The organism is Mycobacterium sp. URHD0025, from assembly GCF_000426065.1.
Taxonomy (GTDB): domain Bacteria; phylum Actinomycetota; class Actinomycetes; order Mycobacteriales; family Mycobacteriaceae; genus Mycobacterium.
Genome location: NZ_AUEQ01000011.1, coordinates 170,972 through 361,953, shown reverse-complemented (window position 1 = coordinate 361,953; position 190,982 = coordinate 170,972). Strand labels below are relative to the sequence as shown.

The following is a 190,982-nucleotide window of genomic DNA, read 5'->3' as shown; positions in this document are numbered from 1 at the left end:
CCCGCTCGCGGTCTGAGTAGGCGAACTCCGGTTCCTGACGCTGCCACTTGAGCTTGTACAGCGGCGGCTGGGCCAGGAAGATGTGGCCGTGCTCGACCAGCGGTTTCATGAAGCGGAACAGCAGGGTCAGCAGCAGGGTCGAGATGTGCTGGCCGTCGACATCGGCGTCGGCCATCAACACGATCTTGTGATACCGCAGCTTGCTGAGGTCGAACTCGTCGTGGATGCCGGTTCCCAGGGCGGTGATGATGGCCTGGACTTCGGTGTTCTTCAAAACCCGGTCGATGCGGGCCTTTTCGACGTTGATGATCTTGCCGCGCAGCGGCAGGATGGCCTGGAACATCGAGTCCCGGCCGCTCTTGGCCGAGCCGCCGGCCGAATCGCCCTCCACCACATACAGTTCGGACTTCGTCGGATCGGTGGAGCGGCAGTCGGCCAGCTTGCCGGGCAGGCCGCCGATGTCGGTGGCACTCTTACGGCGGACCAGTTCGCGGGCCTTGCGTGCGGCGATACGGGCCTGTGCTGACGAAACTGCCTTGTTCACAACAGTTTTGGCTTCGGCCGGATTGGCCTCGAACCAGTGGGTGAGCTGCTCGTTGCAGATCTTCTGGACGAACGACTTGACCTCGGTGTTCCCGAGCTTGGTCTTGGTCTGACCCTCGAACTGCGGTTGTGCCACTTTCACGGAGATGACCGCGGCCAATCCCTCGCGGATGTCATCGCCGGTGAGGTTCGGATCCTTCTCCTTCAGCAGCTTCTTGTCCTTGGCGTATTTGTTCACCACGGTGGTCAGCGCCGAGCGGAAACCTTCCTCGTGGGTACCGCCCTCGTGAGTGTTGATCGTGTTGGCGAACGTGTGCACCGATTCGGAGTAGCCGGCGTTCCACTGCATCGCGACCTCGACCTCGTGACCGGGGCCCTTGCCGTCGAAGTCGATGACGCTGGGCTGGATCGAGGTCTTGGTGCGGTTGATGTGCTTGACGAAGTCGACCAGACCGCCGGGGTAGTGGAAGGTGCGGTGCTTCACCTTGTGCGGCGCGGCCGCCTCGGCTGCCGTCTCCTCCGCCGACTTGGGGGCGGCCGCGGTGTCGGCGACCACCTCGTCGACCACCTCGGCCTGAGTCACCCGCTCGTCGGTGAGCTCGATGGTCAGGCCCTTGTTCAGGAATGCCATCTCCTGCAACCGCCGCGCGATGGTCTCGAAGTCGTAGACCGTGGTCTCGAAGACGTTCGGATCCGCCCAGAACCGGATCGTGGTGCCGGTCTCCTTCGTCTTCTCACCCTTGCGCAGGGTTCCGGGCACGGAGTTGTCATACGTCTGGAACCACTCGTGGCCGTCGGTGCGCACATCGGCTTCCAGCCGCGTGGACAGTGCGTTCACCACCGAGACGCCGACGCCGTGCAGGCCGCCGGACACCTGGTAGGCGCCTTCTTCGAACTTGCCGCCCGCGTGCAGCACCGTCATGACCACGTCGATGGTCGGGATACCGGTGGAGTGCATGGCGACCGGAATGCCACGCCCGTCGTCGGTGACCTGGACTCCGCCATCCTCGAGGATTCGGACGTCGACCTTGGTCGCGAAGCCGGCCATCGCCTCGTCTACCGCGTTGTCGACGACCTCCCAGACAAGATGGTGCAGGCCACGTTCACCGGTGGAGCCGATATACATGCCGGGGCGTTTACGAACGGCTTCGAGCCCTTCCAGCACTTTGATCGAGTCGGCACCATACTGATTCTGGGCAGCCACGTCGGACGCGTCTCCTTGGGGTTCGCGGGAGGCGGTTACGTCACCGCCCTGCAGATCTCGCCACAGTCTACCGGGCGACACGTACAGGGCCGACTCTGTAGCGGCGTTTCCACCTATCTAACTGCGCCGTGCGCGGAATTTCTCGGGCATCGGTGCCTCCGGACGCTTGAGAAGATCCAATTCGCGCGTCTCGGCGTTCTCAGCGCAGTGCTAGCCGTAGGTGTCGCGGGGACCGCGGCCCGCGATGTGATACCGGCCCTTCCGCCACGACGGGCCGACCGGCCCGACGATCTTCAGCGAGGTCACCACGCCGTCACCGACCGCGGCGGCGATCTTGGCCAGGAGCTGGGATTGCACCATCCGAAGCTGGGTGGCCCACGCCGTGGATTCCGCCGAGACGGTCAGCACACCTTCGTCCAGGCCGGTCGGGTCGGCATGGTCGGCGATCTGGTCTCCGACCACGACGCGCCAGCGACCGAACACTGAACCCTCGGCCACCTTCGAGGACCAGCCGCGGACCTTGGCGAGGTCCCGGGTGGCAGTTCCGAGCAGTTGCGGATCGCGAACGTCGGGCCCCGGCCCCGACCAGCTGCGGCGTCGTCCCGCGTTGCCGGCCACCCGCCGCACCGGGGCGCTGCGGCCCCGGCCGACATCCTTGCCCTGGCTGCGGGCCGCACCTCGAGCCTCTTCGAGAGTCCGGCGCACCAAATCCATTCCGCGCGTCCGGGTGAGTTCGTCGGGTGAGACCGCAGGCGCGGGGTCGCGGGATTCCGCCGGGTCGTTCGTCATGCCTGTACCACCGATATCCGTCCCTGGTCGCCCTCGGTCATCCTGATCTCCACACGATCGACCGCCCAGTCCTGCGGGATGTCCTCGCCAACCGCCGCGGTCACCAGGACCTGCTCGGCTTCGCCGGCCACCGCGGCCAGTGCCTGCCGGCGCGCGGTATCGAGCTCGGCGAAGACATCGTCGAGCAACAGCACCGGATCGACACCGTCCGAACGCAGTAATTCGTAGGCGCCCAGCCGCAGTGCCAATGCCATCGACCACGATTCACCGTGGCTGGCAAAGCCTTTCGCGGGCTGGTCGCCGAGCCACAGCTCGAGGTCGTCGCGGTGCGGACCCACCAGACAGACCCCGCGATCCAGCTCTGCATCGCGCCGCCGGGCCAGCGCGTCGAGCAGTGCGGCTTCGTAGAACTCCACGGTCTCCGGACCGGGTGCCTCGGCGATGGCCTCGACACCGCTGCGGTACCGGATGGCGGCGGGCCGACTGGACGGCGCCAACAATTGATAGGCCTTCTGCACCTCGGGATGCAGCTGCTCGACCAGTGCGATGCGCGCGGCGACCAACGCCGCACCGTGCGCGGCGAGGTGACCGTCCCACACATCGAGCGTGTCCAGCACGCTCCGGTCACCTCGATAACGTGCTCCCGCAGCAGTTTTCAGAAGTGCGGTGCGCTGCCGCACGACCTTGTCGTAATCCGCACGGATACCCGCGATGGCGGGGCGGCGAGTGGTCGCCAACTCATCGAGATAACGCCGACGCTCACCCGGGTCCCCCCGGACCAGCGCCAGGTCTTCCGGACTGAACAACACCGCCCGCAGGACCCCGAGGATCTCGCGGGGTGAACGCACCGGCGACCGGTTCAGCCGGGCCTTGTTGGCCCGGCCGCTGGTGATCTCGAGATCGACCGCCAGTTCCCGGCCTTCGTTGACGACGATGCTCGAGACGATCGCGCGCTCCGCGCCGGCCCGGATCAAGGGCGCGTCAGAAGCCACCCGGTGAGAACCCAAGGTGGCGCAATACCACAGGGCCTCAACAAGATTCGTCTTACCGAACCCGTTCGGGCCGACGAATACGGTGCGACCGGGTTCGAGCTCGAGCTCGACATGTGCCCAGGACCGGTAGTCGGTCAGTCCCAGGTGACGGACATACACAGTGCTCGCACCTAACCGGACTCGCTGATCCGGTGTACCGCGTGGCCACCGAACTGGTTGCGCAACGCCGACACCGCCTTCATGGTGGGGGAGTCCTCTTGTCTCGAGGCGAACCGGGCGAACAACGACGCCGCGATCACCGGCATGGGCACGCGGTGACTGATGGCTTCCTCGACAGTCCAGCGGCCCTCCCCGGAATCCTCGGTGTAACCGCTGATGGCGGCGAAGCCGGGATCCTCCTTGAGGGCCTTGGCCATCAGCTGCTGCAGCCAGGACCTGACCACGGTGCCGTTGGTCCAGGCCTGGATCACCGCCTGGGGATCGGTGATCAGTTCCTCGGCCGACAACAGCTCGTATCCCTCGGCGTACGCATGCATCAGTCCGTATTCGATGCCGTTGTGCACCATCTTGGCGTAGTGACCCGCGCCGACAGGGCCGGCATGGACGAATCCGTCGGCCGCCTCACCCTCCGGACGCAGCGTGTCGAAGATCGGCATGGCTCGAGCCACATCGGCGTCGCTGCCGCCGACCATCAACCCGTAGCCCTCCCGCAGGCCCCAGACGCCGCCCGAAACGCCGGCATCGATGAAGTTGATTCCCTTGTCGCCCAACAACTTCGCGTGCGGGCCATCCTCGGTGTAGCGCGAGTTGCCGCCGTCGATCACCAGATCACCCGGACCGAGCACATCGGCGAGGGCGACGATGGTCTGGTGAGTGACGGTGCCCGACGGCACCATCACCCAGACCACCCGCGGCGTCTCGAGCGCGGCAGCGAGATCGGCCAGGCCGGCCACGTCACTCACTTCCGGACGCGGGTCATATCCGATCACCTCATGGCCACCGGTGCGCAGGCGCTCGCGCATGTTGAAGCCCATCTTGCCCAGGCCGACTAACCCCAGTTGCATGTGCGCCCTCTCTCACCCGAGCCGGTCAGCCGGGGAGGCGTACCGGCATCAACAGATAGACGTAATCGGTCTTGGCGGCCGGGAACGGACCCGATCCACCCGTACCACCATCCTCGCCCGTCGGCCGCAACACCGCGGGCCGGCTCGGCGTGGTGAAACCGAAAGTCACGCGATCGGAATGCAGTGAGCTCAACCCATCGGTCAGGTAGGTGGGGTTGAACGCGATGGTCAGCGGGTCCCCGGCGAACTCGACCGGCAGATCTTCCTCGGCCCGGCCCACGTCATCGGCGCCGGCCGACAGCCGCAGCACGTCGTCGCCGAACTCCATCCGGATCTGGGCACCCCGGTCGGCCACCAGCGCCACACGCTTGATGGCCTCGGTGAGCTCGGCCACCCCGATCGTGGCCACGGCGGTGTGCTCACTGGGCAGCAGCTGCCGGAACTTCGGGAATTCGGCATCGAGCAGGCGCGTGGTGCTGCGCTTGCCGTTACTGCGAATACCGAGCAGGCCTTCCTTGCCGACCGCGGCTCCGGACCCGAGCGACAGGTGCACCTGGTTGCCGTCGGTGCCCGCCTTGGCCGCCTCGGCCAGGGTCTTCGCCGGGACCAGGACTGCGGCTTCGACGTCGGTGGCGCTGGTTTCCCAGGTCAACTCGCGCACCGCGAGCCGGAACCGGTCCGTTGCCGCCAAAACCACTGATTCACCGGAGATCTCGACCCGGATACCGGTCAGCATGGGCAGCGTGTCATCGCGCCCCGCCGCGACCGCGACCTGACCGATGGCCTCGGCGAACAGATCAGATGACACCACGCCGGTCTCGTCGGGCAGCGCCGGCAGCGCCGGGTAGTCCTCGACCGCCAGGGTGGGCAACGAGAACCGGGCACTGCCACAGGTCAACGCGACCCGGGTGCCTTCCACGCTGAGCTCCACCGGCTTGGCCGGCAACGCCTTGGTGATGTCGGACAACAACCGACCCGACACCAAAACGCTTCCGGGAGAGGCTATTTCGGCGCTGACACGGACCTCGGCGGAAACTTCGTAGTCGAAGCCGGAGATGGTCAGACCGTCGTCGGTGCCGGTCAGCAGGACGCCAGCCAGGACCGGGATGGTGGGCCGGGTCGGCAGATTGCGGGCCACCCAGGCCACCGCATCCGCGAAGTCCTCACGCACCACGCGGAACTTCAAGTCGGTCAGCCCAGCCGTCGTCGTCGCCACGTGCTATGCGCCCCTTCGATGATCCCCATAACGAGCTCTACCTGCGTCTTCCGAAACCGGGCCACACAGCGTGACGCTGAATGACAAAGCTGGAAACCGCTGTCGATGAACCACCGTAGAGCTTTCCGCATCAACTTGAAAGCTAATCGATCGGGGTGACATGGGGGCGGGCTCGTGCTCGGCGGACCGTTCAGACGTCCGGTTCGTGCGGTGTCCCCAACCCCCTTCTTCTAGAAAGAACCTTTAGAAGATATTTGAGTAACAGTATTAGGGCCTGTGAAAACTGGGGATGAACGGGTGTTTGCCCAGCCCCATCGGTGTGTCGCGCTGTGAGTGCACTGTGGAGACCGGGGGACGGACCGGCGCTCGAGTGTGGACAGATGCCATCGTGTGGATGATTTTGTCATTCATCCCGTGGTTTGCCCGCAGGTTGTGCACAGCACTTTCCACAGCGGTCAGCTGTGACCTGTGAGGCGCAAAGAGGCGAAAGTTGTTACAAGATTTTTCGCCGGACGCGGCTGACGCGTCCATGATGTGAGACGCGCGAGCAGCGATCGACGGATTCCGCGGGCCGTTCCGTGCCGTTTCGCGGGCAGCGTCCGGCCACCTCGAGCGTGATCGCGAGGGGGAAAGGCAGAGATACCGGGCGACTCAGCGCTTGGCGCGCTGGCGAATCCGCGTGGTGAGTTCCTTCACGTGGTCGAAAACCTCACGCCGTTCGGCCATCTCGCCGCGGATCTTCTTCTCGGCGTACATGACCGTGGTGTGATCACGCCCGAACGCCTGGCCGATCTTCGGCAGGGACAGGTCGGTGAGCTCGCGGCACAGGTACATGGCGATCTGGCGGGACTGCGCCAGCGCGCGGGTCTTACCGGGCCCACGCAGCTCCTCGACGGTGGTCTCGAAGTACTCGGCCGTGGCAGCCATGATCGCTGCGGTACTGATCTGCATGGTCGTGGCGTCTGCGATGAGATCCCGCAACACGACCTCGGCCAGAGACTTGTCGATCCGCGTCTTGTTGAGCGAGGCGAACGCGGTGACCCGGATCAGCGCACCCTCGAGCTCGCGGATGTTCCGTTCGATGCTGCTGGCGATGAGCTCCAGGACGTCATCCGGCACGTCCAGGCGATCCATCTGAGCCTTCTTGCGCAGGATCGCGATGCGTGTCTCGAGCTCGGGCGGCTGAACGTCGGTGATCAGACCCCACTCGAAGCGGGTACGCAGCCGGTCCTCGAGGGTGGCCAGCTGCTTGGGCGGCCGATCCGAGGAGATGACGATCTGCTTGTTGGCGTTGTGCAGGGTGTTGAAGGTATGGAAGAACTCTTCCTGGATACCTTCCTTGCCTTCGATGAACTGGATGTCGTCGACCAGCAGGATGTCGATGTCGCGGTAGCTCCGCTTGAACGAGGCCTTACGGTCGTCACGCAGGGAATTGATGAAGTCGTTCGTGAATTCCTCTGTGGAGACGTACTTCACGCGCATGCCAGGGAAGAGACGCTGCGCATAGTTTCCGGCCGCGTGCAGCAGATGCGTCTTGCCGAGGCCCGATTCGCCCCAGATGAACAACGGGTTGTAGGCCCGGGCGGGCGCCTCCGCGATCGCGAGCGTGGCGGCGTGCGCGAAGCGGTTGGACGCACCGATGACGAAGGTGTCGAAGGTATAGCGCCGGTTGAGGTTGACCGCGTTGTCGTCGCCGACGGTCGAGTCACGCTGCGGACTGCTGAAGTAGGTGGGCCACGTCTCCTCGGCACTCACCTTGGCCGCACGGTCGTCGTCGATCTCGTCGGAGTCGGCGGAGGGTTCCGCCGACGCGGAGCTGGTTTCGGTGGCGGCCGCGGTTTCGGCGGGGGAATCGTCGGGCACCTTGGATGGAGTCGCGATGCGCACTCCGAGCTCGACCCGCTGACCGAGTTTGCGACTGAGCGCGTTGATGATGGGCTCGCGCAGGTGACGCTCGATCTCGTTCTGGACGAACGTGGTGGGGACCGAAAGCAGAGCAAACCCCTCGGCGATGACCAGGGGCTCCACCAGCTTGAGCCAAGCCCTTTGCTGAGGGGTCAGCTGCGGTGCGGCTGAATCACCCGTGAGACCGGACTCGGGGTCGCGGTCGCCGTTGAGCTCGGCGACGACGCTGTTCCAGACGGCGACGAATGGTGGGTCGGGGTCCGCTGTCAACGACCGTTTCCCCCTTTGAGGCGCTTCGAGGTCGACCCGGTGACGACCAAAAAGAACGATGACGAACTGTCCACATATTTATCCACAGCTTGTGGAGAAAGGACAGTCGTCGTCGCTCTGTGTCTGTTGTATGGGCGTCGTAGCCGGCTTTGTCACAAAGCTGCGAGGCTTGCGGCGGAGCGACGTCCTCGATCTTATTGTCCGGGGCCGGCCCAGGCTCGGAACGGCATTGCCAGAAGCTAACAGTTTTCTCTCGATGTGCCAACAGTTCTGCAACATCGAATGCCGCCGATCGAGGCGGTTCGGCGCAGGTTTGACCGAGGGAAATCTCATCAGTACCCTCGAGCAGTCGCCCGCACGTGGCGATACGGCTGCGCCCGGGAGGTTCCGGAGAATGCGCCGGTTAGTAAAGCACGACGGACGAGCTTAAACCGAGCTTGCACGGTGACCGTGTTCTTGGCGACATTTCGGTGTCGGCGGGCGCGGTTGCCAAACGGAACAAGGAGAGATTGCCGTGGCCAAGGGCAAGCGGACCTACCAGCCCAACAACCGCCGCCGTGCGCGCGTGCATGGGTTCCGGCTGCGGATGCGCACGCGCGCCGGCCGCGCCATCGTCGCCAACCGCCGTAGCAAGGGCCGTCGCGCACTTACTGCGTGATACTTCGGCTTTCCGGCAGGATTTGACGCTGGTGCTTCCGGCTCGATACCGGATGAGGCGATCCGCGGAGTTCAGTGCCACCGTCAGTCGTGGGGTGCGTGCGGTTCAACCTGATGTTGTCGTACACGCGCTACACGAAGGGACGGACGCCACCGGCCCGCGGGTCGGCTTGATCGTGTCCAAAGCCGTCGGCAACGCCGTCGAACGTCACCGGGTGTCGCGCCGGCTGCGTCATGTCGCTCGTACCGTGATTCCGCAACTGGATGCCACCGATCTGGTGGTCATCCGGGCACGCGCGGGCAGCGGAGATGCGCCGTCATCGCGGTTGGAGCAGCAGTTGCAACGCGCTCTCGAGCGCCTTGAGGCGCGGCGCGGGACGTCACCATGATCCGGAGAGCGGGTGCCGGTGCTGCCCGCGGTGCGATCTTCCTGATCCAGCTCTACCGTCACACCATCTCTCCGCTACGACTGCCGTCGTGTCGCTTCATGCCGACCTGCAGTCAGTACGCGGTCGACGCCCTCACCGAATACGGCTTGTTCCGCGGCGGTTGGCTGACATTGATCCGACTGCTGAAATGTGGACCGTGGCACCCGGGCGGATGGGACCCCATCCCGGACCGGTGTCCGCACGATCACGAGTCCGCCAGCCGTGATGAGACCGTCTCTGGCGAAATAGCCGCCGGCGAAAACCTTGTCTGGGAGACCCCAGCGAAGCGAGGGGAGAGCAAGTCGCGTGTTTAACTGGTTCAGCCTGGACATCATCTATTACCCGGTGTCGGCGATCATGTGGGTTTGGTACAAGGCGTTCGCCTTCCTGCTCGGCCCCGAGAACTTCTTCGCCTGGGCGCTGTCGGTGATGTTCCTGGTGTTCACCCTGCGTGCGATCCTCTACAAGCCTTTCGTCAAGCAGATCCGCACCACGCGGCAGATGCAGGAACTGCAGCCGCAGATCAAGGCGCTGCAGAAGAAGTACGGCAAGGACCGCCAGCGGATGGCGCTGGAGATGCAGAAGCTGCAGCGCGAACACGGGTTCAATCCCATCCTCGGGTGTCTCCCGATGCTGGCGCAGGTTCCGGTGTTCCTGGGGCTGTACCACGTGCTGATGTCCTTCAACCGGACGCAGACAGGTATCGGTCGACTGGGCTTGTCGGTGGAGGAGAACCGCAGCCTGGCGAACTATGTCTTCAGCGCGACCGACGTCGGCCACTTCCTCGACGCGAACCTGTTCGGCGCCCCGCTCGGCGCGACGATGATCCAACAGCACGGGCTCGAGGCGTTCACGGAGTTCAACCGGTTGGCTGTGGTGGCGGTCGGCGTGCCGATCATGATCCTCGCCGGCGTCGCGACGCACTTCAACAGCCGGGCCTCGGTGGCGCGCCAGAGCGTGGAGGCTGCCGCCAACCCGCAGACCGCGATGATGAACAAGCTCGCGCTCTATGTGTTCCCGCTCGGTGTGGTCGTCGGCGGACCGTTCCTGCCGCTGGCCGTGATCATGTACTGGTTGTCCAACAACATCTGGACTTACGGTCAGCAGCACTATGTGTTCGGGATGATCGAGAAAGAAGAAGAAGCCAAGAAGGCAGAGGCGCTGGAACGCCGATCGGCGAACGCGCCCGCCCCGGGAGCGAAACCGAAGCGGGGGCGCAAGCCCGACACAGGTGCCCCGGCTGAGGCGGGCGATCCGGCGGACGTCGAGGCGGACGTCGACGAAGCGCCGAAGGAAGCCCAGAAGGACGCGGCTGGTGGATCGGCAGGGCCGAGCGTGAATCGCACGCCCAAGCCCGGTGCCCGCCCGAAGAAGCGGAAACGGTGACCAGTTCTCACACTGGCTACGAGTAGGGAGAAGACGGATATGACGGACGCACAGACGACCGAGCCCGGCGCCGAGCTGGAGGAGGACATCCAGTCCGCGCCGAAGAGCGAGGAGGACTTGGAGGAGCGACTGGTCGCCGAAGGCGAGATCGCCGGCGACTATCTCGAGGAGCTGCTCGACCTCTTGGACTTCGACGGCGACATCGATCTCGATGTCGAAGGGGACCGGGCGGTGGTGAGCATCGACGGCGGCGGCGATCTGAACAAGCTGGTGGGTCGCAAGGGTGAGGTGCTCGATGCGCTGCAGGAGCTGACCCGGCTGGCCGTGCACCAGAAGACGGGTGAGCGCAGCCGGCTGATGCTCGATATCGCGCGGTGGCGTCGTCGTCGTCGTGACGAACTCGCGGCTTTGGGTGACAAGGTGGCCCGTCGCGTGCTGGAGTCAGGTGAGCGCGAGGAACTTGCTCCCATGACTCCGTTCGAGCGGAAGATCGTTCACGACGCAGTGGCCGCGGTCGATGGGGTCCGCAGCGAGAGCGAGGGCGTGGAGCCGTCGCGACGCGTCGTCGTTCTGCTGGGCTGAGTTTTAGTTACAAAGGTGTAGTTCGATTGCGGCGACGGTGCCGTAGGGAGTGCGGAGGATGTTTCACGTGAAACATGGACCGGTCCCCGCGGCACCGGAGGCCGCGGCGAGGGTCTTCGGAGATCGTCTGGAGACCGCCGAACGGTACGCGGCGATTCTGGCCGGTGCCGGTGTCGAGTGGGGTTTGATCGGTCCGCGCGAAGTGGACCGCCTCTGGGATCGACACATTCTGAATAGCTCGGCTCTCGGAGAGCTCTTGGCTCCCGACGAGCGCATCGCCGACATTGGCAGCGGCGCCGGCCTCCCGGGAATCCCGTTGGCCCTGGCGCGCCCCGACGTCCACGTCACGTTGATTGAGCCGTTGCTCCGACGCAGCGAGTTCCTCCGTGAGGCGATCGATGAGTTGGGACTTGATGTGGCGGTGGTCCGCGGTCGCGCGGAGGACACCGAGGTTCGTGCATCTGTGGGTGATCTGGACGCGGTGACGTCACGGGCGGTCGCCTCGCTGGACAAGTTGACGCGGTGGAGCATGCCCCTTCTGCGTGTGGACGGAAGGATGCTCGCCCTCAAAGGTGAGCGGGCCGAGGCTGAGATCGAAGAGCACCGGCGTGTGATGGCTTCCCTGGGTGCGGTCGATGCCAGGGTGGTGAGATGTGGCGTGAACTATTTGAACCCGCCCGTAACCGTCGTCGCCGTGCGACGCGGGACGGTCAAACCGGGCAGCCGGTCAATAGGCAGAGCCTCCGGGTCGCGGGGGAGATCGGGCAGGAGATGAGGATGGGTTCTGATCGGCAGGCAGCCGCTGGGGCGGGTGCTGCGCGCGCCGTTTCACGTGAAACGGTTTCACGTGAAACATGGAACAACAACGGCGGTACCCCGTGGACCACGGACGCCAGCATGGACACCCCGATCGCGGCGGAGGCGGAGCAGGCGACGCGCGTCCTACACACCTCGCACGGGCAACTTCCCCGGCCGGCGCGCCAACGGGTGTTCACGATCGCCAACCAGAAGGGCGGCGTCGGCAAGACGACGACCGCGGTGAACGTGGCCGCGGCTCTCGCCCTTCAGGGATTGCGCACGTTGGTGATCGATCTGGATCCGCAGGGCAACGCGAGCACGGCACTGGGTATCGAGCACCGGCCCGGGACTCCGTCCTCGTACGAGGTGCTCATCGGAGACATCCCGGTGGAGGAAGCCCTTCAGCAGAGCCCCCACAGCGATCGGCTGTTCTGTATCCCGGCGACGATCGATCTCGCCGGCGCGGAGATCGAGTTGGTCAGCATGGTGGCTCGCGAGGGCCGGTTGCGGTCGGCGCTTGCGGCCCTCGCCAACCACAACTTCGACTACGTGTTCATCGACTGCCCTCCGTCCCTCGGGTTGCTCACCATCAACGCTCTGGTGGCGGCTCCCGAGGTGCTGATCCCGATTCAGTGTGAGTACTACGCGCTGGAAGGTGTGGGGCAGCTGCTCCGCAATATCGAGATGGTGAAAGCACATCTCAACCCCGAGCTGTCGGTGTCCACGGTCATACTCACGATGTACGACGGACGGACCAAGCTGGCGGATCAGGTTGCCGAAGATGTGCGAGAGCACTTCGGAGACAAGGTGTTGCGCACGGTCATCCCGCGCAGCGTCAAGGTGTCGGAAGCTCCCGGATACGGGATGACGATCCTCGATTACGATCCGGGTTCCCGCGGGGCGCTGAGTTATCTCGATGCGAGCCGTGAGATCGCGGAGCGTGGGGCTCCGCCCCGCGCAGCAGGCGCCCAGTAACCACCAGCCAGTAGACAGACAGCGGATGGCAGCGATGAGCAGGAGACGACCATGAATCAGCCGGCACGGAAGCGGAGTGGCCTGGGCAGGGGACTCGCAGCCCTCATTCCGACCGGTCCAGCTGAGGACGGTACGGATGCCCTGAGCCCCAGGATCGGCGCGACGGCGGCCGACGTGCTGCTCGGTCCGTCATCCACCGCGGGCGGCGGGGGGACGACGGTGAACTCCACGACGCCTTCTGCTGCGGACGGGTCCGACCCGGTCCTCACCGCCGGTGAAGTCGGCGCGACGTACCGCGAGATCGATCCCAACCTGATCCAGCCCAATCCGCGTCAGCCTCGCCAGGTGTTCGACGAAGAGGCGCTCAACGAGCTGGTGCACTCGATCCGCGAGTTCGGATTGATGCAGCCGATCGTGGTCCGCGAAGTCGAGGAAAACGGTGAATCCCATTACCAGCTGGTGATGGGGGAGCGGCGCTGGCGGGCTGCCCAGCAGGCCGGCCTTGAGGCCATTCCCGCGATCGTTCGCGAGACCGGCGATGACAGCATGCTGCGCGATGCGCTGCTCGAGAACATCCACCGCGTACAACTCAACCCGCTCGAAGAGGCAGCGGCCTATCAGCAGCTGCTCGACGAATTCGAAGTCACCCACGATGAACTGGCAGCTCGGATCGGTCGCTCACGGCCATTGATCTCCAACATGATCCGGCTGCTGCGACTGCCGATCGCGGTGCAGCGACGCGTGGCGGCCGGTGTGCTGTCCGCGGGCCACGCCCGGGCACTGCTCGCCCTCGAGGGGGGAGCGGAGAAGCAGGAGGAGCTGGCTGCCCGGATCGTTGCCGAAGGCATGTCGGTGCGGGCCACCGAGGAGGCCGTGACGCTGGCCAACCGCGACGGCAACACCACACCGCCGGCACCCCGGCGCAAGCCGATCCAGATGCCGGGTCTGCAGGACGTTGCTGAGCGGCTCTCGTCAGCCTTCGATACGCGGGTCACCGTGAGCCTCGGCAAACGAAAAGGCAAGATCGTGGTCGAGTTCGGGTCGGTCGACGACCTACAGCGCATTGTCGAAATTATGAGCGCCGAAGACCACTGACAACCCACGACCAAGGACACCAGGTTGTTCCGTCACTGTGACACATCAGTGATCAAAGCCGGCAGTTGCAAGCGCCACATAGCGCAATGCAACTGTGCGACATAGCATTTCACTTCAGAGGCGGAACCCGATGAGAATTCCAGGGCACAGTGAACCGGCTCCGGCGGACTCTCCTATCCTTGAGGGGCAGCCACGCACAAAGTGTGAAAGCCAGGGACCTCAGTGACAGCACGTATCACGCCGCTTCGGCTCGAGGGCTTCGAGCAGCTGCCGAAGCATGCTCGGCGTTGTGTGTTCTGGGAAGTCGACCCGTCCACGGTGGATGAGGATCACCTGGCTGATCCCGAATTCGAAAAAGAAGCCTGGCTCTCGATGGTGATGCTCGAGTGGGGGTCGTGCGGTCAGCTCGCGGTGACCGCACGGGGCGACGCACCAGAAGAAGAGCCCGATGCCGGGGGAGACCGAGGCACCGGCGCCGGCATCGATATGGCCCCAGCCGGCCAGGGCGGGCGGGCCACGGGTGATGATTGGACCGCGCCGGCGGTCATCGACGATCCCTGTCTCGGGTTTGCGTTCTACGCGCCTCCGGGCGCAGTACCGCGGGCGCGGCTTTTCCCGACCGCTCCGGTGAGCGCCGACGCGATCCTCTTGACCGCGGTCGGGGTGGATTGTGCTGAGGACCGTGAACTGTTGTCGCAGAGTCTGCTCGCCGCGGTGGTGAATGATCTGGTGCGGCGCGGAGTTCGGGCACTGGAAGCGTTCGGCTACACCTCGGCCGTGACCGAGATGGCCAACTCCGGCAAGTTGCCCGAGGAGTTGTCCCGGGTGGTGGCGGTGCTGGGGGACTGCTCTGTTGACGAGTGCATGCTGACATCGGATTTTCTTGAAGACGTCGGCTTTACCGTGGTGGCTCCGCACCCGTACTTCCCACGTCTGCGCCTGGAATTGGACAAGGGGCTCGGTTGGAAGGCCGAGGTGGAGGCCGCACTCGAGCGGTTGTTGGAGCGCGCTCAGATGGAGATGCCGATCGGTGCCGGAATGCCCGGAGCCGGTGTCGGCGCCAAAAAGGCCGGCCCACAGTAGAAATCGGCCACCCGCTCACGCCGATCTGCTGGCTGGCTCGCACGAATGCCATGGCCGGAAACGGGATCGTCGGTGAATCGATGAGAGTGCCGTGATTGCTTCGCCTGGATGACTGTGTTGGTCCGGGGGAGGACGTGCGAATGCGCACAGGCACTCATGGGTTGCGAGTACGCCTTAGCCGGGGCGGCATGGCGGTCTATCGACAGCAATACTCCGCAGTGCCAACAGATTTCACCAATGTCAACAGCTCAAATAACCGGTGAAGAACGCAATGCGCCGTCAGACCGCACTTATCGGGCGGGCCTCCTGTACAACCGGGGAAGAGCCGACTCATCGCCTCGCCGAATCCATGGTTTGCCAGCTCGTGACTGAGGGGCGTCGTCGACATTCGGAGAGACCATGCACGTCCGTTGACGAAGGCAGAAGTGTCCGCGCGTGGCAGGCACATGTCGTGCATGTTCACCAAACTGGCCGACAAGCTGATCGTGATTTTGAGAACAGCTTTGAGGCGACCGGCAACAGTGTTCTGTGGCCGGTCGAGCTCGCATATCTCGAGGAATCCGCCGCACCCGACCGTTCCGGCGAAGCGGTAGGCCTGATTCTTGGACAGGACTGGTGTTCCGCGGGTGCTGCACTCTCCAGACGTGGGATTCCCCGCGAACGTCGGACTGGTCACGCACTTCGTGTGTGCCGTGATCGCCCGGCTGCGCGCCGCATTCCGCAACGCCTTTTGCGTGAATCATCTTGGCATGTCGGTATTCTCGGGCGCAGAGGCCGAGGTGTGCCACGCTAGGCACACCGGCGGACAGCTGCCATGCTGCTCTGGATCACCCGCGACTCATCTCGGAACGGCTGATGGTCGGGCCGACGTGGGTCATGAAACTCATTGCTGGACTGAAGAATGCACGGGCGCTCACGCCCTCAAGCCGAACGGGCGCTCACGCCCTCAAGCCGAACAGGCGCTCACGCCCTCAAGCCGAACAGGCGCTCACGCCCTCAAGCCGAACAGGCGCTCACGCGCCGCGGCTGGCCTGTTCGACCGACAGTTCATGCGCCAACAACTCTGCGAATGTGAAAGTTCCTGTGGGCCTGTCGTTCTTGCCCAGCAGGTAGAGCCGTTTGACGGCGGCCAGGATGCCTTCGGCGATCGCATCGCGGGTGTGGGTGGACAGCAGCAGGCCGCGATCGTGCGGATTGGTGATGTACCCGATGTCGACCTGGACGGTGGGCATGCGGGTCAGGCGCAGTAGATCCCAGGTCCGGCCGTGGGACCGGCAGTCGCGTAACCCGGTGCGCGCCACGACTTCCCGCTGAATGAAGTCGGCAAGGTTGCGGCCGATGGTTGACACCGAGCCGTGCGAATTGCCGAAGTGGAACGAGGCCACCCCATTGGCGGAGGGGGAGCGCTGGCTCTCACAGCGCAGGCTGATCATCAGATCGGCGCCCACCCTGTTGGCGGTGGCGGCACGTTCGGGGTCCATCGGACTGCGGTTGGCCGGCCGGGAGATGAACGTCTCCATGCCGATGGCCGTCATCCGGCCTTCTAGCCGACTTGCCAAGTCCCACAAGATGTCTGCTTCGCTGATCGGACCGTCGGGCCCGTGCATGATCATGCCGTGGTCTGCTCCGCCGCGGCCCGGATCGATGATGACGTGCTTACCGGACAGTTGCGGACCGGAGCGGCGCACCAGCTCCTCTTCCCGGATCGCGTGCGGCGACCCACCGGTCACCCGCGAACCCAGGAAGTACAACGAGCGCAAGGTTTCCGGACCACAGATGCCGTCGGGGTACAGCCCGTACTCGCGCTGATACGAGGACAACGCGTTGTGGGTCTGCAGGCCGAAATGCCCGTCGACCATGCCGGTGTAGAAACCGAGGTCCTGCAGGCGAGCCTGCAGGGTGGCCACATCGTCGCCGTACATGGGCGCACCGAACTGATGGGTCAGCGTCCGCGCACCGAGCCGGTATGAGGCCTCGCGCAGGGCGCGATACGTGGCTTCCCCGACGATTCCGTCCACCAGAAGGCCACGGTGCTGCTGAAATGCGCGGACGGCACGGTCGAGCTCGTCGTCGAAAGCGTCGAGCGCAACATGCCTACCGGTGCTCAGGTCCTCGTCAGGGTTGTCGATCAGACCTAACGCGCCCAACGCTGCCCGGATCTCGGTGACTGCTCCGCCACGGTCCCCGCGACGCAGACTCGACATTCGGCCCCTCCATGCTGGTTTCCGGCCGTGTGCCGGACTAGCTAGCCAGCATTGTCTCAGATTTCGGCCACATACCGGAAAACGCCAGGCGTATCCGGGGTGTGAGTGACGTCAGAGCGCGTCGGCGAGTTCCCGCAGGAGCGCAGCCTTGCCCTTGGCACCGACGATGCGCTTGACCGGCTGGCCGTCCTTGAAAAGGATCAGCGTCGGGATCGACACCACCTGGAAGTCGCGTGCGGTCGCCGGGTTCGCGTCCACATCGATTTTCGCGACCCGCAGTTCGCCCGCCTTCTCGCCTGCGATCTCCTCGAGCACCGGGGCCACCATCTTGCACGGCCCGCACCAGGTGGCCCAGAAATCCACCAGCACCGGTGTGCTGCTGGTCAGGACGTCGTTGGAGAACGAATCGTCGGTGACGGTTACTGTCGCGCTGTCCGCACTCATGGAACTCTCCTGTCGGGTCGAAATATGTTGAAGATCAGTCGTTGTCGGCGAGCCAACGCTCCGTGTCGATCGCCGCGGAACAGCCGCTGCCTGCGGCGGTGATGGCTTGCCGATACGTGTGGTCGACGAGGTCGCCCGCGGCGAACACGCCGTCGAGCGTGGTGGCGGTGGTGCGGCCGACGACCTGCACGTAACCCTCGTCGTCGAGATCGATTTGTCCGCGCACCAGTTCAGAGCGAGGGTCGTGGCCGATCGCGACGAACACGCCGGTGACGTCGAGCTTGGACTCGTCGCCGGTGACGGTGTCGCGGAGCCGGACACCGGTCACCTTCGGATCGCCCTCGATCTGGGTGATCTCGGTATTGGTCAGGAAGGTGATCTTCTCGTTCGCACGGGCGCGTTCCAGCATGATCTTGGACGCCCGGAACTCGTCACGGCGATGGATCAGGGTGACCGACCGGGCGAACCGGGTGAGGAACGTCGCTTCCTCCATCGCCGAGTCACCGCCGCCGACCACGATGATGTCCTCATCGCGGAAGAAGAAGCCGTCGCAGGTGGCGCAGGTGCTCACCCCCATGCCGGTCAGGGCCTCCTCGCCGGGGACGCCGAGGTGCCGGGCCGCGGCACCCATCGCGAGGATCACCGCACGGGCCTGGTGCGTCTCGTCGCCGACGGTGACGGATTTCACCGGACAGGTGAGGTCGACGGCGTCGACATCTTCCATGCGCAGATCCGCACCGAAGCGCAGCGCCTGCTCCCGCATCTCGTCCATCAACTCCGGGCCGGTGATGCCTTCACGGAATCCCGGGTAGTTCTCGACCTCGGTGGTGGTCATCAACGCGCCGCCGAACTGCGAGCCCTCGAACACCAGCGGCTTGAGCTGGGCGCGGGCAGCGTAGATGGCCGCGGTATATCCGGCGGGGCCGGAACCGATGATGATGACGTCGTGAACCGTCGCTGAGGTGGACATGTAGGCCTTTCTGCCGTACTCGGCACGGGTTGCAACGTCAGCCTAGGCCGGATGTGTTCCCAGGTGAGTTCGTAGGACAGACTACGGACGTGTCACCGGCCGGTTGACCACGGTCCGGGCCAACGATCCGCCATGGCCGGCGGCGCAATCTGCGGCGAGCACCACCGCGACGACGGTGCCGGAGGCGCCGGACGTGTCGGGGGGGACAACGACCAGCACACCGTGCTTTCCGGAAACTTCGACGGGCCGGGCACCCAGGATGCGGACGTTGGCGGGATACCCCAGCGCGGACAGACAGGCGTTGCGGCGCTCGGGAGCACTCAGCGGTCCCAGATCGGGTGGTGTGGACAGCAGATCCAAGATCTGGGATTCGGACATGCCGACATCGCCGCGCGGCGGTGACACCGTGATCTGGCCGAGGGTGACCATCGTCGACGGTGCCTGCCCGGCGGGGCGTAGGAGTACGACACCGCCCACTACAGCGGCCACCACTGCCGCACCCGCTCCGGCGACAGCGGCGATCGATTTCCAGCGTCTCGGGGCCGGGCCCGGAAGGGTCGGCTCGGCTCGCAGCGCCTCCGCCAGTCGATTGCTCACCTCGGCAGGTACCGGCGGAGCGGACTGTGGATCCGTGCCCAGCGCACGCAGGTCACGGCGCACCCGATCGAGGGCGGCCAGGGTGTTCTTCGCCTCGGGCCCGGCCACGGGGTCGGTGCGTACCCGGCGGCGAATGTCCGCGGCGGTGGCGTCGTCGAGCACCCCGGCCTGGAGGTCAGCCAGCAACTCAGAAGGAATCGGGCCGTCCGACGGCACTCGGGGCGTGCTGCCGTTCATCGGCTTCAAAATACTGGAGCAGGTGGGCGAGCTTGTGCCTGCCGCGAGCGCAGCGGCTCTTCACGGTGCCTTCGGCGACACCGAGCAGCTTCGCCGTCTCGGCCACCGAGTAGCCCTGCATGTCCACCGCCACCACCGCCGCGCGCTGCTCGACCGGCAGCTGCATGAGGGCTCGTTGCACCACGATCGCGGTGGCCACCCGCGGTGCGGGGTCGCCGGCCGGATCGCGCAGATGAAGCAGGTTCCCCAGTTCGTACTGCGACGCGCTCGGCTGGGTACGCGACCGGCGCACGCGGTCCAGGCAGGCATTGACCACGATTCGGTACAGCCAGCTGCTGACCGCCGAGTCGTGCCGGAACGACGCGGCCGTCCGATGCGCCGACAGCAAGGCTTCCTGGACGGCATCGTCGGCGTCCTCGTGGTGGCGGCTGGTCAGGAAAGCCAAGCGGCGCAACTGGCGGTGGTGTCGGTGGACCAGCTCCTCGAACGCATAGCGATCCCCGGCGACATGGGCGGCCAGCAGTTCGGCATCGGTACGCGTGACGGCCCCATCTTCGCGGTGCCCCCGCTGCGTCCCTGTGACCGGCTTGCCGGTTCCCCCGAACCTTCCCACACGCTGAACCTAAACGCTGTCGGGTGGCGGCCCGGACACTTGTTTGCCCAGCGGGCCATAACGCCAGGTCAAGGTCGCAAAGCGGCTGGGGATGACGGTTCAGGAAGCGGCTTTGACGGTGATTTCGGAGATGTCGGTGCGGCTCTTGCCGTCCACGGTGCCCAGCGTCGAGATCCACACCAGCACGTAGGAGGTGGACGACGCCTTGTTCACCGAGATGGTGTTGGAGCCGGGCTTCAACGGCGTGGTCGGGCTCAGTTCGGTGGTGTCCGACAGCGATGACGGCGTGGCCGTCTGGGACGAGCGAATCTGCACGGAGGTGCCGGTGCTCGTCACGTTCACGGTGACCGAGCCGACCGTGGTCGGCTGCGGCAGCTGCAGCATCAGGCCTACACCGTTCTTGAATCCGGGGAACGGTGCCGGGTCCGAATAGGTGTCGGTGGACCACGCCGTGCTCGAGCTCCCGTCGATGGCCTGCCCGGCCGTGGCCGGTGAATCGGCTTCGCCCTCGGGCGAGAACACCGTGGCGCGAACAGGTTTCACCGTGCTGCCGGTGGCAGCCGATGAATTGTCCTGGTTCTCTTCACTACTCGCCGAGGGCGCGTTCAGACCGAGCTCATCCCGGTTGAGACCGCCGCCCACATCGCCGAAGATGCTGTTGAGGACCGACGCCATCACCACCAGTGCCACCAGGATGATCGCGGCGCCCACGCTGATCCCGATGATCAGGCCCTTACGGCGCCTGGCCTCGGCAGCTTCGTGTTCCTCGGGCGTCTCGTGCGCTCGCACCGGCGCGGCCTGGGGGACGGGAGTCTCTTCGACCGAGCCCAACAGCTCCGTCCGGTCGGCAATCGCGGTGGCCTGTTGCAGGAGGTTCAAAAGAGTTGGTGCACTGCGGATTCCACCGCCGGGCTGGACAGCGCGAGCTGCCGCGGCCGAGATCTGGAACGGGATGTCGCGGTCGATGGCGCGGGGCTCGACCGGTTGACCGGCCGGATCCAGTGCCGCAGGCTCCAGCCCGCTGCGCGCCCCGGACTCGGGCAGCGGCCAGCGGTTGACCAGCAGCGCATAGAGCGCGGCCCCGATGCCGCGGATGTCGTCGTCGGGGGTGGCGTCGGGCATGGTGGCCGGGAAGGCCAGTGCCACATCACCTTCGATACTGACCCGCACGCGGCCGGGGTGATCGATGGACAGAGCGACACCCGCGCGGTGGGCGGCCTCCGCGGCAGCGGCCAGCGACTGGATGGCCCGGGCCCCACCGATCGGGGACGGTGAGGTGTCGGCGACCTCGGCCAGCGAGCCGCCGCGAATCCACTCCGAGACGATCAGGCCGCCGGATCCGCTGTGGGCCACGTCGAGCACCCGGGCGATACCGGGAACGTCGATGCGGCTGAGTTTGAGGGTGCGCGAAAGGATTTCCTGCACCTTCGCGTCGGACATGGTGGCGTCGGGGTCGACGAAGGTCAGTGCCACCTGGCGGTCCAGCGCGGTGTCCAATGCCTGCCAGAACTGCAGGTGAGGTGGACCGCCGTGGAACACGAGGAGCCGGTAGCGGCCCTCGGCGATGGTCGCCCCCGGGATGAGGTGCACGTCGCCTTCGGCCGATTCCAGCGCGGCATCGTGCGGTGGCGCGAACGAGATCGGCTCGCGCGTCGGGTCACCGCCGTAATCGTTGAGCGGACGCGTCGCCCCATTGGACCGCGCCTCGGCCGCGTCGTCGGACGCGGCGCCTTCGGCCGGTGCGGCGGCTGCCGGCTCGGCAGGGGCCACGTCCGGCTGGAACTCGTCGGCGGCCGGACGCGGCAACTTGGTCGTCTCGGTTGTCATCCCGGAACTCGACGTCCCGGAACTCGACGTGGAGTCCAGTGCCGGGCCGTCCGCAGCTTCGTCGGTCACCGGTGATCCTTTCCACATCCCCGCCCCGGCAACACCTGCCGGACTCCCGCCTCCGGCGGCTGCCGGGCTTGACGGCCACCCAGTGGGAGAAGAATTCCTCTGATCAGGGTACGTGACGGGCCCGGGCGGATGAGGCCCGACGTGCGGCGTAATTGTTTGCACGGCTACCTTTCCAACCACCGGCTGCGGTGCGGCACGCCCGCGCCCGATTCGGCGGCGGACCATCGCCAGGGCCGTGTGCGCCTCGGGTACCCGGGCGCCGAGCATCACTCCGGCGATGATCGGGACCATGATCACGCCGAGGGCGAGCAGGCGCAGCAGCGAACCCGCGGCACCGGCATGCGCGGTCAGCGAGTCCAGCCCGAGCAACCGGTCGGCGGCATGGGCCACCAGGCCGGCCAGCAGTGACGCCGCGATGGTCACCAGGATCGTGCGGATCACCGAGTCGCGCAGCAGCCGCCCACCGCGGGGACGCAGGTTGGCCTTCAGCAGCAGATAGCCGACCAGCGCCCCGGCGACGTATCCCAGGCCGTTGGCCAGACCGAGATAACCCGCGACCATGCGGGTGTTGTCGGTCAGGTGCGGAACGGCGACAGAGGCCACGATCTTGACGGTGGTGATCACCACCACGATGACGATCGGTGTCCAGGGCCGCTCCCGCGCGTAGAAGACCCGCAGCTGCAGCAACACGAGCGCGTAGGGGACCAGGGTGAACGCCGAGAGGGTGATCGCCATCCCGAGGTAGCCCGCATCGGAGGCACTGAAGTTGCCGTAGGCGAACAGCGCGCTGCCGATCGCGGGCCCGCCGACGGTCATCATCGCCACGATGGGAATGAGTGTCACCATGGTCAGCCGGGTGGCCAGGGACAGATCCTCGAGCACCGCGGGGATGTCGTCGGCTGCCGCGTTACGGCTCAGCCGCGGCATCACGACGGTGAGCACCGTGACGCCGATCATGCCGAACGGCAGCTGCAGCACCAGCCAGGTGTAGTTGTAGATCGCCGGGCCGGAGGCGGCCGCGGAGCTGGCGATCTGGTTGCCGACGATCAGGCCGATCTGGCTGATCAGCACGTACAGCACCATGGCCGACGCCATGGCGCCGAACTTCTTGAGCCGGTCGTCGATGCCCCACAGCGGCCGCACGCTCACCCGTTCGGCGCGGATCGCCACGAACAGGACGACGGCCTGGACCACCACACCCAGCGTGGTTCCGATGCCCAGGACCACGAGCTTGGCCGTGCCCATCTGAACCGGGTCGCTCGACAGTTCACCCGGCACCAGGACGAAGACTCCCAGCGTCACGATCGCCACCATGTTGTTGAGCACCGGGGCCCAGGCCGGGGGACCGAACACGTTGCGGGTGTTCAGGATCGCGCCGAAGACCGAGGTCAGCCCGTAGAACAGCACCTGCGGTAGCAGCAGATAGGCGAACGCGGTCGTCAGCGGATTGTTCACCTGGGGATCGCTGCCGAGCATGAGCCGCACCAGCAGCGGCGCGCACAGCACCGAGAGCACCGTGGCGACCAGCAACAGGGTGGTCGCCAGCGTCACCAAGCGGCGGATGAAGGCGGTGCCGCCGTCGGCGTCGTCACGTTCGGCGCGGGCCAGCACCGGTACGAAGATCGCGGTGAACGTGGCCTCCAACACGAGGGCGGCCACCATGTTGGGCAGCTGGTTGGCCACCGAGAACGAGCTGGTCAGCGGTCCGCCCAGCAGCGCCATCAGGAGCACGAAGCGAAGGAACCCGGTGATCCGCGAGATCAGCGTGGCAAACGCCATGCCCCACGACCGCGACATGACCGCGGCGTCGGACAACTCCGGCCGCCCGGCCGCCCGGATCGGACCTGTTGCGTGCGGAATCCTCGGCGGCCCCGGTGGCCGGGCCGGATGGTCAGGATGGGCCGGTGGTTGCGCCAGGGGTTGGGCCGCAGGTGGGGCGACCGGTCGGGGCGGACGGTAGTCGGGCGAGGTCATGCCGGGCGGTCCGGACTGGGTTCGGGGGCCGGTGGAGTTCGCGCCGCGGCGGGCCCGTCGTTGCCGGCATCGTTGAACGCCATGGCGACGTCGAGTGGGTCGGGGTGCTCGCCCGGCGGGATGAGGTCCGCCCGGTCGGGCTGGCCCCGGAACCGGTGCCACAACCGGCGACCGGCGAGCGCAATCAGCACCGCCCCGGCCGACAGTGTGATGAAGAACAGCACCTTGCCGTAGGCGTTGGAATGCACCGACAACCGGACCGGCTCGCCGAGGGTCAGGCCGTCGGTGGTCTGCAGGCTGACGTCGACGGCGACGCGCTGGGTGAAGTGCACCTCGATCGGAACCCGCAGCGGCAGGTACCCGGGGGGCAGCTCGATCTCGCCCATGTCGGTGACGGTCATGCCGGGCGGTGCATCGACGTGCAGCCGGACCCGTACGGGGACGGGCAGGTCGTTGCGCAGTGCCAGCGGTAGCGGGCTGCGTTCGGTTGCCAGCGTGTACGCCCCGCCCGGGTTGACGATCGTCACCGCACCGAAAATGTCGTCGACGCTGCGGCTGACCGACTGCAACCGCTGCTCGGACAGCCCCTCGCGGGCCTCGGGCGGCACGGATTGGCTGAGCGCCCGCAGCATGTCCTCTCGCAGCGGCGCGGTGTACTGCATGCCGGTCAGGCCGGTGCGCTCGTCGGTGGTCAGTGCGGCAGTCAGCCCCCACAGCCGGCTGATCACCGCGGCGATGCCGCCGCTGATGTTCTCGTCGATGCCGCCGCGCGGGTTGCCGGCGGAGTCCGGCGGCGGAGCCTGCAGCGGTTCGGGCGGGACAGCGTTGCTCTCGGCGATCACCGCGGGCAGGGGGCGCGGGACGGCCAGTCCGGCGTGGATGGTCGTGGCCACCGACGTGAGGATGGCCTGCGCGTCGTCGGCATCCAACGACCAGACGAGCGGTGGCATCAGGATCTGGGTGCGGGGCGCTTCGGCCGGCATGAGGCCGCGCCACAGCATGGCGCCCAGCGCGTCCTGGCGGCGCGCGGTCTGCGAGTCGTGGCGCACCGGGATGTCCAGTGACGGGTCCAGATAGGACGGTGCCACCGGGTCGGTGCCCGCGCCGGCCAGCGCGGCTCCGACGGCGGGGTCGAATCCGGCGGCCACGACCTCCGGCCGGTACCGCAATGGCGTGACATCGGCGGTCTCGGGGGCACCGGTTTCCGAATCCTGGGCCGTGATGTGGGCGGCCGAGATGCTGACGGTCTGGCCTTGCGCGGCCAGCAGATCCAGAGCGGGCCGGGTGAGCGGGCCGTCGGCCAGGATGCTGGCGCCCCGGACCGAGGCGACGCCCAGAATCTGGTCGACGATGTCGCCGGCACCGTTGGTGGCGATCGCGCTCAGGCCGGGATCGCCGACGCGCTGCAGTGCGGTCAGATCGGCTTGGGCGTAGTTGGTGGGCGCCACGCAGAGCCGCGCGGCCAGGGCACGCAGGCGGTTCAGCCAGCCGATGGCGGCTTCCTGGCCGGTGCCGGGGCGGGTCGGGGTCGCGGGTCCGGCGTCGGGCCCGTCGTTGACGACGTAGCCGGCGGTCATCGCATTGACCGTGACCAGAAGGTCGGGGTCGACGGCAAGGCACAGGGTGGCGCGCATCTGTCCGCCGGAGTCGACGGTGGGCCCGGTGGCGAAGTCGGCCGCCGACAACAGCGTGTCGAGCCGGCCTCCGGGGGCCAGCGAGGCGGCGAGGCTGTCATCGACCAGGCGCACGGGTGTGGTGCCACCCGGGGCACCCGGGGCCAGCCGCGGGCGGTCGGCCAGGGGCCACAGCATGGTCATCCGAACCGGTTGCGACGTGTCCGGCGGCACCACCGAATTGAGCGTGTCGGCGGCCGACATCGGATATTCACCAGCGTCGGGCGCATTGCCTTCTGGCCGGTCGGGGGGCACGCCGAGGACCGGCAGCAGGAAGCGGGCGTCGTCGAGTTTGGCCGGCGCACCGTAGTCCGGCGTGCCGTTGACGTTGATCAGGAGGGGATAGACGCCGGGTTCGGTGATGTGCAGCGAGCCGGCGCCGTCGGTGCGCAGCGGGTAGGACAGCGTGAACCCGACCGACTGACCGCGCTGCAGCTCCGGTGCCAATGTGACGAAGTCGGCCACCGGCTCGAACCGGTCGCCGTCGCCGGTGAGATCGGTGCGCAGCTGACTCGAGGAGGTCACCGCCTGTGCGTGCTCCATGCGGATGTCCACATCGTGTACCGGCCGGTCGCCGACGTTGAGCACCGCTCCGCTGACCGTCACCACCGATTCACTGGTCGTGGTGACGACGTTGGGGTTGACGCGGTCGATCCGGATCTGCAGGAACGGCAGCGCACCGGGTTCGCTCGCGCCCGCTCGGGGCAGGAGGGTGGGCAGTGCCGCGGTGGACCAGACCGAGAACAACAGCACCACCGCCACAAGCACCACTGTGTGCGCCAGGAGGGAGACCCCTCGGCGCACCGCCGGAGCGGCGGTCACGGTCCCTGTCCGCATCCGTTCGTGCGCCGGCGGGGCTGGGGTTGCGCTGGATCGTCGCGGCGGTGATTGCGGGCGTGTGAGTGGGTCTGGGGACGCCTCCGGGGCGAGCTGCGGGGCAGCGGCGGCAGCGAACCCGGGCCGTCGGTGTGCAGTTTGTCGATGAGTTCCCCGGCCACCTCGGCGAGCTTGCGCTCGTCGGCGTAGGCCAATCGGGATGGCAGATCCCGCAGCGGGACCCACGCGACCTCGGTCACCTCGACGTCGTCGTCGGACAGCTCGCCGCCCTGGAAGCGCAGGAGGTAGTGATGCACGGTCTTGTGAACCCGGCGGCCCTCGGTGACGAACCAGTAGTCGATGCTGCCGAGCGCGGCCAGTACGTCACCGCGGATACCGGTTTCCTCGGCGACCTCGCGGATCGCGGTCTGCTCGGCGGTCTCGCCGAGCTCGATGTGTCCCTTGGGCAGCGACCACAGCATCCGGCCGCGCCGGTCGACCCGGCCGATCAATGCTGCCACCTGGGTGTCCTTGGGGCCGTCGATTCCGTCGATGACCAGGCCTCCGGCCGAGGTCTCGTGCACGGTGCGCAGCCGCTCGGGTGGCCGGCGTGGCCGTGACTTGTGTTGCTTGGACTGGTCACGCGGGGTGGGCGCGGGATTGGCCGCATCGACGGTTGCCTCGCCGGGGGCGGCGGCATCATTGGTCTGATCACCCGCCGGCGGTCCTGCCGCCCTCTGTGCACGACGACGGCCACGACGCCGACTGCGGCGCCGTCGTGGTTTGGCCTGTTCGCCGTCCGACACCCAAGCGATAGTAGCTGCCACGAGGTTGGCCTCCTGCCGCACTCGCCGGTTGTGACCACACCGGGAGCATTAGGCTCATCGAACGTGTCCGACGCTGTTGTTACTGATGCCGAATTGCTGGCAGGCGCACTGGTCTCGCTGAACCAACGCGCGGAGGTGCTGCGCGCGCTCGGTGCGGTGTTCGCTGCGGCGGGCCACGAGCTGTATCTGGTCGGCGGCAGCGTGCGTGACGCACTGCTGGGCCGGCTGACCGATCACAGCGACCTCGACTTCACCACCGACGCCCGCCCCGAGCAGATGTTGAAGGTCCTGCGACCGTGGGCCGACGCGATCTGGGATACCGGCATCGAGTTCGGCACCGTCGGTGTGGGCAAGCGCGTGGGCACGGCTGAGCACCGCCTCGAGATCACGACGTTCCGCGCCGACAGCTACGACCAGGTGTCGAGGAACCCGACCGTCGAGTTCGGCGACAACCTCGATGACGATCTGGTGCGCCGCGACTTCACCGTCAACGCGATGGCGGTCCGGATCGGGGCCGACGGCCCAGCCGAATTCCATGATCCCCTCGGCGGTTTGGCGGCCGTACAGGCCAAGGTGCTCGACACTCCGTCGGCACCGCAGGTGTCGTTCGGGGACGATCCGCTGCGGATGCTGCGCGCGGCCCGGTTCGTGTCGCAGCTCGGGTTCGGTGTCGCGCCGCGAGTGCTCGAGGCGCTGCTGGAGATGGCTCCGCAGTTGGAGCGCATCACCGTCGAGCGGGTCGCCGCCGAGCTGGACAAGCTGCTGCTCGGCGCCGATCCGGTGGCCGGCGTGGACCTGATGGTGCAGACCGGGTTGGGTGACGTGGTGCTGCCCGAGGTCGGCGAGATGCGGATGGCCATCGACGAACACCATCAGCACAAGGACGTGTACTGGCATTCGTTGACGGTGCTGCGCCAGGCCATGGAACTGGAAGGTTCTGAAGGTCCCGACCTCGTGCTGCGCTGGGCGGCGCTGCTGCACGACATCGGCAAGCCCGCGACCCGCAAGCATGAATCCGATGGCGGGGTGAGCTTCCATCACCACGAGGTGGTCGGCGCGAAGATGGTCCGCAAGCGGATGCGCGCGCTCAAGTACTCCAAGCAGATGGTCGACGACGTGTCCCAGCTGGTCTATCTCCACCTGCGGTTCCACGGCTATGCCGACGACAAGGGCACCGGCAAGTGGACCGATTCGGCGGTACGTCGCTATGTCACCGATGCCGGACCGCTGCTGAGCCGGCTGCACAAGCTGGTGCGCGCCGATTGCACGACGCGCAACAAGCGCCGCGCCGCCCGGCTGCAGGCCAACTACGACGATCTGGAGAACCGGATCGCCGAGCTGGCCGAAAAAGAGGACCTGCAGCGGGTCCGGCCGGATCTCGACGGCAACGAGATCATGGAGATCCTCGGCATACCGGCGGGTCCGCAGATCGGTGAGGCGTGGCGGTACCTCAAGGAGTTGCGGCTGGACCGCGGGCCGTTGTCGCGCGAGCAGGCCGTCGACGAGTTGCTGAAATGGTGGAACGCGAAGGGCTGACCGTGCGTCTGATCAGTCATGGACTATTGCCTGGGTGAGCCCGACGGGTCGGCGACCATCTTCACCGGAGTGCCCGATGTCGACGTGGACGGCGACGGCAGCGTCGACGGCATCGGCCTGGATTTCGACGGGGACGGTCGGCTCGACGACGTGATGGCCGACCTGGACGGCGACGGTATCGCGGAGCGGGCGGTGCTCGATTCCGATGACGACGGGCAGGCCGAAAGCTATTTCTCCGATGACGGTTCGGGCACCTGGGCGGTCCGCGTCGACCGGTCCGGCCAGGTGCGCTGGTTCGGGTTGGACGGTGTCGAACAGTCAGCCGGCGGGCCGCTGGTCGATTTCGATTCCGACGGCGCCACGGACGACCGCTTGGTCGATTCCGACGGCGATGGTCTGGCCGACCGGATGCTGAGCCCCGGCGTGGCGTACGTCGACACCGACGGAGATGGGCGCTGGGACCTGAAGCTTGCCGACGCCGACGGTGACGGCGCTGCAGACACCGCGAGCGCGGTCACGCCGCCGCGTTGACTCTGCGGTGAGTGCCTGGCGCACTTGGACTTTCGCGTCCTGAGCGCACAGTGAAATCGATCGGGCGGTCAGCCCCGGCCGGCGCCCGGCGGCCCGGCGAAGGCCTGTGCGATGGTCAGCCACGTGGCGGCGTCGTCGCCCACCGCGGTGACGTCGAGTTCGGTGGGTGCCCGGCGCTGGGTCACCAGCATGCAGAAGTCCTCTGCCGAACCCGTCACCCGTTGCTGTGCGTCCTGCGGACCCCACTCCCACGATGAGCCGTCGGGCGCGGCCAATTCGACGCGGAACGGTTCGGCCGGCGGTGTCAGCCCGTGCACGGTGAATGCGAAATCCCTTGTGCGAACGCCGATGTGGGCGATGGACCGTAGCCGCGCGGTCGCGGGCCTCCGTACCCCGAGCGCGTCGGCCACATCGAGGCCATGCGCCCAGGTCTCCATCATGCGAGCGGTGGCCATCGATGTCGCGCTCATCGGCGGGCCGAACCAGGGCAGCTTGCGGCCCTCGGCCACGTTCAGGAGTTCGGTGTGCAACCGCGCGCGGGTGGCGCGCCAATCGGCGAGGAGTTCTCCGGGCGGAGTCAGGGCGAGTTCCTCGGCCCCGGCGTCGACGAATCCGGCCGGGTTCTGCATCGCCTCGGCGAGCACCGCATCGAAACCGGCTTGGTCGGTGATCGCGATGACCGACACCCGGTCGGTCCACAACAGGTGGGCGATCTGATGGGCGATGGTCCAGCCCTCGGCCGGGGTGGCCGTGGCCCAGCGCTCCGGCGGCAGGTCGGCCACCAGGGCATCGAGTTCGTCGCTCTCGGCGGACAGGTCGGCCACGATCGGCTCGGCGCTCACCATGGCGGCCAGCCTAGACCGCGGCGTCACACCCGCTTCGGGGATGCCACCGCGGCATGCAGGCCGAGGCCGACCAGATAGGCCACCGCGCCGGCGATCACCAGTGCCGGTGATTGTCCGTCGGCGGGAATCACCGCGGCTGCCGCGGCGATCGCGGCGACGAACGACATCCAGAACAGCGCGTCCTGCACGGTGAACACGTGACCGCGCAGCGCGTCGTCGACATCGAGCTGCATCGCCGAGTCCGCACACAGTTTCACGAGCTGACCGGCGGCGCCGAGCATGAAGCCACAGACCAGCATCATCGGTACGTGCAGCCCGATCGCCATCAGCTGGATCAGCACGGCCAGGCACAGCGCGCCGTTGGCGGTGGCATAGCGACCGAACCGGCCGATCACCGCGGGGGCGGCCACCGTGGCCAGGAACTGTCCGACACCACCGGCGGCCACGAACAGCACCGCGGTACCCAGACCCAGGCCCGTCACATCCGGGTTGTCGCTGTGCCGGACGATCACCAGCACCAGAAGAGAGTTGATCCCGAAGGCCATGCGGTGGGCGGCCAGTCCGGCCAGGGTGCCCGCGACGGGAGGCACGGCCCAGACCGTGCGGATGCCGTGCACCCAGCCCGTGGCCACCGCGTAGGCCACCGAGCCGTGGATGGCGCGCTTGCTCTCGTGCGGGCCCAGCACGTGCGGACCGAATCGCACCGACAACCACAGCGCCAACGCCACCGGCAGCGCGACGACGAACATCACCACCGACGCGCCGGTGTCGTCGGCACCGAACAGCTTGCGTGGCACCAGCATGAAGTCGGCTCCGAGGAAGGCTGCCAACGCGCCGATGGCGGTGGCCACCGAGTTCATCGTCACCACCCGGTCGTTCGGCACCACATCCGGCAGCGAGGCCGACAGGCCCGAGGAGACGAACCGCGTCAACCCGTTGACGATCAGCGCGCAGCACAGGATCGGTATGTCGCCGGCGCCGAAGGCCAGCAGCACACCCACCAGCAGCACGACGATCAGCCGGCCCAGGTTGGCGCCGATGAGGACCAGGCGCCGGTCCCAGCGGTCCAGCAGGGCGCCGGCGAACGGGCCGAGCACCGAGTACGGCAGGAACATCACGGCGAATGCCGCGGCGATCTGCCATGGTTCGGCCTGGCGTTCCGGGTTGAACAGGATCGCGCCGGCAAGACCTGCCTGGAACAGGCCGTCACCGAACTGGCTGACCGCCCGCAACTCCAGCAGCCGGCGGAATTCGGTCATGCCGCGCAACGAGTGCCACAGAGCACGGGCAGCGCGAGCGTGAACCACCCGATCAACAGTACAAAGGTGCGCCGAAATCCGACCGCGCCCGGGCTTGTTCGCCACCTGTGGGCAATTGCGGTGCCATGATGTAACCGTGGCGCATTCAGAAGATCCGGAGGATTTCATCGCGCCTGCGGCGCACCGGGTACGGCCGGGCACGCTGCTGCTGGCCAACACCGATCTGCTGGAGCCGACCTTCCGGCGCAGCGTCATCTACATCGTCGAGCACAACGCCGGCGGAACCCTCGGTGTGGTGTTGAACCGGGCCAGCGAGACAGCGGTCTACAACGTGCTGCCGCAGTGGGCGAAGCTCACCGCCAAACCCAAGACCATGTTCATCGGCGGCCCGGTCAAACGGGACTCGGCGTTGTGCCTGGCGACCCTGCGGGTCGGCATGCAGGCCGACGGCGTTCCCGGGCTGCGGCACGTGCAGGGCCGGGTGGTGATGGTCGATCTCGACGCCGATCCGGACACTCTGGCCCCGGTCATCGAGGGCGTCCGGATATTCGCCGGATACTCCGGCTGGACCATCGGCCAACTCGACGGCGAGATCGAACGCGACGACTGGATGGTGCTCTCGGCGCTGCCCTCGGATGTGCTGATCGAACCTCGGATCGACCTGTGGGGGCGGGTGCTGCGCCGTCAGCCGTTGCCGATGTCGCTACTGGCCACCCACCCGATCGACGTCAGCCGCAACTAGCGCACTACGCCAGGCCGGCTACTTACACGACAACGTGCAGCTGGCGCAGGAGCCGGCACAGCCGGCACCGGAACTTTCCGCCGCTGCCTCTGCTCCTGCCACGGCCTTGGCGCTCTGCCAACAGCCCGCGGCCACGGTGGCGACGGCGCCGATGATGCACACCATGACGACCATCAGGCCGGTGTGGGGTGCGGCGGCCAGGGCGGCGGCGCCACCGGCGGCGAGCATCACCGCGGCGGCCAGTTGGGTCGGGGCCACGGCCCTCAACACCGAGCGCACCGGATCACCGGTGCGAGGTCTGGTCAACAACCACAGCCCGAACACGCCGACGATGACGGCGGCGCTCAAACACAGCAGCGCGGCGATCAGCATGCGCCACACAATACGAGGCGCCGATCGGTATTGCGAGGTCGGGTTTGGCCCCGGCGATTCAGCGCTGCAGGCCCAGGAGCTGGGGCAAACCCGGTGCCGGGGCGGGTGCGGGCGCCGCCGGGGTAGCTGGCGGAGGCGCGGCGGCCGGGGCCGGGGCACTGACCTTGAACCCGGACACGATCGCGTCGGCGGCATCGGCAGCCGCGGAAACACCCTGGTTGGCAGCCGACGAGTTCACCGACAACGACACCAGGTAATGGTCGGGCCCGGCAGTGGCAAGGATGTGCCTGCGGGAGGTGTTGAGCATCTGGCTGCCCGACAGATAGCTACCTTCGATGAATGCCGACGGGAAACCGTTGAAGTCACCCATGGCCATGTCGGTGGGGCGCCAGCTCTGCAACTGCTGGGTGTCGACGTACCCGTGACTGATGGCTTCGACCGGATCGAAATTGCCGACGAGTTTGTAGACCACCACTTGTGCGTTGGGGGTGTAGAGGTCCGTGCTCGAGCGGTCGGCGATGACCGCGAACGCGTCGGGCACGTTGGGGTCGGGCACGTTGGTCCAGCCCGACGGCAGCGGCAGGACGATGCTCAGCGCCTTGAAGTCGTGGCTGACCTGGGGCTCCATCTTCACGCCCTTGCTCTTGAAGAACTCGGCAAGGGTGCCTGAGGCGGCCGGGGTGATGGTCCGCAGCGGTGCGGCCACCGCGGGTGCGGGGACGGCTGCCGCGCCGGGCACGACGGCCGCGCCCGGTACGACGGGGGCCGCCGGGGCGGCGGCTGCTGCTGCGGGGGCCGCGCCGGGCGGGACGGTGACGGTCTGGGTCACGGTCACCGGGCCGGGGACGCCGGGAGCCGGCAGAAGGGGTTCGGCTGAGGCGGTCTGACCGGCGAAGCCGACAACCGCGGCGACGCCGACGGCCGTGCCTGCTGCCAGCACCCGCCACCGGCTGGCCAACTCGATCATCACTGGTTCCTCCCGCAAACCGTGCCCTCACCAGGCAACCTCGTCACTAGGCGCTGAGACTATCCACGCGATACCGCCCACGACCAGCAACGCAATCGACCTGGAACCAACCCCTGACAGTGCCGCGACGCAACCGATACCAACCCGTGGCCTTGGCGGATCGTGAGACGGGCGGTGAGCTGCTCAAACCGTGGCCTTATACCCTGAACGGCGTGATCGAACCCGCCACCACCACGCAGTCAGGGCAGTCTGGCCCGGAAACGGACACCCCCCGGCATCGCTACACCGCGGAGCTGGCGGGCCGGCTCGAGCGCACCTGGCAGGAGCGGTGGTCGGAGCTCGGCACGTTCAACGTGGCCAATCCGGTGGGCTCGCTGGCGGACGGCACCGACCTCTTGCAGGCGCCCGCCGACAAGATGTTCGTCCAGGACATGTTCCCGTACCCGTCCGGTGAGGGCCTGCACGTCGGGCATCCGCTCGGCTATATCGCCACCGACGTCTACGCCCGGTACTTCCGGATGACCGGACGCAACGTGCTGCACGCGCTGGGCTTCGATGCCTTCGGGCTGCCCGCCGAGCAGTACGCCGTGCAGACCGGCACGCACCCCCGCACCCGTACCGAGGCCAACATCGTCAACTTCCGCCGGCAGTTGGGCCGGCTGGGGCTGGGCCACGACACGCGGCGCAGCTTCGCCACCACCGACGTCGACTTCTACAAGTGGACGCAGTGGATCTTCCTGAAGATCTACAACGCCTGGTTCGACACCGCGGCCCAGAAGGCGCGGCCCATCGATGAGTTGATCGCCGAATTCGACTCGGGCGCCCGCACTCTCGACGACGGCAGGGTATGGGCCGAACTGTCGGAGGCCGAGCGCGCCGATGTGGTGGACGGCTACCGCCTGGTGTACCACGCCGACTCGATGGTGAACTGGTGCCCGGGGCTGGGCACCGTGCTGGCCAACGAGGAGGTCACCGCCGACGGGCGCAGCGATCGCGGCAACTTCCCGGTGTTCCGGAAGCGCCTGCGGCAGTGGATGATGCGTATCACCGCCTACTCGGACCGGCTGCTGGATGACCTGGACGTGCTGGACTGGCCGGACAAGGTCAAGACCATGCAGCGCAACTGGATCGGCCGGTCGACCGGCGCCTCGGTCGAGTTCGCCACCACAGCAGGCGATGTCGAGGTGTTCACCACCCGTCCGGACACCTTGTTCGGCGCCACCTATCTGGTCCTGGCTCCCGAGCACGAGCTGGTGGATGCGCTGGTGGCCGACTCGTGGCCCGAGGGCACCGATTCGCGGTGGACTTTCGGTGCATCGACCCCGGCCGAGGCCGTCGCCGCCTATCGGGCCGGTATCGCGGCCAAGTCCGATCTGGAGCGCCAGGAGAACAAGACCAAGACCGGTGTGTTCCTGGGCGCCTATGCCACCAATCCGGTTGACGGCCGGCAGATTCCGGTGTTCATTGCCGATTACGTGCTGGCCGGCTACGGGACGGGCGCCATCATGGCGGTGCCCGGTGGTGACCAGCGCGACTGGGACTTCGCTACCGAGTTCGGCCTGCCGATCATCGAGGTGGTCTCCGGCGGCGACATCACCGTCGCTGCCTACAACGGCGACGGCACCATGGTGAACTCCGGCTACCTGAACGGGTTGTCGGTGGCTGAGGCCAAGGACACCGTCATCGCCCGCCTCGAGGCCGACGGTCGCGGCCGTGCCCGGATCGAGTACAAGCTGCGGGACTGGCTGTTCGCCCGGCAACGGTATTGGGGCGAGCCGTTCCCGATCGTCTACGACGCCGACGGCCGGGCCCATCCGCTGCCGGAATCGGCTCTGCCGGTGGAACTTCCAGATGTGCCGGACTATTCGCCGGTGTCGTTCGACCCCGACGACGCCGACAGTGAGCCCTCGCCGCCGTTGGGCAAGGCCACCGAATGGGTGCATGTCGAACTGGATCTGGGTGACGGGCTGCAGACCTACACCCGCGACACCAACGTGATGCCGCAGTGGGCGGGCAGCTCCTGGTACGAGCTGCGCTACACCGACCCGCTCAACTCAGAAGAGCTGTGCGCCAAGGAGAACGAGGCCTACTGGATGGGCCCGCGGCCGGCCGAACACGGGCCCGACGATCCGGGTGGAGTCGACCTGTACGTCGGCGGTGTCGAGCACGCCGTGCTGCACCTGCTGTACTCGCGGTTCTGGCACAAGGTGCTCTTCGATCTCGGTTACGTCAGCTCACGCGAGCCATATCGCCGCCTGGTCAACCAGGGCTACATCCAGGCCTTCGCCTACACCGACGCCCGCGGCAGCTATGTGCCCGCGGCCGAAGTCGTTGAGCGCGAAGGGAAGTTCTTCTGGCCGGGCCCGGATGGGGAAATCGAGGTCAATCAGGAGTTCGGCAAGATCGGCAAGAGCCTGAAGAACTCGGTCTCGCCCGACGAGATCTGCGACGAGTACGGCGCGGATACGTTGCGCGTCTATGAGATGTCGATGGGTCCGCTGGAGGCATCGCGACCGTGGGCCACGAAGGACGTCGTCGGTGCGCACCGTTTCCTGCAGCGGGTGTGGCGTGTGGTGGTCGACGAGAACACCGGTGCGACCGCCGCGGCCGAGCATGAGGCTCTCGACACCGACACGTTGAAGATCCTGAACCGCACCATCGCCGGGGTGACCGAAGATTATGCGGCACTTCGCAACAACACCGCCGCCGCCAAGCTGATCGAGTACACCAACCACCTGACCAAGGAAAGCGTGTCGGCGCGGGCCGCGATCGAGCCGCTGGTGCTCATGGTCGCTCCGCTGGCACCGCACCTGGCCGAGGAGTTGTGGAAGCGCCTGGGCCACGAGACCTCGCTGGCACACGGCCCGTTCCCGGTGGCCGATCCGCAGTACCTGGTGGACGACACCATCGAGTTCCCGGTTCAGGTCAACGGCAAGGTGCGAGGCAAGATCACGGTGGCGGCCGACGCCGACAAGGCGGCGCTGGAGGCGGCGGCGCTGGCCGACGAAAAGGTGCAGGCTTTCCTCGACGGCGCCACGCCGAAGAAGGTCATCGTGGTGCCCGGCCGGCTGGTCAACCTCGTCGTCTAGAGGGATTTGGGTGCATCCGGTAACGCTGACCGTTACCGGATGCACCCAAATCACCCGGGGCGGACCACGATTTCGTGCACATGCCCGTCGGGCGGGGTGGCGACCGCCGTCGCCACCAGCCCGGCGACCGTCTCGGGCTTCAGGAACTTGTCCGCGTCGTAATCACCGGAGCCGTCGGTCTCATACGCCACCAGGTCGCGTTGCATCTCGGTGTCGGTGCGCCCGGGGAAGATCGAGGTGACCCGCAGGGAGGGTTCGTCGGCGCGCAGTGAGTCGGCGAATGCCCGCAGCGCGAACTTGCTCGCCGAGTAGGACGCCATCCCTGGCGAAACCCTCTGTCCGGCACCGGAATTGATGAAGACGACATGTCCGCGGGCGGCTCGCAGTGCCGGCAGCAGGGCCAGGGTGAGCGCCACCGCGCCGGTCACGTTCACCTCGAAGGATGCCCGCCACTGTTCGGCGATGGACTCCGACACCCGGCCCGGGTAGAGCACGCCCGCGTTGTGCACCAGCACGTCGAGTTCGGCGAGCACCTCGGTGGCCGATTCGATCGAATCGGCGTCGGTCAGGTCCAGCGGCCAGGTCGGCGCGCCGAGCCGTTCGGCGAGGGCATCGAGGCGGGACGACGGGCGTCCGGCGAGAAACAGCGTGTGGGTGGGAGCAAGGGCGGCGGCGATGGCCGAACCGATCCCGCCGGCGGCTCCGGTGATCAATGCAGACGGCACGACTGCAACGTTACTGTGACGCGCAATCGCCTGCGGCCGACCTGCGGACCGGGACGCGGCCGCGCATCATGGTAGGGATGCCACCCGATCCCAGCTTCGCTCCCACTCAGCTCGCCGCGCGCGCAGCGTACCTGCTGCGCGGCAACGACCTGGGCGTGATGACCACTGCCGCGCCGTTGCTGTATCCGCACATGTGGAGCTGGGATGCGGCGTTCGTCTCGATCGGGCTGGCCCCGCTGAGCGTCGAGCGGGCCGTGGTGGAGCTCGACACCCTGCTCTCGGCGCAGTGGCGCAACGGGATGATCCCGCACATCGTGTTCGCCAACGGCGTCGACGGCTACTTTCCCGGCCCGGCCCGGTGGGCCACCTCGGCCCTGGCCGTCAACGCGCCGCGGATCCGGCACACCTCCGGTATCACGCAGCCGCCGGTGCATGCCATCGCGGTGCAGCGCATCCTGGACCATGCCCGCAGACGCGGCCGGTCCACCCGGGCGGTGGCGGCGAGCTTCCTGGACCGGCGGTGGGCGGATCTGGTGCGCTGGCATCGGTGGCTGGCCGAGACGCGCGATCAGGACGGCCGCGGGCGCATCACGCTGTATCACGGGTGGGAGTCCGGCATGGACAACTCGCCACGCTGGGACAGCGCCTACGCCAACGTGATTCCCGGCAATGTGCCGGAGTATCAGCGTGAGGACAATTCGATCATCACCGACGCCTCGCAGCGGCCGAGCGATCTCGAGTACGACCGCTACCTGTGGCTGCTCGAGGAGATGAAATCGGTTCGCTACGACGATGATCTGCTGCCGAAGGTGATGAGCTTCGCGGTCGAGGACGTGTTCGTCTCGGCGATCTTCTCGGTGGCCTGCCAGGTACTCGCCGAGATCGGCGAGGAGTACAAGCAGCCGAACGCCGATGTCCGTGATCTCTATTCGTGGGCGGAACGGTTCCGGGTCGGAGTGGTCGAGACCACTGATGAACGTAGCGGTGCGGCAAGGGATTACGATGTCCGCGCGAAGAAGTGGGTGCCCACCGAGACGGTCGCGCAGTTCGCGCCGCTGCTCTGCGGCGGGCTGCCGCACGATCGTGAACGCGCCCTGCTGCGGCTGCTGGAGGGTCCGCGCTTCTGCGGGCACCCGGATCTCAAGTACGCGCTCATCCCGTCCACCTCGCCAGTGTCGCGGCACTTCCGGTCGCGGGAGTACTGGCGCGGCCCGGTATGGCCGGTGATGACCTGGCTGTTCTCGTGGTGTTTCGCCCGGCGCGGCTGGGCCGAGCGGGCTTCGACGCTACGCCGGGAGGGGTTGCGTCAGGCCAGCGACGGGACATTCGCCGAGTACTACGAGCCGTTCACCGGGGAGCCGCTGGGCAGCATGCAGCAGTCGTGGACCGCGGCCGCGGTGTTGGACTGGCTGGGATAGCGCGCCGCTACTCGGACTTGGCGTGGGCGGTGGCCTGATCGTTCTGGCCGGCCAGGCGCTCCAAGGGGACCAGCGCGGCGGCGAGGGTGGCCAGATCCTCCTGGCTCAGATTGGCCAGGCGTGCGGCCAGATCGGCCCGGCGGGCGGCCAGCGATTCGCGGTGTTGCACCAGGCCACGTGGGGTGACCTCGACGAGTACGGCACGCAGGTCGGAGGGGTCGCGGGAGCGCTTGACCAGCCCCAGCTTCTCCAGCCTGCGGATCGCCACGGTGGTCGTGGGAGTGCGAACGCGCTCGCGGGCGGCCAGTTCGGTCATCCGGATCGGGCCCTGGTCGAGCAGGGTCAGCAGGATCGAGAGCTGAGCCAGGGTGAGCTCCCCGGCAGTGCCTTTGTTGGTATCGCCACGGCGCAGTACCGAGAACACCTTGGAGAGAACGCGTTGCAGCTCTCCGGCCAGCTCTGTGACCTGTGAATCGGGCTCCACCATAATTCGCTAGTCTAACCTGTCTGAGGCTGCCAGGTCGTCAGCTTGTGGGGTTTGGTGCAGGGGTTTCAGCTCCTGACCGCGTTGTCCTCACAGCAGTACCCCTCACAGCACCTGCGACAGGAAGCGGCGCAGCCGATCTGTCTCGGCCGCTTCGAATATCTGGTCGGGTTCGCCCGATTCGACCACGGTGCCGTGATCCATGAACACCACCGCGTCCGCGGTGGAACGAGCGAAGCCCATCTCGTGCGTGACCGTCAGGATCGTCATCCCCTCCGCGGCCAGCTCGGCGATCAATTCCAGGATTCCCTTGACCAGCTCGGGGTCCAGCGCCGACGTGGCCTCGTCGAAGAACATCACCTGCGGGGCCATGGCGAGCGCCCTCGCGATCGCGACGCGCTGTTGCTGGCCGCCCGACAGCGTGGCCGGACGCACATCGGCCTTGTGCCGCAGGCCAACCCGATCCAGTTGCTCGAGGCCGACGGTGCGGGCGTGATCGTGACTCAACCGTTTGAGCTTGCGCGGGCCCAGGGTGACGTTGTCGAGAACGGTCTTGTGGGGGAACAGGTTGAATTGCTGGAAGACCATGCCGATGCGCTGGCGCAGCTGATCCGGATTGTCGGTGAGCACCGAACGCCCGTCGAGCAGGATGTCGCCTCGGTCGGGTTCGTACAGGCGGTTCAAGGTGCGCAGCAGTGTCGACTTCCCGGACCCGGACGGCCCGATGATGGCTGTCGTGGTGCCTGCGGGCACATCCAGATCCACCCCGCGCAGGACCGCATTCGGCCCGAACGACAGGTGGATGTCGTTGGCGGCCAGCGCTACCGGCTCTAGTGCCGACATCAGATCATCTCCTGGTTGGTCAGCGCGGGAAGGGGCTCCTCCTCGGTCGGGGGGCGACCTCTGCGGAGCCGGTTGTCGACGAAGTTCACCAGATGCGTCAGCGGGATCGTCAGCAGCAGGTAGAACAGTCCCGCCGCCACCAGCGGTGACAGATTCCCGGTCTGCGCGTTGAGATCTCGGCCTACCTGGAACAGTTCGCGCTGGCTGGCCACCAGGCCGAGGAAGTACACCAGCGACGAGGCCTTGAGCAGCGAGATGAACTGGTTCATCAGCGCGGGCAGCACCCGCCGGATGCCCTGGGGCACGACGATCAGCCGCATCGACGAGGCGTAGCTGAAGCCCAGGGCGCGTGAGGCTTCCAGTTGTCCGGGCTCGACGCTCTGGATGCCGGAGCGGAAGATCTCGCCGACGTAGGCGGCTGCCATGAGCCCGAGCGCCGCGATGCCCAGCGGGTAGGGGCTGTTGCCGGTGAGCGATCCGACCACAGGCCCGATGCCGAGGCCGATCAACAGGATGATCACCACTTCGGGCAGGCCGCGGAAGATGTCGGTGTACACCCGGGCCGGCCAGCGCAGCCAACGCGAGCGCGAGATACCCGCCACCGCGAGCACCATCCCGAGTGCCAGCCCGATGACACTGGCGCACACGGTCAGGATCAGCGTGTTGGGCAGGCCGGTGCGCAACAGGTCGGGGACCGCCTGCTTGTAGAGCTCCCAGTCCAGGAACGAGTCCGCCAGTTGCGCCAGTGTGGATTTGGCGGCCGCGGGACCGCCGGCCGCGGGCTTTTCCTTGGCCGCGGCGATCGCGGCGAAATCGGGTAGTTGGGGGGCGGGTGCGGCCTTGGAGCCGGGCTTCCAGCCGGGCGGCAGGGCCCGGGGCACCCAGTCGGAATACAGCTTGGCCCAGGTGCCGTCGGCGATGACGGCGTCCAGTCCGGAGTTGAGCGCGTCGATCAGCGGCTGGTTCTCCCTGGCCACCGCCCATGCCACGAAATTGTCCAAGCTGAAGGTGTTTTCGATGATCTGCGCCGGGTCGCCGGGCTGTACCGTGCCCGAGGCTTGTTGTGACGGCGCCACCCAGGCGTCGATCTGACGGGTCTTGAGGCTGGCGTAGACGGTGTTGTAGTCCGGGAACTTCACCGGCTGCAGGTGCAGCGTGTCGATGACGTAGGCCTCCTGCACGGTGCCCTGCACCACGCCGATGCGCTGTCCGGTGGCGAGCTGGCTGAATCCCGTGATCGGTGAGCCGGTCGGCACCACGAGCGAGAAGTAGCCGAAGTCGTAGCCGTTGGTGAATCCGACCGTGCGACGCCGCGCGTCGGTGGTGGTGATCGACGAAGAGGCCACGTCGAAGCGCCGGGACGCGGTCTGGGCCAGTAGACCCGAGAAGTCTGTGCCGACGAAGTTGACCCGGAGACCGAGCTTGTCGGCGATTGCGCGCAGCAGCTCGTTGTCGAATCCGGTGAACTGTCCGGCCGAGTTGATGCAGATGCTGGGCGGCGCGTCCGACAGCGTGCCGACGGTGAGTACGCCCGGGGTACCCAGGCCGAGGTTCTCGGCCCGGATCGTGTCGAGGGGGGCGACCGTGGGCGTGGTGTATTTGTCGGCGCCGGGCCCGGTGGCCGCGGCGGCCAGGTTGGTGGGCAATGCGCTGGCGCTGTCCACCCCGGGTGGTGCGCATTGGTCGACGTCTGCGCCTGCCGGTGCCGCCCATACCAGCCCGAGCAGGATCAGGACCGTGGTCAGCAGCGCGGCCGATCGTCTGGCGTCCATCTGATGCAACTTAGTGGGCGGACACCTGGTGATGAGTGATTCCGCTCAAGGGGACCGCAAGTCGCCGAACACTCCCCGCCGGGTGAGCTCGGCGATCATGATCTGCGCCATCCGATCGGCGCGTTCGGTGCAGGCCGTGCGGGCGCCCTCGGGGTCACGGGCGTGGATGGCGACGGTTTCGGCTTCGTAGCCGGGGAGGAACTCGACCTTGGCCTTCGGATAGCTGATCCAGAACTCCGACGGTGCGAAACTCTTGCCGGCGCGGATGGTGGCATGCAGGCGTGGGCCCGCGTACTCGTCGTTGATCGCGTCGCGGTACATCCAGCAGGCCTCCTGGAAAGACCGGGTGTCCTTTGCTGAACGCATCATGCGCAACGTGTCGTCGAGGTGCGCCAAGATGCGGGGAGTGGGGCTGACTGCGCAGCGTGCCGAGGCGATGCCGTTGAGAATTCCGTACAGCTCGTGATGCTCGGCCACGGTGGCCTCGTCGAACCGGGAGACGAATGCGCCGCGGTGATATCGCGTCGAGAGGATGCCGTCGTGCTCGAGCTGGACCACGGCCTCCTGGATCGGGACGCGGCTCAGCCCGAGGTCACGGACAATCTCGTTGCGGTCTATGCGGTCACCGGATCGCAGCTTGCCCGTCATCACCAGATTGATGATGTGGGTGACAACCTGATCCTTCTCCTTGACCCCGTAGTTTTTGGGCACCCTTTTTAACTCCCCCTTTTAGTCGGGACGCACACCCCCCGTGCGTTTGCGTTTCGCAAGTTTCTCACGGGTGGCTGTAAAGGGAGACGTGAGCGGTTTCAGCTCATCCGCTGACCTTTGCGCTCCGCCCGTCGCGCCACCGGCAGAGGGCCTCGGCGGCAGTCAGGTCGTAGTCGGGTCCGTTGACGCCCACGGTGAGGATGCTGACGCCCAGATCGGCCAGCGCGTCGGCCTCGGCGAGCATGGCGTCGATCCCACCGGTCTCTTGGACCCCGGCCGAGCGCTGCACGGTGGCCGGGTCGCGCCCGGTGGTGGCGCAGTGTTCGGCGAGGATCTGCGCCTTGGGCGGATAGGTGTTGCTGTCGACGAATGCATGCCAGATGTGGGCGTGCTCGGCCACCAGGCGCAGCGTTTTGCGTTCACCCTGCCCACCGATCAGGATCGGGATCTCCCGAGTGGGAGCGGGGTTCAGCTTGGCCAGCCGGGCCTCGATGCGGGGCAGCGCCTGTGCCAGATCGTCCAGGCGGCTGCCCGCGGTACCGAACTCGTACCCGTACTCGTCGTAATCCTTTTCCTTCCAACCACTTCCGATCCCCAGGATCAGCCGGCCATCAGAGATGTGGTCTACCGTGCGGGCCATGTCGGCCAGCAGCTCGGGATTGCGATAGGAGTTGCAGCTGACCAGCGCGCCGATCTCGATGCGCGAGGTCTGCTCGGCCCAGGCGCCCAGCATGGTCCAGCACTCGTAGTGCGCGCCGTCCGGATCCCCGTAGAGGGGGAAGAAATGGTCCCAGTTGAAGGCGATGTCGACGCCGATGTCCTCGCAGCGGCGCACCGCGTCGCGGATATGACTGTAGGTGGGGGAGTGCTGCGGCTGCAGTTGCACTCCGATGCGTATGGGATGGCTCACTTTTTCGAGCCTACCCACGCCGTTGCGCCGCGGGCCAGGTTTGACGCCGGGGTAAGCGGGTCAGCTCAGCAGGCCGCGCAAGATCTCGACCAGCTTGGCCGGCTGATCGCCCTGCACCGAATGTCCTGAATCGGCGACCACGACGGTGCGCTGAAATCCGGGTGCGCTCTTCGCGAACGTCTCGGCGTCCTCGTCGTTGACGAAAAACGAGTTGGCGCCGCGGATCAACGTCGTCGGCATGGTGATCGCCGGGACGTCATCCCACAGGCCTTCGAACCCGTCGCCCTTGCGGAACGAGTCGTAGCGCCAGGTCCAGGTGCCGTCGTCGAGTTGTTTGGAATTGTGGAACACGCCGCGACGCAACGACTTCGGGTCCCGGTGCGGCGCCGCGGCGATGGTCACGTCGAGCATGGCCTGAAACGTCGGGAAGGTGCGTTGTTCCTGCACCAGGGCGACGGTTCCCATCTGCGCCTTGGTCATCTCGGTGTGGCGCTCGGGCGCCGACGGGGTCACGTCGACGAGCGCGAGTTCCGGCACGAGCCGGGGCTCGGTGGCCGCGATCCGCAGTGCGGTCAACCCGCCCAGCGACATGCCGACCACCAGTCGTGGAGTGGGCGCGTGCTTTTCGAGCACCGGGATCAGGCTCGCCGCATTGAGTTTCGGGCCGTAGTCCCCGTCCTCGCGCCAGGCGGAGCGGCCGTGGCCGGGCAGATCGACGGCCAGGGCGGGCTCGCCGAGGCCGAGGATCACGGTGTCCCAGGTGTGCGCGTTCTGGCCGCCGCCGTGCAGGAACACGATGCGCGGGGCGCCGGTGCCGAACTTCAGGGCGCTGATCGGTCCCTGCTCGATCCGCTCGACCGGCGGCAACGGACCACTCGCACCGATCTGCTCGGCGTTCTCGTGCAGGAGGCCGAATTCATCGAGATCGGTCAATGCGTCGTCGCTCACCACGCCCCGACCCTAACCCGAAAACGACTCTGCGCCCAGGGCGTAGGTGTGCGAGAAGCACACGCCCCGGGCGCAGAGTGAAACCGAAAAACTAGCCCTCGATGAAGGTCTCCAGCTCGATGCGCGCGACGTCGTCGGCGATCTGCTTGGGCGGGCTCTTCATCAGGTACGCCGAGGCTGCCTCGATGGGGCCGCCGATGCCGCGGTCCTTGGCGATCTTGGCGGCGCGCACCGCGTCGATGATGACGCCGGCCGAGTTCGGCGAGTCCCAGACCTCGAGCTTGTACTCCAGGTTCAGCGGCACGTCACCGAAGGCGCGACCTTCCAGGCGGACATAGGCCCACTTGCGGTCGTCGAGCCACGCGACGTGGTCGGACGGGCCGATGTGGACGTTCTTGTCCTCGATCTTGCCGGCCAGCGAACCGGTCAGGTTGGAGGTGACGGCCTGGGTCTTGGAGACCTTCTTGGACTCCAGGCGCGAGCGCTCCAGCATGTTCAGGAAGTCCATGTTGCCGCCGACGTTGAGCTGGTAGGTGCGGTCCAGCGTGACGCCGCGGTCTTCGAACAGCTTGGCCATGACGCGGTGGGTGATGGTCGCGCCGACCTGGCTCTTGATGTCGTCGCCGACGATCGGGACACCGGCATCCTCGAACTTCTTGGCCCAGACCGGGTCGGAGGCGATGAACACCGGGAGCGCGTTGACGAACGCCACGCCGGCGTCGATGGCGCACTGGGCGTAGAACTTGTCGGCCTCTTCGGAGCCCACCGGCAGGTAGGAGACCAGCACGTCGACCTTGGCGTCCTTGAGTGCCTTGACCACGTCGACGGGCTCGAAGTCCGAGATCTCGATGGTGTCGGCGTAGTACTTGCCGATGCCGTCGAGGGTCGGGCCGCGCTGCACCGTGACGTTGGTCGGCGGCACGTCGGCGATCTTGATGGTGTTGTTCTCGGAGGCGAAGATGGCCTCGGACAGGTCGAAGCCGACCTTCTTGGCGTCCACGTCGAACGCGGCCACGAATTTCACGTCGCGGACGTGGTACGGGCCGAACTTCACGTGCATCAGGCCCGGCACGGACGTGTTCTCGTCGGCGTTGTGGTAGTACTGCACGCCCTGGACCAGGGACGATGCGCAGTTACCGACGCCGACAATGGCGACCCGGATTTCTCCTGCGTGCTCAGACATGGACGATCTCCTTACTCGTTCTGTGTGCTCGGCCTGGGGCCATCTGCGGCGCTGTGCTCATGGGCTTTCTGGGTGTCCCTGCGCCGTGCGCTCGGCCGCGATCAACTCGTTGAGCCATTTGACTTCTCGTTCACTGGACTCCAGGCCCAGTTGGTGCAGCTGACGGGTGTAGCGGTCGAACGAACTACTGGCCCGCGCCACGGCTTCACGCAGACCTTCCCGGCGTTCCTCCACCTGACGACGCCGCCCCTCCAAGATCCGCATCCTGGCCTCGGCCGGAGTGCGGTTGAAGAAGGCGAGGTGGACACCGAAACCGTCGTCGGAGAAGTTCTGCGGCCCCGTGTCGGCGACCAACTCGGTGAATCGCTGCTTGCCGGCATCGGTCAGCTGATAAACCCGTCGAGCCCGGCGCACCTTGGTCGGACCCAAGGGTGCGGCGTCCTCGACGATCAGGCCATCGGCCTGCATGCGACGTAATGCCGGGTAGAGCGAGCCATACGAGAACGCTCTGAACGCCCCCAACAGACCCGTCAATCGCTTGCGCAGCTCGTAGCCGTGCATGGGCGACTCGAGAAGGAGGCCGAGAACTGCGAGCTCCAGCATCGAGATCACCCCTTTCGACAGATCAGATGGAATTGATCGCTACGACGGATCAACACCTCGCCAAACTGTATCGCGCCGATATATTAGGTGCCAAGTGTTGACCGATAGTCACACTGGAACAGCTGCCGGGCCCGAGCGTCACGCCGGCGTGACGAAGGCGGCCCGAACAGCGACGACAGGGCGGCGGCGAGGTGTACTCACCTGCTGCTGCGGTAGATCTCCTTGATGGTGCCGTCGGGATACAGGTCGATGTTCCCGCCCCCGAAGTCACTGCTGACGATGACCGCGATGTTGACGGCGTCCGGTGTTGACGGATCCTCGGACGGTGTGATGCGCAGCCACGCGCTCTTCACGTCTTCGCGTTTGGTGTTGAGGGTTTCGGGTGCGCCCCGCAAGATGCCGAGCGCCTTCTCGTAGTCGAATGCCGCGAGGTCGACGAGGCGGTCCTCGTCGCGCAGGGTGTCGGGCGAGCCCGGATCGCCCCAGCCGCCGGTGTATCGGTAGTAGACCTTCTTACGGCTGTCCTGCGGATCGGGTCGGTAGGCCATCGCCGAGTCCGGATCGATGTGTAGCTCGTAGCCCATCGTGTTGCCGAATTTGTGACGCATCTGCTCGAACAGTCCGTTCACGCCGTTGAGCGATTGCAGCTGTTTGGGCGGGGTCAGCACCACCGGGGCGATGCCGTCGGGCACGGCTCCCGGGTCGGGGTTGAAGCTGAGCGGGGACGAGGTGTTTCCGTACAGGCCCCAGCCGATGCCCATGCCGAGCACGACCAGCACGGCGGCAGCGGCCAGCCGGAGCCCCCAACCGCCACCGGGCTTGCTCACGCGGGGCAGGCGTGGCTTGCTCAGCGTCGGCATCTGCACCGGGGCATTGGCGTTCTGCAGATCGTCGACCAGAGCGGCCAGATCGCCCAGGGTCGTGGCGTTGGTGGCGGCCGACACCCGCTGGCGGTGTTCTTCCATGGACAGCTGACCCTCGCCGAGCGCGTTGTCGAGCACTTTGCAGGTGTCGTTGCGATCGCTGTCTTTGGCCCGGGTATTCGAGGCCTGCCGAGTTGCCACGCCGATGATCGTAGGAGGTGTGACGCGGTCGCGCCTCGGTGTCCAGGGGGTCGACGTACTCTGGTCATCGTGCGATTGCAGAGACAGGTGGTGGATTACGCGCTTCGGCGGCGGTCCCTGCTGGCTGAGGTCTATTCGGGGCGCACCGGCGTCACGGAGGTCTGTGATGCCAACCCCTATCTGCTGCGCGCGGCAAAGTTTCACGGCAAGCAGAGTTCGGTGATGTGTCCGATCTGCCGCAAAGAGCAGCTCACGCTGGTGTCGTGGGTTTTCGGTGATCATCTGGGCCCGGTATCGGGCTCGGCGCGCACCGCGGAGGAGCTGGTGATGTTGGCAACTCGTTACGACGAGTTCGCAGTCCATGTGGTTGAGGTATGCCGCACCTGCAGTTGGAATCATTTGGTCAAGTCATATGTCCTGGGCGCGCCTCGGCCGCCGAAGGCACGTGGCACTCGAGGCACGCGCAAGTCGGCGCGTACGGCCAGTGAATAGCGAAGGGCGCCACAGCCGGTCAGCCAACGACATCCGTAATGCGGCTGACCGCCTCGGCGCGCGCGACAACCGGCCGCCTGCGCGCGAGAACCGGCCCCCGGCGCGGGAGAACGGTCCAACGGGACGCGAGAACCCTCCCTCGGGACGCCCCCGTCCGGGTGTTCCGCCCGACGACCGGCTCACCACGGTGCTGCCACCGGTGCGTGAGGGCGGGCCCGCCCCGCTCGATGTCGTCAGGGCCGCCATGGACGGCACACCGCCGCCGAAGCCGTCGCCGCCCAAGTCTCCGCCTCCGCCACCGGGAGGCGGTCGTGGATCGGGCCCCTCGGGTCCGTCCGGACCGGAGCCTGGGCCGACCCGGCAGTTCAACATCAACTGGAAGCTGGTCCGGCGCCTGTCGATAGCCGCGGTGGTGGCCATGATCCTGCTCCCGATCGTGACGTTCGGTATGGCGTACCTGATCGTCGACGTCCCGCAGCCTGGTGACATCCGCACCAATCAGGTGTCGACGATCCTGGCCAGCGACGGCAGTGAGATCGCGCGCATCGTGCCTCCCGAGGGCAACCGGGTCGACGTCACGATCGACCAGATTCCCGAGCAGGTCCGCAACGCGGTGATGGCCGCAGAGGACCGTGATTTCTATTCCAATCCGGGGTTCTCGTTCACCGCGCTGTTGCGTGCGATCAAGAACAACCTCGTCGGCGGTGATCTGCAGGGCGGATCGACCATCACCCAGCAGTACGTCAAGAACGCGTTGGTGGGTGACGAACGCTCGGGTATCGGCGGCTTGATCCGTAAGGCCAAGGAGCTCGTCATCTCCACCAAGATGGCCGGCGAATGGTCCAAAGACGCTGTGATGCAGGCCTATCTGAACATGATCTACTTCGGCCGCGGCTCGTACGGCATCGCGGCCGCCGCCAAGGCGTACTTCGACAAGCCCGTCGAACAGCTCAACGTCGCCGAGGGCGCATTGATGGCCGCGCTGATCCAGCGGCCCTCGACACTGGACCCCGCGGTCGATCCCGAAGGCGCCGCCGACCGGTGGAACTGGGTGCTCGACGGCATGGTGGACATGGGCGCGTTGTCGGCCGAGGAGCGCGCCGCGCAGGTCTTCCCGCCGACCGTGCCGCCGGATCAGGCTCGTCAGCAGTTCCAGACCACCGGCCCGAACGGGCTGATCGAACGGCAGGTCACCAAGGAACTGCTGGATCTGTTCGACATCAGTGAGCAGGCGCTGAACACCGAGGGCCTTCAGGTCACCACGACGATCGACCCGCAGGCCCAGCAAGCCGCGGAGAACGCGGTGTCCAAGACCATGGATGGCCAAGACCCGGATATGCGGACCGCGGTGGTGTCCATCGATCCGCACGACGGCGCGGTCAAGGCCTATTACGGCGGTTCGGATGCCAATGGCTTCGACTTCGCTCAGGCCGGCCTGCCGACGGGTTCGTCGTTCAAGGTGTTCGCGCTCGTCGCGGCCCTGCAGCAGGGCATCGGCCTCGGCTACCAGGTGGACAGCGGGCCGGTCACCGTCAACGGCATCAAGATCAGCAACGTCGAGGGTGAGGGGTGCGGCACCTGCTCGATCGCCGAGGCGCTCAAGCGGTCGCTCAACACCAGCTACTACCGGCTGATGCTCAAGCTGGAACACGGACCCGAGGACGTGGCCAAGGCCGCGCACGATGCGGGCGTGGCCGAGAGCTTCCCGGGCCTCGAGCACACGCTGTCCGAGGACGGCAAGGGCGGACCGCCGAACAACGGTGTGGTGCTGGGCCAGTACCAGTCGCGCGTGATCGACATGGCCTCGGCGTATGCCACGCTCGCGGCCTCCGGCGTTTACCACAAGCCGCATTTCGTGCAGAAGGTCGTGAACTCCTCGGGCCAGGTGCTTTTCGACGCCTCCAGCCAGGACAACGGTGAGCAGCGCATCGACAAGGCTGTCGCCGACAATGTCACCTCGGCCATGCAGCCGATCGCGGGCTGGTCGAAAGGTCACAACCTGGCCGGCGGACGCGCCTCGGCCGCCAAGACCGGCACCAACCAGCTCGGCGATACCGGGGACAACCGTGACGCCTGGATGGTCGGATACACGCCCTCGCTTTCGACAGCGGTCTGGGTGGGTACCTCCGAAGGCGTGAAACCGTTGAAGAATTCGTGGGGAGGGCCGGTCTACGGATCCGGCCTACCGTCGGACATCTGGAAGGCCACCATGGACGGTGCGCTGGAAGGCACCGACAAGGAGACCTTCCCCAAGCCGACGGAGATCGGCGGCTACGCGGGTGTGCCGCAGGCCCCGGCGGCCCCGCCGCCCGGAACGCTGCCGACGGGCCCGCAGGTGTCGGTGATGCCTTCGGAGACCGTGATCCAACCGACCATCGAAGTGGCCCCGGGTATCACGATCCCGATCGGCCCTCCGACGACCGTGCCGATCGGACCGCCGCCGGGAGCTCCCGTTGTGCCCGGCGCGCCGGGCGTTCCGGTGCCACCGCCGCCTCCGTGACGGACGAGCGATCGCCGGCTGGGCTGGTCTCGCCGGCTCCGCCGGCAGAAGACCGGCGGGGTGCCGACGACCGCGACCTCCCCAGCCGCAACGACCAGCTGGCCGAGGCGCTGTCTCAGACTGTCGGCGGACCCGTCGGCCGGCATGCGCTGATCGGCAGGGCGCGGTTCATGACGCCACTGCGGGTGATGTTCATCATCGCCGTGGTGTTCCTGGCGTTGGGGTACACGACCAAAGCCGCCTGTCTGCAGACCACCGGCAAGGGCACCGCGGGCGAGCGCGTGGCCAACTGGGAGAACAACCGGGCCTATTACGAACTGTGTTACTCCGACACGGTTCCGCTCTACACCGCAGAGTTGTTGAACCTCGGCAAGTTTCCCTACAAATCCAGTTGGGTCGAGAACGACGCGACCGGCAAGCCCCGCATGCAGTACGACGGCAGCCCGGCGATCCGCTACATGGAGTACCCGGTGCTCACCGGGCTTTACCAGTACGTGTCGATGTCGCTGGCCAAGACCTACACCGCGGTGACCAAGCTGGTGTCGGTCCCGCTCGTCGCCGAAGTGGTGATGTTCTTCAACATCTCGGCGTTCGGTCTGGCGCTGGCCTGGTTGGCCACGATCTGGGCCACCGCACGGATGGCCGGGCGGCGGGTGTGGGATGCCGCGCTGGTGGCGGGTTCGCCGATCGTGATCTTCCAGGTGTTCACCAACTTCGACGCGCTGGCCACCGCCTCCGCCGCCGGCGCGATGCTCGCCTGGGCTCGTCGAAAACCGGTGTGGGCCGGGGCGTTGATCGGAATCGGCGTGGCCGCCAAGCTGTATCCGCTGTTGCTGTTCGTTCCGCTGGTGCTGCTCGGGCTGCGCACCGGGCGACTGCGTGAGGTCGGCAAGACGGCGGTTGCGGCCGTGCTGGTCTGGCTGGCGGTCAACCTGCCGATCATGTTGCTCTTCCCGCGGGGCTGGTCAGAGTTCTTCCGGCTCAACACCCGTCGCGGTGACGATATGGATTCGCTGTACAACGTGGTGAAGTCGTTCACCGGGTGGCGCGGCTTCGATCCGGACCTCGGGTTCTGGCAGCCGCCGACGGTGCTCAACACGGTCACCGCGGTCTTGTTCGCGGCGTGCTGTATCGCGATCGGCTACGTCGCATTGACCGCACCACAGCGGCCTCGGGTGGCGCAACTGGCTTTCCTCGTGGTGGCCGCCTTCCTGCTGACCAACAAAGTGTGGAGCCCGCAGTTTTCACTGTGGCTGGTGCCGCTGGCCGTGCTGGCCCTGCCGCATCGGCGAATTCTGTTGGCGTGGATGACGATCGACGCCCTCGTGTGGGTGCCGCGCATGCTCTACCTGTACGGCGAGGCCAACAAGGGCCTGCCCGAGCAATGGTTCACCACCACTGTGTTGCTCCGCGACCTCGCGGTGATCGTGCTGTGTGCGTTGGTGGTTCGTCAAATCTATCGTCCGGAGCTCGATCTGGTCCGTCACGGCGGCCGCATCGACGACCCCACCGGTGGAGTGTTCGACCGGGCTCCCGACAGCCCGCCGCGGTGGTTGCCTGACTGGTTGCGGCCGTCGGCGGATCGTGTCGGGGTCGAGCCCAAGCCGGAGCCAGAGCCCCAGATGGAGCCGGAGTTGGAGTCGGCCGACAAACCTAGCGGCTGAGTCCGCGCGCGCACCGTTTTCGACGTGGGGGCGGCGAATTCCGTTCTCGCTCAACCCCTGAGTAGAAGTCGACGGTCCTGCGGCGCTGAGGTCATGGCCTCGGGAGGGCCGCTCGAATCCACGTGGCGGTCGACGGCAGCAGGACCAACACGAGCGTGGCGATGGGCAGTATGAGGCTCAAGATTGCCGGCCCGTTGGTTCCTGGCGTCCCGTAGCCGGCCGTCGTGGCCAAGGTCAGCCCGAGACTGATCAGGCTGCCCAGGATGAGCAACACGCAGCCGCTGACGATGAGCCGGCGGCCAATCATCTTGCGCCGCAACAGCGCCACAGTGCCGGCCAGGAGAAGGACTCCGCAGACTACGCTCAGCAGAGTCGCGAGGACCGTCAACGTGAGCGCCCCGGCGGCCCTGAGGGCCAGCGTTCGCAAGCCCGCGTCACCGGCGAGTGCGGCAAGTCCGGTCAGCCCGAGAATGCCGTTGCCGAGCGTCAGCAGGCCACCGAGCCCCGCCAGGACGGCCGTGATGATCACCGTGACCGCACTGGGCGAGGCGGCTGGTTCGGGCTCTTGGTCACCTCGCTCCGGATCACTCGGCTCGTCGGGAAACTTCGCGCCTCGGGGTCCGTGGGGAGAGGTCACTGCTGCTCCGATCCTGGATGATTGGCGGGGTCCGCACAAAGACCTTCGCAGATCAGCCTGGATAGGGCGGGTAGAACTGGCGCACAACTGGATTCTGGACCAACGGATGGTTCACGCGTCCCCCTCGAAGGCCACAGTCAAGAAGCTCGGTGTGCTCCCCGCTCAGCCCTGATACGGCGGATACTGCTGCGGCATGGGCGGAAAGAACTGGGGCGCAACAGGACTCGGTTTCGCATTGATCCACGCGGTGGTCGACGGCAGCAGGGCCAGGACGATCGTGGCGATGGGGAAGACGAGACCGAGCAGCTGGAGAAAGCCGCCTCCGCCGCCAGTGGAGTAGGAACCGTAGGCCGACGCCGCTGCGGCACCCACGCCGAAGCTGATCAGGCTGCTCAGGATCGCCAGCGCGGATGCCCCGACAACCAGCCAGCGGCCGAGCATCTTCCGTTGGAACAACATGACGGCTCCGGTGGCGATCGTCAGCCCGAAGACGAAGTTGAAGAGGATCACGACGACCAGCAGGGCGTACACCCCGCCGGAGACGTCTGTACTGCTCATGCCGCTCAATGCGGCGAGGCCGATGGCCCCGAACGCGCCGCCGACCAGGCCTGCCACACCGCCCAGGGCAGCAAGTACGGCGGCGATGGTTCCTGTGGTGCCACTGGGTTCAGCGGGCGGATACCCATAGGGCTGCTGGAAGCCGCCCTGCTGGGGGTATCCCGGCGGGGGAAAGCCTGGTTGCTGCGGGTAGCCAGCCTGCTGCGGATAACCGGGCTGCTGCGGATAGCCGGCCTGCTGGGGGTAGTCGGGTTGTTGGGGATGGCCGGGCTGCTGCGGCTGACCGGGCTGTCCCGGGAAGCCTTGCCCGTAAGGCCCGTACGGATAGTTCACGCATCCCCCTCGACTCCAGAACCAAGGAGCTCACCTTATACGGATTTCGCAGATCAGCGCGCCTTCGGGTAGCCTGGGCCGGTTGCCGACGCAGGCGACCCTCCTGCCACGGAATCCACCGTGGCCGTACACGACCAGAGGAGGTGATGAGGTTCTAATGCGTCCATACGAAATCATGGTCATTCTCGACCCCACACTTGACGAGCGCACCGTAGCTCCGTCATTAGAGGCGTTCCTGAACGTCGTCCGCAAGGATGGCGGGACCGTCGACAAGGTTGACATCTGGGGCCGCAGGCGCCTGGCCTACGAGATCGCCAAGCACGCCGAGGGCATCTACGCCATCGTCGACGTCAAGGCCGAACCGGCCACCGTGTCCGAGCTCGACCGTCAGCTCAACCTGAACGAGTCGGTGCTGCGGACCAAGGTGATGCGGACGGACAAGCACTAAAGGCTGTCAGTCGTCGGCGGGGCTACGTAGGCTTCGCGCAAACGGACATGCCTATCCCAGGAGGATCTCGTGGCTGGTGACACCACCATCACAGTTGTCGGAAACCTGACCGCTGACCCGGAACTGCGTTTCACTCCGTCAGGCGCAGCTGTCGCCAACTTCACCGTTGCTTCTACGCCGCGAATGTTCGACCGGCAGACCAACGAGTGGAAGGACGGCGAGGCGCTGTTCTTGCGGTGCAACATCTGGCGTGAGGCTGCCGAAAATGTGGCAGAGAGCCTCACGCGGGGTTCGCGGGTGATCGTCACCGGTCGGCTCAAGCAGCGTTCCTTCGAAACCCGTGAGGGCGAGAAGCGCACCGTTGTCGAGGTCGAGGTCGACGAGATCGGTCCGTCCCTCCGCTACGCCACGGCCAAGGTCAACAAGGCCAGCCGTAGTGGCGGTGGGGGCGGCGGTTTCGGCGGTGGCGGCGGTGCCGGCGGTGGCGCTCCGCGCCAGGCCGAGCCCAAAGACGATCCGTGGGGCAGTGCGCCGGCGTCCGGCTCCTTCAGCGGGGCCGACGACGAGCCGCCGTTCTGATCAACAACGAAAATTTTTGCAAGGAAGAGATAACCAATGGCCAAGTCCACAAAGCGACGGCCGGCACCGGAAAAGCCGGTCAAGACTCGCAAGTGCGTGTTCTGCTCCAAGAAGGGTAAGGGGCAGATCATCGACTACAAGGACACTGCGCTGCTGCGCACCTACATCAGCGAGCGCGGCAAGATCCGTGCCCGTCGGGTGACCGGCAACTGCGTCCAGCACCAGCGCGATGTCGCCATCGCCGTGAAGAACGCCCGCGAGGTGGCTCTGCTGCCCTTCGGTTCGTCGACGCGGTAGGGGGCAGACCAATGAAGCTGATTCTCACCGCTGAGGTGGAGCACCTGGGCGTCGCAGGCGATGTCGTCGAGGTCAAGGACGGCTACGGCCGTAACTACCTGTTGCCGCGCGGGCTGGCCATCGTGGCCACCCGTGGCGCCGAGCGCCAGGCCGACGAGATCCGTCGCGCCCGCGAGACCAAGGAGATCCGCGGCGTCGAGCACGCCAACGAGCTCAAGACCGCCCTGGAGAACCTGGGCGAGGTGTCGCTGCCGGTTCACACCGCCGGCGACACCGGCAAGCTGTTCGGCTCGGTCACCGCTGCCGACGTCGTGTCCGTGATCAAGAAGGCCGGCGGGCCCAACTTGGACAAGCGCACGGTGCAGCTGCCCAAGGCGCACATCAAGTCGGTCGGCACGCATCCGATCGTCGTCCGGCTGCACACCGGGGTGGAAGCCAAGGTGTCGCTCAACGTCGTCGCCGAGTAAATCCGGTCGCCGAGTGATCCCGTAGCGGAGTAGATCCGCCGGCATTCAATCGCCCGGGTGGGAACCTGCGAAGGTTTCCACCCGGGCGTTTGCTGTATGTCTGGCGAACGCGTTGCGCGAAACTCTGGACAGCGAAGCACACCGGGTGTTAACCGGCACGGTTCCCGTACGCAACACAACACGCCCGGGACGGCAACCCGGCACGACACGCCGAAGAACTTCCCATACACAATCACTGACACCCTCTATGGCACCCTGACCTGGGGTAATGAGAAACTGTTCGCGGTTGATCCACAGGTTCTCCCCAGAGGGTCAACACTGCGACCGAGACCTATCCACATGCCATCCACAGGTTGATCAACAGGGGTGGTTTCGGACAGCGCCAGCAACGTCTACCGTGATGCGTCGCAGCGCCGTCACGAAGCTTGTCGGAGTTCTGTTCTACAGTTGCAGTACCGATTCGAATAAACGTTCGAGCCCGTCGTGAGATGGGTTTCGGAAGGGGGTGGGGAGTCCGTGGCGGTGGTGGACGACCTGGGGCATCCGGATTCGGATATGGATGGCCCTCCGCCTGGGGAGGACTTCGGCCGGCAGCCGCCGCAGGACATGGCGGCCGAGCAGGCCGTCCTCGGCGGCATGCTGTTGAGCAAGGATGCGATCGCCGACGTACTGGAGCGGCTGCGTCCCGGCGACTTCTACCGTCCGGCCCACCAGAACGTCTATGACGCGATCCTCGATCTGTACGGACGCGGTGAGCCCGCCGATGCCGTCACCGTGGCCTCCGAGCTCGATCGCCGCGGGCTGCTGCGCCGCATCGGCGGCGCGCCGTATCTACACACCCTGATCTCCACTGTGCCCACGGCGGCCAACGCCGGTTTCTATGCCGCCATCGTCGCCGACAAGGCGATGCTGCGTCGGTTGGTGGAGGCGGGCACCCGGGTGGTGCAGTACGGCTATGCCGGGGCCGACGGCGCCGACGTCAGCGATGTGGTCGACCGCGCGCAGGCCGAGATCTACGACGTCACCGAACGTCGCGCCTCGGAGGACTTCGTCGCGCTCGAAGACCTGCTGCAGCCCACCATGGACGAGATCGACGCGATCGCCTCACAGGGCGGTATCTCCCGTGGTGTGCCTACCGGGTTCACCGAATTCGACGAGATCACCAATGGCCTACACCCCGGGCAGATGATCATCATCGCGGCCCGACCTGGCGTCGGGAAGTCAACGCTGGGGCTCGATTTCATGCGGTCGTGCTCGATCAAGCACCGGATGGCCAGCGTGATCTTCTCGCTGGAAATGAGCAAGTCCGAGATCGTCATGCGTCTGTTGTCGGCTGAGGCGAAGATCAAACTGGCTGACATGCGTTCAGGCCGGATGAGCGATGACGACTGGACCAAGTTGGCCCGCAGGATGAGCGAGATCAGCGAGGCTCCGCTCTACATCGACGACTCACCGAACCTGACCATGATGGAGATCCGTGCCAAAGGCCGGCGGCTGGCCCAGAAGGCGGATCTGAAGCTGGTGGTGGTCGACTATATGCAGCTGATGAGTTCGGGCAAGAAGTACGAGTCGCGTCAGCAGGAAGTCTCGGACTTCTCCCGAAGCCTGAAACTGATGGCCAAAGAACTTGAAGTGCCGGTGATCGCGATCAGCCAGCTGAACCGTGGTCCCGAGCAGCGCACCGACAAGCGTCCGCAGGTCTCGGACCTTCGTGAATCCGGCTCGCTGGAACAGGATGCCGATATGGTTCTGCTGCTTCACCGCCCAGATGCGATCGATCGCGAAGACCCACGAGGCGGTGAAGCCGACATCATCTTGGGCAAGCACCGCAACGGCCCGACGGCGAATATCACAGTGGCACACCAGCTTCACTTCTCGCGGTTCACGAATATGGCGCGGTAGGTCGGCAAGCAGCAGTGTAAGTTCTCACGGAAACGTGGCGGAATCTCACGACAGACGGCGGAGTGATGGCGGACCCGCCAAGTTCGTGAGATACGGTGCGCCCGTTTTCTGGTCTTCGTTTTAGGTCAGTGTTGTGCGAGCTGGGGATGGCGAAGTGCCGGACTATCCGTCACCGGTCGCTGTGGCGGTCAGAAGTCGCTGAGCATGGCCAGGACGTCCTCGTAGGAGCCGTTGGCTTCTGCGTTGCGTAGGAAGCGGGCTCGCTCGACGACCAGTTCCTTGGCGTCTGGATTCTCGGCGAGTAGCTCGAGGGTCTCGCTGAGGAATTCGTCCAGCGGCATCGCCTGGTCGTCGTCCTGCTGACCGAGGAGCGTGGTGCGCACGTTCGGCGGGATGACTTCGATGACTTGAACGCCAGTGTGCGCGAGTTGGATGCGCAAGCTCTGGGAGAAGGAGTGCAGAGCGGCTTTGGTGGCGCTGTAGGTGGGTGTGATGGGAAAGGGCACGAACGCGAGCGAGGACGTTACGTTCATCACCACGGCGTCCGCTTTGCTCACGAGCTGAGGCAGGAAGGCGTACGTCATCCGGATCGTGCCGAGCAGGTTGATCATCACGTGTTTCTCGGCGGTCTTCAGTCCGGCTGGGTCTAGGACGCTCTCCTGCAGCATGATTCCCGCGTTGTTGATCAACACGTTGAGGTCGGGCTGGCTGACCGTCAGGGTTTCCCGGGCGCGGGCGATCGAGTCGGGGTCTTCGACGTCCAGGACGAGCGCGTCGATTCCGGGGTGCGCGGCAGTGATCTCGTCGAGGAGGTTCTCGCGGCGGCCGGCGACGATCACCGAATTGCCTGCTTCGTGCAGCCGTAGGGCGAGGCCCAGCCCGATACCCGAGGTGCCGCCGGTGATCAGAATTGTATTGCCGGTGCTCTTCATTGGTTCGCGCTCCTTGGTTGTTCGGGACCGGTGAGGTCCCACAGCATCGAGGTTGTGGACGGCGGCTCGGGCCGGGAAGGGAAGGATTATCCAGCGATTCCCGATCCCTGGCTGGGGACTCGGAACGGACTGGTCACGATGGATCGATCGTGCACGGCGCTATCTCAGAATTTGCGAATCGATAGTATTTACAGGCGAATTCGCGATCGGCGGACGGTGTGAGCCCAGGCCGCCGCTGCGTTCGAGTGTTGCTCCGAGCCGCAAGAGGGTGGACTCGTCGAACCAGGACGCCACGAGTTGGATGTTGATCGGCAGGTTCTCTGAGCTCATGCCGTAAGGGACTGAGAGTGCGGGAAGCCCGGTGAGGTTGAAGGGAGATGTCGCGGCCATGACATGAGTCCACGGGACGGTGACGCCGTCGACGACGAACTCGTCTGCCCCGTGCGGCAGCGCTGTCACGGGGTTGACCGGGCACAGCAGAACGTCATAGTCACTGAAGTAACCGCTGAACGCTGATCGCAGCGTGTCTTTGGCCCGCCTCGCGTGACGGATGTGGTCCAGTGTCGGGATTGGTACCGCCATCAGCGCGGAGCCGGATGCGGAGAGATCGCCCTCTCGGTCGGTGGCCAAAGACTTGATGTACGAGACCAATTCGCCGTAGATGAACGTCGTCAGAGCGGTCGGCGCATCCGCCTCCTTGAGAAATGGAACGCCGAGTTGCTCAACGTGGCACCCGAGCTCAGCGAGCCGCGCGGCCGCGTCCGCAACTACCGCTGTGATCTCGGGATCGACAGGCCCGAAGGCCTCGTCGGAGACCCAGCCCACGCGCAGGGCCCGCCCGGGAATTCGCGTGGCGCCTGCATCAAAGTGCCTGGGGTGGACTGCGTATCCATCAAGACCGTCGGGCCCGCTGAGTATCGAATAGGCCAGCGCTACGTCGCCAACGGTGCGCGCCATCGGGCCGACGTGCCACCAGGCCGACGTCATCGGTGCGAAGTGGCCCGTGAATGGGATGCGACCGTGGGTGGCCTTCAGCCCCGCGATCCCGGTGAACGCGGCAGGGCCCCTGACAGAGATTGCCACATCGCTGCCGATACCCAGCGGGGACATACCGGCCGCGATTGCCGCTGAGTCTCCGCCGGACGATCCCCCGGGGGTGCGATCCAAGTTCCAGGGATTGTTGGTGCGGCCGGTGACCAGATTGTCGGTTTCAGTGGCTGACGAGAATTCGGGGAGATTGGTTTTGGCGAGCAGAATGCCACCGGCGGCTTTGATTCGTGCCACGGCTGTCGCGTCCCGCGCCGGTATGTTGCCCGCGAAGATCTTGGAGCCGTTCTGGGTGAGTACACCCGCGGTGTCCAGGCAGTCCTTCACGGTGAACGGAACGCCGTGCAACGGACCGAGCTGAGCATCGGCACGCACGGCAGCGTCCGCGGCGTCGGCGGCGCGTAGGGCGTCATCGGCCAACAGCGTCACGATTGCGTTGATCGCTGGGTTGACGTCGGAGATGCGGTCGAGGTGGGCCTGTACGACCTCGCGGGACGACACCTGCCGGCTCGCTATCAGTGCAGCCATCGTGGTCGCGTCCGCGTAGTGCAACGGGCCGAAATCTTGGGCAGAGCCTGCGGGAGCAGTGGCCATGGAAGTCCTTCTTGGTGGGTGCGTGCGCTGGTGGGAGCTGCCGGAAGGAGTACCTACCTGCCACATGGTAGGGAGAGTAGCCGCTACGGCGATGCGTGTCTACCTGCCGCTTGGTAGGCTGTCTGACGTGCGTAAAGGAGGTTGGCGTTGAATGCGGTCGAGGTCACCACGCGGGACAGGATCTTGGCGTCGGGCCGCAGCGTCGCTCAGGCGCGAGGCTATGGCGGCCTGAGCTTTCGCGATCTGGCGGCAGACGTGGGCATCAAGCCGGCGAGCGTCTACCACTACTTTCCCAGTAAGGCTGAACTCGGTGCGGCGCTGGCGCGCAGGTACTGGGAGGACGCCGAGGCCGGCCTCGCAGCGCTCGCGTCACAGGCCTCGGATCCGTTGGAAGCGCTGGCACGCTATCCCGAGGTGTTCCGCGCGGCACTGATCGCAGACAACCGGATGTGCATGTGCAGCTTCATGGCCGCGGAATACGACGAGCTACCGGAACTGGTGCGCACGGAAGTGCGCAGGTTCGCCGAAGTGAACGTCGCCTGGTTGGCAGCCACTCTGCAGAAAGCGGGAGTCGTCGACTCCAGCACGAGTGAGTCGCGTGCCCGCGCCATCTACGCCGCGATTGCCGGCGCACAACTCATCGCCCGCAGTCATTCTGACGTCTCGGTCTACGACGCATTGATCGCCGGCTACCGCGAGGCGGGCCTGTTGCCGACCTAGCCGCACAAAGTGGGGCGCGTTGAAATGGCTGCTGTCTAGGCGATTTCGGGAGTGGGGAACTGTCCCTCCAAGGCCTCGATCGCGGAGGCGGTCAAGCTGTTTTCGATGTGCAGGCGCGCCAGTGCATGGGCACCGGACGCATCGCGGTCGACGACGAGTTCAAGCATCTGGTGGTGCTGATTGAAATCGATCATGCGGGGCTCGTCTCCCGCAGGCAGCATCAGTCCGAGACGGCGGTAGCGGTCGGACTTGGCCCACAGGTCATCAAGGGTCTTGATCATCACGCCGTTGTGCGCAGCGACATAGAGGGCGCGGTGAAAGGCGCTGTGGGCGCACAACCCGTCTTCGCCCCATTCGCGAGTCACCGGGACCAGATCCGCCAGTGCAGTCCGCATGGCGGCGATGTCGTCGTCGGTGCGGCGCTCAGCGGCCAGCGCGACCGCCGCGGGCTCCAGGGCCAGCCGTACTTCGAACAACTGCCGGGCTTCGTCGGCGCCGATGGATGACACCCGGGCGTCTCGGTGATTGTCGAGTTCGATGAGGCCTTCACCGCTCAGCCGGCGGATCGCCTCCCGGAGCGGTGTGATGCTCATCCGCATCTGCTCGGCCAGCTCGTACTGGGAGAGCCGCGAGCCCGCAGGTAAGCCGCCACTGAGGATCAGCCGCCGCAGCTCGGCGTACGCCACGTCGCTCTTGCTGGAGAAGACGTTGGTGACCTGCGGTGATGTCATGTGCGCCCCCATCTCATCGGTGCCTGTGCTGTGACCAGGGCCCCACATTGCCCCTTGTGCTGGCGGTCACAGTGAGTCTAACATCGCCACTCATCAGTTACATCTCACATCTTATAAGATACAAGGAAGGTTGATCATGAAGATCCTGTCCGTGCACGAGGGCGTCGTCCCGATCAGTTCGTCGATCCGCAACGCCTGGATCGACTTCAGTTCGATGGACTGCTCGATCGTGGCGATCGTCAGCGACGTGATGCGCGACGGCGAGCCCGTCATCGGTTACGGCTTCAACTCCAACGGCCGCTACAGCGCCGGGGAGATCCTGCGGCGGCGAGCCATCCCACGCCTGCTGGACGCCGATCCGGAGAGCCTGCTCGACCCATCCGGCAACCTGGACCCCACGCTGGCCTGGCCGATCATGATGAACAACGAGAAGCCCGGTGGCCACGGCGAACGCTCCGTCGCGATCGGCGTCCTCGACATGGCGCTGTTCGACCTCGCCGCCAAGATCGCCGGTCAGCCGCTGTACCGCTACCTGTCCGACCACTACGGCGACGGTCAGCCAGACGACTCCGTGTTCGTCTACGCCGCCGGTGGTTACTACGCCCCCGGCAAGACCTTGTCCGACCTGCAGGACGAGATGCGCCGGTTCCTCGACATGGGCTACTCCGTGGTCAAGATGAAGATCGGTGGCACCGATCTCGCCGACGATCTGAAGCGCATCGAGGCGGTTCTGGAGGTGCTCGACGGAGACGGGTCCCGTCTGGCGGTCGACGTCAACGGTCGCTTCGATCTGCAGACCGCCCTGGACTACGGACGGGCCATCGAGCCCTACGGCCTGTTCTGGTACGAGGAGGTCGGCGACCCGCTCGACTACCGGCTCAACGCCATCCTCTCGGAGAACTACCGGGGCCCGATCGCCACCGGCGAGAACCTGTTCTCGGTCCAGGATGCCCGCAACCTGATCCGTTACGGCGGCATGCGCCCGGACCGGGACTACATCCAGGTCGACCCGGCGCTGAGTTACGGCCTCACCGAATACCTGCGGGTGCAGGAGATGTTGAAGGAGCACGGCTGGTCGTCGCGGCGCTGCATTCCGCATGGCGGACACCAGTTCTCGCTTCACATCGCTGCGGCCCTCAAGCTCGGCGGCAACGAGTCTTATCCCGGTGAGTTCCAGCCCACCGGCGGGTTCGCCGACGACGCCGTGGTCTCCGACAGCCAGGTCGGTCTCACCGAGATCCCCGGCATCGGCTTCGAGGCCAAGAGTGCCTTCTACAAGGTTCTGCGCGAACTGCACCACTGACCGCTGTTCCGGTGCCACCTGGTGTTTCGAAGGCCGGGGGGCGCGTACAAGAACGCTGCCCGGCCACCGGCCGCCGCCCAGCGCCGCACATCTCGGCCGGCAAACCCAATCCCGCACCGGATCAAAGGAGTTCCCTCGTGGCCACGACGACCGTCAGCACGACCATCCCACCCGCACCCCGCAGAACCAGATTGGGCTCCCTGATACGCCAACTCTGGTTCCAGGTCATCATCGGTGCCGTTCTCGGCATCGCCGTCGGCATCCTGGCGCCAAACGTGGGCGCGGCAGTGACACCGCTCAACGACTGGTTCATCGGGCTGGTCAAGATGATCGTGGTCCCCGTGGTCTTCTGCGTGGTGACCCTCGGCATCGCCACCATGGACAGCCTGCGTCGCGCCGGACGCATCGGTGTCAAGGCGCTCGGCTACTTCTTCGTACTGTCCCTGGTCTCGATGCTGATCGGCCTGGTGGTGGCCAACATCTTCAAGCCCGGCGCGGGCATGAACATTGACGTCAACAGCCTTGACGCCAGCACCATCCCGGGCGTCGACTCGGGGGAGAAGGTCGGTTTCGTCCAGTTCGTCACCAATGTGATCCCCGAATCACTGTTCGGCGCGATCACCGGCCACGCGATCCTTTCGGCCCTGTTGGTGTCGCTGCTGATCGGCTGTGCGCTCAACGTGACCAAGGCGCGCAGCGCGCCGATCACCACGCTGATCGAGTCGCTGTCGCACGTGGTGTTCAAGATCGTCGGCTGGGTGATGCGGCTCGCCCCCATCGGTACCTTCGGTGCTCTCGCCTCTGTGGTCGCCAAGTACGGTGCCGCCAGTCTGCAGCAGCTCGGATTTCTCATCCTGCTGTTCACTGCGACCTGTGTCGTGTATGTCGTGGTGCTGCTGGGGCTGATCTCCAAAGCCTGTGGGATGAAAGTCTTCACCCTGATGCGCTACCTGAAGACCGAGCTGTTGATCGCCTTGAGCACCTGCTCCAGCGAAGCGATCCTGCCGCAGTTGGTCCGCAAACTCGAACACCTCGGCTGCGGCAAACCCATTGTGGGCCTGGTGATCCCGGCGGGATTCTCGTTCAACCTCGACGGTTCGGCGGTCTACCTCACCATGGCCTCGCTCTTTCTGGCGCAAGCCGTCGGCATCGATCTCTCCTGGCAGGCGCAGCTCATCATGGTCGGCGTGATGATGCTGACCAGCAAGGGCACGGCCGGCATCGCCGGAGGCGCGTTCATCGTGTTGGCATCCACCATCACCGCCGTCGGTCACGTACCTCTGGCCGCACTGGCCCTGATCGTGGGTATCGACCGCATCCTCAACGAGGGTCGCGTCTTCATCAACGTTCTCGGCAATGCCATAGGCACCATCGTGATCGCGAAGTGGGAGAACGACTTCGACGATGAGCAGGCTCGCGAAGTGCTCGCCGGACGACGCGAGTTCACCATCGAGGCCGATGTTGAAGGCCAACCTGGAACGGACACCGGTGCCGGCGGACACGCTGCGGCCCGAGGACCGGCCGAGGAGAAAACAGCGTTGGGCAGCCGCCACGCCGCCGCTGCATCATCCTGACCGTCACACCCTGATCCTCGGCCTGAGGATGGGCCGGCGCCTACGGGCAGGGCGGCGGCGGGCCCCCGGGCGGTGGTCGCCTATCCATCGATACGAAGAGTGAGAAGAAACCATGTCGCGCGTTCTGGTGACCACCGACTACCTCGTGCCCGGCGACGAGGTGGACACCCTCCTGCGTCGTCACGGCCACGAGACCGTGTACCTGCCGGCCACCGGACCACGGCATCCTGGCGAAGCGCGAGCCCTCTTCGACGGTATGCACGGCGCCATCATCGCGAGTGAACCTGTCACCGCCGGGATGATCGCCAATGCGACCGAGTTGCGGGTGATCGCCCGCAGCGGCGTTGGGTACGACTCGGTTGATCTCACGGCGGCCACCGAGCGTGGGATACGGGTGTGCAACACCCCAGGGGTGAACCACCACGCCGTCGCCGAGATGACGTTCGCCTTGATGCTTATGTCGGCTCGTCGGCTGACCACCGTCATCGACGGCGTGCGCGCGGGCGCCTGGCCGCGTGACGCCGGCGGCGAGCTACGCGGAAACACGTTGGGAATCATCGGTTTCGGGCCAAGTGGGCGCGCAGTCGCCCAGCTGGCGACCGCATTCGGGATGACGGTGCTGGTCGATACGGCCCACCCGGACATCCAGGAAACCAGGGTGGCGTTCGTCGACCGAGACACCGTACTGGGGGACGCCGATTACCTGACCCTGCACACCAAGGCGAACCCCCATAACCGGCGGATGATCGACTCCTCGGCGTTGGAAGCGATGAAACCCACCGCCGTGCTGATCAACACCGCCCGGGGATCGCTGGTCGACGAGGAGGCCCTCGCCGCCGCATTGGACGGGGGTGAGATCGCCGGCGCGGCCCTCGACGTACTCGACGCCGAACCCTTGCCTGTTGAGAGCCCCCTGCGGGGTCGCCGTGACGTCATCATCACCTCCCATCTGGCCGGCCAGACCGTCGAGGCACGCCTGCGAGCCGGACTGAGGGCCGCCGCCGATGTCATCGCCGTCCTGGACGGGCGTGAACCACGCCATCCCGTCAACTGACCCGCACCGAAAGGACCTTCCTGACATGTCACGAACCCATCGCGTCGCCGTCATCCCCGGCGACGGCATCGGTACCGAAGTAGTGCCCGAAGGCCTGCGCGTCCTGGATGCGGCGGCGCAGGCGTTCGACCTGAAGCTCGACTACGAGCACTTCGACCATTCCAGTGCCGATTACTACCTCAAGCACGGAAAAATGTTGCCAGACAACTGGTTCGAACAGCTCAAGGGTGTCGACGCGATCTTCTTCGGTGCCGTCGGATGGCCCGAGGTGGTGCCCGACCACATCTCCCTGTGGGGGAGCCTGCTGCAGTTCCGGCGCGCCTTCGATCAATACGTGAACCTGCGACCCGTCCGATTGATGCCCGGCGTGCCCAGCCCCTTGGCCGGACGCCAACCCGGCGATGTCGACTTCTACGTCGTGCGGGAGAACACCGAGGGCGAGTACTCCAGCGTCGGCGGCAAGATCTTCGAGGGGACCGACCGTGAGGTGGTGATGCAGGAAACCATCATGACCCGCACCGGCGTCGACCGGATCCTGAAGTTCGCCTTCGAGCTCGCCGCGACCCGCCCCGAGAAACACCTGACATCGGCGACCAAGAGCAACGGCATCTCCATCTCCATGCCGTACTGGGATGAACGCGTGCAGGCGATGGCGGTCAACTACCCCGACATCGACGTGGACAAGTACCACATCGACATCCTGGCGGCGAACTTCGTCATGCATCCCGACTGGTTCGATGTCGTTGTGGCCTCGAACCTGTTCGGCGACATCCTCTCCGATCTTGGTCCGGCGTGCACCGGCACCATCGGCATCGCGCCGAGCGCCAACATCAACCCCGAGCGCAGGTTCCCGAGTCTGTTCGAACCCGTGCATGGGTCGGCACCCGACATCGCCGGGAAGGGGATCGCCAATCCGATCGGCCAGATCTGGTGTGCGTCCATGATGTTGGAGCACCTCGGTGAGGCCGAAGCCGCGGCCGCAGTCCTGGCCGCGGTCGAGACCGTGCTGGCCCGTGGTGGTGACACGCTCACTCCCGACATGGGTGGCACGGCGACCACCGAGACCCTCGGCGCCGCGGTCGCCGACGCGGTGACGGCGCCATGAGCGGGCCCCGCATGATCACCGTTCGCGACGCCGAATTGCGTACATGGTTCGGCTTCGGGGTGGCCGGCAATTTCGCGGGCCACCTGGAACAGGCCGGCGAGGCGGCGGACTTCGTGAACGTCGCCTCTGAGGGAAACGCGCCCAAAGGCATCTTTCCCTGGTACGCACCGGGCAACGACACCTTCCTCGGCGAGTTCCCGCTGTCGCGCGACACCATCGGCCTGCCGGCGCTGGGGACCGTGGACGGCCCGCTCAATCTGCAGATCGAGCCCGAGGTGGCTCTCGCGTGCCGGGTGTCGTGGCGGGGAGACACCGTGACAGATCTGCACCCGTTCGCGCTCGGTGCGTTCAACGACTGTTCGATCCGGCGGCCCCACGCGGCGAAGATCAGCCACAAGAAGAACTGGGGACCTGCGTCCAAAGGCGTTGCGCCACAGTTCTTCGACATCTCGGATCTGATGCCGGACGGCCCCACGTCCACCCTTCGTCTGGTGTGCTCGCTGGTCACCGCCGACGGCCAGGAGCACGCCTACGGTGTCGACAGCCCGCTGTCTGGCTACTCGTACTACGGCGAGGAGTTGCTCGACTGGATCGTGGAACGGCTGGCCAACCAGAAGGGGTCCGCGGACACTCCGCTCGAGGATGTCGGCGCTCTGATGGCCGGCAGCGGTCACCCCGAGAACGTGCTCATCGGGATCGGTGCGACAAAGTACACGCCGTTGGGCGAGAGTACCTTCCTGCAGCACGGCGACCAGGCGGTGGTCCGGGTGTACGACACAGATTCGGAGGCGGCTTCCGAACTGCGGCAGACGGTTTCAGGAGATGCGCCACGGCCGCATCCCGGATGACCGCATCGATGACATCGTGCACCGACTGCGCGTGCTCTTCCGGCCGGAAATCGTCGATGATCCCCCCGATTCACCTCGTCCTTCCCACGGAGTTCTGATACCTTTTGGCATCAGATACCAAAAGGTATCAAACCTGGAATGAGGATGGCTGGAGGTGACTCGATGCTGAAAAAACAACGCGCTGCGGCGTGTGCCATCGCGACCCTGTCGGCGGCCAGCGGACTTGGGCCACCGCAGAACCTCCAGCCTGATGACCGCGGAGGCTTCTACCTGAGTGCATGTCGATGAAGACGGCGCCGGGCGCCACCGTGCTCTCGAGGCCCGATCAACCCGTGGGGGACCGACCTCACGCCGGTTGTCTAGCGACGATCGGATGAGCGCAATCAGAATGGCGACCGCGTCCGGCAGCTGGAGTACATGATGATCGATACTGATGAAGTCGTCCGCCCAAACCTGCTGACGTGTTGTCAGGCATTCGCCGGCTTACCGCTAGGTGTCGTCCGTCCGCGGAGACCCGACCCGCGGTTGCTGGCGTCCCTGACCGATCAGGGGTTACCTACGGGCGCAACGACAGTCGAGGTGATCACCCTCCCGCAACGGGAACGGATGGTGCCGACCCCGGCCATCGCCGAAGGCGTGTGGCGGCCAGGACGGTCCTCGAACCTGATCAACGCGTTCGTCGTCCGCCATCCCAAGGCCACCTTCCTGGTCGACCCCGGCGTCTGTGTCAACGTCATCGAACGCGCGGTGGCCGAATTGCCGTGGATTCTGCGCGTGGCAGTCACCCCGCGGCGCGACGTCATCGATATCCGGCAGGCACTCGAACTTGCCGGCGTAGACCACAGCACCATCGATTTCGCCTTGCCCACGCACCTGCATTGGGATCACGTCGCCGGCCTGCTCGACCTCCCCGGCTTACCCGTGCACCTTCATCGACCCGAACACGCGTGGATGATGAGTGAACGACTGGCTCCGCAGGGCGGAGTGCGTCCGGCGCTGCGCGGCCGGCCCGTGACGCTCTACGACCTCGACGGCCCGCCCATCCTGACCTTCCCGCACAGCTTCGACGTGTTCGGCGACCGATCCGTCATCCTGGTCGGCCTGCCCGGACACACCCCCGCAAGCATCGGAATACTCGCCCAGACAACCTCTGGCCCAACCCTGCTCGTCGGCGACGCCGTGTGGAGCCGGATCCAGATCGACCGGTTTCGGCAAAAGGCGTCCTACCCTGGCCTGCTCGCCGACGCCGATCGGCATACAGCCTGGGAGACCCTGCACCGCCTGCACGCGGTACGCCACCGCGTCACCATCGTGCCCAGCCACGACCACAGCGGCTGGACCTGAGCAGGCCACGGACGCCGCGGCGCAGGAGAAAGTCTCGTTGGTCGCCGAGGATGACGTCGCGATTCAAGTGGCAGCGGATGCGGCCACCCCGGCAGCCTCGGGCCGAGCACTGGTGTTGTTCGACTGGCCGGCACGGTCCATCGCGCGGATCAGCCGGTCCGCGCTGGTTGTTGACTAGACATCCCCCGAGCCAGTTCGTAGCCTGTCCGCAGAGATAGACAGCCGGGCCAGGATCGGTCCTTGCAGCGAAGGATCGTGACAATCCGAATGACCCGGGTGCGCCACCTACTTCTGCGAACGGCGTGCGGTTCGGTTGCGGCGGCCCTGGTGCTCGCGACGTCGACAGGCGGCGTGAAGGCGGAGCCCGCGGCTGACGCGATGGCCGAGCTCAACGAGTTGTCCCGGCAGGCGGTTCAGACCCGCGAGTCCGTCACGGCGGCCCAACGCGATGTCGATGCCAGGCTCGCCGAGCAGACAGCGGCCGCAGACCGCCATCGCGCCGACCAGGAGGCTCTCGACGCCGCGAACATGGAGCTGCAGCCTCACCAGGCTGCGGTCGACCGGATGGCGGCGATGACCTACATGAGTGGGCGTACCGGCGATGTGGCGGCGATGCTGACCGCGGCCTCCCCGCAGCAGCTGATCGATCAGCTGTCGATACAGCGGGCCGTTGCCGACGGGGCAGCCGGGCAGTTGGAGGCCTATCAATCGGCATGTGAGCGGGCGGCCGGCGCCGCCGCGGCGTCGGAGAAATCGGCAGCCGATGCCCGCGCCGCGGCCGAGCGGGCCTCCGCGGTGCGCGAAGACCTACAGGGCAAGTGGCGTGAACTGTTGCGTCAGATCGCCGACGCGGAGGCGCAGTACGGGGCATTGACACCGCAACAGCAGGCGGTGGTCGACAACGCGAGCGCACCTGCCCTCGTAGCCGCTGTGGACATCCCGGAGGCGTTGCCCGTCGGTGTCGCGTCCGAGGTCGGGTTGCAGCCGAACACGATCCTGGCCGCTCGGGCCGTCAGCGCACGGTTTCCCCAAATCGCCGACATCGACGGGGTCCGGCCGGACTCGAAGCCGTGGCACCCCAGCGGTCTGGCGATCGACATCATGATTCCCAATCCCGAAAGCCCCGAGGGCATCGCACTCGGAAACGAGATCCTTGCCTTCGCGATGGGTAATGCGGCGCGATTCGGGTTACAGGACGTGATTTGGCGCGGCACCTATTACACGCCGTCGGGCCCACAGGCGTCGGGTTACGGCCACTACGACCACGTGCACATCACCACGACGCCACGGCGCTAGATGCGCCCGCCGGGGAACATCGTCTTGACGGCCTGAGTGACGGTGTTGCGAGCCGAGGCGTCGTCGCCGGGTTCCAGAGAGCTGATCGCCATCACGTAGCGGCGTTCGGGTCCGATGGCACCGGTGGACACGTGTAACTGATTGCCGCCGTTCCAGCAGCAGAACCAGCCCTGTTTGACCGCGACCGGCTCGGCGTAGAGCCCCTCCGGGATACCGAAGCGCTGCGGATATCCGTCGGTTCCCGTCGGTGTGGATTGTGCGAGGTTGCTGATGATCACGTCGGCCTGTTCGGGGGGCAGCCCGCCGCTGCCGTCCAACAGCATGTCGTAGTACCGGACGAGATCGCTTGCGGTGCTCTGCGTGACGTCCCAGTGCCCGTTGTACGGCGCTGTGGTGCCCTTCAATCCATACCGAGCCACAATCCGTGAGATGACGGCGTTTCCGCCGCTGCGGTCCCAGAAGTTCTGCGCCGCACCGTCATCGGAGGAACGCAGCATGACGTCGAGTGACTTGCGGTCGGCGGCGGTCAATTTCGTCTCGCCTTTCGATTCCTGCAGCAACAGGTCGTCGGCGATGAACAGCTTCACCACCGAGGCGATCGGGAAGGGTTTGTTGGCGCCGTTGGAGACGATCTGACCGGTGTCGCGGTCCAGCACGACCATCTCGATGGCGGCCCCGGACTTGGCTGCGTCGGCGGTGGCTTGACGGGTGCGGGCATCGAGTCCCTCGAATGGCGCCAAAGATTCGTCACGCGGAGATTGGGGCAGCGTCGGAAGTGGGGCCTGCGGGGCCAGGACCGGTCCATGCGGGTTGTTGTCAGCGGCCGGCGGCGCACCCCAGGCCTGAGCCTCGCAGCTGCTGACGAGCAGCGCCACACAGGCCATCGCCATTGTCGTCGTGAGCCGCCCGCGCATAAATGTCCTCCAAACAGATCGTGAACTACGAGAGCGGGTCGATGCTGCGCCCACCGTCTGCTCCAACCCTAAACGGTGGGCCGATGCGGTGCGGGGGAGCGTTGACGCGCCGTAATGCGTGCGTCCTCGATGCGGTCGTTTGCAACGGCGATCAACGGCGGTCGCTTCGAGCTGACCTGGCTGATGACGATGTGCGAGCCGTTTGGTGATGAGTCGTCGGGGTACGCCGATTACACGGGCGGTGGAATCGCCGCCTTCCCCGAACGGATGGAGCATTGGCATGCGTGCAGCAGTACTGGAGAAGACGGGACAGACTCCCGTGGTGCGGGATTTCGAGGAACCCGATGGCGACGACGTGGTCGACGTCCGGTTGGCCGGTTGCAATCCTGTGGACTTGGCGCTGGCATCCGGTCAGATGGGTGAGCCCGACGTGCCCAAGGTGGTCGGGAAGGAGGGCATCGGCCTCACTGCCGACGGGACACGGGTCTACTTCGATTCTCCGCCTTCACCATTCGGGTCGTGGGCGCAGCGCACACGTGTGGACCCGACCAGGGTGTATCCCGTTCCGGACGGTGTCGACGATGAGCTCGCCGTTGCGCTGGGTATCGCCGGATTGGCCGCCTGGCTGCCGCTGACGCGGCACGCCTACGCGGAGGGCAAGTCGGTGCTCGTGCTCGGCGCCACAGGCGTGGTCGGCAACATCGCCGTGCAGGCCGCCAAGCTGCTGTACGCGGCGCGAGTGACCGCCGCGGGTCGCAATGCTGACGCGCTGGAGAAGACACGCGACTTGGGTGCCGACGCCATCGTCCGACTCGGTGACGACGCACGGTCCGCTTTGCGCAGGGAGGCCGGCGAGGGCTACGACGTCGTGCTCGATCTGGTGTACGGCGATCCGTTCCTCGCCGCCCTCGAAGTGTCGGCGCCTGGTGCCACGTTGATCACCGTCGGACAGGGCGCTGGCCCCAGCGCCGATATCCCGTTTCGAAACCTGATGGGGCGCACCCACATCGGCCACCTCAACGATGCCATGCCCACCGATGTGGTACGGACGGCGTACGAAGAGTTGACCACGCACGCGGCCGAAGGCCGGATCCATGTGGAGACCGCTCGGTACACCCTCGACGACGCCGCGAAGGCCTGGCAGACACAGGCTGAGAGCCCGCACGCGAAGATCGCAGTGGTCACCGAGTGACCGTGTGCGCGCGAGCTCAGCACCTCACGGGTGCAGGTTCCACTGGCCGCAATCCTGGGCCAGGGCGTCGTTGACGTCGACGCGAATACCGCCGACCACCGGCCCCGGATTAGAGGCGGTGTCGATGATGCGCTGGTACATCACTGCGGCCGGGTGGACCTGACCGCCCGACCAGGATCGGGTCTGCCATGCCCACGCGCGGCCGGGCGTGCTCGACCTCCCGATGACACCATCGGCAATGGCCCACTGGCACGGCCTGACGCCCGCGTAGATGCCGGTCCGCTGAACCCCGATCACGGAGTTGATTCCCCGAAACCACGGCAGCGCGACGGAATTCCAGGTGTTGTGGTCGATGTCGTCGTCGACGCTGAAGAAGATCGGTGCGCTCTTGCCGCCACCGGCAGCGGTGTGCAGTTGCCAGGCGGTGCGCGCGTCGGCGACGCCACCGGCGTATCCGCGCGTGAAGTCCGACGGTGCGGTCCCGCCCGGCTTGCCGTACTGGAAGTTGCTGACGATCGCCAGCCCGGCGGCGTTCAGCTCCCGGGCGTAGGGCAGGGTGATCGGCTTGGCGCCGAACGTCGAGCCGGGGCGTGACGTCGAGACGTAGTTGATCACCCCGGCGTGACCGGCGGCCCGGATATCTCGCGCCGGAATCTGACGCGCGGCGAAGTCGATCAGGGTGGGCGCGGCGGCGGACGCCGCGGGTGCGCCAAGACCTGCCGCCGCGCCCAGTCCGGCCATTGCCGACACCGCGGCGGCGTAGCGCAGCGCGTCACGCCGGGAAACTTCCACGGCGCGATGTTAACAAAGTGACTGCAGTTAACAGTGTGACCGCGCCGCGTTGATACCACTATGTATCCAATCGGTCATCCGTGCCCGGGGCATGATGTCGGTAGCGTTGCGTGAACCAACTCGTCAGTGGGTGCCCGGTGGTTTCGGTGGCGGTGAAGTGGGTCCGTCAAGTGGCGGCGTACCGGCATGCGCATCGAACGAATCCGTAGCGACGTCAACGAAAGGATGCATCGTGCGATACCGCGATCAGCCCACCGTGGAAGTGACACAAGTGGTGCCCTGTGACACGGACACCGCGTGGCGCTACGTCACGGACATCGAACTGCCCGTACGTAACTCGGCTGAACTCGAGCAGGTCGAGTGGCTTGACGGTGCCGATCACATCGAGGTCGGGGCTCGCTTCCGCGGGTATAACCGGCACGACGCCTTCGGCGAATGGCAAACCGTCTGTGAAGTCGCCGAAGTGGAGTCTGGTCGCCGCTGGACCTGGAACGTCCACGGCGCAGAAGGTGTCACCGCCACTTGGGGTTTCGAAGTCGAGCCGTCCAGCCAGGGCGCCATCGTGCGGCAGTGGGCGAAGATGGGTCCGGGGCCTTCGGGACTGACCCCCGCAATTCTCGCCATGCCGGAAAAGGAAGGCAGAATCGTCGCCCGCCGCCTCGAGGAATGGCAGCAGAACATGCGTACCAACCTTGCGTGGCTGGCCGAACAAGTCGGTTCGACGTCGACCGGCACCGGGGAGTCGTCGTGAAGATCGGCGTTGTGATCGAACCCCGCCAGCCGGGCGCCGCGAGTTTCGCAGCCGAAGCCGAACAGCTTGGTGTGGACTCCCTGTGGGTTCCCGAAGTGTGGGGGTACGACGCCCTCACCGGACTGGCCTACCTGGCCGCCCGCACTGAACGGATCCGGCTGGGAACCTTCGTCGTCCAACTCGGCTCCCGCAGCCCCGCACTATTGGCCACCTCTGCGCTGAGCCTGCAGGAACTCTCCCAAGGCCGATTCATGCTCGGGGTCGGAACTTCCGGGCCACGGGTCATGGAGGGCTGGCACGGTGTCCCGTTCCGTAAACCTGTCCAAACCACCCGCGAGACAATCGAAATCCTGCGCATCGTCAGCCGAGGCGAGCGCTTGGAACACCGAGGCGAGGTCTACCCCCTGCCCCTTCCGGACAGCAGCGGCGCTGCGCTCCGGCCACTCGTGGCGCCTCGTCACGTTCCCGTGTACATCGCCGCCATGGGCCCGAAGAACCTTCAGTTGACCGGTGAAGTCGCCGACGGCTGGCTCGGTAACGCCTTCATCCCCGAAGCCGCCGAGGTGTTCCTCGGCCCGCTGCGGGAGGGGGCCATCGCTGCCGGCCGCACACTGGGCGATATCGATCTCGTCGCGCCGGTGGCCGTCGAATTCCACAGTGACGCTGAGGCAGCCGACGCCGCTGCCCGCCGCCACGCCGACGGATACGCGTTCACCATCGGCGCCATGGGGGCACGCGGCCGCAACTTCTACAACGACGCGTTCAACCGTCTCGGCTATGAACGTGACGTCGCCCGCGTCGTCGAACTCTGGCAAGCAGGGCGGCGAGAGGAAGCGCGCGCTGCCGTCCCGATCGACCTGGGCCGCCTCACCAATCTCCTCGGCACACCAGAGGACATCGCCGAACGTGTTGCGGCGTACCGCAATGCGTCCATCACCACGCTGCTGGTCAAACTCGACGGCGAATACAGCGCCCAACTCGCCACGCTGGGGCAGCTGATGTCGATCGTGTGAGCCGCGGGCTTGCGCTCAACGCCTCGTCTCGTACGTGGTCAGCACCACACCACCGGGGAAGCTGCGGGTCTCGACGATGTTCAGGTTCACCCAGTTGTCCACCCCGGTGAAAAACGGTGTGCCTGCACCCACCACGACCGGGTAGGTCGCCAGCGTGTATTCGTCGATCAGCCCGGCCCGCATGGCGGCGCCGGCGAGCGTCGCGCCGCCGATGGTCATCTGGCCACCGTCCTCGGCCTTGAGCCGGGCGATCTCGGCGATCGCATCGCCGGCCACCAGGCGGGCGTTCCAGTCGACCTTGTCGATCGTCGAGGAGAACACCACCTTGGGCGTGTCCCGCCAGTTGCGGGCGAATTCGATCTCCGCCGGGGTGGCGTCAGGCTGCTGGTCGCCGGTCGGCCAGTAGGCGCTCATCGTCTGCCACAGTTTGCGTCCGTACAGCGCGAGGTCGCTCGCCACGTCGTGGTCCAGCCACCACTGGAACAGTTCGTGGCTCGGCGGCCCACCCCAGCCGATGTCGTCGCCGGGAGCGGCGATGTAGCCGTCCAGGGTCACGTTCATTCCGTAGCACAGCTTCCGCATGGTGCCAGCCTTCCGTCAGTCGGTCCCGGCGTATAGACCGGCACCGCGCGGACAATTCATCGAGCGGGCGGTGCCCTCGATCACGGCGCCGGTGTCACGTCCGTCCCCGCGCCCTTGATCGAAGCCTTCGCGCGGTTCTCGGCGCGGACAGCTCTCTTGCCGCGCACGTATCCCGTCGCCGAGATCGTCGCCGCCAGCACGGCGTCCTCGCCCTTGACGAACGGGTGGAACCCCACACCGGCACCGCCGCGGCCCTTGACCGGGATGTCGGCGACTTCGGTGACCTTCCAGCTCTTCTCCGACAGGGACAGGATCGCCTCACCGTTGGCACACGAGATCGGGAGGGCGGCAATCACTTCATCGTCCTCGCCGGCGAGCTTCACCCCTGCCACACCGTTGCCGGCCGCGCCCTGCGGATTGACCGCGGCCGGGTCGATGCGCAGGATCTTGCCGCGCCGTGTGACCAGGGCCAGGTGGTAGCCGTCGGGCAACACACCTGAGCACAGCAGCCCGGTGATGTCGGGGGCGATCGGGATGTCACGGATCTTGTACGGCAGACCGCCGCCGGTGGTGAACTTGATGCGGCCGTCGGTCCACACCGCCCAACCCAGACCTGACGTGAGCAGTTCGCCGTGGCTGTCGGAGAACACGCCCCGGTCATCGAGACGCCAGGCGGCGTTGACCTTTCGCTCGCGGGGTCCGTCCTCACCGGCGCCGGCCGTCACCGGGGTCGCCTCGAAGTCCAGGACGGTGCGGCGGTCGTACTCGGGGCCCTTGAACAGCTTCGCGGTCTCCACCAGTTCCTTGTCGATCACCACCCGGCGCGCATCGGGATTGGTCACGAGTTCGGTGAGTTCGGCGTACTCGGCGTCCAGCTTCTCGGCCTCGGCCTGAAGTTCGATGACATCGAGTTTGGTGAGTCGCCGAAGTTGAAGTCCCAGGACGTAGTCGGCCTGCTCGGCATCGATCGAGAACCGTTCCTGCAAGCCCTGTCGGGCCTCGTCGACGGTCTCGGATCCTCGGATGACCGCGACGGCAGCGTCGATGTCGAGGTGGATTTTCATCAACCCGGCCACCAGATGGCGCCGCGCGGCGACCTTCTCCAGCCGATACTCGCTGCGGCGCAACACCACCGAATCCCGCAGATGCAGGAATGCGGCGATCAGCTCGCGGACCGACCACCAGCGCGGCACCCGGTTCTCGTCGAGGGCGACCAGGCTGGCCGCGAACGTCGACTCCAGCGGGGTCAACGCCAGCAGCTGGTCGCGGATCTGCTCGGCGCTGTGGCCGCGCTTGGCGGTGACGACGATCCGAAGCCCGTTGCGGCGGTCGGTCAGGTCCGACATGTCGGCCACACCGGACATCTCCCCGGACTCCACCAGGGCCCGGATCCGTTCCTGCACAGTGTTACTCGCCACGCCGGGCGGCAGTTCGGTGATGATGCAGTTCTTACCGTCGACCGACACCGTGCCGCGCACGGTGAACTGGCCGCGGCCGGTGGTGATGTACTCCCGCAGGCCGCTCTCGCCGATGACCCGGGCGCCACAGCCCCAGTCCGGGCCCGGGATGAGCTTGACCAAGCGGTCGTCGGTCATGTTCGGGGTCTTGAGCAGGGCCCGGCAGGCGGCCATGATCTCGCGCGGATTGTGGGCAGGCACCTTGGTGGCCCACCCTTCGGCGATACCCACCGCGCCGTTGCACAACAGCACCGGCCATTGGGCCGGTAGCCACGTGGGCTCGGTCCACTCGCCGTCGAACGTCGGCACCATCGGCACCGCGTGACTGTCCAGTTCGGCGGTCAGCGCGGCACCCGGTGCGGACAACCGCATCTCGGTGTAGCGGTCCGCGGCCGGGATGTCACCCTGGATCCGCGGGAAAGCGCCTTGCCCGTCAATGACTTTCACCCGTTGGAAGTCGGCGGCCATCAACGCCGCGGCGCCGTACATCGATGCACCGCCGTGCGGGTGCAGATTGCCGGTGACCGCCGAGCACACCTTTGAGGACTTCTGCGGCTTGTTTCCGGGCAGCAGTTTCGAATCGTGCATCTGGTAGAGCAGTCGGCGCTGACCGGGCTTGAGCCCGTCATAGGCCGACGGGATGGCGCGGTCGCTGACGCTGTAGAGCGCGAACGTCAGCTGGTACTGATTCCAGTAGTCGTCGGCCCTCTGGTCGAGCACCAGATCGGGGTTCTGTTCGGGAACGTCCAGGGTGGCGGTCACAGTCTTCTACCTACGATCCTTTAAGTCAGGTCCAGCGCGGAGGTGTCGATGCGGGAGGCCACGTCGGCCATCCACGTGCGCCGGCCCTCGGGTGGCCCACCGAACAACGTGTGATGCAGCTTCTTCTCAGCGTCATCCGGGTGAACCCGAATCACGGTGCGCCGCTCCGGATCCAGCACGGTGTTCCAGAAGTCATCGGCGTCCATCTCACCGAGACCCTTGTTGCGCTGCACCTCCACCCGCTTCTTGGAACTCTCCTTCAGCCGGGCCACCGCGGCGTCACGCTCGGACTCGTCCTGGCAGTAGATCCGCTCGTCGCCGTTCTTCACCACGAACAGCGGCGGCAGTGTCACGTACACCATCCCGGCCTCGACGAGCGGACGGTAGAAGTCCAGGAACATCGAGATCAGGCTGGAATTGATGTTGCCGCCGTCCGGGTCGGCGTCGGAGGCGAACAGGATCCGGTCATACCGGCACAGTTCCGGGTCGCAGTGGTCACGCACCCCACAGCCGAGGATCCGTTCGATCGAGTCGAACTCGTCCTTGGCCCGGGCCTTGCTCAGGGCGTACCCATAGACGTTGGGCGGCTTACCTTTCAGCGGGAAGGCGGCCTGGAAGGTGGCGTCGCGCGCGGCCTTGATGGTGCCCAGCGCGGAATCACCCTCGCAGAGGAATAATTCGGCGCCCGAGCCGCGTCCCGACTCACGGCTGGGCAGCAGCTTGGGCGGCAGCGACAGGTTCGTGCCCAGCCCCTTGGCCTTCGAAGCTGCCCGGGCGCGGGCCTTGGCGCCTTCGGCGCTACGGCGGGCGCGGGCAGACTCCAGTGCCAGCTTGGTCCACAGCGAGACGGTGTCGCCGTTGGCGGGGTTGGCCGCCCAGATGGTGACGCTGCGCGCCACGTCCGGGGCCATCGCGACATTCAGTGACCGCGACGACACCGCGGTCTTGGCCTGCGAATCCCACGCCACGTCAGGGGCCCGGGTGTCCACGGCCAGCGCGGTCACCGCGACGAAGTCCTGTGGTTCGGGTCCGTCCTCGCCCTTGGCCAGGCCCAGGTCGCGGATCCGGGAGGCACGATCGGCCAGCGCCTCGGACAGGCCCTTCATGGCGGCCGTCAGATGCGATCCGCCGTTGGGGGTCCGCACGGTGTTGCAGAAGGCGGCGACGGTGGCCGGTTCGGCCGGGCCCGCGGTCAGCGACCAGCGGAACGGGGTCGGGCCGCGTCCGGTGGAGTATTCGCCGCGACCTTCCACCACGGCGCGTACGCCGGGCAGGGGAGTGCCCGCGGCGGTGCACATCAGGTCCAGCAGGGTATCGGTGCCCCACGGGCCGCTGAACGGCTCGAGCAAGGCGGGCGCAATCTCCTCGCCCGGCCAGCCGTCGTCGACGACGACGAGGTGCACTCCGGGAGACATGCGCGCTGCGGCGTGCGCCCGCAGCAGAACCTCGCCGATGTCCAGGCTGGATTCGGGCACCACGGCGGGGTCGAACAGAATCCGGACCGTGGTGCCGTGCGCGTCGGGCTTGCGGTTGCTCACGCCGCGCAGTTTCTGGGCGTCGGCCCGGGTGAAGGGGGCGTCGGGGTCGAACTCGTTGCCCTCGAACACGCCGGGGTAGCCGTGCCCGAAGCTCTGCAGGTAGGTCTTGCCGGCGCGGCGCACGGTCACGTCGGTGCGTGCGGAGATGAACACCGCTGCGGCGGCGCCGATCCCGTTCAATCCGGCGCCGGTGCTGTTCGCGTCGGCGTGGGCGGAGAACTTGCCGCCGGCCCGCGCGGTGCCGAGCGTCTTGACGATGCCGTTCTTGCCGGTCGCCGGGTCGGAGTCGACGGGCAGGCCGCGGCCGTCATCGGCGACGCTGACCGATCCGTCGGCGTGCAAGGTGATGGTCACGCATGAGCCGCCGTGGCTGGGATCGGCGACCTCTTCGATCGCGTTGTCCACCAGCTCGCGCAACGCGGTGTTGAGGACATCGAGGCCAAGGTTTACCGCCGGCCGCAGGCGTGTGTGCTGGACATCGTCGAGCTCGGTGATGTCTGCGGCGTTGTAACTCACTGCTGTCCTTTCCACCAGGGCCGATGCCGCAGCAATCGGCTCCCGTCGGATGTCACTGTGCGCGGCGAGCCCGCCGTGCAGCCACCCCTGTGGCACGGGAGGCATACGCATTCTGCCTTGAGTCGCCGACACCGGGCGCCACTGCCACGGCCAAACCGGCCACAAACTCGCGATGGTGGCCGAGATTGCGGGGAGTGCGACCATAAGGCCATGACCGCAACGCTTGTCGCGAAGAACGTGGCCGGCGGATTCGCCCACCGCACCCTGTTCGAGGCGCTGGACCTGACCGTCGGACCAGGCGATGTGGTGGGTGTGGTGGGCGCCAACGGCGCGGGCAAGAGCACATTGTTGCGCATCCTCGCCGGGGATCTCGAGCCGCTCGAGGGTGTGATCAGTCTCGCTCCGGTCGACGGCTTCGTCGGGTGGCTGCCGCAGGAGCACGAGCGGGTACCGGGCGAGACCGTCGCGGCATATATCGCGCGGCGAACCGGCTGTACCGAGGCCACGCGCGCCATGGAGGCGGCCGCCGAGGCGTTGGCGGATCCGGGTGCAGATGCCGACGGCTACTCCGCCGCGCTGGATCATTGGCTGGCCACCGGTGCCGCGGACCTCGACGAGCGGTTGCCGGCCGTGCTGGCGGAGCTGGGATTCGACGTCCAGGCGGTGCGCCCGGATTCGACCCTGATGACCGAACTGTCGGGTGGGCAGGCCGCGCGGGTGGGACTTGCGGCGCTGATGTTGTCGCGGTTCGACATCGTCCTGCTCGATGAGCCGACCAACGATCTGGACCTCGACGGGCTGGACCGGCTGGAGCGCATCGTCGGTGACCTCCGCGGTGGTGTGGTGCTGGTCAGTCATGACCGGGAGTTCTTGGCGCGCACGGTGACCCGTGTCCTGGAACTGGACCTGGCGCAGAACCGGACCACCGTCTACGGCGGTGGTTACGAAAGCTATCTGGCAGAGCGGGAAGTCGCCCGCCGCCACCGCCGCGAAGAATACGACGAGTTCGCCGACAAGAAGGCCGATCTCGTGGCGCGGGCGCGGACCCAGCGGGAGTGGTCGAGCCAGGGCGTCCGGAACGCGATGCGCAAGGCACCCGACAACGACAAGAACCGGCGCCGCGCGCAAACCGAGTCCAGCGAGAAACAAGCCCAGAAGGTCCGGCAGATGGAGAGCCGGATCGCTCGCCTGGAAGAGGTCGAGGAGCCTCGCAAGGAGTGGAGCCTGCAGTTCAGCATCGCGGCGGCTCCGCGGTCCAGCGCGGTGGTCGCCACGCTGGACAATGCCGTTGTGCGGCAAGGTGGTTTCGTTCTGGGCCCGGTGTCGCTGCAGGTGAACGCAGGCGAGCGGATCGGGATCACGGGCCCCAACGGGGCTGGTAAGTCGACGTTGCTGCGGCTCCTGCTGGGTCGTCAGCATCCGGACGAGGGACGCGCGAGCCTGGGCGCCAATGTCGCCATCGGTGAAATCGACCAGGCCCGTGCCGATTTCACCGGTGCCGGACAACTCGTCGACCGGTTCGAGCGGCTTGTGCCGGAGTGGTCGACGGCCGACGTGCGGACCCTGCTGGCGAAGTTCGGTCTGAGGGCCGACCACGTGGAACGTGCGGTCGACGATCTGTCACCCGGTGAGCGGACCCGTGCCGGCCTGGCACTGCTGCAGGCGCATGGCACGAATGTGCTGGTGCTCGACGAGCCGACCAACCATCTGGATCTTCCCGCGATCGAGCAGCTCGAGCAGGCCCTCGAAAGCTATGACGGGGCGTTGCTGCTGGTCACCCATGATCGTCGGATGCTGCAGAACGTCCGGCTCGACCGGTCGTGGTCGGTCGACAACGGCCGGGTCGCAGCGTTGTAGCAATACGTTTTAGGCGACTGAGCAGCCGCTCCAGATAGAGTCTGACGGCATGACCGAGATAGCGGCGAATGCCGGAATTTCCAAGGTCGGGATACTGAGCCTCGGTGCGTACCGCCCGTCTCGGATCGTCACCAATGACGAGGTGTGTGAGCACATCGACTCGTCTGACGAGTGGATCTACACCCGCACCGGGATCAAGACCCGCAGATTCGCAGCCGACGACGAGTCGGCGGCATCCATGGCCGTCGAAGCCGGCCGCCGAGCCGTGGCCAATGCCCTGCTCAGCGGCCCGGACGTGGATGCGGTGATCGTCGCGACAAGCACGAATTACCGCCAGACGCCGGCCTGCGCGCCTGCCGTTGCCAGCGAACTCGGTGCACACGGTGTGCCCGCGTTCGACCTTTCCGCGGGCTGCGCCGGCTTCGGGTACGGCCTCGGACTGGCCGCCGACATGGTCCGTGGGGGCAGCGCACACAAGGTCGTGGTCATCGGTTCGGAGAAACTGTCGCTCGCCCTCGACATGCACGACCGTGGCAACTGCTTCATCTTCGGGGACGGTGCGGGCGCCGTGGTGGTCGGCGAAACACCTGATCAAGGGATCGGCCCGACGGTGTGGGGCAGCGATGGACGCCAGGCCACCGCGATCCGCCAGGACATCGACTGGATGGATTTCGCCGCCGACCCGGCCGGGCCACGGCCGTACCTGCGGGTCGAGGGCACATCGGTGTTTCGTTGGGCCGCGTTCGAGATGGGCAACGTGGGGCTGCGGGCGCTGGAGGCGGCGAAGGTGGGGCCGGAGGACGTCGACGTCTTCGTCCCGCATCAGGCGAACAGCCGGATCAATCAGCTGCTGGCGAAGAATCTGGGCCTGCGTGCCGACGCGGTGATCGCCGACGACATCGAGCGCACCGGGAACACGTCGGCTGCCTCGGTGCCGCTGGCGGTGGAGGACCTGTTGTCCACCGGTAAGGCGAAACCGGGCGATCTGGCGTTGCTCATCGGCTACGGCGCGGGCCTGAGCTACGCGGCGCAGGTGGTCAAGCTCCCGCCGGTGCCCTTCGAGTGAAGCCCGGCTAACCCGGCCAGCCCATCTCCATCGGAAACTGGCCCTCGATCAGATGACGTTTCAAGACCTTGCCCGTGGCGGTGCGGGGCAGCTGATCGACGAACGTGACATCGCGCGGAATCGAGAAGCGGCTCAGGCGGTTGCGGACGTAGTTCTTGACGGTGTCTTCGTCGAGCGACGTCCCGTCGGCGCGGACGACGAACGCCGCGAGACGCTGGCCGAACTCCGCATCCGGAACACCGACCACTGCCACGTCGGCGACCTGGGGCAGCACGGCGATGGCTTCTTCGACCGGCCGCGGGAAAACGTTCTCGCCGCCGGAGATGATCATGTCGTCGTCGCGTCCGGCGACGAAGAGACGCCCGCTGCCGTCGAGGTACCCGAGATCGCCGGTGTCCATCAGCCGGTCTTCGACGGCGGGCGATTTCTCATTGGTGTAGCCGTCGAACAGCATGTCGTTGCCGACGAAGATGCGTCCGACGGCGCCGACGGGAGCGATGTGGCCACGCTCATCGAGGATGGCGATGCGGGTACCCAGGGGCGGCCGTCCCGCCGTGGTCGGGGCGACGCGCAGGTCGGTGGGATCGGCGATCGTCGCCCAGGACACCTCGGTGGAACCGTAGAAGTTGTAGAGAACGTCGCCGAAGATCTCGATGAATTTGGCGACGGCTGCGCCCGGAATCGGTGACCCGCTGCTGGCGACCACCTTCAGCGACGAGGTGTCGTATCGGTCGATCACCGCGGCGGGCAACTCGAGAATGCGCTGCAACACCACCGGAACCAGGATCACCACGGTGCAGCGGTGGCGCTCGATGGCCTTGAGGGTTTCTTCGGCGTCGAACCGTTCCATCAGCACCACGGTCGCGAGCAGCGGGGTGCTCACTTGCAGTGCGGCCAGGCCCCAGGTGTGGAACAGCGGCGCGCAGAGCAGCATCACTTCACCGTGCCGCAGCGGCATGCGCGACAACATCGCGGCGATGGCGCCGAAGCCGGGTGGCGTGGGCCGTCGCGCGCCTTTGGGTGTGCCGGTGGTGCCCGAGGTGAGAGCGACCAGCTTGCCGGGTTGTTTCGGTGGCGCCACCGGTGCGGCGCCGGTGCCGGTGGAAATGAGCTCCTCCATCGAGCGCCGCTGCGGCGTGGCCGAATTGGGGTGTATCGAGATCCGCGGGATGTCCGCGGCGACGTAGCGCACCTCGGGCTCGAAGCCGTTGTCCACGAATATGGCGTCGATCTTGTGGCGGTTGACGATCTCTTCGATCGCACGGGCGGCGAGACCGGTGTTGAGCAGCACCAGGTCCGCGCCCAACTTGCTCGCCGCCACCATGCACTCGACCATCGCCGAATGGTTCCGGGCCAGCACCGCGAAGGTGCTGTCGCTGCCGAAGCCGATCACGGTGAGGCCGGCTGCCAAGCGGGTGGTGCGGTCGGCCATTTCGGCGTAGGTCGAGGTTCCGTTGCCGTCGATCGACGCGGTGGTACGAGGTGCGCGCGCGGCGGCCGCGGTGAGGCCGCCGGCCAGCGTGAATCCCCATTTGGCGAGTGAATTGAGTTGGCGAAGACCGCGATCGGGTCGAGACGCGCGGACCACGCCGCTGGTGATCATGGTCTTCAAGACGTTGAGTTGCAGAGAGCGCCCGTCACCCATGTTGGCCAGTTGGGCGGACGGCTCGCCGGCGAGGTAGTCCGAGATCCGCTGCAGCCCTTCGCGGATCCAGCTCTCGACGGCGTTGTCACCGGCTTTTGCGATGTCGGGGTGCAACGTACCGACCGCGAAGATCCTCAGTGCGATCCGCGCGCCGCGTCCTTCAGGGGTCAGCCGGATCGAGGCGAAACAGCGACCGGTCTGGGTCGCGTCGAGGCGCAGTTCCGTGCCCGAGAGGCGAACCGTCTGGCGCATCTCGTGGACGACGACGGTGCCGCGGGAGGTCGACAACCACACCTCGAACAGGTGCGGGTCGGCGGCAGCGTGCTCGCACGAGCCGAGGCCGCGAAAGAACCGTGGGTACAGCTCCGGTGCCGCGAGGAGGGGCCAGATATCGGCGCATGGGTGATCGAGCGTCGTGTCGACGGCGATCACGTCTCGTGCCACGGTGGTCCTGCCAGGTGTCCTTAGTTAGCTGCGGCAGTTAGCTGCGACTAGCCATTCTGGTTCATCTGACTTCGATCCGCGCCGGTTTCGCCGACTGTGCTCATCCGCAGGTCAACCGGCCAGGGGTTACCGACCGCCGGTCGAGGCGCGATGAAGCCTCAGCGGCAGCCGCTTGTGGCGGCGAATGATGTTGTTGATTGCCCAGGTCGGGGTGCCGGTCAGCTCGATCCGTTCCACCCGCTCGATGAGCGCGCGCAGCATCGCGCTCGTCTCAAGGCGTGCCAGGCTTTGGCCGGCGCAGGCATGGGCGCCCTGTCCGAATCCGAGGTGACGGGTCGCGTCGCGCCGGATGTCGAAGGTCTCGGGGTCGTCCCATTCACGTTCGTCGCGGTTGGCGGAGGCGTAGAGAACGAGCACGCGGGCGCCTGCGAAGACCGAAGTCCCCGTGATTTCGGTGTCGTGCAGAACTTTCCGTGAAAAGGCCCGCAGCGGCGATTCGAATCGGATCACCTCGTTGACCGCGTTGGGTATCAACGTCGGGTCGTCACGAAGGAGCTGCCACTGGCCCGGATGGGCGCCGAACAGGTAGAGCGCGTTCGAGATGGCACTGATGGTGGTGTCCAGCGACGGCGCGATGTAGTCGACCATCAGCGGCGGGCATTCGGCATGCGAGAGCTTGCCGCCGTCGGCGGCGAGGAGCACGTCATGACCCAGACTGCCTTCGAGCATGGCCCGTTTGCGGACAACCTTGCGTGCGAAGCGCAGCATCTGCATCGCGCCGGGCATGGCTCTGAGTGCGTGCTTGTTGAAGGGCCCGAGGACGTCGAACGTGGCTCCGGCCCACGGCAACAGGTGGTCTCGTTGGTCGCGTGGCCAGCCGACGAGATCGGGCACCACCGCCATGGGCAACGCCGTCGCGAGGTCGGCAACGCCGTCGATCTCCCCGGTGGCCAGCGCGGCGTCGACCACGGATGCGGCTTGTGCGTCGACACTGCCGCTGATTGCCCGCAGGGCGCGCGGCAGCATCCGGTGCGCGACGAGCTTGCGGCGTTCGTCGTGTTCACCGCCGTCGCTGTTGAGGGTCGTTCCCCTGGAGAGCCGGTTGATGAACGGGTTGAGGGCGACGCCCTTGCCCGAGATGAATGTCCGGTCGTCGCGAAGAACGGCCTTGCATTCGGTGTAGCGGGGCAGTGCGTAGGCCCGTTGCCGCGGCAACCAGACCACGGAGCCGAGTTCGCGCAACCGGGCGTAGTGGGGATATGGGTCGACGATGGCTTCGGTGCTGTAGAGGTCTTGACGGTATGCGGGAATACCGCTGTGCGTCTTGGTCATCGGCCGGGCCTCATTCTGCCGGTGGGCTGAGTCGGGGCAACGCGAGGGAATGTGGGCAGCACGGTGCACAGTGCGTCGATGTCTCGTGCTGCCTTCATGACGGTCCGGTCGGGTCGGACGATCGCAGCTGTCGCGTGGCCGCGGCGCAGCCATCGGGCCAGTTCGGTACCAGGTGCGGCGACGTGGAGGACGGCTCCGCGCTGCGCGATCAGCGCCTGCTGCCGCGGGCTGGGCGCTGTGGTGGTGAGGATCGCGAAGCCGGCCCCGAGGATGTCGTCGAGCCGGCGGCCTTCGGCGACCATCGGATTCGGACACAGCGTGCCCGCGAGATTCCCCGGTGCGCGGGACGTGAGAATGAGCCGGGATCGGCGCAGTCCCGGAGTTTCGCTGTCGAGGACCCTGGCATGCAGGCCGGGCAACCGGTGCAACTGCGGGAGGATGATTCGCCGGACGAGGTTGCCCAGATTGCCGCCCGCCGTCATCGCGTGGCCGACACCGAGCGCCAGCCGGATCAGCTGACGCGCGTGTGGCTTTCGCTCTTGCTCATAGGTGTCCAAGACCTCCTCGCCCAGGGTGCCGTTGAGGACGCCGGCGAGTTTCCAGGCCAGATTCATCGCATCGCGCACGCCGGCACCCAGGCCTTGTCCGATGAACGGTGGTGTGAGGTGGGCGGCGTCGCCGAGGAGGAAGACGCGCCCTCGCCGCCAGTTGTCGGCCAGTTGGGCGCGGAACGTGTACTCCGTCACCCGTACCAGATGCAGGTCATCGGCGGCCGCGTGCTGTACCCAGGGTTCGATCAGCGGCCGCACCCTGTCCAGGGTGTTGAACGCTGCACTGGTCTCGCCGTCCAGGAGCCGGAACTCCCATCGGTACCGCGTTTCACCGATCCGCATGAAGGTGCCCGCCCGGACCGGGTCGCACACCTGGTGGACACCTTCCCACTGGTGCAGGTCGGTAGCTGTCGCGACATCGATCACCAGCCAGCGCTGCTCGAATCCGAGATCGTCCATGCGGCAGCCGATTCGGGTGCGGATGAGGCTGTTGGCGCCGTCGCATCCCAGGACGTACTCGGCGTCGACGGCGTGTTCGGTCCCGCGGACGCGGTCTGTGTAGGTGACGCGGACGTGCCCCGCACCGTTCTCGGCGATGTCGGTGACCTCGGCGTTGCCCCGCAACTCGGCGCTCGGGTGCCGCTTGAGGTTGGCGCGCAGGAGAGCCTCGAGTTCGGGTTGGTCGAACATGTTGGCTTGGGGAAATCCGTTGCGGCTCAGCCCGGTGTCGCGGGTGAACTCCGCGAGCACGTTCATCGAGTCGTCCAGCAGGCGCAGGCCCAGCGCCGGTCGCGAGATCGCGGCAACCTGGTCTGCGATACCCAGGCGCGCGAAGATGCGGACGATCTCGTCGTCCATGTGGACCGCCCGTGGTTGCGGGTACACCTGCGCCCAGCGGTCGAGGATCAGCGAGTCGACACCGTACTGGGCCAGCAGCGTGGCGACGGTGACGCCCGTGGGGCCGGCGCCGATGATGACCACCGTGGAGCGGTCGGGAACGGCGATCACGCGTATCGCACCACGGAGCGTTGAGTGCCGAGGTCGATCGTCTTGTCGTCGGTGGCGACACTGGCTTCGACGACGTCACCCTCCCGCAGGTATTTGGCGTTCTTCGACTGGCTCTTGAAGAAGGCCTTCCACTTCACCGCGGGCGGCAACAGCGACCCGATGATCTCGATGGGCTTCGGAGGAGCGGTGAGCGCCGTACCGGCAGGTGTGCCGGTGAGCAGTAGGTCGCCGGCGTCCATCCGCTGGAAGCGGGCGAGCTCCTGCAGTGCGCGCAGCGGCCGGTAGATCATGTCGCCCGAGACCGTAGAGTTCTGGCGCACTTCCCCGTTGACGCTCAGCTGCAGACGCAGCTCGCCGAAGCGCTGTAGCTCGCCGGCGTCGAGCAGCACCAGGGCCGGGCCCACGGGAGTGAACGTGGGATACGACTTGGCTTCGTAGAACTGGGTTTTCGGCAATTGGACGTCGCGGGCGGAGATGTCGTTGGTGACGACGAGCCCGGCGATGTACTCGGCGAGGTCCGCCTCGGTGACCGCGGTGCCGACGGCGAGTTCCTTGCCGATGACCAGGCCGATCTCCACTTCGTAGTCCATGAAGCGGACGTGCGACGGTTTGACGATGTCCGCCGTCGGTCCGTTGATCGAGCCGGATGCCTTGCGGAAGAACGTCAATGGGACGGTCGCGGGGTCCATGCCGGAGTCTTTGACGTGCGAGACGAAGTTGGTCATCTGGGCCACGACGCGGCACGGCGCGGTCACCGGTGACACGAGCGCAAGGGATTCGACCGCGACACCACCGGTGCCGCGGCAGGCGGTGTCGATCGCGGCGCGGTCGCCCAGCAACTCGCCGGTGGTGGTCGCGGCGGTGTCGATCTTCACCGCGCCGGTGTCGGTCTGGACGTACCAGGCGTCGGCGGTGCGCAGGACGGTCGTGGTCATGAGCCGGCTACTTTCAGGAGGCCGCCGAGGCGGGTCAGGGTGAATTCGTTGTCCGGGTCCCGGACCGCGGCCAGCATCGAGCGGAGTTCGTCGAGCGACTCGCGGCCGGGTGCAATGCCGAGGAAGTCTTTGGTCACCGGCGGTCCCCACTGCGCGAGGCCGGACGCGGTGAACGCGGCCCAGCCGGGTTCGAGTGTGTTGTCGAACATGTCGCCGTCGGTGAAGTGCTCGACGAGGAAGCCGTCCGGATCGCGCCAGTAGTCGAAGATCTGGCTGCCCTGGATGTGGCGGCCGATACCCCACGATCGCTGGTAGCCATGCTCGCGCAGGTATTCGCCCCCGGCGGCCAGCGCGTCGAGGTCGGCCACCTGGTACGCGGAGTGCACGTAGCGGTTGCGGGGCCCGAGAGCGATGGCCAGGGTGTGATGGTCGGTGGGAGTGCCACCGCGGTCGCACCGGATGAAACTCATCGTCGGACCCTGGTCGCGTTGGCCGGGGAAATACAGGAAGTCGCTGACGATCATGCCGAGGTTGTCCAGATACCAGTTCAGCGCCTCGATGTACCGGGTGCTCTGCAGCACGATGTGGCCCAGCCGCTGGACCCTGGCCGGGATCCGCGCCGGCCGCTGAGTTTCATTGATGCGCGGCAGTTCTCGACCGAAGTTCAGCGTGTGCGGGGGCTGGGGTGGCAGTGGCGGCAAGGTGTGAATGCCCGCGACCACGCGCACCGGGACACCGCTGGGGTCGACGAGGTCGACGCCGAGTCCGCCCATGCTCTCGGGTAAGGGCCGGGTCGGCGCCCCGAGTGCATCGGCCAGGCGCAGCACGTCGACCTCGTCCTGTGCGACGAACGCGACACCGGTGAACCGCGAGCGCCGCCCCTTGCGCACGACCAGGCACGGCGCGGCGGCATCGGTGCCGCGGAACTGTAACCGGTCTTCGGTGCGTATCACGGTGGCGAACCCGAAGGCGTGTGCGAAGGCCTCGGCGCGGACGAGGTCGGGCTTCTCGAACTCCAGCCAGGCGATGTCATGGACCTTGATGACCGGATTGCGGCACCGGCCCAGATGCTCGCCCGCGATGGCGCCGTGCTCGCTGTGCAGCCCTTGATGAGCACCAACGGTTTCTGTCACCACGCCCCCATCCGTCAACAACTGACGAAATCGTCACATACGAGGTTATCCTCAGTCAAGCATTTCTGACGAATTCCTCAACCATGAGGATCGCGATATTCTTGACGATCACGGGGAAGCAGAAGGGGCATGCCGATGACACACGCCGGGCAACCCGCGGATGAGCAGGAGCAGCCGCGCAATCGCTCGTCGCGGCGCAAGCAGCGCACCCGGGCGGCATTGATCTCGGCTGCCATGTCCTTCATCGCGGCGGGCAAACTCAATGTCCCGGTCCTCGAGATCACCCAGGCGGCCGACGTCGGGATGGGGTCGTTCTACAACCATTTCGACAGCAAGGAGCAGTTGTTCGACGCAGCACTGGCCGAGGTGCTCGACACCCACGGTGCGTTACTCGACGAACTGACCAAGTCGCTGGACGATCCGGCGGAGGCGTTCGCGTGCAGCTTCCGCTTGACCGGAAGGTTGTTCCGCCGGCGTCCGCAGGAGAGCAAGGTGCTGTTGTCCAGCGGGCTGGCTCTGCTGTCCTCCGACAAGGGTGTGGCGCCGCGGGCCCGCCGCGACGTCAGCGCGGGCATCGACGCGGGGCGTTTCCACGTTCAGGATCTGACGCTGGCGATGGCAGTCGTAGGCGGAGCGCTGCTCGGTTTGGGCCAGCTACTCCACGACGAACCCGGCCGTGACGATGCCGAAGCAGCCGACGCCGTCACCGAGCACGTCCTCAAGATGCTCGGGATGCCCGCGGACGAAGCGCACCGCATCTGTCAGCTGCCACTGCCCGACATCGACACACTGGTCCGAGCGGGTTCGGCGGCCTGAGCGAACCTCCGGCGATCCGGCGTCAGGAAACACCCGGCCAGAGACGACCCATCATGACGGGGTAACGCACCGGCCGAAACCCGGTGAAGGTGATATCGCGTACTCGGCTGAAACCGGACCACAGCATCTTGCCTCCCTTCGACCATTGCGTCGTGCGGACGCTCTGCCGAACCTGCACGAGCTCGGACGACGTTGCGGGTCGCAGGGCCCCGACTGTGCCGTATAACCGCACAGCGGGCGGCGCGATGAAACGCCCCGCCAGAAGTGAGCGAAGCCAGAACAGGCGCCCACTGTCGACTGCCATCACGCACACCCTTGGGTCGTGATCGACGTTGCGGGCCAGGGCACTGGTGTACTCGTCGAAATAGAAGCCGGTGTAATCCTCGCGGAGGAATATCGTCCCGACCGGTGTGATGTGAGGTCCGCCGTCAGAGTCGGTCGAAGCGATTGCGCAGTGCATGGTCGACTTCTTGGCCCGGCCGACGACTTCCCTGATCGCTGCCCACGCGTCGTCATCGAGCACGGACCGGTCCGCATCCGTCACGCGCACATTGAACCACGGCGGCATGGCCCGAAAGCGATACCAATCCAAGCCAACCGCGGATACGCTTCGGTCCGTGACGCGATCCGCTTCGCGGCGTGAAGTCCTCAGGTATGCAGCGCTGTTCGGCCCGGCATTGGCGCTGCCAGGCGCCCTGGCAGCCACGATGAGTGCGCCGACGGCCGCTGCCGACGGGCTGCAACTCGTCGATTTCGCCGACCGCCTGGTCCAGCCCGAGCAGATCAAGACGGCAGGCTTCGGTGGTGCGTTGGTGTACGTCTCCGAATTGCGGCCGGGGGCAACCTTCGACTTCAAACCGGTCACCCGTGACTACGCCGACCGCCTGCGGGCCGCCGGTCTTCAGATCGTCAGCTGCTACCAGTTCGGCAAGCCCGGATGGCCGACACCGTCGGACTTCACCCGCGGCTACGACGGAGGAGTGGCCGACGCCCGGACGGCGTTGGGGCTGCACACCGCTGCGGGCGGCCCGGCGACAGCGCCGATCTTCTTCAGCGTCGACGAGGATATCGATGCCTCGACCTGGAAAGCCAAGGCGGTCCAGTGGTTTCGGGGCATCAACGCGGTCTTGGGAGTGGCGCGAACCGGAATCTACGGTGGCCGTCGCCAGTGTGGCTGGGCGATCGCAGACGGTGTCATCGGATCCTCGACCAGCCCGGGTTATCGTTGGGCCTGGCAGACGAAGGCGTGGTCACGCGGTGAACGGGAGCCGGCTGCCGTGCTGTTCCAGAGGGAAGTCGTCACCGCGTCCGACCCGGGGTTCGTGATCGATGGCATCCATGTTGATGTGAACGACGTTCTCGCAGCCGATTTCGGCCAGTGGGATCTCGCCAGATAGGAGTCATCGTCATGAGCAACACCGACATGCTGGATGCTGCCGCAGCCACGGGCACCGCAATGGAACAGGCTGTCGCCATCTTCATGCTGCACCCCGAGACGTTCGGTGCCAGCACGGCGGCCGGCTACGAGAACCCGTTGGCGCACTATGTCGCCGGCCGCGGCGGAGTATTGGGCGAGGCCACCGGAGCCACTGTCGGCGCCGTCTTCGCGGTGTTCGAACCGAAGGGGCTCGCGGCGATGTGGGACGAAGGTGTCGCGGTCCGCGGTGCTGCCGGTGCGGCACAACAGTATTGGGCACAGGCCGCGGAGTTCGGCCGCAAGTACCTGTCGGGCACCAAGGGGCTGGACCGTATCGCGGCGCTGGGGGAGAAGGTCATCTCGGCGTCGCCGATCGCGGGGCTGCCGTTGTTCGCAGGCTGGCGCGCGATGCCGTTGGCCGACGATGCCCCTGCCCGGGCGTTGCAGGTGATGTTCGTGCTGCGCGAACTGCGTGCCGGGGTGCACTTCAACGCGCTCACCATCTCGGGCATCGCCCCGGTCGAGGCGCACATGCTCAACAAGGGTCATCAGTACACCACGATGTTCGGCTGGCCCGAACCGTTCGCCGACGGTGCGGACAAGCGGGACCGCTACGCCGAGATCGAGGCGGCCACCAACCGGCGGATGACCGAGATCTTCACGGCGGCTCTCGAACCGGCCGAGGCCGACGAACTCGCCCGGCTGAGCACCGATGCGTTGGCGTCGATGAAGGCCGGAGTCCCCGGCTGAGTGGGCAGCGCCGTGCGGTTGAGCCCTGAGGAACGCGAACGGGTGTTCGCGGCGGTGGCCGACGGTCGCCGGTCGATCGCGACCCTGATCGCGGGCCTCGACACCGACCAACTGGGCACGCCGAGTCTTTGTGCCGGGTGGGACGTCAAAACCGTTGCGGCCCATCTGGTCAGCGATTTCGTCGACGGGTTCTGGGGATTTCTGGCCAGTGGCATTCGCCACGGCGGCATGAACCGTGGCATCGACGCGCTGGCCCGGCGGCGCGCGCGAGCCTCGGCGGCCGAGATCGCCGAGACTTTGCGCAGCCGCGCCGACTACCGATTGAGCCCGCCCGTCACCGGTCCGCTGTCGGGCCTGACCGATGTGTTGGTACACGGTGCCGATATCCGCATTCCGCTGGGCCTTGCGCACCGGCCGGATCCGCAACAGGTGGCGTGGGTGCTCGATTTCCTCACCAGCCCGCGGCAATTCGGTTTCTTTCCGCAGCGTCGCCTGCGCGGTCTCGCACTGCTCGACGAGGACACGGGCCGAACGTGGGGTGAGGGCCAGGTCATCGCCGGTCCGGGCGTCGCGCTGATGCTGGCCGTGTGCGGCCGCACCGTGGCGTTCGACGCCCTGTCGGGCGATGGCGTGAGCGTCCTGCGGTCGCGGCTTCGGTAGCCGGCCGGATTGACTCGGCACACAGCAATCTCCCAGCTACGCACGGGTTGTGGCGCGCGGCCAGGTGCCATAACGTCAACCTGGTTGATTAGCCGTCCTATAGGAATTCAGTAATGTCAGCGCCTGTCGCCGCCCATGAGAGGTTCACGGATGCAGCGGGTTTCGATCGGCCGTCGTCTGGGCCAACGCTGGATGCTTCTGGTGGCGGTCGCCGTCGTCGTGCTGGCCGGATTCACCGTGTATCGGCTGCACGGCGTCTTCGCCTCGCGTGACGTGACGTCGACACCGAGTGGCAGCGCGAACGAGATCGTTCCGTTCAACCCCAAACACGTGGTCCTTGAGGTCTTCGGCCCGCCTGGCACGGTCGCGACCATCACCTACCTGGACGTCGACGCGCAACCACAGCGGGCCGATGCCGTCACGCTGCCCTGGTCCTACGACACGACCACCACCCAACCGGCGGTCGCGGTGAACGTCTCCGCTCAGGGCGACAGCAACTCGATCGGCTGCCGGATCACGATCGACGACGTGGTCAAGGACGAGAGAACAGCGAACAACGTGAACGCCTTCACCTACTGCCTGGACAAGTCAGGATGAGCACCAAGACCTCCCCACAACACCGGGTTCCGGATCTGATCCGGCGGTTCTCGGTACTCATCGCGCTGTTCTGGCTGGGCCTGGCGGTCGTGACCAACGTCTTCGTGCCGCAGCTGGAGACCGTCGCCGAATCGCACAACGTGTCGTTGAGCCCCCACGACGCCCCGTCGTTGCAGGCCGCCAAGCGAATCGGCAAGGTGTTCGACGAATTCGACTCCGACAGTTCGGCGATGATCGTTCTGGAGGGCGATCAGCCGCTGGGTGCCGACGCCCACCACTACTACGACGGGTTGGTCCAGAAGCTCCGGCAGGACACCGTGCATGTCCAGCACATCCAGGATTTCTGGGGAGATCCGCTGACGGCCGCGGGGTCACAGAGTGCCGACGGCAAGGCGGCCCTGGTCCAGGTGTATCTCGCAGGCAATCAGGGTGAGTCGTTGGCCAACGAATCCGTCGATTCGGTGCGCAACATCGTCGAGAACACTCCGCCGCCACCGGGGGTCAGGGCCTATGTCACCGGTGCCGCGCCGTTGGTCACCGATCAGTTCGAGGTGGGCCGTCACGGCACGCTGAAAACCACCCTGATCACCATCGGGGTGATCCTGGTGATGCTGTTGTCGCTCTACCGTCGCGTCACGACGGCGATTCTGGTGATTTTCACGGTGATGATCGAGTTGACCGCGTCGCGCGGTGTCGTCGCCGTGCTCGCGAACGCCGGCATCATCGAGCTGTCGACGTATTCGACCAACCTGCTGACGCTGCTCGTGATCGCCGCAGGCACGGACTATGCGATCTTCATCCTCGGGCGCTTTCACGAAGCGCGATATGCGGGCGAAGACCGCATCTCCGCCTTCAACACGATGTACCGCGGAACCGCGCACATCATCTTGGGCTCTGGCCTGACGATCGCCGGCGCGGTGCTGTGTCTGACTTTCACCCGGCTCCCGTACTTCCAGAGCCTCGGTGTCCCGGCCGGCATCGGAGTCCTGGTCGCTGTGGTCGCGGCGTTGACGCTGGCGCCGGCACTGCTGGTCATCGGCCGCCACTTCGGCCTGTTCGAGCCGGCCCGCCCGATGCGTACCCAGGGCTGGCGGCGGATAGGCACCGCGATCGTGCGCTGGCCGGGCCCCATCCTGGTGGTGACGATCGGGATCGCCCTCATCGGTTTGCTCGCCCTGCCGAGATACAGCACGAGCTACGACGCCCGGCCCTACATGCCCGCGGGTGCCCCGGCCAATGTCGGTTACACCGCCGCCGAGCGCCATTTCTCGCAGGCACGGCTGAATCCGGAACTGCTGATGGTCGAAGCCGATCATGATCTGCGCAATCCCACGGACATGATCCTGTTGGAGCGGGTCGCCAAGGCTGTCTTCCACACCGACGGCATCGCTCAGGTGCAGTCCATCACCAGGCCACTGGGCACCCCGCTGGACCACACGTCGATACCGTTCCAGATCAGCGCGGGCAGCGCGTCGCAGATCAACAATCTGCCGTTTCAGCAGGCTCGCGGGGCCGACCTGCTCAAACAGGTTGACGTGATCAACAATTCGATCGACGTGCTGCGCCAGCAGTACGCGCTTCAGCAACAGTCGGGCGCCATCACCGATGAGCAGGCCAAGGCGTTCCAGCAGACGGTGGCCACCGCGCAGAACCTGCGCGACAAGATCGCCGATTTCGACGACCAGTTCCGCCCGCTGCGTAACTATTTCTATTGGGAGCCACACTGTTTCGACATCCCGATGTGTGCGGCGCTACGGTCGGTGTTCGACGCGCTCGACGGCATCGACGCGCTGACCGATCAGCTGGCAAGCGTCTCCGGCAGTATCTCCAAACTCGATGCGCTGCAGCCGAAACTACTCGCGTTGATTCCGCCGCAGATCGCCAGCCAGCAGGCCAATCGCGACCTGACGCTGACCAACTACGCCACCACCTCGGGTATCAACGACCAGACGGCGGCGGCGCTGAAGAACGCCACCGCCCTCGGGCAGGCGTACGACGCGTCGAAAACCGATGACTCCTTCTACCTTCCGCCCGAGGCGTTCACCAATCCGGAGTTCCTGCGCGGCCTGAAGCTCTTCCTGTCACCGGACGGCAAGGCTGCCCGCATGATCATCACTCACGATGGTGATCCCGCTACGCCCGAAGGTATTTCGCATATCGATGCGATCCGGCACGCCGCACAGGGAGCGGTCAAGGGCACCCCGCTGGCGGGGTCCAAGATCTACCTCGCCGGTACGGCGGCCACCTACAAGGACATCCAGGACGGCGCGAAATACGATCTGATGATCGCGGGCATCGCAGCGCTGAGCCTGATCTTGCTGGTGATGATGTTCATCACCCGGAGCATCGTCGCGGCAGCCGTGATCGTGGGTACCGTGGCCCTCTCACTGGGCGCCTCGTTCGGGCTTTCGGTCCTCATCTGGCAGGAGCTTCTCGGCATCCAGTTGTACTGGATCGTGTTGGCGCTGGCCGTCATTCTGCTGTTGGCGGTCGGGTCGGACTACAACTTGCTGCTGGTCTCCCGGTTCAAAGAGGAGATCGGCGCCGGAGTGAACACCGGCATCATCCGGGCCATGGCGGGTTCCGGCGCGGTGGTCACATCGGCAGGCGTGGTGTTCGCGGCCACGATGGCGTCGTTCGTGTTCGCCGATCTGCGGATTCTCGGGCAGATCGGAACCACGATCGCGCTCGGTCTGTTGTTCGACACGCTGATCGTGCGCTCGTTCATGACGCCGGCGATCGCCAGACTGCTCGGGCGCTGGTTCTGGTGGCCGCTGCGGATCCGTCCCCGCCCCGCCAGCCAGATGCTGCAGCCGTACGGATCACGTGCATCGGTTCGGCAGCTGATGCTCTGGGAGGACGGCGACCCGGTCGCCGGATCGCCGCGGCAATCGGGTCCCGGCTAAACCGCCGGTTCGGTGACCGGAACTTCTTGCAGGTTCCGCTTCAACCGCGCCACCCGGCGCAGCTGTGCGGCCATGTTCATCGACGTCAGCATCGGGATTCCGCCGATGAACGTCCGGAACGAGGGATGGCCGCCGTCGAGGTGGAGCATGAACAGGCAGCCGACCACGTAGAAGAAGCCCATGGTGAACAGGGCCGCGGGGATGGCGTAGGCGAGCGGTGACCGAGCGTCGGAAACCAATTCGGTCGCGTAATCCACTTCGTCTTGTGACAGCGGCTCGCGTTTGCGGAGTTTGGCCAGCACCGCCTTGTGGGCGCCCACCTTCTCGCCCAGCGGATGCGACGTCCGTCGCTCCATCCGGCCGATGTACACGAATACGCCTGTGGCGAAGACGATCTCGAGTACAGCGGCCAAGATCGTCAGATCGCCCCACGGACCGAGATTCATCCGGCGGCTCCTCAGCTCAGTGCGTGCGCAACCCCTGAAACGCTACCTGATCTAAGTAATCTCGGTGGCGCTCGACGGTGCTCACAGGAACCTGACAGGGCCGCGAAGCGGGGTCAGCTGAAGCGGACGTTCATCGTGGCCAGCCCGAAGATCTTCTTGCCGCCGGCCTTCGCGGAGACGACGATGACGCCGCTTCGGGTCTCGGGGTCCAGTGATTTGATCTTGCCGCTGAACTCGATGTCGGCGCCCTCCTTGGCCGACACGATGGCCGGCTGGGACAGCCGCACCGCATACCGGGTCACGGCCCCTGGATCACCGGTCCAGGTGGAGACGAATCCGGCACCCAGACCCATGGTCAGCATGCCGTGGGCGATCACGTCCGGCAGCCCGGCCAGTTTGGCGATGTCCTCGTCCCAGTGAATCGGGTTGGCGTCGCCTGCCACGCCGGCGTAGTTCACCAGGTCACCGCGGGACAGCCGGGTGTGGTGTACCCCCAGCTCGTCGCCCGCCTTCACGTCATCGAAGGACGGTGTCCCCGGGGTGCGGGTCATCCCGGCCTGGGCGATGCGGACCTCGCCTTCGGGGCGCACGGTCTTCTGGTACTCGTCGTCGTTGATCGCGAAGAGGTCGACGTCGTGCATCATCGCCCGCTGCACCGCCGTCTTGATCTCCGGGTTGAGATCCTCGGCGGTGACACCGACGACGGTGGTGTGCAGCGTGTGCACCACCTCCCCGGCGGTATCGGTGAAGGTGTTGGTGACGGTGATCATGTCGCGGCCGGCGATCCGGCGCACCGACGACAGTTCGACGTCGACATGCAGTTCGTCACCGGCCACGATCGGGCGGTGCTGCTCGAAGACCTCTTCGGTCTGCAGGTAGGTGTCATAACCGACGACGATCGACTCGAAGAGGTGGCGGTTGGCCGCCATGGCCGGGGTCGACGTGAAGGTCAGTGGCGCGACCAGTCCGGAGTAGCCCAGCTTCGCGGCGGCGTCGACGTCCCAGTGTGCGGGGTGGTAGTCCTGCACGGCACGGGCGTATTCGCGTACCTTCTCGCGGCCGACCAAATAGCGGCCGTCCACCTCGTAGTAGTGGCCGACGCGGGCTTCGAGCTCCGAGGCGTCTGGTGCTGCGGTCATGAATTCGCTCAACTTTCCGGTCGGCTTGTTCGCTGAAGCCGACGAAAGCACAGTAACGTCTGGTCGCCGCGGCAATCCACATCGGTAGGCGTTGCCTGTTGGGGTCCGCGGCGCCACCAAAGACTGTCATCCACGGGGTCGGTCCGCCGCCGCCAGTCGCTGTTCGATGGCCGCGAGTGCCTGCCCGGCCCAGGCGATGTTCTCTTCCTCGAACCGGATTCCGCGCAGCAGCGTCAGATAGGGGCCGATGCGCTCGGCCTCGGCCAGGTACACCTCTTCGGTGCGTCCGGCCAGCAGGTGGCTCTGAACACGGTGGTAGCGCGCGAGTTTGGCGGCGGCCCACTGCCGGCGCTCGGCGAGCGCGTCGCGGACCGCCTCGATGTTGCCGGTGTCGACCGCTTGGACCTGGACCAGCAGGTCCTCGCGAATCGCTCCGGGTTTCGGCGGGAGCGCGGTGTACTCGAGCAGGGCCTGCCTGCCCTGGTCGGTCAGTGAGTAGAGCCGTTTGTTGGGGCGCCGGTCCTGTTCGATGAGCCGGGCGGCGATGAGGCCCTCTGCGGCCATGCGATCCAGTTCGCGGTAGAGCTGCTGAGGTGTGGCCATCCAGAAGTTCGCGACCGACGCATCGAAGCCTTTGGCCAGGTCATAGCCCGATGCTTCGCCGTCGAGCAGCGCGGCCAGGACTGCGTCGCGTAGCGCCATGAGCCGATGCTAGCAGCGAAGTGATTATTCAAAATGTTGACTATCAAATGGCCCGGCGCCTAGCATCGGCGCCAGCGATGTACCGAATGATGGAGGTGTCATATGCATCCGTTCCGGGAGGCAGTGGAAGCGCGTGACGAGGCCGCGATCGAGGCGCTGCTGGCCGACGATGTCGTGTTCACCAGCCCGGTGGCGTTCAAGCCGTATCCCGGCAAGCCGATCACCGCGGCGATCCTGCGTGGGGTCATGCGGGTGTTCGAGGATTTCCGGTACATCCGCGAGATCGCCGATGCCGGCGGGCACGATCATGCGTTGGTGTTCGAGGCCACGGTCGACGGCAAGAAGATCACCGGATGCGACTTCCTGCACCACGATGACGACGGCAAGATCGACGACTTCATGGTGATGGTGCGGCCCCTGTCCGCGGCAACCGCTTTGTCCGAGGCCATGGCCGCACAGTTCGATCGGATCAAACAAGAAGCCGCGGAACAGATTCAGCGGGAGTCCGCTCAGACTTCCACTGCGGTCTGATCATTCACGGCTTGATCAGGGTCCCCGCGTCCGACGCGGCCTTCTGCAGTTCCGGAATCGTCATGTCGGCGTAGTCGGCGTTGACCGGTCCCGATGCGTTCCCCAACCACGGCACCACGCCGGGGTCAGGGTTGACACCCAGGTGATAGGCCTGGATCCCGGGCAGGTGGTACTGCAGGAAGTTGACCAGGATGTCGGCGACGAAGATGGCGCCTCCGATCGGTCCGGTGCTCAGCAGTGCCGTCGAGTTCATCAGCGGTATGGCGGCATCGGGATTGCCGATCATCACGATCGATCCGTAGTGCGGCTTGCTGCCTCCGCCTGGCACGTACTCCGGCATGAACGGCTGCAGTCCGGGCAGATCGGTCGAGAAATAGGCGGCGGTGTCGCCGTAGGTGAGGACGTTGACGAACCCGGAGTCGGCGCCGTTGCCCGGGACTGTGGAGTTGAGCCCGGGGCTCTCAAATGCGATGCCGCCCAAGCCCGTTTGCTGAGCGACATAGGACGCCTCCCACCCGCCCAGTGAGTGCCCGGTGAGGAAGATGTCTTCCTTGCGGTAGCCCTGTGCGATGGCGGCGGCCTCGACGTCCTGCTCGAAGTCCAGCGAGTCGGTGAAGGCCTGCGGCGTGGTGTCGGTGAAGATCACCTGCGTATCGGCGATCACCTGGGACACCGCGATCAGCGGATTGTGCAGCAGGTTGGTTCCGCCCGTCGTGCCCTGGTAGGCGATGATCACCTGGCCTTCGGGCGTCACCCATGCCTTGGCGGACATCCCCGACAGCACGTTGGTGGATTCCATCTGCCTGCCGTCGACCACGAACGGCTTCAGGTCGCCGGGGGTGCCGCCGTACACGTACTCCGCGCTCGCGGCGTTGAGGAACTGCGACACCGTCGGTGTCTTGCCGGCGGTGGGCCCGTGGTAGATCATCGTCGGTGGCACCGGCTGCGCCGCAGGGGTTTTGGTCAGTCCCAGCTGGCCTTCGATCTCGCGGAACGCCGCGAACACCGCGTCGTTGATCGGCGCGAAGTTGAGCGGGCTGTCGGGGCCGTCGGCGGAGACGGTGATGTCCAGCACCTGCAGCACCGTGTTGACGATGCGGCCCGGCAGTTCGGCGATCTTGGCGATCGGCGACAGCGGCTCCGGGGGATTGGGAGTGGTCTCGGTCGTGGTGGTTACCGCGGCGACTTTCGCGACCGGCAGGGCCGTATGCGCGGTGGCCTTCGGGGAAGCGGGGAGAACCGCGGTGATTTCGGGCAGCGCAGCCTTGCTCGGCGTCGCCCGCGACATCGCGGTGCGGATTTCCTGCCGGACGGTTGATGCCGGCGGCGCGAGGACCGCGAAGCGCTTCGTTGTGCTCGGTGAGGCGTCGGGCTTCGCCGCAGGCATGTCGGTGGCCCGGACCGGGTCCGGCGGCTTGATTCCGCGCAGCTTTCCGCGAACGATGTCGGCGATCGAGTCCTGCTGCGGCGCTGTCCGATCCGGCCGTGTCGATGACGAGGTGTCGTCGTTCTTCGACGACGACGGGTCGGCGGTTCTCGCTGCCGGCGACGTTCGGTTCGGCCGGGTGCCGCGCCGGTCGGCCGGCTTCTTGGGCCCGTGGCCGGCCGCCGTGCCCGAGTGGCTCGACGAGTGGCCTGGCGAGGCCGACGAGCCGGTGGTGCCGGGATCGGCCCATGCCACTGGATGCGCACTGGCAGCCGCGATTCCGATACCGATGGCCAAGACCGAGAGGCCGTACCGCAGCGGTATCCGTCCGGCGTTCTCCGGGCAGCGCGCACTGTTCACCATTACCGATGTCCCCCTTGACATTCCGCGATGGTGTCCGGAGCTGCCGCAGCGGGAATGCCGGCCGTCGCGAACACACGCCGGCCCAATATATGACAACGCGTGATGCCAGTCTCGGTTTTGGCGGTCAATGTGGCGCCCCGTCGTCGTAGTCTCAGCTATGCGCCGATGCGGGAGTCTGGTCTGGGTGAGTGTCAGTGTGGTGTCGGCCGCCGCGGTGGCCGCCGGATGCACCACGACTACGGGAACGCCCGTGGCGAAGACGACGAGCGCCACGGCGTCCGAGTCTCCCGAGGCGGCCCCGCCGACTGGTGCACCGGTGGGCACGGCGGTCATGAAGGTGACCGGCGGCAGCGCTCCGGTGACCATCCGCTACCGGATCAATGGTGGTGCGGAGCAGACGGAGACGGATGTGACGCTTCCGTGGGAAAAGCAGTACTCCGTCTACGACGAACTGGAGTCGGAAGTGGCCGCGGACGGCGGGAGCGCCCCACTCACCTGCACGATCATGATGGACGGCGACAAACTTGTGTCGTTCAAGACCGAGGTGAACCCGGTGTGCAACTTCTCCTATTGGGGTTAGTCAGGGCCACTGGGTGGTCGGTCGCACCCGATCGCCCAACCGGTGGCGCCTGCGCTCTTGACAACATACAACCAAATGGTTGTATGTTGGTGAGGTGACCGAGAGCGATGAGGACCGGGCAGACGCCCTGTTCCACGCGCTCGCCGACCGGACCAGGCGAGACATCATGCGCCGGGTGCTGGCCGGGGAGCATTCGGTCTCGGTGCTTGCGGCGAAGTACGAGATGAGCTTCGCCGCAGTGCAAAAACATGTCGCCGTGCTGGAGAAGGCCGGGCTGATCACCAAGCGACGCAATGGTCGTGAGCAGCTGGCCAGTGGCGATGTGGAGGCAGTGCGGTCGGTGGCGTCCATGTTGACTGAGCTGGAACACGTTTGGCGTGGCCGCATCGCACGCATCGATGAACTGATCGCATCAGATACCAAGGAGGACTGAACCATGCCCGTAACCGATGTCCAACACGACCTCGACAACCTGACGCTCACCATCACCGCCGACTTCGCGGCGCCTGTACAGCGCATCTGGCAGGTCTACGCCGATCCGCGTCAACTGGAGAAGGTTTGGGGGCCGCCGACCTGTCCCGCGACAGTGGTTGACCACGACCTCAAGCCCGGCGGCCGCACCACGTACTTCATGACCGACCCGGACGGCAACAAGTACGCCGGATACTGGGACATCACCGCTGTCGACGAGCCGACGAGCTTCTCGTTCGATGACGGTTTCGCCGATGCGGACTTCAAGCCGAATCCCGATATGCCGGTGTCCAAGAACGTCTACACCTTCGCCGAGCACGACGGCGGAACTCGGGCGGTCTATGTGGCCACCTACGAGTCGGCCGATGCGCTTCAGCAGGTGTTGGACATGGGCGTGGTCGAGGGGGCCACATTGGCGATCAACCAGATCGACGATCTGATCGCAGGCTGAGGTCCTCCGCGTCCGCTCGCCGAGAGGTGGCCGGGTCTACCGGTGTCGTCCGCCCGCCGCGGCGACGGGGCGAGGCTCGGATTCGCTGTCCTCGCCACTGGTGTCGGGTGCCAGCATCACCGCGGTGATCGGGACGACGAGTGCGAGAAGACCGATCACGAAGACCGGGAACAGGAACGAGAACACCTCGGGGCCACCGGGAACCGGCATCGTGTGGTCGACGTTCACCCGCACCGCGGCCATGCCGGTGTAGTGCATGCCGACGACGGCGACACCCATCACCAGGCCGGCGACGAATCGCAGTCCGCGTGATTCGAGGACGAGGGTGAACCACAACGCGGCCGTCGCCGCGACCACGGCGATCACGAAGGAGAGGACGACAAGGGTGGTGTCGTAGGTCATCGTGCCCTGCATCTGCACTGCCCACATGCCGGTGTAGTGCATCACCGCGACCGCCAGTCCGGTGATCACACCGCCGGCCAGCAGGCGGCGCAGATCGAACTCCCGGCCGATGGTGATCAGTCCGACGAACACCGCGGCGATTGCGATGACGGCCGAGGCGACCGTCCAGCCCAAGTGGTACCGGACCATGCTGCTGGGAATCGCGAAGCCGAGCATCGCGATGAAGTGCATGAGCCAGATGCCCACTCCGCCAATGGCGATCGAGGCCATCAGCAACCAGCGGAGCCGATCGCGTCCGCTGGTTGCGGTGGCACCGCAACGGGTGCAGGCCAGACCGACGACGGACCCGGTCACCGAGACGATGTACGCCAGGAACAGCAGCCAGAGGCCCATGTCGAAGTGATGTACTTGGTGGTTCATGGTTGGTTCCTCGAGACTGTGGGACTGGTGGGGCGGTGGAGCTAGAACGCTGTGGACGGCAGGCGGTCCAGCGCGTAGGAGGTGACGGCGATAAGCGCGTTTTTCGCCGAATCACGTTCCCGTGCATCGACGTTGATGATGGGTACGTTCGGTGAGACGGACAGCGCCTCACGCAGCTCGTCGATGCTGTGGGTGGGGGAGTCGTCGAACTCGTTGACGGCGATCAGGAACGGCAGGCTGCGGGCCTCGAAGAAGTCGACAGCCGCGAAGCTGTCCTCGAGCCTGCGGGTGTCGACGAGCACCACGGCGCCGATCGCGCCATGGACCAGGTCGTCCCACATGAACCAGAACCGCCGCTGCCCGGGTGTACCGAAGAGATACAGCACCAGGTCGTCGGCGATCGTGATGCGGCCGAAATCCATGGCGACCGTGGTGGTTTCCTTGCCGGGGATCGCCTCGAGGTCGTCGTGGCCCTGCGAGGCGTTGGTGACGAGCGCCTCGGTGCGCAACGGCACGATCTCCGACACCGAACCGACGAACGTGGTCTTGCCGACGCCGAAGCCGCCGGCAATCACGATCTTCGTCGATGACACGGTGGGGCCGGAGTCAGAGTGCGCGTAATCCACTGAGGGTCCTTTCGATCAGTAGGCGCCGTTCTGCAACGGTCGAGCGGTCGGTCAGGGTGGCGTGGACGCGTAGGTGGCCGCTGTCCACCAGATCGCTCACCAGTACTCGCGTCACCCCGATGGGTAGGCCGGCGTAGGCCGAGATCTCGGCGATCGACGGCCGGGTCTCGCACAGCCGGACGATGACGGCGGGGATGTCGCCCGGCGCGCAGTCGAGGTCGGCGGCTGACAGCAAGGCCTCCACCGGCGCTTCGATCGGCACCTCGACCCGGGCTCGGGTTCGTCCGCCGGTCAGGGTGTACGGCCGCGCGCGACTCGCGGACCGTTTCTGGTCGGGTCTGTCCATGCTCAGGGTCATCGAGCTCCATGGGCGGCGCGCGGGGTCGCCTCGACGGTCTTGCCCACCCGGTCGACCAACAACGCCATCTCGTATCCGACCTGTCCGATGTCGCACGAGATCGAGGCCAGGGTGGCCAGATACGAGCCGTTGCCGACGCCCATCAACAGCAGGAACCCGTCGTCCATCTCGACGATCGACTGCCGTACGTTGCCGGCCTCGAACAATCGGGCGGCACCGGTCGACAAGCTCGCCAAACCTGAGGTGACCGCGGCCAGTTGCTCGGCACGATCGGCCGGGAGGTGGGAGTTCGCGGCCATCAGCAGTCCGTCCGCCGACACCAGGATCGCGTGGGACACACCCGGCACGTCACGGACGAAGTTCGACACGAACCAGTCGAGGGTGCCTGAGGTTTTCGACCGTGTTGCAGCAGACTCCGCGGACCGTTCATGTGGTTGCGTGCCGGTGTTCATCGATCTCCTTCGATTCGGCTCTGTGCTGCGTCGGTCTCGGCCCGGCCCCTGCGTACGCCGGCCAACTGTCGGCTCAGGATGTCGCGGATGGCCGCGGGATCGTTGGACCCGTCGGCCCTGGCCTGGGTTTCCGATCTTGCCTCATCGGGCACCAGGCGCGCTCCGCGTTCGCGAATCGGCAGTCCGGATGCGGTGTGCCGCTTCGGTTCCTGCTCGACGGCCTTGGCCGCGGCCTCCCAGCCCGCGTCGGCGGAGCTGGTCCATACCCGTTGGCGGGATTCCGGCGCCGTGGGATCCATCAGCCATTCCGAGGCCATCCGCTCGAAGATCGGCGCACTCTCCAAACTTTCCGCATCGACGTCGAGCCACGTGGATTCTGTAGCTGATGGGGGTTCCGGGCTCGGTGGATTCGAGATGGCGGATTCGGAATTGCCCGAGGTGAAGTAGGACAGCGGATTCCCGCGCTGCTGCCGCTCGGGTTCCTCGGCTGCGGCGGCCGGCGCCGGGGCGGTGAGCCCGTTCGAAGGGGCCGGGAAGCCGTTCACGCCACTGGCGCCGGGCGAGCGTTTCGGCAGTCCGTTGGTGGTCGCCCGGACCGGGGCCTCGGCTTCGCGCTCGGGCTGCGAGGTGGCTTGCGAGCCGCTCGTCTGGCCGAGCGTGCCGGCTGCGAGTGCGCCCCGCCCGTCTCCGGCGGAACCCGACCGGGATTCTCCCGGGGCAGGTTCGGCGAACGAGCCGGTGCGCAGGTCGTCGAGGGTCTCGGTCATCCCGATCGCTGAGATCAGCGTCCCGGGTAGGTGCACGCTCGCCGTCACACCGGGCCGATCGGTCAGGGCTGCGGTGGTCCGCAGCCGCACCGTGGCCTCGTGGCGTCGCGCCAGCCGGCCGACCACGAAAAGGCCCATTCGCTTGGCGGTTTCGGACGTCACCTCACCACCGAGCGCGAGGCGTTCGTTCGCTGCGGTCAAGTCGTCCTTGGACATGCCCAGTCCCCGGTCGGCCACCTCGACCAGCAGGCCGGCGTCGACCGCGCGCCCGACGGTCACCATCACCGGTGACTCGGGCGGCGAGTACCGCAGCGCATTGTCGAGGAGTTCGGCGATCAGGTGGCCGATATCGCCTGCCGCCGAACCGGCGATCGAGACGTCGGCCATGTGGCCGACCTGCACCCGGCGATACTCCTCGACCTCGGACATCGCGGCGCGCAGCATGTCGGGCAGGGCAACAGGGGGCGACATGCGGTGGCGTTCCACGGTGTCGGCGAGAACCAGCAGGTTGTCGCCGTTGCGGCGCATGCGCGTCGCCAGGTGATCGAGCCGGAAGAGGTGATCGAGCCGGACGGGATCTTCCTCGTCGAGCTCGAGGGTCTCGATGAGTGCCAGCTGCTCCTCGACCAGTGACCTGCTTCGGCGCGACAGGGTTTCGAACATGTCGCCGATCTGCAGGCGGACACCGTGCTCACTGGCGAGGCGAACCGCCTGGGAGTGGATGTCGTCGATCGCGCGCGCGAGCTGACCGACCTCTTCGTTGGTGCGGAAGGGCAGCGTCTGGATCTCCGGCATGCCGCCGCCCTTGCTGAGCCGTTCGATCTCCTCGGGCAGCTCGACCTGTGCCACCTGCAGTGCGCCCTGGCGCAGCCGGCCGATCGAGCGGATGAGTGAACGCCCGACCGCGAGAGCGAAGACCAGGGCGGCCAGCACGGCGCCGAGGATGATCGCGGTGTCACGCAGGGCATCGGACCGCAACACATTGGCTCGGTGGTGCAGCGTGCCGTCGAGATCGGCGGACAGGCGTTGCGTCATCGCGCGGTATTGATCGACGCTTGCCCGCATCGCGCCGGTGAACGCGGGCGCGTGCACGCTGTCGCCGGAAGGTTCGGTGTAGGTGTGGCGCCGGACGTCGGATTCCTTGGATAACGTCGCGACTTCGTCGGTGGGTGTCAGCCGGCCGAGTCGGTCTATGGCGGCTGCTTCCGCACCCGCGGCGTCGGCCACCTCGGTGCGTAGCTCGTCCGAATCGCCGAAATCGGGGGCGGCGATCAGGACCCGCTGCGTCGTCAATGCCCGTTGCGCGGTCAGTGCGTCCACGAGTTGGTCCGCGAGCGGCCGCACGACGCGGTCATCGACCGTCCCGGTGGTCGTGGCGATCGCGGACACGACGCCGGACGCCACGTTGGACGCGCGCTCGGCGATCACCCGCTGCGGCAGCGGGCCCGATGTGAGGTCGTCGCGCAGCGTCTTGGCGGTCGACGACGCTGTCGTCAGCTGCGCCGCGGCTGTCGGGTCGAACTCGGCGGAGGTGATCAGAGCGTCCAGGGTCTTCGCGCTCTGGTCGAACTGTGCGAGGGGCTCTTCGAGCGGTGCGCCCGAGGCGGCCGCGTAGGCCAGGCCGTCGAGCCGGTCGACCAACTCCACCGCGGGCACGACGATGACGGCGTTGTCGGACGCGAGGTTCAGCCGCGAGGCGGCCGACAGCTCGTTGTAGATACGGACTGCGCCGAACGTCGCCGCGAGCAGGATCGGCAACACCAAGGTCGCCGCGACCTTCCATCGCAGCGGCCAGCTTTCGATGGACGCGCGGGACGCCCGAGTCACGGTCGGACGCGCATGTTCTCCGACGCTCGGATCATTCGCATCCACAGCCGTACCACCCTTCACCGAGCTAATTGACGTTCCAGCAGGGGAGCTCGGCCACCGGACAGGGTAAGGGATAGGTAACGATTCTGCATCGACGGGGCTAACGGCGGCGCGTTCGCTGGCGCGGTTCCTTAACTTGTGTGCACTTCCGACGTGCGGGTTTCTTGCGAATGTAAGAAGATGCTGCGATTGTGGCAGGCCCCTCGGACAGGGACCTGTCGCGTCGGCCGATGCGGGATTGCTGGCAGTGCCTGCCGCGATGATCTTGATCGGTCGATCAGGGACTTTGGGCGTCCGCCGACAGCAAACAACTGCGGTGGAAGATGTCAAATCGGTGAGTGTGAAATACGTCTCTGTCGGCGATCTTTCAGTGTGTAAACGCAGCTTAAGAGGGATCCTTAAGGTGTACACGGCCAACCCGATGCTTCGTCTCAGCTTGGCCGAGCACGCTTGGCACTGTGTAGAAGTGCCGTGAAGCTCCGCTGGAGGTCAGGGAAAATGGCGACAAAAGCTGCCGGCTCGACGGTCATCGAGTTGGCGACACATCCACTCTGGTGTTCGTCGCAGCGCTACTCCCGTGAGCTCGCCGCGGCCAAGCGCAGGCACCCATCGTCTTACCGGCCCGAGGCCGACGACGACGCGACCGACCGCGAATCTCAGCGACCGCTGCCCTCGGGCTTGCGGGCCAACAACCTCGTGACCCCGCTTTCGTGCGCTCGGGTCCTCGCGTTGAACTCGGCGGCCGGCGAGCTCGTCGGGGACTGATGCCGCGGCTCGGTGCCGTGGCCGAAACGTGACGAACGCTTGACCGAATTGCCTACGTGTGACTACACATTCGGACAGCTGCGAACCAATACCATGACAACGTTCAAGATCATGGGGACATCGCAGAGGGATCGAATTGATGCGCGCGGTTTTTCAGGGTGTTCTCGTATCGGTCGTGATCGTCATGGCCTTCTTCTCCGGAGCCACCGATAGCGTCGACCCGGCGGCGGTGAGTCTGCCGCTGACCTCGACCATCGAATCGATCGCGCCGGCCAAGGGCGCCGTCGTGGGCGTGGGCCATCCCGTGGTGGTGACATTCAAGAACCCGGTGACCAACCGGTCATCTGTCGAACGTGCGCTCGGGCTGAACTCCACTCCCGCGCGTACCGGCACCTATGAGTGGCTCGATGCCAAGGTCGTGTCGTGGACTCCGGAGCAGTTCTGGCCGGCACACAGCACGGTGATGCTGTCGGTCGGCGGCATGCGGACCGAATTTCAAACCGGCCCAGCGGTTGTCGGTGTCGCCGACATCTCCGACCACACCTTCACCGTGACCATCGACGGGATGGCCGAAGACCCGCCGATCGCCCTTCCGGCACCGCACCACCTGCCGCATGCCGGCGAGCCGGGGGTGCTGCTGGCCTCGATGGGCCGTCCGGACTATCCGACTCCGGTCGGCACCTACACCGTCCTGGGGAAAGACCGCACGGTGAAGATGGATTCGAGCAGCGTCGGCATTCCCGTCGACGCCCCTGACGGTTATCTCCTCGACGTGGATTACGCGGTCCGCTTCACCCATCGTGGCCTGTTCGTGCACTCGGCGCCGTGGGCTGTCCCGTCGATGGGACTGGACAACACCAGCCACGGCTGCATCAGCCTGATCCCGGCGGCCGCCGAATGGTACTTCAACACCGTCAACGTCGGCGATCCGGTGATCGTGCAGGAGTAGCGAATCTCGCTGTCAGGCAAGAAAACACGGCATGAGTAAGGCGCCCGGCCGGTGAGCCGGGCGCCTTACTCATGCCGCCTACTGGGTCGGGGCGATCAGCCCGCCACCGATCAGTTCGCGGGACCGGGCAGTGTGGGTGTCCCCGCCACCGGCCCGCCACCGGGCGAAACGGTAGGCACGCCCTTTCCGGTGCCCGCTGCGACGGCCACCGGAGCGGCGATGGGAGCTGCCGCGGGGACAGGAGCCGCTGCCGGCACGACCGGCACCGGTGGCGCCAGCGGTACCGGCGGGACGACCGGCGGTGCGAGCGGTACCGGTGGGACCACGGGCGGTGCCGCGACTGGCACCGGGGGGATGGCTGCGGGCGCCGCTGCGGGCACGACGCCGGCGGCTTCGACCGCGGCAGCCGCACACAGCGGTGCGCCGGCTACAGGTGCGGCGCCGGCAGCGGCATCGACGCACTTGTAGCCGCCTGTCTTGAGCTGTAGCGCGGCTGCCGCGTGCGGACTCAGCGCTACGGCGGTCGCCAACGCGGTCATGCACAATCCAGCGCTGACGACAGTTTTGACCGTGATGTGAGCAAAGTTGGCCATCCCCGATCAGCTCCTTCGGGTCGTGCGGTAATTACACCGATGAGAATTGTGACGAGCGCAACCGTAGAACTCCCAGAATTGGGAGTCCAGACAAGTTTTCAGATGGATGCGCGGTTGACATGTGAGCGAGCCGCACTCGTGATCGCTTCGTGTCCAATCGACGGTGTACGCCGTGATATGACAGCCCGGATCAACGGCGCAGTTCCGTACCGGGGCGTGGTTTTCGCAAATTTGAACGCGCAAACATCATTGACCGAGCTGCATCTGGATCCCTTTGGCCACAAGCTGTTCGAAGCTGTAGCTGAATTCGCCACGACGCCCCACTGAAAGCACGTAGCGATCCTCACCTTCGGTCAACGGCACGCTGAAGGAGAAGGTGCAGCTGGCGGCGCTGCCTTTACCGGGCCCCAGGGTGGTGGTCGCCAGCACGTCGCCTTTGCCGTTCTTGACCGTGACGATGGTGCCGGGGTTGACGTCGGAGTACCCGTTCGCGCCCTGGCACGTCGTCCCGTCCGAGGCGATGCCGTCCACGCCGGCATTGTCGGAGAGGATGAAAGTGCCCGTGACGGTGGTTTTTTCAAGCACACGGAAACCTTCGGAGAAATGCGGGCAGAACGTGTCGACGGCGATCTTGTCGGCCGCCAACCCCTCTTGGGCTTCGCCGTCTTCCAGCCGTCGGCACACCTGCCGTCCGTGGGCCACCGCATTGGCATCGGAATTGAACTGATCGAAGAGCCCGGAATCGTGCAGTGCTGCAAGGTATCCGGCTTCCGGAGGGGGTGGTGGCCTGCGGCCTGCCACCAGTAGCACCCACACCACCGCGGCAGTCATCACGATGATCACCGCGGCCGCGGTGGTTCCCAGCCACGTCGCCCGGATACCGGAGGTCTTCAGCTCCAGGTAGTCGGGCAGCATCCGGCCGCCGATGGGGTCGGTCGACACGGCCCTGCCGTCGCGTACCCGGTTCGTCGGGTGCCCGGTGACGAAGTAGCGGCCTTCGTGACGCGCGGTCGGGTCCGGTCGCCATCCTGTCGTCGACGTGTGGATCTGTCCGCAGCGGCTGCAGGTGTCGGTCCCATCGAGCGGGGATCCGCAATACGGGCACGTCATAGCGCGCGATCCGCCGCGGGTGTTCGACAACGGTTCGCCAGCGTCATCGTCGGGCCATCTGCCATCACTAACCGTTATATGCCGCTCGGTGCGTCCGCACAGCGAGCCGCTCAGATTGCGCCGCGAAAATGTCTCGCGCCGCCGATGTTGCCGCTGAGCAGTCGCTCGAGCCCCCGGCGCGCGCGGCGATTTTGCCGGTATACCGTGCTTGTCATGACACGGGTGACGGTGATCACAGGCGGTGCGGGTGGCATGGGGCTGGCGACGGCCAAAGTCGTCGGCCGGGACCACGCGGTGGTGTTGTGCGACGTGCGACAGGAGCGCCTCGACGACGCGGCCACGGCCCTGGGTGATCTCGGTATCCCGGCTACGATCGTCAATGCCGACGTCACGGACCGCGCCGCCGTCGATCGGCTTTTCGAGACCGCCTCAGGGCTCGGCAACGTGGGCGCGGTCGTCCATGCGGCGGGGGTCAGTCCGAGCATGGGTGATGCCGGGTACGTCATGAGGACCAACGCGCTGGGCACCCTCCATGTGAACGAGGCCTTCTTCGCGTCCGCGGCCGAAGGCGCGGCCATTGTCAACGTGGCGTCGATGGCAGCCCACCTGCTGCCCGAGGAAGCCATTCCGGTGCAACACTTTCCGCTGGCACTGCAGGATCAGGACGCATTCCTCACCGAAATGCTGGCGGCCTGCGGGATGGCTCCCGAGGACATGAGGTCCGGTTTCTCCTATGCCATCAGCAAGGCCTTTGTGAAGTGGTACAGCTCGTCGCAGGCCGAGCGGTTCAACGGCCGCGGTATCCGCATCGTCTCGGTCTCGCCCGGCTCGATCGACACCGAGATGGGCCGGTTGGAAGAACAGGCCGGGGCAGGCGCCCTGGTGGCCGATGCCGCTGTGCCGCGGTGGGGCAAGCCCGAGGAGATGGCCGATCTGCTGGCCTACTGCATCAGTGAGCGGGCCGGTTACCTCACCGGCACGGACATCCTCAACGACGGCGGCGTCGTGGCCTCGATGCGCGAGCGCGCCCGGCTGGCCGGCCGAAGTTGAGGCCCGCAGCTGGTCAGCCGAACTCCAGCAGCGTGTAGGCCCCGCGAATCTGCTTGGTGGGCTTGAACTGCCAGAACGTCGGAAACACGGTGCCGAAGAACCATCCTCGTCCCCTGGGCATCGGCAGATCGTGTACGGCCTTGATGCCCGGGACGGTGTGCGCCAGGTTCGCCAGTTCGGCAGGTGACAGGCTGAACGGCATCGGCGGTACACGGTAGCGCCGAGAGGACCGTATGCCCTTCGGGGCGAACTTCTTCACCAGCACCGGCGGCAGGTCGAAGATCATCTGCCCGCCGGGAAATCGTTTCGCACACTCGGTGATCAGGCCCAGGGCCTCCTCGGGCTGCAGGTACATCAGCAGCCCTTCGGCGGTCACGAAAACCCCATCGGTGGTGTCCACCGCGTCCATCCAGCTGAAGTCCAGTGCCGACTGCGCCCGGGTGCCGATGCGGTCGGAGTGGGGCAGCAGCAGCTCGCGCAGCGCGATGATCGGCGGGAAATCGACTGTCAGCCAACGGAACCGGGCGTCCGAAAGTGCCGCGCTGAGCCGCCAGAAACTGGTCTGCAGTCCTTCGGCCAGTGCCACGACGGTGGCCGAAGGATGTTCGGTCAGGTACTCGCGGGCGGCCTTGTCGAAGGCGAGCGAGCGCAGGGCCATCTCCTGGCCCTTGCGCCGGCCGAACTTGTCGAAGTCGAACTCGATCGCATCGGCGAGCTGGATCGCCAGCGGGTCATCGATGATGGCATCGGGATGGCTGGCCTGGTGGGCCCGGCCGCTCAGCGTCAGCAGTGCGGTCTCCGAAACTCCGGTCAGGTTGCCTGCGTCGATTCTGCCGTTGTCTGGGAGGTCCACGATGGCCACGCTACCGGGGCTACCGGGCGCTATCCGGCCATCGCCGCTGGAAAGCAGCACCGTCGCCGAGCCTCCCCGCGTCCGTAGAGTGTCCGGGAGCCCCACGCTCCGCGATGCGATCGCCCATTGCCAACAGGTACCCGAAGTGGTCCGCCCCAAACCATGGCAGCGCGGCGTGCGGCACGGGCCGGAGTCGGGTACACCTCGAGGGGTGGGCAGATCGATGCCCGGCCGATCCAAGGCACGCCGATGATGATGAAATCGTAAGGAACACAGTTTGTTTGGCATTTCTACGCAGCGCATCACGTCAGGCGTCGCCGGTCAGGTGGCTCGGCGCACGGCGTTCAAGGTGCCGTTGGTCGTTTCGGCGGCCGCGGCGCTGTCCAGGGCGCCACGGGCCCGCGCACAGGCCGACGGGCCGGGGCCCCGCTGGTCACCGGAGCGGGCGCAGCGCTGGTATGCCGCGCAGGGCTGGCTGGTGGGCGCCAACTTCATTCCGTCCAACGCGGGCAACCAACTGGAGATGTTCCAGCCCGAGACCTATGACCCGCAGCGGATCGACAACGAGTTGCGTATCGCCCGGTTGGCCGGATTCAACACCGTGCGGGTGTTCCTGCACGATCAATTGTGGGCTCAGGGCCACCTGGGTTTTCAGAACCGACTGGCCCAGTTCGTTGCTCTGGCATCCAGCCACGGCATCAAACCCCTGTTCGTGCTGTTCGATTCCTGCTGGGATCCATTTCCCCGATTGGGTCACCAGCGTCGGCCCCGGCCCGGAATACACAACTCGGTGTGGGTCCAGAGTCCGGGTGCGCAGCATCTGGACGACCGCCGGTACCGCCGAACCTTGCGTGAGTATGTCGTCGGCGTCATCACCCAGTTCCGTCATGACGAGCGGGTGTTGGGATGGGACCTGTGGAACGAGCCCGACAATCCCGCGGCCACGTACCGGGAGGTGGAACGGCAGGACAAGGTGGGCCTCGTCGAAGACCTCTTGCCGCAGGTATTCGCCTGGGCCCGCTCGGTGAACCCGGTGCAGCCGCTGACCAGCGGTGTTTGGGACGGGCCATGGGCTGATCCGCTGAAGCGCAGTGCGATGGCGACGATCCAGCTGGACCACTCGGATGTGGTGACGTTCCACAGCTACGACGATCCGGTCGGATTCGAGGCCCGGATCGGCGAGCTGGCACCGATGGGACGGCCGATCCTGTGCACCGAGTACCTGGCGCGAGGCGAGGGCAGCACCATAGAGGGGGTTCTGCCGGTCGCCAAACGGCACAACGTCGGTGCGTACACCTGGGGTCTGGTGGCGGGTAAGACGCAGACCTATCTGCCGTGGGATTCCTGGGACCGGCCCTACAAGACACCGCCACGGGTCTGGTTCCATGACTTGTTCCACGCCGATGGTCGGCCGTATCGGGACGGCGAGATCCGCGTGATCCGGAAGTTGACCGGACGGCCGTATCCCTGACGACAACAGAATCACCGGGGCGACCTCGGTGCCGAGCGATGACGGGGCCCGCGATGACGGTCAAGAAATGCGCCGCGCTGGCGTCATGGTTGCTGGCAGCAGCACTGTTGTTCACCGCGTGCTCGACGACATCGGGCGACGCGACTGCCGGCGACGGCGGGAAGGGCATGCCGTCCTCCGCGGAGGCCGCCGCGGAATTCGGTGACGTGGTGCTCCCGCCTGGTGTCGAGGTGCTGGGCGTGGATGTCGATTCCGGTCGCGACACCCGCCACCGGCTGGCGCTGCGGACGAATGCCGCTCAGCTGCCCGAGTTGTTGTCGCAGTTCACCCGGCAGCCACAGGTATCGGAGATTCCCCGCACCACGGAGGTGATCGCCGGACCGGAGTTGTCGGGCGCCCCGAATCCGCTGTACGCGCAAGACCGGATCACCACCAAGGGCGGCAGGACGGTGAACCGTGAGGTGATCGTGGACGAACGCTCACCCGACGAGGTCTACGTCCATCTGTCGCTCTACACCACCTGAACGCCGGGTTCAGCGCCTGCCCATCCGGCTGACGTCGGCGATGGCCGCGGCGAACTGCTCGGGTGCCTCCTGGGGCACGTTGTGCCCGATGCCGTCGAGGACGCGGTGTTCATACGGCCCGGTGTAGAGCGCGCGGTAGCCGGCTCCGTCCTTGGCCGCACCGTCGAAGTCGGACCCGATCGTGATCGTCGGAACGGTGACGGGTGGCTTGCCGGCCAGCCGGGCCTCGTCGGCGTCGAAGCGGGGCTCGCCCGGGGCCAGGCTGAGCCGCCACCGGTAGTTGTGCACCACGATGTCGACATGGTCGGGGTTGTCGAACGACGCGGCCGACAGGTCGTAGGTGGCGTCATCGAACTTCCACAGCGGTGAGGCCTTGGTCCAGATCAACCGGTTGAACTCCTTGGTGTTCTGGCGGTAGCCGAGCTCACCGCGCGGGGTGGCGAAGTAGTACTGGTACCACCAGCCCAATTCGGCCTCCGGTGACAGCGGTTTCAGATTGGCCGCCAGGTTGACGGTGATATAGCCGCTGACGGCGACGAGACCGGCGCACCGCTGCGGCCACAGCGCGGCGACGTTGTTGGCGGTGCGCCCGCCCCAGTCGTACCCACCGAGCACGGCATCGCGAATGTCGAGGGCGTCCATCAGGGCGATGACATCGTGCGCGAGTGCGGCCTGCTGACCGTTGCGCACGGTGTTCGCGGAGCGGAACCGGGTGGAGCCGAAGCCGCGCAGGTAGGGCACGATCACGCGGAAGCCCTGTTCGGCGAGCGGTGCCGAGGCATCGGCGTAGCTGTGGATGTCATAGGGCCAGCCGTGCAGCAGGATCACCGGTTGCCCGTCGGCCGGGCCGGCCTCGGTGTAGCCGACGTTGAGCTCACCGGCGTCGATCTGTTTGACCGGGTTCAGGGTGTGCGACGGCTTCGAGGGAGGGCCGGCCGGGCCGGCAGGCGGCGCGGGGGTGCCGCAGGCGGCGAGTGTCGCGGCGCCTGCCGCGGCGGCCGTGAGGAAACCGAAATTCCTTCTGCTCAAACCGTTCACCGTTGCTGCTCCTTCTCGCGGGGTCTCGGTGTCCATCTCACCCGTCCGGGCACATCAAGTCCAACGATTGAATATGATGAGTCCCATCGCCAAGATAGATAGTCTGACACCGTGGAGTTACGACAGATCGAACACTTCATCGCAGTGGCCGGCGAGATGAGTTTCACCCGCGCCGCCGAGCGGGCGCATGTCGTGCAGTCGGCGTTGTCGACCTCGATCGCCAAGCTGGAGCGTGAACTCGGCGTCGAGCTGTTCGACCGGTCACGGCAACGGATCAGTCTGACCGCCGCGGGGGAGGCCTTCCGGTCGCACGCCTACGAGGTGCTGCATGCGGCCCGAGCGGCAGCCGAATCTGCCGGTCAGTTCCGCGGGTCTCTCATGGGTACAGTCGAATTCGGCTCGCTGATCTCCTATGGGCCGGTCGACGTCGGCGGTGCCCTCGGCGACTTCCACCGTGCCCACCCGTTCGTCCGGCTGCGGTTGAGGCTGAGCCAATCGGGTGCGTCGGCCTATCTGGCAGCGCTCCTGGAGGGCTCGCTGGATCTGGCCCTGGTCTCGCTGCCCAACCGGTTCCCGGCGCAGCTGGACATGAAGCTGCTGTTCGAGGAGCCGATGGTGTTCGTCTGCCGTGACGACCACACCTTGGCGCGTCGTCGCCGTCTCGAGCTGGGGGACCTGGCCGGCGAAGAGCTCGTCGGCTTCCCACCCGAATTCGGGTTGCGGCGCCTGATGGACGACGCGTTTCACCGCGCCGGTGTGCAACCGCAGACGCAGTACGAGGTTCCGGCCGGGTTCGCCGCGATCGCCGAACTGGTCGGCAACGGTCTGGGCATCGCGTTCATGCCGGCGTCCGAGGCGCGCCGCTTCGGCGATCTGCGAACCGTTGCGTTGCGCGACCCGGCGGTGTGGCAGGTCTACCTGGCCGCTCCGCCGGTCGAGCGGATGACACCGGCCGCCGCGCGGCTGGCCGAAACCCTGCTCGACGCCGCGGCTTCCGTGTCCGGCTAACGGGCCAGCGGGCTGTAGAACACCAGGCCGTTGCCCTTGTTGTCGTAGACCACGGCCCGGCGCTCGTGCGCATCGTCGTACGGGTGCTTGATGATTCCGCCGCCGCTGGCCTCGATCGCCTTGGCCGCGCCATCCACGTCGGCGGTCTTGATCCCGACGACGACCTGGCCGGGGATCGGGTGATCCACCGATGTAGCCAGCGCGAGGGTCAGCGAGCCGCCGTCGAGCGCGGCGAAGTGGGCGCCATCGCGGAACTTCAGCGGCATACCCAGTGTCTCGCTGTAGAAGCGGATCGACTCATCCAGGTCGTCGGTCGACAGAATGATCATCCGAACGTCGTGGTCGCTCATCAGTGCCCTCCTATGGCTGAACGGTTTCAGGCTAGGGGCTGCACGGGTGCGGGCATAGGGCCCTTGGTCCATCTGGATCCTTGACCACCACCAGTTCTATGGCACCTTTGGTTTGATCTCCTCGATCACCCACTGGGCATAGTCGAGGTATTCGTCGACACCACTGACAGCAGGCAGTGGGACGGCACTGACGGTGACGCCTTGTTCGCCGAGCCAGCACAACCTGTCGACGATCTCCTGCGCGCTCATGTCGGACCGGGCATCTGGATCGATGCGCACCGTATGGCCCTCTCCGACGCGTCGGGTCGCCATACCGTGTACGACGTCGAACGGTCGTCCGTCGTAGCCCGTCTGCGATTTGAGGTATTCGATGCGCTCGGCGATCTGCTCGGGCGGGGTGAGAAAGGACCACCACCCTGTGCCGTATCTGGCAGCACGGCGGAGGGAGGCATCGGCGTCACCACCGATCCACACCGGAAGATGTGGTTTCTGAACCGGTTTGGGCTCAACGGCGATGTCGTCGAAAGACACATACCGGCCCTCGAACCGAGGGGCTTCGCTGGTCCACAGCTCGATGATGGCGGCCAGATACTCGTCGGCGATCCGGCCGCGTTCGTGGAACGGGACGCCCAGCAGCTCGAACTCGCGCTGCAGCCAACCCACACCGAAAGTGACCATCATCCGCCCACTGCTCATCCAGTCCGCTGTCGCCAGCGCCTTGGCGAGCACGATCGGATGCTGGAGTGGCAACACCGTGATGCAGGAGTTCAGGCAGATCGAGGACGTGGCTCCCGCCAGGTACGCCTGGGCTGTCGTGGACTGCAGGTAGTGAGGGCCGGACAATTCGACGTGGTCGTGGGGGATCGCGAAATGCTCGGGTACGGCGATCATGTCGTAGCCGAGCGCGTCGGCCCGTTTCGCCATCCGGGTCTGGTCGGCCCCGGTCACGGCCGCCTCCCAGGGTTGCATCATTGCCTTCAGGCGCAGCATGTGCGGCAGGTTGAAGATGAATTGCACTGCGGCTCCGTCCGGGATCGGGCAACTTCGGTAGCCAAGACTCTACATATATAGAGATTTGATGCGATAGTTTGTCCGAAACGAACCAGAGGAGACGTGGCCGACGATGACGCTGCAATTCGATCTGTCGCACCGGCGGGTGTTGATCACCGGTGCCGGGCAGGGCGTCGGCCGTGGCCTTGCCGATGCCTTCGGCGCCGCCGGGGCCACGGTGCTGGTCAACGATCTCCGCTCGGACCGCGCCGAGGCGGTGGCCGCGGAGCTGCGGGAGGCGGGCGGCGATGCGGAGCCGGTCCCGTTCGACGTCACCGACTATGCCGCCGCCACGCAGGCAATCACAGCGGCGGGGCCGGTGGACATCCTGGTGAACAATGCGGGCAACGCCGGGGCCGAGGGCTTCGCCGCCCGCATGCCGTTCGCCGAATCCGCTCCGGCGGACTGGGATCCGTTCCTGCGGGTGAATCTCTACGGGGTGCTGCACTGCACGCGGGCGGTGCTGCCGACGATGGTCGAGCGGCAGTGGGGCCGGGTGGTGACCATCGTCTCGGATGCGGGACGGACCGGGGACGCCAGCGGTGCGGTATACGCGGCGGCCAAAGCCGGGGCCGCGGGCCTGACCCGGTCGATCGCGCTGGAGAACGGCCGCTACGGCGTCACCGCCAACAACATCGCGCTGGGCACCATGCGGACACCGCTCACCGAACCGCTGTGGGCCGAGATGGCCGACTCGCCACAGGCGAAGGCGATCCTGTCGCGTTACCCGATCCGCAGGCCCGGCCTGCCCGAGGACGTCGCCTATCTCGCGGTCCTGCTGGCCAGTGACCACGGTTCCTGGATCACGGGGCAGACGCTACCCGTCAACGGCGGCTACTCCTTCGCGATGTGAGGCCGGCAGGGGAGCCGCGACGATCGCGGTGATGATGTCGTGAAGCTGTTCGCCGGAGCTGATCGTGCGGTCCCCACGGGCCAGGGCGAGCATCAGTCCGCTGATGAAAGTCATCAGGACATAAGCCTTTTCATCGATGGTCGCCGAGTCGGTGCCCACCGGGCACAGCCCCGCCACGACGTGACGGTGCAGCTCGAAGAAGCGCTCCTGATTGCGGCTGAACGCCTCGGCCAGGGCGGCATCGCGGCTCGAGGGCATGACCAGCTCATAGCGCGCCTTGCTGCGGACCAGGCGCGCACCGGTTCCTGAGCGGATCACCAGGCGGGCCAGGCCGGCTGCCGACGACGGGCCGTCACCGTCGTTTTCGGATCGGGTGGCCGCGGTGAGGTCGGCCAGGTCGAGATCGGCGATGCGGTTGGCGGCGGCACGTATCAACGCCGCGCTGGTGCGGAAGTAGAACGACGTGGTTCCGTCTGCGACGCCGGCCTTGCGGTCGACCTTCAGGTGGGTGACACCCTTGATGCCCTCGCGGGCCAGCAGAGTGATTGCCGCATCGCACAATTCGCGGCGGCGTTGTTCCGGGTTCTGTTTGCCTCCCACGCGGTACCTAACGGCGAGCCGGCTCGGGCACGTGTTCGGGCCGTACACCGGTGCCCACCAGATACGCCGGTATCGCGCTGAGTTGGGGGAACCGGCGCATGATGGTCCCCAGCACACCCGGCGGGGTGATCTCGGCACCGGCCATCACCGGTTTCATCACCTGGCGATGCAAGATCCGTTGGATGCCCTGGGTGACTGTGGTGGGCACGAAGCGTTGACGCTGCACGGCGGCCAGGTCGGATTCGGTGACCCGGTGCCCGCGCAGCGGCTGGTACAGCAGGCGTGCGGCCGCGGCGGCATCCTGGATCGCGACGTTGATGCCGACCCCGCCGACGGGTGACATGGCGTGCGCGGCATCGCCGATGCACAGCAGCCCTTCGCGGTGCCACCGCGGCAGCCGGTTGAGTTGTACATCAAGGTGTTTGACGTCGTCCCACGAGGCGAGCGATCCGGCGTCGGCTTCGGGGATCAGCTCGGCGAGCTCGGCGTGGAATGCGTCGAGCCCGCGGGCCCGCAGCGCGGCGTCACTTCCCTTGGGAATCAGGTAGGCCACCTGGAAGTAGCCGCTCCGGGGAATCATGATGAGCGCGCGTCCCGGCCCGGTACGCGGGATCAGTGAGTACTGACCGTCTTCGGTCCGCGGCAACCGGAACCACCAGACGTCGAAGGGCACCGGATAGTCCTTGGTCTTCAGCCCGGCCTCCCGTCTGACCACCGAAGTGCGCCCGTCGCACGCCACGGTCAGCTCGGCGCGCAGCTCGCCGGCCCCGTCCGGGCTGGTGTAGCGCACGCCGGTGATCCGCTCACCGTCGCGCAGCAGCCCTGTCACCTCGGTCTGCATGAGCAGGGTGAAGTTGGGTTCGCACTTTCCGGCGTCGGCCAGCAGATCGAGGAAATCCCATTGCGGCACCATCGCCACGTACGGGTGTGGCTGGCGCAGCCGGCGGAAGTCGACGAAGGTCACCGGATCGCCGTCGACCGGGAACTCCGCCTTCTCCACCTTGCTGTAACCGATCTCGCTGAACTCGTCGAACAGGCCCAATTCGTCGAGCATCCGCATGGTGCTCGGATGCACTGTGTCGCCGCGGAAATCGCGCAGAAAGTCGGCGTGCTTCTCCAGCACGGTCACCGCCACTCCGCATCGGGCCAGGATGAGCCCGAGCATCATCCCGGCGGGTCCACCTCCGACGATCGCACACGTGGTGTCAGGCATGGGCGAGTCCGTTCAGGGCGGCGGGCAGGGGTGCGGTGTGCAGCACGCCGAGGCGCTGCGTCGCGCGGGTCAACGCGACGTACAACTCGGCGGCACCCCGATCGCCGTCGGCCAGGATCCGTGCGGGCTCCACGACCAGCACGGCGTCGAACTCGAGGCCCTTCGTCTCCGACGGTGCCACCGCACCCGGAACGTCCGGGGGTCCGATCACCACGCTGGTCCCGTCCCGTGCCGCTTCGTCACGAACGAATTCCTCGATGGCAGACGGTATTTCCGTGGCGCTCAGGTGCCGTGACCACGGCTGCACCCCGCATGAGCGGACCGATTCCGGCGGGGTGACAGACGGGGAGAACTGGGCCAGCACCGCACCGGCCACCGCCATGATCTCGGCCGGGGTGCGGTAGTTGACCGACAGTGTCCGGTAGATCCAGCGGCCGGGCACATACGGCTCCAGCATGGTGTCCCAGGACCGGGCCCCGGCCGCCGAGCGGCGTTGGGCCAGGTCACCGACCACTGTGAAGGACCGCCGTGGGCAACGACGCATCAGCACCCGCCAGTCCATCTCGGACAGTTCCTGGGCTTCGTCGACCACAACATGACCGTAGGTCCAATCCCGGTCGGCCGCAGCGCGTTCGGCGAGTTCGCGGGTGTCGCGTTCGAGGAACCGGTCGGCCAGGTCCTCGGCGTCGATCAGGTCGCTGGCCAGGAGGTGGTCCTCGTCGTCCATCAGATCCTCGCGGGCGATCATCAGATCGAGCACTCCGGCGGCGTAGGCGGCTTCCTCGCGCCGTTCGCGTTCGGCGGCCTCGTCGGCCGCCTTGTCCCGGCCCAGCAGGTCGACGAGTTCGTCGAGCAGGGGCACGTCCGAGATGGTCCAGGCGCTGCCGTCGGCACGGAACAACCGGGCATCGGCACCGGCCGCGGCAAGCCGCTCGGGCGACGAATACAGCGGGGCGAGGAGGGTTTCCGGGGTGAGGATCGGCCACAGCGCATCGAGTGCCGCAGCGAATGCCGCGTTGTCGTCGAGTTCGCTGACCACGCTCGCCCGCAGCTCCTCCCATGCCGCCTTGTCCTGACGGCTGAGCCAGCCCTTGCCGATGCGCGCCACGGCCCGCTCGGTGAGGACGTAGGTGACGATGTCGCGGAAGGTCGCGCGGGCCTCGTTGTGGGGCAGTCCGGTGTCGCGGGCCTCCTCGATGGCCCACTGCGCGGTTTCGGCATCGATGCGCACGGTGACATCGGGCAGTTCGATGAGGATCGGCTCGTCCGGGACCGCCTGGCGGTCCGCCACCGCGGCGGCCAGCACGTCGAGGATCCGCAGTGAGCCCTTGATCGCGGCGACCTCGGGTGCGTCCTCGGCCGTGACCTGCAGGCCGGGGACCAGGTCGCCGGGCGTCATGAACACCGCGTCGGATTCGCCCAACGAGGGCAGGACCCGGCCGATGTGGTGCAGGAACGCCTCATTGGGACCGACCACCAGAACACCGTGACGTTCGATCCGCTCGCGGTGTGTGTAGAGCAGGTACGCCACCCGGTGCAGCGCCACCACGGTCTTGCCGGTCCCGGGCCCGCCCTCGACCACCAGCACGCCGAGGTGCTCGTTGCGGATCACCTCGTCCTGCTCGGCCTGGATCGTCGCGACGATGTCGCGCATGCCCTCACCGCGCGGGGCGTTGACGGCGGCCAGCAGCGCCGCATCGCCGGAGTCTTCCCCGGTGGGCCGGCCGAGCACCTCGTCGGTGAAATCGAGCACACGCCGCCCAAGGGTGCGGAACTGGCGGCGCCTGCGCATGTTCTCCGGATGCGCGCCGGTCGCGGTGTAGAACGGGCGGGCCAACGGTGCCCGCCAGTCCAACAGCAACGGCTCGTAGTCGTCCTCGCGGTCGAAGATGCCCAGGCGCCCGACGTAGAGATGTTCTCCGGCAACGGTTTCCAGTCGCCCGAAGCACAGGCCGTTGTCGGCCACGTCGAGCCGGTTGCCCTCCTTGGCCAGCGCCATGACCTCCGCATCGCGCTCCACCGCGGAGCCACCGTGCTCACGCAGCGCGGTGCGATAGCGCTCCCGCACGCGGGTGCGCTCGGCGTCCAGGCGGGTATAGAGCCCGTCGACATAGTTCTGTTCCGACTGCAATTCGTCGTCGTGTGCGTCAGCTGGCACGTAGCCCTCAGTTCCCTTGCTTGCCCGTGGCGTCGTTCGGCCAGCGATTGTGCGCCATCACCCTGGCCTTGCGGCAAGGCCCCGGTGGCGCGATAAAATCAAGGTCAGCAACTGCTCACCCCATCCGGCCCACGTCCACGATACGCAGCACCGCGGTCCCTTCCTCATCGCTGGCCGGCAGGTCGACTTCCACGTCGAAGCCCCAATCGTGATCTCCGGCAGGATCTTCGAGGATCTGTCGAATCCGCCACACCTGAGGCTGCCGGTCGAAGATCAGCAATGCCGGTCCGCGTGCGTCGGCTCCGGTACCCACCTCCGTGTGTTCGTCGAAATAGGCCTCACCGGCCTCGGCCCAGCGCTCGGCCGTCCACCCGGACGCGGCATCGAGCGCTCCCAGCTCGTCCCAGCGGGATCGGGCGAACAGCTCCACCCGGCGGAACAACGCGTTGCGCACCATCGCCGTGAACGCGCGCTCGTTGCCCGTCAGCGGGCGTGGCCGGGCGGGTACCGGGACCGGGACGTCGTGCGGCTGGTCGGGACTGGTCAGCTGTTCCCACTCGTCGAGCAGGCTGGAATCCACCTGGCGCACCAGTTCACCCAGCCACTCGACGATGTCGGCCAGCGCTTCGGTGCGGGCCGTGGTGGGCACGCCCGAGCGCAGGGCCTTGAACGCATCGGAGAGGTAACGCAGCACGGCGCCTTCCGAACGGGTCAGTCCGTAGAGGCTGATGTACTCGCGGAAGGTGAGCGCGCGTTCCCACATCTCGCGCACCACGGACTTGGGGGACAGGTGTCCGTCGGCCGCCCAGGGATTGGTCTGCCGGTACACCTCGTAGGTGTGTTCCAGGAGTTCGGCCAGCGGTTTGGGATAGGTGACCTCGTCGAGCAACTCGATGCGTTCGTCGTACTCGATGCCATCGGCCTTCATCTGTGCCACGGCCTCGCCTCTGGCCTTGTTCAGCTGGGCAGCCAGAATCTGACGAGGGTCTTCCAGGGTGGCCTCGATCACCGAAACGACGTCCAGCGCATATGTTTCGGCTTCGGGGTCGAGCACGTCGACCGCGGCGAGCGCGAAAGTCGACAGCGGTTGGTTGAGCGCGAAGTCGGGGGGCAGGTCGACCGTCAGCCGGTAGCGGCGGCCATCCGGCTCGGGTTCGTCGAGGCGCTCGATTACTCCGGCCTGCAGCAGCGAGCGGGCGATGCCGACCGCCTCACGGATGTGCTTCAGCTGACGCTTACGGGGCTCGTGGTTGTCGGTGAGGAGCCGTCGCATCGCAACGAACGGGTCGCCCGGACGGTCGACGACGTCGAGGATCATCGCCGTGGACACCCGCATGTTGCTGGTCAAAGCTTCGGGGGCGGCTTCCATCAGCCGGTTCATGGTGGCCTCGCCCCATGGCACCATGCCCTCGGGTGCCTTGCGGCGCACCAGCTTTCGGCGCTTCTTGGGGTCGTCGGCCACCTTGGCGAACTGTTTGAGGTTCTCCACCTCGTGGTCGGGCGCCTGTACGACGACGGTGCCCGCGGTGTCATAGCCCGCCCTGCCGGCTCGTCCGGCGATCTGGTGGAACTCGCGGGCGTTGAGCAACCGCATCCGGGTGCCGTCGTATTTGGACAGTGCAGAGAACACGACCGTGCGGATCGGCACGTTGATGCCGACGCCGAGAGTGTCGGTGCCGCAGATCACCTTGAGCAGCCCGGCCTGGGCCAGCTGTTCCACCAGCCGCCGGTATTTGGGCAGCATGCCTGCGTGGTGGACGCCGATGCCGTGCCGGACCAACCGTGACAGCGTGGTCCCGAACGTCGTCGAAAAGCGGAAGCTGCCGATGTGTTCGGCGATCGCGGCCTTTTCCTCCTTGGTGCAGACGTTGACACTCATCAGTGCCTGCGCGCGTTCCAGCGCCGAGGCCTGGGTGAAGTGCACGACATAGACCGGTGCCTGCTTGGTCTCGAGCAGGTCGGCGATGGTCTCGTGCATCGGCGTGGTGGCGTACGAGAAGAACAGCGGAACCGGCCGCTGCGCCCCGGCGACCAGTGCGGTGGGACGTCCGGTGCGGCGCGTGAGGTCCTCCCGCAGAAATGTGACGTCACCCAGCGTCGCCGACATCAGCAGGAACTGGGCCTTGGGGAGTTCCAGCAGCGGTACCTGCCAGGCCCAGCCGCGGTCGGGGTCGCCGTAGAAGTGGAACTCGTCCATCACCACCAGGCCGATGTCGGCGTCGCCACCCTCCCGCAGCGCGAGATTGGCCAGGATCTCGGCGGTGCAGGCGATGATCGGCGCGTCGGCGTTCACCGACGCGTCCCCGGTGAGCATGCCGACATTGTCGGCCCCGAACACATCACACAGAGCGAAGAACTTTTCGCTGACCAGCGCCTTGATCGGGGCGGTGTAGAAACTGACGCGGTCTGCGGCGAGCGCCGCATAGATCGCACCCGTGGCCACCAGCGACTTGCCCGAGCCGGTCGGCGTCGCGAGGATCACGTTCGCGCCGCTGACCAGTTCGATCAGCGCCTCGTCCTGGGCGGGGTACAGCGTCGTGCCGTTGGCCTCCGCCCAGGCGGCGAACTCGGTGAACAGGGTGTCGGCGTCGTCGCCCTTGGCGTGCAGCGCCGACAGGTCGTTCGGATCGTCGAGCAGGGGAGTGGTCATATTGATGACCAGCGTGCCAGTTCGCCCCCACCGACGATCGTCCGGACAGTCCCGGCGCCGTTATCCGAACTGGCCGGGCTGGTAGCCGCCGGCGGGCTGTTGCACGATCACGTTCAAGCGGTTGACCGTGTTCATGAACGCGATCAGGCACACCAGTGCGGCGAGTTGGTCCTCGTCATAGTGTTTGACCGCATTCGCCCACACCTCGTCGCTGACCCCGCCCGCCGCATCGGCGATGCGGGTGCCCTGTTCGGTCAGCTCGAGGGCCGCGCGTTCGGCCTCGGTGAAAACGGTCGCCTCCCGCCAAGCCGCGACCAGGTGGAGGCGCTGCTGGGTCTCTCCGGCGAGAGCGGCATCCTTGGTGTGCATGTCGGTGCAGAAGCCGCAGCCGTTGATCTGGCTGGCGCGCAGCGCCACCAATTCGTGCGTGGACTTGGGCAGTGCCGAGTCAGTGATCACCTTGCCGGCCGACGTGACGTACTTGAGTATCTTGGCGGCGGTTGGGTTCTCGAACAGATTCAAACGAGCATCCATGGTGACTCCTAGTCGATGGTGATTACCCCCTCAAGACACCTCTAATCGACGAAATGTGACATGTGCGCCGGAGGCGGCGTTGTCCGCATCCGCCGTCCTGTGCCCGATAATCACCAGGTGCCGATGCCGACCACCCTTGAGTCCGTCCTGTTGGGGGTCGTCGTGCTGTTGTTCGCGGCGTTCGTCACGTTCCTCGTGCTGTTCATCGTGAGCCGGCGGCAGCTGACGAAGGCCCGGCGAGAGATCGAGCGCATGCGGTCAGAGGATGAGGACCGCCGCCGCAGGCGCCGTCGCGGGGTGGCGCCGTTGGCGATCAAGACGGTTTTCCAGACCGCGGACATGCTGATCAACAAGGGGCTGGGCGCCACCGTGCGCAACTCCATCGAGGATCTGGCCGGATGGGCTCAGGTGGAACGCCCGGACCTCGCCCGGCTGACCGCCGATGGGCGGGTCGTCATCGTCTTCTCCGATATCGAGGGCTCGACCGAGTACAACGCCGCCATGGGTGACCGGGCCTGGGTGAAGCTGCTGGAGAAGCACAACAAGCTTGTCCAGGCACGCGTCGACAAACACGGTGGTCACGTGGTCAAGACCCAGGGCGACGGGTTCATGATCGCGTTCGCTGATCCGGAGAATGCCGTGCGGTTCGCCACGGACGTCCAGCGTGCGCTGGCCGAGAGCCCGCAGCGGTGGCAGGCGATCCGGGTGCGGATCGGCGTGCACATGGGCACGTCGGTGCGCCGCGGCGACGACCTGTTCGGGCTCGACGTCGCGATGGCCGCCCGGGTCGCCGGTCAGGCCGACGGCGGCGAGATCCTGGTCAGCGAGCCGGTCGGAGAAGCGGTCAAGCACCTCGACGACATCGTGCTGGGCGCAGCCCGCGAGGTGGAACTGAAGGGCCTGCCCGGCGCTCACCGGCTCTACCCGGTCAGCGTCGAGAGGCTCAGCCTGGAGTCCAAATCCGACGTGTGAGCTCAAACCCATCGGGGTAGTCAGCGTACGTATGTTCACCAAGACCCGTACGTTGCGGCGGCTGAGCCGGTGGAGTGAGAAGCCGGCGAGCGATGTCGAGACCGCATCCACGTCGAAGGTCAACCTGCTGCGCGGATTGTTGGCGCGGGCTACCACACCGCTGCTGCCCGACGACTACCTCAAGCTGCTGCACCCGCTGTGGTCGGCGCGTGAGTTACGCGGTCAGGTGGTTGAGGTACGCAAGGAAACCGAGGACTCGGCCACTGTCACGATCAAACCGGGCTGGGGGTTTTCCGGCGATTACCAGGCAGGCCAGTACGTTGGCATCGGTCTGCACATCGACGGACGGTGGCACTGGCGTTCCTACTCGCTGACATCGGTCCCGCGGAGGCATGCGGATCTGATCTCGATCACTGTCAAGGCCACCCCTGAGGGCTTCTTGTCGAGCCACCTGGTCGGGGGCGTGAAACCGGGCACGATCGTTCGGCTGGCTTCTCCCCGGGGAGATTTTGCGCTGCCCGATCCGCCGCCGGAGCGACTCCTGCTGGTCTCGGCCGGCAGCGGCGTCACCCCGATCATGGCGATGCTCAGGACCCTGAAACATCGTGGGTACGACCCTGACGTCGTGCACATCCATTCCGCGCCGTGTGCGGACCGAGTCATCTTCCGCGACGAGCTGCAGGGCCTCGGCCAGGAGCTGCGCGGATACCGGCTGCACTTGCAGTTGACCGATGAACAAGGCCACCTCGACTTTCCAGCGGCGCTCGACGACATCGTCCCGGACTGGACGCAGCGCCCCACCTGGGCATGCGGCCCGCCCGCGATGCTCGACACCATCGAAGCCATCTGGAACGGAGCCGGGCGCACCGAGAATCTGCACACCGAGCGGTTCGTCATCGCCAGAACCGACAGGGGCGGAGAGGGTGGCACGGTCACCTTCGCCTTCTCGGACAAGTCCGTCGAGATCGACGGTGCCACCTCCCTCCTGGAGGCCGGCGAGAAAGTCGGGATCCAGATGCCGTTCGGCTGCCGGATGGGTATCTGTCAAACCTGTGTCCTGCCTCTGGAGTCCGGGCACGTCCGCGACTTCCGCTCCGGTGCGGAGCACGGCCCGGGTGACCGCATCAACACCTGCATCTCGACCGCCGCAGGGGATTGCACTTTGAACGTCTAGAGATCTGCGAGGAGAGACATGGCCATCGCCGACATCAAGCAATACGCGCATCTCACCGCCGAGGACGTCGAGGCGCTCGCCGCCGAACTCGACGCCATCCGAGCCGAGATCGAGGAATCCCGGGGTCAGCGGGACGCCCTCTATATCCGGCGGGCGATCCAACTTCAGCGTGGCTTGGCCGCCGGTGGTCGGATCGCGTTGTTCGCCAGTGGAAATCGGGTCGCGCGATACGCCGGCATCGTGATGCTGGCGACCGCGAAGATCATCGAGAACATGGAACTCGGGCACAACATCATCCACGGCCAATGGGACTGGATGAACGATCCGGAGATCCACTCCACCGAGTGGGAGTGGGACACCACAGCACCGAGTGTGCACTGGAAGAAATCCCACAACTTCATTCACCACAAGTACACCAATGTCGTCGGGCTCGATGACGACATCGGCTACGGCATCATGCGTCTGACCCGGGATCAACGGTGGGAGCGGTGGATGATCGGCAACCCGGTCTACAACCTGCTGCTCGGCACCCTGTTCGAATGGGGTGTCGCCGCCCACGGTCTGGAGACGACGAGGTTCCGCAGAGGCGAGAAGTCCATCGCCGAGGTGCGCAGGGACCTCAGGGTGATCGGCAAGAAGGTGGGCAAGCAGGTCGGCAAGGACTACCTGGTCTACCCGGCGTTGTCGGGTCCGAACTGGAAGCACACCCTGCGGGCCAACGTGATCGCCAACCTGATCCGCAACTATTGGGCCTACATGGTCATCTTCTGCGGGCATTTCCCCGATGGCGCAGAGAAATTCACCCGGGAAGAGTTCGCGGACGAGACGCATGCGGAGTGGTATCTGCGTCAGATGCTCGCCTCGGCGAATTTCCGCGCAGGGCCGGTGATGGCGTTCATGAGCGGGAACCTGTGCTACCAGATCGAGCACCACCTGTTTCCGGACCTGCCCAGCAACCGCTACGCCGAGATCAGCCGAAAGGTGCGGGCGCTGTGCGACAAATACGACCTGCCGTACACGACGGGATCCCTTCCGCGCCAGTACTTTCAGTCATTCTGGACCATTCTCAAGCTGGCCCTGCCCGACAAGTTGCTAAAGGCCACCTCCGACGACGCCCCGGAGACCCATTCAGAGCTCAAGTTCCGGGTGCGGGCCGGCATGCGCGAGAGTTTCGGCGTGGATGCGCAGACCGGTAGGCGGCGAGGATTGCGAACTGCGTTGCGCGAGCTCGAGACCGGCTCGATCGCAGTCGGGTGAGCCAGGAACCTGCTCAGCGCCGAGCAGCGGGTGCTGGAGGCGGCGGCTGGACATGACGGGTGACCCACTGTGCGGCCAGCTTGATCAGCCCTGACTTCGGATAGCTGACGTGCGCATTCCAGTCCCGGCCGAGCGAACAGATCGGATCGTTGGTGTTGCACAGATCGGCGGTCCTGGCACCGAAGTCCGGACTCATCCGGGTCAACGGCTGGCCCAGACGCGCGGACGGATTGCCGAACACCACGACGGAGGCGACCCGCGGCACCACCGCGGCGGGCAGCGGAGCGGTGTAGCCCAGGCCCGCGATGGGTGAGGTGGCCACGACGTCGACCACGGCGGCGCCCTGCGAGTAGCCGCCCATCACGATCTTGGTCTTGGGGCAACGCGACGCTGTGGCCTGGACGCGCTTGCTCATATCGGTGGCCCCGGCGGCGGCTTTCATGAAGTCCCACGATGCGGGGTACTGCACCGCGTAGGTGCCGATCGTCGAGTCCTTGACCATGGGACGCAGCGTGTCGACGAACGCCTTGCCGACGTTTCCGATGCCGGCGGGCTCGTCGGTGCCCCGGGCGAAGACGACCTCGATGTCTGGACAGTCCGGCGCGGCCGAAGCGACAGGCGTCGAGATCGTGCCCACCGCGGCGGCCGCAGTCACAGCTGCGATGCCCGCGAGGGCCGAAGTCTTGACACCCACCAGTCACTTTTACCACTGTTTTAACAGTGATGCCCAGGCATACCAGGTCCGGGTAACGGGTATCACCTAGCGGTGACCAGCCCAGTTCTCGACGAACTCCTGCACATCGAACGTGCCGGATGGGACTCGCTGTGCGAGTCGACCGGTGCGGATTTCTACGGCGAGCTGATGCTGCCCGAGGCTGTGATGGTGCTCGCCAACGGCATGGTGATGGACCACAACACCGTCGTCAGCGCACTCGCGCAGTCCCCGCCGTGGCGTGCCTATGAGATCAGCGGTGTGCGGCTGATCGCCGTCGATGACGACAACGCGATTCTGGTGTACGTCGGCACTGCCTATCGCGACGGCGACGAGCCCGCGTTCGTGGGTGCCATGTCCAGCGTCTACCACCGCATCGACGGCGTCTGGAGGCTCGCGCTGTATCAGCAGACGCGTAAGGCCGATCAGCCGGCGGAGTGACCTGGGTGGACCGGGCGCGGGAAAGCGCGCCTATGGTCGAGCGGTGACGATCGCCTACGACGAAGCCTTGCGGGAACGCATCGGGGCGCATCTGGCGGGGCACGACCGCCGCACCGTGACCGATCCGACGAAGCGGCACGCGGCCGTCGCGGTGGTGCTGGTCGACTCCGAGGTCGGTGAGGACCGGGTGGATCCCGCGCCCGTCGACGAATGGATCGACGGCAGGCCGATGCCGGAACCCGGCCTCGACGGACGCATGGTCGACGTATCGGGTGGCGCCGCTTTCCTGTTGTGCCGCAGGGCATCTCGCCTCTCCTCGCATGCAGCACAGTGGGCGCTTCCCGGTGGCCGGCTGGACCCGGGAGAGAACGCGGTTGAGGCGGCGCTGCGGGAACTGGACGAGGAGGTCGGCGTGAACCTCCCGGACTCGGCGGTGTTGGGCTTGCTCGACGACTATCCGACCCGCTCCGGGTACGTCATCACCCCGGTGGTGATCTGGGGCGGCGGACGCCTGGATCTGCATCCGTCGCCCGACGAGGTGGTGGCCGCCTACCGGGTGGGGCTGCATCAGTTGCAGCGCGAGGATTCGCCCCGGTTCATCACCATTCCGGAGAGTCCGCGTCCGGTGGTGCAGATCCCGTTGGGCAACGACCTGATCCACGCGCCGACCGGTGCGGTGCTGTTGCAGTTGCGGTGGCTGGCCCTCGAGGGCCGCACCGATCCGGTCGACGAACTCGAACAGCCGGTCTTCGCCTGGAAGTAGCGGCTCAGGCCTCGTGGCCGGGCTTGAGATCGGCCACGTCGGTGAGACTCACCCAGGGCCGCGGCTCGTCCGGGGCTTGGCCGGCGATCGGATTCAGCAGATACCCGACGTGGTCGCCCAGGTCGACACGATCGAGGACCGCGCCCACGAACCAGGCCGGTGCGGCATCGAGGATCGGCGTCTCTTCGGGCCCTTCATGCCAGCTGCACCGGGCGAACTTGTCGATCGCGTCGCCGGTCTGCCCACCGAACCAGCGGGCCAGGTCCAACTCGTCGGAGGCCAGCAGGTGAACGCCCAGGTGATCGGCTGTTTCCGCGGCGGCGAACGTGTGGTTCTGCTTCGAAATCCCGACCAGGAATCGAGGTGGATCGATACTTGCCTGCGTGGTGAATCCGACCAGACAGCCCGCCGGTCCGTCCGCGGACTGCGCCGTCACGATGAACATCGGATAGTCGAGCAGCCCGACGAATCCGTCGAAACCTTCCCAGCTCTGCGCCACCAGACCATTGTCGGCCACCGGGGTGCCGGTTTGGCACCCCACTTCCGGGGTAGCCACCTCAGCGGCGACATCGACAGCGATGGGAGTGCACCTGTGAAAGCCGTTACCTGGCACGGCCGGCGCGATGTCCGGGTGGAAACCGTGCCGGACCCGAAGATCGAAGAGCCGACCGACGCGATCATCGAGGTCACCTCGACCAACATCTGTGGTTCGGACCTGCACCTCTATGAGGTGCTCGGTGCGTTCATGCACCCGGGCGACATCCTGGGGCACGAACCGATGGGCATCGTCAGGGAGGTGGGCCCGGGCGTCGGAAGCCTGTCGGTGGGCGAGCGGGTGGTCATCCCGTTCCAGATCTCGTGCGGTCACTGCTTCATGTGCGATCAGGATCTGTACACGCAATGCGAGACCACCCAGGTTCGCGGCCAGGGCATGGGTGCGGCGTTGTTCGGCTATTCGGAGTTGTACGGCCAGATCCCCGGCGGCCAAGCCGAATACCTTCGGGTGCCCCAAGCCCACTTCACCCACATCAAGGTGCCGGACGGCCCGCCGGATTCCCGGTTCGTCTACCTCTCGGACGTCCTGCCCACCGCGTGGCAGGCCGTCGCCTATGCCGAGATTCCCGAGGGCGGCTCGGTGACGGTGCTCGGGCTCGGGCCGATCGGTGACATGGCGGCCCGCATCGCCCACCATCTCGGCTACCGCGTGATCGCGGTGGATCGGATCCCCGAACGGCTGGCCCGGGCCCAGGAGCGTGGCATCACCACCATCGACCTGAAGTCGCTCGATGAACCGGTGGGCGATGCGGTGCGGTCCATGACCGACGGCCGTGGCACGGATTCGGTGATCGATGCGGTCGGTATGGAAGCGCACGGCTCACCGGTGGCCTCGACCCTGCAGAAGATCACCGCGTTGATGCCTGATTCGATCGCCAAACCGATGATGCAGACCGCCGGTGTGGACCGACTGGACGCGTTCTACTCGGCGATCGACATCGTGCGCCGCGGCGGCACCATCTCACTGATCGGCGTCTACGGCGGCATGGCAGATCCGCTACCGATGCTCACCTTGTTCGACAAGCAGATTCAGCTGCGGATGGGACAGGCCAACGTCAAGAAGTGGGTCGGCGACATCCTGCCGTTGCTCGGCGACGACGACCCTTTGGGCGTCGACGATTTCGCCACGCACGTGCTGCCGCTCGACGAAGCGCCCCACGCCTACGACATCTTCCAGAAGAAGAAGGACGGCGCCGTCAAAATCATCCTGAGGCCGTAGGCGTTTCGCGGCGCGCACGGCGGGCTAAGGCCTGGTCCGGCGCCCGCGGCGGACCGTTGCCCTCGCGGGCGGGCTCGGGGGCGGCGGTGTGGCAGGCGGTTTCAGCCGCTGAAACGACTGCAGGATTCGTTCCCGGTCACCGCCGAGGCCCACCAGCAGATTGGTGATGTGCGGCGCGAGTACCCGGGAGACACCGCCGCCGTCGGTGCCGAAGACACCGATGATCTCGGCCAGCACGTAACCGTGCATCATGGTCCAGATCTGGGCGGCGACAACCACCGGATCGCCCTCGTCGATGGCCCCGGCGTCCATGCAACGCCGTACGAAGCCGGGGATCTGGGCGTACACCGAGTTGATCTCGGACAGCGCCGCCGGGTTGCCGTCGACCGTGATGTCGCGGCCGATCGGCAGGGTGATGGCCGGCGAGGTGATTCCGAACATCAGCCGGTACCGCTGCGGATAGGTGAGCGCGTACTCCCGGTAGGCCAATCCGGAGGCCAGGAGGTCGGCCACCGGATCGTCGCTGTCGGGGCGCCGGTTCAGGTGTTCGCCGAAGCGGACGTAGGACTCCCGCACTAGCGCCTCGTAGAGGCCCGGCATGCCTTCGAAGTGTGTGTAGACGGCCATCGTGGACGCGCCGATCCGCTTGGCCAGCATGCGCGCGCTGAGTGCCTCGGGCCCACTTTCCTCGAGGACCTGCAGGCTCTCCTCGATCAGGCTTTCGCGAATTCCCATGGTCGCCATCGTCCTGGACATGCTGCCATAACAATGTTATACCTGCCAATAACATTGTTATAGAGGGCGGGGAAGCGATGTTGGAGTCTGTTGCACGCGCGGCAAGCAGGTACGCCCTACTGGTCATCGCGGCTTGGCTGTTGCTCGCCGGCGTCGGCAACATCGCGGTGCCTCAACTCGAACAGGTCGTGAAAGAGCAGTCCCGGGCGTTCTTTCCGGCCGATTCCGGCGCCACCCGGGCAGCCCAGCGGATGGGCACCCTGTTCGGGGACTCGGACAGCAACAACATCGCCTACGTCGTCCTCGATGCCGACCGACCGCTGGGCGAGCCCGATCGCGGCTACTACCGAGCCCTGGCCGACCGGCTGCGGATGGACACCCCCGGCGTCGAATCGGTGATGGATCTGTGGGACGACCCCACCGCGGCAGCCGTATTCGAGAGCCAGGACCACCAGGCGGCCTATCTGATGGCAAGGCTGTCCGGACAACTCGGGAGCAGCACAGCCACCGAGGCAGTGGCCGCCCTGCGCGCGGCGGTCACCGCCGCCGGTCCACCGGAGGGGCTGCGCACGTACGTCACCGGGCCCGGAGCCAGCCTGGTCGACGAGTTCGCGGCGCTGGACGGACAATTGGCGAGGATCACGGTGCTGACCGTCGGCATGATCGCGGCCCTGCTGTTGTTCGTGTACCGCTCGCCCATAACCGCCGCGGTCCCGCTGGCATCGGTCGGGCTGTCGCTGGCGCTCGCCCGTCCGGTCGTCGCACTGCTCGGCGAGCATGGCGTCATCGAAGTGTCGGTGTTCTCGGTGGCTTTGATGTCGGCCATGGTGTTGGGCGCCGGGACCGATTACGGCATCTTCCTGCTCGGCCGCTACCACGAGAACCGGCGCGCCGGTCTGGTTCCGCCTGACGCGCTGGCCGACGCCTATCGCCGGGTGGCGCCGGTGATCGCGGGCTCGTCCGCCACCATCGCCACGGCGCTGTTCTGCCTGACCTTCGCCAAGGTGAGCTTCCTGCGCAGCGCCGGGATACCCAGTGGCATCGGCATTCTCGCGGCGATGCTGGGCGCGCTGACATTGACCCCGGCCATGATCGGCTGGTTCAGCCGGCGCGGATGGGTGGAGCCGCGGACAGCACGGATCAACCGTCGATGGCGCCGGATCGGCACCGGGGTCGCCCGATGGCCGGGCCCTGTCCTGGTGGTAGCCGTCGGTGCCCTGATCGTCTGCACGGTTCCGTTGCTCGGTGCCGAGGTCAGCTTCGCGGAGCTGAGCGCACAACCGGCCACCACCGACTCCAGCCGCGGATACCGGGCGGTGCACGGACGGTTTCCGGACAACAGGCTGCTACCCGAGATCGTCTCGATCCAGGCCGACCGTGATCTGCGCACCCCGGCCGGGCTGATCACCATCGAGCGCGTCACCCGCAAGGTCCTCGAGGTGCGGGGAGTGCGCACGGTGCAGTCCGCCAGCCGACCCGCCGGGACCCCGGTGCGCCAGGGCACCCTGACCTATCAGGCCGGCCAGATCGGCGAACAACTCGACAGCACAGCACAATCGGCGATGCGCGGGATGGACTCGGTGGACACCGTCGCGGCCACGATCGGTCAACTCGATGCGTCCCTGGACGGCATGCAACGCGGGCTCACCGGTGCGGTCGACGGGTTGAACCGGGTCGGGGCGGGTTCCCAGGACATCGGTGCGGGCATGACCGGACTGCGGGGCAACCTGCAGCAGGTGTCCGGATATGCCGATCCGCTACGCCAATTCGTCAACGGCAACCCCGATTGTGCGGCCAACCCGATCTGTGCCGCGGTGCAGAAGATCGTCACGCCGCTCGACGACGCGGTGAGCGCGACAGGCACGCTGGCCGGCGGCGCGGGTGCCCTCGAAGAAGGTGCCGCCGGCGCCACCGACTCACTCGACGGTGCGGCGAAGGGCGTGGCGACGATGCGCGCCGCACTCGCCCAGCTGCGCGGCCTCACCTCCACCCTGCGCTCGAGCCTGGGCACTGTCGGGCCGCAGATGCAGCAGATGACCGGCTACCTGTCACAGCTCAGCACCGATTTCGACGGCAGTTCGGAGGGCGGGTTCTATCTGCCGCCAAGGACTTTCGACGATCCGCAATACCGCCGGGCGATGGAGATGATGTTTTCCCCCGACGGTCGTGCCACGCGGCTGCTGGTCTACGGCGACGGCGAATCGTGGGGCCGGGACGGCGCCGAGCGCTCCGATGAGATCCGCATCGCCGCGGCCGAAGCACTCAAGGACACCCCGCTGGCCGTCAGTGGCGTCGTCGAGCTCACCGGGGTGGGAACCGCTACCGCAGAACTGATCACGTACGTCGGACACGACTTCACCCTGCTCGTCATCGCCACGCTCGTGCTCATCTTCCTGATCGTCGCCGCGATGCTGAGCAGCCCCGTGGCCGGGATGGTGGTGCTGGCCACCGTCACGCTCTCCTACGCCTCGGCGCTGGGCGCCAGCGTTGCGATCTGGCAGTTTCTGTTCGGCCAGCCCCTGCACTGGGCGGTCCCGGCCTTGGCGTTCATCGCCCTGGTCGCCGTCGGCGCGGACTACAACCTGCTGCTGGCGATGCGGTTACGCGACGAGTCTGGTGCAGGAGTGCGGACCGCGACCATCCGCACCTTCGCCGGCACCGGCAGCGTCGTTACCATCGCGGGGATCGTGTTCGGGCTGACCATGTTCGCGATGCTGGGCGCCAGTGTCGCGACGATCGCCCAGGTCGGGTCCACGATCGGCATCGGACTGCTCATCGACACCCTGCTGGTGCGGACCTTCGTCGTGCCGCCCATCGCCGTGCTGCTGGGCCGCTGGTTCTGGTGGCCGCGCCGCTCGCCAAGCATGACATCGGGCCGGTCTGGGTAACCGTGTGCGTACTGGGCCCGGGGTCCAGATCACCGGAGAGGACCCATGACGGCACCGCGATTGCAGGCTGACCAGCGCGACGCCGCCGAGGCTCAGCGCATTGTCGGCGCGGTGACCTCGGCGTTCGCCTCCAGGGTGGTCGGCCAGGACCATCTCCGCGAGTCGATGCTGGTCGCGTTGCTGGCCGGTGGGCACCTGCTGATCGAAAGCGTTCCCGGCCTGGCCAAGACGACGGCCGCGCGGGTGGTTGCCGAGTCCATCGACGGGAGCTTCCGGCGAATCCAGTGCACACCCGATCTGCTGCCCAGCGACATCGTCGGTACCCAGATCTATGAGGCCGACCACAATTCTTTCACCACCCAGCTCGGGCCGGTGCACGCCAACATCGTGCTGCTCGACGAGATCAACCGCTCCAGCGCCAAGACCCAGAGCGCGATGCTCGAGGCGATGCAGGAACGGCAGACCACGATCGCCGGCGTCGAGTATCCGATTCCCGAGCCGTTTCTGGTGATCGCCACCCAGAACCCCGTCGACCAGGAGGGCACGTATCCGTTGTCGGAGGCCCAGACAGACCGGTTCATGCTCAAGGAGATCGTGGGATACCCCTCGGTGGAGGAGGAGGTCGAGATCGCGGCCCGGATGGACGCCGGGCTGTACGAGCGCGAACACCGGGTCACGCCGGTCGTCACGATCGACGACGTGCGCCGCGCCCAGGGCATCGTCGCTTCGGTGTATCTGGATCGGGCACTCGTCGACTACGCGAGCCGCCTCGTCGCCGTCACCCGCGACCCCGGGCACCACCTGCCGGCGAACCTGGCCAGGCTCATCGAGTACGGCGCGAGCCCGCGAGCCACGCTCGCCTTCTGCCGGACGGCGCGCGCGCTGGCCGTGCTGCGCGGCCGCGACCATGTGGTGCCCGACGACATCGCCCGGCTGGCCCACCGCGTGCTGCGACACCGGTTGATCCTCGGATTCGAAGCGGCCACCGCCCGCGTCACCCCCGACGTCGTCGTCGACGCGGTGTTGCGTACGGTCCAGGTCCCGTGAGGCCGCCATGGGCAGGTATCTGGACTCCGCCAGGGCGTTTGTCGGCCGTGACGCCGGCGGACTGCTCGAAGGCGGCCGTTACGCCCTGGTGCACACCCGCAGTCTGGAGTTCGACGAGCTGCGGCCCTACGTCCCGGGCGACGACGTGCGTGACATCGACTGGAAGGCCACGGCGCGGTCCGGGCACACGCTGATCAAACGGTTCGTCTCCGAGAAGCATCACAAGGTGCTGGTGATCGCCGACGCCGGCCGCAACAGCTGCGGGCTGGCTCCGTCGGGCGAACTGAAAAGAACTGTGGCCCAGAACATCATCGGCGCGATCGGATTGATGACGCTGCCCCGCTCCGACGAGATCGCGATGGTCCTCGGGGATCGGCGCGGTAACGTCGACATCCGGCTGCGCCGGGGCGAGACGCACATCGAGAGCATGCTGCACCGGTTCCACCACCACGTCACCGACCACCCGGGTCCGAGCGACATCCTGGTTCAGCTCGAATGGGTGGCCCGCCATTACCGTCACCGGCTGTTGATCTTCGTGGTGTCCGACGAGCCGAGGGTCGACGACCGGTTGGCCGAGGTGCTGCGCCCGCTGACCGCCCGCCACGACGTGCTGTGGGCGCTGGTCGGCGACATGCCCGCGGTGAGCACGCATCCCGACACCGGCCGCAGCTACGAGGTCGCCGATGGGCGCCCCATCCTGACCGATCTGGACAAGCAGGTCATCGAGGCATATCAGAGCGCGGAAGCCCAACGGCGAGCGGGTCTTTCGGAATTCCTCACACTGCAGCGGATACCCCACGCCCGGATCGGCGGCAGTCCGCGGATCAAGTCGGCGTTGACCGCCATGACCGAGGTGTACGCCCGTGCCGGATGACCTGCTGCGCCACGTGATCGGTCCGATGCCCTACTCGCCGGTGTGGTTGTGGACCGCGATCACCCTGATCCTGTTGCTGTGTGGTTGGTACGTCGCGGTATTCGTGCTGACGTCACGACAGCGCTCCGTGCGTGAGCTGCCCCTCCTGGGCGCCGCACGGGCCGAGCTTCAGCGCCGCCGCTCGGCTCGCGCGGTGCGAACCATCGGAAACCGTTACCGGTCGGGTGATCTGAGTGCCGCGCCCGCCGGCGCGGCACTCAGCCGTGAACTGCGCGCCTTCTTGCATGCCGTCACCGGGGTTCGGGCCCAGTACATGCAGGTCGACGCGATCGCCGGCAGTGCGGCCGCCCCTGCCGCGCCGCTCTTGGCCCAGCTCACCGACATTCAGTTCAACCACCATTCGGCACTCGACGCCGGGACGGCCAGCGACACCGCCGAGGAGTTGATCCGCGGATGGACCTGATCTGGTGGGCGGTGGCGATCGCGGGTTGTCTGGCACTCGCCGGGTGTGTGGGCCTGGCGCTGTTGGGAAGGCAGCCGGCTGACCCGGGCGAACTCAGGCCGCTGGCCAACACCGCGCGGCTCACCGCGCTACCCGAGTATGTGCGTGCCGCGCGGCTGCGGACCATCTCGGCGGTGATCGCGATGGTGATGTTGACCGTCGCCTTCGCGGCGTCGGCGCTGGTGGCCGCACGACCCACCGGTCTACCGTCGTGGCACCGCAGCGCCCAGGTCGCGACCCCCGAGGACATCATGGTCTGTGTCGGCGGCCCGGCGAGCGATCCCGCGGTCAGCACCGCGATGCGGTACCTGGCCCAGCGGGTCCGCACTTTCGGCACCGAGCGGATCGGGCTCACCTCGGCCAACCGGCGTGTGGTCCCACTCACCCGCGACTACCAGTACGCCGCAGCACAATTCGACGCCGCCGCCCGCCAGGAAGGCGCCCGGCCGTTGGTCGCACCGGTGTCCTACGTGGATTACACCGCCGGCGCCCGGGACGTGCTGGCCATGTGTCTCACCGGGTTCCCGTCCTTCGACGAAAAGGCCGCGCAACGACGATCGTTGATCTACGTCGGTCCGGAATCCCTGCCCGGCAGCGGCGAGACCGCATCCTTGTTCACCCCGGACCGGCTCCGCGATCTGGCGGTGCAGGCAGGGGTCCAGGTCAACGCGATCACGCCGGGGTCCGGCGAGGGGGCTGTGGCGGATCTGGCCCGCGGCACCGGCGGCCGGTGGTATTCGGATGCGGCCGATGTCCCCGGGCATCTCGCCGAGATCCGGGCCAATCCACCGGCAGCGGGGTCGACTGCCGAGAGCGCGGACGTAAGGTCCGCCGAGACGCCGGGTGTCCCCCTGTCGATGGGATTGCTCGCCCTGGCGGTGCTGTGGTGGTGGCCGGTGGTGATGCGGCGATGAGGCTTGAGCCGCTCATCCCGCCGCTGCTGCTGGCGGTGCTGGCGGTGGCGCTGGTCGCGGCTCGCGCCGTCACGTTCAGCCACGCCCGCTCCGGTGGACGGCCCGCACTCCGGCGCTGGTCGGCGATGACGGTCGCCGGGCTGCTGTTGCTGCTGGCCGCGCTCGGGCCGGTGGCCGGCGGGGCGAACGACACCGTGGCGCGCCCGGCCGGGGACCGCGAACCCAACATCTTCCTGATCCTCGACCGCTCGCCGGAGATGTCGGAGCGCGACATCGACGGCCGTACCCGGATGACGGCGGCGCACGCCGACGTCATGGCGTTGATCGAGCGGTATCCCCGCGCCCGGTTCGCCTTGATCAGTTTCGCCGACCACCCGACCGTGGAGTGGCCACTGTCCGCCGATACCTGGAGTTTGCGTCCGGTGGTGACCGCCTTGGATCCGTACTCCGCGGCGTCGGATGCCAACGTCGGAGCAGCGGCAACGGTGCTGCGCTACCAGCTGATCACCGCGGTACAGCAGTTTCCGCGTGCCGAGAACCTGGTCTTCTATCTGGGCGCGGGCGCCACGGAATCACAAGCGCCACAACGCGAATTCCAGCTGCCCGAGGATGCGGTGGACGGTGGCGCGGTGCTGGGCTACGGAAGTGCCGGGGCAGGAGCCCTACGCGGCGTCGCCGGACAGATCGGGGTTCCGTTCGTGTCGCGTACGGACGCGAGCCCGTTGGACGCCGCGTTACCCGGTGGCGGGACACCAGGCCAGACCCCTGCGCCGGTCGTGGACCGGGCCGTCGTCGAGTTGTACTGGGGCTTCGCAGCGGCCGCGGCCCTGCTGATCCTGGTCGAGTTCTACCTCGTGCTACGGGAATTCCGTCGGCTGCAGCCGATCGACGTGGGGCCGGCGTCATGAACACGCTGCGCCGCAGGTTGCTGGTCTACTCGTCGCCGGTGGCGCTTGTGCTCGTCATCGCCGTCGTCAAGCTGTTGTCGGTCGTGGTGGTCGGCAACTCCGCAGGGGCGAGCTTCACCGATCGCGACACGGAGGCGCTGGCCGGCGACGTCTCGCTGCTTCAGACGCTCGATGTCGTTGAGCCGGGCAAGGCCGACTTCGCCGCGGGCACGCTGGCCGTGCTGGAAGACCGGCTCGCCGACGCCGAGCGGTACTTCACCGGGGCTGTGGCCCGCTTGCCCACCGATGAATCATGTTCGGCTCGGGTGAATCTGGAGCTCGTCAGGGAGACGCTCGGCGACCGGGCGATGGCGATGTCCGACGGCCAGGCGGCCATGAACGGTTATCTGGCCGCGCGGGACGTGGTGGACCGGGCACCCGCCGGATGTTTCCGCGGCAACGCCGACCCTGACCCGGATCGGCGAGCCGTGCGCGATGAGGCGCCGGATCGGTTGAACGGCAAGATCGCCGCGGCTGGTGCCATTCCGCCATCCGCGCCGCCCCAGCCCCCGCCGCCGGTGGCAGCGCCACCGCCGATATCGGCCGGTGCGTCGCCCACTGAGCCGCGTAACCGCCTGGATCCCACAGCGGGGGATCCGCTGGAACGGCTACAACAGATCTTGCACGACGCGGCCGCAGGTTAGATTCGGGGTCGGTCGGCCCGTTGAATCGGTTCGTCGTTCTCAGGTCCAAGCGGAGGAATGAAATGGCTGTGGCAGACGGGCTGTCTGCGCGCGAGGCGAAACGCCTGCAGACGCGTGAGCGATTGATGGGCGCGGCGATCGCGGAGTTCAAGCGAGCGGGGATGGCCGAGGCGGACGTGGCCGCCATCGTGGCCGCGGCAGGCGTCGCGCACGGCACGTTCTTCTTCCATTTCCCCACCAAGGAACATGTGCTGCTGGAGCTCGAGCAACGTGAAGAAGAACGCATCGCCAAGCAGTACAACCAGTTCCTCAAGAAACCGCACAGCCTGGAAGGCGGGCTGCGTGAAGCCATGCGACTGGTGGTCGGGCTGGAACGCAGGCTCGGCGGTGTGCTGTTCAAAGACTTTCTGGCCCTGCACTTTTCGCAGACACGTCCACCCGCGCCGGACAGTCAGGAGCACCCGGTGATCGCCGGGGTGGCGCGCGAGATCGAACTGGCCCAACAGCAGGGTGAGGTGGCCGCCGACGTGAACCCGTGGAACAGCGCGGTGTTCTTCCTGCTCGGGTTCTACGCGTTGTTGATCACCACCAACGACTGGCCCACCCGCGACGCCCTGCTGGACGACTACGTCGTCAGGACCATGCGCAGCCTGGCGCCCTAGGCCCCGCGATCGACTGTGTTGCGGGGACCTAACGATTCGGTAGTGTCTCGGTGCTGACGCTGCCGTAAGCAGCAAACCCGTGGTTCAGTGGTATCGATGTCTGGTGCCTGGTCCCCGCGTCGCTGTCTCACCGCTGCGGTGACGGCGGGTGTCTCGTTGCTCGCGGTGAGTGTTCCGTCGGCCTCGGCCGCCCCGGCTACTGATGCCAGGGGCTACGTCGACTCCACGGCTCGGTGCGCCAGCGCCGACGCGACCGTTCTGTTCGGCAGCACGGACGCCTCCCGGGTGGCGATCTGCTCGGTGTCGGGCGGCAAGTTCGAGTACCGCGGTGTGCGGTTGCGTGACGGCGCGAAGCTGATCGTGCCGGCGGTCCGCAACGACGACGGCGCATTTCGAGTGGAGAACGCCGGCATCGAATACCTGGTGACTTCGAAGTCGCTGGTGCTCAGCGTGGGGGAGAAGGTGATCCGCGAGGAGGCGATGGTCGACTTCCACCGCCCGGGTGGACCCGCCCCGGCGGATTCGCCGAAGTCTCCGGGTGCGGCCCCGGCGCCCGCGACCGCGTCGCCCGCGCCGGCCACCCCGCTGCCACCGCCGCTTGCCGCCGAGGTCGGTGGCACCGGCGCGCGTCGCTGATCCGCTGACGGCGGCTTGAGCAGCGCACTTGCCCGCGCGGTTGAGGGCAAGGGTTTGAAAATGATAATCATTAACAGTATGTGCGCGTGTTCGTCAGCTCTGGGCGGTGCCGATCTCGACCGGCTTGTGGACCAACTCGGCCCGGGGACGCTTCGCCTCACCGTTCCGGTGGTCGACGGTGCTGTTCAGGTGGGCATCGGCGGCAACTTCGCGACCACGATCCTCACCGTCTCGGTGACAGCCTCGTCGGTGCGGGTGCGCCGACTCGACGGCCGGTTGCTGCAGGTGCACCTCGTCGAGGACTGGCGCAGCGCGTCGGCGCCCGGCGTCGCGACCCCGGTATTCGACGAGCCGGTCGCGGCTCTGACGCTCGAACGTCGCGGCACGCAGTGGATCTCCGGCCCGGGGTCGAGCGCCCGGCCCAGCCGGCTCGATCGGTTTGTCGGCACCCTTGCCCGATTCGCCTTGGCCAAATATGGCCGCGCAATCGATCAGGCGGTGGGCGCCGCGTAGGTCTGCAGGTACTGGGTCAATGCCCGCTCGGCCTCGGTGAGGATGGCGCGGTCCTTGTCCGGGCCGGCGTGGAAAGCCATCTGCAACAGGCGATCGCCGATCTCCACGGCGACCGCCGTGACCAAGGGATCCGTGCCTTCGCGCAGCAGCCCCCAGTGCAGCAGTGCGCCGTGCAGGGCGTTGGCGAATTCCGCGCGGCGGGCGCGCGGGTCGGCGAGCAGACCGGTGGCCAGGCTGGTGTAGTGCAGGTTGACCAGGTGTGGATGGTTGCGCAGGTGCTCATAGTGGAATTCGAAGATCCCGTGCGCGACCTCGGCCAAGCTTGTCGGGGCGAGCGCGGCCAATATCGCCGCGCCCTCGGCGTCACGCCGGTCGAGGTGGTCGGAGACGATCTCCTGCAGGATCGCGTCGCGGTTCGGGAAGAACTGATAGACGGTCGCCACCGGGACATCGGCACGCTGGGCGATGGCCCGAGTGGTGACAGCGTCCACGCCCTGGGTCTCGAGCAGCTCGAGGGCTGCCGCGCGGATTCGTTCGACACGTCGTCTGCTGCGCTCCTGCACGGGTTGTCGTCGCCGTAGTGGCTTGTGGGTGACCACGTCTAGATCGTCGCACAGAGCTGACACGCGTCATTCCGGTACGACCCGCTGCTCGCGGGCCGTAGAGGGCCTGCCGGTAGTCCGAAAAGCGAAGGTGCCGGACGGCGTCGCTATCCGGAAAACGAAGTTCTGATCAATCCCTGGATTGCGCTCTGTCGGTAAAAGCCGTTGTCAGGGAAGTGATTCCGTCAGATTGGCAGCTGGCTCGTCGTCATCCATATCCATTCCGGTCTATTACAGCCGGCAGCGGATCGCGATAACCTCGAAGCGGTTGAGGACACAGCCGGTCACGTGGTCGAGGATCACCTCGCCCCCTGTTACTAGGCGATGGAGCGTCATCATGACTGCTGCTCACTACCCTGGTCGGCTGCGACCGGTTCGTTCCTCGGATGCGGGCGTCATCGACTGCGCCGGGGCCCGGGTTTCGGCGCACATCCGTGGCCCGGCCACCGTGCTGGTGGTCGAGGGGGAAGTCGACTTCTGCAACTCGGATCGGCTGGTCGCGGCGATCCGCCGGCTCACCCGGCCCGGAATCCCCTTCGTGCTGGACCTCCGGTCGGTCGATTTCATGTCGGTCAAGGGCTTCCGCGAGCTGTTGGCATTCGCCGACGAGTGCGACCAGACGCACGCCGTCTGGCATGTGGTGGCCGGATATGCGCTACGTCCACTACTGAGGGTCTTCGAGGATCATCGGCTGCCTGTCGTCGGCGTAGGAGGGCTGACGGCCGGGTCTGGCTGACTCACGCGGCGGACTCCGCACATAACCGTTTACAACGTAAGCGACGCAGGTAAGATAGGTTTCTCGGGGCTGCGACCGCGCCCGGAGAAGCCACCTCGAGCGAAGCGTGATGACGGCGAACGAAGACCTGGATTTCACGAGTGCGGACCTCGGCGCTACCGAGGACTTCCTGGCGCGCGCCTACACGAAGATGTCCATCGGCCGTGGGCGCGGTGAGCGCCCGACCGCGCGCGTCGTCCGAAAGTGGCTGGGGCCCATCAGTTTCGATGAACTCGAGCTCGACTACCACATGTCCTACTCCGCTGGTCCGCTGAACCGGGTCTGTCTGTGCAGAGTGCATTCGGGCCGTATCGAGGAGAACTTCATCGGCGAGCCGCAGGATGTCTTCGGTCCAGGGGACGTCACCTTGTACTCGCCGCCGGAGCTTCCCTACTCGGGCCGGGTGTGTCGAGCCCGCTATGACCTGACGATGTTCGACGCCGAACTGCTCGGCCGCGTCGCGACGACGGAGCCCGGCAAGCGGGCTGAAGCTGTGCGATTGACGGGACACCGTCCGATATCGCCGCAGGCGGGCTACCAACTCAGCGTGGCGATCGAGTACGTGCGCTCGGTGGTGCAGGGCAGGAGCGGGCCTGTTCCGCCCCTGATCGCATCGACCACTGCGGCGATGCTGGCGGCGACCGTGGTCTCCACCATGCCCACCAATGCCGGGCTGGAACCCGGCTCGGCCGACCGGCGCGACGCGACGCCGGCACTGCTGCGGCGGGCCATCGCGTACATCGAAGCGAACGCTGACCGCGATATCGCACTGACCGATATTGCGGACGCGGTGTATGTCACGCCGCGTGCGCTGCAATACGCGTTCCGACGTCACCTCGACGTGTCCCCGATGGGATACCTGCGCCGGGTGCGCCTGGACCACGCCCGCCGGCAGCTGCTCACGGCCGATCCTGCGACGACGACCGTGCAAGCCGTCGCGGCCCGCTGGGGATTCGCCCATACCGGACGATTCTCCGCTGCCTACCGCCGCACGTTCGGCGAGAACCCGTCGGACACGCTCAGCTGAACTACGCGACCACGGGTACCGTCGAGTGCGATTTTGTTGGCGATACCGCTCATTCGAAGGAACCCGTGTCCATACTGTCCACACCGATGCTGGCCGATGGCCTGGCACGGTTGTTCTCCGCAGCCATCAACCCCGCTCCGAAACCCGGCGTGAGGTTTCCCGAAATCCCGGGGCGGACAACGCTTGTCGACATCCCGACCCGTCACGGGAAGGTCGCCGCGACGGTGTATCACCCCGAGGCCGGCGGGGCGAAGCCTGCGGTGTACGTGAACGTGCACGGCGGCGGCTTTGTCGTCGGGCACCGCGAGCAGGATGACCCGTGGTGCCGTTTTCTCGCCGCCCACGCGAATGTCGTTGTGGTCAACGTCGATTACCTTCTTGCCCCGCACCGCCGGTTTCCCACCCCGGTCGAACAGGTCTATGACGTTCTGGGCTGGGCCTCCGCGCCCGAGCGCGACTGGGATGGCAGCCGGTTGTGTGTCGGAGGGCAGAGCGCGGGCGGCAGCCTGTCCGCGGCGGCCGCCCGGCTGGCTCTGGAGAACGGCGGCCCGCGGATCGCGCTTCAGGTTCTCCACTACCCGCCGCTGGACCTGGTTACCGCCACCAAGGACAAGCGTTCGCCGTTGGGCGCCAAGGCCGTGATGAAGCCCTGGATGGGGGAGGTGTTCGACACCGCCTACATACCCGAGCGGGCCCGTCGCAACGACCGCCTGGCGTCCCCGGCCTGGGGCGCCAATGCCGACGGGGTCGAGGGCATCGCACCGGCGCTCATCGTCACGGCCGAGTACGACCGGTTGCGTGACGAGGCCTGGCGGTACGCCCAGAAACTCGACGCTGTCGGCTCGCTGGCCGAGTATCACGAAGTGCCCGGCGTCGACCACGGCTACAACATCATGAGCGACGACGTCGAGGTCACCCGAAAGGCCTACGAGCACATCGCCGGGCACGTTCGCCGCGCCACCTCGGGGTGACGGGGATCTCGTCGGGGAGGTCTTGCGGGATCCACACCTCTATTTAGGCTTGCCTTACCTAAATACGTAAGGGCGGTCATGAGGAAGATCCAGGTAGCGGTCATCGGAGCGGGTCCGGCAGGTATCTATGCGGCGGACATCCTGACCAAGGAATACGAGCACGCACGCGTCGACGTATTCGACCGGCTGCCTGCTCCCTACGGGCTCGTGCGGTACGGCGTCGCCCCGGATCACCCGCGGATCAAGGAGATCATCAAGGCGCTGCGCCGGGTGCTCTCCCGTGACGAGAACAGCGTGCGTTTCATCGGCAATGTCCACTACGGCACGGACCTTCGACTTGCCGACCTCCGGCGACACTATGACGCGGTGATCTTCTCCACCGGGGCCAGGGCTGACCGGGCGCTCGACATCCCGGGTATCGACCTGCCGGGAAGCTACGGCGCTGCCGACTTCGTGTCCTGGTACGACGGGCATCCCGATGTGCCCCGCACCTGGCCGCTGACCGCGAAACACGTCGCGGTACTCGGCGCGGGCAACGTGGCGCTCGACATCGCCCGGATGCTCGCGAAGCCGGCCGACGAACAGCTCGGCACCGAGATCCCCGGCAACGTCTACCAGGGCCTTGCCGCCAACCAGGCCACCGACGTCCATGTCTTCGCCCGTCGCGGGCCGGCACAGATCAAGTTCAGCCCCATGGAGTTTCGTGAGTTGTCACACTCACCGAGCATCGACGTCATCGTGCATCCCGAAGGCTTCGAGATCGACGAGGCCAGCCAGCACGCCATCAACACGAGCAAGTCGACCAGACTCGTGGTGGACACCATGATGAAGTATCTGCAGCGGGAACCGACGGGTGCGCCGCACCGGATCCATCTCCACCTGTGCCAATCGCCGGTGGCGGTGTTGGGCACGGATCGTGTCGCCGGCCTTCGTACCGAACGAACCGAGCTCCGCGGAGACGGAAATGTCCGCGGTACAGGAGAATTCACCGACTGGCCGGTCGAGGCCGTGTACCGTGCCGTCGGCTACATGTCCACTCATCTGGCGGACCTGCCGTTCGACCACCACGCCGGGGTGGTGCCGAATGACGCCGGGCGGGTGCTCGACATCGACGGAGGGTTGATCGACGCCACGTACGTGACGGGATGGATCAAACGCGGGCCGATCGGCTTGATCGGGCACACCAAGTCCGATGCGGCCGAGACCGTCACGAGTCTGCTCAACGACCTGTCGGGTCTCCGCGTCCCCGAAACCGGTGACCCTGACGCGATACTCGCGCATCTGGCCGCCAATGGTGTCGACTACACCACCTGGGCCGAGTGGGAGCGACTCGACGCTCGCGAGGTGTCGCTGGGCGAGGTACAGGGCCGCGAACGCGTGAAGGTGGTCCCGCGGGAGGACATGATCCGGGCCGGCCGCGACGCCCTGGTGCGCGACTGATCCGGCCCGCGCCACCGGCAACTAGCCCAATGTGCTGTGTAGGGCCAGAGTGGCCGCCACGGCGTTGGCGGCCTCGGCGCCCTTCTTGACGAAGTGCTTGGTGAAGTAGTCGATGTGCTCGTCGTGTTCGTGGAAATGGTGCGGGGTGAGCACCACCGAGAACACCGGTATGTCGGTGTCGAGTTGCACGCGCATCAGCCCGTCGATCACCGCACCGGCCACGAAGTCGTGGCGGTAGATGCCGCCGTCGACCACGAGCCCGGCCGCGACGATCGCCCGGTAACGACCGGACAGTGCCAGACGCTTTGCGGTGAGCGGAATTTCGAAGGCGCCGGGCACCTCGAAGAACTGCAGCGCGTCGTCGTCGATACCGTGGGTACGGATCTGTGCGCTGAATCCCTCGCGGGCCTTGTCCACGATGTTGCGATGCCAGGTGGCTTGCACGAAGGCGATCTGAGTGGCTGCGTCAGACATGTAGCGACGCTATCGCACATCGACGTAGGCGTCGGCCCAGGCACCGATGATCCGTCCGGCGCGTTTGGCCTGCCCGGGCCCGGTCAGCAGGTGCTCGGACCCTTCCAATGAGACGAAGCTCCGCGGATGGCGAGCGGCCCAGAAGATGTCGCTGGCGTTCTGGATGCTGACGGTGTTGTCGGTCGGTGAGTGCAGGATGAGCAACGGCATCTTGAGGGCCTCGATCTTGTCGCGCAGCTCGGCGATCCGAACGTCCTCGACGAACGCGCGCTTGAGGGTGAGCGTCTTGCCGCCGACCATCCACTGGCCGCTGCCCTCGGCGAAGACCTGCTCCAGGCACGCGTCGTACTGATGCTCGACATGGCCGACGTCGAACGGCGCGCCGACGGTCACCACGGCCCGCACGCCGGGGGATTGCCGGGCCGCGGCGATGGCCGCCGAGCCGCCCCACGAATGCCCGATCAGGATGTCGGCGGACGTACCGCGTTCGGCCATGAACGTGCACGCCGCGATGACGTCGTTGACCTTGACCGTGAACGAACCGTCGCCCCAGTCGCCTCCCGAATCGCCCAGGCCAAGCGCATCGAAGCGCAGCATTCCGATGCCGTCGGCGGCCAGCTGCTTGCAGATGCGCGACGCGGCGGGGGAGTCCTTGCCGAGGGTGAAACCGTGCGAAAACACGCCCCAGCCCCGCACCGCCCCCTCGGGCCGGTCGATCACACCGGCCAGCGTGGGACCCGTCGAACTGGGGAATGTGACGCGCTCAGCCATGCACGAGGTCTACCACGGGCGAACCGTGCCGCGACGACGCCACGGCCACCCGCCTTGGAACCGGACTCTAGTTAGCCAGGCACCGTATGCAGCCCGAAATGCGGCGTTGAGTGGAGGTACCGTCGCGGTTGCCGGCCCGGCTCCGTAATGTGGAGTGTCCGGTGGCATGCGGGCGTTGGTCCGTGACGGGCAACGTGGCCCGCCCGCCGGGTAGGTATGTCGTCAGATGTGGAGCAATAGGTGCCCCTGAACACCATCGCGCTGGAACTCGTTCCGCCGAACCTGGAGCGCGGCGTGCAGTACCCCGTCGACGAGGCGCGGAAAGTGCTCGCCTTGGCCGCCGAAACGGGCATCGAAGGCCGGATACAGCACGTCATGATTCCCGGGATGATCGACGAGGACGATGACCGCCCGATCGAGATGAAGCCTCGGATGGATGTCCTGGACTACTGGAACATCCTGCGGCCCGAGCTGCCCGGCATGCGCGGCCTGTGCACTCAGGTCACCTCGTTCCTGGACCAGGAGTCGCTGGGTAAGCGTCTGACCGACCTCAGTGGGGCCGGTTTCGACGGCATCGCCTTCGTCGGCGTGCCCCGCACCATGAAGGACGGCGAGGGCGAGGGTGTCGCGCCCACCGATGCCCTGTCGATCTATGAGGACCTGGTGCCCAATCGTGGCGCCATCCTGATCCCCACCCGCGACGGCGAGCAGGGTCGGTTCAACTTCAAGTGCGAGCAGGGCGCCACCTACGGAATGACCCAGCTGCTGTACTCCGACGCCATCGTCGGATACCTGAGCGAGTTCGCCAAGACCACCGACCACCGGCCCGAGATCCTGCTGTCCTTCGGTTTCGTGCCGAAGCTGGAGACCAAGATCGGTCTGATCAACTGGCTCATCCAAGACCCGGGCAATCCTGCCGTCGCTGCCGAGCAGGAGTTCGTGAGTCAACTGGCCGCGATCGACCCGGCCGAAAAGCGCAAGCTCATGCTCGATCTCTACAAGCGGGTGATCGACGGGGTGGCCGAGCTCGGCTTCCCGTTGAGCATCCACTTCGAGGCCGCCTACGGAGTCTCCAAGCCTGCGTTCGAGACCTTCGCCGAGATGCTGGAGTACTGGGCACCGGACCGAGTCGGCTAGCCTGCCGGAGCCCGACCGTATTTGTCGGTGGTCGAATGTATGTTCGAGTCATGGAGGCGGGTGCGGTCGAGGCGGTGGCGGGGTTGCGGGCCGCGTTCGACGCCTTTGCCGCCTGTGATGTCGGGGCGTTGACCCGCGCTGAGCTGCTTTCGGTGCTCGACGACTACGAGACGCTGATGTGTCAGTTGCCGGGGCCGCTGCATCGGATGCTGGCCCAGCTGCAAGCCGACACCACCCCGCGCGAGTTGGGTGCCAAATCGTGGAACGCGGTGCTGCGGATTAGGTGGCGGCTGTCGTCTGCTGAAGCCGGTCGTCGGCTGGCCGAGGCGGCGGTGTTGGGGCCGCGGCGTGCCCTGACCGGGGAACCGTTGGCGCCGGTGTTACCGGTGGTGGCTGCCGCCCAAAATGCTGGGTTGCTCACTGGTGATCACGTCAAAGTGCTGCGCGACGCGGTGGACGATCTGCCCGTCTTCGTCGACCAGGCCACCCGCGAACAGTTCGAAGCGGACCTGGTGCGGGTCGCGGTCGGGGTCGGGCCCAAAGAACTCAAAGACACCGCCGAACTACGCCTGTTTCTGCTGGATCAGGACGGACCCGAACCCGACGACACTGAACGTGCCCGCAAACGCGGCGTCAACATGACCAAGCAGGGCCGTGATGCGATGACCGCGCTGACCGGCAACATGACCCCCGAGACCGCTGCGGTGTATGAAGTGCTCTTCGCCAAGCTCGCCGCGCCGGGGATGTGCAACCCCGATGATGACGAACCGTGCACTACTGGCACCCCCAGCCAAGCTCAGATTGATCACGATCACCGCAGTCTGGCTCAACGCCAACACGACGCGCTGCTGGTGATCGGACGGATCGCGTTGATGAGTGGGGATCTGGGTCAGCTCAACGGGCTACCGGTGTCGGTGATCATCCGCACCACCCTGCAAGACCTCGAGAGCCGCGCCGGGATCGGTGTCAGCGGTGGGGGCACCAAACTGCCGATCCAAGACGTCATCCGAATGGCCGGTCACGCCCATCATCATTTGGCGGTTTTCGATCAAGCCACCGGGGCGGCGCTGAACTATTTCCGGGCCCGGCGTATTGCCAGCCCGGCGCAGCGGATCATGTTGATCGCCCGCGATGGGGGCTGCACCAAACCGTGCTGCAGCGTGGGTGCTTACGGTTCCCAGGTGCATCACGCGGTGACCGATTGGGCTGAGGGTGGTAACACCAATGTCGATGAGATGACCTTGGCGTGTGGGCCCGATAACCGGATGGTGCACGCCGACGGTGGCTACAGCACCACCATCAACCCCGACGGCAACGTCGAATGGCACCCACCACCCGGGCTGGATCACGGCCAACACCGCATCAACTACCACCACCGCCCCGAACTACTGCTCACCCCACCCGAAGCAGACCCCGCACCGGCCCCAGAACCCACAACGGGACCAGAACCTGCGCCGGACCTCACCGCTACTGACCACCCGGGCTGCGAGCCGGCGCCGTACCGGGATCCGGACCCCGACTGGGCGCTGGCGCCTGACCGTGTACCCGAACCGCACTGGGACGACTGGGACCAGGAATGGAACCCGCAGTGCGACACAGACTTCGACACCGACGTCGACCAGCCCACATTTACCCCACTCAGTGCGGAATACCTCTGGAACCCAGACTCATCTGACCCAGACCCGACCGCCCCTGAGCCGTTTAACCCCGCTATCCCGCCCGGCTGGGAACTGCTCCACGACTCACCACCAACCGAACAACTCGAAGCCTCCTACGCATACGACGACCCCGACCCATGGCCACCCAACGACCACCACGCCCTCACAACCAACCCAGCACGCGGACCCTAGGTATCACCCGTCCCTGCGGGGACGACCAGTGCGATGAACCGCACCACGTCATTGCGTAGCACCGAAGCCGTCAACTGGGCCGCGGCCTGAATCCCTATGCTCACCACGCATGTCGGGTCCTCGGTGAGATTGACGAACGCCACGGCGTTCCCGCGCCTACGAAGCCTTCGTCCCGGCAGTCAGCCGAGCGATCGGACGCGCGCTGCGAGGGTGGCCGTCCACTCCTTCAGGTACTCGTCATCGGTCGAGGGCGCCGTCGAACGACGGAATAGGTTGGAGGAGAAGCGCTCTCCGAGCAGGCTGTTGATCCCGAGTGCCGCCAGAACCCTCGTCTGTTCAGGCGACTTGTCCGGCGCCCAGACGCTGATCCATCCATTCAGTTCTTCGCACAGCCCGTCGACGAGCGCAGCGTAAGCGGTATCGAGGCGGTCGGACAATCCTGCGGGCGTGCGGGCGGCGATCTGGAGCAGTTCGCTTTCCTGGTCGATGACCGTGAGCACGTAGCGACCCAGCACGGTCAGTTCGCTGTGTAGATCCCCGAGTCCGGCGAAGAGTGCGCGGATGTCCTGCATGGCTGAGCGTCGGTCCAGTTGGCGGTCGATACCGGCTGATAGGAGCGCGTCCTTGGATTTGAAATGCCGGTACAGGGCCCCCGATCCGGCGGACAGGCCCGCTGCGGCTTCGATCTGGGACACGCTCGTGGCTTCGAAGCCCCTGTCGCTGAACAGCTTCATCGCCTCGGTGACCAGTCGCTCCCGGGTGGATCCGGCCGCCATCGTTGACCTCCTGCAAGTGATCACTTACTCTGCGTATGAATGCACTTTACTACGAGTCCAACTCGGTGGGAGCGATTCGATGCCCGAACACGACAAGCGCGTACCGCAGGGCCGGCTCCGGCGGACCATGCCTCTGGCCGGGTTCACCGCTCGCGCTGCCGGTGGGCGTCTTGTGGCGGGGTTGCAGCAGCGGGCCGGGAACGACGGTGCGGTGCAGCGGTTTCATGAGCGCACCGCCGAGCGCTATGTCGAGATGCTCGGCCACTCCAAAGGCGCGTTGATGAAGGCCGGCCAGATTCTGTCGATGGTCGAAGCGGATGCGATCGGCAACGCCGGGTTCGCCCCGTATCAGAAGGCGCTGGCTCGGCTGCGGGCCGATGCACCGCCCATGCCTGCCGGCCTGGTACACGCCGTTCTTCGCGACGAACTCGCCTCAGGTACCGAGTGTTTCACTGAATTCGACGATGAGCCGATCGCGGCCGCATCGGTCGGGCAAGTGCACCGAGCTGTGTTGCGGGATGGTCGCGTGGTAGCAGTAAAGGTTCAATACCCCGGTGTGGCACAGGCGATCCGAGATGACCTGGCCAACACCGAGCTGCTGATCACCTTCATGCGCCTCGGTGCCGCCGTCACTGGGATAACGGTCGACATCCGGGAGATGGCCGCCGAGATCACCGCACGGATCAGCGAGGAAGTCGACTACCGGCACGAAGCGGCGATGATCACCGCATTCGCCGACCTCCTGCGGGATCACCCGTTCATCCGAATTCCAGAGGTCATCGCGGAAGCATCCAGTGAGCGGGTGCTGACCATGACCTATCTCGATGGGATGGATTGGGCCGCAGCCCAACACGCCGATCAAGATCTACGGAATACGTGGGCCGAGGTGATCTTCCGATTCATCAACAGTGGGTCCCGCCATGGCAATCTCGTCCAGGTTGACCCACATCCCGGCAACTTTCTTTTCAACCCGGACGGCACTGTCGGTTGCCTGGACTTCGGCTGCGTTCAGACGTTCGCCGAACGGCCACGTTGGCTGTTCCTCGCGTTGATGCATGCGGGAATGGAGGGTCGCTACGACGAATGTCGCGACCTGATGCTTCAGATGGGGCTGATATCGGCTGAGTCATCGCTGAGTCACGAGGACCTGCGTCGCATCGTTTCGGACATGACACACGCGACCACCCAGCCGCAACCTGTGACCTACACGCCTGAGCACATGGCGCGAAGCCTCCGCGCCTACCTCGGCGACCCGAACTCCACGCACATGACGGTGACCCGTGAGTTTGTGTTCCTGCCCCGGCTCCAGATCGCCTTCGATCACATTGCCGCAGGACTGCGGGCCACCGTTCCCGTGCGGTCCATCCTCGAAGACCTGTCCGGAATAACCGCGCCCGCAACGGAACTCGGGAAGCTGCACCACGCGTGGGTTCGGGAACGCGGATTGCCTTGCGGATTGGATCACCATGACCACCCCTGACCTCACGACCCCACGACTTCCCTGGGATGCCGCCGACCCTTACCGGTACTACGACGCGCGGCGTCGCGACGGTGCCGTTGTTTGGGACGATGCGGCACAGGCGTGGCTGGTCCTCGGCTATCACGCCGCCCGCGACGTGCTCGCTGGAAAGCACTGGACGAGCGACCCTCGCGCGAGTACGGCTGCCGCCGGCACAGCGGAATTCTTCACGTCGACTTTTGTCGAAGCCAGCATGCTGTTCACCGACGGCGCTGCCCATGACCGGCTGCGGGGCGCAGTGCGAGACGTGTTCGGCCGCGCATTCATCAACCGGCTCAGCGAGGGCATCGAATCCATCTGTCACGATACTGTTTCCGCGCTTCCAGGTGATCAAACCTTCGACGCGATGGCGCACATCGCCCTGCCATTGCCGATCGCGATCATCGGCGCGTGGCTCGGGCTGGACACCAGTCAGTGCATGGCATTGCGGGAATACTCGCCGGCCATCATTCGCCTCCTCGGCGGATTCACGGATCAGGAAGAACTCGAACGCGGTCTCGGGGCGGCCGCGGCGTTGCTCACCGAGATGCTGCCCGCCGCGGCTGACCGGCGCGCCCATCCCCGCGACGATCTGCTGAGCTATATCGCCGCCGATCCTGGTCTGACACTCGACGAAGTTGTCATCACCGTCATCCTCATCGCGGTCGCCGGGCACGAAACGACCGCAAACCTGCTCGGCTCCGGCCTCATCCGGCTACTCAGCCCCGATGAAGAAGGCTCATGCCTGGCAGAAGGGATCGACCCCGCAGAATCGGGAGTGATCACTGAGCTGCTGCGCCTCGACAGCCCGGTCCAAGCGGCGGGGCGCACTGCCACCGCTGACCAGACCGTCGCGGGCGTCGACATTCGTCGCGGCGAAACCGTCTTGGCCTGTGTAGCGGCTGCCAACCGCGATTCCACCGTGTACGACGATCCAGCAGTCTTCCGTCCCGGTCGGCCCGGGCCGGCGCCGCTGACCTTCGGTCACGGAGCCCATTACTGCCTGGGTACTCCGTTGGCCCGGTTAGAAATAACCACCGCGCTTCGCCACATTCTGCGACGCCGCCCGACGCTCTTCGGCAGGCCCGCGTGGCGCGACACGCCGGCCATTCGCGGACCGTTGACCGTCCCTATCCGCCTCGATGCGTGAGGTCGTTCAGAACCAGCACGATCAGTTCTTCCAGGCTGTTCAGTCGGGCCCTGTGGTTGACTGCCTCGACGGCCGAAAGAACTGTGCGCACGACACTTTCCGGGCACGAGGCCAAGTTCTTGACATGAAGCTCGAGGCGATCTTCCAAGCCGTCGAGGACAACGCTGCTCATTCCGTCGTCGGGATACCGCAGGCTCGACCAGCAATCAACCAAGGCGGGGTAGTTGCCGCCGTAGAAATCCGGGAATCCGAACGTCTTCTTCAAAACGGCATGTAGTTGCTCGGTTGTCTTCGTTCCACTCAGGTCAATTGAGATCGTCTTGTCCATAGACGAGTCAGTTTCCCTCGCCCATCGCCGTGCCGACCGCTTGGGCGATGAAGCGCACGGCGTCATTGCGGCTCATCGACGCCATCAACTGTGCGGCGGCTTGGATCTCTGGGCCCACCAGGCAGGTGGGGCCCTCGGTGAGATGGGCGAATGCCGTCGCGACCACGTCATCGACCGCAGCCGCACCCGGCGGGGTTTGATCCGGCGAGTCGATCTGGCCGCGTTCGTTCTCGAGTTTGCGCAGGGCGGGGGTGTCGGTCTTGCCGAGGATCAAGCCGAGCACGTCAATGCCCTTGTCGTGCAACTCGGTCCACAGCGCCTCGGCGAACACCATGTCGAAGGCCTTGCTCGCACCGTAGGCCACCATGTTCGGGCCACCGGCGAATCCGGCACCCGACCCGAAGATGACGATGCCGCCGCGGCCCCGCTCCACCATCGGCTGTGCGTAGTGGTGGCACAGCTGCATCGGCACCATGCAGTTGCGCTGCACGAGCGATTCGGCGGCCTCGAGCGGACTGGACAGGAACGGCGTGAAGTTGGGATCGGCCCCGGCGCAGTACACCAGGAAGCCGATGTCCAGATCCGAGGTGGCTGAGATCACGTCGTCGGCAGCCCGGGCCGCAGCCAGATCGATTGCCAGCGTGCGGGTTTGCACGCCGGTCCGCTCCCGGATCGTGGCGGCGACGGCATCGAGAACCTCCTGCCGTCGGGCCAACAGCACCACGTTGAGACCGCGACGCGCCAACTCCTCGGCCATTGCTGAGCCGACCCCGTCGGAGGCGCCGGCCACCAGTGCCCACGGCCCGTACGTGTCCTTGAACTCCATCGACGACTCCTCAGACGGCCGTGACTCGGACGGGGGTGAAGCGCCGACGCGCGATACGCCAACCGCCGGCGGCCCGCACCAGCTCGTCGTCGTAGAAGCCAACGGCGTTGACACCGGAGTTGTTGTCCTGGGCCATGATCAGCGCGTCGACATAGGTGCGCGCTGTCGCGGTGTCGCCTTCGATGGCGATGACGTGATTGGTCATCCGGTGCATGGTGTGGCCGGCCATCGCGTGGGATCGATCCATGAACTCGGTGACCGCGTCCACGCCGTTCCAAGCGCCGATCTCGCCGTAGTCCAGCACGCAGTCGTCGGTGAACACGGTGCGAAACAGCGGCCAGTCCCGACGGTCGATGCCGGTGGCATATCGCAGCAAGACGTCGGTGATGTCTCCACGGTCAGTCATGCGCTATGAAGGTACGGCAGGCTGCCGATCTGCTGGGCCGATCGTAAAGGTGAACTCCGCGACGTCCGTGACACCGCCGGAGACCACATCGCCGGGTCGCATCGGACCGACGCCGGCCGGGGTTCCGCTGTAGATCAGGTCGCCGGGCGCGAGGTCCACCGCCGTTGAGATCGCGCTGATGACCTCCGGCACCGACCAGATCAGATCCTTGAGGTCACCGTGCTGCTTGAGCTCGTCGTTGACGCGCAGCCAGATCTCGCCGCTGGTCGGATGGCCCACTTCGTCGACCGGGTGGATGGGGGTACACGGTGCGGATGCGTCGAAACCCTTGGCCCAGTCCCACGGGCGGCTCAGCTTCTTGGCGTCGTCCTGCAGATCGCGGCGGGTCAGATCCACGCCGACGCCGTAGCCCCAGACCAGGCTCAACGCGTCGGCCGGAGCCACGTCGCGGCCGCCCTCGCCGAGTGCGACCACGAGTTCGATCTCGTGGTGGAACGACGATGTGAGCGACGGGTAGGGCACCGTACCCGCGGCGTCGATGACGGCGTCCGCGGGCTTCATGAAGAAGAACGGCGGCTCCCGGTCGGGATCCTTGCCCATTTCGCGCGCGTGGGCCGCGTAGTTGCGCCCCACGCAGAACACCCGTCGCACGGGGAATCGGCCGGGCCCGCTACTCACGGGGAGTGACGCCTGCGGTGGAGGTGGGATCACGAAGTCGACCATGCTGTCCATCATGGCGTGACGCTCGGCAAAGAAAAATCGGGTGGCGCCGTCGCCTATCGTTATTGCAGTGTCCGACGGTCAAGACCTGCGTGAGCTGCGTGCGCGCCTCGACGGCCTGACGATCCGCGACGCCGACCGGCTGCGCCGACGGCTCAAGAATCTGCGGGGCGACGGTCAGGCGAAGGCCATCGAACAGGTTCGGCACCAGATTTCTCAGGCCGAAGCCCTGGTGCTCACCCGCCAGGCCGCCGTCCCGACCATCACCTACCCCGACCTGCCGGTCAGTGCGCACCGCGACGAGCTGGCCAAGGCCATCAACGAGAACCAGGTGGTGGTGGTCGCGGGCGCGACGGGCTCGGGCAAGACCACGCAGCTGCCCAAGATCTGCCTGGAGCTCGGTCGCGGAATCCGTGGCACCATCGGCCACACCCAGCCCCGCCGGCTCGCGGCGCGCACCGTCGCGCAGCGCATCGCCGACGAACTGGGCACCCCGCTGGGCGACGCCGTCGGTTACACGGTGCGCTTCACCGATCAGGCCAGCGATTCGACCCTGATCAAGCTGATGACCGACGGCATTCTGCTCGCCGAGATTCAAAGGGACCGCCGGCTGCTGCGCTACGACACACTGATCCTCGACGAGGCGCACGAGCGCAGCCTCAACATCGACTTCCTACTCGGCTATCTGCGCGAACTGTTGCCGCGCCGCCCCGATCTCAAGGTCATCGTCACCTCGGCAACCATCGAGCCGGAGCGGTTTGCGAAACATTTCCATGATGCCCCCATCGTGGAAGTGTCGGGGCGGACCTACCCGGTCGAGATCCGTTACCGGCCTCTGGAAGTCACTGTCGGCGGAGACGACGACACCGAAGATCCCGACGATCCCGATCACGAGATCGTGCGGACTGAACTACGCGACCCCACGGAAGCGATCGTCGACGCGGTCCGTGAATTGGAAGCCGAACCGCCCGGCGACGTGCTGGTCTTCCTATCGGGTGAACGTGAAATCCGTGACACGGCAGAGGCGTTGAAGGATCTGCGGAACACCGAGGTACTGCCGCTGTATGCCCGCTTGCCCACCGCGGAGCAGCAGAAGGTGTTCCAGCCCAGCCACAGCGGACGGCGAATCGTGTTGGCCACCAACGTGGCCGAGACCTCGCTCACCGTGCCGGGCATCCGCTACGTCGTCGACCCCGGCACCGCGCGGATCTCCCGGTACAGCCGTCGCACCAAGGTGCAACGGCTGCCGATCGAGCCGATCTCCCAGGCCTCGGCCGCTCAGCGGGCAGGCCGCTCCGGACGTACCGCTCCCGGCGTCTGCATCCGGTTGTACTCGGAGGAAGATTTCGAATCTCGGCCTCGCTACACCGATCCGGAGATCCTGCGGACCAATCTGGCCGCGGTGATCCTGCAGATGGCCGCCCTGCAGCTGGGTGATATCGCGGATTTCCCGTTCCTCGATCCGCCGGATGCCCGCAGCATCCGCGACGGGGTGCAGCTGCTGCAGGAACTCGGCGCGTTCGATGCGGCAGGCGATCTCACCGATGTCGGACGACGACTGGCCCGGTTGCCACTGGACCCGCGTGTCGGCCGGATGATCCTGCAGGCCGACACCGAGGGTTGCGTACGTGAGGTGCTGGTGCTGGCCGCCGCGTTGTCGATCCCCGATCCGCGCGAACGCCCGAGTGACAAGGAAGAGGCTGCCCGGCAGAAACATGCGCGGTTCGCCGACGAGCATTCGGACTTCATCTCGTATCTCAACCTGTGGAACTATTTGCGGGAGCAACGAAACCAGCTCTCCGGCAATGCCTTCCGGAGAATGTGTCGCGAGGAGTACCTGCACTACCTGCGGATCCGGGAATGGCAGGACCTGACCGGTCAGCTACGCAGCATCGCCCGTGACATCGGGATTCAGGAGGGCTCCGGTAGTCAAGAGCCGGCCGACCCGGCCAGCATCCACGCCGCGCTGACCGCGGGTCTGTTGTCTCACGTCGGCTTGCGTGAGGGCGAGACCCGCGACTATCAAGGTGCCCGCAACTCCAAGTTCGTGCTGGCTCCTGGTTCGGTGCTCACCAGGAAACCGCCCCGCTGGATCGTGGTGGCCGACCTGGTCGAGACCAGCCGGCTCTTTGGCCGTATCGCCGCGCGGGTTGAACCCGAGGCGATCGAGCGAGTGGCCGGACATCTGGTGCAGCGCAACTACAGTGAGCCGCACTGGGAGGCCAGGCGCGGCGAGGTGGTCGCGTATGAGCGGGTGACCCTGTATGGGTTACCGCTCGTTCCGCGCCGTAAGGTCGGCTACGCCAAGATCGATCCGGAACTGAGCCGCGAGTTGTTCATCCGGCACGCGCTGGTCGAAGGTGACTGGCAGACCCGGCACCACTTCTTCCGTGACAACGCCCGGCTGCGGGCCGAGCTGGAGGAGATCGAGGAGCGAGCCAGGCGGCGTGACCTGCTGGTCGGCGACGACGACATCTACGTCCTCTATGACGCCCGCATCCCGGCCGATGTCGTCTCCGCACGGCATTTCGACGCCTGGTGGAAGAAGCAGCGGCACAAGACTCCCGACCTGCTCACTTTCACCCGCGACGATCTGCTGCGTTCCGAGGACGGCGCGGACAATCCGGACACCTGGAAGGCCGGGGATCTCGAACTGCCGTTGACCTACAGATTCGAACCAGGCGCTGCCGACGACGGCGTCACCGTGCATGTGCCGGTCGGCGTGCTGGCCCGGCTCGGCGGTGACGGCTTCGCCTGGCAGGTACCGGCTTTGCGAGAAGAACTGGTGACCGCGCTGATCAAGTCGCTGCCCAAGGACCTGAGACGCAACTTCGTCCCCGCTCCTGACACGGCGCGGACGATCCTGAATGACATCGACCCGGCCGCGGGATCGCTCCTGGACGAGGTGCAACGCGAATTACGCAGGCGCAGTGGAATTCTGGTGCCGATCGATGCCTTCGACCTGAGCAAGGTGCCCGATCACCTGCGGATGACCTTCGCCGTGGAATCGGCCGACGGCAAAGAGGTGGCCCGCGGCAAGGACATCGACGCGCTGCGCGAAGAGTTGGCGGTGCCCGTCGCCCAGGCCGTGGCCGACGCGCTGGGCGGTGACCTGGAACGCACCGGCTTGCGGGCGTGGCCGGAGGACCTCGACGAGTTGCCCCGCACCGTCGAGAATGTCAGCGGCGGACACACCGTGCGCGGGTACCCGGCTTTCGTGGACGCCGGAAATGCTGTCGATATCAAGGTGTTTGCCAACCCGGCCGAGCAGGCTGCGGCCATGCGGCCGGGCCTGCGTCGCCTGCTGCGGTTGAGCGCACCGTCACCGGTCAAGGCCATCGAGCGTGGTTTGAGTACCCGGACCAGACTGGCGCTCAACGCCAATCCCGACGGCAGCCTGGGCGCACTACTGGAGGACTGCGCCGACGCGGCCGTCGACGTACTGGTCCCCAAGCTGGTGTGGACCGGGTCGGAGTTCGCCGCCGTCGTACAGCGAGCCGGCAAGGAACTCGGAACCACCACGCACGCCGCGGTGAGCCGGGTCGAGAAGGTGCTTGCCGCCGCGCACGAGGTCGGCGTGGCGTTGCCGGACAAGCCGTCAGCTGCCCAGGCCGATGCCGTCGCCGACATCCGTTCACAGCTGGACCGCTTGTTGCCCAAGGGATTTGTCGCCATGGCGGGGGTCGCCCGGCTGAACGATCTGACCCGATATGTCACCGCGATCGCCCGGCGCTTGGAGCGACTATCCCAGGCCCCCGGTGCCGACCGGGAACGGATGGCCCGGGTGCATGCGGTCGAAGACGCGTACGACGATCTGTTGTCCGCGCTGTCGCCGGCCCGTGCCGAGGACCCGAAGGTGCGCGATATCGCCTGGCAGATCGAGGAATTGCGCGTGAGCCTGTGGGCCCAGCAGCTCGGCACGCCACGTCCGGTCAGCGAGCAACGCATCTACAAGGCGATCGACGCCGTCACCAGGTAACCGCCGAAACGGGTCAGCGTCCGAGCTGCCTGCGCAGGAACGTGGTGACGTGACCGGCGACCACCTCGGGTTGTTCGAGCCACGGCCAATGGCCCGTCCCCGGCACTGGCTGCACCGCACAGTTGCGGAAGATCCGTCGATAGTCGTCGGTCTGGGCGAACGGCACATAATGATCGTCGGTACCCCACACCACCAGTACGTCTCCGTCATACTCTGCGAGCCGATCGACATACGGCGCAAGGGCATTCGGCCCGGTGGAACGGTAAAGCTTCAACACTGCATCGGGCGTCCCACGGGCGACCATGTGCTCGGCGATCGAGTCGAGCGCGTCGGCGGGAAGGCCCGGATCCCGCAACGCGAGCACGCGTCGCACCACCGCCGGGGTCCCGATCCGCGACAACGCCTCGGCCAGTACAGGTGTTCTCCACAGCTTGGCGACGAAGTGGTTGATCACCACCGGGGCGTTGATCAACGTGATGCTGCCCACCGAGTCGAGATGGTCGGCGGCCCACGCGAGTGCCCACGGCCCGCCGAAGTCGTGGGCGACCAGATGCGCGCGTTCGACACCGAGTTGGTTCAGGAGTGCGTCGAGATGCGACGCGTAGGCCGCCACCGTGTAGGGCCACTGCACAGGTTTGTCGGCCGCGCCGAAACCGGGCATCTCGGGCGCGATCACCCGCGCGAAGTCGGCGACCGGCGCGAGCAACCGATCCCATTTGGCACCGGCGTTGTTGCCGTGCACGAACACCACTGCTTCTCGGGTGGCCCCGTCCGGCGGCCCGGTGACTAACACCGGCGAGCGGACGCCGTCGACAGCCAGCGTGCGGTGCTCGACGGGGCCGTCCATCAGCGGATTGTACGGTCGCCTAAGAGCTGCCGCGCGCTTTCAACCGATCACTGTGTGCCGGTCGCCACCCACGGCATTCGTTCGGCAGATGCGTCGTCGAGCACCAGTTCGGCCACGCGCGACCGATGCGCTTCCGGACTGCCCAACAGTGCGGCATCAGTGGTGGCCCGCTTGAAGTACAGATGTGCCTGATGCTCCCAAGTGAATCCGATGCCGCCGTGCACCTGGATGGTGTCGGCGGCAACCTTGGCGAACGCCGCCGATGCGGTGGCCTGCGCGATGCTGGCGGCGAGCGCGGGGTCATCGGTGCCGTCGGTGAGAGCCCACACCGCGTGATAGGTCGCCGAGCGGGCGTGCTCGAGATCGACCAGACAATCCGCCAACCGGTGCTTGACGGCCTGGAAGGAGCCGATCTGCCTACCGAACTGCAGCCTCGATTTCGCGTACTCCACCGAAAGATCCAGCAGATGCTGTGCGGCGCCGACCTGCTCGGCGGCCAGGAGCGCCGAGGCGACCTGGAAGGCGTGGGTGATCACCCGATCGGCTTCATCGGGCCCTGCCACCAATTGCCCTGGGGCAGCTGTCAAGACGACCGTGGCCTGCGGCCGCGTCAGGTCGAGCGTGACCAACGGAGTGCGCCGCACTCCCGGCCCGTTCGCTTCGACCGCGTACATGGCCACGCCGTCGGGCCCGGTCGCGGCTACCAGCAACACGTCCGCGCTGCCGGCGTCCACGACTCGCTCGACCGTGCCGGTGAGCGTTCCCTCCTCGGCGACAATCACATTCACCTCGGCGGGATCGAATGCGCCCGCCCGATCGGGGACTGCGAATGCCGCGGTACGCCTGCCCTCGGTGAGGACGCCGAGCAACTCGTCGCGCACCGGACCGGCCGAGGCGGCGACGAGCGCCGGGACGGCCAGCAGCACAGTGCCGAACACCGGACCGCAGGCCAGAGCCGCGCCGAGCTCTTCGACCGCGATGGCCTGGTCGACGAGCGTGCCGCCGGCTCCACCATCGGACTCCGGAACTGCCAGACCGAGTACGCCGAGTTCGGTGCCCAGCCGCGCCCAGACCAACGGATCGAACCGGGGTTCGGACTCCATCAGGGTCCGCACCGTCTGTTCGCCGAAGTTCTCGGCACAGAATTTGCGGACCGCTGCCCGCAATTGAGCCTGCTCGTCGGTGAACCTGAACTCAGGCACGCGGAATCTCCTTCCACGGCATACCAGCATCAGCACGCAGATCGCCTGGCAGCCCGAGGATCCGCTCGCCCAGGATATTGCGCATCACTTCTGACGTGCCGCCTTCGATGGTGTTGGCCTTGCTGCGCAGGAAGCGCTGCTGAATGGGACCACGCCAGTCCTTTCCGTCCTCGTCGTCACGGTCGCCCGTGCCGTATCCGTGATACAGGATCCCTTCGGGCCCAAGCAGATCCATGCACCACTGGTAGATGTGCTGATTGAGCTCGGCGCCGACGAGCTTGCCGATCGACCCTTCGGGCCCCGGCCCGCCGACGGTGGCGGCCGCGCGGGAACGCTCCGCTGTCAGCCGCTGAGCCTCGGAGCGCAGCCACAGTTGCGTCAGCCGATCACGCAGCACCGGCGTACGCAGATCCCGGCGTGACGCCCACAGCGCCACGGCGTCCGAGATGGTGCCGGCCCCACGCCGATTGCCGCTGCCGCCGAGCGCGCTGCGCTCGTTCATCAGGGTGGTCATCGCGACGTTCCAGCCGTTGCCCACCGCACCGAGCCGATGCGCATCGGGGATGCGGGCGTCGGTGATGTACACCTCGTTGAACTCGGCCTGGCCGGTCATCTGCCGCAGCGGTCTGGTCTCGACGCCCGGGCCGTGCATGTCCAGCACGAAGTACGTCAGGCCCTTGTGCTTGGGTACATCGGGATTCGAACGGGCGAGCAACAGGCCCCAACGAGCCCGGTGCGCCAGGCTGGTCCACACCTTCTGACCGTTGAGCACCCATTCATCGCCGTCGAGCACCGCGGAGGTGGCGAGGCCGGCCAGATCCGATCCGGCGCCCGGCTCGGAGAACAACTGGCACCAGATGTGCTCGGTGCTCGCCAGCGGCCGCAGCCAGGATTTCTTGAGTTCCTCGGACTGGGCGTGTTCGCGCACCGTCGGGGCGGCCATGCCGTAGCCCATGGGGTTCAGGCCCAACGGCACGGGCCCGCCGGCGCCCTGCAGGATGCGGTCGGCCACGGCCTGCAGACCGCGCGACACCCCGAGACCGCCGAGACCCTCGGGGAAGTGCACCCACGCCAGGCCCGCGTCGTAGCAGGCGGCCAGGTACTCGGGGATCGGGACTTTCTTGGGGTCGTGGTCGGCCACGACCCGGCGGGCGAGGTCGGCGACCCGGTCCGCATCAGCGACGCTGCTCATCCAGTCACGATAGGGAAAGCCGTCGAATGGGTCGCGGGCGGGCGGTAGCGTCACCGGTCGTGGACCGAAAGCGCGTGGTGATCGCCGGGCTCGGTGATACCGGCGTGCTCACCGCGATCCGATTGGCACGTCGCTTCGACGTCGTCGGCATCTCGGTGAACCCGGGTCTGGTGAGCGGTCAGGAGCTGGGTACGCGGCTGGCCCGGCCCGACGACTGGGCACGCGATTATTGGATCGGCTTCGACCGGTTCCGCGAACTCGACCGTGTCCGCACCGTGCACGGGACCCTGACAGGGGTCGATCTGAGCGCCCGCACCGTGGCGGTGCAGGAGGCCGACGGGACCGCTCGGGTGGAACCGTACGACGCACTTGTCATCTCCACGGGCGTGGCGAACGGCTTTTGGCGACAAGGCGTTCTGCAATCGACGAACGATGTCGACGCCGGGCTGCGAACCGCGCACGAACGGTTGGGCTCGGCACGTTCGGTCGCCGTCATCGGGGGCGGCGCGGCAGCGGCCAGCAGTGCGGTCAACATCGCGCTGCGGTGGCCGGACATCCGCGTTGGGCTGTACTACCCCGGCGAACATCCTCTGCCACAGCATCATTGGCGTGCCGGACGACGAGTCGAAGGTCGGCTGGTCGCGGCCGGCGTCACGCTGCACCCTGGCCATCGCGCCGTGGTACCCGAGGGCTTCGATTGTGCGGCCATCACCTCCGACCCGGTCCACTGGAGCACCGGGCAGCCTGAGGTGCAGGTGGACGCCGTGCTGTGGGCCATCGGCCGGGTCCGGCCCAACACGGCATGGCTCCCGGCGAGCATCCTCGACGAGCGCGGGTTCGTGCGGGTGACACCGGAGTTGGGGCTACCGGGCCTCGACGGCGTGTTCGCTGTGGGTGATGTCGCGGCCACCGACCCACTGCGCTCCTCCGCACGCAATCGCGCCGACGGACTGGTGGCCCACAATGTGGCCGCCTACTTCACGGGCGGCCGGATGCGCAGTTACCGCCCGCCGGCCGGTCGCTGGGGATCGGTGTTGGGTGTGCTGCCCAACGGGCTGGAAGTCTTCGCGCCCAACGGGTTTGCTTTTCGCTTCCCGGCCTGGTCCATCGACAGAGTGCTGCAGCCGTGGATCGTTCGCCGCGGCATCTACCGGGGCGTGCGGGCACCCGATCAGTACATCGTCACCAAAGGCTGATCGACGGGCACCACATACGTGGACAGCATCAGGGTCCTCACCGTGCCGACGTTGTGCGCATCGTGGATGACGCCGGCCGGGATCAGAAACGGATCACCCGAATGCAGGTGCTGCGTCGGTCGGTCGTCGAACACCATGTCCACGTCCCCCTGGACGATGTAGCCCACCTCCGGTCCCGGATGACTGTGGCGGCCGGATTCCTTGCCGACCGGTATCTCGAACCTGGTCTGGACGATCTCGAATCCCGGTGTGGGAGCGGCGGTCCGTTGAAGCTCGGTTCGCGACACACCAGCGGTCGGGTCATCGGCGAGCGCGGTCGGGGCGGTGGTCAAGGCGGTGATCGCAAGAGCGGAGGCGGCCAGGGCGAGGCGTGTGCGTGTCATGCCTCCATGACACCCGGCTGAGCTCATCGAGTCCAACGATGGTTTTTGATGGAAATCATCTTTATCGATGATGACGCTCGTGTTCGACGCGAAGGCGTCGCGGGGCCGGCCCTGGAGTTATGAGGACTGGTCCGGCGTCACCGAGGCAGCGCGACGGGCACCGTCTGCAGGCCGGGGGACACCGGAGTGACCGGAGCCGGGGCCACACCTGGCACCCCTGCCACCCGAGGCACCCCGGCTACGCCGGGCACCTGGCCGGGCAGGGCCGGTGCAGCGGGGGCCGCCGCAACGCCGGGTATCTGGCCGGGCACCGGAGCGAGCTGGCCTGGCAAGGCTGGCATGGCAGGAGCCGCCGCGACGCCGGGCACCGGTGCGACCTGGCCGGGCACCGCAGGTGCCGGGGCAACCTGACCCGGAAGTGCCGGGGCGGCCGGTGGCGGTGCGGCCGCGGCCGCCGCGTTCTGGTTGAGCACCCGCAGCATGTCGGGCTTCATCTGCTGCAACTGAGAACCCCAGTAGTTCCAGTTGTGGGTGCCGTTGGGCGGGAATTCGAACCGCGCGTTGCGTCCGCCCGCAGCCACGTACTTCTGCTGGAACTCCTTGTTGGAGGCGATCGTGATGTTCTCCAGGAACTGTGCGCTGTACATCGTGCCGAAGTTCCCACCAGGACCGTCGAGTTCGGAGGGAATACCGTTGCCGCAGTAAACCCACACCGCGGTGTTGTTGGCCACCAGCCGGTTGACGTTGACCATCGGGTCATTGCGCCGCCAGGCGGGATCGTTCGTGCTGCCCCACATGTCGCTGGCGTTGTAGCCGCCGGCGTCCTTCATGGCGAAGCCGATCATGGTGGGCCACAGGCCTTGTGACGGATTCATGAAGCCGGACAGTGCGCCGGCGAAGATGAACTGGGCCGGGTGCCAGATGGCCAGGTTGAGGGCCGCGCCGCCCGACATCGACAATCCGACGACGGCATTGCCGGCTGGTGCCACGTCGCGGTTGGCGGCCAGGTAGGCCGGAAGCTCTTGAGTGAGGAACGTTTCCCACTTGTAGGTCGTGGTGCCCGCACTACCGGCCGCCGGGCGGTACCAGTCGGTGTAGAAGCTGGACTGCCCACCGACGGGCATGACGACCGAGATGCCGGACTTGTAGAACCACTCGAACGCCGCGGTGTTGATGTCCCAGCCGTTGTCGTCGTCCTGGGCGCGCAACCCGTCGAGCAGGTACAAGGCGTGCGGACCGCCGCCCTGGAACTGCACGGTGATATCGCGGCCCATCGCGGCAGACGGAACCTGCAGGCGTTCCACCGGCAAGCCGTCGCGCGAATACGCTGCCGCGGTCGGCGTCGGCCCGGCCACCACCAGTGCCGGCCACATCAATCCCGCGATCGTCGCGGCCGCCACGCGGCGCGACATCCGACCGAACCATCTCAGTCTCACACCGGGCACGCTAACAACGCCCGAGCCGTGCCCTTCGGGGCCGCGCCCGGCGTAACCCCTCTGTTATCAAGGCGATTCGCTTCCGATGCCGGAAGGCCCGGATCGTCTCCACTCGCGGGGTGAACGGCCGTGCGTACGCCGGAACTGACGGCTGAAGTATCCAGGGTCGGCCATTCCCACCCGAGCGGCCACCTCGGCCACGGGCAGGTCGGTTTCGGCGAGCAGGGTCCGTGCCCGACTCATCCTGCGCTCGTTGATCCACTCTCCGACCGTGCGTCCGGTCCGCCGCCGGACCAGCGTGGTGAGATGACCCGCCGTCATGCCGACCTCGTCGGCGACGTCGCGCAACGACAGCGGCTCCGACAATCCGCGGTCGATGGCCGAGAACACCTCGGCCAGCAACGGCTCTCCGCTGCGTCGTAAGTCGGCGACCACGTCGTCGGCGAGGCGGACCAAGTCGATGAGTAACAGGGTGAGATGGGCCAGCGCGGCCTGGCGACAACCCTCGCGACGGCCGGCCAGTTCTGCCTCGATCGATTGGATCGCGCTGTCCCAGAGCGGTTGTCGATCGGCGGGTACGCGCAACCGCAGTATTCCACCAGACTGTCCGTGGAGGAACGGGAACAGCAGGGGGTGGGCCTGCCAGGTGGGCCATGGCGAACCGGCGTCGTATCCCAGGGCGGTGGGGTCGAAGTACACGCCGATCCCGTCGGACTCCGCGGTCAGCGGTCGTGGATCGATGACTTCGCCCGCTGCCACCACGTAGACGACTCCATCGGTGGGCACGTACCAGAGCACCGGGAAGTCGTGGATGTGCGGACGGTGTTCGGGGAGTTCTGCGCGCCGGCCCCTGGTCACCGAAACCGGAGGTGCGTCGCGGTTCGTCCAGTACCGGTAGACCGGGACGCCGTCGCGGTGGCGGACCAGTCGAGACGCTTCGGGCATGTTGCCAAAGATAGTCCTGGTTCTGCCGATCATCGCCCAACTATCGTTGTAAATACCGGTAGATCATGGAAGTCATGACCGAACATCGTCCACATCTCCTGAAGAACCGCCATGACTACCTGCCCGCCGCGGGCCATGATGCGTTCCTGCCCGGCTACGACCTCCTGACGCGGGTGTTGGGAATGAACCCCGCCTACCGCGAGCTGGTCGCGCAGGCCGGACTGTCGGACGGCCAGCGGATCGTCGAAATAGGGTGTGGAACAGGCAATCTCACCGTGAGCGCCAAGAAGGCATGTCCCGGCACTGATATCGTCGGCACCGACCCCGATCCACGGGCACTGCAGCGGGCGGAGCGAAAAGTCAACGGCATGAACGGTATCCGATTCACCCGGGCCTACGCCCAGGAGCTGCCGTTCGGCAACGGCGAGTTCGACCGCGCGCTGTCTTCGATGATGCTGCACCACCTCGACCAGGCGACCAAGACCGCCGCTGCTCGCGAACTGTTCCGGGTCCTGCGGCCGGGCGGCAGCGTGCACGTCGTCGACGTGCGCGGTGACGCTCTGGCCGGGCTGTTCGCGGACGCGGGATTCGAATCCGCGGTAGTGGGATCCGGGCGCATCCGGTTGGCCGGACGGCTTACGTACCTCCGCGCGATTCGTCCGGTGTGAACGCGGCGGGATCAGCCAGGGAGATGAGCAGGCTCGACGGTGCATCGCCGCCCTGACGGAGCCGATAGGTGCCGCCCGCCAGCGCATGCCGGGCCGGTTGCGTCGGCACCAGGTGCGGGAAGTCGTAGGTCGTCAGCGTCAGCCGGAGTCGATGGCCCGGCACGATGAGCGCCGCGGTGGGGAAGATCTCCAGGTCATACCGGGTGAGCTCACCGGGCACCACCGGTGCGACGGCGGCGCGGGTACTGATGTGGTGCGGCCGCAACACCGTCCCGTCGGGCAGATACCACGTCGCTTCGGGATCGAGCGCGCGGTGCGATCCCAGCAGCGCGCCCTGAGTGAGCGGCCGGCTGGAGCCATCCGGGGCGAAGTCGTCGAGATGGGCCACCCACAGCGTCTCGGTGGTGTCGGCCGTGGCGTGCACGGTCAAAGTGACCGGGCCCGCGATGAGGCGAGGCTGGTCGAACTCCTCGGTGGTGTAGGTCAGGGCCTCGCGCTGCAGCCGCCGGTTGTCCAGGTCGTAGCGGATCCGCCGCCCCGTCTGGGCGGCCATGAAGCTGCCCATCCCCAGGGTCCACTGCTCCAGGCTGCGGCCGGATATCGGACCGCGCACCGCATAACGCAACGTGGCCTCGGTCTGCTCGGCGGCCGGTTCAGCGGTGAGGTCACCGCCCTCCGCCAGATACAGCCGCGTCGGCGTGGCATCGGGAAACGGGTAATCGTCCGCCTGGAACCATGTCCGGCTGCCGATGGCTTGGAAGCGGATCGGCGAACCGGTCACAGTGGCCCCGGCGTCGTCCTTGAGCCAGCGGTCGAACCAGCGGAGCTGCAAGGCATGGAGATGCAACCCGTCCAGATCCGAGACGTGGTACCAGGGGCCCATGATCAATTGCACCCGGTCGGAGAGCGGCTGGCCGGGCTCCATCGGTGCGTTGGGCGGCCGGCCCGCATAGGCGTTCTGCAGCGCGGCGTAGTTCAGCGGCGCGCCGCGCTGGAAGGCATCGTGCCAGCCGCCGACCAGGAACACGGCGACCTTGTTTTTCACGATGTCCGGCAACACGTCCGAGGCCCGCATGGTGTCCCAGAACGGTCCGTCGAAGGCGGTGTCCCCGCCGGCGGTCGCGTCGCCGATCATGGTGCGGAAGTACTGACGCTGGTCGCGCCCACGTTGGAGGACGGCAGCCAGGCCCCCTGCGCGGGGACGTTCGTGCGTACCGCGCTTGGCGAACTCCAGAGCCGGGTTGACCACATTGAGCAGCGAGTAGACGGCGCCGTAGGCGCGCACCGTGCGCATGTGCGGCACGCCGCCCATGGTGACCACGTCGCGGTAGAAATCGTTGGCGGCCATCGCCGGGAAGATCGCCTTGAGCGGTGAGTCGGGACCTACCGCGGCGGCGGTGAGGAGCTGGTTTATGGCCAGGTAGGAGATGCCGAACATCCCGACCCTGCCGTTGGAATTCGGCAGCCGCGCAGCCCAATTCACCAGATCGACGCCGTCCTGCACCTGCTCGGCCCCCAGCATCTCGAACGAGCCGCCCGAGACGCCGGTACCCCGTACGTCGGCCATCACCTCGATGTAGCCCCGCCGGATCAGGTACGGGGTGGCGCCGCCGCCGATCTGGGCGGCCGGCGGTGGGGCCTTCTTGCCGTATGGCGTGATCGAGATCAGTACCGGGAACGGTCCGGGTGCCGGCGCCCCGGTCTCGGGGACCGTCGGATAGTGGATGTCGGCACGGAGCACGGTGCCGTCGGAGGTGCGGACCGCCACGTTGTGGTGGACTCCGACGCCATAGCGGGCGGGCGGCGGCGTCCACGCGGGTTCGAGCGGCGATGGATTGCGCTTACGGACGCGGGTCGCCGCCCGCCCGGCCACCTTCTTGCCGCGATTACCTCGGACCGTTTGCCAGCGGTTCGCCATCCGTCCTCCTTGACGTGTCGGCCTGGCTCCACGGTATGTCGCGGCGCTCAGTGGGTTTGCGCGGCCCCAGGGCCTGCGGGGGGACGGTGGCCATCACGTGCCCGACCGCCGTGCGTACCACCTCGCGCAGCCACTGATGGCGTGCGTCGTTGTCGAAGGCCGGATGCCAAACCATCCGGTACGCCATGGTGGCGATCTCCTCCGGCGCGTCGGTCACGCGGAACTCGTCCGCCGGGAAGAGGGCGTTGACGCATTGGCTGGGCAATGTGGCGATCAGGTCCGTGCCGGGCAGTAGTTGTGCCGCCACCGCGTGATAGGGAACGGTCACCGCAGCCTCTCGCGGGCGACCGAGCTTCTTGAGCGGCAGATCGATATCCGGCTGGATTCCGTCGTGGACATCGACGATCACGTGGCGTGCCCGGGCATAGTCGGCCAGCGTGATGCTGTCGTGCTCTGCCAGCGGGTGGTCTCTGGCAACCACGCACACGAACCGCTCGACCAACAACTCCTCGGAGTGCAGGTCCGCGGTGATGTAGCCGCCGAACAGACCGAGGTCGACGCCTGAAGCACGAAGTTGTTCGGCGACATTGTCGTGGCTCCAGCTGTGGAACCGGACCGGTGCGCGCGACTCGCGGAGCACTTCGTGGCAGATGGCGGGACCGAAGGCCTGCACCGCGTAGTCGGTCGCGATCAGGCGCACCGGCGCGGTCGCCTTCCGCGGATCGAAATGTTCAGGGGAGAAGAGGGTTTCGAGTTGGGGCAGAACGGTCAGCAACTGAGTTCGGATGGACTCCGCGCGGGCGGTCAGCCGATATCCGGATGAGTCACGGATCAGCAGTGGGTCATCCAAGAGCCGCCGCAACCGCTGCAGGGCACGGCTCATGGCGGGCTGGCTCAAGCCGACGCGCTCGGCGGCGCGGGATACCTGCTGCTCGTCCAGTAATGCGACGAGCGGTGGGATCAGGTTCAGGTCGATTCGGTCGATATGCGTTGCACGCATATCGCACATCATAACTATGCATGTGACTTATGCGCACCGCGGTGCCACGCTGGGTGGCACGAACAAAGAGGGCGATTTCAGAAAGGGATCTCACCGTGAAGATTTCCGGCAACACCATCTTCATCCCGGGTTCTACCAGCGGCATCGGACTGGCTTTGGCCCTGGCACTTCAGGCCAAGGGCAACACCGTGATCGTCGGTGGCAGGCGCACCGAACTGCTGGAACGGATCCGTTCAGAGCACCCGGAACTGGACACCGTGCAGATCGACATCGCTGATCCGGACAGCATCGCCGCGGCCGCCGCCACGGTGCTGGGCGAGCACCCCGATCTGAATGTCGTGATCGCCATGGCAGGCATCATGGCGATCGAGGACTGGCACTCGCCCGAGGGCTTTCTGCGCTCGGCCGAGGCCACCGTCATCACGAATGTGCTCGGTCCCGTTCGGCTCATGGCGGCCTTCGTCGAGCATCTGCAGGCGCAGCCGGATGCCACGATCATGACGGTGTCCTCGGGCCTGGGTTTCGCGCCGCTGCGTGCGACGCCGAGCTACAACGCCTCCAAAGCGGCCATCCACCTGCTGACCGAATCGGTGCGGATGCAACTCGCCGACACCAGCGTCAAGCTGGTCGAGCTGATCCCGCCGTCGGTGGCCACCGACCTGGTGCCGGGCCAGCGCGAGAGCAGCTTCGCCATGCCCCTCGACGAGTTCGTCGCCGAGGTGGTCGATCTGCTCGAACGCGAGCCCGACGCCAGGGAGATCCAGGTGGACCGGGTCAAATTCCTGCGCTACGGCGAAGCGCGCGGGGATTACGACCAGGTTGTCGCCACGCTCAATGCCGCTGACCCGCACGGTCATTGAGGATCCCGGTTGCCTACCCGGCCATGAACTCCGAGTAGGCCGAGGCCAGCTCGGGTGACAATGCCGTCACGTTGCATGCCCGCTGCGTGTCCCCGATCGGAGCCAGGATTCCGCGCAGGTCGTAGTACTCCTGCGGGTTGGCGGTGAAGTAACCGCGCAACGTGGCTGCGGCCTGGGGACGCGGCTGGGTGAACGCGGCGCTCACGGCCTGGTTGGCGCCCGGGTGACTGTCGAGATAGGCGCGCGCGGCACCGGTGGTGCTGCTGACCGTGCCGGCCACCCCGCTGGCGCTGCAGTCGGGTGCGGCCGCCGCCGTCGGCGCGCCGATCATTGCCGCGGCGACTCCGCCGAGCAGGCCCGCGGCACATGCGCCGGCAATTCCTCGGCGCGCGGTGATACCAGTGAATTTCATGATCATTTTCCTTCGGGGTTCTGGGTTTCTCATTGGGTCGCGATTGAGATCGCTGTCCCCGGCCCGAACTCGAAAGTAACCGTGGTGGTGACGAGCAAAACGATTGTGCTGTGAAACAGCTGTGACAGGTGAGGTGGCGTTACGGTAGGCGGCCGTGAATTGCGCCTCAATTCCGCCGAATTGGGGCCGATGATCGTGAAATCTCTCAAAGACCGGGCGCCATTCTTATTTGATCGTGATGTATGGCGACCGATGTAGTGACCGAATCGTTATCCGGCGGCCCCGCAGCTAACTGATCCGCTCACCGCTTGAGGGTTAGCCCGGACAGTGAGTTATGCAGGCCGCCATCACGGTAGATCTGCACTCCTGCCACCGCCAGCATCACCGCGGCGGTTGCCATGTGGACGATCGCGTCGGTGATGTTGTTGGGGAAGGCGAATATGTAGGCCACCTGGTTCGAGAAGAACGCCCAGATTCCCGGTAGCGCTCCGGCGACCGCGGCCAGCAGGAGATAGAGCACGGCCCAGGATTTTCGCCAGCACAACACCAGACCGGGGCCGAACAAGGCCAGTCCGGCGACCGCATGCCAACCGTTGTAGTCCATGCCGAGAATGGGCGTGGTCGGCGCATCCGGCCCGATCGCGAAACTCGGCTCGGCAATGAAACCGATGATTGCCTGCACTACGTGGAACAGCGAGATGATCAGCAGTCCCCATTGAGCGAAACTCCACTGCTTCATGCCCGGACGCTACGTCTACTACAGCGTGTAGTCAATGGTCCGGTCGTATGGTCGGGAGGTGGAGATTCGTGCCGCCCGGGCCGCCGACATCGCCGAGATCGCACCGTTCTTCCGCGCGATCGTGGCCGACGGCGAAAGCTACACCTACCCGGAGGATCTGAGCGATGAGCAGATTTCGGAAATGTGGCTTGCGCCCGCACCGGGGCACACCATCGTCGCAGTGGTCGACGGAGTCATCGTCGGCACCGCGCGGATGGGGCCCAACAAGCCCGGCCGCGGTGATCATGTCGGCACCGCGAGCTTCATGGTCGACCCGTCGTCGTCCGCGCGCGGTGTCGGTCGCGCCATGGCGCGGTGGGTGATCGACTGGCACCGCGAAAACAGTTACCGGGCAATCCAGTTCAACGCGGTGGTGGAGACCAATGTGCGAGCCGTGGCGCTATGGGAGGACCTGGGTTTCCGGATCATCGGCACCGTCCCGGAGGCATACCGATCCCGGACCAACGGCCTGGTCGGGCTGCACGTCATGTACCTGGAGCTGTGAGGCGTCACCAGGTGTCGACGAATCGTGCGCGCGGCGCGGGTCGCTCGTCCTGAGCGGCCGCTGCCAGCGTGGCGGCGATCAGGTCACGGGTTTCGGCCGGATCGATGACGTCGTCGATCTCGAACAGCGACGCGGAGTTGAGTGCGCGGGCGTTCTCCTCGGCTGCCGCGGTCGCGGCCCGCACCGCTTGCTCGCGCTCGTCGTCGTCGGCGATCGCCTCGAGCTCCTTGCGCAGGCCGAGCCGGACCGCTCCCTCCAGGCCCATCGGGCCCAGGTGGGCACCCGGCCACGCCACCGTCAGCAGCGGCTCATGGAGGCTGCCTCCGCACATTGCCTGCGCCCCAAGGCCGTAGCCGCGCCGTAGGATCACCGCGACCAGCGGTACGGTCAGCGCCGCCCCGGCAACCAGCAACCGCGAGCCGCGCCGCACCAGGGCCTCGGCCTCCGCCGTGGGGCCCACCATGTAACCGGGGCAGTCCACCAGCGAGACGACCGGCAGTCCGAACGCGTTGCACAACTGCAGGAACCGAGCGGCCTTGTCGGACGCTGCGGCGGTGATGGCACCGGCCATCACCATGGTGTTGTTGGCGATGATGCCCACCGGCCTGCCTTCGATGCGGCCCAGGGCCGTCACCATTTCGGGCGCGAACTTCTCCCGAAGAAGGGTGACCGAGCCGGCATCGGCCAGCGTCTCGATGATCGGTGCGACCGCGTAGGCGCGCCGGGCGCGTTCGGGAACCATTGTGCGCAGCGCGGTTTGATCCGAAACCGGGCCCGGGTCGTCGGGCGCGGTGAAGTAGCCGAGCAGCTTCCTGGTGGTGGCCACTGCCTCCGCCTCGTCGGCCACCACGACGTCGACGACACCGTTGGCTGCCTGCACCGGGATCGGGCCGACGTCGTCGGGGGCAACCTCGCCGAGGCCGCCGCCGGCGATCATCGCCGGGCCGCCCATCCCGATCGAGCTGTCCCGGGTCGCGACGATCAGATCGGCCGCACCGGCGATCACCGCATTGCCCGCGAAACACCGGCCCTTCACCACGGCGATGCGCGGCACGTGACCGGACAGCCCGGCCCACAACGCGAATGCCCGGATCTCCAGGGAAGAGACCGTCGGGATGTCGGTGTCGCCCGGGCGCCCGCCGCCGCCTTCGGCGAAGAACACCGTCGGCAACTTCATCCGCTCGATGATCTCGAACAGCCGGTCCTTCTTGCGGTGACCGATGGCGCCCTGGGTTCCGGCCAGCACGGTGTAGTCGTAGGACAGCACGGCACACGCGACGCCGCCGATCCGCGCGGTGCCGGCCAGCAGACCGTCGGCGGGCGTGCGGGCGATGAGATCGTCGAGGCTGCGACGCTGCCGCTGGGCCGCGATCGCGAACCGGCCGTATTCGACGAATGACCCGTCGTCGACCAGGTCGGCGATGTTCTCCCGCGCGGTGCGTCCCCCTGCCGCGTGGCGGCGGGTGACGGCGTCGGACCGGCCCGCGTCCTGCGTCAACCCCCTCCGGCGCAGTAGTTCGGCGAGATCGTCGCGGAGAGGTTCATCAGGCATCGGCAGGCTCCTGGAATAGCAGGCGTGTGGTCGGAGGTTGCGCACAGATGTGACCGCCACCTCATCATCTAACGCGACGGCCGACCCTTTCGATCCGCGCGATCTGCTCGCCGAGGCCCGGTTGGGAGTGTTGGCCACCATCAAGGCCTCCGGAATCCCGCAACTGTCCCCGGTGACGCCCTACTTCGACCGGGCCGCCGGCGTCATCTATGTGTCGATGACCGAAGGGCGGGCCAAGACGACCAATCTGCGTCGCGACCCCCGGGCGGCGCTGGAGGTGACCAGCGCCGACGGCTGGGCGTGGGCGACCGCCGAAGGCACGGTCGCCTTGACCGGCCCGGGTACCGACCCGGACGGCCCAGAGGTCCGGGCGCTGGTCGACTACTACCGCAAGGCGGCGGGGGAGCATCCGGACTGGGACGAATACCGTTCGGTGATGGTCTCGGACCGCCGGGTGCTGATGACGCTGACCGTCGAGCGGGTGTACGGGGAGAAGCTGCGCTGACCGGCCTCAGCCGAGCGGGATCTCGGCCGAGATCCGGTTCAGCACAGCGGGATAGCGGTTCGCCTCGCGGTATGCCCCGGGTTTGCCACTGCTGACGATCGCGGCCGAGAGGCTGCGCTGAGGGTCCGCCCACACCGCGATGTCGACCAGGCCGGTGTGCCCGAACGCCGACGGGGTGTTGCGGCCGAACGGGCCGAACCGCTTTCCGCCGAGCATGTACCCGGTGCCCCAGCGCATCGGCTTGAGCCCGGTCGCCACGTCCGGGCGCATTCGCCGGCACGGAGTCGTCGCGGCCTGCAGTGTCTCCGGTTTCATGATCCGGACTCCGTCGAGTTCGCCGCCGCGGCGCAGGATTTCGGCGAACCGGGACAGCTCGTCGGCGTTGGAGACAGTGGTGGACGAGGGGATGACGCTGGTGAGGAACAGCGGCGTGTTGCTGAGCGGGATGATCCGGTCCAGTGTCCCGCCGACGGCGGCCCGGAACGCCGCCGCGATCGGTGCCGGCAGTGGCTTTCCGGTGACGTGGCTGGGTGCCACCAGCGGAACCTCTTCTGGGGCAACGCCGTAATTGGTCCAGCGGAAGCCCAGGGGGTCGAGGATCTCGTCGGCCAGGATGTCGCGGATGTTGCGCCCGGTGGCTGCCGAGACGATCTCGCGGACCAGCGGGCCCCAGGTCAGACCGTGATAGATGTGCACCAGGCCCGGCCGGTACACCGGTTTGAGGAGAGCCAGTTGTTCACGGGTGTACTCGCTGTCGTCGACGCGGGTGACGTCCGGGCGTGGTCCGGTGTGGATAGGGACACCCGCGCTGTGCGTGATCACGTGCCGGATCGTGGTGCGGTCCTTGCCGTGGCTGGTGTAGCTGGGCAGGTAGTCGCAGACGCGGTCATCCAGCGAGAAGTGCCCCTGTTCGACGAGCATGTGTACGACGGTCGTGCTGATGGCCTTGGCCGCCGAGTAGACGCAGAACGGGGTCTGGGTCGTGACGGGAATCTTCTCGGCATCCGGCGCGTCGGTGGGGCCGTTGCCCCAGCCGTGGCCGATCGCGCGGTTGAGCACCGTTTTTCCGTTGCGCCGCAAGCACACCTGGATGGCGGGGTGCATACCCGACCCGTACCAGTAGCGCACCGATTCCCAGATGCGCTCGACAGCCCGGGGGTCGATCTCCAAGTGGTCCTCCTCGCCGATGTCGGTGACCGCGTCCAAGTCCGAGGGGATGTCGATCTTGCCGTCTTGGCTCATGCGGTCTTCCTGGTCAAGGTGGCGGAAAGATGGTGTTGCAGTGGCTGTCCGACGGCACCCATCTGCAGCTCGTAGGTCAACTGATCGCCGTCGATCTGAACGGAACGCGACAGTGCGGCAACGTTTTTGGCTGACGCGGTCAGGCCGATCGTGGTCGCGGCCAGCTCGAGCTCGATACGGCCGTCGACGACACGCACCGTGCCTTCCTGGATCTCGGTGATGCCCGTCGGGTGTGCCAGCACCCATTCGACCCGGCCGGGTTCGGGGACCCGGAGGTATCCCGTCTCGGCGTGCAGCGGGCGGCCGTCGTCGGGGGCCGCGGTGCGCTGGCTGTAGGTCAGGAACGGCTTGCCGACGTGGCCGAAGGTGATCACTTCGAGGTAATCGAACGAGTCGATCGTCGGATACTCACCGGCACCGGGACCGGCCCAGGTGCCGAGCAGCGGAGCCAGCACGGTCAGGTTCGGGTGGAGGTCAGGCACACCGACAGGGTACGGCGGTGCTCGATCGGGGCGTGTCGGGCAGTGTCGGGCCTGCTCAGCGGACAGCGCCCGGGTCACACCACCTTGGTGAGGCCGTAGTAGGCGACGATGTCGTCGGTGACGTCGTTCTTGCTGTTCAATACGGCATAGGAACGCAGGAACGACTGACCGGCGCACCCGTCGATCTTGACGTGGATGTCGTGGACGCTGACCCGCACATCGGTGCCCTTGAATTCCTTCTTGGTAACGGGGAAGTCCTTGACCTCACCGGGCTTCAGCGCGACCTCGATGGTGCCGGAGATCGGAAAGCCCGCACCGGTGATCTGGGTGAGCATGCTGCCCGACGTGTTGAGACCTGCCGAGGCGGTGAGCTTCACCTTGTCTGCCACGATGCCGCAGCCCAGCTGGTATCCCACCTCGAATACGCCACCGGCGAGTTTGGTGGTCCCTGACCCGGCGACCGATCCGGTGAACGTGCCCGCGACCAGATATTCGCGTGACGACAAGGCCGTGGTGAGGGGATTGACCGCCACCTGAACCTCATCGCGTGCCGCGACCGTCAGCTTCCAGCCTTCCGGTGTGGTGAGCACGCCGGGCTCGGCCGACGGCACCGCGCCCGGTGACGGGGGTGCGGCAACGCCGGCGGCAGCCGGCACGGCATCGGCGACACCTGGCTCGACGTCGGGCTCGGCCGCTGCGGGAACCGGCGAACCGATCGCCAGCAGCAGGCACGAAAAGGCCGATATGGCAATGTTCTTGGACACAGGCGGTGGACCTTTCAGGTCGAGATGGATGGCCGGAGCGGGAATGGATGACCGGAGTCAGAAGACCTTCACGGTGCCGAGGTAGGTCGTCACGTCCTCGGTGTCCGCGGTCGAGCTGCTCAGCGTCGCGTAGGACTGGATGAACGACTGGCCTGCGCAACCGTCGGTCTTGATGCGAAACCCGGCGACATTGACTCGGGCCTGCCTGCCTTTGAACGATTTCTTGTCGACCTGGACGGCGGTGACCGCACCCGGCTTCAGGTGCACGCGCACCAGTCCGCCGATGTTCGGATAGTTGCTGTCGCCGCTGAACCCCGGAATCTTCATCGACGGAGTGATGCCCAGCGAGCCGGCCAGATCGACCGTATCCAGGGCGATGCCACAACCGATTCGGTAGCCGACCTCGAACGAGCCGCCGGTGAGCGTGGTGCTCCCGGATCCGCTGACCACCCCGACGAAGGTGCCGCCGACGAGGTACTCGCGCGCCGTCAGCGCAGAGGTCAGGGGTTGCACCGGCAGCAATGTCTCGTTCTTGCTGGACGCTGTGAGCTGCCAGCCCTCCGGACTGGTGAAGGTGCTGGCCTCGGCGGAGGGGACAGCGCCCTCCGGCGGTGGTGCGGGTGGCGCCACTTCGGCCTCGACGGGCGTTATGTCCGGATCGGCCGTCGCATGGGGAGCCGTCCAGGCCGTTGCCGTGGCTGTGAGGAACCCGATCAGGACAAGGGCGGCAAGAGGTTTCGCCATCGTGGGTAATGCACCTTTCATGAGGCTGGGACAGCCGGGGAAGACCAAGGGGGCTTGGCCGGATGTGGGCGTGACGGCACGCGACTGCGCGGCGGTGGGGCGGGTCAGGCGGTCGCGTGGCGCGCGGTACAGGCTTCCTGTACGGCGGTGGTGTCATCGTTGAGATCGATGGCGGCAGAGTTGATCGAGTCGTCGCCGCTGCGAAGACCCATCTTCAGGAGCAGCTTGGTGGCGTGCAGCGACCACAAGCGCATCGGAGTGGCGACATCGGCGGGCAATCCCGCGGTACCCGAGGCTTGCAGCGCAGCGCTTGCCGCTGCCCGCAATGCGGTCCGGCCGGTGACGTTGGCGGCTCGGACTGCCGAATCGTCATACCGCCACTGGTCACCCGAGGTGGCGTCGGCGAAGTCCGAGTAGTTCAAGGACGCGAGGTCGAGTGCCTCGGCGAACCGGGCGCAGGCTGACGCGGTGCTGTCCTCGGCCGCTGGAAGTGCCGGAAGCGGCATGCTGTTCGGCTCGGCAGAGGTTGGATCAGTCTGCTCGACAATAGGTTCGGCATGAGCGACCGGAACGAGGAATAACCCGGCGGTGATTATCCCGGCTCCGACGACACCGGCCACCGTGGCGGCATGCCTCCTGCTCGTCGGTCTCATCGTGTCATCGGTTCCACTTCGAGGTGCCGGTAAAGCCAATGCGCACACCACCGCACGGCGCCTCACGTACTATCGACTCGGCCGAATCCTGCACGGTACGGAGGTGTTCGGTTGTGACGCTCACGGGCTGCTCCTCGATCTGAATTGCGCCCAATGTTGAGTGCCGCGGAGTGGCATTCAAAGCCGAATTCCACGATGTGAAAAATACTCATGGTGAAGTTTTGTTCTGCGGGATAACAGGACTCGGAATCAGCCGCGCATGGTGGCGCATGACGGGCAGGATCTGGCGCACCCGGTCGTCGGACAACCGGTGGCGGCGGGCCTGAATGCCGAGCGCACCGAGCGGCTCGCCGTCGGGGCCGAGAACGGGGACGGCGATCGCGCGGACGTCATCGTGCCGCAGAGCCGGCGCATCGGCATAGCCCCGATGCCGCACCTGAACGAGTTCGGCCGTGGCCGCAGTCTCGCGGGTGAACGCGAGGACCACGAGCCCCATCGCGGTCTGCGCCAGGGGCTGCCACTGTCCCGGCATCTGCCGCGGGCAGAACCTCTGCCGTGGCGGCGCGGACGCCAAGATGATCAGCTCGTCGTCGACGGGTACACCGAAGCTTGCGGTGATCTCGATGTCGGAGGCCAAGGAATGCAGATGCCGGATCAGGCCGTGCACGCCCAGCCGCTGCTGGGCCGGCGTCGCCAGGGCGACGAGCCCGACACCGATCCGGTAGCGGTCCCGGTTCTGTTCGAGCAGTCCGTGATCGAGCAGCGTCCTGGCCAATCGGTGGGTGGTGCTGATCGGCAGGCCGGTCCGGGCGGCCAATGACGTCAGCGACAACTCCGGGTCGGAGTCGGTGAAGGCGCGCAGCAGGGCGATGGCGCGGTCGACGGCCTGTGGCATCGGCCGAGCATGGACGTGCGCCGAACGTTTGGTAAAGAGTTCTGCTGCAGGGGAGCGAAACTGTCAGGATGCTGTACGCGGCCGCCGCGTCAGGCTGGTTCGGTCCCGGTGTAGGCCTCGGTGGTGCGATCCGCCGCGGCGCGTGCCTGCGCCGGATCCTCTCCGCTGGCCAGCGCGGCCTGGTACCAGAGTTCGCTCGCGGACCTCATGAACTCGCGGCCCTCGGCGCCGGCCGCCCAGGCCGCACCCCCCTCCGGAGTGATGCGATCACCACTACCGAGGTATCCGGCCAGGCCGAGGAGCCCGGAGTCCCAACCGACTCCGACCGCTCCCGGTCCGAACTGCAGCCAGAACTCGTCATGGTCGTCAGCGTGCATGATGTGGTCGAGGGTGAAGGTCGCGCGGCCTTCGCCGGCCTCCGTGATGGTGACCTCGACCCAGCTGGTGGCGCCCATGGCCTCCCACGTCGTGGTGAACGTGCGGGGCGGATCGCAGGCCAGCACCTCGCCCGAGGCGTTTCCTTCCAGCTGGAAACGGCCACCGACCCTGAGTTCGCCGGTGATCGGAAGGAACCAGCGGGGGATCCGTTCCAGGCTGGTGCAGGCATCCCACAGATCGGCGGCATCGGTGTCGTAGGTCTGGCTGACGCTCACGACCCGTGCTTCGCGGGCGTCGAACGTCTTGCGGCCCACGCTGCGGCGTACGGAGTTGAGTTGATGCTGGACGTCGATCATGGGGAGGTCTCCTGGTTCGTGGTTCTTCTTCGTTGGCGTTTGCCGCGCGCGATCTCGGTCGCCAGCGCATCCAGATGCGGAGTCCAGTTACGCCGGAACCCCTCCAGCCACTGGTCGACCTCACGCAGGGGTGCGGTGTCGACGCTGTACAGCCGGCGCGTGCCCTCGGCCCGTACGTGGGCGAAGCCGTTGTCGCGCAACACCTTCAGATGCTGCGAGACCGCGGGCTGGCTGATCTGGAACTCGGCGCGGATCACCTCGGTGATGGCACCGGAGGACATCTCACCCGCCTGGATGAGCTCGAGAATCCGCCTGCGCACCGGATCTCCGAGGATGTCGAAGGCGTGCACATGCCCAGACTAAAAGCTGCTACTTATATAAGTCAAGGGTTATCGATGTGCGCGATGACCATGGCCTGGGCCGTGGGCTCATCCAGATGCGCTTGCCGCGCCCGCTTGGTGGTCGCGTACACGGTGAATCCCGACGACTCAAGGGCGTCGCAGACCGTGGCGATGTCGTGGCGCAGGAAGGTCAACGCCACGTCCTGGCCGAAAGCGTGCTCATAGACCCCGGGTTCACCGTCGGTCTGGAATGCCAGCAGCAGCCACCCCCGATCTGCGAGGACCCGGCGGAACGCGGTGAACAGCTCGGGCAGAACCTCGGCCGGGGTGTGGATGATCGAGTACCAGGCGCACACGGCATCGAATGTTCCCGCCGCATAAGGGAGATCGAACATGTCCGCGGTCTGGAACCGCACCTGCGGTGACCGCTGGGCGGCCAGGGAAACCATCGCGGGAGAGCCGTCGATGCCTTCGGCCCGCAGGCCGCAGCCGGCCAACTCCGCGGTGGGCTCGCCGGGCCCGCACCCCACGTCCAGCACGGTACTGCCGCCGGCCCGCAGCACCAGCTCGGCGAAGGACCGCAGCACCGCGCGATCGAACGGCCGGTCTTCGAATCCGCCGGCGAAGGCCCGGGCGTACTCGACGGCGATCAACTCATATTGCTCATATGCCCCGCCAGTCACGGGGCCAACTCTAAGCCGCGACAGCGGAAGCCCAGATCCGGCTCCACGGTAAGGTTCCGCAGGTGAGCACCCGTGTCAAGCACGCCGCGCGGTTGCGCGGTGGCCTGGTCGGTGTGTGCTCGGCCCTCACCGCGACGGTCGCTCACACCGCGGCCGGCGGCATGGCCCCTACGAGTAGCCCGTTGATCGTGTTGCTGCTGTTGTGTGCGGCCCTCGGTGCCGCCGTCGGCGGGCTGGACGCCCAGACCCGATGGGCCGAGACAGGCCTGCTGATCGCCGGGCTCGGCGCCGGGCAACTCCTCGGCCACCTGGCGCTGTCGATGTCCGGCGGGCATCATCACGCGGCATCGCTGCTCACCGCCCCGATGATCGGGATGCACGCCGCCGCGGCGGTGGGCCTCGGCCTGGTGATCGGTATCGCCGAATACCTGTTCGTGGTCTGTGCCTCGCTGTTGTCCTGGTTGCGGATCTTCGCGGCCGCCCAGATCCACCCGTTGGTACGGGAGCTTTGGCGGCCATCGAATGTCGTTGTGGCGCGGCCTGTTCTGTTGCGCGCCGGCCTCGGAATGCGGGCACCGCCGGCGATTTCCGGCATCGGCCTCTAACCCCGACTCCGTCATCTGAGCCCGTCGTCAGCGATGGGCTGTTGCCCGTTGCGCGTCCGGATGCGCACATCTCACTTCTTTCACCCGAAGGCATCTCCATGACCATCACCCCTGACGACCAACTCCGCGAGGAATCCCCTCCGCCCGTCAGCCGCCACTCCCTGCGCCCGCTTCTGGTGCGGCTGCACTTCTACGCCGGCGTATCCGTCGGGCCCTTCATCCTGATCGCGGCCGTCACCGGTCTGCTCTATGCGCTGATCCCGCAAGTCGACACGTTCGTCTACCGGCACGAACTGACGGTCGAGCACGTCGGGGCCGAGCGCCTGCCGCTGGCCGAGCAGCTCGCCGCGGCGCGCCAGGCCCACCCCGAAGGCACGGTGGAGAGCATCCGTCCGCCGGTGGAGGCTGACGAGACCACTCAGATCCGCCTGGTGGTCGACCCCGCCCTCAAGGACATTCCGCCGGACTACTCGCGGACGGTGTTCGTCGATCCCTACACCGGCGAGGTGCGCGGGGCGCTGACCACCTACGGGCAGTGGATGCCCGTCCGGGCCTGGTTCGACGAACTGCACCGCAATTTGCATCTCGGCGCGTTCGGCCGCAACTACAGCGAACTGGCCGCCAGCTGGATATGGGTGATCGCCCTGGCCGGTCTCGCCCTGTGGACCATGCGGCGCCGGGAGAATCGCGCGATGCGCGATCTGGTTGTGCCGGATCGGACGGCATCGGGCCGCCGGCGCACGTTGTCGTGGCACGGCGCGGTCGGCGTGTGGATCGTGCCGGTACTGCTCGCGCTGTCGGTGTCGGGTATCACCTGGTCCCGTTATGCGGGCGAGACGGTCAACGGGATCCAGGCACAGCTGAGCACCACGGCACCCGCCGTCGACACCGCCTTGTCCGGTGCACCGGCCGCGGGCGCCGCACACCACGGCCACCACGGTGGTCCGGCCGACCTGCGGGGCGCCGACACCGTGCTGCGAAGCGCCGAGCAGTCCGGCCTTCGCGGGCCGATGTGGATGTACCCGCCGTCGGAAGCGGGTCAGGCCTGGAAAGTAGCCGAACGCAAACGTGATTGGCCCACCCGATATGACGAGATCGCGGTGGATCCCGAAACCGGGGCTGTGACCGACCGCGTGAACTTCGCACAGTGGCCGTTGCTCGCCAAGCTCACCGAGTGGACGATCGAGGCCCACATGGGCCTGCTCTTCGGCATCGCCAACCAGATCGTCCTGGCGCTCAGCATGATTGGGTTGATCACGGTGATCGTGCGCGGTTACCGCATGTGGTGGCAACGCAGGCCCACGCGGGGTTCGGCGTGGGCGGTGGGCCGGCCGCCGCTGCGGGGCGGGATCCGCCGGTTGCCGCCGCTGGGAATCGCGGCGTTCGCGGTGGGCACTGCCGCCATCGGATGGTGCCTGCCGTTGTTCGGGTTGAGCCTGCTGTCCTTCCTGATCGTGGACGCGATCGTCGCCTTCCGGAAGCGCAGCGCCCACGGCTGGGCCTGAACTCAGGACACCGGATGCAGCGTCAGGAGTAGCCGCACCAGTTCGACCTGGCGGTGGGTGTCGGTCTTGTCGAACACCCGGTGCAGGTGGGTGCGCACGGTGGCGATCGATACCGACAGGTCCTCGGCGATCTGCTTGGGATCAGCGCCGTGTGCCACCCGCAGCGCGATGTCGGCCTCGGTGCGCGTCAGGTGGTACAGGCGCTGCAGGAGGTCCGTGCCGGGTTCGGGCTCATGCCCCGGATCGGCCAACACCAGCAGCGCCCGCCGCCGGTCGGGCTCGTCAAGGCGGTGGAGCGGCAGCACGTGAATCACGAATGGCCTGCTACCCGAGGGTCTTTGGGCGGTGAACGAGTGACCTCCGCGCACGCTGTCGGAGGTGCCGGTCAGCGCGGAGTGCAGAGCACGGTGGAGGGTCCGATTGGTTGGGGCATTGGCCGCCGTGATGCGCCTGGACACCACCTGGAGACCGTCACCGTCACGCAGGACCTTTTCGGCCGCGGCGTTGAGATTGAGTACCTGGCCGCCTGCCCCGACCACGACGATGCCGTGATCCACGGAATCCAGGGCGGCCTGCAGGTCTGCGTCCTCGCGGGCGAAGTCGTCGAGTGAGTGTTGCGCGCGCAGGGCCTGTTGCAGGTGCGGAACCAGGCTGCTGAACTGTTTGACCCGGTCTCTGGATCCGAACGACTCGGATACCAGCGGAGCGTGGACCAGGAAGCACGCCGGGCGCGGCCCTTGGGAGAGCCGGGCGAACAGGCCGTCCCCCAGTTCATTGGGCTGCAACCAGTCGGTGTAGAACTCCGAATTGCGATGGGGGAGCACCAGTTCTGTCCCGGTCCGGACGGTCCCCACCGCGCCCTTCTCGACGGTCGCCAGCGGCGCGTCGAGCCGGTGGTAATACTCGGCGTAGCTGGCGGCCGCGCCCGCAGGCAGAATCGAGTTCTGGATCGACCAGATCGACTGGTTGGCGGTGAGCAACGCTCCGCCGTTGCCGCCGATCGCCCGGTGGATGTCGCGGATCGTGGACTCCCAGTGCTGGGGAGCGATCGCGGCGGCGTAGACGCCGGCTACGAGACGCGAGAATCCTTCGACCGTGAGCATGTCACGCGTCCTGATCCGTTCGTAGGCAGATGCATCGGCAATTGGTGTGTCGGTACGTAGCTGGTGGACCTCGTGGGTGCCGACCGGTCCAGATGTCCGAGTAAACCACAGTCAATATCAACCGGATAGAGGATGTCCGGCTCCGATCAGGGTGGTTGTCTGCGGTGATGGATGGCGCCGGATGTTGATCACCGGGTCGCCGAAAATGAAGCCAGCAAAGGGGGCTCGGCATGTTTTCGTTCACCTCACCACGACCATCTGAGGTTGCCGGACAATTGTGGCGACGGCCGATCGACGGTCACGACCATGGGCGGCACGCCTACGAGTGCGCCTCGCGGTTGGTCTATTTCGAGTGGTCGGTGATGGCGCGGGAAATGGACCGGTTGTGACCTGACGGTTGCCCTGCACAGAGTGCGGACCGCTGATCTACGCTCGCGGTATGACCGATCACGACAAAGCCGCGGCCCGGCGCGAAATTGCCGACGCTCTGCTCAACGCCCTGAACCGGCGCCACGAAGTGCTCGACGTGATCGTGGACGCCGACGACCGCGCGGCGGCCATCGACGCGGTGGCCGGACTGCTCGGGACCTCGCATGTCGCGGCCGAAGCCGTGATCGGGTTGTCGTTCGCCCAGATCACCAAGGATTCGCGGCGCGCGATCGCCGCCGAACTCGATGACCTGAACAGTCAGCTCAGCTTCACGGTGTCCGAGCGCCCGGCCGCCTCGGGCGAATCCCTGGAGTTGCGGCCGTTCAGCGCCGACACCGACCGTGACATCTTCGTCGCCAGGACCACCGACGTGGGTGCGTCCGGTGACGGATCGGGCGCGCCCGCGGCCGACGTCGACGACGAGATCCGTTCGGCGCTGAGCCGGGTGGATGCCGAAGAGGCCGCCTGGTTCGTGGCATCGGAGGGCGACCAGAAGGTCGGCATGGTGTTCGGGGAACTGGCGCACGGTGAGCTCAACGTCCGGATCTGGATTCACCCGGACTTCCGCAAGCGCGGCTACGGAACCGCCGCCCTGCGCAAGTGTCGCTCCGAGATGGCGACGTACTTCCCCGCGGTCCCGATGGTGGTGCGTGCGCCGGGGGCCGTGCCCCGCTCCTGACCGGTATTGCCTCAACCGGCGCTCTGCGCACGCAGGCTCGCCACGATGACGCGGGCCAGGGCCTGGGCGCGCTGCCGCGGGTAGCTCTGTCCCTCGGACAGGATCGGATAGACCACGCCGCCCAGCAGTGCGTCGGCGGCCGCTGACGCCAGGTCCGCGTCGATGTGCTCGGCCAGCAGTCGATTGCGCACGGAGTCCACCAGTGGCCGGCTGAAACCCGCACGCAGGCGTGCGGCGGTGTCCTCGTGTTCCAGTGAGGCCGCGGTCAGGATGCGCAGCATGGCGTTGCCGCGCCTGGTGGTCAGAGCTGAAGCCAGCGTGCCGGCCCACGACACCAGGTCGGCGGTGACATCGTCGGTGCGCGGCATGGTCGCCAGGATCTTGTCGGCGTCCTCCAGCAGCACATCGGCAACAAGCGCGGGCCGGCTCGGCCACCAGCGGTAGATCGTCTGCTTGCCGACGCCGGCGCGAGCCGCGACCGCCTCGATGCTCAGCCCGTCAAAACCCCGGTCCAGCAGCAAGGCGCGGGTGGCCTCGATGATGGCCACCCGCGATTTCTCGCTGCGCCGCCGCGGCACAGTTGCGTCGCTGGTCGGGGTCGTCGGCATGTCGTTGTCGGTCCTTCGCACGGATCTTTACACGGAAAGCTACCCGCCGTAGTCTCCCACAAGACGAGACGTAGCGTCTCGTAAAACTGGAGAACGACGAACGCAAGGGCGCATGGCAAAAAAGAAACTGGTCGTCGGGGCCAGCGGATTCCTCGGCTCGCATGTCGCCCGACGGCTTGTCGAGCGCGGTGAGGATGTTCGCGTGCTCATCCGCAGTACCAGTTCCACCCGCGGGATCGACGATCTCGACGTGGAGCGGGTCTACGGCGATATCTTCGACCCCGAGTCGGTGCGCGCCGCGATGGACGACTGCGACGTGGTGTACTACTGCGTCGTCGACGCCCGCGCCTGGCTGAGCGATCCGGCCCCGCTCTGGCGGACCAACGTCGAAGGGCTGCAAGAGGTCTTGGACGTCGCGTCGGAAGCGGACTTGCGAAAATTCGTCTTCACCAGCTCGATCGCCACCATCGGTATCGCCGAATCCGGGCTTGCCACTGAAGATCTGGCGCACAACTGGCTCGATGTCGGCGGCGACTATGTGCACACCAGGGTCCTGGCCGAACAGATGGTGCTGCGGTACGCCCGCGAGCACGGACTGCCCGCGGTCGCGATGTGCGTCGCCAACACCTACGGCCCGGGAGACTGGCTGCCGACGCCACACGGCGGCCTGGTCGCCGCAGCGGTGCGCGGCAAGATGCCGTTCTACGTCAAAGGAGCGGCCGCCGAATGCGTCGGCATCGCCGATGCTGCCGAGGCACTGGTCCTGGCCGGCGAACACGGCCGGGTCGGTGAGCGCTACATCGTGTCCGAACGGTTCATGACCGCCCGCGAGATCTACGAAACCGCCTGTGCCGCCGTCGGTGTCGAACCGCCTCGCCATGGGGTGCCGATCCGGGTGCTGGCTGCGGCCGGCGCGGTGGTCGATCCGCTGGCGAGGCTGGCCAAGAAGGAGAACCAGCTGAGCCCGCTGACCGTACGGCTGATGCATGTGATGTCCCCGATGGATCACGGCAAGGCGGTCCGCGAACTCGGATGGCAGCCGCGCCCGGCAACGGACGCCATCGCCGAGGGCGCCCGATTCTTCACATCCAGTCTCTTCACATCCAGGCGGCGCGCATGACCCCCCACGTCTCCATCGCAGTGACCCCCGAACAACAGCAGCTGAGCGACGCGGTCAGACAGTTCGCGGCCAGGCACGCGGCCGTCGAGACGACGCGCGCCACGCTGGACGACCTGGCTTCAGGCCGGCCGCCGTCATGGTGGAGCGCCTTGGTGGACAACGGCTTTCATGCTGTCCACCTCCCCGAAGCGGTGGGAGGGCAGGGCGGCGGCCTGGAGGACATGGGCTGCGTACTGGAGGCAGCGGGTGCCGCATTGCTGCCGGGCCCATTGCTCACCACGGCGATCGCCGGGGCCGCAGTGGCCGAAGCTCAGGGTGTCGCCGCCGAGACGCTGCTCAAAGAGATCGCTGCCGGTGCTCCTGCTGTCGTGGTGTCGAGCGGGCCGTCCGATTTTCAGGCCGTTCGAGATGCCGACGGCTGGCGCGTCACCGGTTCCTCAGGTGTGACGCTCGGTATGTGTTCGGCGCAGCGCGCCGTGATTCCCTTCGCCGACGAGACCGGTGGTCTGCTCTGGGCCGTGGTGAATCCGACTGACGGACAGGTCGAATCGCGTCGTGGCACCGACCTCACCACCGATCTGGGCGTCCTGCGGCTGCGCGATCACGCGGTGCCGCTCTCGGCGACCCTGACCGGACTGGATGCGGACCGAGTCACCGCCGTGACCGTCGCGCTCACCGCCGCGGTCGCCGCGGGCATCACCCAGTGGTGCGTGGAGACCGTCACCGAGCATCTCCGTACG

General features: G+C 66.7%; 186 protein-coding genes (1 of these 186 cut by a window edge). 88 read left to right on the top strand and 98 right to left on the bottom strand.

Going from position 1 to position 190,982, the window contains the following annotated elements; genetic code table 11:
- The 6 genes from H977_RS33470 to dnaA form a co-directional block, all read right to left on the bottom strand.
- A partial coding sequence (locus H977_RS33470; RefSeq protein ID WP_036476355.1) for a DNA topoisomerase subunit B occupies positions 1-1,747 on the bottom strand: 1,747 nt, incomplete at its 3' end.
- 210 nt (positions 1,748-1,957) lie between these two features.
- Positions 1,958-2,536, bottom strand: a complete 579-nt coding sequence (locus H977_RS0118665; RefSeq protein WP_029109282.1) for a DUF721 family protein — start codon at positions 2,534-2,536, stop codon at positions 1,958-1,960.
- A complete protein-coding gene (gene recF, locus H977_RS0118660; protein ID WP_029109281.1) occupies positions 2,533-3,687 on the bottom strand; it encodes a DNA replication/repair protein RecF in 1,155 nt (384 codons plus the stop codon). Before recF ends, H977_RS0118665 begins: the two co-directional genes overlap by 4 nt.
- Positions 3,688-3,698: 11 nt before the next feature.
- The gene (gene gnd, locus H977_RS0118655) at positions 3,699-4,592 is read right to left on the bottom strand and encodes a phosphogluconate dehydrogenase (NAD(+)-dependent, decarboxylating) (protein ID WP_029109280.1); all 894 of its coding nucleotides are present in this window, start codon (positions 4,590-4,592) and stop codon (positions 3,699-3,701) included.
- 25 nt (positions 4,593-4,617) lie between these two features.
- A complete protein-coding gene (gene dnaN / locus H977_RS0118650) occupies positions 4,618-5,808 on the bottom strand; it encodes a DNA polymerase III subunit beta (protein ID WP_029109279.1) in 1,191 nt (396 codons plus the stop codon).
- Positions 5,809-6,459: 651 nt separating this feature from the next.
- Entirely contained in the window at positions 6,460-7,983 is a 1,524-nt protein-coding gene (dnaA, locus tag H977_RS0118645) for a chromosomal replication initiator protein DnaA (RefSeq protein ID WP_029109278.1), read from the bottom strand.
- 514 nt (positions 7,984-8,497) lie between these two features.
- Between dnaA and rpmH the strand changes: the two genes are divergently transcribed.
- From rpmH to H977_RS0118605, 9 genes are all read left to right on the top strand, one after another.
- The gene (rpmH, locus tag H977_RS34920) at positions 8,498-8,641 is read left to right on the top strand and encodes a 50S ribosomal protein L34 (protein ID WP_003883350.1); all 144 of its coding nucleotides are present in this window, start codon (positions 8,498-8,500) and stop codon (positions 8,639-8,641) included.
- Positions 8,642-8,672: 31 nt separating this feature from the next.
- Positions 8,673-9,029 (top strand): ribonuclease P protein component, encoded by a 357-nt coding sequence (gene rnpA, locus H977_RS0118640; protein WP_029109277.1) that lies wholly within the window; start codon positions 8,673-8,675, stop codon positions 9,027-9,029.
- Positions 9,026-9,382: a membrane protein insertion efficiency factor YidD gene (gene yidD, locus H977_RS0118635; protein ID WP_029109276.1), complete on the top strand. Its 357-nt coding sequence runs from the start codon at positions 9,026-9,028 to the stop codon at positions 9,380-9,382. The genes rnpA and yidD overlap by 4 nt, the downstream gene beginning before the upstream one ends.
- A 43-nt stretch (positions 9,383-9,425) precedes the next feature.
- Entirely contained in the window at positions 9,426-10,454 is a 1,029-nt protein-coding gene (yidC, locus tag H977_RS0118630) for a membrane protein insertase YidC (RefSeq protein ID WP_231396001.1), read from the top strand.
- Between the two features lie 39 nt (positions 10,455-10,493).
- Positions 10,494-11,036, top strand: coding sequence for a Jag family protein (locus tag H977_RS0118625; protein WP_029109274.1), 543 nt, complete (start codon positions 10,494-10,496; stop codon positions 11,034-11,036).
- Between the two features lie 58 nt (positions 11,037-11,094).
- Entirely contained in the window at positions 11,095-11,811 is a 717-nt protein-coding gene (gene rsmG / locus H977_RS0118620; RefSeq protein ID WP_029109273.1) for a 16S rRNA (guanine(527)-N(7))-methyltransferase RsmG, read from the top strand.
- A gap of 2 nt (positions 11,812-11,813) precedes the next feature.
- A complete protein-coding gene (locus H977_RS0118615) occupies positions 11,814-12,809 on the top strand; it encodes a ParA family protein (protein ID WP_029109272.1) in 996 nt (331 codons plus the stop codon).
- A gap of 51 nt (positions 12,810-12,860) precedes the next feature.
- Positions 12,861-13,904 (top strand): ParB/RepB/Spo0J family partition protein, encoded by a 1,044-nt coding sequence (locus H977_RS0118610; protein WP_029109271.1) that lies wholly within the window; start codon positions 12,861-12,863, stop codon positions 13,902-13,904.
- Between the two features lie 222 nt (positions 13,905-14,126).
- Positions 14,127-14,987, top strand: coding sequence for a hypothetical protein (locus H977_RS0118605; protein WP_029109270.1), 861 nt, complete (start codon positions 14,127-14,129; stop codon positions 14,985-14,987).
- A 1,013-nt stretch (positions 14,988-16,000) separates the two neighbouring features.
- Here H977_RS0118605 and H977_RS0118600 read toward each other — a convergent pair.
- The 8 genes from H977_RS0118600 to H977_RS0118565 form a co-directional block, all read right to left on the bottom strand.
- Complete coding sequence (locus H977_RS0118600) at positions 16,001-17,191, bottom strand: N-acetylmuramoyl-L-alanine amidase (RefSeq protein ID WP_029109269.1); 1,191 nt, start codon at positions 17,189-17,191, stop codon at positions 16,001-16,003.
- 111 nt (positions 17,192-17,302) lie between these two features.
- A complete protein-coding gene (trxA, locus tag H977_RS0118595) occupies positions 17,303-17,635 on the bottom strand; it encodes a thioredoxin (RefSeq protein ID WP_029109268.1) in 333 nt (110 codons plus the stop codon).
- A 34-nt stretch (positions 17,636-17,669) separates the two neighbouring features.
- A complete protein-coding gene (gene trxB, locus H977_RS0118590) occupies positions 17,670-18,605 on the bottom strand; it encodes a thioredoxin-disulfide reductase (RefSeq protein WP_029109267.1) in 936 nt (311 codons plus the stop codon).
- Between the two features lie 81 nt (positions 18,606-18,686).
- On the bottom strand, positions 18,687-19,439 hold the full coding sequence (locus tag H977_RS0118585) for an RsmA family anti-sigma factor (protein WP_029109266.1): 753 nt from the start codon (positions 19,437-19,439) through the stop codon (positions 18,687-18,689).
- On the bottom strand, positions 19,390-20,052 hold the full coding sequence (sigM, locus tag H977_RS0118580) for an RNA polymerase sigma factor SigM (RefSeq protein WP_029109265.1): 663 nt from the start codon (positions 20,050-20,052) through the stop codon (positions 19,390-19,392). The genes H977_RS0118585 and sigM overlap by 50 nt, the downstream gene beginning before the upstream one ends.
- A 99-nt stretch (positions 20,053-20,151) precedes the next feature.
- Positions 20,152-23,922 carry a murein biosynthesis integral membrane protein MurJ gene (murJ, locus tag H977_RS0118575; protein WP_081681769.1) on the bottom strand — a complete coding sequence of 1,257 codons (3,771 nt, stop codon included), beginning with the start codon at positions 23,920-23,922 and terminating at the stop codon, positions 20,152-20,154.
- The gene (locus H977_RS33465; RefSeq protein ID WP_036476350.1) at positions 23,919-26,417 is read right to left on the bottom strand and encodes a DUF6049 family protein; all 2,499 of its coding nucleotides are present in this window, start codon (positions 26,415-26,417) and stop codon (positions 23,919-23,921) included. The genes murJ and H977_RS33465 overlap by 4 nt, the downstream gene beginning before the upstream one ends.
- A complete protein-coding gene (locus tag H977_RS0118565; protein WP_029109263.1) occupies positions 26,414-27,217 on the bottom strand; it encodes an NUDIX hydrolase in 804 nt (267 codons plus the stop codon). The genes H977_RS33465 and H977_RS0118565 overlap by 4 nt, the downstream gene beginning before the upstream one ends.
- An 84-nt stretch (positions 27,218-27,301) precedes the next feature.
- Here H977_RS0118565 and H977_RS0118560 point away from each other — a divergent pair, with 84 nt between their 5' ends.
- Together H977_RS0118560 and H977_RS0118555 are read left to right on the top strand one after the other, a co-directional pair.
- Complete coding sequence (locus H977_RS0118560; RefSeq protein WP_029109262.1) at positions 27,302-28,774, top strand: CCA tRNA nucleotidyltransferase; 1,473 nt, start codon at positions 27,302-27,304, stop codon at positions 28,772-28,774.
- Between the two features lie 18 nt (positions 28,775-28,792).
- Entirely contained in the window at positions 28,793-29,305 is a 513-nt protein-coding gene (locus H977_RS0118555; protein WP_029109261.1) for a hypothetical protein, read from the top strand.
- 68 nt (positions 29,306-29,373) lie between these two features.
- Here H977_RS0118555 and H977_RS0118550 read toward each other — a convergent pair whose 3' ends face one another.
- Positions 29,374-30,150 (bottom strand): TIGR03084 family metal-binding protein, encoded by a 777-nt coding sequence (locus H977_RS0118550; RefSeq protein WP_029109260.1) that lies wholly within the window; start codon positions 30,148-30,150, stop codon positions 29,374-29,376.
- Between the two features lie 23 nt (positions 30,151-30,173).
- On the bottom strand, positions 30,174-31,457 hold the full coding sequence (locus tag H977_RS0118545) for an MFS transporter (RefSeq protein ID WP_029109259.1): 1,284 nt from the start codon (positions 31,455-31,457) through the stop codon (positions 30,174-30,176).
- 88 nt (positions 31,458-31,545) lie between these two features.
- Here H977_RS0118545 and H977_RS0118540 point away from each other — a divergent pair, with 88 nt between their 5' ends.
- Positions 31,546-32,151 carry a YqgE/AlgH family protein gene (locus H977_RS0118540; RefSeq protein WP_029109258.1) on the top strand — a complete coding sequence of 202 codons (606 nt, stop codon included), beginning with the start codon at positions 31,546-31,548 and terminating at the stop codon, positions 32,149-32,151.
- Between the two features lie 18 nt (positions 32,152-32,169).
- Here the strand turns inward: H977_RS0118540 and H977_RS0118535 are convergent, their stop codons facing one another.
- Together H977_RS0118535 and H977_RS0118530 are read right to left on the bottom strand one after the other, a co-directional pair.
- On the bottom strand, positions 32,170-32,523 hold the full coding sequence (locus tag H977_RS0118535; RefSeq protein ID WP_029109257.1) for a hypothetical protein: 354 nt from the start codon (positions 32,521-32,523) through the stop codon (positions 32,170-32,172).
- A gap of 58 nt (positions 32,524-32,581) precedes the next feature.
- Positions 32,582-33,490: an LpqN/LpqT family lipoprotein gene (locus H977_RS0118530; protein ID WP_029109256.1), complete on the bottom strand. Its 909-nt coding sequence runs from the start codon at positions 33,488-33,490 to the stop codon at positions 32,582-32,584.
- A 212-nt stretch (positions 33,491-33,702) separates the two neighbouring features.
- Here H977_RS0118530 and leuS point away from each other — a divergent pair, with 212 nt between their 5' ends.
- Positions 33,703-36,579, top strand: a complete 2,877-nt coding sequence (gene leuS, locus H977_RS0118525) for a leucine--tRNA ligase (RefSeq protein WP_029109255.1) — start codon at positions 33,703-33,705, stop codon at positions 36,577-36,579.
- Between the two features lie 50 nt (positions 36,580-36,629).
- Here the strand turns inward: leuS and H977_RS0118520 are convergent, their stop codons facing one another.
- Positions 36,630-37,304 (bottom strand): SDR family oxidoreductase, encoded by a 675-nt coding sequence (locus H977_RS0118520; RefSeq protein ID WP_029109254.1) that lies wholly within the window; start codon positions 37,302-37,304, stop codon positions 36,630-36,632.
- Positions 37,305-37,381: 77 nt separating this feature from the next.
- On the opposite strand from H977_RS0118520, the gene ggh reads away from it, so the two are divergent.
- The gene (ggh, locus tag H977_RS0118515) at positions 37,382-38,722 is read left to right on the top strand and encodes a glucosylglycerate hydrolase (RefSeq protein WP_029109253.1); all 1,341 of its coding nucleotides are present in this window, start codon (positions 37,382-37,384) and stop codon (positions 38,720-38,722) included.
- Between the two features lie 7 nt (positions 38,723-38,729).
- Here ggh and H977_RS0118510 read toward each other — a convergent pair whose 3' ends face one another.
- From H977_RS0118510 to H977_RS0118470, 9 genes are all read right to left on the bottom strand, one after another.
- Complete coding sequence (locus H977_RS0118510) at positions 38,730-39,209, bottom strand: MarR family winged helix-turn-helix transcriptional regulator (protein WP_029109252.1); 480 nt, start codon at positions 39,207-39,209, stop codon at positions 38,730-38,732.
- A gap of 102 nt (positions 39,210-39,311) precedes the next feature.
- Positions 39,312-40,049, bottom strand: a complete 738-nt coding sequence (locus tag H977_RS0118505; RefSeq protein ID WP_029109251.1) for an amino acid ABC transporter ATP-binding protein — start codon at positions 40,047-40,049, stop codon at positions 39,312-39,314.
- Positions 40,049-41,821, bottom strand: a complete 1,773-nt coding sequence (locus H977_RS0118500) for an ABC transporter substrate-binding protein/permease (protein WP_029109250.1) — start codon at positions 41,819-41,821, stop codon at positions 40,049-40,051. Before H977_RS0118500 ends, H977_RS0118505 begins: the two co-directional genes overlap by 1 nt.
- Positions 41,822-41,866: 45 nt before the next feature.
- The gene (locus H977_RS0118495; protein WP_029109249.1) at positions 41,867-42,532 is read right to left on the bottom strand and encodes a GntR family transcriptional regulator; all 666 of its coding nucleotides are present in this window, start codon (positions 42,530-42,532) and stop codon (positions 41,867-41,869) included.
- A 103-nt stretch (positions 42,533-42,635) separates the two neighbouring features.
- Positions 42,636-43,460 (bottom strand): LLM class F420-dependent oxidoreductase, encoded by an 825-nt coding sequence (locus H977_RS0118490; RefSeq protein WP_196808271.1) that lies wholly within the window; start codon positions 43,458-43,460, stop codon positions 42,636-42,638.
- Between the two features lie 42 nt (positions 43,461-43,502).
- Positions 43,503-44,393, bottom strand: a complete 891-nt coding sequence (locus tag H977_RS0118485) for an Rv0045c family esterase (protein ID WP_029109247.1) — start codon at positions 44,391-44,393, stop codon at positions 43,503-43,505.
- Positions 44,394-44,481: 88 nt separating this feature from the next.
- The gene (locus tag H977_RS0118480) at positions 44,482-45,573 is read right to left on the bottom strand and encodes an inositol-3-phosphate synthase (RefSeq protein ID WP_029109246.1); all 1,092 of its coding nucleotides are present in this window, start codon (positions 45,571-45,573) and stop codon (positions 44,482-44,484) included.
- Positions 45,574-45,630: 57 nt separating this feature from the next.
- Positions 45,631-46,176, bottom strand: coding sequence for a PadR family transcriptional regulator (locus H977_RS0118475; RefSeq protein WP_029109245.1), 546 nt, complete (start codon positions 46,174-46,176; stop codon positions 45,631-45,633).
- 197 nt (positions 46,177-46,373) lie between these two features.
- The gene (locus H977_RS0118470; protein ID WP_029109244.1) at positions 46,374-47,240 is read right to left on the bottom strand and encodes a DUF1707 SHOCT-like domain-containing protein; all 867 of its coding nucleotides are present in this window, start codon (positions 47,238-47,240) and stop codon (positions 46,374-46,376) included.
- A gap of 69 nt (positions 47,241-47,309) precedes the next feature.
- Between H977_RS0118470 and H977_RS0118465 the strand changes: the two genes are divergently transcribed.
- From H977_RS0118465 to H977_RS0118455, 3 genes are read left to right on the top strand one after another with little or no spacing between them, the layout of a single operon-like run.
- A complete protein-coding gene (locus H977_RS0118465; RefSeq protein WP_029109243.1) occupies positions 47,310-47,732 on the top strand; it encodes a DUF5318 domain-containing protein in 423 nt (140 codons plus the stop codon).
- The gene (locus tag H977_RS0118460; RefSeq protein ID WP_081681768.1) at positions 47,725-50,232 is read left to right on the top strand and encodes a transglycosylase domain-containing protein; all 2,508 of its coding nucleotides are present in this window, start codon (positions 47,725-47,727) and stop codon (positions 50,230-50,232) included. The genes H977_RS0118465 and H977_RS0118460 overlap by 8 nt, the downstream gene beginning before the upstream one ends.
- A complete protein-coding gene (locus H977_RS0118455; protein WP_029109241.1) occupies positions 50,229-51,896 on the top strand; it encodes a glycosyltransferase family 87 protein in 1,668 nt (555 codons plus the stop codon). The genes H977_RS0118460 and H977_RS0118455 overlap by 4 nt, the downstream gene beginning before the upstream one ends.
- A 91-nt stretch (positions 51,897-51,987) precedes the next feature.
- On the opposite strand, the gene H977_RS33460 is transcribed toward H977_RS0118455, so the two are convergent.
- Together H977_RS33460 and H977_RS36065 are read right to left on the bottom strand one after the other, a co-directional pair.
- Entirely contained in the window at positions 51,988-52,533 is a 546-nt protein-coding gene (locus H977_RS33460; protein WP_155946704.1) for a hypothetical protein, read from the bottom strand.
- A gap of 162 nt (positions 52,534-52,695) precedes the next feature.
- Positions 52,696-53,424 carry a hypothetical protein gene (locus H977_RS36065; protein WP_051288924.1) on the bottom strand — a complete coding sequence of 243 codons (729 nt, stop codon included), beginning with the start codon at positions 53,422-53,424 and terminating at the stop codon, positions 52,696-52,698.
- 157 nt (positions 53,425-53,581) lie between these two features.
- Here H977_RS36065 and rpsF point away from each other — a divergent pair, with 157 nt between their 5' ends.
- From rpsF to dnaB, 5 genes are all read left to right on the top strand, one after another.
- Positions 53,582-53,872: a 30S ribosomal protein S6 gene (gene rpsF / locus H977_RS0118440; RefSeq protein ID WP_029109240.1), complete on the top strand. Its 291-nt coding sequence runs from the start codon at positions 53,582-53,584 to the stop codon at positions 53,870-53,872.
- A gap of 69 nt (positions 53,873-53,941) precedes the next feature.
- Complete coding sequence (locus H977_RS0118435; RefSeq protein ID WP_029109239.1) at positions 53,942-54,451, top strand: single-stranded DNA-binding protein; 510 nt, start codon at positions 53,942-53,944, stop codon at positions 54,449-54,451.
- A 36-nt stretch (positions 54,452-54,487) separates the two neighbouring features.
- On the top strand, positions 54,488-54,748 hold the full coding sequence (gene rpsR / locus H977_RS0118430; protein WP_029109238.1) for a 30S ribosomal protein S18: 261 nt from the start codon (positions 54,488-54,490) through the stop codon (positions 54,746-54,748).
- 11 nt (positions 54,749-54,759) lie between these two features.
- Positions 54,760-55,215, top strand: coding sequence for a 50S ribosomal protein L9 (rplI, locus tag H977_RS0118425; RefSeq protein WP_029109237.1), 456 nt, complete (start codon positions 54,760-54,762; stop codon positions 55,213-55,215).
- Between the two features lie 516 nt (positions 55,216-55,731).
- Positions 55,732-57,117 carry a replicative DNA helicase gene (gene dnaB, locus H977_RS0118420; RefSeq protein WP_029109236.1) on the top strand — a complete coding sequence of 462 codons (1,386 nt, stop codon included), beginning with the start codon at positions 55,732-55,734 and terminating at the stop codon, positions 57,115-57,117.
- 188 nt (positions 57,118-57,305) lie between these two features.
- Here the strand turns inward: dnaB and H977_RS0118415 are convergent, their stop codons facing one another.
- Both H977_RS0118415 and H977_RS33450 read right to left on the bottom strand, forming a co-directional pair.
- Positions 57,306-58,049 carry an SDR family oxidoreductase gene (locus H977_RS0118415; RefSeq protein WP_029109235.1) on the bottom strand — a complete coding sequence of 248 codons (744 nt, stop codon included), beginning with the start codon at positions 58,047-58,049 and terminating at the stop codon, positions 57,306-57,308.
- Positions 58,050-58,208: 159 nt separating this feature from the next.
- Entirely contained in the window at positions 58,209-59,690 is a 1,482-nt protein-coding gene (locus H977_RS33450) for an amidase (RefSeq protein ID WP_081681767.1), read from the bottom strand.
- A 147-nt stretch (positions 59,691-59,837) separates the two neighbouring features.
- Between H977_RS33450 and H977_RS0118405 the strand changes: the two genes are divergently transcribed.
- Positions 59,838-60,410, top strand: a complete 573-nt coding sequence (locus tag H977_RS0118405; protein WP_036476408.1) for a TetR/AcrR family transcriptional regulator — start codon at positions 59,838-59,840, stop codon at positions 60,408-60,410.
- Positions 60,411-60,445: 35 nt separating this feature from the next.
- Here H977_RS0118405 and H977_RS0118400 read toward each other — a convergent pair whose 3' ends face one another.
- Positions 60,446-61,141, bottom strand: a complete 696-nt coding sequence (locus tag H977_RS0118400) for a GntR family transcriptional regulator (protein WP_029109233.1) — start codon at positions 61,139-61,141, stop codon at positions 60,446-60,448.
- A 136-nt stretch (positions 61,142-61,277) separates the two neighbouring features.
- On the opposite strand from H977_RS0118400, the gene H977_RS0118395 reads away from it, so the two are divergent.
- The 8 genes from H977_RS0118395 (at position 61,278) to H977_RS0118360 (ending at position 69,665) form a co-directional block, all read left to right on the top strand.
- Positions 61,278-62,444 carry a mandelate racemase/muconate lactonizing enzyme family protein gene (locus H977_RS0118395; RefSeq protein ID WP_029109232.1) on the top strand — a complete coding sequence of 389 codons (1,167 nt, stop codon included), beginning with the start codon at positions 61,278-61,280 and terminating at the stop codon, positions 62,442-62,444.
- Between the two features lie 137 nt (positions 62,445-62,581).
- Positions 62,582-64,018, top strand: a complete 1,437-nt coding sequence (locus H977_RS33445; RefSeq protein WP_231395996.1) for a cation:dicarboxylate symporter family transporter — start codon at positions 62,582-62,584, stop codon at positions 64,016-64,018.
- A gap of 112 nt (positions 64,019-64,130) precedes the next feature.
- Positions 64,131-65,072 carry a phosphoglycerate dehydrogenase gene (locus H977_RS0118385; protein ID WP_029109231.1) on the top strand — a complete coding sequence of 314 codons (942 nt, stop codon included), beginning with the start codon at positions 64,131-64,133 and terminating at the stop codon, positions 65,070-65,072.
- 25 nt (positions 65,073-65,097) lie between these two features.
- Positions 65,098-66,177 carry a tartrate dehydrogenase gene (locus tag H977_RS0118380; protein WP_029109230.1) on the top strand — a complete coding sequence of 360 codons (1,080 nt, stop codon included), beginning with the start codon at positions 65,098-65,100 and terminating at the stop codon, positions 66,175-66,177.
- Positions 66,178-66,188: 11 nt separating this feature from the next.
- Positions 66,189-67,025, top strand: coding sequence for a DUF5718 family protein (locus H977_RS0118375; protein WP_029109229.1), 837 nt, complete (start codon positions 66,189-66,191; stop codon positions 67,023-67,025).
- A gap of 579 nt (positions 67,026-67,604) precedes the next feature.
- Complete coding sequence (locus tag H977_RS0118370) at positions 67,605-68,369, top strand: MBL fold metallo-hydrolase (protein ID WP_231395995.1); 765 nt, start codon at positions 67,605-67,607, stop codon at positions 68,367-68,369.
- Between the two features lie 37 nt (positions 68,370-68,406).
- Positions 68,407-68,547: a hypothetical protein gene (locus H977_RS35645; protein ID WP_196808269.1), complete on the top strand. Its 141-nt coding sequence runs from the start codon at positions 68,407-68,409 to the stop codon at positions 68,545-68,547.
- An 89-nt stretch (positions 68,548-68,636) separates the two neighbouring features.
- On the top strand, positions 68,637-69,665 hold the full coding sequence (locus H977_RS0118360; RefSeq protein ID WP_029109227.1) for a coiled-coil domain-containing protein: 1,029 nt from the start codon (positions 68,637-68,639) through the stop codon (positions 69,663-69,665).
- Here the strand turns inward: H977_RS0118360 and H977_RS0118355 are convergent.
- Positions 69,662-70,579, bottom strand: a complete 918-nt coding sequence (locus tag H977_RS0118355; RefSeq protein WP_029109226.1) for a serine hydrolase — start codon at positions 70,577-70,579, stop codon at positions 69,662-69,664. The genes H977_RS0118360 and H977_RS0118355 overlap by 4 nt on opposite strands.
- A gap of 280 nt (positions 70,580-70,859) precedes the next feature.
- Between H977_RS0118355 and H977_RS0118350 the strand changes: the two genes are divergently transcribed.
- Entirely contained in the window at positions 70,860-71,771 is a 912-nt protein-coding gene (locus H977_RS0118350) for a quinone oxidoreductase family protein (RefSeq protein ID WP_029109225.1), read from the top strand.
- 24 nt (positions 71,772-71,795) lie between these two features.
- Here H977_RS0118350 and H977_RS0118345 read toward each other — a convergent pair whose 3' ends face one another.
- Positions 71,796-72,512, bottom strand: coding sequence for a DUF1906 domain-containing protein (locus tag H977_RS0118345; protein WP_502691184.1), 717 nt, complete (start codon positions 72,510-72,512; stop codon positions 71,796-71,798).
- A gap of 283 nt (positions 72,513-72,795) precedes the next feature.
- Between H977_RS0118345 and H977_RS0118340 the strand changes: the two genes are divergently transcribed.
- Both H977_RS0118340 and H977_RS0118335 read left to right on the top strand, forming a co-directional pair.
- Positions 72,796-73,314: an SRPBCC family protein gene (locus H977_RS0118340; RefSeq protein ID WP_029109223.1), complete on the top strand. Its 519-nt coding sequence runs from the start codon at positions 72,796-72,798 to the stop codon at positions 73,312-73,314.
- Positions 73,311-74,327: an LLM class flavin-dependent oxidoreductase gene (locus H977_RS0118335; protein ID WP_051288922.1), complete on the top strand. Its 1,017-nt coding sequence runs from the start codon at positions 73,311-73,313 to the stop codon at positions 74,325-74,327. The genes H977_RS0118340 and H977_RS0118335 overlap by 4 nt, the downstream gene beginning before the upstream one ends.
- A 15-nt stretch (positions 74,328-74,342) precedes the next feature.
- Here H977_RS0118335 and H977_RS0118330 read toward each other — a convergent pair whose 3' ends face one another.
- The 3 genes from H977_RS0118330 to H977_RS0118320 form a co-directional block, all read right to left on the bottom strand.
- Positions 74,343-74,909, bottom strand: coding sequence for a dihydrofolate reductase family protein (locus tag H977_RS0118330; protein ID WP_029109221.1), 567 nt, complete (start codon positions 74,907-74,909; stop codon positions 74,343-74,345).
- Positions 74,910-74,989: 80 nt separating this feature from the next.
- Complete coding sequence (locus H977_RS0118325) at positions 74,990-77,128, bottom strand: DNA gyrase subunit A (protein ID WP_029109220.1); 2,139 nt, start codon at positions 77,126-77,128, stop codon at positions 74,990-74,992.
- A 20-nt stretch (positions 77,129-77,148) separates the two neighbouring features.
- A complete protein-coding gene (locus tag H977_RS0118320; RefSeq protein WP_029109219.1) occupies positions 77,149-79,182 on the bottom strand; it encodes a toprim domain-containing protein in 2,034 nt (677 codons plus the stop codon).
- Positions 79,183-79,392: 210 nt separating this feature from the next.
- Between H977_RS0118320 and H977_RS0118315 the strand changes: the two genes are divergently transcribed.
- Both H977_RS0118315 and H977_RS0118310 read left to right on the top strand, forming a co-directional pair.
- The gene (locus tag H977_RS0118315; protein ID WP_029109218.1) at positions 79,393-81,039 is read left to right on the top strand and encodes an ABC-F family ATP-binding cassette domain-containing protein; all 1,647 of its coding nucleotides are present in this window, start codon (positions 79,393-79,395) and stop codon (positions 81,037-81,039) included.
- 49 nt (positions 81,040-81,088) lie between these two features.
- Positions 81,089-82,105: a beta-ketoacyl-ACP synthase III gene (locus tag H977_RS0118310; RefSeq protein ID WP_029109217.1), complete on the top strand. Its 1,017-nt coding sequence runs from the start codon at positions 81,089-81,091 to the stop codon at positions 82,103-82,105.
- 7 nt (positions 82,106-82,112) lie between these two features.
- Here H977_RS0118310 and H977_RS0118305 read toward each other — a convergent pair whose 3' ends face one another.
- The 5 genes from H977_RS0118305 to H977_RS0118285 all read right to left on the bottom strand — a co-directional run bounded on the left by H977_RS0118305 (position 82,113) and on the right by H977_RS0118285 (position 89,153).
- Positions 82,113-84,194 carry an AMP-binding protein gene (locus H977_RS0118305; RefSeq protein WP_029109216.1) on the bottom strand — a complete coding sequence of 694 codons (2,082 nt, stop codon included), beginning with the start codon at positions 84,192-84,194 and terminating at the stop codon, positions 82,113-82,115.
- 126 nt (positions 84,195-84,320) lie between these two features.
- Positions 84,321-85,526, bottom strand: a complete 1,206-nt coding sequence (locus tag H977_RS0118300; RefSeq protein WP_029109215.1) for a cytochrome P450 — start codon at positions 85,524-85,526, stop codon at positions 84,321-84,323.
- Complete coding sequence (gene mhpA / locus H977_RS33440) at positions 85,523-87,082, bottom strand: bifunctional 3-(3-hydroxy-phenyl)propionate/3-hydroxycinnamic acid hydroxylase MhpA (RefSeq protein WP_051288941.1); 1,560 nt, start codon at positions 87,080-87,082, stop codon at positions 85,523-85,525. The genes H977_RS0118300 and mhpA overlap by 4 nt, the downstream gene beginning before the upstream one ends.
- Positions 87,082-88,020, bottom strand: coding sequence for a fumarylacetoacetate hydrolase family protein (locus tag H977_RS0118290; RefSeq protein ID WP_029109214.1), 939 nt, complete (start codon positions 88,018-88,020; stop codon positions 87,082-87,084). Before H977_RS0118290 ends, mhpA begins: the two co-directional genes overlap by 1 nt.
- On the bottom strand, positions 88,017-89,153 hold the full coding sequence (locus tag H977_RS0118285) for a VOC family protein (protein ID WP_029109213.1): 1,137 nt from the start codon (positions 89,151-89,153) through the stop codon (positions 88,017-88,019). Before H977_RS0118285 ends, H977_RS0118290 begins: the two co-directional genes overlap by 4 nt.
- A gap of 129 nt (positions 89,154-89,282) precedes the next feature.
- Between H977_RS0118285 and H977_RS0118280 the strand changes: the two genes are divergently transcribed.
- Positions 89,283-89,969, top strand: coding sequence for a TetR/AcrR family transcriptional regulator (locus tag H977_RS0118280; protein ID WP_502691182.1), 687 nt, complete (start codon positions 89,283-89,285; stop codon positions 89,967-89,969).
- A 22-nt stretch (positions 89,970-89,991) separates the two neighbouring features.
- Here the strand turns inward: H977_RS0118280 and H977_RS0118275 are convergent, their stop codons facing one another.
- Positions 89,992-90,513, bottom strand: coding sequence for a pyridoxamine 5'-phosphate oxidase family protein (locus tag H977_RS0118275; protein WP_231395993.1), 522 nt, complete (start codon positions 90,511-90,513; stop codon positions 89,992-89,994).
- A gap of 163 nt (positions 90,514-90,676) precedes the next feature.
- Between H977_RS0118275 and H977_RS0118270 the strand changes: the two genes are divergently transcribed.
- The 5 genes from H977_RS0118270 to H977_RS0118250 all read left to right on the top strand — a co-directional run bounded on the left by H977_RS0118270 (position 90,677) and on the right by H977_RS0118250 (position 96,299).
- Complete coding sequence (locus H977_RS0118270; RefSeq protein WP_231396000.1) at positions 90,677-91,366, top strand: DUF1906 domain-containing protein; 690 nt, start codon at positions 90,677-90,679, stop codon at positions 91,364-91,366.
- Positions 91,367-91,377: 11 nt separating this feature from the next.
- The gene (locus tag H977_RS0118265; RefSeq protein ID WP_029109209.1) at positions 91,378-92,136 is read left to right on the top strand and encodes an SCO6745 family protein; all 759 of its coding nucleotides are present in this window, start codon (positions 91,378-91,380) and stop codon (positions 92,134-92,136) included.
- Positions 92,137-92,148: 12 nt separating this feature from the next.
- Positions 92,149-92,796, top strand: a complete 648-nt coding sequence (locus H977_RS0118260) for a maleylpyruvate isomerase family mycothiol-dependent enzyme (protein ID WP_029109208.1) — start codon at positions 92,149-92,151, stop codon at positions 92,794-92,796.
- 150 nt (positions 92,797-92,946) lie between these two features.
- Positions 92,947-93,393, top strand: coding sequence for an MmpS family transport accessory protein (locus H977_RS0118255; RefSeq protein ID WP_029109207.1), 447 nt, complete (start codon positions 92,947-92,949; stop codon positions 93,391-93,393).
- A complete protein-coding gene (locus H977_RS0118250; protein WP_029109206.1) occupies positions 93,390-96,299 on the top strand; it encodes an MMPL/RND family transporter in 2,910 nt (969 codons plus the stop codon). Before H977_RS0118255 ends, H977_RS0118250 begins: the two co-directional genes overlap by 4 nt.
- On the opposite strand, the gene H977_RS0118245 is transcribed toward H977_RS0118250, so the two are convergent.
- From H977_RS0118245 to H977_RS0118235, 3 genes are all read right to left on the bottom strand, one after another.
- Entirely contained in the window at positions 96,296-96,745 is a 450-nt protein-coding gene (locus tag H977_RS0118245; protein ID WP_029109205.1) for a hypothetical protein, read from the bottom strand. The two genes, H977_RS0118250 and H977_RS0118245, sit on opposite strands and share 4 nt — an antisense overlap.
- Positions 96,746-96,858: 113 nt before the next feature.
- The gene (locus H977_RS0118240; RefSeq protein ID WP_029109204.1) at positions 96,859-97,884 is read right to left on the bottom strand and encodes a fused (3R)-hydroxyacyl-ACP dehydratase subunits HadA/HadB; all 1,026 of its coding nucleotides are present in this window, start codon (positions 97,882-97,884) and stop codon (positions 96,859-96,861) included.
- 126 nt (positions 97,885-98,010) lie between these two features.
- Positions 98,011-98,586, bottom strand: coding sequence for a PadR family transcriptional regulator (locus tag H977_RS0118235; protein ID WP_029109203.1), 576 nt, complete (start codon positions 98,584-98,586; stop codon positions 98,011-98,013).
- 102 nt (positions 98,587-98,688) lie between these two features.
- Between H977_RS0118235 and H977_RS0118230 the strand changes: the two genes are divergently transcribed.
- The gene (locus H977_RS0118230) at positions 98,689-99,117 is read left to right on the top strand and encodes a nuclear transport factor 2 family protein (protein ID WP_029109202.1); all 429 of its coding nucleotides are present in this window, start codon (positions 98,689-98,691) and stop codon (positions 99,115-99,117) included.
- 4 nt (positions 99,118-99,121) lie between these two features.
- Here H977_RS0118230 and H977_RS33435 read toward each other — a convergent pair whose 3' ends face one another.
- Positions 99,122-100,906, bottom strand: coding sequence for a hypothetical protein (locus H977_RS33435; RefSeq protein WP_029109201.1), 1,785 nt, complete (start codon positions 100,904-100,906; stop codon positions 99,122-99,124).
- 184 nt (positions 100,907-101,090) lie between these two features.
- Here H977_RS33435 and H977_RS0118220 point away from each other — a divergent pair, with 184 nt between their 5' ends.
- From H977_RS0118220 to H977_RS0118210, 3 genes are all read left to right on the top strand, one after another.
- A complete protein-coding gene (locus tag H977_RS0118220) occupies positions 101,091-101,486 on the top strand; it encodes a hypothetical protein (protein WP_231395992.1) in 396 nt (131 codons plus the stop codon).
- Between the two features lie 94 nt (positions 101,487-101,580).
- Complete coding sequence (locus tag H977_RS0118215) at positions 101,581-101,919, top strand: ArsR/SmtB family transcription factor (RefSeq protein ID WP_029109199.1); 339 nt, start codon at positions 101,581-101,583, stop codon at positions 101,917-101,919.
- A 3-nt stretch (positions 101,920-101,922) separates the two neighbouring features.
- Positions 101,923-102,408, top strand: a complete 486-nt coding sequence (locus tag H977_RS0118210; protein ID WP_029109198.1) for an SRPBCC family protein — start codon at positions 101,923-101,925, stop codon at positions 102,406-102,408.
- Between the two features lie 36 nt (positions 102,409-102,444).
- On the opposite strand, the gene H977_RS0118205 is transcribed toward H977_RS0118210, so the two are convergent.
- Genes H977_RS0118205 through H977_RS33430 form a run of 5 tightly spaced genes read right to left on the bottom strand, consistent with a single transcriptional unit; the run spans position 102,445 to position 107,260 of the window.
- A complete protein-coding gene (locus H977_RS0118205; protein ID WP_029109197.1) occupies positions 102,445-103,230 on the bottom strand; it encodes an MHYT domain-containing protein in 786 nt (261 codons plus the stop codon).
- Positions 103,231-103,271: 41 nt separating this feature from the next.
- Positions 103,272-103,856, bottom strand: coding sequence for a GTP-binding protein (locus H977_RS0118200; RefSeq protein WP_029109196.1), 585 nt, complete (start codon positions 103,854-103,856; stop codon positions 103,272-103,274).
- The gene (locus H977_RS0118195) at positions 103,837-104,214 is read right to left on the bottom strand and encodes a DUF742 domain-containing protein (RefSeq protein ID WP_155946703.1); all 378 of its coding nucleotides are present in this window, start codon (positions 104,212-104,214) and stop codon (positions 103,837-103,839) included. Before H977_RS0118195 ends, H977_RS0118200 begins: the two co-directional genes overlap by 20 nt.
- Positions 104,211-104,666, bottom strand: coding sequence for a roadblock/LC7 domain-containing protein (locus H977_RS0118190; protein ID WP_231395991.1), 456 nt, complete (start codon positions 104,664-104,666; stop codon positions 104,211-104,213). The genes H977_RS0118195 and H977_RS0118190 overlap by 4 nt, the downstream gene beginning before the upstream one ends.
- Complete coding sequence (locus H977_RS33430) at positions 104,663-107,260, bottom strand: ATP-binding protein (protein ID WP_155946702.1); 2,598 nt, start codon at positions 107,258-107,260, stop codon at positions 104,663-104,665. Before H977_RS33430 ends, H977_RS0118190 begins: the two co-directional genes overlap by 4 nt.
- Positions 107,261-107,800: 540 nt before the next feature.
- Between H977_RS33430 and H977_RS0118180 the strand changes: the two genes are divergently transcribed.
- Both H977_RS0118180 and H977_RS0118175 read left to right on the top strand, forming a co-directional pair.
- A complete protein-coding gene (locus H977_RS0118180; RefSeq protein ID WP_029109193.1) occupies positions 107,801-108,067 on the top strand; it encodes a hypothetical protein in 267 nt (88 codons plus the stop codon).
- Positions 108,068-108,206: 139 nt separating this feature from the next.
- Complete coding sequence (locus H977_RS0118175; protein ID WP_029109192.1) at positions 108,207-109,016, top strand: L,D-transpeptidase; 810 nt, start codon at positions 108,207-108,209, stop codon at positions 109,014-109,016.
- Between the two features lie 110 nt (positions 109,017-109,126).
- Here the strand turns inward: H977_RS0118175 and H977_RS0118170 are convergent, their stop codons facing one another.
- The gene (locus tag H977_RS0118170) at positions 109,127-109,609 is read right to left on the bottom strand and encodes a hypothetical protein (protein WP_029109191.1); all 483 of its coding nucleotides are present in this window, start codon (positions 109,607-109,609) and stop codon (positions 109,127-109,129) included.
- Between the two features lie 246 nt (positions 109,610-109,855).
- Entirely contained in the window at positions 109,856-110,719 is an 864-nt protein-coding gene (locus tag H977_RS0118165) for a DUF732 domain-containing protein (protein ID WP_029109190.1), read from the bottom strand.
- 213 nt (positions 110,720-110,932) lie between these two features.
- Here H977_RS0118165 and H977_RS0118160 point away from each other — a divergent pair, with 213 nt between their 5' ends.
- Positions 110,933-111,769, top strand: coding sequence for an SDR family oxidoreductase (locus tag H977_RS0118160; protein ID WP_029109189.1), 837 nt, complete (start codon positions 110,933-110,935; stop codon positions 111,767-111,769).
- A 13-nt stretch (positions 111,770-111,782) separates the two neighbouring features.
- Here H977_RS0118160 and H977_RS0118155 read toward each other — a convergent pair whose 3' ends face one another.
- Positions 111,783-112,622 carry a class I SAM-dependent methyltransferase gene (locus H977_RS0118155; RefSeq protein WP_081681775.1) on the bottom strand — a complete coding sequence of 280 codons (840 nt, stop codon included), beginning with the start codon at positions 112,620-112,622 and terminating at the stop codon, positions 111,783-111,785.
- 325 nt (positions 112,623-112,947) lie between these two features.
- On the opposite strand from H977_RS0118155, the gene H977_RS0118150 reads away from it, so the two are divergent.
- Both H977_RS0118150 and H977_RS0118145 read left to right on the top strand, forming a co-directional pair.
- The gene (locus tag H977_RS0118150; protein WP_029109187.1) at positions 112,948-114,093 is read left to right on the top strand and encodes a glycoside hydrolase 5 family protein; all 1,146 of its coding nucleotides are present in this window, start codon (positions 112,948-112,950) and stop codon (positions 114,091-114,093) included.
- A gap of 53 nt (positions 114,094-114,146) precedes the next feature.
- Positions 114,147-114,617, top strand: coding sequence for a hypothetical protein (locus H977_RS0118145; protein WP_029109186.1), 471 nt, complete (start codon positions 114,147-114,149; stop codon positions 114,615-114,617).
- Between the two features lie 9 nt (positions 114,618-114,626).
- Here the strand turns inward: H977_RS0118145 and H977_RS0118140 are convergent, their stop codons facing one another.
- On the bottom strand, positions 114,627-115,691 hold the full coding sequence (locus H977_RS0118140; RefSeq protein WP_051288920.1) for an alpha/beta fold hydrolase: 1,065 nt from the start codon (positions 115,689-115,691) through the stop codon (positions 114,627-114,629).
- 75 nt (positions 115,692-115,766) lie between these two features.
- Here H977_RS0118140 and H977_RS0118135 point away from each other — a divergent pair, with 75 nt between their 5' ends.
- Positions 115,767-116,663 carry a LysR family transcriptional regulator gene (locus H977_RS0118135; protein ID WP_029109184.1) on the top strand — a complete coding sequence of 299 codons (897 nt, stop codon included), beginning with the start codon at positions 115,767-115,769 and terminating at the stop codon, positions 116,661-116,663.
- On the opposite strand, the gene H977_RS0118130 is transcribed toward H977_RS0118135, so the two are convergent.
- Entirely contained in the window at positions 116,660-117,013 is a 354-nt protein-coding gene (locus H977_RS0118130) for a VOC family protein (RefSeq protein WP_029109183.1), read from the bottom strand. The two genes, H977_RS0118135 and H977_RS0118130, sit on opposite strands and share 4 nt — an antisense overlap.
- 96 nt (positions 117,014-117,109) lie before the next feature.
- Positions 117,110-118,030 (bottom strand): TIGR03619 family F420-dependent LLM class oxidoreductase, encoded by a 921-nt coding sequence (locus H977_RS0118125; protein WP_029109182.1) that lies wholly within the window; start codon positions 118,028-118,030, stop codon positions 117,110-117,112.
- A gap of 106 nt (positions 118,031-118,136) precedes the next feature.
- Between H977_RS0118125 and H977_RS0118120 the strand changes: the two genes are divergently transcribed.
- Positions 118,137-118,916 carry an SDR family NAD(P)-dependent oxidoreductase gene (locus H977_RS0118120; protein WP_029109181.1) on the top strand — a complete coding sequence of 260 codons (780 nt, stop codon included), beginning with the start codon at positions 118,137-118,139 and terminating at the stop codon, positions 118,914-118,916.
- Here H977_RS0118120 and H977_RS0118115 read toward each other — a convergent pair.
- From H977_RS0118115 to H977_RS0118095, 5 genes are all read right to left on the bottom strand, one after another.
- The gene (locus tag H977_RS0118115; protein WP_029109180.1) at positions 118,881-119,516 is read right to left on the bottom strand and encodes a TetR/AcrR family transcriptional regulator; all 636 of its coding nucleotides are present in this window, start codon (positions 119,514-119,516) and stop codon (positions 118,881-118,883) included. The genes H977_RS0118120 and H977_RS0118115 overlap by 36 nt on opposite strands.
- Before the next feature lie 7 nt (positions 119,517-119,523).
- A complete protein-coding gene (locus H977_RS0118110; RefSeq protein ID WP_029109179.1) occupies positions 119,524-120,729 on the bottom strand; it encodes an FAD-dependent oxidoreductase in 1,206 nt (401 codons plus the stop codon).
- On the bottom strand, positions 120,722-122,887 hold the full coding sequence (gene helR / locus H977_RS0118105) for an RNA polymerase recycling motor ATPase HelR (RefSeq protein WP_029109178.1): 2,166 nt from the start codon (positions 122,885-122,887) through the stop codon (positions 120,722-120,724). The genes H977_RS0118110 and helR overlap by 8 nt, the downstream gene beginning before the upstream one ends.
- Before the next feature lie 115 nt (positions 122,888-123,002).
- Entirely contained in the window at positions 123,003-125,537 is a 2,535-nt protein-coding gene (locus H977_RS0118100; RefSeq protein WP_029109177.1) for a DEAD/DEAH box helicase, read from the bottom strand.
- A 60-nt stretch (positions 125,538-125,597) separates the two neighbouring features.
- On the bottom strand, positions 125,598-126,071 hold the full coding sequence (locus H977_RS0118095; RefSeq protein ID WP_029109176.1) for a carboxymuconolactone decarboxylase family protein: 474 nt from the start codon (positions 126,069-126,071) through the stop codon (positions 125,598-125,600).
- A gap of 123 nt (positions 126,072-126,194) precedes the next feature.
- Here H977_RS0118095 and H977_RS0118090 point away from each other — a divergent pair, with 123 nt between their 5' ends.
- From H977_RS0118090 to H977_RS0118080, 3 genes are read left to right on the top strand one after another with little or no spacing between them, the layout of a single operon-like run.
- Complete coding sequence (locus H977_RS0118090; protein WP_029109175.1) at positions 126,195-127,043, top strand: adenylate/guanylate cyclase domain-containing protein; 849 nt, start codon at positions 126,195-126,197, stop codon at positions 127,041-127,043.
- A gap of 31 nt (positions 127,044-127,074) precedes the next feature.
- A complete protein-coding gene (locus tag H977_RS0118085) occupies positions 127,075-128,217 on the top strand; it encodes a ferredoxin reductase (RefSeq protein WP_051288919.1) in 1,143 nt (380 codons plus the stop codon).
- A gap of 18 nt (positions 128,218-128,235) precedes the next feature.
- Positions 128,236-129,474 carry a fatty acid desaturase family protein gene (locus H977_RS0118080; protein ID WP_029109173.1) on the top strand — a complete coding sequence of 413 codons (1,239 nt, stop codon included), beginning with the start codon at positions 128,236-128,238 and terminating at the stop codon, positions 129,472-129,474.
- A 13-nt stretch (positions 129,475-129,487) separates the two neighbouring features.
- On the opposite strand, the gene H977_RS0118075 is transcribed toward H977_RS0118080, so the two are convergent.
- The gene (locus H977_RS0118075; RefSeq protein WP_155946710.1) at positions 129,488-130,129 is read right to left on the bottom strand and encodes a cutinase family protein; all 642 of its coding nucleotides are present in this window, start codon (positions 130,127-130,129) and stop codon (positions 129,488-129,490) included.
- Positions 130,130-130,240: 111 nt separating this feature from the next.
- Here H977_RS0118075 and H977_RS0118070 point away from each other — a divergent pair, with 111 nt between their 5' ends.
- Positions 130,241-130,627 carry a nuclear transport factor 2 family protein gene (locus tag H977_RS0118070; RefSeq protein WP_029109171.1) on the top strand — a complete coding sequence of 129 codons (387 nt, stop codon included), beginning with the start codon at positions 130,241-130,243 and terminating at the stop codon, positions 130,625-130,627.
- Between the two features lie 43 nt (positions 130,628-130,670).
- Positions 130,671-131,390, top strand: a complete 720-nt coding sequence (locus H977_RS0118065; RefSeq protein ID WP_029109170.1) for an NUDIX hydrolase — start codon at positions 130,671-130,673, stop codon at positions 131,388-131,390.
- A 4-nt stretch (positions 131,391-131,394) separates the two neighbouring features.
- Here H977_RS0118065 and H977_RS0118060 read toward each other — a convergent pair whose 3' ends face one another.
- Positions 131,395-131,835, bottom strand: coding sequence for a flavin reductase family protein (locus tag H977_RS0118060; RefSeq protein ID WP_051288937.1), 441 nt, complete (start codon positions 131,833-131,835; stop codon positions 131,395-131,397).
- 147 nt (positions 131,836-131,982) lie between these two features.
- Here H977_RS0118060 and H977_RS0118055 point away from each other — a divergent pair, with 147 nt between their 5' ends.
- Positions 131,983-133,164: a zinc-dependent alcohol dehydrogenase gene (locus H977_RS0118055; RefSeq protein ID WP_029109168.1), complete on the top strand. Its 1,182-nt coding sequence runs from the start codon at positions 131,983-131,985 to the stop codon at positions 133,162-133,164.
- Between the two features lie 24 nt (positions 133,165-133,188).
- Here H977_RS0118055 and H977_RS33425 read toward each other — a convergent pair whose 3' ends face one another.
- Positions 133,189-133,920 (bottom strand): TetR/AcrR family transcriptional regulator, encoded by a 732-nt coding sequence (locus H977_RS33425; RefSeq protein ID WP_081681764.1) that lies wholly within the window; start codon positions 133,918-133,920, stop codon positions 133,189-133,191.
- A 56-nt stretch (positions 133,921-133,976) separates the two neighbouring features.
- Between H977_RS33425 and H977_RS0118045 the strand changes: the two genes are divergently transcribed.
- The 10 genes from H977_RS0118045 to H977_RS0118000 all read left to right on the top strand — a co-directional run bounded on the left by H977_RS0118045 (position 133,977) and on the right by H977_RS0118000 (position 143,526).
- Positions 133,977-136,787, top strand: coding sequence for an MMPL/RND family transporter (locus H977_RS0118045; RefSeq protein ID WP_036476334.1), 2,811 nt, complete (start codon positions 133,977-133,979; stop codon positions 136,785-136,787).
- Between the two features lie 45 nt (positions 136,788-136,832).
- Positions 136,833-137,834 (top strand): AAA family ATPase, encoded by a 1,002-nt coding sequence (locus tag H977_RS0118040; RefSeq protein ID WP_029109166.1) that lies wholly within the window; start codon positions 136,833-136,835, stop codon positions 137,832-137,834.
- Positions 137,835-137,841: 7 nt separating this feature from the next.
- On the top strand, positions 137,842-138,708 hold the full coding sequence (locus tag H977_RS0118035) for a DUF58 domain-containing protein (protein WP_029109165.1): 867 nt from the start codon (positions 137,842-137,844) through the stop codon (positions 138,706-138,708).
- Entirely contained in the window at positions 138,698-139,171 is a 474-nt protein-coding gene (locus H977_RS0118030; protein ID WP_029109164.1) for a hypothetical protein, read from the top strand. Before H977_RS0118035 ends, H977_RS0118030 begins: the two co-directional genes overlap by 11 nt.
- Complete coding sequence (locus tag H977_RS0118025; RefSeq protein ID WP_029109163.1) at positions 139,162-140,124, top strand: hypothetical protein; 963 nt, start codon at positions 139,162-139,164, stop codon at positions 140,122-140,124. Before H977_RS0118030 ends, H977_RS0118025 begins: the two co-directional genes overlap by 10 nt.
- Positions 140,121-141,032: a VWA domain-containing protein gene (locus H977_RS0118020; protein ID WP_029109162.1), complete on the top strand. Its 912-nt coding sequence runs from the start codon at positions 140,121-140,123 to the stop codon at positions 141,030-141,032. The genes H977_RS0118025 and H977_RS0118020 overlap by 4 nt, the downstream gene beginning before the upstream one ends.
- On the top strand, positions 141,029-141,715 hold the full coding sequence (locus H977_RS0118015; RefSeq protein WP_029109161.1) for a hypothetical protein: 687 nt from the start codon (positions 141,029-141,031) through the stop codon (positions 141,713-141,715). Before H977_RS0118020 ends, H977_RS0118015 begins: the two co-directional genes overlap by 4 nt.
- A gap of 62 nt (positions 141,716-141,777) precedes the next feature.
- Positions 141,778-142,377: a TetR family transcriptional regulator gene (locus H977_RS0118010; protein ID WP_029109160.1), complete on the top strand. Its 600-nt coding sequence runs from the start codon at positions 141,778-141,780 to the stop codon at positions 142,375-142,377.
- A gap of 96 nt (positions 142,378-142,473) precedes the next feature.
- Positions 142,474-143,013 (top strand): hypothetical protein, encoded by a 540-nt coding sequence (locus tag H977_RS0118005; protein ID WP_029109159.1) that lies wholly within the window; start codon positions 142,474-142,476, stop codon positions 143,011-143,013.
- Positions 143,014-143,091: 78 nt separating this feature from the next.
- Positions 143,092-143,526 (top strand): hypothetical protein, encoded by a 435-nt coding sequence (locus tag H977_RS0118000; RefSeq protein ID WP_029109158.1) that lies wholly within the window; start codon positions 143,092-143,094, stop codon positions 143,524-143,526.
- Here the strand turns inward: H977_RS0118000 and H977_RS0117995 are convergent.
- On the bottom strand, positions 143,505-144,125 hold the full coding sequence (locus tag H977_RS0117995; protein ID WP_029109157.1) for a TetR/AcrR family transcriptional regulator: 621 nt from the start codon (positions 144,123-144,125) through the stop codon (positions 143,505-143,507). The genes H977_RS0118000 and H977_RS0117995 overlap by 22 nt on opposite strands.
- A gap of 340 nt (positions 144,126-144,465) precedes the next feature.
- Between H977_RS0117995 and H977_RS33420 the strand changes: the two genes are divergently transcribed.
- The 4 genes from H977_RS33420 to H977_RS0117970 all read left to right on the top strand — a co-directional run bounded on the left by H977_RS33420 (position 144,466) and on the right by H977_RS0117970 (position 148,341).
- The gene (locus tag H977_RS33420; protein WP_051288917.1) at positions 144,466-144,864 is read left to right on the top strand and encodes an STAS domain-containing protein; all 399 of its coding nucleotides are present in this window, start codon (positions 144,466-144,468) and stop codon (positions 144,862-144,864) included.
- A gap of 109 nt (positions 144,865-144,973) precedes the next feature.
- A complete protein-coding gene (locus tag H977_RS0117980; RefSeq protein WP_029109156.1) occupies positions 144,974-145,930 on the top strand; it encodes a helix-turn-helix transcriptional regulator in 957 nt (318 codons plus the stop codon).
- A 65-nt stretch (positions 145,931-145,995) separates the two neighbouring features.
- The gene (locus H977_RS0117975; RefSeq protein ID WP_081681763.1) at positions 145,996-146,901 is read left to right on the top strand and encodes an alpha/beta hydrolase fold domain-containing protein; all 906 of its coding nucleotides are present in this window, start codon (positions 145,996-145,998) and stop codon (positions 146,899-146,901) included.
- 78 nt (positions 146,902-146,979) lie between these two features.
- Positions 146,980-148,341 (top strand): FAD-dependent oxidoreductase, encoded by a 1,362-nt coding sequence (locus H977_RS0117970; protein ID WP_029109154.1) that lies wholly within the window; start codon positions 146,980-146,982, stop codon positions 148,339-148,341.
- A 21-nt stretch (positions 148,342-148,362) separates the two neighbouring features.
- Here H977_RS0117970 and H977_RS0117965 read toward each other — a convergent pair whose 3' ends face one another.
- Together H977_RS0117965 and H977_RS0117960 are read right to left on the bottom strand one after the other, a co-directional pair.
- Positions 148,363-148,815 carry a 6,7-dimethyl-8-ribityllumazine synthase gene (locus H977_RS0117965; RefSeq protein ID WP_029109153.1) on the bottom strand — a complete coding sequence of 151 codons (453 nt, stop codon included), beginning with the start codon at positions 148,813-148,815 and terminating at the stop codon, positions 148,363-148,365.
- A gap of 9 nt (positions 148,816-148,824) precedes the next feature.
- Positions 148,825-149,586: an alpha/beta hydrolase family protein gene (locus H977_RS0117960; RefSeq protein WP_029109152.1), complete on the bottom strand. Its 762-nt coding sequence runs from the start codon at positions 149,584-149,586 to the stop codon at positions 148,825-148,827.
- Positions 149,587-149,826: 240 nt separating this feature from the next.
- Here H977_RS0117960 and H977_RS0117955 point away from each other — a divergent pair, with 240 nt between their 5' ends.
- Both H977_RS0117955 and H977_RS33415 read left to right on the top strand, forming a co-directional pair.
- A complete protein-coding gene (locus H977_RS0117955; RefSeq protein ID WP_029109151.1) occupies positions 149,827-150,723 on the top strand; it encodes a mycobacterial-type methylenetetrahydrofolate reductase in 897 nt (298 codons plus the stop codon).
- A gap of 35 nt (positions 150,724-150,758) precedes the next feature.
- Positions 150,759-152,573: an HNH endonuclease signature motif containing protein gene (locus H977_RS33415; RefSeq protein WP_081681762.1), complete on the top strand. Its 1,815-nt coding sequence runs from the start codon at positions 150,759-150,761 to the stop codon at positions 152,571-152,573.
- Here H977_RS33415 and H977_RS35360 read toward each other — a convergent pair.
- On the bottom strand, positions 152,570-152,716 hold the full coding sequence (locus H977_RS35360) for a hypothetical protein (protein WP_155946701.1): 147 nt from the start codon (positions 152,714-152,716) through the stop codon (positions 152,570-152,572). The two genes, H977_RS33415 and H977_RS35360, sit on opposite strands and share 4 nt — an antisense overlap.
- Before the next feature lie 36 nt (positions 152,717-152,752).
- Positions 152,753-153,349 (bottom strand): TetR/AcrR family transcriptional regulator, encoded by a 597-nt coding sequence (locus tag H977_RS0117940; protein ID WP_029109150.1) that lies wholly within the window; start codon positions 153,347-153,349, stop codon positions 152,753-152,755.
- A 79-nt stretch (positions 153,350-153,428) separates the two neighbouring features.
- On the opposite strand from H977_RS0117940, the gene H977_RS0117935 reads away from it, so the two are divergent.
- Together H977_RS0117935 and H977_RS0117930 are read left to right on the top strand one after the other, a co-directional pair.
- Entirely contained in the window at positions 153,429-154,829 is a 1,401-nt protein-coding gene (locus H977_RS0117935) for an ABC1 kinase family protein (RefSeq protein WP_029109149.1), read from the top strand.
- The gene (locus tag H977_RS0117930; RefSeq protein ID WP_029109148.1) at positions 154,816-155,997 is read left to right on the top strand and encodes a cytochrome P450; all 1,182 of its coding nucleotides are present in this window, start codon (positions 154,816-154,818) and stop codon (positions 155,995-155,997) included. Before H977_RS0117935 ends, H977_RS0117930 begins: the two co-directional genes overlap by 14 nt.
- Here H977_RS0117930 and H977_RS0117925 read toward each other — a convergent pair.
- The 4 genes from H977_RS0117925 to H977_RS0117910 are packed head-to-tail and all read right to left on the bottom strand — an operon-like array spanning position 155,978 to position 158,292.
- Positions 155,978-156,325 (bottom strand): barstar family protein, encoded by a 348-nt coding sequence (locus H977_RS0117925; protein ID WP_029109147.1) that lies wholly within the window; start codon positions 156,323-156,325, stop codon positions 155,978-155,980. The genes H977_RS0117930 and H977_RS0117925 overlap by 20 nt on opposite strands.
- 7 nt (positions 156,326-156,332) lie before the next feature.
- Entirely contained in the window at positions 156,333-157,151 is an 819-nt protein-coding gene (locus tag H977_RS0117920) for an SDR family NAD(P)-dependent oxidoreductase (RefSeq protein WP_029109146.1), read from the bottom strand.
- 10 nt (positions 157,152-157,161) lie between these two features.
- Positions 157,162-157,557 carry a nuclear transport factor 2 family protein gene (locus tag H977_RS0117915; RefSeq protein WP_029109145.1) on the bottom strand — a complete coding sequence of 132 codons (396 nt, stop codon included), beginning with the start codon at positions 157,555-157,557 and terminating at the stop codon, positions 157,162-157,164.
- Between the two features lie 3 nt (positions 157,558-157,560).
- Positions 157,561-158,292, bottom strand: coding sequence for a fumarylacetoacetate hydrolase family protein (locus H977_RS0117910; protein ID WP_231395990.1), 732 nt, complete (start codon positions 158,290-158,292; stop codon positions 157,561-157,563).
- A gap of 55 nt (positions 158,293-158,347) precedes the next feature.
- On the opposite strand from H977_RS0117910, the gene hrpA reads away from it, so the two are divergent.
- Positions 158,348-162,256, top strand: a complete 3,909-nt coding sequence (gene hrpA / locus H977_RS0117905) for an ATP-dependent RNA helicase HrpA (RefSeq protein WP_029109143.1) — start codon at positions 158,348-158,350, stop codon at positions 162,254-162,256.
- 13 nt (positions 162,257-162,269) lie between these two features.
- Here the strand turns inward: hrpA and H977_RS0117900 are convergent, their stop codons facing one another.
- Genes H977_RS0117900 through H977_RS0117890 form a run of 3 tightly spaced genes read right to left on the bottom strand, consistent with a single transcriptional unit; the run spans position 162,270 to position 165,497 of the window.
- Positions 162,270-163,103: an alpha/beta fold hydrolase gene (locus H977_RS0117900; RefSeq protein WP_029109142.1), complete on the bottom strand. Its 834-nt coding sequence runs from the start codon at positions 163,101-163,103 to the stop codon at positions 162,270-162,272.
- Positions 163,104-163,150: 47 nt separating this feature from the next.
- Positions 163,151-164,305 carry an acyl-CoA dehydrogenase family protein gene (locus H977_RS0117895; RefSeq protein ID WP_029109141.1) on the bottom strand — a complete coding sequence of 385 codons (1,155 nt, stop codon included), beginning with the start codon at positions 164,303-164,305 and terminating at the stop codon, positions 163,151-163,153.
- A complete protein-coding gene (locus tag H977_RS0117890) occupies positions 164,298-165,497 on the bottom strand; it encodes an acyl-CoA dehydrogenase family protein (protein WP_029109140.1) in 1,200 nt (399 codons plus the stop codon). The genes H977_RS0117895 and H977_RS0117890 overlap by 8 nt, the downstream gene beginning before the upstream one ends.
- A 59-nt stretch (positions 165,498-165,556) precedes the next feature.
- On the opposite strand from H977_RS0117890, the gene H977_RS0117885 reads away from it, so the two are divergent.
- Positions 165,557-166,693 carry an FAD-dependent oxidoreductase gene (locus H977_RS0117885; RefSeq protein ID WP_029109139.1) on the top strand — a complete coding sequence of 379 codons (1,137 nt, stop codon included), beginning with the start codon at positions 165,557-165,559 and terminating at the stop codon, positions 166,691-166,693.
- Here H977_RS0117885 and H977_RS0117880 read toward each other — a convergent pair.
- The 3 genes from H977_RS0117880 to H977_RS0117870 form a co-directional block, all read right to left on the bottom strand.
- The gene (locus H977_RS0117880; protein ID WP_029109138.1) at positions 166,669-167,076 is read right to left on the bottom strand and encodes a cupin domain-containing protein; all 408 of its coding nucleotides are present in this window, start codon (positions 167,074-167,076) and stop codon (positions 166,669-166,671) included. The two genes, H977_RS0117885 and H977_RS0117880, sit on opposite strands and share 25 nt — an antisense overlap.
- Before the next feature lie 137 nt (positions 167,077-167,213).
- Complete coding sequence (locus tag H977_RS33410; RefSeq protein WP_081681761.1) at positions 167,214-168,512, bottom strand: esterase family protein; 1,299 nt, start codon at positions 168,510-168,512, stop codon at positions 167,214-167,216.
- Between the two features lie 66 nt (positions 168,513-168,578).
- Positions 168,579-169,457, bottom strand: coding sequence for a helix-turn-helix domain-containing protein (locus tag H977_RS0117870; protein ID WP_029109137.1), 879 nt, complete (start codon positions 169,455-169,457; stop codon positions 168,579-168,581).
- A gap of 74 nt (positions 169,458-169,531) precedes the next feature.
- Between H977_RS0117870 and H977_RS0117865 the strand changes: the two genes are divergently transcribed.
- Positions 169,532-170,125, top strand: coding sequence for a class I SAM-dependent methyltransferase (locus H977_RS0117865; protein ID WP_029109136.1), 594 nt, complete (start codon positions 169,532-169,534; stop codon positions 170,123-170,125).
- Here the strand turns inward: H977_RS0117865 and H977_RS0117860 are convergent.
- Positions 170,094-172,043 carry a CocE/NonD family hydrolase gene (locus tag H977_RS0117860; RefSeq protein ID WP_081681760.1) on the bottom strand — a complete coding sequence of 650 codons (1,950 nt, stop codon included), beginning with the start codon at positions 172,041-172,043 and terminating at the stop codon, positions 170,094-170,096. The two genes, H977_RS0117865 and H977_RS0117860, sit on opposite strands and share 32 nt — an antisense overlap.
- The gene (locus tag H977_RS33405) at positions 172,012-173,043 is read right to left on the bottom strand and encodes a LysR substrate-binding domain-containing protein (protein WP_051288915.1); all 1,032 of its coding nucleotides are present in this window, start codon (positions 173,041-173,043) and stop codon (positions 172,012-172,014) included. Before H977_RS33405 ends, H977_RS0117860 begins: the two co-directional genes overlap by 32 nt.
- Positions 173,044-173,138: 95 nt before the next feature.
- Here H977_RS33405 and H977_RS0117850 point away from each other — a divergent pair, with 95 nt between their 5' ends.
- Positions 173,139-173,903 (top strand): SDR family oxidoreductase, encoded by a 765-nt coding sequence (locus H977_RS0117850; protein WP_029109134.1) that lies wholly within the window; start codon positions 173,139-173,141, stop codon positions 173,901-173,903.
- A 13-nt stretch (positions 173,904-173,916) separates the two neighbouring features.
- Here the strand turns inward: H977_RS0117850 and H977_RS0117845 are convergent, their stop codons facing one another.
- Together H977_RS0117845 and H977_RS0117840 are read right to left on the bottom strand one after the other, a co-directional pair.
- Positions 173,917-174,315: a heme-binding protein gene (locus H977_RS0117845; RefSeq protein ID WP_029109133.1), complete on the bottom strand. Its 399-nt coding sequence runs from the start codon at positions 174,313-174,315 to the stop codon at positions 173,917-173,919.
- A gap of 301 nt (positions 174,316-174,616) precedes the next feature.
- A complete protein-coding gene (locus tag H977_RS0117840) occupies positions 174,617-175,054 on the bottom strand; it encodes a DUF4383 domain-containing protein (protein WP_029109132.1) in 438 nt (145 codons plus the stop codon).
- 58 nt (positions 175,055-175,112) lie between these two features.
- On the opposite strand from H977_RS0117840, the gene H977_RS0117835 reads away from it, so the two are divergent.
- Entirely contained in the window at positions 175,113-175,598 is a 486-nt protein-coding gene (locus H977_RS0117835) for a GNAT family N-acetyltransferase (RefSeq protein WP_029109131.1), read from the top strand.
- Positions 175,599-175,602: 4 nt separating this feature from the next.
- Here H977_RS0117835 and H977_RS0117830 read toward each other — a convergent pair whose 3' ends face one another.
- The gene (locus H977_RS0117830; protein ID WP_029109130.1) at positions 175,603-177,150 is read right to left on the bottom strand and encodes an acyl-CoA carboxylase subunit beta; all 1,548 of its coding nucleotides are present in this window, start codon (positions 177,148-177,150) and stop codon (positions 175,603-175,605) included.
- A gap of 49 nt (positions 177,151-177,199) precedes the next feature.
- Between H977_RS0117830 and H977_RS0117825 the strand changes: the two genes are divergently transcribed.
- A complete protein-coding gene (locus tag H977_RS0117825; protein ID WP_029109129.1) occupies positions 177,200-177,655 on the top strand; it encodes a PPOX class F420-dependent oxidoreductase in 456 nt (151 codons plus the stop codon).
- 6 nt (positions 177,656-177,661) lie between these two features.
- Here the strand turns inward: H977_RS0117825 and lipE are convergent, their stop codons facing one another.
- The 9 genes from lipE to H977_RS0117780 all read right to left on the bottom strand — a co-directional run bounded on the left by lipE (position 177,662) and on the right by H977_RS0117780 (position 184,193).
- The gene (gene lipE, locus H977_RS0117820) at positions 177,662-178,897 is read right to left on the bottom strand and encodes a lipase LipE (RefSeq protein ID WP_029109128.1); all 1,236 of its coding nucleotides are present in this window, start codon (positions 178,895-178,897) and stop codon (positions 177,662-177,664) included.
- The gene (locus tag H977_RS0117815) at positions 178,894-179,379 is read right to left on the bottom strand and encodes a peroxynitrite isomerase (protein ID WP_029109127.1); all 486 of its coding nucleotides are present in this window, start codon (positions 179,377-179,379) and stop codon (positions 178,894-178,896) included. The genes lipE and H977_RS0117815 overlap by 4 nt, the downstream gene beginning before the upstream one ends.
- 74 nt (positions 179,380-179,453) lie before the next feature.
- Positions 179,454-180,143: an MspA family porin gene (locus tag H977_RS0117810; protein ID WP_231395989.1), complete on the bottom strand. Its 690-nt coding sequence runs from the start codon at positions 180,141-180,143 to the stop codon at positions 179,454-179,456.
- Between the two features lie 57 nt (positions 180,144-180,200).
- A complete protein-coding gene (locus H977_RS0117805; protein ID WP_029109125.1) occupies positions 180,201-180,887 on the bottom strand; it encodes an MspA family porin in 687 nt (228 codons plus the stop codon).
- Positions 180,888-180,991: 104 nt separating this feature from the next.
- Positions 180,992-181,393, bottom strand: coding sequence for an Rv2240c family protein (locus H977_RS0117800; protein ID WP_231395988.1), 402 nt, complete (start codon positions 181,391-181,393; stop codon positions 180,992-180,994).
- Positions 181,394-181,748: 355 nt separating this feature from the next.
- Positions 181,749-182,435: an IclR family transcriptional regulator gene (locus tag H977_RS33400; protein WP_036476328.1), complete on the bottom strand. Its 687-nt coding sequence runs from the start codon at positions 182,433-182,435 to the stop codon at positions 181,749-181,751.
- Positions 182,436-182,524: 89 nt separating this feature from the next.
- Positions 182,525-183,169 (bottom strand): SRPBCC family protein, encoded by a 645-nt coding sequence (locus H977_RS0117790; protein WP_029109123.1) that lies wholly within the window; start codon positions 183,167-183,169, stop codon positions 182,525-182,527.
- A complete protein-coding gene (locus H977_RS0117785; RefSeq protein ID WP_029109122.1) occupies positions 183,166-183,519 on the bottom strand; it encodes an ArsR/SmtB family transcription factor in 354 nt (117 codons plus the stop codon). The genes H977_RS0117790 and H977_RS0117785 overlap by 4 nt, the downstream gene beginning before the upstream one ends.
- 32 nt (positions 183,520-183,551) lie before the next feature.
- Positions 183,552-184,193 (bottom strand): class I SAM-dependent methyltransferase, encoded by a 642-nt coding sequence (locus H977_RS0117780; RefSeq protein WP_155946698.1) that lies wholly within the window; start codon positions 184,191-184,193, stop codon positions 183,552-183,554.
- Positions 184,194-184,255: 62 nt separating this feature from the next.
- Between H977_RS0117780 and H977_RS0117775 the strand changes: the two genes are divergently transcribed.
- Both H977_RS0117775 and H977_RS0117770 read left to right on the top strand, forming a co-directional pair.
- Entirely contained in the window at positions 184,256-184,798 is a 543-nt protein-coding gene (locus H977_RS0117775) for a hypothetical protein (RefSeq protein ID WP_029109120.1), read from the top strand.
- A gap of 98 nt (positions 184,799-184,896) precedes the next feature.
- On the top strand, positions 184,897-186,303 hold the full coding sequence (locus tag H977_RS0117770; RefSeq protein WP_029109119.1) for a PepSY-associated TM helix domain-containing protein: 1,407 nt from the start codon (positions 184,897-184,899) through the stop codon (positions 186,301-186,303).
- Positions 186,304-186,305: 2 nt separating this feature from the next.
- On the opposite strand, the gene H977_RS0117765 is transcribed toward H977_RS0117770, so the two are convergent.
- Complete coding sequence (locus tag H977_RS0117765) at positions 186,306-187,406, bottom strand: helix-turn-helix transcriptional regulator (protein WP_029109118.1); 1,101 nt, start codon at positions 187,404-187,406, stop codon at positions 186,306-186,308.
- 439 nt (positions 187,407-187,845) lie between these two features.
- On the opposite strand from H977_RS0117765, the gene H977_RS0117760 reads away from it, so the two are divergent.
- Entirely contained in the window at positions 187,846-188,514 is a 669-nt protein-coding gene (locus H977_RS0117760; protein ID WP_029109117.1) for a GNAT family N-acetyltransferase, read from the top strand.
- An 11-nt stretch (positions 188,515-188,525) separates the two neighbouring features.
- Here the strand turns inward: H977_RS0117760 and H977_RS0117755 are convergent, their stop codons facing one another.
- The gene (locus tag H977_RS0117755) at positions 188,526-189,122 is read right to left on the bottom strand and encodes a TetR/AcrR family transcriptional regulator (protein ID WP_029109116.1); all 597 of its coding nucleotides are present in this window, start codon (positions 189,120-189,122) and stop codon (positions 188,526-188,528) included.
- 112 nt (positions 189,123-189,234) lie between these two features.
- Here H977_RS0117755 and H977_RS0117750 point away from each other — a divergent pair, with 112 nt between their 5' ends.
- Both H977_RS0117750 and H977_RS0117745 read left to right on the top strand, forming a co-directional pair.
- The gene (locus H977_RS0117750) at positions 189,235-190,242 is read left to right on the top strand and encodes an NAD-dependent epimerase/dehydratase family protein (protein ID WP_029109115.1); all 1,008 of its coding nucleotides are present in this window, start codon (positions 189,235-189,237) and stop codon (positions 190,240-190,242) included.
- Positions 190,239-190,982: the start of an acyl-CoA dehydrogenase family protein gene (locus H977_RS0117745; RefSeq protein ID WP_029109114.1), read on the top strand. The gene runs 1,488 nt beyond the window's last position; only the first 744 of its 2,232 coding nucleotides appear in the window; the start codon lies at positions 190,239-190,241; its stop codon lies beyond the right edge, outside the window. The genes H977_RS0117750 and H977_RS0117745 overlap by 4 nt, the downstream gene beginning before the upstream one ends.

Bases quoted from the DNA above. Each gene is read 5' to 3' on its own strand.
- H977_RS0118665 (WP_029109282.1), bottom strand. From the start codon at position 2,536: ATGACGAACGACCCGGCGGAATCCCGCGACCCCGCGCCTGCGGTCTCA.
- gnd (WP_029109280.1), bottom strand. From the start codon at position 4,592: ATGCAACTGGGGTTAGTCGGCCTGGGCAAGATGGGCTTCAACATGCGC.
- yidD (WP_029109276.1), top strand. From the start codon at position 9,026: ATGATCCGGAGAGCGGGTGCCGGTGCTGCCCGCGGTGCGATCTTCCTG.
- yidC (WP_231396001.1), top strand. From the start codon at position 9,426: ATGTGGGTTTGGTACAAGGCGTTCGCCTTCCTGCTCGGCCCCGAGAAC.
- H977_RS0118625 (WP_029109274.1), top strand. From the start codon at position 10,494: ATGACGGACGCACAGACGACCGAGCCCGGCGCCGAGCTGGAGGAGGAC.
- rsmG (WP_029109273.1), top strand. From the start codon at position 11,095: ATGTTTCACGTGAAACATGGACCGGTCCCCGCGGCACCGGAGGCCGCG.
- H977_RS0118615 (WP_029109272.1), top strand. From the start codon at position 11,814: ATGGGTTCTGATCGGCAGGCAGCCGCTGGGGCGGGTGCTGCGCGCGCC.
- H977_RS0118610 (WP_029109271.1), top strand. From the start codon at position 12,861: ATGAATCAGCCGGCACGGAAGCGGAGTGGCCTGGGCAGGGGACTCGCA.
- H977_RS0118600 (WP_029109269.1), bottom strand. From the start codon at position 17,191: ATGTCGAGTCTGCGTCGCGGGGACCGTGGCGGAGCAGTCACCGAGATC.
- trxA (WP_029109268.1), bottom strand. From the start codon at position 17,635: ATGAGTGCGGACAGCGCGACAGTAACCGTCACCGACGATTCGTTCTCC.
- trxB (WP_029109267.1), bottom strand. From the start codon at position 18,605: ATGTCCACCTCAGCGACGGTTCACGACGTCATCATCATCGGTTCCGGC.
- H977_RS0118585 (WP_029109266.1), bottom strand. From the start codon at position 19,439: ATGAACGGCAGCACGCCCCGAGTGCCGTCGGACGGCCCGATTCCTTCT.
- murJ (WP_081681769.1), bottom strand. From the start codon at position 23,922: ATGACCTCGCCCGACTACCGTCCGCCCCGACCGGTCGCCCCACCTGCG.
- H977_RS0118555 (WP_029109261.1), top strand. From the start codon at position 28,793: ATGGACTATTGCCTGGGTGAGCCCGACGGGTCGGCGACCATCTTCACC.
- H977_RS0118550 (WP_029109260.1), bottom strand. From the start codon at position 30,150: ATGGTGAGCGCCGAGCCGATCGTGGCCGACCTGTCCGCCGAGAGCGAC.
- H977_RS0118535 (WP_029109257.1), bottom strand. From the start codon at position 32,523: ATGCTGATCGCCGCGCTGCTGTGTTTGAGCGCCGCCGTCATCGTCGGC.
- H977_RS0118530 (WP_029109256.1), bottom strand. From the start codon at position 33,490: ATGATCGAGTTGGCCAGCCGGTGGCGGGTGCTGGCAGCAGGCACGGCC.
- ggh (WP_029109253.1), top strand. From the start codon at position 37,382: ATGCCACCCGATCCCAGCTTCGCTCCCACTCAGCTCGCCGCGCGCGCA.
- H977_RS0118510 (WP_029109252.1), bottom strand. From the start codon at position 39,209: ATGGTGGAGCCCGATTCACAGGTCACAGAGCTGGCCGGAGAGCTGCAA.
- H977_RS0118505 (WP_029109251.1), bottom strand. From the start codon at position 40,049: ATGTCGGCACTAGAGCCGGTAGCGCTGGCCGCCAACGACATCCACCTG.
- H977_RS0118500 (WP_029109250.1), bottom strand. From the start codon at position 41,821: ATGGACGCCAGACGATCGGCCGCGCTGCTGACCACGGTCCTGATCCTG.
- H977_RS0118480 (WP_029109246.1), bottom strand. From the start codon at position 45,573: ATGTCTGAGCACGCAGGAGAAATCCGGGTCGCCATTGTCGGCGTCGGT.
- H977_RS0118475 (WP_029109245.1), bottom strand. From the start codon at position 46,176: ATGCTGGAGCTCGCAGTTCTCGGCCTCCTTCTCGAGTCGCCCATGCAC.
- rpsF (WP_029109240.1), top strand. From the start codon at position 53,582: ATGCGTCCATACGAAATCATGGTCATTCTCGACCCCACACTTGACGAG.
- rpsR (WP_029109238.1), top strand. From the start codon at position 54,488: ATGGCCAAGTCCACAAAGCGACGGCCGGCACCGGAAAAGCCGGTCAAG.
- rplI (WP_029109237.1), top strand. From the start codon at position 54,760: ATGAAGCTGATTCTCACCGCTGAGGTGGAGCACCTGGGCGTCGCAGGC.
- H977_RS0118415 (WP_029109235.1), bottom strand. From the start codon at position 58,049: ATGAAGAGCACCGGCAATACAATTCTGATCACCGGCGGCACCTCGGGT.
- H977_RS33450 (WP_081681767.1), bottom strand. From the start codon at position 59,690: ATGGCCACTGCTCCCGCAGGCTCTGCCCAAGATTTCGGCCCGTTGCAC.
- H977_RS0118400 (WP_029109233.1), bottom strand. From the start codon at position 61,141: ATGACATCACCGCAGGTCACCAACGTCTTCTCCAGCAAGAGCGACGTG.
- H977_RS0118395 (WP_029109232.1), top strand. From the start codon at position 61,278: ATGAAGATCCTGTCCGTGCACGAGGGCGTCGTCCCGATCAGTTCGTCG.
- H977_RS0118385 (WP_029109231.1), top strand. From the start codon at position 64,131: ATGTCGCGCGTTCTGGTGACCACCGACTACCTCGTGCCCGGCGACGAG.
- H977_RS0118380 (WP_029109230.1), top strand. From the start codon at position 65,098: ATGTCACGAACCCATCGCGTCGCCGTCATCCCCGGCGACGGCATCGGT.
- H977_RS0118375 (WP_029109229.1), top strand. From the start codon at position 66,189: ATGATCACCGTTCGCGACGCCGAATTGCGTACATGGTTCGGCTTCGGG.
- H977_RS0118360 (WP_029109227.1), top strand. From the start codon at position 68,637: ATGACCCGGGTGCGCCACCTACTTCTGCGAACGGCGTGCGGTTCGGTT.
- H977_RS0118355 (WP_029109226.1), bottom strand. From the start codon at position 70,579: ATGCGCGGGCGGCTCACGACGACAATGGCGATGGCCTGTGTGGCGCTG.
- H977_RS0118350 (WP_029109225.1), top strand. From the start codon at position 70,860: ATGCGTGCAGCAGTACTGGAGAAGACGGGACAGACTCCCGTGGTGCGG.
- H977_RS0118345 (WP_502691184.1), bottom strand. From the start codon at position 72,512: ATGGCCGGACTGGGCGCGGCGGCAGGTCTTGGCGCACCCGCGGCGTCC.
- H977_RS0118330 (WP_029109221.1), bottom strand. From the start codon at position 74,909: ATGCGGAAGCTGTGCTACGGAATGAACGTGACCCTGGACGGCTACATC.
- H977_RS0118315 (WP_029109218.1), top strand. From the start codon at position 79,393: ATGACCGCAACGCTTGTCGCGAAGAACGTGGCCGGCGGATTCGCCCAC.
- H977_RS0118310 (WP_029109217.1), top strand. From the start codon at position 81,089: ATGACCGAGATAGCGGCGAATGCCGGAATTTCCAAGGTCGGGATACTG.
- H977_RS0118300 (WP_029109215.1), bottom strand. From the start codon at position 85,526: ATGACCAAGACGCACAGCGGTATTCCCGCATACCGTCAAGACCTCTAC.
- H977_RS0118290 (WP_029109214.1), bottom strand. From the start codon at position 88,020: ATGACCACGACCGTCCTGCGCACCGCCGACGCCTGGTACGTCCAGACC.
- H977_RS0118280 (WP_502691182.1), top strand. From the start codon at position 89,283: ATGCCGATGACACACGCCGGGCAACCCGCGGATGAGCAGGAGCAGCCG.
- H977_RS0118270 (WP_231396000.1), top strand. From the start codon at position 90,677: ATGAGTGCGCCGACGGCCGCTGCCGACGGGCTGCAACTCGTCGATTTC.
- H977_RS0118265 (WP_029109209.1), top strand. From the start codon at position 91,378: ATGAGCAACACCGACATGCTGGATGCTGCCGCAGCCACGGGCACCGCA.
- H977_RS0118255 (WP_029109207.1), top strand. From the start codon at position 92,947: ATGCAGCGGGTTTCGATCGGCCGTCGTCTGGGCCAACGCTGGATGCTT.
- H977_RS0118250 (WP_029109206.1), top strand. From the start codon at position 93,390: ATGAGCACCAAGACCTCCCCACAACACCGGGTTCCGGATCTGATCCGG.
- H977_RS0118245 (WP_029109205.1), bottom strand. From the start codon at position 96,745: ATGAATCTCGGTCCGTGGGGCGATCTGACGATCTTGGCCGCTGTACTC.
- H977_RS0118240 (WP_029109204.1), bottom strand. From the start codon at position 97,884: ATGACCGCAGCACCAGACGCCTCGGAGCTCGAAGCCCGCGTCGGCCAC.
- H977_RS0118235 (WP_029109203.1), bottom strand. From the start codon at position 98,586: ATGGCGCTACGCGACGCAGTCCTGGCCGCGCTGCTCGACGGCGAAGCA.
- H977_RS0118230 (WP_029109202.1), top strand. From the start codon at position 98,689: ATGCATCCGTTCCGGGAGGCAGTGGAAGCGCGTGACGAGGCCGCGATC.
- H977_RS33435 (WP_029109201.1), bottom strand. From the start codon at position 100,906: ATGGTGAACAGTGCGCGCTGCCCGGAGAACGCCGGACGGATACCGCTG.
- H977_RS0118210 (WP_029109198.1), top strand. From the start codon at position 101,923: ATGCCCGTAACCGATGTCCAACACGACCTCGACAACCTGACGCTCACC.
- H977_RS0118205 (WP_029109197.1), bottom strand. From the start codon at position 103,230: ATGAACCACCAAGTACATCACTTCGACATGGGCCTCTGGCTGCTGTTC.
- H977_RS0118195 (WP_155946703.1), bottom strand. From the start codon at position 104,214: ATGACCCTGAGCATGGACAGACCCGACCAGAAACGGTCCGCGAGTCGC.
- H977_RS0118190 (WP_231395991.1), bottom strand. From the start codon at position 104,666: ATGAACACCGGCACGCAACCACATGAACGGTCCGCGGAGTCTGCTGCA.
- H977_RS0118180 (WP_029109193.1), top strand. From the start codon at position 107,801: ATGGCGACAAAAGCTGCCGGCTCGACGGTCATCGAGTTGGCGACACAT.
- H977_RS0118175 (WP_029109192.1), top strand. From the start codon at position 108,207: ATGCGCGCGGTTTTTCAGGGTGTTCTCGTATCGGTCGTGATCGTCATG.
- H977_RS0118170 (WP_029109191.1), bottom strand. From the start codon at position 109,609: ATGGCCAACTTTGCTCACATCACGGTCAAAACTGTCGTCAGCGCTGGA.
- H977_RS0118165 (WP_029109190.1), bottom strand. From the start codon at position 110,719: ATGACGTGCCCGTATTGCGGATCCCCGCTCGATGGGACCGACACCTGC.
- H977_RS0118160 (WP_029109189.1), top strand. From the start codon at position 110,933: ATGACACGGGTGACGGTGATCACAGGCGGTGCGGGTGGCATGGGGCTG.
- H977_RS0118145 (WP_029109186.1), top strand. From the start codon at position 114,147: ATGACGGTCAAGAAATGCGCCGCGCTGGCGTCATGGTTGCTGGCAGCA.
- H977_RS0118140 (WP_051288920.1), bottom strand. From the start codon at position 115,691: ATGGACACCGAGACCCCGCGAGAAGGAGCAGCAACGGTGAACGGTTTG.
- H977_RS0118130 (WP_029109183.1), bottom strand. From the start codon at position 117,013: ATGAGCGACCACGACGTTCGGATGATCATTCTGTCGACCGACGACCTG.
- H977_RS0118120 (WP_029109181.1), top strand. From the start codon at position 118,137: ATGACGCTGCAATTCGATCTGTCGCACCGGCGGGTGTTGATCACCGGT.
- H977_RS0118110 (WP_029109179.1), bottom strand. From the start codon at position 120,729: ATGCCTGACACCACGTGTGCGATCGTCGGAGGTGGACCCGCCGGGATG.
- H977_RS0118100 (WP_029109177.1), bottom strand. From the start codon at position 125,537: ATGACCACTCCCCTGCTCGACGATCCGAACGACCTGTCGGCGCTGCAC.
- H977_RS0118095 (WP_029109176.1), bottom strand. From the start codon at position 126,071: ATGGATGCTCGTTTGAATCTGTTCGAGAACCCAACCGCCGCCAAGATA.
- H977_RS0118090 (WP_029109175.1), top strand. From the start codon at position 126,195: ATGCCGACCACCCTTGAGTCCGTCCTGTTGGGGGTCGTCGTGCTGTTG.
- H977_RS0118085 (WP_051288919.1), top strand. From the start codon at position 127,075: ATGTTCACCAAGACCCGTACGTTGCGGCGGCTGAGCCGGTGGAGTGAG.
- H977_RS0118080 (WP_029109173.1), top strand. From the start codon at position 128,236: ATGGCCATCGCCGACATCAAGCAATACGCGCATCTCACCGCCGAGGAC.
- H977_RS0118060 (WP_051288937.1), bottom strand. From the start codon at position 131,835: ATGTTCATCGTGACGGCGCAGTCCGCGGACGGACCGGCGGGCTGTCTG.
- H977_RS33425 (WP_081681764.1), bottom strand. From the start codon at position 133,920: ATGTCCAGGACGATGGCGACCATGGGAATTCGCGAAAGCCTGATCGAG.
- H977_RS0118045 (WP_036476334.1), top strand. From the start codon at position 133,977: ATGTTGGAGTCTGTTGCACGCGCGGCAAGCAGGTACGCCCTACTGGTC.
- H977_RS0118040 (WP_029109166.1), top strand. From the start codon at position 136,833: ATGACGGCACCGCGATTGCAGGCTGACCAGCGCGACGCCGCCGAGGCT.
- H977_RS0118035 (WP_029109165.1), top strand. From the start codon at position 137,842: ATGGGCAGGTATCTGGACTCCGCCAGGGCGTTTGTCGGCCGTGACGCC.
- H977_RS0118025 (WP_029109163.1), top strand. From the start codon at position 139,162: ATGGACCTGATCTGGTGGGCGGTGGCGATCGCGGGTTGTCTGGCACTC.
- H977_RS0118020 (WP_029109162.1), top strand. From the start codon at position 140,121: ATGAGGCTTGAGCCGCTCATCCCGCCGCTGCTGCTGGCGGTGCTGGCG.
- H977_RS0118015 (WP_029109161.1), top strand. From the start codon at position 141,029: ATGAACACGCTGCGCCGCAGGTTGCTGGTCTACTCGTCGCCGGTGGCG.
- H977_RS0118010 (WP_029109160.1), top strand. From the start codon at position 141,778: ATGGCTGTGGCAGACGGGCTGTCTGCGCGCGAGGCGAAACGCCTGCAG.
- H977_RS0118005 (WP_029109159.1), top strand. From the start codon at position 142,474: ATGTCTGGTGCCTGGTCCCCGCGTCGCTGTCTCACCGCTGCGGTGACG.
- H977_RS0118000 (WP_029109158.1), top strand. From the start codon at position 143,092: ATGTGCGCGTGTTCGTCAGCTCTGGGCGGTGCCGATCTCGACCGGCTT.
- H977_RS33420 (WP_051288917.1), top strand. From the start codon at position 144,466: ATGACTGCTGCTCACTACCCTGGTCGGCTGCGACCGGTTCGTTCCTCG.
- H977_RS0117980 (WP_029109156.1), top strand. From the start codon at position 144,974: ATGACGGCGAACGAAGACCTGGATTTCACGAGTGCGGACCTCGGCGCT.
- H977_RS0117970 (WP_029109154.1), top strand. From the start codon at position 146,980: ATGAGGAAGATCCAGGTAGCGGTCATCGGAGCGGGTCCGGCAGGTATC.
- H977_RS0117965 (WP_029109153.1), bottom strand. From the start codon at position 148,815: ATGTCTGACGCAGCCACTCAGATCGCCTTCGTGCAAGCCACCTGGCAT.
- H977_RS0117960 (WP_029109152.1), bottom strand. From the start codon at position 149,586: ATGGCTGAGCGCGTCACATTCCCCAGTTCGACGGGTCCCACGCTGGCC.
- H977_RS33415 (WP_081681762.1), top strand. From the start codon at position 150,759: ATGTATGTTCGAGTCATGGAGGCGGGTGCGGTCGAGGCGGTGGCGGGG.
- H977_RS0117940 (WP_029109150.1), bottom strand. From the start codon at position 153,349: ATGGCGGCCGGATCCACCCGGGAGCGACTGGTCACCGAGGCGATGAAG.
- H977_RS0117935 (WP_029109149.1), top strand. From the start codon at position 153,429: ATGCCCGAACACGACAAGCGCGTACCGCAGGGCCGGCTCCGGCGGACC.
- H977_RS0117930 (WP_029109148.1), top strand. From the start codon at position 154,816: ATGACCACCCCTGACCTCACGACCCCACGACTTCCCTGGGATGCCGCC.
- H977_RS0117925 (WP_029109147.1), bottom strand. From the start codon at position 156,325: ATGGACAAGACGATCTCAATTGACCTGAGTGGAACGAAGACAACCGAG.
- H977_RS0117920 (WP_029109146.1), bottom strand. From the start codon at position 157,151: ATGGAGTTCAAGGACACGTACGGGCCGTGGGCACTGGTGGCCGGCGCC.
- H977_RS0117915 (WP_029109145.1), bottom strand. From the start codon at position 157,557: ATGACTGACCGTGGAGACATCACCGACGTCTTGCTGCGATATGCCACC.
- H977_RS0117910 (WP_231395990.1), bottom strand. From the start codon at position 158,292: ATGATGGACAGCATGGTCGACTTCGTGATCCCACCTCCACCGCAGGCG.
- H977_RS0117900 (WP_029109142.1), bottom strand. From the start codon at position 163,103: ATGGACGGCCCCGTCGAGCACCGCACGCTGGCTGTCGACGGCGTCCGC.
- H977_RS0117890 (WP_029109140.1), bottom strand. From the start codon at position 165,497: ATGAGCAGCGTCGCTGATGCGGACCGGGTCGCCGACCTCGCCCGCCGG.
- H977_RS0117880 (WP_029109138.1), bottom strand. From the start codon at position 167,076: ATGACACGCACACGCCTCGCCCTGGCCGCCTCCGCTCTTGCGATCACC.
- H977_RS0117870 (WP_029109137.1), bottom strand. From the start codon at position 169,457: ATGCCCGAAGCGTCTCGACTGGTCCGCCACCGCGACGGCGTCCCGGTC.
- H977_RS0117865 (WP_029109136.1), top strand. From the start codon at position 169,532: ATGACCGAACATCGTCCACATCTCCTGAAGAACCGCCATGACTACCTG.
- H977_RS0117860 (WP_081681760.1), bottom strand. From the start codon at position 172,043: ATGGCGAACCGCTGGCAAACGGTCCGAGGTAATCGCGGCAAGAAGGTG.
- H977_RS33405 (WP_051288915.1), bottom strand. From the start codon at position 173,043: ATGCGTGCAACGCATATCGACCGAATCGACCTGAACCTGATCCCACCG.
- H977_RS0117845 (WP_029109133.1), bottom strand. From the start codon at position 174,315: ATGAAATTCACTGGTATCACCGCGCGCCGAGGAATTGCCGGCGCATGT.
- H977_RS0117840 (WP_029109132.1), bottom strand. From the start codon at position 175,054: ATGAAGCAGTGGAGTTTCGCTCAATGGGGACTGCTGATCATCTCGCTG.
- H977_RS0117830 (WP_029109130.1), bottom strand. From the start codon at position 177,150: ATGCCTGATGAACCTCTCCGCGACGATCTCGCCGAACTACTGCGCCGG.
- lipE (WP_029109128.1), bottom strand. From the start codon at position 178,897: ATGAGCCAAGACGGCAAGATCGACATCCCCTCGGACTTGGACGCGGTC.
- H977_RS0117805 (WP_029109125.1), bottom strand. From the start codon at position 180,887: ATGGCGAAACCTCTTGCCGCCCTTGTCCTGATCGGGTTCCTCACAGCC.
- H977_RS0117800 (WP_231395988.1), bottom strand. From the start codon at position 181,393: ATGCCGCTTCCGGCACTTCCAGCGGCCGAGGACAGCACCGCGTCAGCC.
- H977_RS33400 (WP_036476328.1), bottom strand. From the start codon at position 182,435: ATGCCACAGGCCGTCGACCGCGCCATCGCCCTGCTGCGCGCCTTCACC.
- H977_RS0117790 (WP_029109123.1), bottom strand. From the start codon at position 183,169: ATGATCGACGTCCAGCATCAACTCAACTCCGTACGCCGCAGCGTGGGC.
- H977_RS0117770 (WP_029109119.1), top strand. From the start codon at position 184,897: ATGACCATCACCCCTGACGACCAACTCCGCGAGGAATCCCCTCCGCCC.
- H977_RS0117765 (WP_029109118.1), bottom strand. From the start codon at position 187,406: ATGCTCACGGTCGAAGGATTCTCGCGTCTCGTAGCCGGCGTCTACGCC.
- H977_RS0117760 (WP_029109117.1), top strand. From the start codon at position 187,846: ATGACCGATCACGACAAAGCCGCGGCCCGGCGCGAAATTGCCGACGCT.
- H977_RS0117755 (WP_029109116.1), bottom strand. From the start codon at position 189,122: ATGCCGACGACCCCGACCAGCGACGCAACTGTGCCGCGGCGGCGCAGC.
- H977_RS0117750 (WP_029109115.1), top strand. From the start codon at position 189,235: ATGGCAAAAAAGAAACTGGTCGTCGGGGCCAGCGGATTCCTCGGCTCG.